Below are 230686 nucleotides of genomic sequence, written 5' to 3'. Positions count from 1 at the left end.
ACGCTCGCTATCCCTTTTGTCTTCGCCTAACGCGCCCTATATCAGGTCCGAACCATATAAGGGATGGATGATGGGCAAAGAGCTCCTGAACTGGGAACACGGCAACTGGATCGGGCAGACGCTCGAAGTGCCGAACGGTGTCTGTGCCGTTCCGGGAAAAGATCTGGATGGCTACCCGAAAGACCTGCCCTATACGGATGAGGTCAAAGCCGCGACCGACCATCTTTATGAACAGGTTAGCGATTTTATTCCTGAGTTCGAGTGGCCCGCCTATGCGCCGCTCGTTCATGCGATCAATACGCTGAAGACACAGAAGAACGCGGTCGTCCTGGCGCACAATTACATGACGCCGGACATCTTCGCGCTGGTCGGCGATTATCGCGGCGACTCGCTGGGTCTGGCAATCGAAGCGACCAAGACCGAAGCCGACATGATCATTCAGGGCGGCGTGCATTTCATGGCCGAAACCTCCAAGATACTCTGCCCTGACAAACGGGTTTTCATACCCTCAATGCGGGCGGGCTGCTCACTGGCCAGCTCGATCACGGGTGAGGATGTGCGCCTGATCAAACAGCGCTATCCGGGCCTGCCGGTTGTCACCTATGTCAATACCTCCGCCGACGTGAAGGCGGAGAGCGACATTTGCTGCACTTCGTCCAATGCCGTGGCGATCGTGGAACATATCGCCGCAGAATGGGGCGTGGACAAAGTCATCATGCTGCCTGACGAATTTCTCGCCAAGAATGTCGCGCGCCAGACCGGAATCGAGATCATCGCCTGGCATGGTCGCTGCGAGGTCCATGCGCGCTTTTCTGCGGAAGATGTGCGCGACATGCGCGCCGCCAATCCGGGCGTCGTCGTGCTGGCCCACCCGGAATGTCCGCCAGAAGTGGTGGCAGAGTCCGATTTTACGGGATCGACTAAAGCGATGAGCGATTATGTCGGCGACCGTAATCCGGCGAAGGTGATCTTGCTAACGGAATGCTCCATGTCCGACAATGTCGCCATGGCCAATCCGACCGTCGATTTTGTCCGGCCCTGCAATCTCTGCCCACATATGAAGCGGATCACGCTGGAAAACCTGTATGAATGTTTGCGTGACGAAACGAACGAGGTGCTGGTCCCTGAACCGATGCGAGCTCAGGCCTATGAGGCTGTCATGCGCATGATCAATGTCAGTTTTCCTAAGGAAAAAGGCTATTTCGATCCGGACAGCCCGATCAAGGATATCCAGGTCATCTAGCGGCCGGTGCTGCTGACGGGCGTTCCTTGAACAGGCGTTTGCGCGAGGCTTTCGCCAGAGTGAGCAGGGGGCGTTCGATCAGTCTGTAAGTGAGGGCCGCGACAAGAATGGCGGCCACACCCATAACGACCAGCAGGACGATAGACGGAACGTCTTCCAGACCGGCTTTACGCCACAGCCGTGCGACGAGCACGAGCGTCAGCAGATGCGTCAGATAGAGCGCGTAGCTCCAGTCGCCTAGATGAACCATGAAGCGGGGGGCGCGCAGGCCAGCGCGGTCCATCCAGGCCGCGCCGAGTAGCACGGCGCAAGACGGCAGCGTCAGGCACAGGACACGGGGCCACCCATCCTGAAACGGTACGGCGGAGAAGAACCACATGAAGAGCCCGGCCAGTCCGATTGCGAGCAATATCGCACCATATATGCGGTCCCCCTTGATACGCAAAAAGATCAGCCCGGTGGCGGCACCGGCCAGGAATTCGAATACCAGCGGGTTGAAAGCATGAAAGGCGATGGCGGATCCAGTCTGCCAGCCGGACAGATTGCCGGTCAGCGTGATGGCAGCCCAAGCCAGAAGGCCCCATGGTCGCCACCGCGCAGGGGCGAGCAGTAACAGGCCGAACAGAAGGTAGAAGCCCATCTCATAGACCAGTGTCCACCCGACTTCGAGCAATGGATAAGCATAGGCCGGGACTAGGAACACTGTGTTGAAAATCTGCGGTTCATTGGGTGAGCTGGAAAATACCATGTCAGGGCGCAGCATCCAGACCATAAAGAGCGCCAGCGTCACAATCCAGTACAGCGGGTAGATCCGGGTGACGCGGGCAAAGAGGAATTCGCCGACACGGGCCAACCGGTCGTGCAAGTGATTCTCCCGCCAGTTCCTGGTTACGAAAACCATGATGAAGCCGCTGATTACGAAGAACAGGTCGACGCCCATCATGCCCCAATCGAAGCTTTCGGGCAGGATCGTGCGATCCGTACCACGGATCTCAACCTGCGCCATATGGGCCAGCAGAACCAGTAGGGCTGCCAGACCCCGCAAGGCCTGAACATGGTTCAGCCGCGTGCCTTCGGCTATGGGAGTTGCAATAGACATTGGCGTGCCCATGGCAGAGCCCGTGCACGCTTTCCAGTCTCCTGTTGTCACAATGGGCTTTCGCCTCGGGCCCACCCGTCCGAGGCGCATTCTGCATGACGGATTTGTCAGGCTTATCACACACGCGTCATCTGGGCGTCCGTGGTCCGGGGCGGGCCGTATCAGGTCCAGGTCGCATCATCGGCCGTTGTACTGATCGAAACACAAAGAGAGCTTCCCCATGACTATCAAACCCCTCATCGCCGCCGCCCTCCTGGCAACATCTGCATTCGCCGCACCTGCTCTGGCGGGTGATCACAAGAAAAAAGACACCGCCGTCATGGGCGCGATGGAAACGGGTCCGAACATTGTCGAGACCGCTGTTTCGGTCGATGATCTGTCGACGCTTGTCGCAGCCGTGAAGGCGGCGGATCTGGTTGATGCACTGTCTGGCGACGGCCCATTCACAGTGTTTGCCCCAACCAATGATGCGTTCGGTGCCCTGCCGGCCGGCACGGTCGACACGCTCCTGAAACCGGAGAACAAGGCGAAGCTGTCCAAGGTCCTGACCAGCCATGTTGTTGCTGGATCGTTCGACGCTGCGTCGATCATCGAAATGGCAGAAGCCAATGGCGGCAAGGCGAAACTGACCACCCTCTCAGGCGCGACGCTGAAGGCCTATGTCAAGGACGGCAATGTCTACGTGAAGGACGAAATGGGCGGCAAGGGTAAAGTCGCCATGGCGGATGTGACGACATCCAACGGGACTGTCCACGTTGTGACGTCGGTTCTGCTGCCGAAGTAAGCGAGACACGAACAAGAAAGCCCCCGGCCATCAGGCACGGGGGCTTTTTCATGCGCGGAGATACAGGAAACACAGCGAACGTGCCGGCGGTTTTCGAAGCTAGCGGGGCGCGCGCTTCGCCAGAATTCGCTGCAGTGTTCGGCGGTGCATGTTCAAACGTCGCGCCGTTTCGGAAACATTTTTCCCGCAGAGTTCGTAGACTCGCTGAATATGCTCCCAGCGCACTCGGTCCGCACTCATGGGGTTTTCCGGGGGCTCTGGTGCCTTGCCGGGCTCGGATAGAAGCGCCTTGCAGACATCGTCTGCATCCGCCGGTTTGGCGAGATAGTCGACCGCGCCACGTTTGACGGCGGCCACGGCCGTCGCCAGATTGCCGTAGCCGGTCAGCATGACCATCTTGGAACCAGGCCGGGCATCATGCAGCTGGTCGATCACATCCATCCCGTTTCCATCTTGCAGTCTCATGTCGAGGACGGCGAAGGCAGGTGGGTTATTGCGAACTTCATGCTTGGCTTCAAACACGGTTTCGCAAGTCCTGACATCAAAGCCACGTTGCTCCAACGCACGGCCCAGACGGGTCCTGAAGGGCGCGTCATCGTCCAGAATCATCAGTGATGTGTCATCGGGCAGCGTATATTCGCTCATGGCCAAACCTCTCTCTGATCCTGTTACGGATCGGGCGCTGGCTTGGCTTGGCAAGAGGCTCAGTTTGTGCAGCTTGTCACCAATGTGATGAGGCGAGTTGCAGTCTGTGTCAGACGGACAGGGCTTCGGTCGACCAGACGCAGCGGATGCGCGCCCCATTCAGCGGAGACCGTTCAAATGCGACCTGCCCACCGGTCCGTTCGACAAGGGTCGAGGCGATAAAAACCCCCAAACCCAATCCGCCGGCGCTGCGCCCGCGAGAGCGCGTGGTGACATAGGGCTGACCAAGTCGACCCCGGATCAGCGGGTCAAACCCGGGCCCGTCATCATCGATCGTGATCGAGACGGTTTTGCGCGACGCCCGGGCCGTCAGCTCGACGCGGCTCGCGGCAAAATCGACGGCGTTTTCCGTGAAGTTCTTCAGGGCGTATAGCAGTTCGGGTCTGCGCCGGATCATGATGGGCAGGCGACCATCATCCTGATGGCTTTCCACGATCAAGTCACGGTCACGATCGATGTAGCCTTCGGCGGCTTCTTCCAGCAGGTCTTCAAGACTGAGTGTTTCGTGAATGAGGTCAGGTGTGTCGCCCCGCAGAGCTAGCTGCTCGAGGATAGCCCGGCAGCGTTGCGCCTGGCTGAGTACCAACGCAGCGTCTTCGGACAGAGGGCCTTCTGGAAGTTCGCGGGTCATTTCTTTGGCGGTCACGGTGATCGTGGCCAGCGGCGTGCCCAGTTCATGCGCTGCCGCCGCGGCCAGGCTTCCCAGCGCTGACAGTTTCTGTTCCTGTGCAAGGCGCTGTTCGGTCGCCGACAGGGCCGCGCTCATGGTGCGGCTCTCGAGCGTCGCACGCCATGCGTAGAGTGAGGTGAAACTCGTGCCGACGACGATCCCGGCCAGCAGGCCAAATTCATAAACGCGGGGTAGTTCGAACAGAACGCCAGGAATCCACGGAATAGGTTCGTGCCAGAGCATCAGGCAGGTTGCAGATATCAGGGCCAGCCCGGCAACTGTTGCCAGCACCCGCTTCGACAAAGTCGTGGCCGACGTGACTACAGGTGCGAGAAACAGGATCGCGAACGGATTTTCGATCCCGCCATTCAGGTAAAGCAGCAGGGCCAGCTGGGCGATATCGAAACCGAGCTGCGCGATCGCTTCGGCGTCCGACACGCGGCGGTCGAGAGGAAGCGTCAGGCTGATCGCAATATTTACAAGAAGCGCGACTCCGATCACGATCGCAGACCCCACGAGAGGGACATCGAAGCCTAGCCACTGCGAGACCAGCAGCAGGGTGATGGCCTGACCGATAATGGCAGCCCAGCGCAGCAAAATGAGCGTATATCGACGTAGAGACCCGGTCAGCTGACGTTGCGGCAAAGCGGAAACGGGCTGGTCAGGGTCCAGTAAGCGGTGCGAAATAGGGTCAGATGCGTTCATTAGGCCGCGCTTCCCCTCTGGTCTGACCGCCGGATAAACCTATATACGCGACGAACACATCTCTAGTGAGACAATCCATGCCATTTGCCTCCCGAAATCGTCTTGCGACCTTTGCTCTGTCAGCCTTGACGGCCACACTTCTTGCGTCCTGCGGACCGAATGCCACTTCCGGAGAAGCCGGGCAGGCAGGGTCCAGAACGGTCAGTTCAGGTACTGCGGAGCTCGGTGGTCCGTTTACCCTCGTCGATGATACAGGCGCTGTCGTTACCGAAGCGGCTTTCGAAGGCACGCCCACGCTGCTTTATTTTGGCTTCACCTATTGCCCGGATGTGTGTCCGACGGCCTTGCAGAAGCTCGGCGCTGCGCAGGAGCGCATGGGCGATTATGGCAATGATGTGCAATATGTTCTCGTCAGTGTGGACCCGGAGCGCGACACGCCGGAGCAAATGGCGACCTATATCGGCAATAACGGATTTCCGGACGGTCTGCGCGGTTTTACCGGCACCGTCGACCAGATCGAGACTATAAAAACGGCCTATAAGGTCTATGCCCAGAAGGTCGATATGGATGAATCGGCGATGGGTTATACGGTCGATCATCAGGACCTGGTGTTTCTGCTGGGTCGTGACGGACAGTTTGTCGACTTCTTTACCAATCGCAGCACGCCGACTGAAATAGCCGCCCGGACGCGGCAATATCTCACCCGCGGTCGCTAGCGTCAGGCGGATGGTTGGCGCGTGGCTCCGGGCACCCATAGGATATCGCCCGCGCCCTGTTCGTTGCACCACCGCGCCGCCACGAACAGAAAATCCGACAGACGGTTGATGTAAGCCATGGCTTGCGGATTGACCGCGGTGTGCTCCGCCAGACGAACCATACTGCGTTCGGCCCGGCGAGCGACTGTGCGGGCCTGATGCAGATAGGCTGCAGGCGGTGACCCGCCCGGCAGAATAAAGCTGGTCAGGGCGTTCATCTCATCATTCAGCGCGTCGAGATCGGTTTCAAGCCGTTCCACCTGGGTGGCGACGATACGCAGTGCATATTCCGAGTCCGGATCGCCTTCCGCCGGCAAAGGTGTCGCGAGATCGGCGCCAAGATCGAACAGTTCGTTCTGAATGCGTCCCAGCATCCGGTCCAGACCCATATGGGTCAATTCGAGCCGGGCAAGGCCCAGCACGGCGTTGGTTTCGTCCACATCGCCATAGGCGGCGACCCGGTCGCTGTCCTTTGACAGGCGCGTGCCATCGACAAGGCCAGTCGAACCATCGTCACCCGTGCGCGTGTAGATCTTGTTGAGCTTGACCATGTGTGATCAACCGCCGTTCTTGCGAACCCAGAAGGCAAGCAGAAGGAGACCGAGCGCCAAGGCCTGGCCGCCAACGCGTTTCCACATCCAGCTATTGGATTTCTCGCGCGAGCCCTCATTCGTCTTAGCCATGTTGGAGGCCCCGATAACGAGCGTGTAGACCACATAGAGCATGGCCAGACCGGCAAGGATGAACAAGATTGTCGACATGAAGTGTTCCTTTGTTGAGCCCTATATACGGAACTCCCGGGGCAAGGGCTGCGAAAAACCGACCTCATCCACAGAAAAGCTGCGTTTTCCAACTGTCGCGATCCCGTTGCCCCGCTAGGAAATGCGCTGATCGCACAAACAGGATTGTCCGCCATGATGAGTGAAGCCGACCGCCAAGAACAGATGGGTGATGCGACGCGCGAAAAATTGCGTCAGTTCATCGCCCGTATCGAACGTCTTGAAGCTGAAAAGGCCGAGCTGACAACGGATATTCGCGAGGTCTATTCTGAGGTCAAAGCGTTCGGGTTTGATACGAAGGTCATGCGAAAGCTGGTAAGCTTGCGCAAACAGGACATTAACGAACGGGCCGAACAGGAAGCGCTGCTTGATCTCTATATGGGAGCCCTCGACGACTGATCCGTCCCGGAGGGACCTACTCAGCATTTGCAGCGAGTATCTTTGTTCGCTATATGTTCCAGAATGACGTCTGATTTCGACAAGCAGCAATGGCAGACTGAACAGGCTGCACGCGATGCTGGGTTGGAAAAGCAGCGTGAAAAAGAACGCAAGGCCCGCAAGCGTTCGGCACGAAACGCAAAGCGCAAATTGGAGCGTTTGCAGCGCACGCTGAGCGAAACGGGTGAGATCACCGACTTCGAGTCCGAATTCTCCGATAGCGTATCCGAACGTCTGGATCAGTTCGGCTCTGCCTTCCACGATTGCGAAAAGGGACGACCGGGCGATGCGTTGTCATTCGCGCAAAAACGCGTCGTCGCCAGCATGAACCGCAAGGTGAAGGACCTGAGAGCGCGCCGCGATGCAGATGGCGATGATGTAGACGGCAATGATGCGGATCGTTTGGAGCGACCCAGCCGGACGTCCTTCAAACCCCGCTCATCCTTCAAGACAAAAGGTCGGACGTTTAAGCCGCGCGTTCGCCAGCTGGATGAGACTTTCGAGACCTCCGAGATGCAGCCGGATGCGACGCGTCCAGAACCCTTCATCCCCGAACGCGATGAGCACTCTGTGCGCCCCCCTGTCGGCAGGCCGTTTCTGCGTGTCGTGCGGAACGGGGACTAGCCCGCTTCGTCCTCGTCCGGCGGTTCGCCGTTGTCCGTCAAAGGCGTTATGACGGGCTCGTCCGGAATGTTGTCATAGGCGCGAATGTCGGCAGGCTCGACGTCTGTCAGCTCACTATCGATCGGGTCAAGCGTATAGCCGCGTGTCCAGCTGCGGCTTTCTTTGACCTGCGTTGCTAGAAACCATTCCTGAGCTGTGATGACCGCATCGCCGCCGCTGAGCCGCGTGAAGTGCTGCGCGGCCAATGTCCGGGAGAGCGCCAGCGCGTCGGTAAAGTCAGAAAACTCGGCAAAGCTGATTTCGCCGTCGGCACTGGCGTCGAGTGATTCGAAGCGGCTCGGAAGATCCAGCGTCTGAGATCGATCTTGAGTCTGAGCCAGAGATTGGGCCAGAGATTGGGCCTGAGTTTGGGCCAGACACTGTACAGCCTGGCAGCTCATGCCAAGGCCCAATAGAATTGCCGCAAGATGTTTCAAGGCCATGATCGGTCCTCATGATCGTCAACGCACAGCCTTATAGACTGCGATCAGGGCGACAAGATGGCATAGCCTAACCAATTCACTTGAATCCAACAGGGCGGTCGGCCAAGGCACGACAATGACGGTTTCAGACCCAATTCTACACCTTGATAATGTTTCGAAATCGTTTGGCGGCATGCCGGCCGTCACGGATGTGAGCTTCGATGTCCGCCCCGGAGAAATTGTGGGCTTTCTGGGGCCCAACGGGGCTGGGAAGACCACGAGCCTGCGTATGGCGCTGGGCTATGTGAAGCCGGATCAGGGATCCGTCTCCCTGTTTGGCGGTGCGCCCGGAGAAGCCGCCTTCGGACGTGTCGGATTTCTCCCCGAAGAACGCGGCCTCTACAAGAAACAGACGGCGCGAGAAGCGATCGCTCATATGGGGCGTCTGAACGGGATGAAGAAGCGCGCTGCGTTTGAAACTGCTGATACGCTGCTGGACCGTTACGGGCTGGGCGACGCCAAGCGCAAAAAGAACAAGGACATGTCCAAAGGCATGGCGCAGAAGGTCCAGTTGCTATCGGCTATCGCCCACGACCCAGAATTCTACATATTGGACGAACCTTTTTCAGGCTTGGACCCGGTCAATCAGCAAGTGCTGGAGAGTATGGTCCGGGAGATTGCGAGCCGGGGGCGCACCATCCTGTTTTCGACCCATGTGATGGAGCATGCCGAACGTCTCTGTGACCGGATCATTCTGATGGCCCGGGGTCAGAAAGTGTTTGACGGTTCTGTCGCGGCGGCGCTTGATCATGCCCCGCGACGCGTAATTATAGCCTCGGAGAATACAGGTCTGTCCGATGTCGTGACGCCGTTTGCCAAAGATGTAGAGCGGCGCGATGATGGTGCCTTGAACCTGCTTCTGACGCGCACGGCGCAGACGCCGGATATTCTCGAACGCTGTGTCGAGGCGGGTGTGCGATTGACCCGATTCGAGCCGACCCGCGCCACCTTGCACGAAGCCTTTGTGGCACTGGTTGGTGAGGATGTGCGGGCCGATCTGGAGGCTGATGCTCGCGCCGATCTGGAAGAGGAGGCCGCGACATGATGGCCGCGAACGCACGTCCGGGCCTGCCGAAATTCTCCCGTATCTGGTTGATCGCGATGCGCGACTTCATGGGTTATGTGAAAACCTGGGGGTTCTGGCTGTCCTTCCTGTTCCCGATTATCGGCATGGGTCTGGGCTTCATGTTCAGCAATTCGGACTTCGATTTTTCGCCCCCACGTTACGAAACGGTGATTGATCAGACCGGTGTGCATGGGGAGGCGATCAAGTCTTTCTACGCGGCTGAGCAGGCGGAGCAGAAAGCCGAAGCCGTCAAAGCGCTTGCGACTTTACTGCCGGAGGCTGAGCGTGAGGCCTTCCGGGCGCAAGTCGATGCTGAAGGGGCCGATGCCGGTTTCGCGACATTGCAGACCCGCTATCCGGGCGTCGCCGATTCGATGGAATTGCCGACGGCCTCCCTCATTTTCATAGACCCCCCGGCATCAACCCTGTCCGAGCTCGCCCCCTATCTGGATGGCGACCGGCGATTATCCGTTGGTGACAAGACCCCGAAATTGAACGGCGCGATCATCATCCGGGGCACGGCTGACAATCCTGACCCGCAATACTGGTCGAAGAATTTCAACAACGCACCCGCCGAACGTCTGATCAACCGTTATTTCCGCGACATCACCAAGCGCAACTATCTGGAAGCGGGCGGCCTGTCCGCCGAAGGGTATGACGAAGCGATGCGGGGACGGACGCGGGTCGATGTGTTCGATCCGGCCGAGCTGAGCGGGACGACCGAGGATGATGCGGTTGCCGTGTCCATGCTCGACCGCCTGCCTTTCTTTGCCAGTATCGGACTCGCATTTTTCTTGCTGATGACAATCTTTGCGGGCGCGTTCATGTTGCTGACCTCGATGATCGAAGAGAAGATGAACAAGCTGCTGGAAATGATGCTGGCCAGTACGCGCTTTTCCGAAATCATGCTGGGCAAGATGCTGGGCGCTGCGATGCTGACCCTGGCGTCGCTAGCCCCCTATATCATACTGGTTCTGGGTGGTCTGATCGGCTTCCTGATCTTCGGCAATCCGGAACAGGTTGCGGCCATCCGGGAAGCCTTTCCGGTATCGACGATCCTGATTTCCCTGATCTTCCTGGTGCTGGGCTACGTCTTCTATGCCGCCATCCTGATTGCGCTGGGGGCGCTCGCCCAGTCCATGCAGGACGCACAGACCCTGTCTCTGCCAATCATGCTGATGATGTTCATGGGGATCGGTGTGATCATGTTCGGTTTCAATGCGCCGGATAGTCCGATTGTGACCTTTGCGTCGATCTTCCCCCTGACCTCCCCATTCGCCATGATGATCCGGCTCGCCAGCGATCCGCCGCTCTGGCAGGTTTTGCTGTCGATCACCCTGCTGGCGATCTGCGTTGTTGGCACGATGTGGATCTGCGCGCGTATCTTCCGTTTTGGCGTTCTGTCAGGATCGGGTGTCGGCGCCATCAAGAACTGGTTTAACCGCGTCGTTTTGCGCAAGTCGGCCTGATCTCCATATGCCGGATATGACACCCGATCAGGCAAAGGCAGCGATCCTGCAGGCAGCGCTTCGCGATGCGGCCTTTGATGGCTGGACGGATGTCATGCTGGCCAAGGCCGCCGAGCGCGCCGGGCTTCCACAGGGCGCAGAGACGCTGTATTTTCCGGATGGCGTCATCAGTATCATTGCACACTGGTCCGAACAGATGGACGCCGCGGCACGCGATAGGATCGAAGCCTTCGATCTGGCGTCTCTGAAAATACGCGAGCGCGTGACGCAGGCCGTCATTATCCGTCTCTCTGAGATCGGGCGGCATGAAGAGGCAGCGCGTCGGGCTCAGGCGCGCCTATCTCTGCCGGACGGCATCGCGACCGGGGCCAAAATCACCTGGGCTGCAGCTGACATGATCTGGCGTGCGATTGGCGACACATCGACCGATGGCAATTTTTATTCGAAACGGGCGGTTCTGTCTGCCGTCCTCAGTTCGACGGCCCCGGTCTGGCTATCGGACGGATTGCCCGACAAGCCGGACGCGCGCGCCTTTTTGGATCGCCGGATCGAGAATGTCATGCAGTTCGAAAAAGCAAAGGCGCAGGTCCAGCGTGTGACACGGAACATGCCGAACCCGGCTGAAGTGCTGGGGCGCATGCGTTATGGCGGGGCGGCAGGCGGGCTGCCGACGCGGCGCCAGAAACGCCGTATCCGCCGCGGCGGCACATGAAGACAGTGAATGTCAGGCCATAGGGCCTGACATTCACTGTCTGTCGGACTTAGCGGTCGTGTTTGTAGACGACGCCGCCCTTCATCACGAAATCCACATCCATCAGTGCGGCCACATCGGCCAGCGGGTCTTCATCGACCGCGATGATATCGGCCTGCTTGCCCGGTTCCAACGTGCCGATCATGTCGCCCATCTGAATATGGTCTGCTGCAACGACTGTGGCGCTGCGAATGGCTTCCATCGGGCTCATCCCGGCGGCCACCATATACTGGAATTCCTTGGCATTGTCGCCATGCGCCGACACGCCTGAATCCGTCCCGAAAGCGATCGTCACCCCATTTTCATAGGCGAGGCGGGCCATGTCCTGCATGGCAGGACCGACGGCGCGCGCTTTCTTGACCTGATTAGGGGTCAGGAACGTGTCGGGATCGGCGGCCCATTCGGCCACGGTCATCCCGGCCAGAACCGTCGGAACTAGCACGGCATCGTTCTGGCGGAACAGGCGGCTGGTCTCGCGGTCCATGAATGAGCCGTGTTCGATCGAGTCGATACCCGCACGCAGGGCCGCATCGATCCCGTCCTTGTCATGGGCATGGGCCGTCACCTTGCGGCCCATGGTGGCGGCGGTTTCGACGATCGCTTCCAGCTCGTCATCCAGCAGTTGCTGTCCCGTCCCGGCATTGGTGTCGGACAGGACACCGCCGGTTGCGGTGATCTTGATGACATCGGCACCGTTCTTCACAGCCTGTCGCACGGCGCGGCGGCAGTCTGCTGGGCCGTCGCAGATGGTTTCCGACTGATACATGTCCAGAATATCGTCCTTGAAGCCGTGGAAATCGCCATGCCCGCCAGTGGCAGCGATGGCCGACCCTGCGGCACGAATGTGCGGCCCTGGCACAAGGCCTTTATTGATGGCGCGACGCAGGGCGAAAATCTCTTTGGGTCCGCCGACATCCTGCACAGCTGTGAAGCCAGCCATCAAGGTCGTTTTCGCGTGCGCCGCAGCCTGCAGGGCGACATCGCCGGCTTCCAGGCGGACGACATCGTCCGGTCGGCCCGTGGCGCGGTCACCGCGAAGGTGCACATGGCTGTCGATCAGACCCGGCAAGACCGTCATATTTTTGGCGTCGATGGTTTTGGCATCGGGATCGGTCATGAAACCTGCAACGATACGCTGTACCTTGCCGTCCTGAACCACAATCGTCTGGTTCTTCAGGGGCGTTTCCCCCGGCACCGCAATCAGCGTGCCGGCATGGATCAATGTCGTCTTCGCCTCACCATGATGATTGGCTTGTGCCATGACGGGTAAAGTCAGAAGCGCGGTGGCGGCCAGTAATAGATGTTTCATTCGGTCTCTCCCCTATTGTCGGGCTCGACATAACAGACTGGCAGGACTGGGCGAGTCAAAAGTCCCAAATCGCTCTGTGAATGTCGAAGGCTCAAAATCGGCACAATCTTAAATCTTGCACAGTGAGCGCCGGGCAGGCGATGGGAGCAGTATGAGCGGCGAAACGATTGCAGATTATAACGTAACGGACCGGGAGGCGTTCAGAGCGCAGATCATGGCGTCCGGCCGTCCCGCCATTTTGCGCGATGTTGCCAAGGATTGGACAGCAGTCGCCAAGAGTGACGATATTCAGACCCTGGCGTGCTATCTAAAAAGCGGGTCCGGGCCGACAGCCGTCAATGTCGTTCAGGGACGCCCCGGCACGAATGGCCGCTATTTTTACGATGAAACGCTGACAGGTTTCAATTTCGACAGAGGACGTGTGCCGCTCGACCGTCTGATCGATGTTCTGACTGACCCTGGCGATGATATCGACGCTTATATGGGCTCGACTCCGCTGGCCGAGGCTTTGCCCGGTCATATGGGTGACTTTTCCATGCCGCTTGTCCCCAATGGTGTGGCGGGGCGGATATGGATCGGAGGCGCCAGCCGCATTTCGACCCATTACGACCAGAGTCATAACATCGCCTGCGTTGTTTCCGGGAAACGGACCTTCACGCTTTACGCGCCTGATCAGACGAAGAACCTCTATCCCGGCCCGATCGAGCACACGATTGCGGGTCCGCAGATGAGCATGGTCGATCTCGGTGACCCGGACCCAGAGCGATTCCCGCGCTTTGCCGACGCGCAGAAAGCCGCCCTGACAGCAACATTATCGCCCGGTGACGGCCTCTATATTCCGCCGCTCTGGTGGCACCATGTCCGCGCGGAAGGTACGCTGAATGTACTGGTGAACTATTGGTGGAACGACCATCCGGAGCTGTCGCGATCACCGATGGAAGCGCTGGTCTTGTCCCTACTGTCGCTGAGGCAATTGCCGGAGCCGGAGCGCATGGCATGGCGAGCCATGTTCGACTATTTCATATTCCAGACCGATGGGGCGCCGATGGATCATCTTCCGGATAAAATCAGAGGCGTGCTGGGTCCCATTACGCCGGAACGGGCGCAGGCGATCTGGAGCCATTTCACCCAGCTCATGTCGCAAAACAGCCGTTAGAGTGCGCGGTAGGCGATGTCCCGGCGACAGAAGCCGTCTGGCCAGTCAATATCCTGATCGATCACCGCATAGGCCAGATCCACAGCGTCTCTCAGCGTCGTTCCCGATGCAGTGATGTTGAGGACGCGGCCACCATTCGCCTTGAGCTTGCCGCAGTTGCGCCCTCGTCGCGTGCCAGCATGAAAGACGACGACGCCGTCTCGCGCATTGGCTGTCTTGACCCCTTCGATCACGGAGCCTTTCTCATAGGATCCGGGATAGCCTTTGGCCGCCAGTACGACATTGACAACCGGATCCGTGAACCAGCTGGGCGGATCGGCCTGATCCAGTGTGCCGTCGGCGGCAGCCAGCAAGAGTTCCATCAGGTCGGATTGCAGTCGGCGCATAACGACCTGGCATTCAGGATCGCCGAAGCGGACATTATATTCGATCAGTTTCGGCCCTTCATCGGTGAGCATCAAGCCCGCAAACAGAACGCCGGTAAAGGGATGGCCGTCCTTGGCCATACCGTGCAGGGTCGGCGCGATTATACGCTCCATCGTTTGTTCCAGCATTGCGTCCGTAAAGGCAGGCGCAGGACTATAGGCCCCCATGCCGCCCGTATTCGGGCCGGTGTCGCCATCATGGGCGCGCTTGTGATCCTGTGCGCCGATCAGGGGTATGGCGGTCTTTCCGTCACAGAGCGCGAAGACGCTCACTTCCTGTCCGCGTAAAAATTCCTCGATCACGACGGTCTGGCTGGCGTTGCCGAACTTGCCGGAGAAAAACGCCTCCAGTTCCGCTTCGGCTTCAGTCAGGGTCTCGGGGATGACGACGCCTTTACCCGCTGCCAGCCCGTCCGCTTTCAGCACATAGGGCGCGTCCATCTTTGTCAGATAGGCCTTGGCCTCATCGACATGGCCAAAGACACCGTAACGCGCCGTGGGAATATCGTAGCGATCACAGAGTGCCTTGGTGAAGGCTTTGGAGCTTTCCAGTTGCGCGGCAGCCTTGCTTGGGCCGAACACACGGACACCATTGGATTGCAGCGCGTCGACAAGGCCCATGGCCAGGGGTTGTTCCGGGCCCACGATGACGAAGTCATAATCGCCGCGCTGGACGAGGGCGAGGATCCCGACAATATCGTCGGCTTTGATATCGACAATGTTGGCGATCTCCGCGATCCCTGCATTGCCGGGAGCGACCGTCAGATCCTTGACCAAGGGGCTCTGGACGAGTTTCCAGGCCAACGCATGTTCGCGACCGCCCGATCCAATAAGAAGCACATTCATGCGCGCGCCATAGCGGGCGAGACACGATCAGACCACTGTTTGCATGGTGATGATCACTGAAAAATGTCTACTGATCAAATAAGGCGCTGTCAGTATTCCTGAGTTTTCCAGCTGATTGGAGCGGTTTGAGGACCATCGTCAGGTCCGGCGCAAACTGAAGCCCTGTCTCGGGGGAGGTGATGCGCGGTGTCTTGCCAAAGCGGAACGCGATTTCCGCCTCGATTGCAGCCTTGTCTGCGCGTGTGAGTTCGGAACGGTCGTCAAAATTCTCGAACACGCGGACATTGGGCATAGCGGCACGTGTCGCAATCTCACTGACCGCTCCGATCTGAATGACCGTATCGTCAAAACTTGCTGCTGGAACGGGCAGGATGCGCAGCAGAGGCGCGGGTTCGCTGTCCGCCATCGGGGGCAGCGTTGCTGGGCCTGATTGTGCAAAGGCAGCTGTGTGTGAAGCGCTGAGCATGATGAAGGCGGCAAAAAATGTTGAATGTCTCATGATAATCTCCTCTTGGAGATTGAAATGGACCGATCCGTCCTGAAATACCAATCACGCTGCAACACGCATCGGTGAGGTGAAAGAGAGGGCGTCTGGAAAGAATTTTGCGAAAGTCCTAACGCCCGTTAACCAAACTTTACCGAATCGTCTCATGGATGAGACATGCCTGACATGTGGGGATTGTCGGGTCAGACTAGCCGGAATCATCCGGCGCCACTTGCGAGGGCCAATGCGCTGCGCTTACGGGCAACACGCCTTTCGACCGCCACACCGGACATCCGGAGGATTGCGAGGGAGGTTGGCCAAATTGCGCCGAGCCTGCTTGCGAAACTCCGATCGTCAGAAAGCTTACTGCCGACCGTAAATGATGAGGCTGCTCTTTCGAGCGGCCTTTTTCATATGTGACCGTTACTTGCCGATGACCCGCAGGAAGCGGTCCTGCAGGGCAGGATTGGTCTTGAACTCACCCGTGAACTGCGTGGTGATGGTGGAAACGTGTGGGTGATGCACGCCGCGCGTGCTCATACACTGGTGCTCAGCATCGATCATCACGGCAACACCACGGGGTTTCAAAGCCTCTTCGATGGCTTCGGCGATCTGTGCCGTCATCGTCTCTTGCGTCTGCAGGCGCTTGGCGAAAATTTCGACGACTTTGACCAGCTTGCTGATGCCGACGACTTTGTCAGTCGGCATATAGGCGACCCAAGCCTTGCCCAGAAACGGCGCGATATGGTGTTCGCAGTGGCTCTCAACATCGATGTCGCGCAGGACAACCATATCGTCATAGCCTGACACGTCCTCGAAGGTACGGGACAACTCGGTTGCTGGATCCAGATCATATCCTCGGAACCATTCGCGGTATGCATTGATCACGCGGCCCGGTGTATCGCGCAGACCTTCGCGGTCTGGATCGTCGCCCGCCCAAGCGATCAGAGTGCGCACAGCCTCCATGGCGACTTCGGGAGAGGGGCGTTCGGTGCGGGGAACGGGTTTCAGATCCGGCTTGTTCATGGGCCGCCATATAGGGCGCGCAGACAGGCAGCGTAAGGGTCAAATGCCGCGCATCTGCCATGCGATGCCGTTTGCCGAGGCACTGGATTGCCGAACTGTCATAGTCTTTCTTGGAACGTAAACCCGAACGACCCCGTTGATAGGGCAAGGAAGCGACACATGTTGATGCCCTACAGAGCATTGAAATATGTAGCTTTTTAAAATGAAAACAATTTTGAGAGGATAATATGACTTTTTTGAAAACAACACTGGCCAGCGCTGCTGCAATCGCTTTGGCAGCCCCTGCGTTTGCGGGCGACAAGCCGATGAAACAGGACAAGGATTATGAAGCCAAGTCCGAAGCCGTCATTATTGTCAGCGAGACTGAAACCGAAGTGATGGGCGCAACCGAGATGCACCCGTCCAAGGTCAATGATACAGTCGGTGAAATTCTGCAGGCCGATGGTGAACCCAGCATCCAGGATGATGGCGAAATCATTGTGGAAGACTACACGATTGAAGAAGACGCTTTCCGGGCCGCCGATGATGACGGCATGGTCGCCGACAATGCGATCGTGGTCCCAGGCACAGCCGGAACACTGACAACCGTGACCTGCCCCGCCGGTACGACGGCACAGATCGATATGACCTGTCTGATCACAGGCGAATATAAGCCTGATCTGATCGACTAGTCGATATTTATCGCTCAACCTCTTCCAAGGGGAGGAGTGGAGCCCCTGACACATTGTGTCAGGGGTTTTTTATTGGATTAAGGGCATGGCAATCCGGATCGGCTACGGCTCTCTCATGCTTGCGTTTCTGACAGGAACAGGCTTTGGATTGGCGGCTGGATGGTTCGTCTATGTCCGGCGTGACTGGCTGGTCGCGATAATGTTTATCAATGGCAGCGCCGCCCTGACGATCCTGTTTATCACGGTGGTCATGCCTAGCAGTTCCGCTGCTGGCTCAATGCATATGTCGCTCTGGCAATTCCTGCTTTTTGTTCTCGAGCGGATCGGCAACCACTTTCTGGCGAGCGCCACTGTGTGGTTTGTTTTCAGCTTCGTTGTCGGTCAGATCATTACCCTGATTGTCTATCAGACCCGCAATCCACCGCCCGTCATTCCCGAGGGGCGAGATGAACGCCGCCGCCGTATCGAAAGCGAGATGGGATATACGGACAGCTATTTCGATTGATCGCAGGAAAGAGGCTGGCTCGTCAGGCCCCAGCGATTGATCTCCACGACACTCATCCAGTGAATCTCGTCACTGTCAGCCGCACGCGTGCTGAAATCATAGAAGTCGGGGTCGACGCTCATATCGATCAGATAGCCCCGCATATAGGACCGGTTCGTGTCCCAGATCGCATCCTGTGCGCCGATCCCGCTATCTCCGCCATAGCCCCAGGCGTGAACGCCGATCTGGGCCCCGCAGGCGACGCGGCGGGGCATTCCCGCCAGGAACAGATAGACGGCGCCCGACGCAATCCGGGAGGATGGCAGCAATTCCGTTGCGTAACCAGCCTTGCGAATGGCGTGACCTAGCCGGTAGTTAGCCATCAGATCCGCCGTGCCCGGCATGTCGACAAAGACCAGCGTGTCGACCTGCGGGTGATCGCGACTGAGCCTGGCGATGACGCGTTCGGTGCGACCGTCTGTAAACCCGTAGCCATAGGCGCGGGTGCCGTCGACCTCGAAACGGAGCAGGTCCGGCTCGGGTTCTCGCGACAGGACCGCGATCAGCAGGACAAGCCCGGCTACGGTCAGTCCGATCAGGTCCCAGCGCATCGTCGCTTTCCTATTGCCGTCCCGGCAGGAAGCCGAGCCAGTCCACACCTTTGCACGGGCCGTCCGTCAGAATGCCGAACCGTTCCAGATCCTCACGGGTGAGGAAGTAGAGCGATTTGTGCGGGGCCGCGTCACGGGCAAAATGGTAGAAATCCTGATCGATTCCGATCTCGGCATGGAAAGCGCGCATGCCGTCTTCGAGCGGATCGAAGCCGAGCGAGGCCGGGCTATCGCCATTTTCGTCCTGCCAGCTGTGTACGCCGATCTGCGCCCCGCATGTCATTGTGCGTTCGACTCCGGCCAGAAACAGGTCGACCCCGCCTGACGCAATGAAGCTCCGGCTGTCCAGATGGGTGTTCAACCCGCGCGCCCGGATCATGCGGGCGATCCTGACATTTTCTTTCAGATGCGATGTTCCGGGCACATGGCGCAGGACGATCTTTTCCAGCTGCGGATTGCTGTCCAGCTGGCGTCTGATGTCTGCAAAGCTCTCGGCATCCGTGCGGCCATGCGCATAGGCAATCTCATCGTCGATCACCAGATGCAGGCGGGCATCCGGATCGATGGGCGTGCTGAGGGCCTGCCAGACGAATGTCGCCGCCAGAACAAGCACGACCAGCAGGGCGATCGGCGATCGCCGACGGGGCCGGGCCGGCTCCGGCTCCGCATCGGACCAGCCGTCAACGGGACGATTATCATCATAAGGGTTCCAAGCCATCGCCCGACTATATAGGGAGCGCTCCTATGGAAGACCAAGAGCATCCTCTGAAGCTGTATGACTCGCTCACGCGTGAGGTGCGGACATTCGTGCCACAGGATCCGACGCGCGTGACGATGTATAATTGCGGCCCCACCGTCTATTCCTACGCCCATATCGGCAATGCGCGCGCCGCCGTCGTCGCCGACGTACTGTTCCGCGTGCTGCGCCATATCTATGGCGAGGACCATGTCCGATACGCCCGCAACCTGACCGATGTGGATGACAAGATCATTGCATCTGCCCAGGAGCAGGGCGTCCCGATTTCCGAGATCACGGAGAAATATGCCCGCATCTACAACGAAGACCTCGCCGCGCTGAACTGCCTGATGCCGACGGTGCAGCCCAAGGCGACGGAACACATCCAGCAGATGGCGGACATCATTGTCACGCTGATGGACAAGGACGTCGCCTACGAGGCCGATGGTTATCTCTATTTCGACGTCACCAAGGACGACGATTACGGCAAACTGTCGGGCCGCAGTCTGGACGATAATCAGGCCGGTGCGCGGGTCGACGTCGTCACCGCCAAACGCAACGCTGCGGACTTTGTCCTGTGGAAGCCGGCGAAGGACGGCGAACCCGGCTGGAGCCAGCAGGAGAGTTCATCGACCTATGCCATGAATTGGCGCCATTACGGCAACCAGCTCTTCGCCACTACGCCGGGCCGCCCCGGCTGGCATATCGAATGCTCCGCCATGGCCAAGGAAACACTCGGCGAAACCATCGACATCCATTGCGGCGGCATCGACCTGAAATTCCCGCACCATGAAAACGAGATCGCGCAGTCAGAGACAGCCAACGAAGAGACGTTCGCCCGCTACTGGGTCCACAATGAATTCCTCAACATGGGCAAGGACAAGATGTCCAAGTCGCTGGGGAATGTGGTTCTGGTGCACGACCTACTGAAGGAATGGGATGGGGAAGTGATCCGGTTGGCCCTGTTGAAAGCGCATTATCGGAATGAGTTGATTTGGAGTGAGGACTTGCTGCGGGAGAGCAAGGCGCAGTTGGATGGGTGGTATCGGAAGCTCCAGGATGCGTTCCCCTATTTGGAGAAATCTACCTTCCAACCCACTTTTTTCGGTTCGCTCACAAATGACCTAAAGACCTCACACCACATAGCTTTTGCTGGAAATGATATATCTGGCATCAACTTTGACTTTGGTGATTTAGCGTCTCGATATGGAGATCTTTCCGATCCTGAACACGAAATGGTCTATGCGCTTGAAATGGGTTTCGCTTCACTAAGAAGTCTCGGTCTCCTTCAACGCGACCCTGAAGACTGGTTCCGCGGCAACGCCTCCGCCGACGAGACCACCGAGTTCGACACCTTGGCAGCCGCCCGACATGCGGCCCGTCAGGCCAAGGACTGGGCCGAGGCCGACCGCATTCGTGACGAAGGCACAGCCCGGGGCATCATCTTCGAAGACAGCCCCGATGGCACGACTTGGCGGAAGGTCTAGGCTTTACGATCCAAGCCAGGGTGAGCGGGAAGACGGGGTAAAGACTTTGGACCTTGTCTAGCGCGAGGTTCAATCCTCGATGCGATAGTCCGGACCTGCCAGGCAGGTGCCGTCGGTTTGGGCCTCCGTGCCAAGCGGGCAGGTGAGGGGGAAATCCTTCTCGACCTGTCCGGGCTTCTCGAGGCGCGGTTCGGCATCAGTCGGGCGCTTGCGATCGATTGCGGCCAGATCGTCGGCGTCGATATCGTTGAATTCCGACGCTTCCTGATCGGCCCGGTCGAGCAGTTCGGCTTCGTCGCGCAGGCTCAGTTCCGGCGCAGGCGAAAATTCTGCAGGGGCAATCTCCGCCGCTTCGGCGTCTTCGAAAAAGTCTGCCATCTCCTCTTCGGTTTTCGTGAGTTCCGCTTCGACAGCCGGGTTCTTGGCGTCCACATCGAAGGTGACGTCCTGCCCATTGGCCGATCCGGTAAACAGTGCGATCAGCAAGGCGAGGGAGGAGGCGGAGAGGCGCGTAAGTTTCAGCATATATCTATAACGCGGAGGAACCGATTTGGTTCACGACGGGCTTCGCGCTAGGGCGGTATCATGGCCGCTATCGATATCCATCTCTTTCCCTGCCTGAGCGACAATTACGGCATGCTGGTCCATGATCCGGTCTCAGGCCGGACGGCCAGCATCGACACGCCCGACGGCGAGGAGATTGCGCGCCAGTGCTCCCTGAAGGAATGGCAGCTGACCGAAATCTGGAACACCCATTGGCACCCGGATCATACGGGCGGAAACATGCTGCTGAAAGACCGTTTCGGCGTTCACATTTACGGCCCCGGCAAGATCGACGGGCGTATTCCGGGCATCGACAGCAGGCTGGGAGACGGCGATCGGTTCGATTTTGGCGATCATGTCGTGCGCGTCATGGAGACGCCGGGTCACACGCTGGAACATATCGTCTTCTATCTGGAAGCGGCGTCAGCCTGCTTCGTCGGCGATACGCTCTTCACGCTGGGTTGCGGCAAATTGTTCGAAGGGACGCCGGAGCAGATGTGGGACAGCTTCGAAAAAATACTCGGGCTGCCGCAGGCGACGAAGCTCTATTGCGCGCATGAATATACGCTCTCCAATGCCCGCTTCGCGCAGAGCGTGGATGGGGGGCTGCCCGCGCTCGAACAGGCTGTGGCCCGCTACGCAGCGATGCGGGAGCGCGGCGAGCCGACCGTCCCCACGACCGTTGCCATGGAGCGCGCGACCAATCCGTTCTGGCTGGCTGGGAGTGCGGACGAATTGGGCCGTCGGCGCGCGTTGAAAGACGCGATGTAGCGCGTGTCATCCATTAAGTTCGCCGAAAAATCCGATGACTTTGACAATTTTCCCGCCATCATTGACCTCGACCACATCGAAGCCTGGCATGATGAGTTTGCCGTCAAGATGGATCGTCCAGTGATACCGGCAGAAATTGTTCTGAAATCCGATTTCCCCCTTATGGGCATAGACTGCGCCGGGGATCTTAGCCTGCGTTGAGCACACCATATCGAGAAAGGGCTGACGCCCGATAATATTATGGTTCGGATCGACGAAGTGGACATTGTGCTCCAGCGCGGCTTCAACCAACGCCGCTTGGTTGCCCGTGTCGGTCGTATTCCACGCCGCCATCATCTTTTTCAAGTTATCCATATATTGCGTCATGCTTGACTCCATAAACCGACCGTCGGTTTGTTTTGTGTCCGCGCCGACGCTGTGTCAAGATGCCGTATGATGACGCCACCCGCAGAGACCCCGAAGAACCGCAGCCAGCAGCGATCCGAGACCACGCGCGCACAGCTTCTTGCAGCCTTTCGTCAGTCATTTCTGGACAAGGGATATGAGGCGACGACAACGCAGAACGTTCTCGGAGTGACGGGTCTGAGCAAGGGGGCGCTCTACCATCATTTCCGCAGCAAGGTCGAAGTGATCGAGGGGCTTTATGAGGCTGAAGTCCGGCAGACGATTGGAAAAGCGGTCGAGGGGCTGGACCCGAACGATCCGCCGCTTGGTCGTCTCAAGGCGGCCTGCCTTGCCTGGATGGCTGAAGCGCAGGCGGCCGATGTTTCGAAAATACTCTTTGAGGTTGGCCCGTCCGCCTTGGGCTATGAGGCCGCGCGCGCCATCGAAGACGCCATCAGCCTGAGCCGGATCGAAGGGCTGTTATTAGACGCGGAAGATGCCGGTGCGGTCAGCTTGGACCATCCCAAGCTGACCGCCGCGATGTTGAATGCGCTGGTCGCGGAAGCCGCACTTTATGCCCGCCGGAGCGGGCAGGATGTGACTTCTCAACTGGCCTCTGCGATCGATTCGCTCTTCGCCTCAATCGCAGTGCCAGAATAATATCCGCTTCGGTTATTCGCCCGCTGCATTGCTTGCGACCTCGGCCGCTTTCACATGCGTTTCGAACCAGTCAACCATTTCCGCCAGCGTGTGCAGAACCGACTCGCGACCCCGATAGCCGTGGGACTCATGGGGTAGCATGACCAGCCGCGCCGTGCCGCCTGTGCCTTTGATCGCCGCGAACATACGCTCGGACTGCTGCGGGAAGGTGCCGGAATTATTGTCCTTGGCTCCATGGATCAGCAGCATCGGCTCATTGATCATGTTGGCAGCCATGAATGGCGACAGCGTGTAATAGCTCTCCGGCGCGTCCCAGAAAATCCGGCGCTCCGCCTGGAAGCCGAACGGTGTCAGCGTCCGGTTATAGGCCCCGGACCGGGCGATCCCGGCCTTGAAGATGTCGCTGCGCGCCAGCAGGTGCGCTGTCATGAAGGCCCCGTAGGAATGGCCGCCAACGCCGACGCGCACGCCGTCGCCAAAGCCTCTGCGAACGCTTTCATCGACCGCCGCCTGCGCGGAATCGACGACCTGCTCGATGAAGGTGTCATTGACGGTTTCCGGGTCCGACCCGACCACCGGCATGGCCGCGCGGTCCATCACCGCATAGCCCTGCGTCAGGAAGAACAGGTGCGAATAGCCGCCGATGCGCGTGAAGCGATATTTCGAATCCCGGACCTGTCCGGCGGTCGCGGCATTGTTGAATTCGCGCGGATAGGCCCAGACCACAACGGGCAGCTTGTCGCCCGCCTCATAGCCGGGCGGCAGATAGAGCGTCGATGACAGTTCGACCCCGTCACTGCGCTCATAGGTGATCAGTTCGCGACTGATGCCTGTCAGTTCCGGGTGCGGGTCGGCAAAATTCGTCAGGAAGCGTGTGCCGTCCGTATCGTGCAGACGGTAATTGCCTGGCGATGTGGGGCTTTCATGATAGGTGACAACCTTGCTGCCATCATCGGCGGCCAGATCGACGACGTATTCATATTCCTCGCCGGTGTTGCGCCACAACTCCGTCGTCTCGAATGTGTCCAGATCGAAGCTGTTCAGGAAAGGCCTGGCGCCGTCCGGGGTTGCGCCATTGCCGGACAGGAACAGCTTGCCATCATGAACGCGGGCGACGGAAAAACCGGATTCGGTCAGGACCCGCATCGGGTCACCGGGATCGGCATAGGCGTCCTGCACGTTCCGGACTTCGATCAGGCGGGCCTCATTCGGCCCCGTTACGTCGATCAGGGCAGTCCGCACTTCGCGCGTATCACGGTCGTAATCATAGGCGATAATATCGTCATCGCCTTCCATCCCGACATAGCCCGAAAACCGGTCTTCGAACACATGCAGGCGTTCAGCCTCGCCGCTAAACGGTGCGGGAAGGGCCATCAGTGCATCGCGCTGATCCGTTTCGGTGCGCGGGTCGCCGCCGTCCAGCGCTTCGGCCCACATCAGGGTCGACGGCGCGGTCGGGTGCCAGCCAATATTGCGCGGCCCCGTCACCACGCCCTGAACGGGAAGGCTATCGGCCAGCGGCTGCTCGGCAACAACGCTTACCGCCTCGCCGTCCATCGTCCAGACCGCTGTCGTCGTCGGGAAGCGATACCATGGGACCTGATAGGAGAATGGCTCCTCGATCCATTCCATCAGCAGATAGTCCCCGTTTGGAGAGGCGCTGGCATCGACGTAGATGCGCGGTTCGCCGACCGGCTGCTTGCGGCGACCGTCGGGGCGCATCACCATGGGCTGGCTTTTAACCAGCCATTTGTAGAGCGCTTCGTCATGCGGCGTTTTCAGTAGATCCTGATAGGTCCGGGTCTGCGCGTCCTGTCCGCCCGCGGCATCCTGAACGGCCGGGCCGGACGGTGTCAAAGACGGCATGGGTTTGGCACCGCGTTCGTCCGGTATGGTCATGACCAGCAGGCGGCCATCGGGCAGCCAGCGCGGCTCTTCGAAAATCGGGTTAATGCCGTCATTCAGAATCTTGCGAGCCTTGGCGGTGCGCGTGTCAAGCGTCCAGAGCGACATGCCGTCTGCCGTCGTATGGGTGAAGGCGACGTAGCGCCCATCCGGCGACCAGTTCTGATCGGCAATATCGGCATCGTTCGGCAGGCTGACCTTGCGAACCTCGCCGGTTTCGATGTCCTGCAGTGACAGGCCGACGAAGTTGCGCGGATTGAAGTTGTCGTTCGTAGCTGCGTCGAGCCGTTGCCCGGCCAGTCGCTCCATCGTCTTGGCCAGTTCAGAGACCGGCGGCAGGCTTTCACGTTCGAGCAGCAGCAGCGTCTTGCCATCCGGCGATACGCTAACCGACGGGGCCGGGGGACGCAGCACGATATCGGCAATCTCGGACGGCGGCAGGCGGTAACCGTCCGCCAGGGCTGGTGTCGCGGCCAGCAAGGCGGCCGCTATGGCGGCGGAGATCATCAGGGGCACATGTTTCATCAGACTGACCTTTGCGAGTGGGGGCTTGCAAAGCGTGTAGCAGGATGCACGGATTAGGCGAGTGCAAACGCAAAAAAGCCCGCCAGAAGCGGACTTTTACGTTCATCGGTCGGGCGCTGAAGCCCGAAGCCATGAATCAGGGTCTACTTGGCGCGGCCTTTGGACATGCCGCGGCCTGTCGTGCGCTCGGCGATCCGGGCGGATTTGCCGCGACGCTCGCGCAGATAGTAGAGCTTGGCACGACGAACCTTGCCGCGGCGCTTGACTTCGATCTCTTCGACCAGCGGGCTGTAGATCGGGAAGACGCGCTCGACGCCTTCGCCGTAGCTGATCTTGCGCATGGTAAAGTTCTCATGGATGCCGGCGCCAGAGCGGGCGATGCAAACACCTTCGAAAGCCTGCAGACGCGTGCGCGTGCCTTCCGTGATGCGGACTTGCACGACCAGCGTGTCGCCAGCAGAGAAATCAGGGATGGATTTGCCGGAGGACAGAAGGCGCTCGGCCTCTTTCTTCTCGAGCTTTTCAATCACGTTCATGGTCTTCACTCCGTGAAGGGCTATCGCCCTGTCGCTTCAGATGCGCATCCCAGAGGTCCGGGCGGCGCGCCTTTGTAATCTCTTCCATTTGCGCTCTCCGCCAGCGATCCACGGCTCCGTGGTCGCCAGATGACAGCACTGCCGGGATTTCCCGGCCTTCAAACATTCGCGGCTTGGTATAGAGCGGATACTCCAGCAAGCCGGTCTCGAAACTTTCTTCCGCGGCGCTGTCGCTGTTCCCGAGCACGCCGGGCAACAGGCGAACGCACGCCTCGATCATGGCCTGAGCTGCGACCTCTCCGCCCGCGAGCACGAAATCGCCGATGGAGACTTCCTCCATGCCGCGCGATTCGATGACGCGTTCGTCAAGGCCTTCAAACCGTCCGCAAAAGCAAACAAGACCCGGCCCGGCAGCAAGCTGTTTCACGCGGTCCTGCGTGAGCGGCTTACCCCGAGGGGTCATGTACAATAACGGGCGGTCATCCCCACTGTTTCCATCGGGTCGGACCACGCTGTCGATGGCTTTCGCCGAAATGTCAGGTTTGAGCACAAGCCCAGCCCCGCCACCGGCCGGAGGGCCGTCAACAGTGCGGTGCCTATTAACGGCAAAGTCGCGAATATCAACCGTTTCTAGCTGCCACAGCCCGTTTTTCGCAGCCGTGCCGATGATCGATGTATCGAGCACACCCGGAAAGGCATCCGGATAGAGCGTCAGCACGCTGGCTGTCCAGGGCGCGCGTCTTGGCGATGTCGAGCGATCGGTCACAAGATGGCGACTTATGCGAGGCGAGGGTCGAGGGGAAGGGGTGGGACGGATGATGATATGAGGGAAGGTCATCATCATCCGTCCCGGATGCGCCGCGAAGGGAGGGTAGGGGGAGAACCGTCTTCGCGTATTCACCCGATAGCGGAGTTTTTGCCGTCATAGGGTCACAAGAGCTTCACAGCTTCGTTAGCGCGGCGTTAACCATAAGCGGCGACTTTCCACATATGCGCCGGCTTCCTTTCTTTTTGCTCTGTCTGACTTGGCTGCCGCTGGGGTTGCTGACAGCTTGCGCCAACGCGTTCGGTGCGCCGCAAACTGACTTTCAACCGACGCCAGGGCAGGGGCAATATGTCCGCCCCGACTGGCTGGCTCAGGCGCCGACCCCGCGCATTCAGCCGATCGATCTGTGCCGCTCACAGCTTTATGCCCCGCTGGTCGGGGCCAATGAGGGTGCCATCTACATTCCCGGCCTGCCGGGGACGAAACGGATTATCCGCCCTGCCGTGTTCGAGGGGCCGCAGAACGACTTCCTCAATGGCGAGATGATGGCCGAGACTTATGTCGAAGTGCAGACCTATCTGCCCGGACAGCAACTCTATGCCCCGTCCATCTCCGACATTGGCGACCGCATCGCGCTTGCCGATGATCAGCCGTCGCGCCTGACGATCGAACTGGACCGCGAAGGCTATGTCCAGGAGATCCGCTGCGGCTGAGACGTCAGTTCCGGTCTGATCCTGCCGCGCGGTCTGTCTTGTGCGGCCCGGTAGGTCGGATCGGCGAGGGTCTGCAACAGCTTCACTTCTGGGGCATAGGTCTCGATCTGGCGACAGGCCGGGCGCACCTTGCGCCTCACGGTGGGACTCATCAGCGAGCCATAGGTCGCAATGATCTGCTCGGGTGTCTGCCGCCGGACGGTCAGCCCTAGACAAGCTGCAAACAGCAGCTGCGCCTCGATGGCGCGGGCGGGGACTCCCCAGCTTGAAAAGGTGTTTTGCAGCATGGACTGGCAATGGATCAGGGCGAATCCCTGTCGCATGAAAGCGCAGGCGCTGAGCAGGATGAGCGCTTTTTGCGGTCCGCCCAGCACGAATCCGGGTTCGAAATCCGCCATGCGCCGCGCCGCCAGCTGCAACATCAATTCGCTGACATAATGGCCGGGCTCGGCGGCGCGCGCGGGATCGTAAGATAGCGCCGCGTCGGCCTTTTCCGTCAGCCTGCCGGGACCGGCAGGTGATTCCGACAGGGTCAGATCGTCGCTCTGGACGCCGGCTCCGTAGAGGACATTGGCGAGATTATCCTGCGCCCAGTCCGGCACGCTGCGCGTATCGCCGGATCCGTAATACAATGTCTCCAGCCCCTGGCTCTTATGCAGCGGCGAGGGGACGGCAGGTCGCTCCGGCAGGCCCCAGCGGCGGATCAGAAACGCAAAACATTCCAGGATGAGGTCGGCATCGTCTTCGCGGACCAGGCGTTGCTGAAACATGGATTTTCCCCTTCGAAAATGACAGCCCCAGCCGATTATCGCCCTTATTGCAGCAAATAGGGCGAAATCCGGGCCAAAATGGATTTGGGGTTAAGAATTCGAAACCGGAACGCAGACTACGTGCCCCCGACCCGCCTACTTGGCCCCGGCGATAAATGCCGGGAACGATCTGGTCTGCAGACAGCCGCTATTCTGCGGCTGAGAGCGGGTCATCAGCATCACCCCTGGGGGTGATCCCTGCATGTCGAAGGCGACACGAGGCGCGGGCTTTTCCCCGTGACCGGAGCAAAAGAGAAAGACAGTTTCGTCGCAAGGCCAATTCCGCGAGAGTGGAAAAAGGAGAAAGGTCGGCTGAGCGGAGAAGGGAAAGGAGGCTGGACAAGATAACCCTCCCGACAGTCTACGCCGTGCAATAGATACGTTTCTTAGTGGCAGAAGCCCACGAGACGAGCTGAGGTCCTACAGACCTGCATCCGCCTCCGCGGCTTCATAGGTGGCCAGTGCCTCGAGCCACTCTGTTTCCAGCGCTTCGATTTGTTCCGCCGTGCGGGCGCGGTCCTGACCGAGGGTGACGGCTTTGTCGGGATCGCGGTCGAACAGGGCGGGGTCGGACAGAGCGGCATCAAGCGTGGCGATTTTGGATGTGGCGTTTTCGAGCGCCTTTTCCAGTTTCGCCGCCGCCTTTTTCAACGGCGCGATGGCTTTGCGGGCTTCGGCCCGGGCCTTGCGTTCATCAGCCTTGGACGGGCCATTATCGGTTTTGGGTTTGCGATCGGGTTTGGCGCGTTCGGCCTGTTCGGCCCGGTAATCGTCCAGCGTGCCGGGATAGGGTATAACGGAGCCGCCATCGACCAGCCAGAGGCGTTCCGTCGTCGCTTCGAGCAGCGCGCGGTCGTGACTGATCAGCAGCACGGCGCCAGAATAGCTGTTGAGCGAACGCACCAACTCTTCGCGGCTATCGATGTCGAGGTGGTTGGTCGGCTCATCGAGCACCAGCAGATGTGGCTTGTGAAAGCCGATGAGGGAAAAGAGCAGCCGCGCCTTTTCCCCGCCTGACAGATCGCCTGCCGGGGTTTCTGCATTCTTCGCGCCCAGTCCGAATTGCGCCAGACGTGCGCGGCGTTCGGCTTCCGTGGCGTCGGGCATCAGCTCGACAACATGGTCATAGGCGGAATGAGCGGTGTTGAGCGCGTCCACTTCGTGCTGCGCGAAATAGCCGACGCGCATTTTCTTGTGGCTGCGAATATGACCGTCCTGCGCAGATAACAGGCCCAGCAGACCCTTGGCGAAGGTGGTCTTGCCTTCACCGTTGCGGCCCAGCAATCCGATCCGGTCATCTGGATCGACGGTCAGATTGATATTGCGCAGTACGGTCGTTTCGCCGTAGCCGAGCGATGCGTCGTCAAAGCGGACCATGGGCGGGGATAGCAGGCGTTCGGGGCCGTGCAGGTCGATCGGTGCGATCGGGTCGCTGACCATGGTCGCGATCGGCTCCATCTTCTCCAGCCGTTTGACGCGGCTCTGCGCTTGCTTGGCTTTCGAGGCCTTGGCCTTGAACCGGTCGACAAAGGCCTGGAGTTTGCGGCGCTCTTCCTCCTGCTTCGCGACGAGGGCCATATCAAGGCGGTTGCGTTCGGCCAGACGGCGCTGGAACTGGTCGTAATTGCCGGAATACATCGTCATCTTGCCGGATTGCAGATGGGCGATATGGGTCACGGCATTGGTCAGGAAATCGCGGTCGTGGGAGATGACGAAGATTGTGCCGCGATATTTGCGGATGTGGTTTTCCAGCCAGAGCGCGCCTTCAATGTCGAGATAGTTGGTCGGCTCATCCAGCAGCAGAATGTCCGGCTCGGCGAACAGCATGGCGGCCAGCGCCACACGCATCCGCCAGCCGCCGGAAAAATCGGCGCAAGCGCGCTGCTGGTCCGGCCCGTCAAAACCCAGACCCGACAGGATCGAGCCAGCACGCGCTTCTGCCGTATAGGCATCGATATCGCCCAGACGCGTATGGATCTGTGCAATCCGCATCGGGTCGCTTGCGGTCTCGGCCTCCGCCATCAAGGCCGTGCGTTCCGTATCTGCCGCCAGGACCGTGTCCATCAGCGAGGTCGGGCCGCCTGGCACTTCCTGATCGACACAGCCCATGCGCATGCCCTTGCGCAGGGAGATTTCGCCATCATCCGGGCTGATCTCCCCCTTGATCAGGCGGAACAGGGTCGACTTGCCAGTCCCGTTACGCCCGACCAGCCCGACCTTCTGCCCGGCGTCGATCGCAAGGGTCGCCTGTTCGAATAGCGGGCGGCCTTCGATCCGGTATGTCAGGTCGTTAATGTGAAGCATCGCGGTCTAAAGATAGGTTTCGGGGGCTGAATAAACGCGGGTTGGGTTGGTCGGCGGCAATCCGCAAACAGAAATGGATTGGTCTGTGGCAATTCGCAAACGGTGAGGCGTCCGCTATCACGGCTTGAGCCCGAAAGGCACTACCTTCTCACCTTGAAATGCGCGTCATCCCGGATTAGGGGCCGCGCAAATTTCCATGCAGCCTAAAAAGGATTATCCCATGGCCGTGCAACGCACCTTTTCCATCATCAAACCTGATGCCACAAAACGTAACCTGACAGGCAAGGTCAATGCCATGATCGAAGACGCCGGTCTTCGCATCGTCGGCCAGCGCCGCGTCCAGCTGACTGAAGCCCAGGCGAAGCGCTTCTATGAAGTCCATGCCGAGAGTCCTTTCTATGGCGATCTGGTCAAGTTCATGACGTCCGGCCCGGTCGTCGTGCAGGTTCTGGAAGGCGAGAACGCCATTGCGCGCTACCGCGATGTAATGGGCGCGACCAATCCGGCTGAAGCCGATGCCGGCACGATCCGCGCCGCTTTCGCCGAATTGATCGATGCCAATACGGTTCACGGCTCCGACGCCCCAGAAACGGCCGCCGAGGAAATCGCGCAGTTCTTCTCGGAAGAAGACATTCCGGGCTAAGCAACCGTCCTGATTTTGACAGTGAAAGCCGCCCTTGGGGCGGCTTTTTTGTTAGCTGGGCACCCTACTATGAGGCATGCGAGAGACGCTCAAATTCCACGCAATATGAAAATATGACTGGGCTGAGGTGAATCATGGTTGCTTGCATCTAGCCAGGAAATAGATCGGTAAGAAATATCGTAACCGCATATGCAATGAATGAAACGACCATAAAGAGGCATACCAATAAAAATTTAATCCCACCGCTCTTAAGTCCAAATCTCCTGAATAAATAATACGGAACTCCGACCATGGGCAGGAGGACGCATAATATTATTGATCCTCTTGGTGGGTTAATGTCATTTTCCTCGGCATGATAACTGCACCAGAATGCTGCGCACACAATGATAAGAAGGCCATGGATTAAGCTGACAGCGTTTGCATAGACTGGGAATAAGCCTTCTAACAATCCGGAAATGATAAAACTGAGCAGTAAAAAGAGAGCTATTCGGCGAGAATGAGGCATTCTTAAACTCTAACCTCTTTTCCAATTCAAGTCGCTCGCAGAGCCGCCGAACGAAGCTCCTTTGCCGAAATACAGGGTCGAAAGGTGTTTTATATCAATATGAAAGGTCCGTGCTGCTTGAGACGATATGACAGCCAAATGGCAACGTCTTCGACAAATCAGTGCCAACCCATCAGCACTTTATTCAGGGCCCGCGGATATAGCACCAATTCCCGCTTCAACACCTTATTCGCCAAGCTTTCCGGAGTCTCGTCCGCCTCGATCTGAACCGCTTCGTGATCGATGATGTCGCCGCCATCGACTTCAGTTGCGACCCAGTGAACAGAGGCGCCGCCTTCCGCATCGCCGGCTTCGATGGCGCGTTTATGTGTGTGCAGCCCCTTATATTTGGGCAGCAGGGACGGATGGATGTTGATCAGACGGCCTTCCCAGCGCGACACGAACCATTCCGTCAGCACGCGCATGAATCCGGCACAAGCGACGAAGTCAATCTTGTGGGCTCGCAGGGCGGCGTCGAGTTCACGCTCGAACGCTTCGCGCGTGTCGAAATCCTTGTGATCAATCGCGATCGCCGTGACGCCCGCCGCGTCCGCTTTTCTCAGGCCGTCCGCTTCGGGGCGGTTGGAGATGACGAGTTGAATGTCGGCAGGATAATCGTCGGCGCGGGCTGCCGCGAGAAGTGCCATCATGTTGGAACCGCGCCCTGAAATCAGGACCGCTGTTCGCACGCGACGGGTCATGCGGTTCGTAGCTCCCCGATAACGTGCGCCGGAATGCCGCTTGGCTCCAATTTCGTCAGCACCGCCATGACGGCGTCGGGCTTGACGCAGAGCACCAGTCCGATGCCGCAATTGAAGGCGCGGCGCATTTCGGCCTCCTCGACGCCGCCCGTCTCCTGCAGCCAGCGGAAGATGGCGGGCCGTTCCCAGGCGCCGAAATCGAAAGCGGCGGCGAGTTCATCCGGCAGCATGCGCGGCACATTGTCGGTCAGACCGCCACCCGTAATATGCGCCAGGCCCAGAATATCGCCCAACACCGGTTTGACCGCCTCGACATAGATAATGGTGGGGGCGAGCAGCGCGTCGGCCAGCAGGCCTTTGCCGAACGGTGAAGGGGCATGGAAATCCAGTCCGGACCGCTCGACGATCTTGCGGATCAACGAATAGCCATTGCTGTGCGGGCCAGAACTTTCCAGCCCGATCAGTACGTCGCCTGCCTCCATCCGGTCCATCAGGGGAAGCATCCGGTCGCGTTCGACCGCGCCGACCACGAAGCCTGCCAGATCGAATTCCCCGTCCGCATACATGCCCGGCATTTCAGCCGTTTCCCCACCGATCAGGGCCGCCCCTGCCTGACGGCAGCCTTCGGCGATACCGGACACGACGCTGGCCGCACTATCCACGTCGAGCCGCCCGGTTGCAAAATAGTCGAGAAAGAAGAGCGGTTCTGCGCCCTGCGCCAGCACATCATTGACGCACATGGCGACGAGGTCGATGCCGACCGTGTCGAGCCGCCCCGTTTCGATCGCGACCTTCAGCTTGGTTCCGACGCCGTCCGTCCCGCTGACCAGTACAGGGTCGTCAAAGCCGGCGGCTTTCAGGTCGAACGCGCCGCCAAAGCCGCCAATCGTGCCGTCCGCGCCCGGGCGGCGCGTGCTTTTCACCATCGGCTTGATCCGGTCGACCAGCGCGTCGCCGGCATCGATATCGACGCCGGCATCTTTGTAGGACAGAGGGTTATTGTCATTATTCATGGGGCAGGCCTGTGTGCCAATTCCGCCATAATCGCAAGTCAATGGGGTGGAAATGACACGCCGCCTTTTCCACACGCCAAAGCCTGCTATAGCCCTCCCATGATCCGATCCGCCCGACGTCTCCTCTTTGCTCTTGCTGCCATGCTGATAGCCTGGCCCGCTCTGGCGGCTGATCCATTCACCGTCGCCAAGGTTCCGGTCGACGCTACAGCCGATACGGCCATCGAGGCGCAGACACGGGCCATCGGGTCCGGACAGATCGTCGCCGCCCGGCAGCTGATCGAACGGTTGACCCTCGACAGCGAGCGCGCGGAACGCGGCATGCCGCCCTTGTCGGCGGCGATCGTCGGCCCGCTTATCCGGGGTCTGTCGATCGACAATGAACGGCGCTCGGCGACCCGCTATCTGGGTGATGTCTCGATTGCCTTCAACCCGTCCGCCGTCCAGCGCTTGCTACGCGATTCCGGCCTGACGATGGTGCGCAGCCAGTCGACAGAACGCCTCGCCGTGCCGCTCGGCATCGATCCGGAAGGCGATCTGGCGCGCGACATTCTCTCGGGCCGCTACGCCCATGCGCTGACACCCGTGCTGAGCCCCAGTGCCGAGGACATTGCCGTGCTCTATAATGAGCCGAGCAATGACCAGCTGCGTGCGCTGGCACAGCGCTACAATGTCGATCGCCTCTTGATCATCCGGCAGGATGCAGGCGGGGTCAGCGCGACGGACCTGAATATGGGGACGGGCGGGCAGCGCCAATATCGCTCGCGCGGCGGCATGGCCGGAATCGTCTCGCAGATGGAAAGCAACTGGAAAGCGACATCTGCCGTACCCATTGAGGACGCGCAGACAATGACGGTGTCCGTGCTCTACAATTCCATGGATGAATGGCGGACGCTGCAGCGCGCGATCAATAATAGTGCGCAGGTTCGCGATGCCCGGCTGGATGCGTTGTCCAAGGACGGCGCGCTGATGACCCTCTCCTATGGCAGTCTCGATCGCCTGGCCGCAGAAATGTCCCAGAAGGGCGTGCGCGTCTATGACGATCCGCGCCTGGGCCTCGTCATCCGGCGATAATGATGAGCCGGATCGGACAGATCCCCCGGGTTCAGATTCCGATGGATCTGATTCCGGACCCGGACTTCACATTTGACAGCTTCATTCAGGCACCGTCCAATCAGGGCGCGCTGAATGTCGTACAGGCCTGGCCGGCCTGGCCCGCACCGGCGGTCCTGCTGCTGGGGCCTGAAGGGACGGGCAAGACGCATCTCGGCGAAGCGTGGCTCGCTCAGTCGCACGGTATTTTCATCGATGATGCGCATACATGCCCGGAAGAGGATCTGTTCGCCTTCATCAACCGGGCGCTCCGCGGCGAAATTCCCGGCCTGCTGCTTGCTTCGCGTGTCCCTCCATCTGATTGGGGCGTCAGCTTGCCGGACTTGCGCTCCCGCCTGTCGGCCATGCCCAAGATCGAACTTTTCGAACCGGACGATGAAAGTCTACGACCGATCACACGCATTTTGTTCGAACGTCGGGGTCGCGACGTCCCGTCGGATGTGATCGATTATCTGCTGAGATATTCAGACCGCAGTGTTCCGGCCCTGCGCAACATTATCCGGGAAATCGACGAAGCGGCGTCGAGCGCCAAAGTCGATGTGACCAAGGTCTTTACGGGCAAGGTGCTGCGCGAAAATATGGATCTTTTCGACTAAGTCGGGTCGCGCTGGCGCGCGCTTTATTCTCTCGTCTCCCCCTCCGCCTCATTTCATTCGGCACCTCCCCCTGTCCGGGGGAGGAACATAGAGTAGTGGCCTCACTTAATTATTACTCCCCCGGACAGTGGGAGGTGGGCTTCGCCGCAGGCGAAGGTCGGAGGGGGAGACGACAATATGATCCCGACCTGTTTCCCGGGTCGTCATTATCCATCAAAACGTCACCCGTTCGCCGTCCCAGGCAAACAGATATCCTGTGTCGTCCGGCTCCAGCTGATCGATCACGTCCAGCAGTTTCCGGGCTGAAAAGTCCGGGGTGAACAGCTTTCCATCCGGCACATTGCCCTGAAACGGTTTGGACAAGTCCGTATCGACGGTGCCGGGATGCAGGCCGATGACGATCTGCTGCTTGAAACGCCGGGCGGTTTCGATGCTCAACGTTCTGAGCATCATGTTGAGCGCGGCCTTGGCAGCGCGGTAGCTATACCAGCCGCCCAGACGATTATCCGAAATCGAACCGACCCGCGCCGACAAGGCTGCGAAGACGGCTTTGCGATCACGAGCCAGCAGGGGCAGGAAGTATCGCGCTGTCAGGGCCGGGCCGAAGGTGTTGACGGCGAAGCTGGTCTGCATCTTATCCAGGTCGAGTGCGCGCATCGTCTTTTCAGGACGAATGCCCGCTCCCTGCAACAAGCCCGTCGCAACAATGATCAGATCGAACGGCCCGTCGTCGCGCAGCGCTGCGGCCGCAGCGTGAACGCTGGTTTCGTCCAGAAAGTCGAAGGCAAAGTTGCGGACTTTGGGGGAGGGATGCGCTGCGCCTGAACGAGACAGGGCATGGATGGTCGCGACGTGGTCGCTTAGCGCCAGCGCATTGACGAAGGCACGTCCAATGCCTCCGCTACTGCCGATGATGACGGCTTTGAGTGGCGTACCGAAACTATCCAGCATGGCGTGCCTCGGATTGGGGTTTGGTACGGCGGCAGCGCTCGGAACAATATTTCACATCGTTCCAGCAACGCGCCCACTTCTTGCGCCAGCTAAACGGACGTCCGCAGGTCGCGCAAGCCTTGACGGGAAGGTAGGATTTATTGCTCTTGCTCACAGGCTGGTTACGGCGGGTGAGGTGAAACGGTTGGGGGCGTGTCTGCGTAATCAGTCCATGACGACCCTTATTCCCATATTCGCCGACCATCTGTCGCATGATCTGTCGGCCCTGCAGTTCGCCGACAAGGCGGCAGCGCGCATTCTGATGGTGGAAGTCCGGGACGAAGCGGACACAGTCCCGCATCACCGCAAGAAACTGATCTTTCTCTTCTCCGCCATGCGTCATTTTGCGGCGGCGTTACGCGATGATGGCTGGCAGGTCGATTATGTCATGCTGACCGATCCCGACAATCGCCAGAGTTTCACGGCTGAAGTGGGGCGAGCCCTGGACCGTCACGATATTGCCGACATCATGGTCTGTCAGCCAGGCAACTGGCGCGTACAGGAAGTCGTGAAAAGCTGGGAGGAAATGTTCGACCGGCGCGTAACCATTACGCTGGATGATCGTTTCATCAGCACGCCGGATGAATTTGCGGACTGGGCCGAGGGCCGCAAGCAACTCCGCATGGAATATTTCTACCGCGATATGCGCCGCAAGACGGGTCTGCTGATGGATGGCGAGACGCCAGAAGGCGGTCAGTGGAACTATGACAAGGAAAACCGTAAGCCGCCCAAAGGCGGTATGGATTATCCGGACGCCCCCAAATACCCGCCTGACGCCATCACGGCATCGGTGATCGATATGATCAGGGCGGAATTTCCTGACCGCTTCGGTTCAGACGAAGCTTTTGACTGGGCCGTCACGCGCGACGATGCCCTGACCGCGCTGCAGCATTTCATCGATAACCGACTGAACTGCTTCGGCGATTTTCAGGATGCCATGGTCGTTGGCGAGCCGTTCATGTTTCACTCCCTGATCGGCTTCTATCTCAATAGCGGGTTGCTGCGACCGCTCGAAGTCTGCCGGGCCGTCGAAGCGGCCTACCGGGCGGGTAAGGCACCGCTCAATGCGGCGGAAGGCTATATCCGGCAGATCATCGGATGGCGCGAATATGTGCGCGGCATCTATTTTCTGAAAATGCCGGATTACATCGACGAGAATTTCTTCGGCAATCGCCGCTATCTGCCGGATTTCTACTGGACCGGCGAGACAGATATGAACTGCCTCAGCCAGACGATCGGTCAGACCATCGACCATGCCTATGCCCATCATATTCAGCGTCTGATGGTGACGGGGAATTTCGCGCTTATCGCCGGGATCGACCCGTTCAAGGTCCATGAATGGTATCTGGCCGTCTATGCGGATGCGTTTGAATGGGTCGAGCTGCCCAATACGCTCGGCATGAGTCAGTTCGGCGATGGCGGCCTGCTGGGGTCAAAGCCTTATGCTGCGTCCGGCAGCTACATCAACCGCATGAGCGATTACTGCAAGGACTGCCGCTACAAGGTCAGCAAGCGCATCGAAGCAGACGCCTGCCCGTTCAACTCACTCTACTGGGATTTCCACATGCGCAATGAGGACAGGCTGCGCGGTAATCCCCGGCTGAACATGGTTTACCGCAATCTCGACAGGATGGATGATGAGACGAAGGCGGCACTACGGGCTCGCGCCGATGATGTGCTCAAATCGCTCACGCCCAGCCATGCCGAAGACTATTTGTAGCTAATAAGAAAGACTTGCTCAGGCCGACTTGATCGGCCTGCCCATCTCCTGTCGGTTCATCCAGTTGAAAGGGTTGGTAATGGGTTCGCCGATCAAGTCAGCGAAAGCGGACAGTTTTTATTGGGTCGGCAGTGCCCCGACGATCACCACGTCGAACGTGCCGATGCCTTCGCGCAACTTGATCGCTTCGCGATATTCCGGTGAGTCCCAGAAAGCGCGGGCCGCGGTTTTGCTCGGCCAGGCACTGATGATGACGGCGCTATAGTCGCTACCACCTTCGGCCACGTCGATATCGGTTTCGAATGCCACATAGCGTCCGCCATATTTGGCATAGATGGGCGGGAGGGCAGCGGCATAGGGGCCGAGAGACCCCGGCGCGTAATCCTTGCCCTGAACGATCATATAGGCGCCGATCGGGGCGGGTGCTTCACTCACGTCCGGCGTCGAGACGGCGTCCGGGCTGGGTGACGTATCAGCGGCGCTACAGGCCGCGAGGGCGAAGGCAGCGATCAAGGCAAGGCGTTTCATAATGTCTCCTAGAAGGGAACCGGGCTCTCAATCGTAACCCGCTCGCCGCCTGTCGGTTTGAACAGGCTCAAACGATGAGCATGCAGCAAAAGGCGCTCGCTGGCAGCCAGTGCATTGCCATAGGCGTAGAATTCATCGCCGAGGATGACATGTCCGATAGCCTGGAGATGAACGCGCAGCTGATGGCTCCGGCCCGTCAGCGGGGTAAGTTCAAGCCGGGTTTTGTCGCTCATTCGCTCCAAGACGCGCCAGTCGGTCTGGCTCGGTCGGCCCTGTTCGTGACAGACCATTTGCAGCGGCCTGTTCGGCCAGTCGGCGCGTAGCGGCAGGTCGATATGGCCCTCATTCGCCGCGACGATACCGTCTACGACTGCAATATAGGTCTTGGCCAGATGCCGCCGCTCGAACTGCAGGCCGAGATGGCGTTGCGCCGCCTTGTTGCGCGCAAACACCATGACGCCGGATGTCGCCATGTCGAGCCGGTGAACGGTCAGCGCTTCGGGATATTGCGTTCGCAGGCGGGCCTCGACGCAGTCAGGTTCCGTCTTGCCGGGAACGGAGAGCAGGCCCGCAGGCTTGTCGACGAAGAGAAGATCGGGATCGTGGTAGAGGATGTTCAGCACATGCCTTTTCCCGTAAGGGAGAGAGGGGTCAGAAGCGATCCGCCACGACATGCTCGCCGTCGAGACGCAAGCCGATGTCGCCACGTAGAAGCGCCAGCGCATCCTCGCCGAACACCTCGCGTCGCCAACCCTTGAGAGCCGCGACGTCGGCCTTGTCAGCAAAGGCGGCAAGTTGGTCGATGTCGCGCGCATTGGCGACAAGACGCGGCGCTATGCCGTGCACTTCTGTTCTCAGGCGCAGTAGCGTTTTCAGCATTTCGATGCGCGGGCCGAGATTGGGCGGCATGGCCATCGGCTTTGGCACGTGCGGGGCATAATCGTCCGCGTTGTCGAGTGCCGTATTGATGCGCGCGATCAGGCTCTTTGCGGCTTTGGAGCGCTCGAATCCGCGCGGAATGCCGCGCAGCTTGCCGAGCGCGTCCAGCGTGCGGGGTTTCTGCGTTGCCAGATCGTAGATCGCATCATCTTTGAGGACGCGGCGACGCGGCACGTCGCGTTCGATCGCCTGTTCCTCGCGCCAGGCGGCAGCGGCGCGCAGGGCAGCCAGGTAGGGCTTGCGAGGATTTCGGATCTTCAGGCGCTGCCAGGCATCTTCCGGATCGAAGGCGTAAAGCGCTTCATCCATCTGCGGTGCCATCTCCTCCATGACCCAAGGCAGGCGTCCGCTATCTTCAAGCTCGTCGACCAAGGGCGGGAAGAGGTCGCGCAAATGGGTCACATCCGCCAGCGCATAGGCGAGTTGCTTGTCCGATAAGGGCCGCCGCGACCAGTCGGTAAAGCGCGCGCCCTTGTCGAGACTGATGCCAAGCCGACCCTTGACCAGACCGCCATAACCGACGCTGTCGCCGAAGCCCGCAGCCATGGCCGCCACCTGCGTGTCGAAGATCGGACCGGGCACGTGGTGATCGCAGAGCTCGTAGAAAATCTCCATGTCCTGCCGCGCGGCATGCATGACCTTCACCAGTTCCGCGTCCATCAGCAGATCGACGAAAGGCGACAGATCGATCCCGTCCGCCAGAGGGTCGATAATGACCTCATCATCCGGTGTGGCCATCTGGATCAGGCAGAGAATGGAATAGAAGGTCGTCTCGCGCATGAACTCCGTGTCGAGACAGACGAAGTCATGCTCGCGCGCGGCCTCGCAAAACGCTGCGAGCGCCTCCGTGTCGCGGATGACAATGATGTCGGGGTCTTGGGCTATGCCGTGTCCGTTCCGTGCATCTCGAAATGCTTGCGCAGCAGATCGAACGTTGCAGCCCAGCTCTGATCCGCCGCCGTCTTATTATATTTCAGGCCGAGATCGGCGTCGTTCGCTTCCGGCACCATGAAGGCATGCTTGGTGTTCCCGAAAGCCATCAGCGTCCAGTCGCACCCTGCCGCAACCATTTCCTCGCCAAAGGCAACGACTTGCTCAGCCGGGACCATGGGATCGTCCCAGCCATGGCAGGCTAGTATGTCGGCCTTGATACCGCCGCCCTGATGTTCCGGAGCGTCCAGCAGACCGTGATAGGAGATGGCGGCTTTCAAATCGAGCCCGGCGCGCGCCATGTCCAGCGTGCAGAGACCGCCAAAGCAGAAGCCGACAACCGCCATCGCGTTCCCATCGACCCGGTCCATGGCTGCAGCAGCGTCATAGCCTGCTTTGAGGCGCCTCAACAGCGCCTGACGATCTTCCTTGAGCGGGCCCATCAGCGCCATCTTCTCGTCGACCGTTTCGGGGCGAACGCCGCCACCGTAATTGTCGAGCGCGATACCGACATAGCCCAAGGCCGCCATCTGCACGGCGACGCCTTCGGCGAAATCATCCCGGCCCGACCAGGCATGGTTGACCAGAACGGCGGGTCGGGCGCTGGTCACCGCCTCATCATAGGCCAGGTAGCCGACACAGTTGGTCTCGCCGTCCTGATAGTCGAACGTTTGGGTCGTGATGGTTGTCATGGAATCCTCATGTCTGGCGGGTCCGATAGCCTGATCGGCGGGCCTGGGAAAGACCACCTTAACCGAAAATTGACTCTATTCGCGCAGTCTTTCCGGCGAATCCGAGGAGAGACAGCCATGTCCGAACGCCAGATCAAGACGAAACACGCCCTTCCAGCAACCTTCGCGGGATTGCTTCTTCTGACCGCCTGTTCGACCGTGCAGGAAAACCCGAACTATCAGTATTCATCGAAATATCAGACGCCGGAAACGCTGGTGCTGGCCGATGCGACCCCGCCCGCGCCGAGCTCGACGCCTCAAGCGACGTCCGACAGGCGACCGTCACCCGTCATGTCCGCCTCCAATGCGGTTCAGCCTGCCTCCCCGACGGAAGAGGCCTATAATGCCGATGCCATGATCGGCACGCCGGGCTATGCGATCCTGATGGCGGAAGAGGCCGAAGCGGCAGGGTCAGCGCCAAGCCCAGCTCCCGCACAACCAGCACCGACATACACTGCGCCGCAACCTCTTGTGATGCCACCGCAAACGGGCGGTCCGCGCGAAGTGAATTATGATTATGCGCAGAACGTGATTGTGGGCGATCATTCCGCACCGGCACCCTTGCCAGCGCCGGCACCGCAGGTCGCGGCACCCAGCGCGACCCCTGTGACGGCGCCGACTGCCCGCAGCTATACGGTGCAGCCAGGTGATACGATCTATTCCCTGTCGCGCCGTCTCTGCACGCCGATCGGTGAGATCATGAACGCCAATGGGATCGGCGCGGATTTCGCCATCAAAATCGGTCAGACGCTGACTCTGCCCAATTCGCGCTGTTAGCGCGGCAGCTGTGTCCTGAAGAGATCTCTGATCAAAGCCGTTAGGGAGCCGCGGGTTCGCTCTAAGTGCCGTTTGCATCGGGCTTGGCGAGGCTCTTTACGGTGAATCGCAGATTTCAGGTGCATGACAGCGCTGTCTTCGCTAGTCAGAGGGCATGCGAAACCGTTTTGCCAAAATTCTTGCCACATTAGGTCCGGCCTCCCGCGCCCCCGATACGATCCGTCTGCTGCATGAGGTCGGCGTCGATGCCTTCCGGCTGAACTTCAGTCATGGCAGTCATGACGACCATCGCAGCAACATTGAAACCATTCGCCGCATTGCGACAGCAAGCGGGCGTCCCATCGCAATCGTCGCGGACATGCAGGGTCCGAAATTGCGCGTCGGAGAACTCGGTGATGGTCTGGAGCTACGTTACGGCGACACGATCCGTATCCGGGAAACCGATACGGCGTCAGACGGCGAAATCGTTCACCCGCACGGCGAACTGACCGCCATCCTGAAGCCCGGCCTGGTTCTCAAATTCGATGACGGCAAGCTCCAGGTCACCATGATCAGCGACAGCGAAGCCCGGGTCGATGTCCCGGGGCTGCTGAAATCACGCAAGGGTATCAATGTCGTCAATGCGGTCCTGCCGATGAGCGCGATGACGGACAAGGATCGGGCCGACATGGCTTTCGCGCTGGACCATGGGGCCGACTGGATCGCTCTGTCCTTTGTCCAGAACGCGCAGGACGTTCGCGATGCGCGGGAGATTATCGGCGAGAAGGCCGGGATCATCGTGAAGATCGAAAAGCCTTCCGCCGTCGATGATCTTGACGATATTCTCCATCATGCCGACGCGGCCATGGTGGCACGAGGCGATCTGGGCGTGGAACTGCCCCTGGAAGTCGTGCCTGTCGTGCAGCGCCGGATCATCAGGAAAGGTCGCGAACTCGGCAAGCCTGTCATTGTGGCCACCCATATGCTGGAATCGATGATCGATGCGCCGACCCCGACCCGCGCCGAAGCATCCGATGTGGCCACGGCCATCTATCAGGGCGCGGATTGCGTCATGCTGAGCGCGGAGACGGCCGTCGGGCGTCATCCGGCCACCGCAGTCGCGATCATGGACCGGATCATTGCTGCGGCGGAAGGCGATCCGATTCTGTGGGAATATATCCACCAGACGGAATTACCGCACAAAGCCAGCGCCGAAGATGCGGTATCGCGTTCGGTGAAGACAATTGCGCGCACGATCGATGCGAAAGCCGTATTCGGCTATACCCGCACGGGATCGACGGTGCAGCGAATTGCGCGTGAACGTCCGCCGTGCCGCATTATCGGCCTGACCCCGAACGATGCGATTGCAGCCCGGCTCGCCCTGATCTGGGGGAGCTATCCGGTCGTGACGGAGGACCCCGCCAGTTTCGAAGACATGCTCGGACGCATTCGCGATCTGGGGCAGGCAGTCGGCCTGGAGAGTGGCGACCGCATCATCATCAGCGCCGGCGTGCCCTTCGGAATTCCCGGCACGACCAACACGCTCAAGATCGATACGATCCCGTAGAACAAAACCCTCTCCCTTTAGGGAGGGAGAGGGTTCCGGACACCAGCCTTGAGTGGGACGGGCCGGGCCCGTGGTGGACCAAGCCGATTAGAGCTTGGCGCTGACAGTAAAGCGCACGTTGCGTCCGGGCAGTGGCACTTCATCCTTCAGGAAGGATGTGTGCTGGCGTGCCTCTTCATCGAACAAATTGTGCAATCCGACAGAGAAGCTGATCTGATCATCGAAGCTGTAGCGACCGAACAGATTGACGAGCGTGTAGCTCTGGCTCTTGCGCTCGAAGGCGGCGATGTCGTTCTGAACATCTGCCCAGTCGACTTCGGCCCGCAGGGACAGCGCATCTGTCTCCGCTTCGATACCGGCCAGAACCGACAGTGGCGGGATGCGTGGCAGATTGCCGGAATCCGTCTTGGCGCGAACATATTCGCCCAGACCATCGACCGAAATGCCCCAGGCGCTGCCCTGATAGACATCCAGTCGGCCCTGGACTTCGACACCGTAAAATTCCGCGTCGTCAGCCGTGAACTGGAAGACGGGCAATTCATCTTCTTCCGTGCCAGTGGCCCGTTCGAAGATATAGTTGCCATAGTCCGTATAGAACAGATTGACCGTCAGAGCGTGGGACGCTTCGCGGTGCCGGAAAGCCAGTTCGGCCCCGGTGGCGACTTCCTTGCCTAGCGTCGGATCGCCCTGTTCGAAAGCCTGCGTCGCCAAGTGCGGACCGTTCGAGAACAGCTCTTCGGTCGATGGTGCCCGTTCTGTCCGGAAGATGGTCCCGCCTAGACGGATCTGGTCATTGAGGTGGCGATCCGCTCCGGCAGAAATGGACAGGGCGGTGAAATCCCGCTCAAACCCTGTCACATCATTCGTCTGGCTGGTCTGCTCGATCCGCCCCGCGCCTTCCAGGTGGAACAGACCCGCATCATATTTGTGAAACGTATAGGCAGCCAGCTGGGTCGTCGTTGTTGGTGGAACGAAGGCTTCTTCGCCAATAGCAGAGAAGTCGCGGACGCGCAGATGGACACCATGGGCGGCCGACCAGTTCCCCTGTTCGCGCTGAAGAAGTTCAAGCCGGCCTTCATAGCCTTCATTGGAAAAGACCGTACCGACAACGCCGGGCCCTTCAAACTCCGTATGCTGATAGTCGGCATAACCGCCAAAGAACTTCAGGCTTTCGAACAGGCCGTCCATTTGCAGGGCGGCGTTGACGTCGAAACGGGTCTGGCGCAGCCCGATGAAGATATCTTCTTCCTCTTCCTCGCCATGTTCTTCGTCATGGTCCTCATCATCATGGTCGTCATCGTCATGATCTTCGTCATGGTCGTCTTCACCATGGGCATGCTCATGGCCGCCGGGAATGCCGTAATCTGACTCGTAACGGTGTAGCGCGGCGCCGAAACTGACCCGATCGCCAATCCAGCTCAGGCCGACGGTCGCCGACTGGGTCTCGACAAAACTATTGGGCAGGCGATCGCGAATTTCGGGCTCGTCCTCCTCATGATCATGTTCGTCATGGTCTTCATCGTGATCATCATCGTCATGGTCCTCATCATGATCCCCATCATGATCCTCTTCGGCTTCCTCCTCTTCGCGCAGAGCCGCACTCTCGGCAAAACCGGAAATGCGGTAGTCATTCGCTTCGCGGAATGTGCCGTCGAGATGCAAGACAAGATTGCTGGTGAGGGGTTGGTCAATCGAAGCCGCCGCTTCAAATCCGGTGTCGACCGTGGTCGCGCTCATCCGGAAATCGATTTCGGTCTCTTCCGGCACGGCGGTCGGGATCCGGCCATCCAGAACATTGATGACGCCGCCGGCGCCTGAGCTGCCATAGCGCAAGATCGACGCGCCGCGCAGCACTTCGATCCGTTCAGCCTGAGCAGGTTCGACCGAAACCGCATGGTCAGGCGAGTTGGACGAGGCGTCGATCGATCCGACGCCGTTGGTCAGGACGCGAATCCGGTCGCCGCCTTGACCCCGAATGATGGGACGGGACGCGCCTGCACCGAAAAAGGTTGACGATACGCCGGGCTCGGCTTTCAGTGTTTCGCCGATATTGGCGGCAACACGGCGTTCGAGCTCTTCGCCGGAGAGGACGGAGATACCGGTTATGGCCTCGTCGATCGAGCGGGCAAGCGGGGAGCCGGTGACAATGATTTCGTCTTCGACAGCGAAGTTACGGTCGTCCTGCGCATGGGCGGGAACGGCGATAGCGATGCTCAACAGAGCGATCTGGGCAGAACCCAGCAGATATTTGGACATGGATTTCAGACTTCACGAAAAAACAGGGAAACGGCCGGACCGTCTCCGACAGTCCGTTTTAGAGAATGTGTGAAGTCAGCTGGGGTGGGGCCCTCGGCGGTGGCGCGCGGCAAGGATGAGCACTGTCAAACAGGACGGCTCCGGTCGGCTGTACGGCGATGAGAGGCGTTTCCTCGACCGGAGCCGTCTGGGTTTCCAGCGGCACCGGGAGCAAGGCCGCATCTTCGCCCAGGACGGAGACGGTACAGGCGACGCCGTCATGGTCATGGTCGCCGCCAAATTCGACCGTATGCGCAGAGGCCAGACCCTGTCCCAGCAGGAACAAGGCAGCGAACAGGATCGCAATCGATCGTATGACAGGCGGGCGCGTCACGGTGGCGTGACTTAATCACATAACTGATATGGATCAAGCCGGGCCGCGCAGCCCGGCATCACAAAAATGTGGGCCGCAAATGCGCGTCAGAGCAGCTCGGGATCGACGACGCGCTTGACCACGCGTTTGATCGTCAGGCCCTGCACGATGATGGAAAAGACGACCACGCCATATGTCGCCGTCAGGATTAGCGGCTTATGCTCATTATCCGGCAGGCTGAGGGCTAGCGCGACCGAAATCCCGCCGCGCACGCCGCCCCAGGTCAGGACCGGGATTGCGCCCTTGGTGAATTGCCGGAAGGTGCCGAGCAGTTTCATCGGAACAGAGACGGCGGTCAGGCGGGCCAGCAGGATGAGCGGGATGGCGAGCAGGGTGATGCCCGCATAGCTTGGCGACAGGCCGAGAACGAGCAGTTCCAGACCGATCAGCAGGAACAGGACGGAGTTGAGAATTTCGTCAATCATCTCCCAGAAACCGAACAGGGCCGATTTCGTTGTCTCCGACATGGCGAAGGCCGCGCCGCGATTGCCAATCATCAGACCGGCGACGACCACGGCGATGGGGCCGGACAGGTGATGGCCGAGAATATCGATGCGATAGGCGATGGCATAGGTGCCCGCGACGAGCGCCAGACTGATCAGAATTTCGATCGCGGCCTCATCAATCCGTTCCATCATGTGATAGCCGATCCAGCCTGCGATCAGGCCGAGAACGGCCCCGCCGACAGCGTCGACCAGAAACAGTTCGGCAACGTCCCAGACACCGACGCCTGCGCCGGGCGCGCTGGCCAGAATCGGTCCAGCGAGAAGAACGTCGCCGCCCATCGCATGGTTGCTCGCGCCTGCCGCGGCGATGGCCAGGATCAGGGTGAACACGACGACACCCACACCGTCATTGAACAGGCTTTCGCCCGCAATCTTGGTTTCCAGCGATTTGGGCATGTTCACCGTTTTCAGGATCGACAGCACGGCGACGGGATCGGTCGGACTGATCAAGGCCCCAAAGACAAGCGCCCAGATATAGGGCAGGTCGACGCCGAACAATCCGGCCAGCAACCAGAAACCGGTACCGACGATGAAGGTCGACAGCACCACGCCGAAGGTTGCCATCGAGCCGATCGCCCATTTGGCATTCTTCAGCTTGGCAAAATCAACATGCAGAGCGCCCGCAAACAGCAGGAAGCCCAGCATGCCCTTCATCAGCGTTTCGTTGAAATCGATCTGTCCGATCGCCCCGCTCAGGGTCTGATAGACTTGCAGACCCGGTGCGACCGCGTGCAGGCCGATCACCACAAAGGACGCCAGCAGCGCCATGACCAGCAGGCCGATCGTATGCGGCAGTTTCAGCCACACACGGTTGATCCAGGAGAGAAGTGCAGAGAGAACCAGCAGAAGCGCGGCGATTTCGAACAGGGATAGCATAGCCCGGCCTAACCCAATCATAGGCGCCGCGAAAGGCGCGCATTGAAGGAGACATTGAATTGGCGCACAGGGTCCGGCGGCGGCACATTTTTCCACCGCGCCCCTGTTGATCGCCTCTCGCACGCCATTGAGTTTGCGCGCCTGTCGGCCTAAAGGCCGCGGCGACCTTGCAACGGAGATTTTTCCATGGCCGAGACTTATGACGTCATCATCATCGGTGGCGGACCCGGCGGCTATAACTGCGCCATTCGCTGTGGCCAACTGGGCCTGAAAGTGGCGTGCGTTGAAACCCGCGATACGCTGGGTGGCACCTGTCTGAATGTGGGCTGTATCCCGTCCAAGGCGCTGCTGCACGCGACGGAACTTTACGAGACAGCCGATAAGCATTTCGAGGATATGGGCATGAGCGCGAAAGTCTCTGCCGATGTGCCGAAGATGATTGAGAAGAAGGCCGAGGTTGTGGACGGTCTGACCAAAGGCATCGCCTTCCTGTTCAAGAAGAACAAGGTCGATCACATTCAGGGGTTCGGCAAGATTGTCGGTAAGGGCAAAGTCGAGGTCGCAGGCAAGACTTACGAAACAAAGAATATCGTCATCGCAACGGGATCGGAAGTCGCCTCGCTGCCTTTCATCGAAATCGACGAGAAAAAGATCGTCTCCTCCACCGGCGCGCTGGAATTGCAGTCGGTCCCGAAGCGTATGATCGTCATTGGCGGCGGCGTGATTGGGCTGGAACTGGGTTCCGTCTGGCGTCGTCTGGGCGCCGAAGTGACCGTGATCGAATATCTCGATCAGATCCTGCCCGGCATGGATATGGAAGTCCGCAAGACCTCGGCCCGTATCTTCAAGAAGCAGGGCATGAAGTTCGAACTGGGCCGTAAGGTCACGGCTGTCGATGGTTCTGGCAAGACTGTGAAGATCGAATCCGAAGCGGCCAAGGGCGGAAAGGAAAAGTCGTTCGAAGCGGATGTTGTGCTCGTTGCGATCGGCCGCAAACCCTATACGGATAATCTCGGTCTCGACACGGTCGGTATCGAAACGACGGATCGCGGTTTCATCAAGACCAATCACTGGAAGGCGGGCGAAGGCGTCTACGCCATCGGTGATGTGACCGAAGGTCCGATGCTGGCGCACAAAGCCGAAGAGGAAGGCGTCGCAGTCGCCGAGACGATCGCCGGTCAGTCCGGTCATGTGAATTACGACGCCATTCCGGGCGTGGTCTATACCTTCCCGGAAATCGCCAATGTCGGCAAAACGGAAGATGAGCTGAAAGAGGCAGGTGTGCCTTACAAGGTTGGCAAGTTCCCGTTGATGGCCAACAGTCGTGCGCGCTGTAATCACGAAACAGACGGTTTTGCGAAAATCCTCGCCCATGCGGAAACGGACGAGATTCTCGGTGGTCATATCATTGCGCCGGGTGCCGGCGATATGATCCATGAAATCTGTCTCGGCATGGAATTCAAGGCGGCATCCGAAGATCTGGCCCGCACCTGTCACGCCCATCCGACCTTGTCCGAAGCTGTCCGTCAGGCGGCGATGGACGTCGAAGGCTGGGCGATGCAGGCGTGACGCCCAGTGTTACCCTCTGGCCGCTGCTGTCGATGATTGGCAAAAACGTCCACTCCGAGCCAAGCGAGGGGCTGTAGTGGTGTTTTTGTCGCCGCGCGCCGTCAGGCGCGCTGAGCGGCAGCGAAAGCCCGCTCGATGTGAAAATAAATGGCTGCGATCAGAACGCGCTGCCGCTCGGGTTCTTCGAACCACACCGAAGACCCATCGTGCTCGGCGGCGCCTGTGCGCGTTACCCGTTCGTTCGCAGGCAAACTAGGAGACCCACATGGACAACAGAACCATCATTGTAACCGGTGCCGCAAAGGGCATCGGACTGGCCTGCGCCCAGCGTCTTGTCGAAGACGGTCACAGGGTCGTGCTGACCGACATGGACACGGATGCAGGCTTTCGCGCCGCCAAGGACCTCGCTGCGGATAATGACCGGGCCGTTTTTATCGAAGCCGACGTCTCCGACCCGCTCAAGGTTCATAATCTGATCGCGGAGACGCTGTCATCCTTCGGGCGGATCGATGGTCTGGTGAATAATGCCGCCATCGCCGTCAAAGGGGGCGCGCTCGATATGAGCATCGAGGATTTCGACCGCAATATCGCGGTCAATCTGCGCGGACCATTCCTCGTCAGCCGTGCCGTCGCGCAGCATATGGTCAAGGAGATCGAGGATCGGGATGACCGCTCCCGCCTGAACGAGCGGCCCTATGCCATCGTCAACATGTCCTCCATCAACGATACGGTCGCGATCCCGGACTATCTGGCCTACACCGTATCCAAAGGGGGCTTGCGCCAGATGACACGCGCCATGGCGATCGAACTCGCCCCTTACGGCATTCGCGTGAACGCCGTCGGACCCGGATCCATCAAGACGGAAATGCTGGCCAAGGTAAATGCCGATCCCGCCGCAATGAACAAGATCCTGTCGCGCACGCCGATGGGGCGCCCCGGCCTGCCTGACGAAATCGCTGCCGTGACGTCCTGGCTGCTCTCGGACGAAAGCAGCTATATTACGGGTCAGTGCATCTATGCCGACGGCGGACGCCTGGCGCTGAATTATACGATGCCGCTGGGACAGGACTGACGTCCTTTCCCAGATTGCGCCGCCCCGTCGCATGGGACGCGCGCATGTGCCAGTCTATGACATTGGGTCAGGTGGACGGCTTAAACAAGTTTTCCAGCGTCAAATCCGCTTTCGACGTTTCTTCTTCCGGTTCCGGCTGCGGGGCCGGTTGCAGGGCTTCGCCGCCTTCGACGGCGTTCTTTGCGTCTTCCTTGGCTTTTTTCTCCGCTGCAATCTTCACAGCAGCATCAAGGTCGATCTGGCTCGTCAGGCCAAGACTGACTGGATCCTGCGGCTGGATCGTGTTGATCTTCCAGTGTGTGCGCTCGCGGATCGATTTGATCGTCGGTTTGGTCGTACCGATCAGCTTCGATATCTGCGCGTCCGACATTTCCGGGTGGTTCCGCACCAGCCAGGCGATCGCGTCCGGACGATCCTGACGGCGAGACAGCGGCGTATAGCGAGGGCCACGCTTTTTCGGTTTGGGCAGCTCGTCCGCATCGAACGTGTTCGGTTTCATCGCATAGTTCGGGTCGGTTTCGGCTTTTTCGATTTCTTCGCGGGAGACCTGCCCATTGGCGATCGGATCGGCACCGCGAATGCCCTGTCCGACATCACCATCGGCAATACCTTCGACTTCCAGAATATGCAGACCGCAAAATTCGCTGATCTGCTTGAAGCTCATCGCCGTGTTGTCGATCAGCCAGACGGCGGTCGCTTTCGGCATCAGAATCTGTGTCATGTCTCTCTCCTTCGAATGCAGCACGCCCACTTTTGTTTCGCCCATAGAAAAACCCCGCTCACTGCGGGGTCGGGGCGTCGGGTTTGGCGTGCTCGCCTTATCGACAAATCGGTAAGTAAGCGGTTAGAGGCTCTTTGGCAAGCGTGAGGAGTCGTTATGGATGAGCTGGACCCCAAACTGACCGAGGTCGAGTCCTACAGGATCGGTGAATCGCTCTATGGTCTCTCCTTGCATGAGCTGGACGGACGAATCGCCGCCTATCGCGCCGAGATTGCTCGCCTGGAAGGCGAACGGGACAAGAAAAGCCGCGAGCGGAATGCCGCGGACGCGCTGTTTTCGTCCAAACCGACTTAACCGGAGGCAATCGGCACTCAAAAATATGGTTAATTTTCATCCACTCCGCGTAATTCTTAACGGGTTTGCGACGATGTGGCGTGTCACTTGCAAAGCCATCAACTCGCGATACACACGACCTGACATGCGGGACGACCCAATGACAGCCACACTTAAAACCACCGAGATTCAGGTCAGCGATCCGATGACGGTGCAAGCGGAAGATCGTCTTCTGCAATTCACCCGATCCGAGCTTTTTGCCCGAACCTTTCGCGAAGGCATGGATATGGTTGAAGAGACGGCCGCCTATCTGGACGGGCCGGGCCGGGAAGAATCCAAGCGCCTGGGTCGCGACGATGCGCTGACATACGCGTCGCAGAGCATGCGCCTCACAACCCGCCTGATGCAGGTTGCGAGCTGGCTTCTGGTTCAGCGTGCCCTCAAGGAAGGGGATATGACGCTGACGGAAGCAAGAGCCGAGAAATACCGTCTGGTCTCCGAAGAGACCGAGGAGGGCAAACCGTCCTTTTCCGAAATTGCGCGTGATGCCTATGGGCTGCCCGCCCGCCTGCTGGACCTGAGTGCGCGGTCCAAATCCATCTATGAGCGGATCATGCGCCTGGATCGTTCGCTTTACGGGACGATCGCCGCACAGACTGGCAATACGGTGGCCGATCAGATCAATCGGCTGGAAGCGGCTTTCGGCAATACGCCGCGGTAATTTACTGTGGTCGACCTCATACCGAACGACTGGTTGTTCGGTTCCATGTGAAATGATCTCCCAGATCGTTTCACGGCGTCATATGGTAAATGCCCACTGAACGGTCTGCTAACGCGATTTTCACGGTGCGCTGCCTATAGCTGACCCATCAATCTGAGGGGCAGGGCGTGAGCGCAGTTCGTACATCAAGACCATCCGACACGCAGCCGCATAATCCTGCTGACCTGCCGGGCGATAGGCCTGAAGCGTCCACCGTCGAAAAGGGGGTGGCGGCGCGAGGCCTGACGCCGGACGGGCTGTTCCCGCCGGCTCAACCGCGTGGGCAGCAACGTCGTGCCCGGACTCTGCCGGACCCGAACGACTGGCGCATCAATCCGCGCAGCTATGAATTTATTGGGGCGATTTTCGACCCGCTGACACCGTTGCAGACCTTGCAGCGCGCCAAGTGGATGACATTGCGCCACAGCTTTCGCTACATTGCGACACCCAATGTCGACCATCTGGTCCGTCTTAATCAGGAACCGGACATCTATCGCCCACTCTATGAGGCGGCCTGGCTCTCCGTTTGCGATTCGCGCATTCTCGAAGCGCTCGCCCATCTATCGGGATTACCACTTTCGGCGGTGCCGGGATCGTCACTCAGCCAGCAATTATTCGACAATGTCATCACGGCGAACGATCCGATTACTGTGATCGGAGCGGATCGCGAGATCGTCAATATCGTCAAGGCCCGTTACGGGCTGACCCAGGTCAATCACTATGAGCCGCCAATGGGTCTGCGGCACAAGCCGGACGAAGTGGCGAAATGCGCACAGTTCGTCGCCGACAATCCGGCGCGCTATATCTTCATCTGCGTCGGCAGCCCGCAGCAGGAAATGATTGCCAAAGCCTGTCTGGACAGGGGCGATTGCGTCGGCTTCGGCCTGTGCGTCGGCGCGTCGCTCGACTTCATCGGCGGTCGTGTCAAACGGGCACCGGTCTGGATGCAGGAAGCGCGACTGGAATGGCTGCACCGCCTGGCATCGGAACCGCGCCGTCTGTGGAAACGCTATCTGGTCGAGGGGCCTCGAATCTTCTGGCTCTATGCGAAGTGGGCTCTGCGTTCAGGAAAGACGGCCAAGCAGGGCCTGGGCTAGCGCGTCATAGCCTGTGCGGGCGTCACGCATTTCCAGCGATAATGGAAGACTGCCGAGCTTCGGTATGGCCCGTTCCGCGGGCAGCTCCAACACGCCTTCGCCGAACAGGCGATGTTCCGACCCGCAATCCGGGCAGGTGAAACTGGCCATGTTCTCGATCCATCCCGATACGGGAATGTCGACCTTTTCGAACATGCCGACCCCCTTGCGTGCATCCATAAGCGCCAGATCCTGCGGTGTCGTCACGATCACGGCCCCGTCAGGCTGAATATCCTGCGCCAGCCCCAGTTGCGGATCGCCCGTGCCGGGCGGCATGTCGATCAGCAGCAAGTCCAGCGCGCCCCAATCCGTGTCCCACAGCATGCGCGCAATCGCGCCTTGAACCATCGGCCCCCGCCAGACCACCGGATCCTCGCTACCTGTCAGAAGTCCGATCGACACGATCTTCACGCCATCCACCTCTGCCGGACCGATCAGGCGGCGGTTTTGAACCATTCGGCTGTCCAGCCGGCCGGACAGGCCAAACAGGCTCGGTATGCTGGGCCCGTGTATATCCGCATCAAGTACGCCGATGCGCAGACCGGCGGCTGCCAGTGCGCGGGCCAGGCCCGCCGTCACAGTCGATTTGCCGACGCCGCCCTTGGCGGAGCTGACAGCCAGGGTTTTCGCGACCTGTGCGTCCCCTTGGTAGCCTTCGGGGCGCTTGTTCGGATGGGGATTGCGGTCCGGGCGCTTCGGCGCGGTAGTCTTCAGGGCGGGTGCCGCTTTATGCGTCGTCAGCAACACGGCAAGCTGCGTAATGCCGGGCAGGTCGGTCAGCGCCGCTTCCGCAGCATTCCGGAGCTGTAAGCCCTGATCCTGCGTCGTCTCGGGCGGCAGGCCCAGAATGATACGCAAACGGCCATCATCGAAGCTGAGATCGGACAAGCGGCCCGCTGAGACGAGGTCCCGCTCAGAGAGGGCATCCTTGACGCCGCTGAGCGCCGATAGGACGGCATCTTCGGAATAGTCGCTCACCGCATGGCCTCCGCCTGACAATCCGCGTCGACCGAACCGTCTGGATGCAGCGCGAGGACTGTTCCCTTATCGTCGCGCAGGCAAAGACGGCCATCCGCCTGCCGCGTTAGACCGTTTATGCCGCGCGCCAGACGCGCCACGTCGCGAAGACTGTCCGGCCCGACCTCCATGACGCGGATTGTCATGTCGTCATCGGCGGCAATCGCCCAGACATGACGGATATTCAGGTCATCGCTGCGTCTCTGCACCGTCAGTATGCAGCCGGAAAAGCGGACAATCGGCGCTCCGGTCCGGCTGTCATAGTGAACTAGACTGTCTGGATAGGCCGCGTACCAACCACCCGCAACCGACACGGCTGCGCGCAGGTTGGCGCGCGTGCTCAGGGGGCGGTCGATCTGAAACGCAGCGCTCGGGCGATATGCGCCGGATGCGTCCGGTGCCGCCACGTTCATCTCGAAATAGGGCATGCCTTTCTTATTGGCGGCGAAACCAGCCTGACTTGCAGGCTGGCACGCCGAAGCCAGGTCTGCCGACGGCTTGGCAACTGGAAGATCTGACGCACTATCCGGATTAGGGTGTAGGCGTGCCGACAAGGCGTCATGGGTCCGTATCGCCAGGTCCCTGACCGCGCCCGTTTCGCGCGCGGCAAGCGCTCGGAGCAAGGGTAGGGCAGAACTATCCATGCTCATAGCGAGCAGGTCCGCCGCGTGTCCGGCCACGCGCTCATCCGCCTTCGCGCCCTTGCCGACCCGGCGAATCAACCGGTCTCTGCCCTTGGCACCGAAGCGGGCAAATTCCTCGGCCAGAACCGCGTAATCGAAACTGTCATGCGGATGATCGTCCAGAATAGACAGGCAGTGCGACAGGTCTCGACAGACTTGCCGTTCCGCCGCGCTCAGCGGGTTGGCCGCAAGAATGGGGACCGGCCCCACAATCGTGAAAAGCAGGGCTGTCAGACAGGCTATGCGGGCCGATTGCATGAGGCGTCGCATAGCTTTCGCAAGGCAACCGGGCAAGCAAGGCTGTACAGGCTGAAGGAAGCGCTTGTCAGGCGCAAATGACCCGACTATAGCGCGCCTCTCCGAACGGCTTCGACCTTCGAGAAGCATCCGTGCGTGGGGCGATTAGCTCAGCGGGAGAGCACTACATTGACATTGTAGGGGTCACTGGTTCAATCCCAGTATCGCCCACCACGGACACTCACCTCAAACCTTCAAAAACCTCTTCCTATCAGACTGTTGGCCACACTGAGGTTTGCAAGGTTTTCGGCGCTGAATGGCCGCAAATTCGCTTCATATCGCTGTAAATCGCGAGATTCAGCCTCCAACTGTGCCCAGATTGGGCCCATTTGCGAGCATGCCTCATGATTGAGATTTTGCGTCGACCTTAGCTGTCCTCGATCAACTAAACCATAGATTTCATAAAAGCTTCATCTTGTTACGGGTTGTAGTGCGTTAGGCATCAACCCATGCGTTCAAATTATTCTAAACTGGTCAGTCTCGTCATTGGAGGGTGTTTGACAGCCAGTATTGCTGCTGCTCAGCCTAGCAGTCAGCCAGACCTCCCCATTATCGAGCATGAGAAGCGGACTGGCGCTGAATATCGCCTCCAAGTGTACGGTACAGATTTACTGGGGGATACCGTCGATCCTCATACAGGCTCACTGCAGTTCAAAACAACTGATGTCAGTCTGCCGGGTAACTTTAAGTTGCCCGTTGCGATTACCCGTAAAATCTCAAATGGACGGCATTACAAGCGCAATGTCTCAGTCGAGTTTGGTGACTGGCAGATCGATGTCCCGCGCATGCATGTACTGAAGAAGACAGGCTCGGATTGGATAGGCAATCGCTGCATAAATACGTTTGATCAATCGTTCCCACCTGAGTCCATCAACGGATCAGTATGGTATCGCCATCAGTATACGGCTGGCCTGAAAATGGATATTCCGGGCGAGGGGTCAAAGGATGTCTTGCAGTACACGCCGGGAAGTGCATCGCCATTTCCTGCGGGCACAGAAATGACGACGGTTGATGGTTGGCGTTTGACTTGCGGCAGCGCCAATAACGGTCAAGGGTTCATCGGACATAGTCCGGACGGCACACAATATCGTTTTGATCGCTTCTATACGGTTGAAGCCGACTATCTTGGGTCGCGAAGCAGCGGCACTGTCGAAATGGCTCGGACAAGAAACATCCTGGCTGCGACGCAAGTCACCGATGTGAACGGCAACACGGTGAATTATGACTATGACACCTTAAACCGCCTGACAGCTATCCGTGCCAGTGATGGCAGACGGATCAATTTAAATTATTCCGGCTCGTCCAAAATTATCCAATCCGCGACGGTCAACCCCGGAACGGCCTATGCACGGACATGGAGCTATGCCTATCAGCAGAAGTCATTGTCGGAATATCCTGCGACACCGGGACCGATTCCCAATTCGCTGGTTACTGTCATCCAGCCGGACGGACGAAGCTGGTCCTATGACCTTGGCGGTATGTCAGTCGATCCCGGTCCGAACTATACATGCCGCCAGCTGACGCAGAACCTTACCGTGACGCATCCTTATGGTGTGACCGGAACATTCCGGCTTATCGATACCCGTCAGCGGATCGGATTCAATCTTCAGGAAGATATTTCTCTGGGTTGCCCAGGGTTCAATGAAATCACACCGGGAAATGGTCAGCCGCCACAAGTTCTAGAGCGGGCCGGCATTATGTCCCTTGTTCGCAAGCGGTTGAACGGCCCGGGCTTGCCCCAGCATGAATGGAACTTCTCTTACGAAGAAGATAACGGTGCGCCTGGGTCCTCATCATCAGACCGGACGAACACCTCGTCTGTCACCGAGCCATCGGGCCGGGTGATCGTCTATCGGCATTACTGGACGGCTGAGCCGCTTGGCGGAAAGTTGGCCACAAAAGTCACAAAAGATGGCGCAACGGTCCTCAGGAATGAGACCTACAGTTACGTCAAGCAGCCAACGTCATTCGGCTTTCCAACTCATGGAACAGGATCGACCCCTGACTCCACGTTCTACCCGACCCACACGAGCAGTACGGTCATCTCTCAGGATGGTGACAGCTATACGTCAACGCAACAATATGACGTGAACACGTCGAGCTCGACCTATAGTTGGGGGCGTCCCATTACGAGCATATCGACATCCAGCTTCAGCGGGACTCGCACGATCAATCATACCTACGAGCATAACTCGACGAAGTGGATTCTCGGTCTTCCCAAGACCACCACCTTCCAAGGCAAGCCGTGGGAATCGCTGACCTACGACGCCAATGGCCGGGTCGCGACATATTCCAAGTTCGGCATATTACGCGGTTCGTACACCTATCACACTGGCGCGTTGTTCAAGGGTGCCCTGCACACCGTCACCAATGCGCTCGGACATACGGCCAGCTTCAGCAACTGGCATCGCGGCAAACCACAAACCATCACCCGTTGGGATGGTCGGACGCTCTATCGGACGGTTAATGATAATGGCTGGGAGCTCACCACCACTGACGCCAATGGCCATCAGACGGCCTATGGCTATAATGCGATGGGGTGGCTCGACTCCGTCAACCCGCCGGGGTCATTCTTTAACACAGCCAATCTGAGCTATAGTTTCAATCCATCCAGTTCGGTCGCCATGCGCCAGACCGTCATACGGGGCGCAGGGACGACGACGGTCGATTATGATGGCTTGTTCCGTCCCATGACGACGCACCGCAGGGCGACCGATGCGTCGAGTGCTCCGGGAGGGCTGTGGGAGGCGTTTGCCGAAACACGCTATGACCTCGCTGGAAATACTGTGTTCCAGTCGCGCCCGTCTGTGAGCGCCATTGCGGCGCAGACCAATGGAGTCATCAGCGAATATGATCTGCTCAAGCGCCTGATTCGCACCGAAGACAGCATGGACAGTGCCGTAGTTTCGACACTGGCCTATTCCAGTCTGAACAGGACGACCGCCACGAACCCCTCCGGTCATGTCACGACAACCTTTAAGGATGGGTTCAACGGTCCGGGCAAGGGTGCCCCACTGCGGATTGACGAACCCGGTCGGGAAACGCTGCTGAGTTACGATATGTTCGGCAATCTGATCCAGCTGACTCAAAACGATCTGATCAGCACCCAATCACGAAGCGTGACGCAATATATGCGCCATGATGATCGGATGCGGCTGTGTCGCCATTTCGTCCCGGAACATGGCGAAACACGCTTCAGCTATGACGCCGCAGACAGATTGACCTCACATGCAAAAGGACAAGGATTTACTGGAACGGGGTTTGATGCCGCTGGCAACACGGACTGCGCCTCCAATCTGACCGATAGCGGAAAAAGCCATTTCCGGATCGAGACCGAGTACAGCCCGATGGGCTGGGTCGAAGCCACCGATTTTGCGGATTCTGCGACGCTCGACATTGAGAACTTCTACGACTGGAACGGCAATCTGCAGCAGACCCGCCGCGGCTTCATCAATGCAGGTACGGGGACGATGCCGACCGCCTCCGTCGTCAATGAGCTCCACCGCATCTATGACGAGCTCAACAATGTGTTGTCCGAGACGCAGCAGATCGACGGCGCTCATGTCGCCTTCATGCATCAATATAGCTATGATGCGAACGTCTTCATGAAATCCCGACGCTACTCGTCCAACAATCTCTATGAGTGGACGAATGACAGTTTTGGCCATCAGCAACATATGCGTCAGGGCAGCTATTACTATGCCAACAATATCACCTACCATCCGGACAGCAGTCTTGCCGGCTACCTCATGGGCAATAGCCAGTCCTACACGCGGACGGTCGATCCATTGCAGCGCACAGACCGCATCCGCTCTGTCGGCGGCTTGCTGACGGCGCTGGACCTCGATTACAGCTACAATTCCAACAGCCAGATTACCGCGATTCTGGATGCCTCGACGCCCGGCATCGGCGCAGGCTGGAAGTCGCATACGACCACCGGCCTTCAATATAACGGGTTGGGGCAGATGACCCACGCCAATGGCTGGTGGGGGTCTGGCCTGTTCACCTATGACGGGCTCGGCAATCTACTGAGTAAATCGCTCACCACGGGGGGCTCGCCGCGGTCTGTCAATCTGAACTATGATCCAGCGAAAAATCATCTGAGCACATCGATCGACAGTCTCATGCCAACCCATGGCGGCACAGGGACGCGCGCGCTCACCCATGATGATCGCGGCAACCTGACCACATCCACCTTTGTGGATTTCTTCGGCGGCATCAACCGGACGAAGACGATGACCTACGACCTGTCGGATCAGATGATCGCCATGTCCGGTCAGGTTCCGGACGGGTCTCCCGTCAACGGCACCTTCGAATATAACGGCGAAGGCAAGCGCGTTCAGATGACGATGAACGGGCGCAACAGCTTCTATGTCTATGACTTTGCCGGGCGGCTGATGCTGTCCCACAAGGAAGCGGACGGCGAAGGGGTAGAGCGGCTCTACCTGGAATCCGGTCAGGCGCTGGGCAAGTGGACGGGCAGGAAGCTGACCTACTTCCACACGGACCATCTCGGCACGCCGATCCGGGGGACGCATGGCATGGGCGGGACGGAAACGGCCGGCGCGGACGTGTTCCAGCAGTTCCAGACCCCTTACGGTATGCAGCCTACGACCAGCTGGCACGGCACGGGCAATACAGGCTTCGATCCGGCCTTCGGGCAGGGTTCGAACTGCGGCGTCACGGGCTTCACCACCCACGCCAATGACTGCGAGACCGGCCTGACCTACATGCAGGCCCGCTACTACGATCCCGTCAGCTCACGCTTTACCAGTGTAGATCCAATGGACTTTATGACAGACGGCCGGACCGGGATGGTGAACCGGTATGGGTACACGCTCAATGATCCGATTAACTTATTAGATCCTGATGGGAATGCTGCAGTGGCTGCATGCGCAGTCCCACCAATAACGGCAGGATGTGCCGCAGTCGCTAAGACTATAATTGAGGTTGTAGTTGTCGGCAGTGTCGTCGCTTATGAAATACTATCAAACGATAACACCGAACCGACCGGTCAAGAAGGTGATAATCCACCCGCACCAGAAGACCTTGTAGGAACAGATCAAAATCCTGGGAACAAAGGACGTGTAAACAGCGGTCCGCTTGCTCCAGAAAACGGTGGTACAGGCGACGCAGACGAGGATTTCGAAACACTTACTGGAGGCAATAGTGAACCTGCACCCGAAGATAGCACATATCCCGAAGGCACGAGGATTGGAGATAATGGCGTAGTAATACGTCCCGGAACCAGAGAAGGAGGTGAAGGTAAGAGAATAGATATACCAGCAACAGCTACCAAGCCAAAAGAAACATTACATTACCCGGAATAAAAGAGGATTTTTAGTGATTACTCAGCCCAGCGAAATTTTAAAAGAACTACAAAAAATTAGAGATGTGGAATTCCAGCTAAGTTTTCGCAGGTTGAATCACGGAAAACTGGATTCGATTGTCTTAGGCTTCGAGGCCGATAAGCGGATAATTATTCAGAGTGCGCCATATTGCGAAGGTGACGAAGAAGGATGGCGAATATGCATTAATGCGAATAATACACAGAAATTAAAGAATGAGATATCGCTTCCGAAAAGTTTACGGCTATCCGAAGATGTTATCCAGGCTGTAAGTTGCTCCGAATCAAACGGATCCAGCCTTTATGGAATAAGCTTACCGATCATTGACCGTATTAATATATTGATACTATGTGGAAATATAATCGGATCCTTAGCCTACTTTGGGCCAGGCGCTCAACGCTCAGACTTCGACCCAGGTGAAGCGTACGATCATCTTCTAAGACTTAGCTAGTCCTCTGCTTCCAATTCAATAATTCTACTAAGCATATTTTCTAAATCAGGGTTATAGAAGTATGACGCGCTGGGCCATCCGCCGCACGGGGGCTGCTAGTGGAGTACACGCCATTGCATCCGCTCTGTCGGCGGCTTGCTGACGGCGCTGGACCTCGATTACAGCTACAATTCCAACAGCCAGATTACCGCGATTCTGGATGCCTCGACGCCCGGCATCGGCGCAGGCTGGAAGTCGCATACGACCACCGGCCTTCAATATGACGGGTTGGGGCAGATGACCCACGCCAATGGCTGGTGGGGGTCTGGCCTGTTCACCTATGACGGGCTCGGCAATCTACTGAGTAAATCGCTCACCACGGGGGGCTCGCCGCGGTCTGTCAATCTGAACTATGATCCAGCGAAAAATCATCTGAGCACATCGATCGACAGTCTCATGCCAACCCATGGCGGCACAGGGACGCGCGCGCTCACCCATGATGATCGCGGCAACCTGACCACATCCACCTTTGTGGATTTCTTCGGCGGCATCAACCGGACGAAGACGATGACCTACGACCTGTCGGATCAGATGATCGCCATGTCCGGTCAGGTTCCGGACGGGTCTCCTGTCAACGGCACCTTCGAATATAACGGCGAAGGCAAGCGCGTTCAGATGACGATGAACGGGCGCAACAGCTTCTATGTCTATGACTTTGCCGGGCGGCTGATGCTGTCCCACAAGGAAGCGGACGGCGAAGGGGTAGAGCGGCTCTATCTGGAATCCGGTCAGGCGCTGGGCAAGTGGACGGGCACGAAGCTGACCTACTTCCATACGGACCATCTCGGCACGCCGATCCGCGGGACGCATGGCATGGGCGGGACGGAAACGGTCGGCGCGGACGTGTTCCAGCAGTTCCAGACCCCTTACGGCATGCAGCCCACGACCAGCTGGCACGGCACGGGCAATACAGGCTTCGATCCGGCCTTCGGACAGGGCTCGAACTGCGGCGTCACGGGCTTCACCACCCATGCCAATGACTGCGAGACCGGCCTGACCTACATGCAGGCCCGCTACTACGATCCCGTCAGCTCACGCTTTACCAGTGTGGATCCTGTGACGTTTACAAATACTGGAAATACGGGGATGATTAACAGATATGGCTATGTTGAGAATGACCCAATTAGCTTTCTAGACCCATACGGAACAGATAAAGTTCATATCTCAGTAGGTGGTTATTTCGTCGCAGGCATAGGGTACACGGTCAACTTAGGAGTGGCCGTCGATTTTTCGCCAGAGAGAAGAACCGGATTTCTTCCAGATATAAGTATTTACTCAACGACTGGGCGACAAGGAGGCTTTGGAGGTGGCGTAGGTGTCGATCTTGGATACTTCAGGGGAGGAAACGAAGATTTTTATGGTAGGGGTTCACAGTTAGTAGGTGACACACCTGCAATAGGAATTACTCTATCCGAGCCAAATTCATCTACAGAGTTCAATAATTCAGGGGATATCGCTGTAGGTTTAGGTTATGCCGCTGGACTGACTGGAGGTGAGGTGAACACACGAAATTTATTCAGTACAAAAGATTTTGCTAATACGATTGATATGTTGATTGGAGGCGAAGTATCATCTTCAAATGCATCAAATTTGGCATCAAGATATTTAGGAAAAGACATTGAGGTCACTCAGGTTGATAGCTCTACCCAAACATTCTCATTCACTAGAACTGGCTCCCGTCTCAAACAAAAAGTTACATGTAAATCATCAGGGGACGGCACGAGTTCATGCTAGAAGCTGCTGCCGCATCAAGATGATATAGGGCGTTAATTCGAACCTAATTTGCAAATTGATATGAATATGAAAAATAAAACTATTTTCGAAATCTGGACTTGGCTTATATTTGGTGGCGTGTTTTTGGTCTGGTTTGCAAGAACCGGATCAATAACACCAGTATTATTGTCGATATTGACCTTAATTACAATAAAAATCGGCTCTAGATTGATGTTTAAGTGATTGAACGGCGTAAGAAGTAGGTGATACAATCGGTATAGCGTACATATGCATGAGACAACCGGACGAGGTTCTGGAGGTGCGCCCACCTTGGAGTTTAACATTAAGTCAAATTCTTGAATTGGAATGAGACTGAAAACTCGGATACAAATAAAGGTGCGTAATGTAGATTTCAATGCTGAAGGCGGCGATGTTACAGTAACTTATAATAATGCTGCGACGAGGCTAAGGCAACGTCAAAAAATTTGTACATTGGGAGAAGACGGAAGCTGTGGCTGGAATACCAAAAAGAAAGCAGCGTAGCTTTGACAAGGACAATGGGTCTAAATCTATTATAGGTGTTCTGTTGGGGGCATCCATTGTGTTCCTCTTTCCCTTTCTGCTGTTTGAAGATCAAATGAGAGCTATTGCGGTTGTGGTAACTGCAGTTGTGTTGATATTAGCATTTTATGTATCTTTCAAAAAAAGTAATATATTCTTTCGCAACTTTAATTAAAAATAAAAACTGGGCGATGCAGGTGCCTGGCATCAAGAAGTTCCAATCCAAATGATCCGTACCACTTATATACTCACAATGATCATGGCTGCATCGGGTATTTCCGCGTGCACTTACAATAATTATGCTAAAGTTTGCGTTTTTGACGATATCGAGCAGATATCTGAAGTCGTGTTTAGTGACTGCAGCAATGAATATTCTCTATCAAGTATCTCGCCACTCGTTTGGGAGAACGAATACCCTATAAACGTTGGAAATTGTGACAAATTGAGTTTCGACATAAAGATTGCAACAGGCAAAAATTTTCGATATGAATATTACCACTCGTCTTGGCCTTTCGAGGATAAGAACACTGATTTTTACAGCTTCGATGTAGACGGTAATGGGGATTATAAGTTAAATCATACGGCATATTTTCTTGATGGAATAACGTCTTGCCAAAACATTGAATCCGCAACACGAATTTCACGTTGAGAAATTAAGTGAATAGCCACTATGCCGGATAGATTGATAGGCGTCGGGTTTATAGACTCCATGCCATTGATTTACACGTATAGTTCCGCAGGTTAAGACGTGTGAAAGGCTTCGATCCGGCCTTCGGGCAGGGTTCGAACTGCGGCGTCACGGGCTTCACCACCCACGCCAATGACTGCGAGACCGGCCTGACCTACATGCAGGCCCGCTATTACGATCCAGTCAGCTCACGGTTTACCAGTGTGGATCCGGTAGGGTTCATGACGGACCGCCGGACCGGGATGGTAGGACGGTATAGCTACACGCTGGGCGACCCAATGAATATGGTGGACCCGGATGGAAATTCGAGTTTGGCATGACTTCATTTTACAAAGCATGTTCTTGAACATGACATTCAAACCGCTTTAACAATCCAACGTGACGCCACAAAAAATCATACGGTTCGCGGAGCCGTAGGTGGCGACATAAATGACGCCCGGCGGCATTCGGAAGCAGCGTATAGAATGAGCAATGAGTTATATACTGGGGCTGCAGGTGCGTTTGTTATATTGTCAGGCAAGGAAGCCATCGATTCTGCAAACGGACTCCTCGCAAAAATCGGACTAAGTGGTTATGAGGGTACATTGTTAGACACGGGTATGGATGTGCAGAATAATTTCAACTCTATTGTCGCCGCTGCGAATAGAAGGAAGCTAGACGACAGTGAACTCAAGACTATAGTACAGGACGGAGAGACGCGGGATAATTTATACAATAATGATCAGAATGCAAATGACGATACAGATGAAGGCAGTCATGGATCAGAGGACGGGGGTTCTTGGTGGGGAATAAATAAGGACACAATCACTGGAACGAGGTGTAATGGAAGAATCAACTGGTAAGGTTAATGTATATTTTCCAAATATTTATGAAGCTAGGGCTACAGTTTGGCTAATTCTTGTTACCGCCTTCCTTCCGGCATGCAGCTATAAGAACCACATGAAAGTATGCGTTTATGATCCTTTAGAGGAAATTAGAAAGCTGGAATTTACAGCCTGCGAGGAATTTGTTCAGCTTTCAACTTCTGAACGGTATTTGTGGGAGAGCTCAGATAATTTCACGATACGTAATTGCGAAGAACTTGTTGCTAATATTGGAACTGAAAGCTGGGGAGATTTGTCTTTATCTTTCTCCTTTTCGCCTTGGCCTTTCGAAAACGAGATGACGCAAAACTATACTTTGGTTATTCATGATAGCGGGTCTCCTTATCTGAGATATGACTCTTTTGTGGAAAACGAACTGTCCTCCTGCAAAAACCCTGAAGAATGAGGTGTGTAATTCTCATTTTTTCACATATCGAACGTGCTGAAAACAATCCCCGCCCCGCACAAACTCAATCCCCGCCTAAAACCGCCACCCTATACTGCTTCCACTCGTCACGGGCATGGGAGAGTGCGTTGCTCTGGTCGTGGCGAGGTCTGGTTGGGCGGGGCGGTGTGTGAGGTTACGCAGCACACATGGCTCCACCCGGCGAAGCGATCGATGGTGAGGCGGGGGCGAGATACGAGCGGAGGAATGGCGGGGCCTGACACTCCCGCTTCCGTGCGCTCTCCCGTCAACACTGGGATGACAGAGCTGCGGTCGAAAGCCGCGGCGTCTATCTATCCCGCTCCGGGGTGAGGCCATGGCGGCCCCTTGGGGCCACGGCGCTGACGACCGGGTGTGCTCGATCAGGCGCGTGGGTTCCGATCCGTTGTAAATAGGTGTGTCTCCTTCCGTATCCTTCAATGGATCGGAACCCGCGCCCCATGTCACTTTCGAAGGACTGTGACCCTTTTGCTGAGCCCAGCCCGCTCAGTCGCACATATCCGTGTGGCTGAATCCCACTGGCGGTCTGGCCTGACCCCAGCTAGCCTCATCTCGAGCCGTCCCGCTCCGCCAACTCCGCTCCGATCGCCTGCCTCGCGGGCGTATCGGGACTCCTGTTGTGGGACGCTTCAAAACAGCCTGCTATGGTCAAATTTCCGCAGTTTTTACACGACGACAATTCGGGTTGAGCCAATCGGCGTTGACGGAAATGGCACTCCTATCAAAGGACCTGTCCAGCACTGGCAGGGTGACCTGATGGATGGGTGCGTCCACTATCCTGCGGACGGCCTGTCAAATGTCGAAGGCACGGACGTCGTCATGTTCAACTATTTCACGCTTCAGGCTGACCCGAATGACGCCATCCCTGACAATTGTGATGCTGCGCTAGCCAATTCTGAAACTCACCCAAACGCCTTCGACGAATGTGCCGAAGAGCAACGAGATCAGCCGGGAACATGGGGCTTCCAAGCCCTCGATCTTGATACAGGCACGGGCGTCACAGGGGGGACGGGGGCCTACATATGGGGCATGTCCGACAAGATTCTGCCCGGAAATGAAATGGCTTATATCGTCGAACATGTTCCAGCTGGATCGCCATTCAACTTCACGGGGGCTACGACCAACCCTATTCATGTCTACACACATGAAAATGGTGGCTTCGTATCGCAAGGGATGATTCCCAGTAATATGCGGCCCACATCCGATCATAGCCTGCATTCAGATTGTCTGAGTACGGGCAATCAGCAGTTGATTCACGACCTTCATTTGGAGGATCGGAACGGGGACGGTCTCATGGACATCAAAATGTACACGGCCACGGAAACCTGGGTCGGTTATGTCAACGGTCAGTGGCAAATTGTGACTGATCCGTGAGGACGCAAACCACGATTTCCTGACCATAGGTAGTGACGTATCGCAGTCGCTTTTGACGATTCAGATGATCGGTCGAACGGGACTGATTGCAGCGTCAGCGATCAATCGCTATCTGATCGTCAGGGAGACCTCTGTGAGCCAAAAAGACAAAGACGACGACAAACCTGTGACCCTGGCGGACTATATCCCGCCTGCTTCCGTCCCGGACCGGGCAGAGCGGCGAAAAGCTCTGACCAAAGGCGATCGCGAACGTCTGGACGCGCTGGAGCGCGCAGTGCGTGAGACTGAGCCTGATGCGGTGCGCCGTTCCCGCAAGACGCAACGCGAGCGCGATCATTCCGAGTGGGCCGAAAACAAGGGCTGGAAATCCAAGCGCAAATCACGCGGCAGTAATGTCGGCAAGTTCGTCATCTGGGCGATCCTGATCATGATCGCCCTCGCTATTTTCCTCGACTAAGCGCCTACTCCGCCGCTTCGCTGATGGGGATGTCGAGGCGTCCGATCATTTCCTTCGGGACGATTTGCCAGAATTTGCCGCGCTTATGGTCCCATTCGGTTAACAGGGCGCGGGAAAAGTCCGAGCCGGTGGTTTCGGCATGACGCCGGACGAGATCTTTCAACTCCGCTTCGTAATGTTCCGATGACAGGCGCTGCCAGATGACGCTATCGGGATTGACCGCGCGTTCGAACTCATCCGACTCGTCAAAAACATAAGCCATGCCGCCCGTCATGCCGGCCCCGAAATTGTCCCCGACACTGCCGAGAATGACGATAGTGCCGCCCGTCATATACTCGCAGCCATTCGTGCCGAGACCTTCGACCACGGCGACCGCGCCGCTATTGCGCACGGCGAAGCGTTCCCCGGCACGGCCTGCCGCCATTAGCGATCCGGACGTTGCCCCGTAAAGGCAGGTATTACCGATAATGGCGCTGAGATGTGGTTCGATCGGGGTGCGGCCCTGTGGTGCGACAATGATCTCCGCTCCTGACAGACCTTTGCCAACATAATCGTTGGCATCGCCGTCCACGACAAGGCGTAGCCCCCTGATGCCAAAAGCCCCGAGGCTTTGTCCGGCACTGCCGCGCAGGCGCACGGTCAGATGTCCATCCGGCACGCCCTCCGCGCCAAAAGCCTTGAAGATGTGATGCGACGTGCGGGTCCCCACGGCCCGGTGCGTATTCCGGACGGCATAGGTCAGATGAGTTTTCTCGCGTCGTTCGAAGAGTTGGGCGGCGTCCTGCACGATCTGGATATCAAGCGTGTCCGGCACCGGCGTGCGGACTTTGCGATTATCCTTGACCGGATCGTTGCTGACCTTTGTCAGGATCGGATTGAGGTCGAGGTCATCGAGATTTTCGGACCCGCGGCTGACCTGCGCTAGAAGGTCGGTCCGCCCGATAATGTCTTCCAGCCGCTCGACCCCTAGCGAGGCAAGAATTTCGCGAACATCTTCAGCAATGAAGGTCATCAAATTAATGACTTTCTCTGGCGTTCCCGTGAACCGTTCGCGCAAGGCCGGGTCCTGCACGCAGACGCCGACCGGGCATGTATTGGAATGGCACTGGCGCACCATGATGCAGCCCATGGCGACGAGGCTTAGCGTCCCGATCCCATATTCTTCAGCCCCCAGCATGGCGGCGATGACAATATCGCGCCCCGTCTTCAGCCCGCCGTCGGTTCGCAGCGTGACGGCGGAGCGAAGATTGTTGAGCATCAGCACCTGATGCGCTTCCGACAGGCCGAGCTCCCACGGGATCCCGGCATACTTCAGCGATGTGTTGGGCGACGCGCCCGTTCCGCCATTATGGCCGGCAATCAGGATCGTATCCGCTTTGGCCTTGGCGACGCCGGCCGCAATCGTGCCGACACCGGACGAGGCGACCAGCTTGACGCAGACGCGTGCCGTTGGATTGATCTGCTTGAGGTCGTAGATCAGCTGCGCCAGATCCTCGATCGAGTAGATGTCGTGATGCGGCGGCGGGCTGATCAGCGTCACGCCGGGCGTGGCGTTGCGGAATTTGGCGATCATGTCTGTGACCTTGAAGCCGGGCAGTTGCCCACCTTCGCCGGGCTTTGCGCCTTGGGCCACCTTGATCTCGATCTCTCGGCATTCGTTCAGATATTCCGCCGTGACGCCGAATCGGCCCGATGCGATCTGCTTGACCGCACTGTTGGGATTATCGCCATTGGGCAGCGGGCGATAGCGCGCGCGATCCTCGCCGCCTTCGCCGGAGACGGACTTGGCCCCGATCCGGTTCATGGCGACATTCAGCGTCCCGTGCGCTTCGGGCGACAAAGCGCCCAAGCTCATGCCCGGCGTGCAGAAACGGCGACGGATTTCGTTGACGGACTGCACACGAGACAGGGCAATCGGTTCACGCAGCGGCTTGATGTCCAGCAGGTCCCTGACCTGGATCGCGCCGCCCCCATTCACGACTTTGGCGTAGCTGCGGTAAAGCTCGTAATCCTCGCGACCCACAGCCTCCTGCAGCATATGGATCATGTCGGCTGTATAGGCATGACGTTCGCCCTTGGCCCGGACCTTGTAGAGCCCGCCCACGGGCAGCCGGACGACGGAAGCTTCGTAAGCCATGTCATGTATGGCCAGCAATTTGCTCTCAATCCCGGCCAGCCCGATCCCGGAGATGCGGGACGTCATGCCGGGGAAAAACTCGCCAACGAGAGCGCGGGATAGGCCCAGCGCTTCGAAGTTCAACCCGCCTCGGTAGGAGCTGATGACGCTGATGCCCATTTTGGAAATGATCTTCAGCAAGCCCCCTTCGATTGCCGCCTTATAGCGTGCGACCGCCTGATCATCCGACAGGTCGATCAAACCGCGCCGGACCCGATCCTGTACGGAGGCTTGCGCCATATAGGCATTCACAGCCGTTGCGCCAGTGCCGATCAGGACGGCGAAATAATGCGTATCGAGACATTCGGCAGAGCGTACGATGATCGAGCAGGACGAGCGCAGCCCCTTCGCCTTGAGATGCTGTTGCACAGCGGCTGTTGCCAGAATGGATGGCACCGCCACGCGGTCTTCGGAGACGGCCTCGTCGGTCAGGACGATATTTTCCACACCGTCCCGGACGGCGGTCTCGGATTCCGTTCTGATGCGACGCAGCGCATCGACCAGACGCCGCCCCGGAACCATGTCGTCCGTGGGGACAGGGAAGGTGCAATCGATCGTCGCGATCTTCGTTCCCATCATCCGGGCGAACCGGTCATACATGCCGTTGGTCATCACCGGGCTGTCCAGCACCAGCATTTCTCGGGTCTGGCTGCCGGATTCTTCGAGTATATTGCGCAAATTGCGGAAGCGCGTTTTCAGACCCATTACACGGGTTTCGCGTAAGGGATCGATCGGCGGGTTCGTGACCTGGCTGAAATTCTGCCTGAAAAAATGCGATAGCGGACGGTAGAAATCGGACAGCACAGCCAGCGGCGTGTCATCGCCCATGGAACCGATGGATTCCTTTCCACCCTCGGCCATGGGCGTCAGGATGACTTCCATATCTTCCAGCGTCTGACCGCAGGACACTTGGCGGCGGATCAGCGCTTCGCCCGAGAGCAGGGGGTCGGGTTCCGGCCCGGACAGGGCTTCGTCCAGATTGACGACCTTTTTCAGCCACTTCTTGTAAGGGCGTTTCTCGGCCAACTCGTTCAATATTTCCCGCGAGTCGTAAAAGCGCGGGTCCTCAAGATCGACGGCGATCATACGACCCGGCTGCAACGCACCGCGCTGCACGATTTCGGCTTCGTCCATCGGACACATGCCCGTTTCTGAACCGACGGCCAGGATGCCGTCCGCGCTGATGGAATATCGCAGGGGGCGCAACCCGTTGCGGTCCAGCCCGGCCATAACCCAGCGGCCATCATAGGCGACCAGCGCGGCAGGCCCGTCCCATGGCTCCATCACGGCATTGCAATAGGCATAGAGATGCCGCCAACTTTCGGGCATCAGGTCGCCGCGTTTGCTGTAGGCCTCGGGGATCAGCAATGTCTTGGCCATCGGTGCGGTCCGGCCCGCGCGGACCAGAAGTTCGAAGACCGAATCCAGCGCTGCAGAGTCGGAGCTGCCTTTCTGAATGATCGGTTTGACGTCCTTGGCGCGTTCCCTGAACGTCGAACTGGCCATCTTGATCTCATGGTTCTTCATGAAATTGATGTTGGCGCGCAGTGTATTGATCTCGCCATTATGGGCCAGCATGCGGAACGGTTGCGCTAGCCACCATTGCGGAAACGTGTTGGTCGAATAGCGCTGATGATAGAGCGCAGCGCGCGAGACGAAGCGATCATCCGTCAGGTCGGGATAGAATTTGTCGATGTCCTGCGCCAGGAACATCCCCTTGTAGATAATGGTCTGCACGGATAGCGAGCAGACATAGAAGCTCGGTATCTGCTCTGCGATGACGCGCTTTTCGATCCGGCGACGGATGACGAACAGCTCGCGTTCCAGCGCATTGCCCTTGCGGCCCTGCGGATCACGAAACATGACCTGCTCGATTTCAGGGCGGGTCGCTTTCGCCTTGTCGCCGATTACGTCGATGTCGATCGGAACCTGACGCCAGCCATAGATGTAGAAGCCTTCGCGGATCAGTTCCGATTCCACGATCGTCCGGGCGGCTTCCTGTGCCGTCATGTCGATGCGCGGCAGGAAGATCATGCCGACGGCGATCTTGGCCGTGGACGGCTTGTGACCCGTCTCCTCGATCTGCGCGCGGAAGAAATCCTGCGGAATATCGAGCCGGATACCCGCCCCGTCGCCGGTTTTTCCATCCGCGTCGACCGCGCCGCGATGCCAGATGTTCTTTAGCGCCTGAATGGACTTCTCCACCACATCGCGACGTGGCTTGCCATCGATTGAGGCCACGAGGCCGACCCCGCAGGAGGATTTCTCATGCGTCGGGTCATAAGCATGCGCCGCGATAAGCGCGTCACGCTTGCCTTCGTAATCGTCGAGCCAGTCGGTCATTGTTCGTCCTGTTTCTGGCTGGCTTCGAACTCTGCCAATACCTCTGCACCGGTTTTGTGCGGGGCATTGTCGGGAATGATCGTGTAGGACGGGCCTTCATCCACGAAGATGTGAGACTGAATTGGGGTCTTGAAGTCATCGAAGAGACCGATCGCCACGGCTGGATTGTCAGGGCTGGCCTTCATCCGCCAGGCCAGAGTCGAGCCGCAGCGCCCGCAGAAGCCTCGCTCGCCCCAATCGGACGAAGCGAACCATGTCAGGCTGTCGCCCTTGAACGCGACGTCGCCGGAAAAATGCGCGCCGTGAAATGCGCCGCCTGCATTCTGGCGTCGGCACATCATGCAGTGACAGGCATCCGTTGATGTCACTTCCCCATGTGTTTCTACGCGCACTGCGCCGCACAGGCATTGTCCTGTCATATTCGTCATTATTCCGCCGCCACTTTCTGATCCGCGCTTTCGCATGTGCGCAGATAGTCATGCATATGTTCTGCTGCGTCCCGACCTTCGCGAATGGCCCAGACGACGAGGCTGGCGCCGCGCGCAATGTCGCCAGCCGCATAAACGCCAGGCAAATTCGTCTCGAACGTGACCGGATTGACGCGCAGCGTTCCCCAACGCGTCACGGTCAGCGTGTCCGACAGATCGTCCATCGGCTCCGGCGTAAAGCCGAGCGCCTTGATCACCAGATCGGCTTTCACATCGAATTCGCCACCAGGCACGGCTTCGGGCCGTTGCCGCCCGGACGGATCTTTCAGACCCAGACGCATCCGGTCCGCGCGAAGCCCCGTTGTCTGCCCGTCCGTATCGACCACAGCCTTCGGGCTGGCGAGCCATTCGAAGTGCACGCCTTCTTCCTGCGCATTGGCCGTCTCGCGGCGCGAGCCGGGCATGTTCGCGTGGTCGCGACGATAGAGACATGTCACGCTATTCGCGCCCTGGCGCACCGCCGTGCGCACGCAGTCCATCGCCGTGTCGCCGCCGCCGATAACGACGACATCCTTGCCGTCCGCTGTTTCGCTGTCGACGCGGTCGCCCAGACCGCGGCGATTACTGTCGATCAGGAAATCAAGCGCAGGCCGTACCCCGTCCGAGGCGCTGCCCGGCACATCGAGATCGCGCGCCTGATAGACGCCCGTTGCGATCAGGATCGCCTGATGTTTGTCGCGCAGCTTGTCGAAGCTGATATCTGTCCCGACATTGCAGTTCAGCACGAAGACAATACCGCCCTCTTCGAGCCGCTTGACCCGGCGCTGCACGATCGCCTTGTCGAGCTTGAAGTTCGGGATCCCATAGATCAGCAAGCCCCCAGCGCGGTCATGCCGGTCATAGACCGTGACCTGCCAGCCTTCGATCCGGAGCTGTTCCGCAGCCGCCAGACCGGCCGGGCCTGCCCCGATGATCCCGACCGATGCGCCGCGTTCCCGGCGCGGTTTCAGCGGCTCTATCCAGCCTTCATCCCAGGCGCGATCCGTCAGATATTTCTCGACCGCCCCGATCGTGACCGTGCCGTGTCCGGACTGTTCGATCACGCAGCTGCCTTCGCAGAGCCGGTCCTGCGGACAGATTCGACCACAGATTTCCGGCATATTGTTCGTTGCGTCGGAAATCTCCCACGCTTCGCGAATGCGCCCTTCCGCCGTGAGACGCAGCCAGTCAGGAATATTATTCTGTAGCGGACAGTGATTCTGACAGAAAGGCACGCCGCATTGCGAACAGCGTGCCGCCTGTTCGCGCGCCTTCGCGTCGATAAACTCCCCATAGATTTCAAGGAAGTCGTCCCGCCGTTCGGCCGCATCGCGCTTGTCCGGCATTTCGCGGTCACGCGAAACGAATTGCAGCATACGCTCAGACATTGGCAAAAATTACCTCAGGCGATCTCGTCATGCAGAATTGCAGGCGAAATTCACCTTTAGCGTATCGAGAGCGAGAAAGCTATGAGGTGCGACAATTTGTCAATATCGAGATATTTTTTAAAAAACATACTCCGTGTCCAAAGCTTAAAAAAGCGCGCTTTCTCAGTGAGGAAGCGCGCTCTTGCTTATACATCACCCGGCTATTGCGGGGACGGGATTACCGGTCTTGCGGCTATTCCTCCAGCGAGGCGCGAAGCGGCTCTTCCCGTGGCATGCCGATCGCGTGGAAGCCGCCATCCACGTGATGGGTTTCGCCCGTGCAGGACAGGCCGAGATCCGACAGCAGATAGAGCGCCGCGCCCGCCACACCCTTGCTGTCCGTATTGTCCTGCAGCGCGCTGGCCGCCTTGTTGAAGCGGAACATGTGCCGGCCAGAGCCGATGCCCGCCGCCGCCAAAGTCTTGATCGGCCCGGCGCTGATCGCATTGACGCGAATGCCGCGCGGCCCGAGGTCCGCCGCGATGTAGCGTGTCGAGGCTTCGAGCGCCGCCTTCGCCACGCCCATGACGTTATAGTTCGGCACGACCCGTTCCGAGCCCAGATAGGTCAGCGTCACCATCGCCCCGCCATCCTTCATGATGGCCGATCCGCGCCGCGCCGCATCGACAAAGCTGTAGGCCGAAATGTCGAGCGCGCTCTTGAAGCCCTCCCGCGTTGTCGAGTTGACGAAGGAACCTTCCAGCTGATCCCGGCCCGCAAAGGCGATCGCGTGGACCAGAAAGTCGATCTGGCCCCATGTGTCCGTCAATGCCGCGAAGGTCGCGTCCATCTGATCGTCATTCGTCACGTCGCAATCGAGCAGAAAGTCCGAGCCGACAGAAGCAGCCAGCGGTTCGACCCGGCGTTTCAGCTTGTCGCCCTGATAGGTGAAGGCGAGTTCCGCGCCCTGAGCGGCCAGTTGCTGCGCAATCGCCCAGGCGATCGAATTCTTGTTCGCCACACCCATGATCAGGCCGCGCTTGCCGGCCATCAATGTACCGGTCGGAAAATCGTCAGACATGAAGTCTCCTCACAATCGTTTGACCGATGAATAGGAGCGCAGAGCGGGCGCGGCAACGGCAAATCCGCATGCCTCATCTTCCGCCGTGACTGTTTACCAGATCGCCTGCCGCCGTCTCGGCGGCGTCGGTTCCGGTGTGTGCCAGCTATTGTCCAGGCCGCGGCCCTGTTTCGTCACGCTGCCCATGGGTACGGCCCAGTCCGCCGGGGGCAGGGGCGTCAGATGCGGCAGATCATGCGCGCATGTCAGCGCATCGATCTCGGCCTGCAGGAAGCGTTCGGAAAAGGCGCGCCCGAAACTGCCGCATTGGTGGCAGCTCTTATGGCTCTGCGACAGGTTCAGCAATTCGGCCCGCACCCGGTCGCGCGCCAGTTGCAGCAGATCGCGCTCCCAGTCCGGGCTCTCGATGAAGGCGCTTAAGTCTGCGCGCTCCGTTTTGATCGCCTTATGCAGCGCCGCCATGCGCGCCTCTGCCGCGTCGGCCCGCGCCTCGGCGGCGGCGATGCGGTCTGCGGCGTCCTCGCGAATGCGCGCGGTCTCGGCCTCCGCGGCCTGCGCCCGGTAGCGCAGCTGCGCCGTCAGGATGCAGCGTGTCTGAGCGTAAGTGGTCTGGGGGTTCTGGCGCATGGCGGGCCTCCTTTCCCGTCTCCCTCAAGGGGGAGGGGTTGAGTTGCAGGCAGCCGCATCCGTTCCATCAGCCATCAAGGGTCTGACCTATGAGCGTCTCTGATGGGCGATCCGGGGGATCGCTCACAGCGATGGGCGGCCACCCTTGAATAAGGTGACACGAGGCGCGGACCCCTGTCCGTTGACGGACAGAAAGAAGACACACCGATTTACAACGAACACAGGTCCGCGCGCGGTGATCGGCTCGTCCCGCCCATCCGGCCCCGTCGCCCATCCCTGCTTATCCGCGGCCTAACCGCCCGGTGCCGAACGCGGCTCCGGGCGGATGATTGGCTCACGCGCGGTCCGCAGGGACCAGCGATAGAGGCGGAGGAGGGAGCGAAGGGCGCACGCGGCTGCATAGATCCGCGCACCTCCCACCGGGTCCAGCGCGACCTGCCATCACCTGACAGGTCCGAAGGCAGCACGTTCGCCGCACACCGATCCCGGCCCTCACACCGACCCGCCACACCGAGGGTTATGCCCCACCTCGTGTCTGTGACGGACAAGGGGAGTGTAGGGTGGGGTTGGAGGCGGTGGATAGGATTTGTCTCCGATTTTCAATCCGAGGGATTAAAAATAGCAAACTGCCGAACAGCGTAAGATGTTCGGGCACGGATGACGGGGGATGGCGGTAGTCTACTAATCAGCGAAGATGGGGATTAGCACTCAAACAACTCCTTCATTCCCGCCCAGGCCGACTTGATCGGCCTGCCCATCTCCTATTATTGCGTCTAGATGGGAAGGGTTGGGAGATGGGTTCGCCGATCAAGTCGGCGAAAGCGGATAGGGGAGTGATCTATAGTACCGTCATCACACAGCTTGACTGTGTGATCCATTGCATACCCCTTTCGGCCAGACGTGGTGGCGCTCCCACGGACCGCACAATCAATTCAAGCGATGACTGATAGCTGATAGCGAAGTGTTCTAAGGTGGTCCTAAGATAGTAATTCTTATATTTGCTATTTTGTCATCCGATCCCCGCGTGTAAGGCTAGCATATGAAGCTAGTATCTGTTTGGGTCGAAAACTTCCGGTGCCACTCTCCTAGATCTGAACTGATCTTAAATGACTTGACCGTTGTGGTTGGGAAAAATGATGCCGGAAAGTCAGCTTTATTCGAAGCTATTCGTATTTTTTTAGCGGACACAAAGCCTGACCAAAACGACCCGACGAAGGGAAGCGGGTCTTCCAAGGTAAAGATCGGCTGCGAGTTCAAAGAACTTCCTGAAAAACTGATCGTGGACGCAACAAATCATACTACGTTATCATCTGAAGAGCTTCTCAATGCCAACGGAAGACTTGAGATAGTTCAGATTTGGGAATGTGCCAATAAGCTTCCAAAATTGGAAAGAGTTGAAGCAAACGCCTACTGTCTAGACGTCCCTGAAACGATAGACTTACTTTCTCTCCCAAATTCAAAATTAAAAATTAGAGCGAAGTCGCTCGGTATCGATGAGGGCCTTTTCAACTCTACTATTAACGCTGAAATAAGGACAGCGATACGCAATGCGTACAAGGGTGCAACCTATAGTGAGAAGCCAGTCCTCTTGAACAAAGAAGGAGGAAAACGGATTTGGGAACTACTTAAAAGTATGTTGCCTACGGTTGCGTATTTTCAAGCGGACAGGCCTTCCACTGACCAAGACAGTGAGGCTCAAGACCCACTTCAGAAGGCTGTAAAGCGCGCCTTAGTGAGAGAAGAAGTAAAACTTTCTGAGATCACTCAGTCCGTTCGGACTGAAGCGGAGGATGTCGCGAACGCTACCGTTGAAGAGATCAAAAATATAAACCCTAGATTAGCTCAGTCATTGAAACCCGAAATCACCCCCGGAACGTGGGATAAGGTTTTCAAGTCAACCATTACGGGCGAACACGAAATTCCATTCAACAAGCGCGGGAGCGGCGTCCGCAGACTCATTCTTTTCTCATTCTTTCGCGCTCAACAGAACTATGAAAGAATGAAAGGAGGGCTAGGTAACGTTATCTACCTCGTTGAGGAGCCAGAGACAGGTCAGCACCCTAATCATCAACGGCTCGTTGTATCTGCGCTTAGAGAACTCGCAGAGGAAACATCTTCTCAAGTCTTGATGTCTACTCATAGCCCGATGCTCTGCAGAGCTGTTCCGATCTCAAGTCTCAGGTATCTATGTAATGAACAAGGTGTTCGCGAAGTAATTAACGACTGTAATGATGATATTCATCTACAGCAAATAAGCACTGCATTAGGCGTGTTGCCTGACCATAATGTAAAATTATTCTTTTGCGTCGAGGGCGTAAATGATGAACGGTTTTGGACTACATATTCCAGAGTGCTGATCGGACTAGGATATGAAGATATTCCTGACTTGCAGACTCTCCGTGAAAACGGCGAACTGATCTTTTATCCGCTTGGCGGATCGACGCTAGCACAGTCTGTAGGTCGCTTGAGGGACCTAAATCGTCCTGAGTTTCACTTCTACGATAGAGACTACGAAGAACCTAACGCACCTAAGTATCAGGCATCAATGGATGAAGTGAATGCGCTTGAAGGGTGCGTTGCATATTGCACAAACAAAAGGGAGCTTGAAAACTACGTACATCCGAATGCCATCAGGCTGGCCTATGAAGAACTCAATTTACCCATCACACTACCTCAAGAATTTAATGATTTTGACGACGTACCATTGATCGTCGCAAGGGCTTGTCATGATCTGGCATTGGAAACTGGGGAAACCACAACGCCTTGGGATGAGTTATGTGAAAAGAAAAAGAAAAGTAAATCCGATAAAGCCAAAAAGAATATCAACGGACTAGCTGTATCTTTTCACGACACTCAGACATTGATCGAAAGTGGATGCGAAGAGTTAGTTGCGGTGCTTAGGGAATTAAATGATTATTTCTAAACCGCCCCAAACACCACACTCCCATTCGTCCCGCCAAACCCGAACGAATTACTCATCGCCGTCTTGACCTCCGTGTCCACCCGCTCACGGGCGATCTTGATGGGGGCGACTTCGGGGTCGAGGGTCTCGATGTTGATGCTCGGCGCGACGAACCCATGTTTCATCATCAGGAGCGTATAGACGGCTTCTTGGACGCCTGCGCCGCCGAGTGAGTGGCCGGTGAGGGCTTTGGTGGCGGAGACGTAAGGCGCGTTGTCGCCTTCACCAAAGACGCGGTGGATCGCGGCGCTCTCGGCCACATCGCCGACCGGGGTGCTGGTCATGTGCGGGTTGACATAGTCGACCGTCTCCAGCCCGGCGTCTTCCAGCGCCAGGCGCATGGCGCGTTCCGCGCCTTCGCCGGACGGGGCGACCATATCGTGGCCGTCCGACGTCGCGGCGTAGCCGATGATTTCGGCATAGATGTCCGCGCCGCGCGCGACCGCGTGCTCATACGCTTCCAGCACGAGCATGCCGGCGCCGCCCGCAATGACGAAGCCGTCGCGGTTGACGTCAAAGGGCCGGGAGGCGGTTTCCGGCGCGTCGTTATATTTGCTGCTCATCGCGCCCATCGCGTCGAACAGGTTGGACATGGACCATTCCAGTTCCTCGCCGCCGCCGGCGAACATGATGTCCTGCTTGCCCCACTGGATCTGCTCCGCCGCCGCGCCGATACAGTGCAGCGAGGTGGTGCAGGCGCTGGTGATGGAAAAGTTCACGCCCTTGATCTTGAAATGAGTGGCGAGGGTGGCGGAGACCGTGCTGCTCATGGCCTTGGGCACGGCGAAGGGGCCGACGCGCTTCGGGCTCATATTCTTGCGGGTAATATCCGCGCCGCGCACGATTTCCAGGCTGGACGGACCGCCGGATCCGGCAATGATGCCGGTGCGCGGGTTGGAGATGTGATCCTCGCTCAGACCCGCATCTCGGATCGCCTGATCCATGGCCAGGCCGGACCAGATCGCCGCGTCGCCCATGAAGCGCAAGCTCCGCTTGCCGATGATGTCCTTGGCCTGTTCGGATGTGTCGGCGGGACGTCCGGAGACCTGGCTGCGAAAGCCATATTCGGCCATGTTCGCATCGTGCCGGATCCCGCAGGCGCCTGACTTCAGGCTCTGCGCGACTGTGTCGGCGTCATTGCCGATACAGCTGATGATACCCAGGCCGGTGACGACGACTCTTCGATTTGACATAGGATCGACCTTATTGTGTGAAGGTAGGTGTTAGCGCGATGGGATCGGAGGGGAAAGGGCGAACCCGTGCGGGGCGTCTGTCTGTCGGATCGCGCGGAAAGGATCCGAACGGCGTTCGGAGATCCTGCGAACGCTAGCAAAAGACCGTCATGCTCGCTACATTTGCGCGCCTTGCCCTTCTGTTGAGGGAGAGGATCGCGACCAGATCAGACGTCCTCCGCGATGAACAGGCCCACCCGCAAATCCTTGGCTTGGTAGATCAGTTCGTCATCCGCATACATGCGGCCATCGGCGATGCCGAGGACCAGCTTTCTGCGGATGGCGCGCTTGATGTCAATTTCGTAGCGGACCTTCTTGATGTCGGGCGTGACCTGTCCGGTGAACTTCACCTCGCCGACGCCGAGCGCACGGCCGCGGCCCTGTCCGCCCGTCCAGCCGAGCCAGAAGCCGACCATCTGCCACATGGCATCGAGGCCGAGGCAGCCGGGCATCACCGGATCGCCCTGAAAATGGCAGGCGAAGAACCAGAGCGATGGATCGATATCCAGATGGGCGATGATCTCGCCCTTGTCATAGGCGCCGCCCGTATCGGCGATCTTCTCGATCCGGTCCATCATCAGCATGGGCGGCAGCGGCAATTTGGCGTTGCCGGGACCGAATAGCGACTGCTCGCCGGAGACGATCAGGTCGTCATAATCGTAGGAAGGCTCAATCTTGATCATGGCGCATACTTAAGCGCGCAGACGCAATAGGCAAGCACGCAAGCGCGCGGAAGCGGGGATGAGCGGTGTGAGGGCGCGCGGACGGGCCCGCCCGCACAGGGCCGTCTAGGACGTCTTTCGGGTCACGGTGAAGCGGGTCAGCGCTTCTTCGGCCAGATCCCAGTCGGGCTTGATTTCCAGCGCGGACTTCAGGTCGAAATAGGCGGCGCGGTAATCTTCCATGCGCTCATAGGCCAGCGCGCGGTTGAACAGGGCGGCTGCCTGCTTGTCGGTGTCGAGGGACAGCGCCGTGCTGTAGGCTTTGACGGCGGCGTCAAAGCGGCCATCATGGAACAGGGCGACACCGTGATTGATATGGGCTTCGGCCAGATCCGGATACATGTCGATCGCGACCTTGTAATCGGCGACCGCGCGATCCGTTTCGCCCTTGCGCATCAGCAGCACGCCGCGATTGACATGGGTCGCGGCCACGTCGCGCTTCATCAGCTTGTCGTCGAGCGCTTCGTCGCAGGACTTGAGCGCATTCTTCGTGCCGGTATTGCCGGTCTTGGCGAACTGGAAACAGGTCTGCGCCTTTCCGGGTCCGACAACGATGACTTGCGCCGAGGCTGGGACGGCGAGCAGGAGGATGGAGGCAGCCAGAAGGATATGTTTCATAATTGCGCTCCATAGCACAGTTTTACGAAATCCGGAAATCGAGGCGTCTTTTCAGCCTTGCCGTCCCCCGATCAGCCGTTAGCCTCGCCCCATGATCCGGCGTCTTCCACTCTTGCTCTGCCTGGCTTTGCTGCGGCTCTATAAGTTGACTCTGTCGCCTGTGCTGAAGGCGGTCGGCGTGCGCTGTCGGCATTATCCGGAATGCTCCGACTTCATGGCCGGGGCGATGCGCCGCCACGGCGTCTGGGCCGGGGGCTGGATGGGGCTGGCCCGCCTGCTGCGTTGTCAGCCCTGGGGCACATGCGGCCACGATCCTGTCCCGGAGGCGATGACGGGACGCTGGTTCACACCGTGGGAATATGGACGCTGGCGGTGAGCCGCTGAGTGCGTCCCCTTTTGTGGACGCCTGTGCGACCGATATGACATTGGCACGATACAGACCAGAAATCGCTGTTTTCGCGTCTCATTGCATAACGCACGCTATGGCCGTGATCGCGCGCGTCCCGTAGAGACGCGCCATGTCACTTCGCATGCGATTACGGACGGAAACGCGCGCCGCGCATGAGCAGCTCGACCATATTGCCGACGGGCTCGATCTGACGATGCGCCGCGACTATATCCGGTTTCTGCTGGCGCATCGCAGAGCCTATGCCGCCCTGCATGCAGCGCGGATCGGATTGACGGATCTTCTGGCGCGTCGGATCAGCCAAGTGGATCAGGATCTGGCGCATTTCGATATCGACGCCACAGCCGATGCGACAGAGGACTTACCCATTGACCCAGACATTGAGATGATCGGGCTATCCTATGTCATTCTCGGATCGCATCTGGGTGCGGTGCAGATTGCGAAGCAGGTGGGTAGGAGTGACGATCTTTCGCTTCGCGCAGCGACAACCATGCTGACGGATCAGACGCTCGCACCCTTGTGGCGTGATTTCGTGCAGGCGAGTCGCAACCTGCCCGACACGGGCGCGGATGCGGACCGGATCATTCTCTCCGCGACGCACACATTCAGCCTGTTCGAGGCGGCCTTTCGCTCTGTGATCGATGCAGACGCGGCCTGATCAGCCCGTTGCGCGGAGCAGCCGGACCAGCGTGTCCATCTCATAGGGTTTGCGCAGAAAGGCAGCGTCCGGAAATCTGTCCGACAGTGAGGTGCGTTCGCCATAGCCTGTCGCAAAGGCAAACGGGACGCCCAGTTCCAGCAATCTGGTTGCGACGCGTTCGCTGGTCTCGAGGCCAAGATTGACATCGAGCAGGGCAAAATCGGGCGTCTGTGCGGCGATCATCTGCAAGGCTTCGGCGCTTGTCGGCGCGACGTCGATCGTGTCGGCTCCGAGCCGCTCGAACATGTCCTGCGCATCCAGCGCGATGATCATATTGTCTTCGACGATCAACACATGACCGGAGAACTCCAAGGTCCCGGTGGCACGGTCCTCGGCCTCCGGCAGAGCGGCGGCTTCGGCGTCGCGAAAACGGGAGATGACATGAGCCGGAATGTCGAACCGGGCGCGTAATCCGGTTACCGCATAGTCGATGGTGGAGGCGCCTTTCAGATCATAGGCAATGGAGCGTTCCGTAATGGTCGTGCCGAACCCCTTGCGGGTCGGGGCCTTGACGGGAGGCCCCCCGGTTTCCGCCCAGTCGATGATCAGGGCTCCATCTTCGCTTTCAGTCATCTGGATCGCAACATGGCCGGTCTCATTGCTGAGCGCGCCATACTTTACCGCATTAGTCATCATTTCGTGGATGACCAGCGACAGGGTGGTGAAGGCTTCCGGCGTCAGCATGGCGTCGATACCGTGTGTTGAAACCCGCTCCTGCGCCGTGCCGAGATAGGCCCGCACTTCCGTCTCAATCAGGTCACGCGCGGATGAAGGCTGCCAGTTGTCATTCGTGATCTGATCATGCGCTCTGGCCAGCGCATGAATGCGCCCGCCGACGACAGCAGTGAATTCCGAGACGCTGGCACTATCCGAGGACTGATTGATCAAACCGCGTATGAGATTGAGGATATTGCGGACCCGATGGTTCAGCTCGGCGATCAGCAATTCCTGCTGCTGCTGTGATCGTGTGCGTTCCTGATTGGCGGCGTCGGTCAGGCGCAGAACGACTTCCAGCAGGGTCACGCGCAGCGAGTCCGCCGCCCGTCGTTCCCGTTCGGACCAGGGTCGGGATTCGTCGTGAACCGTCTGTTTCCAGGCTGCGAAACTCTCGCGCGGTGTCAGACGATCGCCATTCGGGCCCATGGTGACGGGTTTTTCGGGGTTTCCGCCCCACTTAACGTCCTTGGTCACGGGTTCGCGGAACAGCACGATATAGTCGCGCGGACTGCGTGATACGGGCAGGGCCAGCACACCCGCCGCGACGTCGATATAGTCACTGGCCGGAGCGAACAGTCTGGACAGATGCTGGGTGGCGAACACGTCCGAGACCGCGGTCGTATTGAGAAAGTGGGCGAGCGCCTTGAATTGCTCTTTCGTCGGCGTCAGGCCCTCGCTCTGGAAATGGCCATGCGTCCAACTAACGATGCCCGTATAGGGAATCGCGTCCTTGATGGTGCGAGCGAACAGGCTGAAATTGTCGGCGATCGACTGCCCGTCAGCCAGTTCCGCCATGATCCGGTCATGCAGCATGCGGGCCTGAACGTCGTGCAGGCGGGCGGTCTCGGCTTCGGTTTCGGTGAGGATATACCCGAAGAGTTGCGCGAAAAGCTCGGCGGCACTGCGCAATTCCAGACTGAGACTGCGGGGCGTATTGTGATGGCAGGCGATCAGTCCCCAGAGCTTGCCCTGCACCATGATCGAGATCGACAGGGACGCCCCGACCCCCATATTGCGGAGATATTCGATATGGATGGGGGAGACGGCGCGCAGGGTGGACAGGGACAGGTCCAGCGGCTCGCCACTGGCATCTGTCGCGGGCAGAACGGCGCAACCCGGGTCCGAAATGTCGGCGATGATGCGTAACAGATTGCGGGAATAGAGGGCGCGCGCCTGTCGCGGAATGTCGGACGCAGGATAGCGCAGCCCCAGGAAGGATTCCATATGCTGGGACTTGTTCTCGGCAATGACCTGACCGGAACCGTCCTCCAGGAAACGGTAGACCATGACCCGGCCGAAGCCGGTCAGCATCTTGATCTGGCGCGCACTGATCGCGCAGACATTCTCGATCGTATCCGCCTTTCTGATGCGGTCGATCATGGGCCGGATATATCCGATATAATCCTGTCGGCTCTGTCCGGAATGTTGCTCGGCTTCCATGACGATTGTCCGCCCTGACAGGTGAACCGCCAGATCGAAGAGCGTCCCATCCTGCCGCAGGTCGATACCGAAAATGCGTTCGACGGAATCCCCATGGCTGAGCATCTGAAGGCTGCCACGGATGTGATGGACGATTTCGGGTGAGAACAGGTCGCCAATATCGCGCCCGATCAGATCGTCATATGGCAATCCCAGGAATGGTGTTGCATTCTCAGAGGCCCGCGCCACCAGCCAGTCCGGCGTAAACGCCAGCAGCGCCCCGAACGACTGGATACGGCCAGGAATGTGAATGGGCTCACGGTCGCAATTCGTCAGATCGACATCGGCGTGAGAGGGCGACTGTTCAGTCATATCGTTCGCTGCTTCCGTAACGTCGTTCAGTGATCATCCTTTCGGAGATCCGGCCATGCAGTGATCGCCGCACTGCGTTCCCAGGTGCACGTACCGACGCTCTGCATGCGGGTATGCCTTCACAAGATCAAGCATGTTGAGATTATCCACCGTTAACATGTCGCAGCGGGAATTGCAGCGCAATTCCTGCCAATAGCGATGCGCCATCGTTCTTTTTGCGTCTCTTTGCATGACGTGCGGGCCGGAACACGCTACAGGTGGAGCATGTCGGATCTTGTTCTTGTCACCGGTCTTACCGGATATATTGCCAGCCACGTCACGGCGAAGCTGATCGAAAAGGGCTTCCGCGTTCGCGGGACTGTCCGCAACAAGGCCAAGGGCCGTCGAGTACTTGACGCGATGGCCGTCACGGGTGTGGACATTTCGCAGGTCGAACTGGTCGAGGCGGAATTGGGAGCCGATGAAGGCTGGCGGGATGCCGTCAAGGACTGTCGCTATATTCAGCATATTGCCTCGCCATTCCCGCTGGAATCGCCCAGCGACCGGGAAGCGCTTGTCCCGGAAGCGCGCGCCGGGGCGCAACGTGTGCTGGAAAACGGCTTTTCTGCCGGCGCGGAACGGATCGTCCTGACCTCGTCCATGGTCGCCATGATGATGCAGCCCGGGCGCGGCAAGGAAAAGACCTATGACGAGCATGACTGGTCAGACCCGGACTGGGCACCGATCCCGGCTTACGGTGTCTCCAAGACGCGCGCAGAACTATCCGCATGGGCCTATGCAGAGGCCCAGGGATTTAAGGATCGGCTGACGACGGTCAATCCGGGGCTCGTCTTCGGGCCTGATCCATTCGATAATGGCGGGGCGTCTTTGCAGGTGGTGCGGGACATGATGAACGGCGAATTCCCGGCTGTGCCGAAGGTGGCCTATCCGGTCGTGGACGTACGCGACTGCGCGTCGATCCATGTCGGCGCCATGACGGCACCGGATGCGGCGGGTCGCCGGCTGATGGCGGCGGGTGAAACGCTGACTTTCGGACAGATCGCAGACACGCTTCGGGCTGAGTATCCGAAAGCCAAGCTCCCGCGCGGGGAAGCGCCGAACTTCGCCTTGCGGCTGATGTCGCTCTTCGATGACCGGATCAAAACTATCCTGCCCGATCTCGGCCATAAACCGACGGCGAATAGTGCCTATGTCACGTCGCTGACAGGCGTCGTTCCGCGCCCCGCAAAGGAAAGCCTGATGGCGAGTGCGAGGGATTTGATTGCGAATGGCGCGGTCATTATGGAGGACTAGGTATCACTCAGGCGCTCATTGGGTCAGTCGAGTAAGTTGGCGGCGCTCACAAGATCACCTGCCAGCGACGCTGTGTCGTAATTTGAAAAATTGTAATCGATGAAACGATGGTTGAGAAACTGTCCATTTCCATCGAACATGAAGACGCCGATCCCCGACCGCAGCCCGCGGTTTATAGGGCTTGGGCTTTCCAGCGCGCCAACAAACAGAATGCGATCGTTGTCTGTCCACACCTCAGCGCTATTAGGTTGCAGGACAAAGCGGGTATCCAGCGCGGAGCATCGGTCGCAACTAGGGTTCGCTGTCTGCAGATAATCCCGGATCGGATGCAGCATAGTCTTCATCCCCAACCACAACGCATCAGCCTCTGTCGTGTCAATGACGTCCTGGATGAAGGGCTCCGGATCGATCACGTCAAACCCTGAAGCCATAGCTGCCGTGTCAAACGCCTCATGCGCTGAGACGACATCAACGCCAAGATAGCCAATCGGTCGCGGGTCGAATCCCGTCTCTGCGAGCGTCTGATGTGTATGCGGTTCGGAATGGAAGCCCATAAATATCAGAACGACAGATGCAGTGTCGTCTGATTCTGTGATGGCCGGTTCGATCGGTTTATCTGTCTTGCTCGTACACCCACTCGACGCAATTGCGAGAGTTGAAAGGCCAGCCAGAGCAAAACCACCTATCACACGACGCATGACACTGATGAGTCTCAGCGCTGAACCTATCACGCCGCTTTCACTGCGTCCGCAAAGCGGTCGAACAGGTAGACACTGTCCTGCGGGCCGGGGCTGGCTTCGGGGTGATGCTGCACGGAAAAGACGGGCTTGCCTTTCAGGCGGATTCCGCAATTGGACCCGTCGAACAGGCTGACATGCGTTTCTTCGACCGTGTCGGGCAGGGACGCCTGATCGACCGCAAAGCCGTGATTCATCGACACGATCTCAACCTTGTCCGTCGTGTGGTCCATGACGGGATGGTTCGCGCCGTGATGGCCCTGTTCCATTTTGACCGTCTTCGCTCCCAGCGCCAGTGCCAACATCTGATGGCCGAGACAGATGCCGAGGATCGGCATGTCGGCTGCGATCAGATCGCGGATGACGGGAATGGCATAGTCGCCCGTCGCCGCCGGATCGCCGGGTCCGTTGGACAGGACGACGCCGTCCGGGTTTAGTGCGAGAATGGCCTTGGCGGATGTCGTGCCCGGCACGACGGTCACAGCGAGGCCAGCGCTGATCAGATTGCGCAGAATGTTCCTTTTGACGCCATAATCGATCAGCACGACTTTCCGGGTGCCGTCCGCATCGCGATGTCCGTCCGGCCATTGCCAGCGTGCCTGCCGCCAGTCGAACGGACCGTCCGCCGCCATGTCTCTGGCCAGATCCGCACCGACCAGACCGTTCCAGCTGCGGGCCTGCTCGGCCAGCGCGACAATGTCGAACTGCCCGTCAGGCGCGTGGGCGATAACGCCGTTGGGCATGCCGTGATCACGGATATGGGCTGTCAGGGCGCGCGTATCGATACCGGACAGGCCGATAATCCCGCGGGCGGACAGCCAGTCGCCCAGCTCAGTCTCGGACCGCCAGCTCGATGCCGGGGTTACGGATGCGCGGAAAATCGCGCCGCGCGCTGCGATGCGGGCGGCGTCGGTCGTGGCTTCCTCATCTTCTTCGGTCGTGCCGGTATTGCCGATATGCGGGAAGGTGAAGGTGACGATCTGCGCGGCGTAGGACGGATCGGTCAGAATTTCCTGATAGCCCGTCATGGCGGTGTTGAAACAGACCTCGCCGACCGCGCGGCCTTCCGCGCCGATACCGATGCCGTAAAAGGCTTCGCCCGAGGCCAGCACAAGAACCGCCGTCGGTACGGGATCAGGCGTGAAATCAGTATTCATGTCGGTCAATCCTAGCATGTCGCTGCTAGGCGTGCCCTATGCGCGAGGCATAATGGATTCGCAAGCGATCCTGTCCGCCCATCAACAGGATCGAAACCCTGTTTTCGCGCCCTGTGACACTGTGTCTTGGCAGTGGGGCGTTCCGCCCCTATATCCCGCTGCCTGTCAGAACTGGCAGCGTCACAGCGGCTGGCCCGCAAGAGAGACATTATGAGCGAACCCCTTCGCGACCAAATCAAGGTCGCCACCAAGGACGCGATGCGTCAGAAGGATGGCGTGCGGCTGTCCACACTGCGTCTGATGAGTGCGGCGATCAAGGATCGCGACATTGCTGCGCGCGCCGCGGATCGGTGCGGCGGTATCGATGATGCCGAAATTCTCGGCATTCTGACCAAGATGGTCAAGCAGCGCGAAGACGCGGCGAAGACCTATGAAGATAATGGCCGCTGCGAACTGGCCGAGCGTGAACGCGAGGAAATCGTCGTGGTCCGCAGCTTCATGCCCAAACCCATGTCCGACGACGAAGTCGAAGCCGCCGTGGCCAGGGCGGTCGAGAATACTGGCGCGACCTGCCTGAAAGACATGGGCAAGATCATGGGTCAGTTGAAGTCCGGCTATGCAGGCCGGATCGATATGGGCAAGGCGGGCGCCGTCGTGAAACGGCATCTCTGCAGCTGATTAGGTCGATCATTCTAGCGCCTGTGGCGGACATCTGGTGCTAAGGTCCGCAGGACGCTAAACTGTCCGCCTATGCAGATCATCGACATGAATGCAGGGCTGCCGTCAGGCGCGGAGCGACGGGTCGAACCGTTCGACCCACCCTTCTGGCTGCGCCCGGGTATCATCCAGACGGCGCTTGCCAGCCAGTCCTTCCGCAAGCGGGGTCCCAATCCCATGATCGACGCGGCCGAAGACGTCATTCTCGATTGCGAAGACGGGGTCCGGTTGAAGGGCAGCCATTCGCGCAATCCCGATAATCGGGCGCTATTCATCTTTCTGCATGGCTGGGAAGGCTCGCAGGACAGCACCTATGTCGTCAGCTGCGGTCGCTATATGTATCAGCGCGGGGCCAGTGTCTTCCGCCTGAACTACCGCGACCATGGCGGCAGTCACGACCTGAACAAGGGGCTGTTCTTTTCCACGCGTTTCAACGAGGTTTACAATGCCGTGCAGCAGGCCGCCCGGCTATCGGAGGGCGCGCCCGTCTATATTGTCGGCTTCTCACTGGGCGGGAATTTCGCTCTGCGCATCGCCCGCTCGCTGCGTGATCTGACCATCGACAGACTGCAACGCATCTATGCGATCAGCCCGGTCGTGGATCCGTGGGGCGCGGCCCCGCTGGTTGACGCGAACCCGCTCTATCGGCGCTATTTCCTGAAGAAGATGAAGACCAGCCTGGCGCGCAAACAGTCCCTGTTCCCGGACCGTTATGACTTCAATGACATGCTGCGCGAACGCCGGGTGCTGGGCATTACGGAAAAGCTGCTGCCTGCTTATTCGAAATATGCGCGGATGGAGGATTACTTCAACGCCTACCGCGTGGATCCATCCGATCTGGCGCGCATTCCCGTGCCGGTAGACATCATCACCGCGCGTGATGATGGTATGATTCCGGAGCGCGACGTGCAGCGGCTGACCCTGTCTCCCGGCTCACGCATGATCATTCACGACCATGGCGGGCATAATGGCTTCTTCCAGTCCTTGCTGGGGCCGACCTGGTATGACGAGCATATCGGCAAAGACGTCTTTCAAACGGATGGAAAACAGGTCACATAGCCATCATGCGCTTGCTGCTTCTCATCCCTCTCATCATTCTGGTCGCCATGATCCTTCTGTCTCTGCTCAGCCGCCGGGGTCATGCCATCGGCCTGGTCGATGACCGCCTGGCCCCTCTGCCGTCCAAACCGAACTGCGTCAGTTCCGAGTTGGGAACCCCGGCTGCCAAACAGGTAGAACCGCTGCAAACGGACAAGGCGGGACTATTGGCAGCGATTGCGGCGACAGGCGGAGAGATCGTCTCTGATCAAAATGACTATATTGCGACGACCTACACGAGCGGGCTGATGCGGTTCGTCGATGATGTCGAATTCCGACGCGACGGCACGGTCTGGCACGTCCGTTCAGCCTCCCGCGTCGGTCATTCGGATATGGGCGCGAACCGCAAGCGCGTCGCGGCAATCCGGGCAGCACTATAGGACAGACGGTGGGTCGCAAGGTGCGCGTCGGGTCGCAGATCACTAATCTTTTACAATCGTTTGCTCGGCTTTTCGCGTAGACACTCTGCCAGACAGGGATCCTTTTTATGCCGGAACAGCATCTTTCGCCGAAAACTATCGATCATGAGCGTGTCAAAACGCTGGTGCGCGAGCTGCTGATCGCGATCGGGGAGAATCCTGACCGGGAAGGTCTGCTTGAAACGCCGCGCCGGATTGCCGATTTCTACCGCGAATTCATCGAATATGATCCCGGCAAGCTCGAAACGACTTTCGACTCTGTCCGCCATAATCAGATGGTCGCCGTAACCGGTATGCGCGTCTGGTCGATGTGCGAACATCACATGCTGCCATTCTGGTGTGATGTCTCGGTCGCCTATATAGCGGATGACAAGGTTCTGGGCCTGTCGAAATTCGCCCGGATCGCGCACAAGAATGCCCATGCGCTCAGCCTGCAGGAAAAGCTGGTCGCAGACATTTCCGACGATCTGAAGCGTATTCTCGGGACCAAGAATGTCGCCGTCATGGCCAAGGGCGAACATCTCTGCATGACGATGCGCGGTATCCGGACCCCGCACCGCATGATCAGTTCTGCGCTCGATGGGCAGTTCCTGAAGGCAGAAACGCGGGCGGAATTTTTTAATCTGGTCAATGCCTCGGACGCGATGACACGCTAGCGTCAGCCGTTGCCACCCTCACCCGACTCGTCTAGGCCCGCGCCCGTTACAGGAGGCCCGGCCCATGTCAGAACAGATGACCGATATCAGGTCGAAACTCGTGCTCGTCCGGCATGGTCAATCCATCTGGAATGAACAGAACCGTTTCACCGGCTGGGTCGATGTCGATCTGACAGATCGCGGCGTCGCCGAAGCAACGAAAGCGGGCGCGATGCTGGCGGCGGAAGATATCCGCTTCGATGTGGCTTTCACCTCTTTCCAGAAGCGCGCGATCAAGACGCTCTGGATGACGCTCGAAGGCATCGATCAGATGCACATTCCGGTGACCAAGGCCTGGCAGCTCAATGAGCGGCATTACGGCGCGCTGTCGGGCCTGAACAAGCAGGAAACGCGCGACAAGCACGGCGATGAACAGGTCCACATCTGGCGCCGGTCGTTTGACGTTCCCCCGCCGCAGATCGATGCGACTCACGACTATCATCCGGCCAATGATCCGAAATATGCGGGCTATGATCCGGCCATTCTGCCGGGCGGCGAAAGCCTGAAGATGACGACGGAACGGGTCCTGCCCTATTTCAATGTTCAGATCCGGCCCTTCCTCGATGGCGGCAACAACCTCATCATCAGCGCCCACGGCAATTCCCTGCGCGCCCTGATGAAGGACCTGTTCGAAGTCGCCGACGCCGACATTCCGGGTTTCGAATTCCCGACGGGAAATCCGCTGCTGATGGAGCTCGGCCAAGGACAAAAGGTCCTCAGCGCGCGCTATCTTGATGCAGACCGTGCAAAGGATTTGCCGGAGTCCGGAAAAAGTTAATGCCTAAAGGGGTGTTCATCCAAAACCCCGCCTCGATCTACGATGACGAGGAGGGCGCGCATTACCATTACCCGAAAAGCTATCATAGCCGTGTTCTGGACAGGGTCGGTGACTGGGTTATTCTTTATGAATCTGGTAAAGGAGGAGGAAGTAATCCGCTAACTTATTATGCCGTAGCAGAAATTGCCGGTACCCGCCCGGATCCTAAGACAGAGGGTAAGTTTTATGCGGATTACGTACCCGGGAGTTATCTCGATTTCGCGCATCGCGTTCCACTCCGTCGCAAGGATGGATGTTATCATTCGAGTCTTGTCCAAAAATCTCCAGGAAGGCCGAACGGAATTGTGCGAAATGCTGTGCAGCCGATACGTGAGGAAGATTTCTGGGAAATACTAAGGTTGGGTACGCGAGCTGATGCGGCTTTGATGTTGCCGCGGCAAGACAAACTGGACGATCCCCTATTGGAGGTGGAGGATTTACAGACGCCTTTTGAAGGGCCACGTAAAAGGGAGCGTGTTGAAACCTATCTCAATCGCGCCGCCCGCGATCGGACATTCCGCGCCCGGGTAATCGGGGCTTATGGAGGGCGTTGCGCGCTAACCGGCTTGGGCTTTGTCAATGGCGGTGGACGTGCAGAAGTTCAGGCTGCACATATTCGTCCTGTCGAATGCGGTGGGCCCGATGCTGTGGTTAATGGTTTGGCCCTATCCGGCACTGTCCACTGGATGTTTGACAGAGGGCTGTTGGCGTTGAGCGATGACGGTGAAATTCTAACATCGCGGAAGATCAATGACGTCGACAGCCTCGATCGACTACTCTTCGCTGATAGAAAGATGAGGTTCCCGGAAAAATTGCAGGATAGGCCTCATGCGACGTTTTTACGGTGGCATCGCGAAGAAGTATTTGAGAAATAGATATGATTGAACAGCTTATAGCTGATCCGTTCGTTGCAGTCACGGCGCATCATAATTTTTGATTATCAATCGAAAATTCCGGCTTTGCCGGATCGCGCCGCCGCGCAGTCAGGGCGGGATTCGAACCCGCGATAGAGTTGCCCCTATACCGGATTTCGAATCCGGCGCTTTCAACCACTCAGCCACCTGACCATCTCGCGGCTCAGCGCGGGCCCGATGGCCCACGTGACGGGCCGCGCTTTAGGGCTGGTCTGCGCCAATGGCAACGGGGTAGAACGTCCTTATGCAGAAGACCGGACACAGATTAGGGCCAACGCTGGAAACGGAGCGGCTGATCCTGCGCCCGATCGACATTGAGGTCGATCTGCAGGGCTTTTGCGAGACTTATGCCGATGCTGAAACAATGCGCTTTCTGGGTGGCCAAACCAAGGATGTCGCTCAGACATGGCGAACCCTGGCGACCTTTCTCGGCCATCATCTGACCCGCGGCTATTCCTTCATGTCCGTCATCGAGAAGAGCAGCGGCGCATGGGTCGGCGACGTCGGGCCCTGGTTTCCGGAAGGCTGGCCTGGGCGCGAAGTCGGCTGGACCCTGCACCCCGACTATCGCGGCAAGGGCTTTGCGCGTGAAGCAGGCCGCGCCTGCATCGACTATGTGCGTGACGACCTTGGCTGGGACTCGGTCATTCACGTGATCGAAGAGGGCAATGTCGGCTCTGAAAAGGTCGCCGAAGCGTTAGGCTCGCAACGCTTGCACACGGTGCATCATATTCCCGGTATCGGCGACGGCGTGTTCAATATTTACGGACAGGAGCTGCGCTGACAGCCTGACAGCCTGACAGCCTGACAGCCTGGCGGGTCAGGCCATGTCTGCGTTGTTCTCCGCCCTCATTTTGCCGCTTGGCAATCACGCACTTTGAAATTGTAACATGACAGGGCTGCGGCTTTGGCTTAGACTTTGCATCATCGTGGTCGTGCAAGAGCCACAATGGGGGCGTCCATTCATGAAAAGTCTGAGTCGGTCAGGGCGGTTGCGCATCGTTCTGGATGCATTCGTCCTCGTCGTGATCCTGGTCGCGGCGGGCTATGCCTTTTCGACCGAAGCCCTCGTTTCGCCGAAGAAAAGTACCGAAAACGAGGCTGTTGTCAGTCATGAAGGTGGGGCCGATCGGTCGACCGAGACCGGATCCTGAGCTAAATTTATGTCAACCAGCCGGCATCCCTTAATGTTCGCGCACCTGTTCGGCTGACCGGGACATGCGTGCCGTCCTTGAGGATCAGGGTCGGCTTGCCTTTTTCGCGCACCATCCGGTCCACCCCGCCTTCGGCGACCCACCAGGACCGATGGGGACGCAATCCTGAAACCGGCTGGGCCAGATCGTCAATATCGGCAAGCCGCATCAGCATCATGTGATCGCCTGCGCTGGTGTGAATGCGCACATAGTGATCCTCCGAACTCACACCGTACAGCGTGGCATGGCGCAGATGGACCGGTAGGCGGTCCATCAAGGCGGGTCGTTTCGGCGCATCTGCGGCCTCGCCCGCGACGCGGCTACGCGCCGCCGTGTCGGCAAAGGCGGTAATTACGATCGCAATCACCCAGATATAGAAGAGCGTCAGAAAAAAGCCCCAGACGCTACTCTGGCTGGAGGTGAACAGCACGAAGGGCGCGACGGCGATTGTCGATCCGAAGGATTGCAGAAGCACACACAGCCAGGCCGGAGCGGATGGACGCCATCGATTCAAACCGAACCGGACCGCCATGGCCCCAAAGCCGCCCGCAAAGCACAGGCTGATCCAGTAAAGCGCGCGCAAGGGCAGCGAGAATATGTGTGTTCCGAGCGGCGCCAGCACTGTCAGAACCGCGCCGGCAATCAGCGGTGTCAGCACGGCCGAGACATCGAAGCGCCGCAACAGTTTCATTTTTGTGGCTGATCCGACCCGGTCATTCGCGCTTCGTGAACGGGCGCGTCGTGATTTTCAAGTCGGTTCGCGAAGCAGCGCTGTGCGTTCACGTAGATACGATGGCACGCCTGCACCTGCTCTGGTCCAACGGTTTCACAGACGAAACCGGATAGATGGAGATTACATTGGGTATCGAGTATTTTTTCAAGGCCAGCCCGGCCATTCAGATCCATATCATTGCGGCTCTGGCCGCGCTGATGTTTGGTATCCTGATGTTCGTGCGACGCAAGGGTGACAAGACGCACCGTATGATGGGCAAGATCTTTCTACTCTTCATGCTGACCACGGCGACATCCGCCATCTTTATCCGTCAGATCAATGATGGAAATTTCTGGTGGATACACCTCTTCATTCCACTCACATTCTTCGCGTCCTGGGAGGCTGTGTATTATATCCGCAAAGGCAATGTCAGAAGCCATAAGCGCGCGGTGACGGGCCTTTTCTTCGGGGCGCTACTCATTCCGGGGGTTTTCGCCATGACACCCGGTCGGCTGATGCATGTCATCATTTTCGGCGCGTCCTACTAGAGCTGACGCAATTCATCCCGATCGTGTCATGCAGGCGGTTGCGGGCCGGGCCGGGGGCGCTATAACGCGCGCAAACCTTAACGGCCTTCCATCCAACGACGGACACGCATTCCATGAACATCCACGAATATCAGGGCAAACAGGTACTCAAGGAGATCGGAGCGCCCGTCTCTCCCGGCATCGCCATTTTCGACGCGTCTGAGGCCAAAGCAGCTGCTGAAGAGCTCGGCGGGCCGCTCTGGGTCGTGAAGTCGCAAATCCACGCCGGTGGCCGCGGCAAGGGCAAATTCATCGAAGAGACAGCCGGAGAGCAGGGCGGCGTTCGCCTGGCTCGTTCGGTTGATGAGGTCGTGACTTTCGCCGAGCAGATGCTCGGCTCTACGCTGGTGACGGAACAGACTTCGGATGAAGGCAAGGTCGTCAACCGCCTCTATATCGAGCATGGCTCCGACATCGAGACCGAACTCTACCTCTCCATCATCATCAACCGCGACACGTCGCGCGTGTCCTTCATTGCCTCGACTGAAGGCGGCATGGATATTGAAGCGGTCGCACATGACACGCCGGAAAAGGTCATCAATTTCGACGTCGACCCGGCGACGGGTTTCCAGCCGCACCATGGCCGCACGCTGGCCAAGGCGCTCGGGCTCTCCGGTCAACTCGCCAAGCAGGCGGGCAAGCTCGGCAAGACGCTTTATAATGGTTTCCTTGCCAAGGATATGGCGATGCTGGAAATCAACCCGCTGATCGTCAATGGCGATGGTAATCTGCACTGCCTCGACGCCAAGATCAGCTTTGATGAGAACGCTCTATTCCGCCACCCGGATGTGGTCGCGATGAAGGATGAGACCGAGTCTGATCCCAAGGAAGTCGAAGCGCAGAAATATGACCTGTCCTATGTTGCACTGGACGGCAATATTGGCTGCATGGTCAACGGGGCCGGCCTCGCCATGAGCACCATGGACATCATCAAGCTCTACGGCGCCGAGCCCGCCAACTTCCTTGATGTCGGCGGCGGTGCGACCAAGGAAAACATCGTTGCGGCCTTCAAGATCCTGACATCCGACGACAAGGTCGAAGGCATTCTGATCAATATCTTCGGCGGTATCATGAAATGCGACATCATCGCACAAGGCGCGGTCGATGCAGTCAAAGAAGTCGGCCTCGAAGTGCCGCTCGTCGTCCGCCTCGAAGGCACCAATGTCGAAGCGGGCAAAGCCATCATCGACAATAGCGGCCTGAACGTCATCAGCGCGGATGACCTGGACGATGCGGCAAAGAAGATCGTGGCGGCTGTCGGGGGGTAGTTTTGATCGGAAAACTAAACGCCCTCATACTGATTGCCTTCACGAGTGCAGCAAAAGGTAGACGGCGGATCAGGTTGACGGAAAAGCTATTGAGATTAACGCGGCAAGCCGATGAAAGTACGCGCGATGTTTACTTTCCTTCGGGAAGCGATCTGTTTTTATACACAGATCACCTTAAAAATCTCGATGCGGAAACCAAGCGTGTACTCTATCCATTAGGGCGCGAGTTTTTCGATCTATGCGGCTATGACGGTTCCGACTTTTCCAAGAGTCCTCACGACAGGGCGCTGCGCGCCCAGCTCCTGGGCGAAGGTTAGTGCCTTCATGAAAAAGCTTGTCGCGGGCTTTCTGGGACTCTTTCTTATTTCGGCCTGCATGGATGCATCGGGCGGCGACGTTGAAGGCGGCGGTCTAACCCCGCCACCTGGCTTTTTCGAACGGGTCGATGAAAACTGCCGAGCCGAGGCAACCATTACCTTATCCGAAGATGCTCCCTCTGTGCGTCAACTCAACGGTCAGAGCCTCCTGACCTACCAGCTCACTGATCGCGGCACGATGCAATGCGCAGTGCGTCATTCAGATGAAAGCGTGATCGATATTCGGGTCATGGGCGCGGAGTAGGGTTGCGAGCCCGTGCTACACAGGATATGTGTAGCCGTGATGGCCAATAAGAACGTCACACTCGCCATGCCTGAAAAGCTAGTCGCTGACATGAAAGTCGCGGCCTTCCAACAGGGCACATCCATGAACGCCGTAATCCGCGAGCTTTGCGAGGCCTATGTCGGCAAGGCGCGAGCAAAAGATGAGGCGCGCGAAGCGTTGTTGAAGTTGATTGATGAAACGGACGGGCAGATGGGTAGCGGGCGTTTTGACCGTGAGGAGACCTATTCCGGCGAGTCCCGGTTCGATAAATTCAAGGCGTCCTGATCCGTGACGCCAGACTGCCTAATCGATACGAATGTCCTGCTTTATGCGGCGCTCCACGCGGAGGACGCGCCGGAGAAATGGAAACGGGCCCGTGCGATTGTGGCCGAAGAAAACTATTCGACCTCGGGTCAGGTGCTCGCCGAATTCTATACGAATGCGACTAACCCTCAGAAGTTCGAGAAGCCTTTGTCGACGTCAATAGCGTCCAAGTGGGTCGCGGCTCTTTCCATGAAACCTTGCGCAGACGTTGACAGCGCGGTTGTTATGCAAGGGATACAGAATTCTATACGCTTTCAGATTTCCTATTGGGACGGCGCGATCATCGCAGCCACGGAAGCGCTCGGCGCGTCCATACTCTATTCCGAAGACCTGAGCCACGGGCAACATTACGGCTCCGTTCGCGTCATCGATCCTTTCAAACCTCATCCGGATTTCAGCTAAAAGGAAACCACAATGTCCGTCCTCATTAACAAAGACACCAAGGTCATCACCCAGGGTATGACCGGCAAAACCGGGACGTTCCACACGGAACAGGCCATTGCTTACGGCACGAAAATGGTTGCGGGCGTGACGCCCGGCAAGGGCGGGACCGAGCATCTCGGTCTGCCCAATTTCGACACGGTCGAAGAAGCGGTTCATGCGACCGGCGCGACAGCGTCCGTCATCTATGTTCCGCCGCCCTTCGCCGCTGATTCCATCATGGAAGCTATTGCGGCGGAGGTCGAACTGATCATCGCCATCACGGAAGGTATTCCCGTGCGCGACATGATCCCCGTCAAGCGGGCGCTGCAAGGCTCCAAGTCGCGGCTGATCGGCCCGAACTGCCCCGGGGTTCTGACGCCCGAAGAGTGCAAGATCGGCATCATGCCCGGCAAGATTTTCAAGAAAGGCACGTGCGGCGTCGTCTCGCGCTCCGGTACGCTGACCTATGAAGCCGTGTTCCAGACGACACAGGTCGGCTTGGGTCAGACAACTGCTATCGGAATCGGCGGCGACCCGATCAATGGCACCAATTTCATCGACTGCCTGGAACTGTTCCTCAACGATGACGACACCAAGCAGATCATCATGATCGGCGAAATCGGCGGCTCAGCCGAAGAGGAAGCGGCGGAATATATCGCGCACCAGCGCAAAAAAGGCCGTGCCAAGCCCATGGTCGGGTTCATCGCCGGACGCACGGCGCCTCCCGGACGCACCATGGGCCACGCCGGTGCGATCGTCTCGGGCGGCAAAGGTGGCGCCGAAGACAAGATCGAAGCCATGGAAAAAGCGGGCATCAAAGTGTCGGACAGCCCGGCCCGTCTCGGCACGACGCTGATGGATGTGTTGAAGGGGTAAGATCTATAGACGGATCGGCGCGTCAGCGTAGACCCTGAAAGCCGCCTTCTTGGCGGCTTTTTGTTTGCCCATCAGGTGAAGACGGCCTAGCTCTTAAGTCTGAATTCTGGAGGAGACAGCGATGCGGCATGGATCAGTGAAGACAGGGTTTCGGCTCGGGCTCGTCATGGCGGCCATGACCCTGTCTGCCTGTGCGGCAACGATGACCACCAAAGTCGCACCGGAGCCTCTCAGGGCGACCCTTGTCCCGGATCGTCTGGCCGGGACCTATGAGGCGCTTCAATATGCGCCCGCGACGCGCGCAGGCGACATGCTTTATCTGTCCGGTGTCGTGGCCACAGTGGCTGAGGGCGAAACCACGATCCAGCCCGCGATCAACCGCATGTTCGACGAGATCGAAATGATCCTGGCCGAGGCTGGTGCCGACTGGTCGGATGTGGTGGACGTGACCAGCTATACGACCGATCTCGACGCGCAACTCGGGGCACTCTGGGCGATAAAGTCGGAGCGCGTCTCTGCGCCCTATCCCAGCTGGACCGTGATCGGGACGAACGGACTTTATGGTGGGGATGCCGCGATCATCGAAACGAAAGTCACGGCCTATCTACCGGACCGATAAGGCGGGTCAGTGGATAAACGCACAAATCTCGCAACCCATCTGCCATTCATATTGTATTGACCATAAGGCCCGATGACAGGGCGGGCTGCTTAGGTTAAGCGGCTTACAAACAGACGAGCAAGAAGTACTCTTCATGGCCAAGCGAACCGAGTTGAACCAGGCGTTCATCGACACGGACTTTCTCGACGGCACATCCGCCGCCTATCTTGATCAGATGCAGGCGCGCTATGCGGATAATCCGGCCAATGTCGATGCCAGCTGGCGGGCCTATTTCGACGCACTCGGCGAAGACCGGGCCAATGCCAAGGCCAATGCAGACGGACCGAGCTGGCGTCGCGACAACTGGCCGCCTCAGCCAAATGGCGAACTGACCCAGGCGCTGACAGGTGACTGGGGCGACAGCGCGGCCAAGGCTGAAGCGGCTATCGCCAAGGTTCAGCCCGACATGACCGCCGATCAGGTTCAGCAGGCGGCCAAGGATTCCCTTCACGCCCTGATGCTGATCCGGGCCTACCGGGTGCGAGGCCATCTGATTGCCGATCTCGATCCGCTGGGCCTGCGCAAGCGTGGGACCCATCCGGAACTCGATCCCGACACTTACGGGTTCGATGCGGCGGATCGCGACCGGGACATCTACATCGATGGGGTGCTGGGCCTGCAATATGCGACGATCAACCAGATCCTGGAAATCGTGCAGCGGACCTATTGTTCGACGATCGGTGTGCAGTTCATGCACATCTCCAATCCGGAAGAGAAAGCGTGGATCCAGGAACGGATCGAAGGGCCTGACAAGCAGGTCAGCTTTTCCAAGGCCGGACGTCTGGCGATCCTGCAGAAACTGATCGAAGGCGAAAGCTTCGAACAATTGCTGCACAAACGCTATCCCGGCACGAAACGCTTCGGGCTGGATGGGGGTGAAGCCCTGATCCCCGCCATGGAGCAGATCATCAAACGCGGTGGACAGCTGGGGCTGCAGGACATCAATATCGGCATGCCGCACCGCGGTCGTCTCAACGTCATGGCCTCCGTGATGAAGAAGCCCTACTCGGCAATCTTCTATGAATTTCTCGGCGGCGTGGCCTCAGGGGCCGAAGATTTCGGCTCCGGCGACGTGAAATATCATCTGGGTGTGTCGGATGACCGTGAATTTGACGGGAACAAGGTCCACTTGTCACTCGCGCCCAACCCGTCCCACTTGGAAGTTGTCGCACCCGTCGTGATCGGCAAGGCCCGGGCGAAACAGCAGCAGAAGTCGGGAACCTACCGGACCCATAATCCGAAGGCCGTCATGGCTGTGATTCTGCATGGCGACAGTGCCTTTGCCGGGCAGGGTGTGGTCACGGAAACATTGCAGATGAGCCAGCTCACCGGCTACCGCACGGGCGGCTCAATCCATGTCATCGTCAATAATCAGATCGGCTTCACCACGACTCCGGATGAATACCGGTCGGGTGAATATTGCTCCGACGTGGCCTTCATGGTCCAGGCGCCGGTGTTCCACGTCAATGGCGACGATCCGGAAGCGGTCGTCTATGCCGCGCGGATCGCGACGGAATACCGCCAGAAATTCGGGCGCGACGTTGTGATCGATATCGTCTGCTACCGCCGTTACGGCCACAATGAAGGCGACGATCCGTCCTTTACCCAGCCGCTCATGTATCGTGTGATCAACGACAAGAAGTCCCCGGCGCAGCTCTATGCCGAGCGTCTGATCGCGCAGGGCGACATGACCGAGGCGGAGTATAAGCAGCGCGAGGACGACTTCTACGCCTTCCTCGACAATGAATTCGACGAGGCCAAGGATTTCGAATCCAAGGCTCCGGACTGGCTGGACGGGGTCTGGTCGGGCATCACATTGCCGCCCAATGACGATGAAAAGCGCCGCGGGATCACCGGCGTTCCTGTCGAGACGCTCAAGGAAATCGGCAGCAAGATCACGACCGTCCCGAACGATGTCGATATTCACCGCACGCTGAAGCGGATCATCAAGATGCGGGCTGAGAAGATCGAATCCGGTCAGGATATTGACTGGGGTCTGGCCGAACATCTCGCTTTCGGGTCGCTCGTGCTGGAAGGCCATCCGGTCCGCCTGTCCGGACAGGACTCCGAGCGCGGCACGTTCAGTCAGCGTCAGAGCCATTTTATTGATCAGACAACGGAAGCGAAATACACTCCGCTCAATAACCTCTCCGATGACCAGCAATATTATCAGGTCTTGAATAGTCACCTGTCCGAAGAAGCTGTGCTCGGTTTCGAGTATGGCTTTTCAACCACGGCTCCGAATGCGCTGACCATCTGGGAAGCACAGTTCGGCGACTTCGCCAATGGAGCGCAGGTCATGGTGGATCAGTTTATCAGTTCGGCGGAGCAGAAATGGTTGCGCATGAGCGGCCTCGTCATGCTGCTGCCACATGGGTATGAAGGGCAGGGGCCAGAACATAGTTCCGCCCGGCTGGAGCGCTACCTGCAGATGTGCGCCGAAGACAATATGCAGGTGGTCAACGTGTCCACCCCATCCAACTATTTTCATGTGCTGCGGCGTCAGCTGCACCGCAACTTCCGCAAGCCGCTGATCGTAATGAGCCCGAAGAGCCTGCTGCGTCACAAGCGTTGCGTATCCACGCTCGACGAAATGGGGGCGGAGACCTTCTTCCACCGCGTCTTGTGGGATGATGCCGAGTTCAGGCCCGACGCGTTCGAAACCAAGCTGGTCGACGATAAGAAGATCAAGCGCGTCGTGATCTGTTCCGGCAAGGTCTATTACGACCTGTTGGAAGAACGCGAGAAACTGGGCCGCGGCGATGTCTATCTGCTGCGCGTCGAGCAGTTCTATCCCTATCCGAACGGGGCCCTGACAGAGGAGCTGAAACGCTTCGCCCATGCCGACATGGTCTGGTGTCAGGAAGAGCCCAAAAATATGGGCGCGTGGAGCTTTATCGAGCCGCGACTGGAAGAAACGCTGACCGCATTGGGCGCAAAGACCACGCGCGCGCGTTATGTCGGCCGCGCGGCAGCGGCGTCCACGGCGACGGGCATTGCGACCAAGCACAAGAAGGAGCAGCAGGCGATCCTGGATGGCGTGTTTGCGAAATAGAGCCTATTGTTGCGTGACGCCGTGTCTGTGCGTGCACCAAAGACCATTGTTTGATCTGTTCATACCGAAACAGGAGCGCTAGGAGCGCAGACATGACTGATATCACCATACCCAATGTCGGCGAAAGCGTTGCCGAAGTGACGATTGCCAGCTGGATGAAGCAGGCCGGCGATACGGTGAAGAAGGACGACCCGATCGTCGAAATCGAAACCGACAAGGCGAGCCAGGAACTGGTCGCGCCGGAAGATGGTGTCCTGTCCGAAATACATGTGGCGGAAGGCGAAACGGTCGCTGTCGGCACGCTGATCGCAACCATGGGATCCGGCGCGGGCGAAGCGCCGGCGGCCAAGGGGGATGCAGAGGTCAAGGCGCAGACCCAAAGCGCATCGTCCGGTGAGAGCTCCGGCTCATCGCTCGATATCAATGTGCCTAATGTCGGCGAAAGCGTATCCGAAGTCACCGTTGCCAGCTGGATGAAAGCTGTCGGGGACAGCGTTGCCAAGGACGAACCGATCGTCGAACTGGAAACCGACAAGGCTGCGCAGGAGCTGGTGGCTCCGCGCGCAGGTGTGCTGACGGAAATCCTTGTCTCAGAAGGCGATATCGCCACCATCGGCCAGACACTGGCGCGCATGGGTGAAAGCACTGGGTCGGGCGATCTGCCGGGACCGGAGGCTTCGGCCAATGGAGATGAAGGCGGCGGTCTGGCTGGTGTTCCCGGGACCAATGTTGATACGGTCCCCAATGATGTGCGTGTCATGCCAGCGGCTGCGAAGATCATCCGGGAAAACGATCTGGACGCATCGAAGATCAAGGGCACGGGCAAGGATGGCCGCATTCTGAAAGCCGATGCGGCCCAGGCTCTTGAGGCGGGAACGGCGAAAAAATCCGCTGCGCCAGCAATTACACCAGCCGTTTCAGCGCCAGCGCCTGCTGCGCCGTCCGCTCCGGCAACGCCGCGTGAGACGGGTGAGCGCGAGGAACGCGTCCGCATGTCGCGCATGCGTCAGACCATCGCCCGGCGTCTGAAGGACGCCCAGAACACGGCGGCCATGCTGACGACCTATAATGAAGCCGACATGTCGGAAATCATGGCGCTGCGTTCGAAATATAAGGAAGTTTTCCTGCAGAAGCATGGCGTGAAGCTGGGCTTCATGTCCTTCTTCGTGAAGGCCTGTGTCCAAGCGCTGAAGGAAGTGCCTGAGGTCAATGCCGAAATTGACGGCCAGGACGTCATCTACAAGAATTTCTACGATATCAGCATTGCGGTTGGCACGCCAAAGGGCCTGGTCGTGCCGGTTCTGCGCGATGCCGATACGCTGACGCTCGGCGGCATTGAAAAAGGCATTGGCGCACTCGGCGCGAAAGCGCGCGACGGCAATCTGTCCATGGACGATATGCGCGGCGGCACCTTCACCATCTCCAATGGCGGTGTCTATGGCTCCCTGATGAGCTCGCCTATTCTCAATCCGCCACAGTCCGGCATTCTCGGCATGCACAAGATCGAAAAGCGTCCCGTTGTCGTGAACGACGAAATCGTCATCCGCCCGATGATGTATCTGGCGCTATCCTATGATCACAGGATTGTCGACGGCAAAGGGGCGGTGACCTTCCTGGTCCGTGTCAAGGAATGCCTGGAAGACCCGGAACGTCTCCTCCTCGACCTCTAACGCATCAGCCCGGCCCTCGCGCCGGGTTTTCTCATTAGAGCAGCGACTGGTCGACCAGGGCGGGCGCAACGCATGTACGCGGCAGCCGACAAGTCAGCATTATGCGAGCTGTTTTCGCGGCATTGGGCGCGGGGGCGTGAAGTGTGCGAAGGTCCATCAGATAGATGTCGCCTGCCTGTCCTGTCAGCTCCACAACCTCCAGGTCGACATCTGCAACCGCGCCGGCCGTCTCGTTCAGATCCGTTATCGGAGGTCGACCGCCGTCAAACAGCCGACGAAAATAATCCGCTTTCGCCAATGCACGCTTCAAGTCTTTCGACCGCAGCGATCGGGATGTATTGAGTAGTCGGTGAGATCCGGCGAGCACAAGTGTGCCGCCCCCGCGTGGTTCGACATCATCCAGAAATGTGAACATCTGAAGGCCGGGTTGCCCGAGCGCGCCCAGTCTCGGCACATCGACGTGCCAGACGTTATGCGGCACAGACCAGGTCGGGCTGTCCGGCAACGAGAAAAGGATCTGCTGTCCCGGTGGCAGAGGCGTGACGGTCTCTCCCACAAGCTCTGCCGCAATTTCGAGCAGCGTCTTGCTGATGAAATCAGGAAAGTGATCTGATGCATTCAGCGCCTTGAGAGCGTCACGAAACGACTTGTCGACACCGAACCGGCTGTCTGAATGCGCCCAGCCGCTGGACGAATAAAGGCCATGATCTGACGCGAGCCCGAGAATCAGCTCCCGCGCGAGACGAACATCCGACTGGGGCAGGAAAGCGTCCATCCGGGTGAGACCCCGTCGATCGAGCGCATTCTTATTGTCTTGCAGCGTCATTCTAGGCGCAGATCTAATCGATGTGGTATCGCGTGTCAGTGACCATATTTTGGGACGGATCCGGTCAGTATCTTTCTCCTGACTCGACAGGGCTGCGACATTTTGGCAATCTCCGGCAAAACAGGGGGACTTGATATGAAGAAATTACCAGTCTGGTTCTGGGTGGTCGGGGCATTGTTTCTGATCTGGAACGCGTTCGGCTGTTACGTCTATCTCGTCGATATGCGCGCATCCGATGCCGTCTATCTCGAACGCTATGGCGAGGACATGCTGGCGGCGCGGGCGCTTTACCCGACATGGGCGACGGCATTCTATGCGCTGGCCGTCTGGTCCGGCCTTCTGGCGTCACTTCTGCTCCTGCTGCGGCGCAAATGGTGCGTGCCGCTCTTCATGCTGTCGCTCGTGGCGGCGATCATCTGCTTCATTCCCAATTTCACCGATGCTGCCCTGCAGCAGCTCACAGGCTCCACCTATTGGGTGATGCCCGTGGTGGTCGTGATTATCGGGGTTGTGCAGATCTGGTTCTCGCGCCGGGAAAGCGCCAAGGGCACACTCCGATAGACGTATATTGCGGTAAAACGACACAAAACCCCGGTTCAGGCCGGGGTTTTGCGTTTAGGACGCGCTTTCTAATCTTTCGCCCTATCTAGGTCTCATGAACGAAGCCGCGCGAATGATCGCTGCGGCCCGAACGAATAGAGACCCTAGAAAGGATCACCATCATGGCCAAAGCCAAAACATCCAAGAAAACCAAAACAGCCAAAAAAGCTGACGTGTCCAACCTGCGCAAAGCTTCGCTTGCTTATGTCGGCCTGTACGGTCTGGCCTATGAGCGCGCTCAATTCCGCGCCGACCAGCTGAAAGCCGCATCCGGTGAGCTGTTTGAAACGCTCGTCAAAAAAGGCGAAAAGCTGGAAGCTCAAGGCCTCGAGCTGACCAAAGACACACGCGCCAAAGCGACCGACATGGTCGAAAACAGCATGGAAACCGTCAAGAACGTCGTTCCTTTCGGTGGCCGTGACAACCGTGTCGAAGAGCTGGAAGCCGAAGTTGCAGCTCTGAACAAGAAGATTGCTGCGCTTTCCAAGAAAGCAGCTGCACCACGCAAGACGGTGAAAACCGAAACGACGACTGAGAAGAAAGCCGCTTAAGGCCGACTTCAAGTCCTCCGACCGAGGCGGGTCGTCGCTTCCTCTCTCCCCATTTCCCTAGGAAATGCGACCTGTCCGACGTCATATTGCGGCCCATGCACCCCCTGCATGGGCCGTTTTTTATGCGCGATGCGTGGCTGGGTCGACGCGAATCTGATGAAGATTGGCAACGCTTGTTTGTCTCGCCCGTTATCTCAAGCTAAGAACGGATTATCGGGATTATTGGGAGAGACGCTTTAATGGCCATCAAAAAAGAAAAAGTCGCAAAACAGGCGGCTGAAAACACCACTGCGGTCAACAGTCTCGTTGGCTTCCGCCGGTCCGAAGTGGTCAAATCCCTGGGTATAATGGCGGGGTATATTGCGCGTCAGCCCAAACCATTTGCCAAGCATGTTGGCGCTTACGGCAAGGAACTGTTCGACATCGTCAAGGGTGATAGCGAGTTGTCTCCCCATCCCAAGGACCGCCGGTTCCAAGACGAAACCTGGTCGAAGAACCCGATCTACAAACGCGGACTGCAAAGCTGGCTGGCCATGCGGCGTGAACTGGATGGCTGGATCAACGACTCCCAGATGCATCCGGCCGACAAGGCGCGCGCCAAATTCGTGACCGATCTGATCGGGGACACGCTCGCGCCGACCAACTCGCTGATCGGCAACCCGGCCGCCATGAAGAAGCTGTACGAGACTGGCGGCATGTCGCTCGTGAACGGTCTGAAAAACGCCTATGAAGATCTGCGCAAGAATGGCGGCATGCCGAGCCAGGTCGATGGCCGCCCGTTCAAGGTAGGCGAGAATGTCGCCAATACGCCGGGGGCTGTGGTCTACAAGACCGAGATGCTGGAGCTGATCCAGTACAAGCCCCAGACCGATGACGTCCATAAGACGCCGCTGATGATCATACCGCCACAGATCAACAAATATTATGCGGTCGATCTGGAGCCGAACAAGTCCATGATCCGCTTCCTTCTGAAAGCCGGATTTCAGGTTTTCGCCGTGTCCTGGCGCAATCCGAGCCGTCAGCATTCCCATTGGGGGCTGGAAGAATATGTCGAGGAGCTGATCGTCGCGACGGACGCCGTCCGCAAGATCACCCGGACCAAGCGAATCAACGTATCCGGCGCCTGTTCCGGCGGCACGACCATGGCGCTGATGCTATCGGAACTGGCGGCGCGAGGCGATGACCGTATTAACGCCTTTACCCTGATGGTCTCAGTACTGGACGGCAAGAAATCCGATTCCGAAATCGGTCTGTTCGTGACCGATACGGCGATCGAGGCGGCGCGACGCCATTCCAAGAAAAAGGGTATTCTGGCCGGCGACGAACTGGCGCGGTCCTTTGCCTGGATGCGTCCGAACGATCTGATCTGGAACTATGTCGTCAATAACTATCTGCTTGGGGAAAACCCGCCGCCATTCGACGTTCTGTTCTGGAACAATGATAGTACCAACCTGCCGGCGCAGCTTCATTCTGACTATCTGGATATCTTTCAGAAGCGGTCCTTCCGCCCTGACAAGACGGAAGTCTTCATGGATCATATCATCGATCTGTCGGCCGTCACGCAGGACAATTTCATGGTCGCCGGCATCACGGATCACATTACGCCGTGGAAGGCCTGCTACCGCAATGTGCGCCTGTTCGGCGGCGATTCGACCTTCGTGCTGTCCAATTCGGGCCATATCCAGTCACTGCTGAACCCGCCCGGTAATCCGAAAGCGCAATATTTCGTCAATGAGGACTTTCCACCGCGTGCCGATCGCTGGCTGGAAGGCGCAGACAGTTACGGCGAAAGCTGGTGGCTGCGCTGGAAGGACTGGCTGGGCGAGCGTTCCGGCGAGATGAAGGCAGCCCCGAAATCTCTCGGCAACAAGGCCCATCCGCCCATATCCAAAGCCCCAGGCGAGTATGTCTTCACCTGATCCGGGCGGGGCACTTATCCGTCCGATCCGATCAACCCCGGCCTCGCGCCGGGGTTTTTGCATGCGGCAATGCATATGTGGGGAACTGCGATTTAAGCTTTTGCAAACCTGCGTGAACCCATTACTGACGTCACTGAATGATAGATCCGGGCGCTAGACTCGAGGGACTGTCAGGGGATTCGGCGTTTACGCCGGGAAAGACGTTTCATGAGTTTCCAGCAGAATCTGCCTCGGATCTTCTTTTCGAAGATCGGCAATCAACAGCTGCGCACAGCCATCTGGACTGGTGTCGACAAGGGTTTTGGCAAGCGCACGCCGCTGCTCTTCTTCAACGGCATCGGGGCCAATCTCGAAATTGCCCAGCTATTCGCCGACACATTCACGGGTCGGGACATCATCACTTTCGATATGCCGGGTGTCGGTGGATCGCCCGATCCGACCATTCCCTACCGCCCTTGGTGGGTGGCGAAGGCGGCAAAACAGATCCTGCGCGATAATGGCTATCACCGTGTCGATGTGCTGGGCGTATCCTGGGGCGGCGGACCGGCGCAGCAATTTGCGTGGCAGAACAAGTCGATGACGCGCCGCCTGATCCTGTGCGCAACCTCGCCCGGCTGGACCATGGTACCCGGCAATCCGAAGGCGCTGTCCAAGATGGCCAGCCCGCGCCGCTATATGGACCGGGACTTCCTGAAAAAGAATTTCGAGACGCTCTATGGCGATGCGGCCAGCAAGTCGGATGAGTTTTCCGTCAATATGGTGCCGCCTTCCATCAAGGGCTATCTGTTCCAGCTCGGTGCGATGATGGGCTGGTCTTCCTTGCCGTTTGCGCGGCGTATTCGCGCGCGGACGCTCATCATCATGGGCGGCAATGATCACATCGTGCCGGTCATCAATGGCCGTATTCTGGATGCGATCTATCGCCGTTCCCGACTCGAAGTGATCGAAGGCGCGGGCCATCTCTTCCTGCTGACGCGGCGCGAGGAAACGGTCGACATTATCCGTGATTTCTTCGGCGAACCTGAAATGCCGATTCCGCATGCCGAGCCTGTCGAAGTGCCCTCCGTGGCCGCCAGCTTCGTACATGCCAATGACAGGTTTCGCGCCAAGGCTTAACAGTTCCCATACCAGCAACGGAGTCCGATCATGGCCGATGACAAGCAGAGCAAGAAAACGACCGACATGGCCCGGCGAATCTGGCTGGCGGGCATCGGGGCCTATGGCAAGGCTTTCGAAGACGGGCGTGACGCGATCCGCGGGCTTTCCGGCGAGTTGTCGGGCAAGACATCCGATGTCTTCGAAACACTCGCGGAAAAAGGCGAACAGCTAGAGACGGCGGCCAAGATCAAGGGGGCGGAACTGGCCGGGAAAGCGTCAGGTCTCGGCTCGGAACTCCAGTCCAACCTGGCTATTGACGAACGCATTCAGGCGATGCGGGACCGGCTTTCCGGCTCTCAGGAGGACCGGGTCGATGCGCTGGAAGCGCGTCTGGCGGCGATGGAAGCCAAGCTCGACCTGCTGATCAAACAGACCGCCACCACCAAGCGCGCTACCCCGACAAAGACAACCACGACCCGCACGCGCAAAGCGCCTGCCAAGAAGGCTGCTCCGAAGAAGACCGCCAAGAAAACCACAGCCAAGAAAACTGCAGTCAAGAAACCGGCGACCAAGAAAGCAGCGGCAAAAACAACGACGTCAAAAAAATAGACGACAAGGCCACGCAATTATTGTGATTTGTGCTAGTTTGGGCGCGTGACGGAACGCTCCAAGACCAAGGATACGATCCTGCGGACGGCGCAGGCGCTCTTCAATAATGAGGGCGAGCACGCTGTCAGCTCTGTCGATCTGGCCTCTGTGATCGGGATTTCACCCGGTAATCTCTATTACCATTACAAAGGCAAGGACCCGATCATCCGCGAGCTGTTTGCGGATTTCGAAATCGAATTGCGTCAGGTGTTATCGGCGCCGATCAATGAACCGCTCGCCCTGCAGGATAACTGGGTTTATCTCTACATCATCTTCGAGGAGATATGGGACTTCCGATTTTTCTACCGTAACCCGGCAACGCTGATCGATCGGGTGCCGGAACTGGCCATGCCCTTTTCCCGTTTGCTGGCGCTGAAGGAACGAACCGCCTTCTCGCTTCTGTCCGATCTCGAAGAGGGCGGGCATCTGCATTTTGGCGAGGGCGAAAAGGCGGCGCTGTCTGCCCGGCTGTCACAGCATTTTACGTTCTGGCTGCAATATCACCAGCTCCGCGAAGGCCCGGGACCTGAAAACGCCCCCACGAAGGCCCTGATCGACCGCGGTGTCTATCAAAGCCTGTCCATGATCGCGCCTTACTGGGCGCATGGGGAAGGCTTTGCCGACCTGTTGCGCGAAGCCGAGCCGGACAGCTTGCGATGAACGTCAGATGAACGCTGCGCTCACTCAGACCTCAAGGGCAGTTCGCTATGGGACAGGCATGACCCGATTTGCGATCCTTCTGCTTTCTTCCGTGACACTCTCCGGCTGGGGCACACAGGCGATCGGTCAAACCAGCTATCAGGCCGGATCCAGCCTGTCCGGCTCGTCCGGATCCAGTGCGACCTATCAGCGTGGACCTGCTTTCCCAGACCTGTCGCCGGAAATCATCGCGCAGGATGTGACGACCGAATATAATCGCCGGACCGGAGCGCCCGAGGCGGTCGGCCCGACATTCGATCCGTTTGAACAGGATGAGGACTTGGCCGGACAGGCCTATTTGCGCACGACGGACGGTGTCCGTGATCTGAATGGTATACGCCTGCAGGACGGTGTCCTGCTGGAGGTGCAACTATACTATACGGATTATGGCGACAGGGATATCGGTCGCACGCGCGACGCCGTGTTCCTGAACGGGGATCCGGTTCCCATCGTGCTGAGCGATAGTCGCGAGCTGGAATGCTCGTCTCGCGTGACGGAAACCGTCTATCATTATGATCGTTACTATTATCCGGGCTATGGTGGGCTTTACCGCCCGCGTCCGACCTATTTCGGTCACAGCCTGTTTGATTTCTCCTATTGGGGCGGGCGCTCCGATGGCTGGCACAGGCGTTACCAGGGCCCCCATCATACCGGGCATCCGCGGCGTTACCGCCCGGAGCGGCGCGAGCGCCGGCGTCCGACCCGGCGGTGGGACCGGACTCAGGTGCCATCCAATAATTTCGTACCGCGGGGAACCGCCCGGATCGTTCCCGGACAGGACCTGCCGCGCAGCCGCGTCGATCATTATATCAATGGCCGACCCGCCGGGGCCAAGGATCGCACGCGTGATGTACAGCCGGATCGGCCTCGCCGACCCCGGCGTAGCGACCGGACGGATCGATCCCGCGATGTCCTGCCCGAGACGCTCGTTCCAGGCCGCAGCGACCGTTCGTCGCGGCGCGACCGAGACCGCAGAGACCGCGTCACTGTGCCCAGCCCGCGTGCGCCAAGCCCCCGCGTGACGACGCCCCGCATTCCCAGTCCCCGCACGTCCAATCCGCGTGTCCCCAGTCCGCGCGTAACGCCGCAGCCCGCTAAACCTCGGCCCGCGCCGCCTGTCAGCAAGCCCAGACCAAGTCGCGAACCCAGCACGTCCGTACCGGAGCGCTATGACATGTTTCCGAGCGATCGGCCGCGCGACGGCGTTGTGGTTTCGTCGGTCCGGGATTGTGCACGCGAGGACAGGCTGACCCTGTTCATTCCCTATGACCGGTTGGAGGCCGCCCGTTTTGACGGTCTGACCCTGTTCATACGGGATGTTAGCTATGATCAGCGGATCGACCAGACGACCGTCTATGATGAGCGCCCACTCTATCTGCCGCCTAACTATATTGACGGGTTCAAACTGGGCGCATCACTCCCGTAACAGGCGAAACTGGCATCGAGTTTGCAAGGGAAAGTCCGATCCTGCCAAGTGTGCCCCTGCGGTACACAGATGACGGATCCCACGATGATCGCTCCGCTCCCACTGGGCCGTCATCATGCTAGTCGATTGAAAACCCCGCGCTCCCACGCGGGGTTTTTCTTTGCCTCATCTTGGCCTATGCACGCGCGACCCTCACAAAAACGAAGATTACGCATGCTCTCTACATTGAAACGCGAAGCTGGATATCTGGGAGGCCTGTTGCGGATGTTGCGGTCCGTGAAGGATGTCGATGCGGAATCCGGTCACCTGCTGGCGGACGAGCTGGAAATGCGCGTCGATGCGTTCGGTCCCAATATCGCCTTCATCGAGGATGAGCGGCAGTGGACCTACGATCAGATGGAAGAATATGCCAATCGTGTCGCTGGCTGGTGTGTGGCCAATGACATTCAGAAAAACGACACGGTGGCGGTGTTCGTGCGCAATCGCTTGGAATATGTCGCGCTTTGGTTCGGACTGACCAAGCGCGGTGTGATCCCGGCCCTGATCAATTTCCAGCTTGCGGGAAGTGCGCTGGCCCATTGTGTCAATATCAGTGAAGCCGCCCACGTCATTGTCGATGTCGATCTGATCGATAGCTGGAAGACCGCACGCGAACATCTCGAGGACGGTCTGACTGAATGGGCCGCTTATGGCGAGGTTCCCAAGGGCCACAAGCGCAAGATGAGGTCCTTTGACGAACCGCTCAGCGACATCGTGCCGAACCGGCCCGCCAAATCCGTCCGCGATGGGCTGACAGCAGGCGGGCAGGGTATGAAGATGTTCACCTCCGGAACAACCGGTCTGCCCAAAGCGGCCAAGGTGACGCATGTGCGGGCCCAGAACTATATGCGGGGTCTCGGTGCTGGCGCAAAAGCCGGTCCAAAAGACCGGATGATGATGGTGCTACCCCTCTATCACGCCACGGGCGGCCTTGTCGGAATGGGCGCGGCCATTTCCAATGGCGGAGCCTGCATCGTGCGCCCCAAATTCAGCGCGTCCACCTTCTGGGACGAAGCCGTGAAGTACGAAGCCACCATGTTCACCTATGTCGGTGAACTGTGCCGGTTCCTGCTGTCCACGCCGCCACACCCGCTGGAACGCGAACACAAAATCCAGTGGATCATGGGCAATGGACTGCGTCCGGAAGTCTGGGAAAGCTTCGTAGCGCGGTTCAATATCCCACACGTGATCGAATTTTACGGCGCGACCGAAGGCAATGTCAGCCTGATCAATCTGGATAGCCGGGTCGGCGCGGTCGGGCGTGTGCCGTCCTATCTGAAGTGGAAGTTCAACATCGACATTATTCGGTATGATGTCGAGACTGGCGAAAACCCGCGCGGTTCGGATGGCTTTGCATTGCGGGCCGATGATGATGAAGTCGGTGAAGTGATCGGTGAAATCCGTACCGATGATCCACGGTTCCGCTTCGACGGTTATGAAACCAAGGAAGCGACGCAGAAGAAAATCCTGCGCAATGTTTTCAAGCCGGGCGATGCCTGGTTCCGGACGGGCGACCTGATGAAACGCGACGCTCAGGGCTACTTCTACTTTATCGACCGTGTCGGCGATACGTTCCGCTGGAAGGCCGAAAATGTGGCGACCAACGAAGTCGCAGGCGTGCTGTCTGGGTTCCCCGGGATCACGCAGGCCAATGTCTACGGTGTGGAAGTGCCAGGCTATGATGGGCGGGCCGGCATGGCCGCGCTGGTCGCGGAGACACCGCCAGATCTGGCCGAGCTGAAAGACTATCTGGACCGCGAATTGCCGCATTATGCGCGGCCCGTCTTTCTGCGCCTGTCCAGCGAGTCGGAGACGACCTCGACCTTCAAGTTCAAGAAGACCAATCTCGTCAAAGCGGGCTTTGATCCAGACCGGATCAGCGAACCCGTCTATTTCTGCAATCCGCAGACGAAGGCGTATGCGCATGTCGATGTGGAAACGTTCGAGAAGATCAATAATGGAACGATCCGCTTGTGAGGCTGGAATCGAAACGGGTCGGGAAGACGGCGGTTACGCCACAGGATGTGCTCGACTTCTGGTTCGCGCCGGATAACCAGACATACTGGTTCAACGCGACGAAGGCGTTTGATGACGAAATCCGCCGCCGGTTCGAACGCACCGCGTCGATACTCGCTGATCCGGTTGCCGTGACCGGGTTGAACTGGCGGGCGGACCCAGAGTCGCAACTGGCGGAGATTATCACGCTCGATCAGTTTCCGCGCAACATGTACCGTGACTCACCGGCTGCCTTTGCATGGGACCCTCTGGCCCTGACATCGGCAGACGACATGGTTGATCGGGGTTGGGATCTGGAGATTCCAATCGCTCGGCGCAGTTTCGTCTACATGCCTCTCATGCATGCCGAAAACCTGATCGCGCAAAACCGCTGTGTCGAATTGTCGGGCACGCGGCTGGATGATGGCGGTAGTACGCTGCGCCACGCCATTGCCCATCGCGACGTGATCGAACGGTTTGGCCGATTCCCGCACCGCAACGATGTTCTCGGCCGGGACAGCACGGCAGAGGAGCGTGAATTCCTCGCCAATGGAGGGTATGATCCGTCATGAAGCAGGTCGGTATTCTGATTTTCGACGATGTCGAAGAACTGGATTTTGTCGGGCCCTGGGAAGTTTTCCAGATGGTCAACGAAGTTGCGCGTCTGCGCGGCGAAACAGAACCGCTCCATAACCGTCTGATCTCGCGTGACGGTGCCGACATTCTGGCGTTCAAACAGATGCGCGTCGGAGCCCATGCGAGCATGGCGGCGATCGAGGCGCTGGATGTGCTGCTCGTGCCAGGCGGGCAGGGATCACGCGCGGTAATACAGGACGAGGCGATGATGGGGTGGGTCGAGCGGATCGCGCCCGGCTGCGACTGGGTGACATCCGTCTGCACAGGGGCTTTCATCCTGTCCAAAGCCGGTCTGTTGAACGGACGGCGCGCCACGACCCACTGGTCGGCATTCTCGGAGTTCGAACGCCTTAACATGGGCGGGACGCTGGTTCCGCATGTTCGATATGTCCGGGACGAACATGTCGTGACAGCCGCTGGCGTATCGGCGGGGATCGATATGGCGCTGTGGTTGGTGGGACAATGGTTCAGCCCGCAAATGTCACGTGATGTAGCGCGGGCTATGCAATATGATCCCGTGCCGCCTTACGCCGCAGACGTTTAGTCGTTAGACAGGCACTCGTGAAGACGCCCAAAACCCTGATCGAATCGCTATCGGAAGCGCTGTCCGAGCAATTCTCGAAGCTCAGTCCGGATGAGCAGTTTCTCGACCGGTTTCAGGATAATTTCCGCCGTATGACCCGCCGTTTCGACGTGCCCGGTCCGGAAGTCCGGGTCCGCGACGAGTTTGAAATCAACGGCGTAAAGGTTCAGCTCTTCATTCCGTTCGGCCCATTATCCGCGATGGGGCCGACGCTGATCTACGCCCATGGCGGCGGCTTTGTGACCTGCGACACGCAGACCCATGAAGGCATTATCCGTCGTCTGGCCAATGCGTCGCTATGCCGTGTCATTTCCGTGGAATATCGCCTGGCGCCCGAACATCCCTTTCCTGCGGCCCCAGACGATGTGAATATGGTCGTAGAATGGGCCCTGAGCGGACATGGACGGTCGCGCGGAATCGATCCCGACAATATCGCAGTCGGCGGCGATAGCGCCGGTGGCAATATGGCGGCCTGGCTGGCACAGGTTCACAGGGATCGCCTGAAAGCGCAGATCCTGTTCTATCCGATGATGCAGATGCAGGACATCAAGCCGCCCAATCCGGGGCCGCAGGACTGGCTGCAGATCGGGACGGTCGCGCTGAAATATATTCAGGAACATTATGTCGCGGGCGCCGACCCGACCGATCCGAAAATTTCGCCTCTCTTCGAGCCGGACCTGGACGGGCTGCCTCCCGCCTTCGTCCTGACCTGCGGGTTGGACCCTCTCCGGGATGAAGGCCGTCTCTATGTCGACAAAATGCGAGAGGCGGGCAATCTGGTTGAATATCGCTACGAGAAAACAATGCCGCATGGCTTTCTGAATTTCGCCAAGGCGTTTCCGCGCGCGAACACATTGCCGATCGAAGCCGCCGAGTTTCTACGCCGCCAATTCGAGATATTACCAGATTAGGCCCGCCTCATGATCACTCTGTATTTCCATCCGTTATCCAACCCGTCCCTCTATCCGCTATTTGTGGCCTCCGCTGCAGGGTTGGAGGTCGAGCGACAGTCTATCGATCTGTCCGTGCAGGAACAGAAGAGCGACAGCTTCCTCAAAGTCAACCCGTTCGGACGCGTGCCCGCCCTTGTAGACGGCGATTTCGCGCTTGGTGAGAGTGCGTCGATTGCCCGCTATCTGGCCCGTACGTCGGGCGGCGATATCTATTCCGAGGACATTCGCGAAGCTGCTCTGATCGATCAATGGGTCGATTTCGTTGCCCATCACATCCGGGTCAATGTCGCCCGGATCAACTATAACCGCTTCATTGCGCCGATGATCGGGGTCGAGCCGGATCAGGCCTCGGTCGATCTGGGCATTCGCCTGCTTGGCGAGAACCTGCCGCATCTGGAGGTCGCTCTGGATCATGATGGTCATCTGCATGGCGAGCGTCTGACCTTGGCCGATCTCGCCCTGGTTGCGGCTTTCGAACCCGAAAAAGTCGCCCAGATCGACCTGAGTGCCGCGCCGGTCACGACAGCCTGGCTGAAAAAGATGCGGCAACAGGACTGGTATACAAACGTTCATTCCCACTACGGCGCGGAGTTGGGACTATAGCGTTTCGTCCGACCGCAGCCATTCATGAACTGGGCGAAGACTTTTACGACCCGGTTCTACCGGCGCATTTCCCTAAACTGACGCTGCGCTATGCCGATCAGCATAGCGCAGATGCGATCGGACTGAGCGATGTCGATTGGACCGCACGCTTCGGTCGGTTCGAGCCATTTGAAGGGTCACTGCCGGAGCCGCTGGCGCTGCGCTATCATGGCCATCAGTTCCGCCATTACAATCCCGAGATCGGGGATGGTCGCGGCTTTCTTTATGGGCAGTGCCGTGACGCGAACGGACGCCTACTGGATTTCGGCACCAAAGGATCGGGGCAGACACCTTTTTCGCGCCGCGGGGACGGACGGCTGACTTTGCTGGGGGGCGTGCGCGAAGTACTGGCATCGCGCTATCTGGAACATCTGGGCGTGAACACGTCGCGTAGCTTCTGCCTGATCGAAACGGGTGAAGAATTGCAGCGTCACGACGAACCCTCACCGACACGGTCCGCCGTGCTGACGCGCCTCAATCATAGCCATCTGCGGTTCGGAACCTTCCAGCGCCAAGCGTTCTTCGAACGCACCGACAATCTCGAAGCGCTGGTCGATTATTGTCGTCGTCATTTCTATCCGGAGGTCACCCGACCGGCGGATCTGCTGCGCGCCGTGGCCATTCGTAGTGCGGATGCGGTCGCCAGCTGGATGGCGGCGGGCTTTGTGCATGGGGTGATGAACACGGATAATATGAATGTGACCGGTGAAGTGTTCGACTTCGGACCCTATCGGTTTTTGCCATATTATGATCCGGCCTTCACGGCCGCCTATTTCGATCATGGCGGACTTTATGCGTTCGCCCGTCAGCCCGAGGCTATGGGATGGAATCTCGGCCAGCTGGCGCAGTGCCTGTCGCTGATCGAGGCGGATCAGCCGTTGATTGCGGCGCTGGAAAGCTATGTCGAGCAGTATGAAGCCGCGCTAGTGCGTCACATGTTCCGGCGTCTGCGTCTGGCAATTCCGGCCCGTGGCGGGGCTGCTTTCGTCAAATTGACCTTCGAGACGCTGCGCGAAAGCCGCGCCAACTGGCCGGACTTTTTCCATGACTGGGCTGGCGGGCCGTCATCCGCGCCGCTGCAGGATTATCCGGACGTGCAGTGGAGGGAGTGGAAGAGAGCCTATGCGGACTGCGAACCTGAGGGTCCGCGCCCGGAGACGGACCGACCGGCGACGCTGCTTTATGACGAAATCGGCGCATTATGGGCTCCGATTGTTGATAATGACGACTGGTCAACTTTTCGCGACACACTGGAAGGCTTCGACCGACGCCTCTATGGGTAAGTTCAAACCGGAGACATGACCATGAAACAGCTGATAGCCCCGATCGCCCTGATCGCGACCTTGCCCATCCTTGCCGCCTGCGCTGCGGAGAGCCCGCCGCAAGCCCGTGTCGAGGCCGACGTCACACCGGCGGCGACCGCTGTCGCCAGCGAGGTCGAAACGGCCAGTGCGTTCGATTTTTCCGCTCTGCCATCCGGCACATATACGGACGAGAATGGGCATGCATACATTCATTTCTCATACGATCATCAGGGCTATTCCCGCCCGATCCTCCGCTGGGGTGAGTTCGACGCGACCGTGGAGTATGATTCAGAGACCCCTGAAAACTCGACGCTGAACGTGACCATTCCGGTCGAGTCGATCGACTCGATGGTGCCGGCCTTCAACGACCATCTGAAAAGCGCTGATTTCTTCGATGTGGCGACTTATCCGACGATCACATTTCGTAGCACAGCGCTCAATATCAATCCGGATGGGTCGGGGACGATCACTGGAGATCTGACGATGAAGGATGTGACCCGCGAGATCACATTTGATGGGCAGCTCAATAAAATCGGGCAGCATCTCCGGTCCGGCAAGGACATGTTCGGGATCAGCGGTACCGGAACGCTGATGCGTTCCGATTATGATCTTGGACGGTTTGCGCCTAATGTCGGCGATGAAGTCACGCTGATGATCGAAGTCGAATTCCAGAAAGCTGATTAAGGGCATGGCGGGCACGACGCATTCTGCCCGCTATACGCGTGTCGCGATCGTCCTGCATTGGACGATCGCCCTGTTGATCATCGGCCTGATCGTCTTCGGGCTGCTGATGACAAAAGAATGGATGCCGAACCGGTTCGCCATCTATCAGCTGCATAAAAGTTTCGGCATCACCGTTCTGGCCCTGTCAATCGTCCGGCTGATCTGGCGGCTGCGTCACAAGCCACCCGCTTTACCCGACGCCATGCCTGGCTGGCAGCAGCGGGCGAGCCATCTCACTCATGGGGTTTTTTACGGGCTCATGTTTGTCATGCCATTGCTCGGCTGGGCGATGGTCAGCGCGTCCGATCTTCCGATACCGACCGTGCTGTTCGGCGTCGTGCCGTTACCCGATTTGCCGGGTCTCGCACAGTCCGAGGCATTGGAAGCCCGGTTCAAGGCTCTGCATGAAATCGGGGCGAAGCTGTTTATCGGCCTCATCGTTCTGCATGTCGGGGCGGCGTTGAAGCATCAGTTTATCGACCGGGACGGCGTGCTGCGCCGAATGTTGCCCATCCTCCGCTAACCAGTCAGCCACTAACCCGTCATTCGCTAGCGCGAGAATGCGTCGTCAGAGCGCCTCGACACGCTTGCGGAGCAGGGCGCCGACCTGATCGACCGGGAAAGCATGCAGCTCCGTTCGCAACGCCATCACCAGACTGTCGCCCAGAATGCAGAGCTGCTTGCGCGTAAAAGGCAAGTCGCGCTGCAAAAGCCGTGAGCCCAGCGAGAGGCGGAAGGCGGCATAGTCCCGGCGATCGGGGCGGATATGGGGTTCGCGGAAATCGAGCGCCTGCACCGCCAGCTCCGCCAGATCGGCGGCGCTCGCCATCAGCTGAAAGCCTTGCCAAGACAGGGATTTGCCGATGCGGAACGTGCCCGCCTTGTTCGCATGTTCGACCATTTCATCGAAAACGCGCGGCAGAAATTCCCGGCGTGCATATGGCTCCTGTGTGCGTGTTTCTGCTTCGGCCATGATCAGGACCCTCCCCGTCACAGGACTGCGCGCACAGGGTTAATGAAGGGTTGAAGGCGTAAGCATGGCGATCCCGGGTGGATTCGAACCACCGGCCCCCAGATTAGGAATCTGGTGCTCTATCCGACTGAGCTACGGGACCGCAGGTCCGCTGCCTAGCCAAGCGCGGATCAACCGCCAAGACGGATTCGACAGTTGTGGCTCGGGCCGTTAGCGTCCGGATCGTGCCGTCCCGCTACGATATCCGCCTGCGCACCACCCGCAGGGCCGCCCTGATCGGCGGCGCGGCGCTGACCCTCTCCATTGCCAGCGGCATGAAGGCGGCGGACCTGAAACCCGGCGAGTCCGGACGGGTCAAAACTGTTCCCAGCGGTGACGTTGTCAATCTGGATAGCGGGCTCCGGGTCCGTCTGGCTGGGATCGCAACGCCTCGCAGGGACGATCCGTTTGCCCGTGAGGCGCGTGAAGGCCTGGCCGGGCTGGTCCGCGGACGAGAGGTTCGCCTGTCCTATGGCGGTGATCCACGCGACCGTTATGGCCGCGCATTGGCTCAGCTTCACACGCTGAGCCCTGCCGGTGGGAATGATCTGTGGGTTCAGGCCGAGATGGTCCGGCTAGGGCTGGCCCGGGTCTATAGCTGGCCGGACGAGGTGCTGGATGTGGACACACTATACGCGCTGGAGGCTGAAGCGCGGCAGCTGGGGCGTGGCCTTTGGAGCGATGCGACCTACCGGATTCGCGGTCCGGAGCCCAACGCCCTCGCCCAGCATGTCGACAGTCTGCAGATCGTCGAAGGTATTGTGACCTCGACGGCGGATGTCAGGGGGCGCGCCTATCTGAATTTTGGAGCCGATTACCGAACGGACTTCACCGTCGCCGTGGCAAAGAAGCACCGCAAGCGGTTCACCGAATTCGATCCGGTCGACCTGGAAGGGGCGCGGATCCGCGTGCGCGGCTGGATCGAGCTCACCAACGGGCCGATGATCTGGGCCAGTCACCCGGCCCGGATCGAGGTACTGAGCTAGACCGCAGGCTCGCAGCCGATATCGGGCGGCAGGATCAACGCGTTAATATCCGGCGGATCGGAAACAAGGCGACAGACAACGCCATCGGCGGTACGGAGGATTTCCAGGCGAAAAATCCGATCGGGCAAAGGCAGGCGCGCGCCGCGAGCCTGACTACGGCCATTGTCCCGCGCCATCATCCGGTCGGACGTGGCCAGCGCATCAATATCTGCGAGATAGCCGGATCCCAGACCATCCCTGACATGAACCCGGATCAGGGTCCGGGTTCGGCTATCCGACACATCGGACAGGATGGCGGGCTGAACCGTTTCACCGGTCGTGGCTGGTGCCGACGCACATCCCGACAGGCCGATGAGCCCGGCAAGTCCAAGCAGAGCGATCGGGCGCAAGCCCGTCATTCACGCGCGTCCCACGTCTCGGCGAGTTCGCGGGCCTGAATACGTGGATCGCGCGTCAGGTCCAGTGCCGGGTCCGTGTGGCCTAATGTCTGCGCAAGGTCGGCAGGGCCATCGATCTTCCGGTTGGGAACGGTGCCTGCCGGACATGTGCCGGTTTCGGCATAGGCGATAGCCGTAGCGAACAAGGCTTCATCCGTATCGCCGAGGGCGTGGCCGAAATCGTCGCTGATCTGACAGCCCGGCATGACATCGCCGAGCGAACTCGGAGCCTCACCCGGGGCGAACCCATCCGCATAGTCTCCGAAATTCTTGTCGTTCACACCGCGAAACTGGATGGTGAAATAGGTGATGCCGCAATTATCCGTAGCGTAGAAGCCGTAGGGCTTGCCGCAGGTTCGCTCGCCGATCTGAATGACGTCAACATCGATCCCGCGCAGCCCGTTCATCACGGCCTCTGACGCGGAGCAGGTGCGTCCCGTCGTCAGGACGAAGACGCGCGGCTTGGACACGCTGGGCGCGCTGCGCGATGAGGCCACGGTAAAGTTCTGGCCATTGCTGTAGAATGGGGTCGGCGTGATCCTGTTGCCCGTGACGGGATTAATGCCGTTAGCCTTGTTGTTGAATTGCAGGGTTTCGAAGTTACGGCCGCGCGTCCGGTCTGGTCCGGCCACCATATAGCTGAGCTGTGACGCGATCGCGAGCAGGCCGCCGCCATTATAGCGTAGGTCCAGAACCAGATCGTCGATGTTCGCGGCCTGTAACTGGTCGAACGCGTCAAACAGCGCTTCTTCCGCTGTCCGCGGTGAGAAGGTCGTGAAATGGATATAGCCATAGCGCCGCCCATTCTGGGTCAGGACCGACACGGCATTCACCGGGTCCGCTGTCACGATGGCCGATGTCAGAGATGTCGTAAACCGTGTGCCGTCCAGCCGTTGGAACTCGAACGCATAGGTTTCGCCACCTCCGTCGGGAAACAGCCCCGCATTCAGCGCGTTTGTGTCGGTTCCGTTGACGGCGTCGACACCGTTGACCGTAATGACTTTCATGCCGCGGCTCAGACCGGCCGTCGCGGCGGGGCTGCCCGGTTCGATAAAGGCGACGCGAATGTCGCGCGGCGGCGAACTGGCGACCAAGGCAAAGCGCGCTCCATAGGACGCGCTGGCCCCGGAAGTGGTCAGGCGCAGCCAGTCTTCGCTGTCATAGGTAAAATGAAAGCGGTCCCTGGGATTGCCAGACGCGGTCGTCGCGGTCGTTTTCAGCTCGTCGAAATAGGCCAGCCTGTCGGTGAAGCCGTTAGGATTGCGGTCGGTGATTTCATTGTACCAGAGATAGGTCTCGTCAGACCAGGATCGCAGCCAGAACAGCTCGTCCGACAGTGTGCCCGCGCGGTCTGAAAATGCGTTGCCGTTCAGGTCCGAGCCGGAGCGCGGCGCCGCACACAGGTCCTTGAATTGGGACGCGGCTGCAAACTGGCCCTGTGTCCAGACATTCCCACCCGGTTGGGAAACAGGCGGCGGGGCAGACTGAGATGATGATCCACCGCCACCGCAAGCTGCCAGCAGCATAACCGAGCAGAGGCCTGCGAGTGCGAAATCTACGGTCTTCCCACGAAAAATTGTCATAATACCGACTTCGATCCCCAACCTCTTAGGCGTTTTAGCGCCACTCTGGCATGAAAAAGCCCCCGCACAAGCGGAGGCTTCATCACAAAGACAGATCGTGAGGTCGGCACTATCGCCCAGCAAGGCTAGGCTGCGGCTTCGTTTTCCCCATTATCATTGCCTTCCGCTTCGGCCTGTTTCGCTGCCTTGGCAGCCTGACGCGAACGCGCTTTGGCCAGCGTGTCGAGAATATCAGCCATGGCGGCGTCGTGCGAGCTTTTGCGGATGGCCGCGACTTCGCGCATCATCCGGTCCAGCGAACGCTCATAAAGCTGCCGTTCGGAGTAGGACTGTTCGGGCTGGGCGTCGGTGCGGTGCAGATCGCGAACCACCTCGGCAACCAGAATCAGGTCGCCAGAATTGATTTTCGCTTCATATTCCTGCGCGCGACGCGACCACATGGTGCGCTTTATGCGGGCGCGGCCTTTCAGCGTCGTGAACGCATCTTTCAGGATCAGATCGTTGGACAATGCGCGCATGCCTGAGTTGGAGGCTTTGGTCGTCGGAACGCGAAGGGTCATCTTGTCCTGCTCGAACTTGACGACATAGACTTCAATATCGAAACCAGCGATCACTTCCTGTTCGATGCCGATCACTTCGCCGACGCCGTGGGCCGGATAGATCACATGCTGTCCGACCTTGAAGCTGACCGGTTTCTTTTTCGCAGTTTTTTTCCTGGATGCCATATTGGTAGGAGCCCTGTTATTATCAGGCCGCTCGGCAAGATGCCGAACGGCGTGTGTCATAGCCAAAAGTAACGGCGCGAGCCTCCCGTTCGGAGACGCTCAACGCCGTCTATGACAATACTATAACACATTTTTTCAACAAAAGCAACTCTGTCGCGGCGCAGCGTTAAATAGGGCGCAGCTGGCGGCAGAGTGTCAATTTCGATATGTGATGTAAGACGGTTGGCGTCAGTTAGAGAGACGCTGCCGCGACATGACCTTTCCGTGATTTCCGGAAAGCGGATGGGGTCACGCCTTTTTCCTCCTTGAACAGGCGTCGCAGCGAACTGCTCGACGCGTATCCGCAGGCATCGGCAATAAGGTCGATGGGCAGGTCCGTTTCCTGCAGCAGGCCTGCCGCGCGATCATATCTTTGCAGGCCCATCCACTTGCCGAACGTGGTTCCCGTGATGGCTTCAAACTGTCGGATGAAAGTCCGTGGGCTTAAGCCGGCGAGTTTAGCCGCATCGTCAATTGTGTGACCTGCCGCCATGTCCGCCTTAAGAATTTCAAGTGTCTGAGATAGGCGGTGATGCTTATTCTGAGGTAAAACGGGCTGTATCAGCGTCTGCTGCTGCTGACCGGCTCTCAGGGGCGACACAACCAGCCGTCTTGCCACACTATTGGCCTTGTCGAGCCCATAATCCTGCCGAACGACATGCAAACACAGATCGATGCCAGCCGCGCTGCCTGCAGATGTATAGAGATTATCCTCTTCGCAAAAGAGCGGGGCGTCATCCAGTTTGATGTCGGGATAGGCCCGAACGAAGTGATCGATGAACCGCCAATGCGTCGTCGCATGGCGCCCTTTGAGGAGGCCTGTCGCTGCTAATATATAGGCACCGCCACAAATCGCGACGATCCGGACATTGCGGGCTTGGGCCTGTTGCAGGGCAGCGATCAACTCACTCGGCACGTCCGCATAGGGCGAGCGCCATCCGGGCAAGACGATAATGTCTGCCGTCTGAAGAGCTTCGAGACCGTTCGAAACGAAAAGTTGAACGCCGCCGATAGCCGCAATTCTCGGGCCGTCCGCACTGGCGACACTGAAGCGATACCAGTCCGTTCCGAATTCGGGGCGGGTCAGTCCGAATACTTCGACGGCAACGCCGAATTCGAAGGTCGAGAGGCGATCATAAGCCAAGGCGACGACCTTGGGTCCTGTCAACGAGTTCTGGTCAGAGATTGTCATTCAGGCTCTTAGTTAGACGATTTTGGCAAGATTTGCACGGTCTTTGTCAAGCCATAACATAGCGCCGCCCGGCTGTTCATCATATTCTCAGTCTGAGAAGGAGATCCGATCGTGCCCCATCAGAAGACCGTTTTCGATACCGCCAGTAAGGCCAGCCATGATTACAGACAATCCCTGTCCGCGCGGCCGGTCATGCCGGATGCGGCGAGTCTGGCGCGATTGAAAACACTGCACGGGCCACTCCCGATCGAGGGCGAGGACGAAATCGCAGTCATCGACAGGCTGCACGATATCGGATCACCCAATACCGTCGCGACGACGGGCGGGCGTTTTTTCGGCTTCGTCGTTGGCGGGGCTTTGCCTGTGTCTGTTGCGGCCAGTTGGCTGGCGTCCACATGGGACCAGAATGCCGGAAGCTGGCTCTTGTCGCCCATTGCTGGTGAATTGGAGGTGATTGCAGGTGGATGGCTGCTGGAGCTTCTGGATCTGCCCCGTGACGCGGCCTTCGGCTTTGTCACCGGAGCGACGATGGCGACCTATTCCTCCCTCGCCGCAGCCCGGTCCAGCCTTCTCAATCGACAGGGTTATGACGTCAAAAAGTCCGGTCTGACCAATGCCCCACGGTTGCGGGTCGTGATGAGCGAGGAAATCCATCCGACGAACATTGCCGCCCTCGGATATGCTGGCATCGGAACGGATCAGATCGAATATTGCCCGGTTGATGATCAGGGCCGCATCATTCCGTCCGCCATGCCCCGGCTGGACCCACTGACCATTGTGATGTTGCAGGCTGGAAATATCAATTCAGGCGCATTTGATGATTTCGAAACCGTCTGCGAGATGGCGCGAGCGGTAGGGGCCTGGGTACATGTGGACGGGGCATTCGGATTGTGGGCGCGCACCAGTCAAGACAAGGCGCATTTGACGTCAGGTATAGACCTGGCAGATTCGTGGAGTGTGGATGGTCATAAATGGCCTAACCTGACACAGGATTCGGCCGTTTACTTTTGCCGTGACAGTGAGGCCGTTCATGACGTGTTCGGGGTCGATGCGACCTATCTAATGAAGGATGCCAATCGCCAACCTAACAATTTTACGCCTGAATTGAGCCGCCGAGCACGCGGCATCGAATTCTGGGCTGTTCTGAAAACTTTGGGCGCGAACGGCGTCGCTTCGATTGTGGACCGTTCATGTGCTCATGCGCAGCACTTTGCCGAAGGGCTGAGACAGGCTGGATACAAAATACTCAATGATGTGGTGCTGAACCAGATCGTCTTTGTCGCAGATGACGAAGCGCAAACTCGCCGGGCCTTGAAATATATTCAGGATTCTGGGCAGCTCTGGTTAGGTCCGACACACTGGAAGGGTCACTATGCCATGCGGATCAGCGTGTCGTCTGCAGCCACCACCGAAGACGACGTAACAGCATGCCTGAAAATAATGACCAATGCTTATCATGAGAGCCAGAAATGACTGAACTTGCAAAGCCTGACGATAAAGTCCGTCTGCGCCGGGCGCACCAACTCGGTCATAATGACCGTACGACTGTGAACGTCATTCTGGATAGCGGTTAACTGGCCCATATCGAGTATGTCCATGACGGTGAGCCGATCGTGACGTCGATGATATACTGGCGAGAGGGTGACTTCATATACTGGCATGGATCGACTGCCAGTCGGGCCATGAAATCGGTCGTCGGCGCGCAAGTCTGCATCAGCGTGACGCATCTGGATGGGCTGGTCACGGCGAAATCTGCCTTTCACCTTTCTGCAAACTATCGATCCGTCATGCTGGTTGGGCAAGCAGAAGCCGTAACGGAACCGGACGCCAAGATTGCCAGTCTGCGCCAGTTTATGGAGGAGCATTTCCCGGGGCGGTGGGACGCACTGCGACCGGTTAAAAGCAGGAACTCAAAAGGACTCTGATCGTCCGCATGGCTATCAAGGAGTACGCCGCTAAAGTCAGGACCGGACCGCCCAGCGTAGATCAGGATGACAAGGATCATCCGATCTGGATCGACATTCTGCCCTTACGCCACCGCTTCGACGCTGTTGAAACCTGTCGCTCAGACGCGAACAAAACTGATGTTCCGGATCACGTCGCGCAGCATGTCGGTCGTTCTCTCTGACATCGAAACGGACCGGACTATCCTTGGGTTGCGCGTCTCGGTCTGAATTTGTCGTCAGACGTCACGTCGCACGGACATTGGCGGTTCAAAACGCCTTATCCAGATAGGCGTTATATGCGTCCGGAAGCTCGATCGGGTAGAATAGTCCTGCATAAGATGCCGTGACGAGAGATGCGATGGTGACGCCGAGAATGATCAGGCCGCGCGTTATACGGGTGGACCGGCCTGACCAGTGCAGAGCGGCTGCCAGATGCGCAAACAGAGCAACGATGGCGAGGAAATAATAGGGGATGAAACCGTATTTTATCGGAGCTGTCACCAGGGTCGCGGCGACAAAGTGAAACCCAGTTTCGACGCCGTCAAATGTACGACCGCGCAGAATCCCCAGAAAGATATGGTTGAGGATGAAGACAGCCAGATAGATGCCGCTGACGATCTGAATCCAGGACCAGAGGGGTTTCTGGCTCTGGCGGATACGCGGCCAGACCATGATCAGACCCAGGCCGACTTGTGCAATGAACAGCCCGATCAAGGGGATTTCGATGACAGGCGTCCGGTAGACGGCCCGCGCGGCGTTCATCACGGCAGCTTGGCTGTCAGGCCCGAATATTGCGGCCAGATGGCTCAACAGGTGCGCGGCCAGAAAGATCAGGAGAAGACGTGCGTTGTGGCGGTGCCAGGGTTTGAGCCGCGCCGCGAGGGTCATGACCTATTCGTCGCCTGTACCTGGCTTGGGTGAGAAATATTTCTCGAACTTGCCGGTCTCGCTTTCGAACTGCTCCCGGTCTGCGGGCGCTTCCTTCTTGATCGTGATGACGGGCCAGAGTTCGGCATATTTGGAATTGATTTCCAGCCATTTCCCGTCCGGATCGTCTTCCGTATCGGGTACGATGGCATCGACCGGACATTCGGGTTCGCAAACGCCGCAATCGATGCACTCATCCGGATGGATGACGAGCATGTTTTCGCCTTCATAGAAGCAGTCCACCGGACAGACTTCGACACAGTCCATGAACTTGCAGCGAATGCATTCGTCTTTGACGATGTAGGTCATGGGCGGCGCTTTGGCGACGTCGCGTCAGGGTGTCAACCGGGCGACTGCGTGCCGTCCGGAGACGACAGATCAAGATAGAGTGAGCGCGCTTCGGATGCGGGTCCGCGCCGGGCGCCCGGGCTCAGCATTTCGACATGAACGAGCTGTCTGTGCCGCATGAAGCTGACCTGATCGCCGGGTCGGATCTGAAAATGCGGCTTGGTCACGCGCATCGTATCGCCGGCGCGGGTGAGTCGGAGCTTCTTGCCGGAAACAATGCCCTGTGCCTCGCGCCGCGACTTGCAGAGCCGGGTACGGAACAGCCATGTATCGAGGCGGCAGGATGGGTCGGACGGATCGCTCAGGACTTGTCGTCCTCGGTCTTGCCTGTCCCTTTAAGAGCAGCCAGAGCGGCGAAAGGCGAATTTTCCAATGACTTGGCGGACGCGGCCGATTTGCCGCCTGACGCGCCGCGCTGAGGCCGCGGACCCTTGTTTTTCTGGCCTTTGCGGCCTTTATGGGGGTTGCCTTTATGGGCGCCGCGCTGCGGTCTCGTACTCCGCGCCGGCAGTGACCAATATTCCAAACTGGGAACATCGCGCGACGTCCCGTCTTCGAGCTGTTCACGCGGCACATAGACGGTCAGGGCGGCGCGCTGACGATCGCGGGCGCGCTTGGAGAGCTTGGTCGCGTCCAGCGGGTTTGGTGCAGTCGGTGCGGGGTCTGTCGCCGCGTCCGACGTGCCGCTCAGGGTCGGTTCGCTCGCCGTTGCATCGTCAGGGACGACACCGGGGGCGGGCGCATTGCCGGGCGATGAGACGATCTCGTCAGCTTGGGCTGCTGGGAGGCTTGCGGGCTCGGCAGGCGTGTCGGAAGTGTCGGGCGTATCTGCGACGACATCCGTCGGCTCCTGAGCGGGCTTTTCCAGCGGCGCATCGGCGGTGAATGGCTTGAACCCCAATGCGCTCAGAACGCCGCGCGTTTCGTCCAGTGATGCACCGAGCAGGGCGAGCATCTCGCTCATAATCTGGAAGGTCGGACGTTTGGGTTTATCCGACGCGATCCGTTCGAACTGGCTTTGCGCGTCGCGTATCTGCGTCGCAAGGCGGTTGAGAATATCGAAGCGGACAATGCGGGGCCCGACTGCCCTGTAACCAGCAAGCGACAAGGCTTCCGGCGCATAATCGTCCGATTTCAGATCGCCGTCATTGGGGATCGATGTCACACCGGCAAAGGGGATGAACGGCTTGCGGTCGCCGCCCGCGCCGTAAGCGTTCAACAAGGACAGAAGCCGCGCCGGTTTCGGTTTCATCAGGTCCGGCATGAAGACATTATACTGACCGAACTGGACGCCGACGGCCCGCAGGTCGCGCCGTTCTTCCTGCCCGAGATCACGGACCAGTTTTCCGTGCTGACGCCGGTCGAGCGCACCGTGATGTTCCAGCAGGGTAAAGGCGAAACCCTTGGCCCCCGGCAGCACGTCGGGCTTGTCCTGCAGTTCCTTCAGCTTTTTGAGTGGTTGCAGATGGGTTTCGACCTCGGCGCGCAGGAATTGGCGCATCCGGTCTTCGGCCATTTGGCGAAGTGTCGGATTGCCAAGCTCCCCGCCAATCACCTCGACATCCGGCGAAAAGACGGACCCGGACTTGGCAATCCGCCCGACGGACATGCCGCCCCACAGGATCGTGCCCGCATCCGAGAGTGTGAAGATGGCATGCTGCCCGGAGGAGAGCGACGTCAGCCGCCGGTCCACTTCCGGTGCAACCGCCTTCACCGCAGCGGCTTCCAGCGCTTTGGCTTCGAGATCGGTCGCATTCGCGTCGCGCGTAAACTGCAATCCGTCGAGACGGCCAATCAGGTGGCCATCGACGAAGACCGATCCGTCATCTTTGATAGAAGCGTCCATGTCGGCTCCGGATCCAATTCCTTTTAACAGCATGGATGTCCGGCGATCGACAAAGCGCGCGATCAACCCCTCATGCAGCGCATCCGACAGACGGTCTTCGACCGTACGAGCCTCCTGCGCCCAATGTTCGGGATCGAACATCCAGCTGGATTTAGCCGCGCAATACGTCCAAGTCCGGATATTCGCAAGCCGCGCGGACAAGACATCGACGCTGCCGGTCATGTCATCCACCCGTGCAATTTTCGCGGCCATGAAATTGTCGGACAGTCGCCCGCCGCCCTTGCGCAGCGTCCGGTAGATATCCTGCAAGAGACGCACATGCGCATCGATCGTCAGATTGCGGAAGTCCGGAACCTGACACACATCCCAGAGCTGCCTGACCTGTGCCGGAACCTTGATGCCGTCCGCGACCTCCGGAATGGCCATCATCCGTTCCAGGCTCAACTCATCCTCCGCGCCCTTGATCCGGCGCAGGCGCTTGGTCGGGCGCGGTGCATGCAGCGTTTCGACCAGCCGGTCCAGCGTTGAGAAATCGAGCGCGGAATTACGCCATTCGGCATAGTTCAGCATCTCGAACTGATGGCCGACGATGCGTTCGACCAGACCATCTTCCATCTCCGGGCAGTCCCCTGTCGTCCCGAAGGTTCCGTTTTGGCGGAACCGGCCCGCCCGCCCGGCAATCTGGGCCGCCTCCATCGGGGTCAGGTAACGCCGCCGCCGTCCGTCATATTTGGACAGGCTGGCAAAAGCGACGTGGTTGGTGTCGAGATTCAGTCCCATGCCGACCGCGTCAGTTGCGACCAGAAAATCCACCTCGCCCGATTGGAACAGCTCCGCCTGTGCATTCCGGGTGCGGGGGCTCAGCCCGCCCATGACGACGGCGGCCCCGCCGCGCAGACGACGGATTGCCTCGGCGAGGGCGTAGACCTCCTTGGCTGAAAAAGCGACGATAACGGATCGCTTGGGCAGGCGGTTCAGTTTGGTCGGCCCGGCATAGGACAGTTCGGAGAAGCGCTCCCGGCGATCGAATGTGATATCTGGCACCAGCGTGCGCAGCACATCGCGCGCCGTGTCCGCACCCAGAAACAAGGTCTCTTCCTGTCCGCGCATATTCAGCACACGGTCGGTGAAAATATGGCCGCGCTCATGATTGGCGATCAGCTGCACTTCATCCACGGCGACGAAGGCGAAGCGGCGCTCCACCGGCATCGCCTCGACCGTGCAGACGAAATAGCGCGCACGCGGCGGGATGATCTTCTCCTCCCCCGTGACCAGCGCAACCTGAGCCGCCCCGATCCGGTCCGCGATGCGGTCATAGACCTCCCGCGCCAGCAAGCGCAGCGGCAAGCCGATTACGCCAGAGCTCCGCCCGAGCATCCGCTCCACCGCGTAATGAGTCTTCCCCGTATTGGTCGGACCCAGAATAGCTTTGAGAATCGGCTGAAAGGCCATGGGAGCTATGTTGGTGGGAGTAGGTAGAAAGGCAAGATGGGTTTAAGTCCAAGGCAAGGGCCGTTCCACTTGAAGGTGACTGGCGAGCTAGCGAGTTGTGACCGAGGTATCAAACTTGCGCCGCGAATAGACGACAGTCGTATTGAAACGGTTGATGTAGGCATTACTCATCAGGACTGCCCGCGCCCATTCTTCGTATGACTGCATGGAAGAGGCATGAACAATGATGATGTAATCGCTTTCACCAGACACATGATAGGATTGTTTCACAAGTTTTTGCTCGGCAAAAATTGTATCAAGTTCATTATAAATTTCAGGTGTTTCCTCATTCAATATAACTGAGGTGATGAGGAGTACACCGAACTGTTCGACGTTTACGATTGAGACATCTCGTTCAATGACCCCGTCTCGTTTTAGATTTGTAATGCGGCGCCTGACTGATGAAGCTGAGAGGTTCACTCTCTGTCCAATTGCTTCGTGAGATAATCCCGCATCAGATTGAATGATGTCGAGAATGGCTGTGTCAAATGCGTCCAAAACGGCGAATTCCGATCATGATATGGAAAAATGTGATGAATTGCGCTCGTGTTTTACAAGAGAAACGCCGAGACACGCCAGTCTTTATTGAGAATTGTAACAGGGTCGAAGCAGCTTACGGAGCGATGATAATGCATAAAATTGGCCATTCCGCGTTTGGAATTCTTCTCTCATGCGCCTTTGGGACATTGGCCTATGCCGACAATGGAGAACTCGCCTACGCTTTCGATGCACCTTCCATAAAGGTCGATGGCGATCTTTCGGACTGGCCCGAAGATGTTATTCGCTATGATTTAGACCGCCAGCTTATCGGCGACGTGGATGCCTATTTCCAAGTCGCTTACAATGCCTCAGAAGGCGCAGTCTATATTGGACTCAGTGTTGGCGATGACATTCATATTGCATCTGAGGACAGTCTTGACACCTTAAACCTCAAAGATAGCCATATCCTCTATCTGGACCCTTACCACTCAAAAAACGGATCTGCCCCCTTCGCCTTTTCGGCGGCTGGTGACGACGTAACTCCCGTCATTGATGATGAGAGCTGGGCTCCTGCTGTAAGAGCGGCTTATCCGTGGCCCATGTCCCACGCATTCTCGCGGCGGGAGGGTGTCTCTGTTCACGAGTGGTCTTTTAATCTTGGGAGTGAATTCACCCCCGGAATGACCATCGGCCTGGATCATATCATACTCGATATAGATCAGCCCAAGTCGGAAAACCTGTCCTCAGCATCCATGTGGGGATCATATAATGGCAAGACGAACCGGTCGGGGCGATTGGGTGATGTGATGCTTGTGCCTGATCGCGCAGACTTGGGCACAGTCAAAGGCCGCATAAAATGGTCAGACAGTATCGACGGACCTGATCTGTCGAACTGGAGAATTCGCATCGATCCTCTGGGTCGAAAATATGGCTGGGTTCAGGTCCGTTCGGGAGAGGGCGGTGAATTTGAGTTCGACCTGCCTCTAGGCAATTACCGTATCAGCTCTCCGTTCCGGCTTTATAACGGTTCAGATGAAACGCGTTATGATCTACGTCTCAGTGATGCGGATATCGTAAACTTTCAGGTGCGCGCTCGTGAAACCATAGATCTAGGCGATATCGCTTGGGCAACCCGTGACCCCTTAAAAATTCCAACTCAGCCTGGCTTTCTGTTCGATTATGACCCGTCGAAAGAAGCGTCACTGAACGCCTTCATCGAAGAAGCGCTGGATTACTACCAGATCATGGGTGCCTCAATTGCCCTCATCGTGGATGGGGAACTCGCCTATTCACAGAATTTCGGGTTTCGGAATAACTATACGCAGCAAACAGTTGATGAGGCGACGCTGTTCGAAGCAGGCTCTGTCACAAAGCCTATTTTCGCTTTGGCTGTGCTGCGTCTGGCGGAGCGGGGCGTTATCGATCTGGACACACCATTGGCTGACTATCTGCCATTGGAATCCCCACCGGAGGATATTCGTTACAAAAAAATGACGGCACGGCATGTCCTGTCCCATCAGACGGGTCTGCCGAACTGGAGACACCAGACATCCGACGGACAGCTTGATCTTGTATTTGTTCCCGGAACAGGTTTTCGCTACTCCGGAGAAGGGTTCGAATATCTGGGTCGGGTTGTTTCGCATCTGACGAATAAGTCACTAGAGATGATTTTCCTGGACGAAATCATCAGACCGTTCGCGGTCGGGGAGAATATGATCTTCAAGGATACGGGAGCGCTGATTGATCGCGTGGCGTTCGGACACGACTTTGATCGCCCGAACAATGCTCAGCTACCCGAAAATGTTGGTCCGGCCTATTCCATGCAGACGAATGCGACGTCATTAGCAAAGGTCATGACCGCGATGTTTGATCATGTGGGACTGTCAACTGAGACATATTTGGCCCTATTTGAAGAACAAGTCCTCACGCCTGACCCGGCGTCAAGTCAGGCATGGCCTGTCTATTATGGTCTCGGCTTCCAACTGATCGATACGACTTTCGGTCCTGCGATAAGCCACACAGGGCTGAATGGGTCAAACAATGCGATCTTCGAGGGGTATTTGAACGAGAGATCCGGCTTTATCGTACTTACGAATAGTGATGTTGGTCGACAGTTTTATCTCGACTTACGTGAATTCTTGGTCGTGGGTGGTGAGTAGATTTATTCCTATCCCGTTCGATTGCAGTGACGCATCGGTCCATTTGAAGGGATTGATCAAAGCGAATCATTGACCTGAGTCCGTAGAAATCGAGGGGTAGGATTAGAAGGAGCTTACTCACGCCCCCTCAACCTTTTCCCGTTAAGTCATAAACGCGATGAAGACCTTTCTGACACTCCTTGGCGTGATCACCGTTGCTCTGCTGGGCGTGGCGGTGTTCTTGCTGGCCAAGGGCCTGCACATCGATGATTCCATCGTCTTTGTGCCCAAGCCTTTCCCGGAGCGGGCGGAGCTGACGATCCGGGCGGAGAGCGGGCTGGGGCGGCCCGTCCGGCATGAGCGACTCTTCTTTGGCGGGCAGGTGATCGCGATGAGTACGGTCGGCGATGATCGCGGTCCGCTTGTCCTGACCTGTTTCGGTAATGCGTCGGACCGGATCACTTCAGGCGCAAATACGGCGCGCAAGGCGGGTGATTTCGGACAGGTCGTGATGTGGGATTATCCTGGTTATGGCGATAGTTCCGGCGCGGCGGGCGCTGCAGCGATCGACGGGTTGGCTGATGATTTCGTTGCTCTGATCGATGAACGCGCGGGCGACCGCCCCTTGCTGTTCTGGGGACATTCGCTGGGCGGATTCGTCTGCTCCAATCTTGCGGCACGGTCGCGCGCCGTCGACGGGCTGGTGCTGGAGACGACGGCGGCCAGCATCCATTCGGTCGCACGGGCCTGGACACCCAAAGGCGTGCCCCTCCGCGTGACCTATGATGAGGCGTTGCTGGATTTCGATATTCCGCGCTCGCTGGAGGGGTTCGACAAACCCGTCCTGATCATCGGGGCAGGTCGCGACCGGATTCTGCCCGTCGATCTGTCGCGCGAATTGTCTGCGACCCTGCCGCAGGCGCGCTATTTGGAACTGCCTGAGGCGACGCACTATTCCGCCGGGTTCGATCCGCGCACACAGGCCGCCGTGGCGGAGATGGTGGCGGGGCTATGACAGGCGTAGGGTAAACCTGGCGCCGGAACCTAGCTATCGATCGTGATGACTTCGCCGTCCGGTGTGACCATGACCAGACCCGTCATCTTGATGATCGCCTTGAAACTGCTGATCCGGTAGGCAAAGCGCACTGGGACATGCATGTCGATGTCCGGATAATAGTTGAAATAGATATCGACGGGCGTACCGGCCTCTTCCGCATCGGGCAGGTCTTCGGGATCGAAGCCTGAAATCGGTTCGTAATAGGCGTGGCAATGGATCGCGGTCTGCTTGTCGCCAAGATATTTGACGCGCGCATCGCCGACCGGGCTGAGTCGCAGATTGTAATGCTGTTTCGAATCGAAGACGGGAACCCGCCCGCTGCATAGGGACGCTGCATCCTGCCGTCCCTTGCGGGTCATGTGCAGCAGCGCAGTGATCGTGTCATATGCAGCGAAGCGTTCATCCGGCGTGGCCGGCGGAATGCCCTGACTGCCGAGCGGCGGAACGATGTCGACCGTCACCTCTGCGGCGTCATTGTCATAGACCATTTCGACGCGGCGGTTCTTCTTGTCCGTATTCTGCTGCACGTGAAAATCCGGGCGCAGATCGCCGTCGCCCGTTATGCGACCGCGTGTGACCGACCAGATGTCCATCTTCTTGAGTAAGGCCCCCAGGCCGGATGTGCGAATATCGGCATAGGCAGCGTAGTCCTGCGTGTCCTCATAGCCGAAATAGCTGACATTCAGCAGTTTGATTCCGAAAACATAGCCCTTCATCGTGAAGGCGAATTGGTTGGCATCCGCGCTCGGGGCCGGGACGATCCATTGCCGCTCGCCCAGATTTTGATCGTTCAGGACCGATATGTGCCGGGCTTCCCCGATCAGATTGACAGTTGCCGGCGCTGTTTGCGCCAGCGCGCCATGGCCTGCTGCCAGTCCGCCCATAAGGGTTGCGCCGAGCGCTGTTGCTGTGAGAATGCTCTGTTTCATGAACCCTATCTATTCGTCGCGATCTGTCGCGCCCATGAACAATGACGGCTCTATCCATTAAGCTTTGGTCAGGTGATCGGGAGGATTGGGTCGGGCTTAGGCCTGCCAGACGCGGCTGTGAAAGATCGTCTCGCCATGCGTGTCGGGCTTGACCCGATCCGACTCTGGGCTTATGGCCCGCCGCTGATCGCCCGCTCCAGCGGGCCTTTTTACATTGTCACATCAGACCCTTTTTTTCGAGGCAAGCATCATGTCCCGCACTTGCGACCTTCTGGGCACCGGCCCGATGAGCGGCCACAACGTCTCCCATTCCAACATCAAGACCAAGCGTCGGTTCGAAGTGAACCTTTGCAACGTCACCTTGCGTTCCCAGGCTTTGGGCCAGGATTATCGTCTTCGCATTGCGGCCAAGACGCTGCGCACTGTCGACTTCAAAGGCGGCCTTGACGGTTTCCTGATGGGGACGAAGAACCACAAACTGACGGACAAGGCCCGCAAGCTCAAAAAATCCGTTGCGGCCAGTCTGGAAGCTACAGGCTCAGAAGCGGCCTAAAAACCATTTCAAAATCATGCGTCGAACGAACCCGCCCGATGGCGGGTTTTTTCTTGTCCGAGACAGCCTTGTCCCGCGATCATGAGCAGGGCGGCGATAACGACGAGATTCTTGAAGAACAGGCTGAGTTGCAACTGCTGCATTCCGCCGTCCAGTGTCCAGAATCTGTGGAAGATCAGATTTGTCGCAAGCGTGAAGAAACATAGAGCCAAGGCCGCCATCACGACAATTCTTCTGCCGCGCCCCAGCATCACAAAAGCACCAGCCCCGATCTCCAGCGCAATCGTCAGGGGCAGTAGAAGCGTTGCAGGGGTCAATCCTGCCGCCTGCATCATGTCCAGCGTGTTCGGATAGGACAGGATTTTATTCGTTCCGGCGAGTACGAAAAACAAGCCGGTGATAACCCGTCCTGCGGTGTAAAAACGGGTCCCTGCAGGATAATTCATTGCTCTGCTACGCGGGCTTCTGCTTGGGCCAGAGTCTTATCGAGCGAGGTTGTGAGAAACGGAGTGATCTCTTTATTGACAAAACGCTGCACCAAGACGCGTTTGAAGCCGGCATTGGGCTTGACCTTATAGCTCCAGTTCATGCGGGTTTGACTGTCGCCGATCGGAAGGAATTCCATGACGCCGTGAACGTGATCGACATTGTTGCCGACCGCACCGGTAAAGCCCCATATCTGATATTCGAACCGGTCCGGCTGACTGACGAGAACGCGCTCGAGCACAAAATGTCCGTCATCCTGTTCGACGCGTCGCGTGGCGCCGACTTCAGGCCAATCGCCGTCAAAATAAACGGTGTCGACCGGCATGCTGATTGTGTCGGTTGGTTCGAAATTCGCGACGATCCGGTTGTCCTCGTCAAGAAAGGTGCGCAGTTGCGTCAACTTCATCGGAAAATCCCGCGAAATTGTTGTCTCGGCATAACCCGACTCAGATAACGCTGGATAAGTCGTGAAATCAGCTGGCGGCGTGCTGGGTGGCTCCACATTGGAACAGGCCGTCAGCAGAGCCGCAGCGATGAGAGGTACGTGAAGGTGTTTGCGCATAAGGGTTATCTCCAATATAATACGATATTCGTAACAAATACTACGAAGGTCGCAATAATAGAAAATGAATAGGGATCATACAGACAGGCTGTTGGGGGCCGTGGATGCCGTGTTGAACCGCTACCTGGTTGAAGGGGCGGACGGACAGCCGCGTCCTCTGCGCTATAATCCGGTTGATTATCAGACGCTCAAGCGATTGGAGACGCAGCCTGACAGTCGGGCCACTGATATAGCGGGGCAACTCGGTGTTCCAGCGACGACCATGCAGTCAGCACTCGATCGGCTCGTGCGAATGGGCTTTTTGCAGAAAGGGAATCATCCGACCGATGGGCGCGCGAAAGTCTATCGCCTGTCGGAAAAAGGTGTGGCACTGCGTCACAAGATTCACAGGCAGGACCGCGCGAACATTAAGGCGATGCTGAATGTTCTGGATGTGAACGAGCAGGACCGGTTTGTAGAGATGATGGAGCGGATTGAAGCGGCCGTGCGCCGTTAATCCAGACAGACCCGTTCGCCCATCTTGGCCACCTTATAGCCGCGATTGCGGATAGTTCTGGCGGCGTCCGAGCCCGGGTAGCGGGCAGGATTGGTGTGATTGAGGTGGAAGAACCGGATCTTGTCGCGCTCCGCGCGCGACAAACCCTCGAACCGGGACATGGATTCTGTCACGCGCGGGTGGGGAATGGCGGACATGTCGCGACCGGGCAATTCATGATCATCGAAAAAGGTTGCGTCCAGATAGGCCGTGTCGACCTTGGCCAACATGGCCTCGATAGTGTGGCCATGGTCGCGGTCCCATTGATCCCAGTCATCGATGTCAGGAAGAAACAGGATGCGTTTGGTTGGCCCGCTTACCACAAATCCGACTGTCTCTGAATATTCATCCCGGTGTGGAACTTGGTAAGGCGTGACAGCCAAATATGCGTTCAGCCGCGTTTCCACACCGTCCCGGATCGGTACCAGGCCAATATTGTCATAGCGGACGAGCTGGTCCCATGGTCCATTCGTGGAGAGATAGTCTGCCATTCGGGGCATAGCATAGACGGGAAGCTTTTTTGCTCCTGCAGATTCGTGCCCGGCGAAGATCAGACCGGCATAATGCCCAATATGGGCGTGCGTCAGGAACACCCCTGATAGGCCCATCGGCAGGTCTGCTTTCGCGGCCCCAACCTCCGTTTCAAGTCGGTGGAGTTGCTCACGCATGTCGGGCGTAGCTTCGAAAAGATATCGATTTCCCGAACGGTGATCCACCAAAGCTGCCGATGCAGCCAGTAGCTGCAACGATGGATCCGTCCACGCCGGATCCTCATGATTGTCGATTTGCGGGGCGCCACCATCCTGCCCGATGCCGAGGATGACAAATTCGACGTCACACTGTGCATATGCGCGGGGTGCTGATTCTGACGTCGCGCAGCCTGTCGCCAGCAGGGTGCTTGCCAACAAAGAAAAGCCCCGACGCAAGCGACTACACCGCCACATCTGCAAACTGCGCGTGTTCTTGAATATACTCGAACCGCAGGTCCGCTTTCTTGCCCATCAGGGTGTTGATCAGGGACTCGGTCGTCACCGTGTCCTCGCCGTCGATCACGACACGGGCGAGGGTTCGCGTGGCCGGGTCCATGGTCGTGACTTTCAGCTGTGCCGGGTTCATTTCGCCGAGGCCTTTGAAGCGACCGATTTCGACCTTCTTGCGGTCCTTGAATTCTGTTTCCATCAACTCGGCGCGCTGCAGGTCATCCAGCGCGTAAACCGTCTTGCCGCCCGCACTCATCTTGTAGAGCGGCGGCATCGCCATATAGAGGCGACCGGCCTGAATCAGACCGGGTGTCATGCGGTAGAAGAATGTGATCAGCAACGCCGCAATATGCGCGCCGTCCACATCGGCATCGGTCATGATGATCACGCGTTCATAGCGCAGATCGTCCAGATCGAATTTCTTGCCGAGCCCGATACCGAGCGCAGTGCAAAGATCGTTAATTTCGTTATTGGCAACGATCTTGGCATTGGTCGCGCTCTCTACATTCAGGATCTTGCCCTTGAGCGGCAGGATCGCCTGTGTCTTGCGATCCCGCGCCTGCTTGGCGGATCCGCCCGCCGAATCGCCCTCGACGATGAAGAGTTCCGTATCCTCGCTGCCCTTTTTCGAACAGTCAGCCAGTTTGCCCGGCAGGCGGAGCTTCTTCGTGGCCGATTTGCGTTTGATATCGCGGGCCTTGCGGCGGCGAAGCCGTTCGTCTGCGCGCTCGATCGCCCAGTCCATCAGCTTCTGCGCCTCGTTCGGGCGGGAGGCGAGGAAATGATCGAATGGGTCGCGCATGGCGCTCTCGACCAGACGGGCGGCTTCGGAGTTGGACAGACGATCCTTGGTCTGACCCTGAAATTCAGGTTGTTTGATGAAGGCGGAGACGAGCGCACCCGCCCCGAACATCACATCGTCGGGCGTAACATGGCTCATCTTCTTGCCCATGCCCGTCAGCTCGGCATGGGCGCGCAAACCCTTGGTGATGGCCGCGCGCATGCCCTGTTCATGCGTTCCGCCGCCCGGGGTCGGCACAGTATTGCAATAAGACCGCACGAAGCTGTCCGCTTCGCCGTAACCCGCCGGGCTCCACGTGACGGCCCATTCGACGCGGCCATGTCCGCTATCCTTTTTCGACCGTCCGGCAAAGATTTCCATCAGGGTCGGTTTCTCGCCGATCGTCTCGTTCAGATAGTCTTTCAGGCCGTCGGGAAAGTGAAACACGGCTTGGGTCGGGGTCGGGCTGCCTTCCTTGATTTTCGACGGATCGCAGGACCAGCGGATTTCGACGCCGGGCTGCAGATAGGCCTTGGCCCGCGCCATCTGGAACAGGCGCGCCGCCCGGAAGGCCGCCGTCTTGCCAAAAATCTCGGGGTCAGGGTGAAAGCGCACAGTCGTACCGCGACGATTATTGATCGCGCCCAGCTTCTGCAGTTTGCCTTGTGGTTTGCCGCGCGCGAACGCCATCTTGTAAAGTTGCTTGTTCTTGGCAACTTCGACTTCGAGAACGTCCGATAGCGCATTGACGACCGACACGCCGACGCCGTGCAGTCCGCCGGACGTCTCATAGGCGCCATCGTTGAATTTCCCGCCGGAATGCAGCTCGGTCATAATGACTTCCAGCGCGGATTTGTTCTTATATTTGGGGTGTGGATCTACCGGAATGCCGCGGCCATTATCGGTCACGGACAGAAAGCCATCCGCGTCAAGATGCACTTCAATGCGTGTCGCATGTCCGGCGACGGCTTCGTCCATGCTGTTGTCGATTACTTCGGCGAAGAGATGGTGCAAGGCGCGGTCGTCTGTACCGCCAATATACATGCCTGGGCGAAGGCGAACCGGTTCCAGCCCTTCCAGAACCTGAATGTCCTTGGCGGAGTAATCTCCCCCATTGGCAGTCAGGTCTTTGCGGGCTGCGGGCATATCGCTGTCCAAATGGGTGATCCCGAGGTGGGAACGAAGGGTGAATCAGCCACCAATATGAGCCTATTGCGAGGCCCGGCAAGGACTAAAGCATAGTGATCGGCAACCCACGCACAACTCTGTGGGCGCAAACGGTCTAAGTCCAGCGTATGGGGTCCATGGATGTGTTTTCAGGCGCGTCTCCGTAGCTCTCAAACGCCGCTCTGACCTGATCCTGGAGTTGCTCTTGCCTATCCTGCAGTCCGACGGGCAGCAAAGGGGCATAACGGTCTGGCATGCTCTCAAGCGGCGCGCCTGTCAGGCCGAGCAGCCGTTCCCAGTATAGAATAGCCGTCCAGGCTTCGCGTGCTTCGATCAGTTCGGGGCCGCCGAGTAACCGTCCGACAGCGCCCCAGTAATCGGCCATCATTAGGCCGCCGTCCCGCAGCTTCGTATCGAACCGGTCGGTCGGTACCGACCGGATCCGTTCGTCGCGAATCCGGTTCCACATGGAATGGGCGTCGGCCAGTAGCTGGTCGCGGTCGCGCGGGCGTGACAGAGTGGTGTTGAGTACCTGTCTGATATCGTCGCCCAGATCAGGGTCACCGGCCACGATACGGGCCGGGACCAGGGCGATATGCTCCCAGTTCCGGGCAGACTGCTCATGATGTCGTCGGAAGGCCGACAATGTGACGGCCGGCGGACCGGACCGTCCGGAAGGGCGGAGGCGCATATCGAGCTCATAGGCGATCCCTTCGCGCAGCGGGGTCGTCATAATGGTGCGCAGGCGTCGCACTGCCTTGCTGGCCAGATCACGGTCCACCCCGTCTTCGAACAGAAAGACAAGGTCGAGGTCCGATTGCGGGGCCATCAGGCTCTGGCCCAGCTTACCTAGTCCTAGCACGCAGATCGGCAGCTCATCCACGCCCAGATCATGCCGAGCAATGGTCAGGGACGTCTCGATCGCTGTTTCGGCCAGAGATGTCAGTCCTGCCGCCAGACCGCGCCAGTCCTGAACGCCGCTCAGAAATCCGTGATAATGCTGGAACAGGCCTTCATTGACGAAGCGGCGCAACCGTTCCAGCCGCGTTTCGTAATCCTCCTCGGCCAGAACGAAGGTCGCATTGGGCGGGGAGGGATCCAGGAACGTATCGATCAGATGCGGCGACTGTTCCAGCAGAACCGACATGTGCGGACTGTAGAGCAAGGGGTCGATCAGCGCGTCGAGCAGTCCGGGATGGGTTGCGAGCAAAGACAGATACTGGTCCGATTGCGAAAGCTTGCGCAGGAATTCCTCGATCCGCCCGACGGCTTGGTCGGGGTTCTGCGCCTGTGCGGCTCGCGCGACCAATGCTGCGCCGAGCGGTTCGAGCCGGGCGCTCCGCGAAGCGCGAATACCGTGGCGTCTGAAGCCCGACAGCCAATCCTGAACGGTTCCGCGGACCGTGTCTGAAAAGAGGCTCAGCTCGGTGTTCGTTTTCGACTCTAGCCGCTCGACTGGCCGGTCCTGCGCAAACGTCGCTGTAAATCGTTCATGAACCAGACGCCGATGCGCCGTCGTGACGGACATGAGTTGCGCCGTCGGGACGGCCATCAGGCTGGCCAAGGCATCCCAGTTTTCGACCGTCAACGGCATGACATGATCATGCCCGTTCTGCAGCATCTGCAAGGCATTCTCCAGCCGCCTGTGATCGCGATAGGCCTCCGACAGCCTGTCAACAATGTCAGCATCCAGATGGCCTTCCTTGCAAAGCGCCTGCAAAGCATGAAGCGTGTTGGTTGTCCGCAGTGGGTAATGTTTGCCGCCCCAGATCAGCTGCTGCGCATTGGCAATGAACTCGATTTCCCGAATGCCGCCCGCACCCAGTTTGACGTTAAAGCCCAGCGGTTCGTCCAAAATCGGGCGGACCTGACTACGTTCCTGCTTGAGGCGAGGATGTTCCAGATTGATGCGGGACTTCAGGGCGGCCAACTCGTCCAGCGCACGGAAATCCAGATTTTGCCGCCAGATGAAAGGCGTCAGATGGTCGAGAAACTCCTGTCCGACTTGCTGGTCGCCTGCGATGATCCGGGCTTTCAGCAGCGCGAGACGGTGCCAGGGCAGGGCCCGGAAGAAGTAGAAGTCGCTGGCCTGTACTGTGCTAAGCGCCAGACCGGTCACGGAGGCCTCGGGTCGGAGCCGCCAGTCGACACGGTAGACGAAATCCGGATCATGGGGCGGCATCAGGGTTTTGGTCAGGCGTTTCATCACCCGGTCCAGTACATAGGCCTGCCCGCGCGCCCTGGGCACCTGCACCCTGTCCGGATCATAATAGGCGATCAGATCGATGTCTGAGCTGAAGTTGAGATCATGACCGCCGAGCTTACCAAGACCGAGTATGAAGACGCCGTCCGGGTCACCGGTCAGTTTTTCGGCGTGCCAGGCATCGCGAAGGGCGAGATCGACGGCGCGGTCGGCAAAATCGCTCTGCAATTGGCCCAGCGCGTCAAAGGAAATAATTTTGTTCAGCGCCAAATAGGCCCAGCCGAGAGAAAACTGCGCCTTGAGTGTCGAGAGGTCGGAGGCTGTCGCACTGTCCAGCGCGGCGATCGCCTGATGTGCAAGCTGATCACCAGGCGGACCGAAACGCTCGATCAGCCGTGTTAGATATGGACTGGAGTCAAGCGGCACGGTCTCGCTATCGGGCCGCCTGTTCGACTAGAACAGCAGACGGATAACGATGCGGCCCGTATGGCGGATAAACCCTTCGCGAATGTCGCTGTCAAAGTCGAAGCCGACCGAGGAGAACCCTGATCCGGCGGCAACTGAGAACCCGACCAGTAGACCCGATGAGGGGAAGTCAGCCGATTCCGTCGTTGCCAGCAGGGCGTTGTTGATCCCGGCAAAGCGGTAGCTCGTCAGAACCGGGTCCGAGAGGAATTCATTGCGGTAGCCGATCCGGATCGAAGGCCGGATCCAGGTGCGTGCGCCATTGAATTCCGCGCCGAAATTCATCAGCCCGGTCACAGCACCCATTTCGGACGTCCGGTCATCGACAATCAGGGCCACGCCCAGATCACCTGTTTCCTCGTAACCGCTTTCGCTCAGGCGAAGATAGTCGAGGCTGGCGACAGGCCGCGCCCAGAAACGTTTACCGAGATTGATGTCATAACCGACACGCAGCGACCCGTTCAGGTGCGTGCCGTCCCAGTCACCACTGCTTTCGCCGCCAAATGTGCCGACTTGAATGCGCCGGTTCTGGTCGAACTGGTTGAAGCCGCCGCCGACATAGGCATCAATGCCGATATTGCCGGTTTCATATCCGGCATAGAGACCTGCCATCAGACTGGTCATGTCGAGCGGGTCATCGACGCCGATGACATCCTCGACTTCGGTCGACGCGAAGGCAACATTGACCCCGACCGCATGGAAGGGACCCAGCGCCGTGTCGAGACCGGCTGAAAAACCAAACCCTTCGCCGCGATATTGTTCAGACAGACCCGCAAGATCGCGGTCCGCAAAATAGGCGAATTCCTGGATCCAGGCGCCGCCTGTCTTGTCCTGGGAGCGCCGTGCAGAGTCGAGATGATTGCCGACCGCTCCGACGGCGCCGTCAGAATTGGCGATGACGAATTGACGGCCTGCCGCCGCAAACTCTGGCAGAAGCTGGTTGTAGGCAGCATAAAACTCACTGGCCGTGCCGAGATTGGCGATCTGATTGCCGAGCGAATTATTGTTCTGCAGCGCCTGCATGGTGGCTCCGAAGACGCTTTCCGCAAGACCGATTTGTGTCGGGTCGAGCCCGAGCGCCGTCGCTTCGCGCAGATCGACGGTCACGAAAAGCGTGTCGTTCGACAGATCGAAGGCCGTATCAAACAGGAAGCTACCATCGTCTGACGCGTTAAGGGCGTCCAGATCGGTGACAGTCACCGAAGAGCCGCTGGCGATTTCAAAGCGGCTGACGGCATTATTGCCGACCGTATCGCTATTGATGAGATTGGTCAGGGTCGGATTGATCTGCGCGCCGGCGGCAAAACTGATCGCGCCAGTCGCTTGAAGCGTGGAGGCGGTTCCGGCATCGCCGTCAACTAGCGGTGTGAAGGTCGAAGTGCCGTCGAAGCTGGCGGAAGTGATGCTCACGGGCTGGGCCGATGTCAGTGCCAGCAGCGAGTCGTTCGCCACGGTGATTTCCAGTCCGTCCTGATTGCTCAGACCGCCGGAAAACGCCGTATTGTTCAGGCTTAGCGTGTCGTCGCCCGCGCCGAAATCGATGTCGCCTGCGATAAAGCCAGCTGTACTGATCAGTGTATCGTCGCCGGATCCGAGCAGGATGTCGCCAAAAATCTGCGGAGCGCGCGGCTCGATGCCATCGTCCGGATCATCGTCAGTAGCCAGCTCCTGCAGAATGCTGACGCCGGAGGTGTTGGCGGACAGGTCGAACGCGATCAGCGTGAAGTCTGTGTCCTGCACATTGGACGAATCCGAATTCGTCCCGACAGCGCTGATGGCGCCGCGATTGGTGATGGTCGAGAGGGTTCCCGATGCGTCGCGCACGACGACCGCCGTGCCTTGGCGTCCGATCAGTATCGCGCTGATCGTGCCGTCATTGATCAGGCTGCCCATCGAGGCATTCGTCCCGATGTCGATAGCTGTGGCACTCACGGCGCGGGGCGCAGGAATATTGTCCGTGTCGAAATAGACTTCATCAACGGCTTCGCTCGCCGTGGCGATGATGACGCCTGTATTGTTCAGTCGCTCCGCAATCGCATCGTCGCCAAGAACGATGACCCGCGCCAGACCCGTGCCGAGATCGACACCGTCAATGGGACGGAATTCACCGCCGATGAAGGTTTGGCTCTGCATCGTGCCAGCATTGAAGATGCCGCCATCGAGAGTCGCGTGGGAGACGGACAGGCCCGTCGCGTCGAATTCATCATAAACGCCTCTGGCCGTTACAGTGCCTTCATTGATGAAGGCATAGAGCTGGTTCTCGTCATAGTCCGGATCTGTCGGGTCGGTGATCGGGGAGACGGTGCCAATCATGATCGGCGTCCCTTCGCCGTCAATCAGAATAGCCGGGGCTGACCCGAACTGATTGACCGCGCTAACGCTTGTAATGACTTCGACATCATTGCCGTCCGCATCCTGTGTCGTGGACGTCGCGCTCGTCAGATTGACTCCGCGACCGACGTTACCGGAAATCTGGATGGAGGATGCTGCATTGCCGAGATCCTCGGCGTCCAGATCGATCCGGTCGGCGGCGCTGTCTGGATTGAATGGCGCGCGCGTGACGAAGCGAAACGCGTTCGTACTAATCGATCCCGTCGATGAAAAACCGCCGCCAATATCGGCGCCAATGTCGAAGGCAGCCGAATTGCGGCCCAGTACTTCTATATTGCCGCCATGCGCGACATTGCCCGTTACGGCACTGCCAATACGGACGGCAGCCCCGTCATCGCCAGTTAGGCGAATGCGGCCATCCAGCGTCAGATCGCCGTCAAGCCCCGCGCCGATCGGCGTATTGTCCAGATTGATGCCGTAGCTGTTATTGCCTTCGATAATGATGTCAGACGCTTCTAGCAGCGAAATATTACCCTGGAAGGGCGATGCACCGGAGACAAGAATACCAGTGCGTCCCGTCCCCGAAGCAAATGGCGTATCGGCCAACGGATCATCATCCGTATTGGCTTCGCTGAAATCTTCGACAATCGAGATCGTGCCCGTCTGGGCGTAGTTGCGATCCGCACCGCCTTCCAGCAGCACGCCTGTCGCGCCGTCGACATTGTTGATCGTGACTTGACCCTGATGGTTCAGGTCATTGTCGGAGTTCAGCGTCAGCGCCGGACCGTCGGTTTCGAGCGTGATAGTTCCGCTCGTCCCGACCGTGACATCTGACGGAACGCCGCCGTCGCCCGCCGTGGCGGTTTCGACCGGAGCTGTCCGCGCGTCTTCGATCTGCACCTGAGAGAAGGCCGGCGACGCAACCAGAAGCGCTCCACCACACAGCAGTGCGGACCAGAGAGGCAATGGGCGGGTGGATCGATCCATGTCGTATATTCCCTTGCGAGGCCTGTCCGCCGGTGAGCCCGGCATGTTTATAGACCCGACACGCTTTAGCGTGCGTCTGTCGCCTCGCCAATGAAAGAATGGCAATCAACACAGTCCGGCTGCAGTCAGACTTTCACCACACGCGTGCAGCACATCGCTTGAACTGCACGGCCTTGCATGGCAGGCGCGCGGCCCATGGCCATACGTGATACGATCAGGAAAATACCGGTAGGTTATGGGCTCTGGTTGCCCGCTATCATCATCGGGGCGGATCAGCTGAGCAAATGGGGCGCGACCCGTCTGTTCGATCTGCCGATGAATATCTGCGCTATCAATCCGATGATCCGGACGGCGGGCCACCATTATGAGGTCAGCCCGATCCTCGATCTCTCCATGCTCTGCAATCCCGGCATCAGCTGGGGGCTGATGCAAGGTGATTCGCCGATCAAGCGCTGGGCGCTGCTGGCCGTGGCCGTGATCATGGTGATTGTTCTTTATAATGCCATGGCATCGGCGCGCGACTGGTTCTCCAGGCTCAGCCTGTCCCTCGTCATTGGCGGGGCGATCGGCAATGCGATCGACCGCGCTCTGTTCGGGGCCGTGACAGACTTTCTCGACGCGTCGGACATCGGCTTCTATTATGTTTTCAACATCGCCGACGCAGCGATCACAGTCGGTATTGTCGGGCTTGTCGTGACGATGCTGCGTGACATGCTGGCGGAGCGCCGCTCGGCCCGGCAAAGGGCTGATAAATGACGATCTGCTCACTTGGCGTAGCCCGGCAGGCTCGCTAAAGCGCATCGGAAACTGAACGGAACTGTCTCATGGCACTCACTTCCAAATTCGCACTTCTCTCAGCTGGTGTCGCCATGCTGGCTCTTACGGGCTGTGCCTCGGCGGGTCAGGCTCTGGGTCTGCGCAAGGACGCGCCGAACGAGTTCAACATCTTGACCAATGCGCCGCTCGTTGTGCCGCCGGAATATAATCTGCGCCCGCCGTCACCGGGCGAAAGCAATCTCGACGACAACTACTCACAGCGTAGCGCGCGTGAGGCTCTGATCGGCGAGATCGACCCGACCGAGCCGACCCAGGCCGAAATCGTGTTCCTGACGCGGGCTGGGGCAGGGCGTGCCGACCCGGAAGTGCGGCTGAAGATCGATGGCCAGAACAGTGTCGAACGCAAGTCGGACGGGCTGACCAGCCGCATTCTGTTCTGGCGCGATGGCCGCCAATATGATGCCGATGGCAAGCCGGTCCCGCTCGATTCCGAAGGCGAACGTCGTCGTCTGGAATCGATCGAACGCGTCACGGGTGGCGGCGAAGTGACCGTTACGCGCCGTCCGCCAACGGCAAAGCTCCCCGGCCTCTAGGCTTTTGTGGCGGTGACCGTTATGTCGCCGTGGCTGTTTATTGCGGGGGCGCTATGTTGCGCGCTGGCCTGCATCCACTCCATTTTAGGTGAACGGCTGATCTTCCGACGATGGCGGGACGGATTGCCGATCCCGCGCTCCCATGCTGGGATCATCCGCGCCAGCTGGCATGTTCTGTCGCTCTTGGCGGTGGCCGTCGGTCTGGTTCTCTGGCGCGTGCCCCTGGACGGGCTTAGCGCCGCGGTCTTGATCGTGGCCTTCGCGCTTAGCGCGGTACTGATCGCCGTTTGGACCCGATTTCGTCATCCGGGCTGGCTGGTCATCACTGTGATCGCCCTATTGGTGCTCGCTTCGCGACTCTGATAGGCCCGCACGGGTGACAGCCCGACCCGCCATTCAGAAACTACCGGCCCAGACCGTGAACCGCATTGCGGCGGGCGAGGTTGTGGAGCGCCCGGCCTCCGTCATCAAGGAGCTGGTGGAAAATGCGATCGATGCAGGCGCAGGCCAGATCGATATCCGCTACGAGGATGGGGGGCGCACGCTGATCGTCGTCAGTGATGACGGGCACGGCATGAGTGCTGACGATATCCCCATTGCGCTGGAACGCCACGCAACATCGAAATTGCGGCCTTCTGATACGGGTGAATGGGATCTGCTCAATATTGCCAGTCTCGGCTTTCGTGGCGAAGCCCTGCCATCCATTGCGTCGGTTTCTCGCCTGACCCTGACCAGTCAGGTGTCCAATGCGAAGGAAGCGGCAGAAGTTATCGTCGATGGCGGCATGGCCGGATCGGTCCGGCCAGCGCCGCGCCTCGGCCTGCCCGGAACCCGCATCGAAGTCCGGGACCTGTTCCATGCGACCCCGGCGCGCCTAAAATTCCTGAAAACTGAGCGGTCTGAAAGCCTTGCCATTTCCGACATCGTCAAACGGCTGGCCATGGCCAATCCGACGGTCGGCTTCACGTCGGGATCGCAGGTCCGGACGTCGCTGAAACTGGTCCGGCGTAATGAGGGCGATGATGGTCGTCTGGCGCGTCTGGCCGATGTGCTGGGCGATGCATTCGCGCGGAACGCGGTCGCTGTGGATCAGACACGGGACGATATCCGCTTGTCGGGTTTTGCCGGTCTGCCGACCTTTTCGCGCGGCAATACGCAGCATCAATTCCTGTTCGTCAATGGTCGCCCCGTGCGCGACCGGCTCTTGCTCGGCGCGATCCGCGGGGCTTATCAGGATTTTCTGGCGCGCGACCGTCATCCCGTGGCCGCGCTCTATCTCGACGTTCCGCCGGAACTGGTCGACGTCAATGTGCACCCCGCTAAGACTGAAGTCCGCTTTCGCGCGCCGGGCGTGGTGCGCGGTCTGATCGTTTCAGCCCTGCGCCATGCACTGGCCGAAGCCGGACACCGGGCCAGCACCACCGTCTCCGATTATGCGCTGGGCCGCATTCAGACCGGGCAGGCCCACTATGCCTATCAGCGCGATTATGCAGCGCAGCCTTACGCCGCGCCGCCGCCTGACATGCAGCGCCTTCTGGATGGACAAAGCGCGCGGGTGGACGCCCATGAAACGGCTGAGAGCTTCAATCCGGAGACCGGAGAAATTGCCCCTGTCGGCCCGTCGGCGCAACCCACGGACAGCTACCCGTTAGGGCTGGCCCGCGCCCAGCTGCATGAAACCTATGTGGTGGCGCAGACCGCGGACGGCATCGTCATCGTCGATCAGCACGCGGCGCATGAACGGCTTGTCTATGAACGGATGAAACAGGCCATGCGGGGCCACGGCGTGACCCGTCAGGCACTGCTGATCCCCGATATAGTCGATCTTGGCGAAACGGATGCAGCGCGTATTCTCGCGCGCGCCGACGAACTGGCCGAAATGGGTCTGATCCTGGAACCGTTCGGCACGGGTGCGGTGCTGGTGCGCGAAACACCCGCTCTGCTTGGCAAGGTTGATGCGCAGGGCTTGCTCCGCGATCTGGCCGATGATCTGTCTGAATATGACGAAGCGCTGTCGCTGAAGGAACGGTTCGAACATGTCTGTGGGACGATGGCCTGTCACGGCTCTGTGCGCGCCGGCCGTCGGCTAACGGGCGAGGAAATGAACGCTCTGCTCCGCCAGATGGAAGCGACACCCCATAGTGGTCAGTGTAATCACGGTCGCCCGACCTATGTGGAGTTGAAACTCGCTGATATTGAGCGGTTGTTCGGACGGCGCTGAGGCAATGGGCTTGATTTCGAAGCGATATTTGAAACTCGCGGCGACGGAATACGCACCGATGCTTTTCGGTCTGAGGGTGCCTGGCTTTATCAGAATCCACCTGCGTTATCTCTTTAGCAATCCGTTCGTTTGGGCGGTTTTGTTCCTCGCCCCTTTCGTCATCGGACTGTTTACGGTTTCCAGCTTCAGCCGGAACGTCCTGCAGATCAATCTGAGCGAATGGCAGATTTTTCTGATCGTCCTGTTTTTGATCGCGCTGAGTTTTTTCTTTGCAGAACGTAACAGGACATTTCGGAAGATCTATGTCCGCGCCATACCGGCCATGGTCATCATCAACGGTATTTTTGTCTATATTTTCGACCTCGACTCGCTTTTCGGCGGGCTCGTCGTTTTTGCGATACTGGCTGTCCTGCCCGGCTGGATTTTAGGTAAGCTATCGATGGGTATGGGCTATCGCATGCTGAGCAACGGGGCCGATCGGCATTATCGCCCCGGGCGCGATTTCTATATGGAGGGCGCGTATGACAACGCCTTCCTCCATCTCGAGCCGGCTGCGAGACGCGGCCATATGAAAAGCCTCTATCTGATCGGGCACGCGCATGAACATGGCAATGGTCGTGACAAAGACCGGATCAGAGCCGCCAGATTTTACGATAAGGCCGCCAAGAAAGGCTATAAAAAGGCCCAGAAAGCCTTCGAAACCCTGTGCAATACATTCAGCGCAGACGAGCTTGAAGCCTTCGAAAACGATCTGAAAGTTTCAGGAATCAACGACCTGTTCTGAGTCGGTCTGAATAGGCTGATATTGAGCGGCTTTCGGGTCAGGGTGGCGTCATGACACCTCAGATAAAGAGCGGCGTCTGCTCGTCTTTCGAACTGTCATATCCAATGTCTGCTGCGGCAGTGGGCGAAACGGCGTCTCCTGTAACGAAATCCCAAAGGGCTTCCGCCGTCATCATCCATTGTATCTGTTCAAGGCATTCATCCATGTTCAACGCTCCATGAGGGGCGTGTACAGGATAAAGGCGCAGATCGGGTTAACGGCGCGAAGAGCCTATTTCTGCTTCAGAAACAGTACGCGGGCTGCGCCCCAGAGGTTGTCGGCCATGATTTCCCAGCCGGCTCTTTCGACTGTCGGCGCAACCTCGGTGTCGCGGGATTCCTCAAGAATTATGATCCCGTCCGCGGACAGATATTGTGGCAGGCGTCGGAGCACGGGCGACCAGAGGCCTTTGCCGTAAGGCGGATCCATGAAAACATGGGTGAAGGAGGCCGGGCGGTTGGCCGGAGCCAGTTTCAGCTTTGTCGCGTCAAAGCGGTGAATGCGGGCTTCGTCGCCCAGTCCGAAATGATTGATATTCTTCCGGATCGCCGCCAGGGCCTGCGGATGCCGTTCGACGAAGACGGTAAAGGCCGCGCCGCGACTGATGGCTTCCAGCCCCAGCGCGCCGGAGCCGGCGAAAATGTCCAGCACATGCGCGCCGTCGAGAGGCGGAGCCCAGTCCGCATGATCGAGAATGTTGAAGATGGACTCGCGCGTCTGATCGGATGTTGGCCGCGTATTACGCCCGTCCGGCGTGACGATGGTCCGACCGCGATGGCTGCCTGAAACAATCCTCATTAGTTTTCGACCACACAGGCGAAAGCCGGGGCCCCGCTTTCTGAGACAAAATCAGCGTTGAACTGGCGACGATCCCGAACTCCGACTTTTGCCGAGTTGAGCAGGAGAAAGACGAACAAAGTCATCCCCTAGCCCTAGGTGGTCCCTTGCGGCGCCCACCCTGCGCTTTCTTGGGCGGAGGGCGTTTCGCATTCTTCGCGGCGTCCTGCTTGCGCGCGCCGGGCTGGCTGTCGACTTTGGCTTTCTTGCTTGCATGCGTGCCGCGCTTGGGCGGTTTGCGCTTGTGGCGATCCTGTTCGCGCGGAATTTCGATCAGATGGCCGACCTGATCCCGCAGCTGTTTGCGACCGATTTCGTCGACGGCACCGCGTTGCAGCGTGAGCAGCTGAAACGGGCCATAGCTGGTCCGGATCAGCCGGTTGACCTTCAAGTCCAGCGTTTCAAGCGCGCGACGGACTTCGCGGTTCTTGCCTTCGCGGATCATGACCTCGACCCAGACATTGTCGCCTTTTTCGGACTCGAGCGTCGCCTCGATCGGGCCGGTCTGGCGGCCGTCGATCTCGATCCCGTCTTTCAGCGTGTCGAGCTTCTCCTGCGTCGTCTTGCCATAGGCGCGCGCGCGGTAGCGGCGCGACCAGCCCGTGCTGGGCAGTTCCAGCTGCCGCGCCAGCTCGCCGTCATTGGTTAGCAGCAACAGACCTTCACTCGTCAGGTCGAGTCGGCCGATGCTGATCACGCGGGGCAAATGTTCGGGAAGCGCGTCGAACACGGTTTTACGTCCGCGTTCATCGCTATGGCTTGTCACCAGTCCGGGAGGTTTATGATAGCGCCACAGACGCGGCGGCTCCTTAGCGGCGAGAGGTTTGCCGTCCACCTCGATGTCGTCTTTGGCGGTGACGGTAAAAGCTGGCGTGTCCAGACGCTTGCCATTGACGCTGACCCGGCCCGCTTCGATCATGCGTTCCGCTTCGCGGCGGGACGCGACTCCGGCGCGAGACAGCCGTTTGGCAATCCGTTCGCTATCGTCTGCTGGCTTGACCATTTGTCCATCCCGACACACAGGCGCGGTCATGACGATCCATGACAGCGATCAGGACTGGCCCGATCTGGCCCATATGGACCGTGCGCTGGCGCTCGCGCAAGCTGCGGCTGACAGTTGCGAAGTGCCCGTGGGTGCGGTGATCGTGAATGTAAACGGAATTGTTGTAGGCGAAGCCGCCAATGCACCGATTGCGCAGCACGATCCGACGGCACACGCCGAAGTGCTGGCCATTCGTGCAGCTTGTGAGAGGGTCGGGAATTACCGCCTGCCAGGGCACACGCTTTACGTCACGCTGGAGCCCTGCACCATGTGTGCGTCGGCCATCGCCAATGCCCGGATTGCGCGGGTTGTCTATGCCGCGTCCGACCCGAAAGGTGGGGCCGTCGAAAGCGGCGTGCGCTTCTTCGACGCGCCGACCTGTCATCACCGGCCCCTCATCAGTGCCGGCCTGCGTGCCGATCGCGCCAGTGACATGCTGCGAAGTTTCTTCAGAGCCCGCCGTCAGACGAAACGATGAAGACGTCCTTTCGCGAGGTTCAGGGCGCGGCCGCATTGTCCGGCGAGAGCGGGCGGCTGGACGGGATCGGGATGGCACTGGGTATTACTGGTGCCGTCCTGTTTTCGATGAAAGCCGTACTGGTGAAGATGGCTTACGGGGTCGTGCCGGACCTTCCCGTCGTCACCCTGATGGTGTTACGGATGGGGCTGTCGCTTCCGGCCTATATCCTGATCCTGATGATTGCGCGCCGGGCGGGGCAGGGGCGGATCGGAATACGCGAAACCCTGTCTGCAATGGCGGCGGGTGTTCTGGCTTACTATATCTGCACCTTTCTCGATTTTCAGGGCCTGAAATATATCACGGCGCAGCTCGAACGGCTGCTGCTGTTTACCTATCCGGCCTTCGTCGTGATCTTCGGCGCCCTGTTTTTCGGTGGCCGGATTAGCAGGGCGGGATTGGCATCGGTCGCACTCGCTTATGCGGGATTGGCCGTGGTTTTCCTGCGCGGCGACATGACGGCGTCTGACAATCTCTGGCTCGGGGCCGGGCTGATCCTGCTCTGCGCCGCTCTGTTTGCGCTGTTTCAGCTGATCGCCAAAGGCTTTATCGACCGGATCGGCGCGCGCGTTTTCACTTGCCTCGCCATGATCGGCGCGGCGACAGCCTTGCTGGTCCACTTCTTCGTCAGTTCAGGCGGTCTGTCCGGCATGATTGCGGCGTTGCAACTGCCGGGACAGCTCTGGGTAATCGCCGTTGCGTTGGCATTTTTCTGCACCCTCCTGCCTAGCTTCTTTATCAATATGGCGATTGGCCGGATCGGAGCACAACTCGTGGCTATTCTCGGCATGATCGGGCCGCTGGCGACAATTGTGGCCGCGATACTTGTGCTGGGAGAGCCATTCGGCCTCTGGGACGGGATCGGTACAGCGATCACGCTGATCGGAATCGCGCTCTATACAGTCGTCGCTCAGAGAAGCGCAAAACCGCGCCAGACATAGACGGCCCCGATCAGTGTGACGAGAATGCGCGTATAGCGTTTGAAACCGATGTCGGAAAAGTGGTGCAGCAGACGCGTCCCGATCCAGGTGCCTGCGATCACGGCAGGAACGGCTGCGACAAACACCCACCAAGGCGGCAGTCCCGCCAAGCCGACGCCGCGCGCCAGCGGAATACCGAAGTAGACAATCTTGACCAGATGCGATGCAAACATGGTGACGGCCTTGGTGGCGACGATCTGCTGCCGCGTCAGTTGCGTTTTGACGTAGAAGAAATCCAGCGCCGGACCTGCGACACCCGCACTCAGGTTCAGGCCCATCACCATCGCCCCGCACAGGACCGCATGCGCTGGCTTTTGGGCGTCTCCTGCCAGCCAGGATCGCGGCAACCACAGAAGCAGCGGCAATAAGCCAAGTGCGAGATAGAGTTGTGCTTTGGACGGCAGGAAGGCAACCGACAGCATCAGCAGCGCAGCCGGTATCGCCCCGAGCGCTGTCCAGCCCAAAATGTCCCAGCGGACATCCCGGCGCAGAAAATAGGCGCGTGTGCTGTTGGAAACGCCCTGCACTGCGCCGTGCAGGACCATGGCCTCCGCGACGCCCAGAAAAACGGCGATGACGCCCATGAAGATCATCCCGCCCGCCATACCGAACAGGCCGGAAATGATTGCCGTGACGCAGGCTGCGGTAATGATGAGAATATAGGCGTTCACAAACAGCCCCTAGCCGTTTCTGGGAATAGACACATCCGTTGCGGGAGGAGTGCGGCACAGTTTTAGGGAATGGCCAACCTCGACCCTGGCTTCGACCACATTCCAGACAAGGCCGATGCGCTGCAGCATCATCAGGACCCACCAACCGGGGTCCGGTTGGTTCGGAAAAAGCCCGAGCCGGGCACTTTCTGGAAAGGCGTGATGATTATTGTGATAAGCTTCGCCGAAGGTGATCAGACCGAACCCCCGGACATTATGCCCTTGCGTACAATGGCCCTCATTATGGAAATCACGGTGACCGTGATTATGAGCGACCCACCCCACGGCCCAATGCCCGAAAATGCTGATGCTGACACGTCCCCCGATCGCCCAGGCGACGAAACCGGGCCCGCCCATTATCCAGAGTAAAAGCGCGATCGGTATCTGTTGCAAGAAGGCCGTCGCCTGCAGCCATCGCATGGCGCAGCTGGCAGAATAAAGGTCGCTGGGCTGGAAGCCAGGCGGCAGGTCCAATGTCAGGGAACAATGGACCTGCCACCAAAAATCCTTCGCCGGAGCCCCACCATGTCTCAGATAGGGGTGGCAATCCGACTGACGCTGGGCCCAGTCGCGCAGATCATGAGTCTGAATCATGGTGCGGGGTCCGCCGAGACCGACAAGCGTACCGAGCCAGACCCCGATTACGGTGAGCCAGGGCGGGCAATCGAAGCTCTCATGAATCAACCGTCTGTGCATGCCAATGGAATGACCGCCACAGAGAATGAGGAAGCAACTCGCCAGGAAAACCGCGACCGCGCCCCAGCTGAACCAGATCGTGCCGCCAATCAGCCATAGCGCCGTCAGGCCCGACCACCACAGCGATTTGACGGGATCCCAGCGAACCCGCCCCGCCACGGGGTCGCAACCCGGTGTCGGAACGATGCGCGCGGCAATGTCCCTCACGCCGCGCCGCCAATGATCGCATGCAGCGCATAGTCCAGCCCGTCACCCACGGCCCGCTTCTGCAAGGGCCCGAAATACCAGGCCGGGGCGAGCAATCGCTCATAGCCCACTGTGAGGGTCACGTCGGTCTGGCCGTCCGCGCGCGGCGTCATCTCCAGCGCCCAGCTCTGAAAGAGCATATAGTGCGACAAATAAGTGTCATCATGAATGAATTGTGCGCGCAGCTCCGTTTCCGTGTTGTGGGTGAATTCCATGATCGACGTACCTTTATGGACGTTGAGGCCCGGCACGCCCCAGCGACGATATTCCATATGGGCGGTATGACGTGCCCCGACCGCGAGCGACTGGGCCTCGACGGCGACCGGACGCGGGAAGAGGGCGAGGAAACGCGTCCGACCTGCTTCGGGATAGGTATGGCCGATAATGTTGCTGCGGATTTCTGCCGGTGTCAGCTCCAGTGTTGCCGTCCGGCTCACCAGCACATCCCGGTCCGGTCCGAAGGATATGTCCATGCCGCGAATACCGTCCATCGACAGTATGACGACCAGCACGGGGATCACACTCATGCGTGTCTTGTCGCGCCAGCTCCGGTCACGCGCCGTCGGGCCCGGATAGATCAGGGCCGCCAACAGGGCGAAGAATACATAGATTGGCAGGAACACCAGAACGCATAGAAACCCCTCGAACAGAAGCAGCGAGGTCGCCATCATCACGATCAGGGCCGTGCGCAGATTGCGCCACAGACGTGCCAGGAAACGGTCGCTCTTGGCGACCGGCGTAAAGAGATAGATCGCGATGCCGATCAGATAGGGAATCAGGACGTAAAGCACGGCACTTTCGCGCATCCACGGTGTTCCGAGCGCGAACCGGATGATGCCGGACGCCGCAGCGATCAGGAGCAGATAGCGCAGCCAGACCGGACGCGGTCCTCCTGTCAGCCATGTCTGCAAACCTGTCATTGAGGCGATCTCCGGTGGATGGGCGGCTAACTCCGATTGAGGCCCAGAAGCGCGACGATGCGGTCGCCAAGGCGAACAAGGCGGGTCAGGGTCCGGACCGGCAAGGCCTGCATTTGCGTGTACCAGCGGTCCATATCGGCGGTAAAAGCATGCATTTCGCGCAAGCGGCGGCGCTGTTCATCGGAGACTTCGGCATCACCCTCCGCATCGGACAGGCAGTGCGACAGCGTTTCAAGCGCCGGGTCGATCTCGCGAGCCTTCCGCACGGCGGCGATGCGGCGGGCCAGTTCCCAGACATCAGTCTCAGCCGTGAAATGATCGCGCCGTTCGCCGGACACCGGCACGCGGCGCACGATGCGGTAGCCAGTCAGTTCCTTGAGCGAATTGCTGACATTGCTGCGAGCAATGCCCAATGTCTCGCTAATCGTCTCCGCCGGGAGCGGAGCCTCGCTGATGTAGAGCAGCGCATGAATTTGCGCGATTGACCGGTTGACACCCCATTGCTGCCCCATATCGCCCCAGTGGAGAATGAAGCGACGGACGGCTTCAGGCATCGCGTCGATTGTTTTCGATATTTCTGTCATGACAGAAATATAGGAAATTAGAGTGCGTCTGACAAGTCCGGTCTGGATGGAAATGATGCAAAATCGTTCGGATTGACGACAAGCAAGCGTTGATCGGGTGACAGCGTGTGTTTCTTAATCTATATAAATGCTGACGTTGCGGTCCCATCTTGTGCCGCGCATCCTCACCAGACACCGGAGAGGCACGTGGCCACTGCAGACAAGGGGGAGACGACGGACCGTTCGCGGCGGGACCATTCAGCCGTCGCATCGACCCCGGCAGCTTATCCTGAAACAAAGTCCCCGGCCCCGGAACCGCGCAAGCGGGCCGCGCCACAGACGGCGAAGTCGCTCTCGGCGTCGAAGCGCGATGCCAACTGGCTGAAGTCGATTGCCGAGGACCGGGATGCGCAGGCGCTGACCGATCTGTTCGATGTCTATACCCCCAAGCTAAAAGGCTGGCTGATGGCGCGCGGCGCGGGCGGTGCAACCGCCGAGGACGTCGTTCAGGATGTAATGGTCAAGGTCTGGACCGGCGCGCAGATGTTCGACCCTACCAAGGCTTCTTTCGCGACCTGGGTCTACCGGATGACGCGCAATCGCTGGATCGATCATCAGCGCAAGCATGGGCGGGTCGATGTACGAGACCCGGAACTGATGAAAGTGATCGCGGATGACGAGGTGCCAAGCGCTGAGAGCGGTTTCATGGCCCAAGAGGAAAACCACTGGCTGGCGCGCGAAATCGACAAGCTGACACCGTCACAGCAGACGGCGATCCGTATGGCCTATATGGAGTTCAAGACCCACAAGGAAATATCGGATGAAACGGGTCTGCCGCTAGGAACGGTCAAGACCCGCATCCGGTCTGCCATGCAGGCGCTCAAGACAAATATGGCTGAGGGTAAGCGGCGGTAAACACGCCTCCCTCTCCCTCGCGGGAGAGGGGGTCTTTACTCGGCGGCGTCTTCCGTCTTCGCAGGATCATATTTCGCAAACCAACCCATGATATTATCCGTTTTGGCGATCAGACGGCTGGGGCGGCTGGCAATATAATGCGGTGAGCCCGGAATGCGGATCAGCGCCGTATCGACACCTTGCATTTTGAGCGCGGTGTAGAACTGCTCGGCCTCCCAGGTCGGCGTTCGCCAATCTTCCTCACCCACCATCATCAAGGTCGGCGTGGTGACATTGTCGATCAGCATGATCGGGGAGAAATCCAGATAGGCATCGGGATCCTCCCAAGGATCGGCGCGGATCCAGTGACGGCGCACAAACTGGCCGATATCGGCGGCCAAGGCCATGGTCATCCAGTTGATGACAGGTTTGACGGATGCGGCTGCGGCGAAGCGGTCGGTCTTGCCGACGGTCCATGCCGTTAGAATGCCGCCGCCGGAGCCGCCGGTCACGAACAGTCGGTCCGGACTGGCATAATTGCGCGCCACCAGATCATCGACCACATCCATCAGGTCGACATAGTCGTTGCCGGGATAAGCCTTGTCGATGGCTTGAACGAAGTCATTGCCATAGCCGGTGGATCCGCGCGGATTGACATAGACGGTGACATAGCCTTCCGCTGCGTAGCGCTGAATTTCGCTAGCGAAGAAAGGTCCGTACATGGTTTGAGGCCCGCCATGAATTTCCAGAATAAGTGGAAAACTCCCATCGGCCTTAAAGCCTGGCGGTAGGGCAACCCAAGCTTCGATTTCCCGGCCATCGACAGACGATTTGACATGAAATTCCTCGATCGGCGCCATGTCGAGAAAAGGCAGTACATCATCATTCAGCGTGGTCATCACGCGTGGATCGCTGGCACCCCGTTGAACGGCGATTTCAGCCGGTCGGTCCGTAAAGCCAGCGGTGTATGCAAAGACAGGTGTGTTGGTCTGTGAGACGCTGAAACTGCCCGATGCGTAGGGGCGTCCGATGGAGGTGCCGCCCAGGCCGCTGACGACCGTTTTTGTTCGCCCACTGCGGGTATCGATCGAAATAATGTCGATGATGCCGGCATTTTCGATCTGGCCATAAAGCGTGCGGCTGTCGCTGCCCCAGTGGATGGCGTCGAAAGACCGGTCCAGAGTGTCGGCCAGTCGGCGGGGATTCGTGCCGTCGGCTTCCATAATGTAAAGTTCGGTCTGCTGGTAGGCGCGCAGCCTGTCATCATAGCCCAGATAAGCAATCCATTTGCCGTCCGGTGAGACGGTCGGGCTGCCGTCCGGGCCGTCGCGTGTGGTCAGGGGCGTCATCGATAGATCCGACAGGCTCACCGTGTAGATTTCGCTTTCGATCGGATCCATGTCCCTGTCTTCGGCCATATTGCCGCTGACCAGCAGCGTGCCGTTACCGAGCCATTCCGGGCCGCCAAAGTCGACATCGCCGCTTGTGATCTGGCGTGGGGATCCCCCGTCAGCGGAGATGGTGAAGACATGGGTCGCGCCTTCGCGCAAATATCCCGCCCCGTCGAAACGGAAGGTCATGTCGTCGAAAACGCGGACGGGTTCAGACCATTTGGCCCCGGCTGGGGTGGCCACAGGCTTCGCGAAGGCCGGCGTTTCGCCCGGAACGAACATGCTGAAAGCAACGGTCTTGCCATCCGGGGACCAAGTCATGGCGCCTGGGCCTTCATAGAACTGGCCGAGCGAGACGCTGTCCCCCGTATCGATATAGTGCACGCGCAGATCGGGCCGCTCATCCGTCGCGGTGGAATAGAGCAAGCGCGTCCCATCCGGCGACCAGCGCGGGCTGCCCTTGGACGCGCCGCCGACGATCAGCGGGCGATGCGCCCCCGTCGCGGTGTTCAGCGTCCAGATATCGCCGCGATCCGTATCGGTCTGTCGATCCATGGACCGGCGTACATAGGCTATGGTCGATCCATCGGGAGAAATTTGTGGATCGCTGGCATATTCGATGTCGAAGACGCGCTCTGCTGTGAAGGGCCGGTTCATCGTCTCGGAAGACTGAGCCGTTGCGGGGAAGGCCGTGGTCAGCAAGGCGAGGCTGCTGACGGCTCCGGCAAGTAGATATTTCATGGTTGGGCCTTTCATGGATCGTCTCCGTTTTTGTGACGGTCGCGTGCGTTCGAAGTCCGTCAGTTTCTGTCTGCGCGGCGCTGCTCTAATTCGGTCTCGAGAGTCTCTTTCAGAAGTAATCTTGCCTCAGAAGACATTTCGGCCAGCGCCTTGATGTCACCGCGCAAATGATAGGTCTGCTGAATATTCTCATAGTCCAGTTCGAGGAAGCGCTGGACCAGCATGTCGGCTTCCTCTTCATTATAGCCCATATCTGTCAGTACCGCTTCGCCCAGAGCCAAGGCTCCGCGCACGGTTTCGCGTTCTGCAAAATGCACATTCTCAGCCAGCAAATCGAACAGTTGCACCCGCCCCTTGGCGCGCACGATCAGCTTGGCGTCCGGAAAGCTTTTCTTGATGCGCCGGACGAGTTCGAGATTATCGGCGATGGCGACGACGATAATGCAGGCCCCGCCTGCGCCGGCCTGACGCAGCAGATCCATATCGGTGGCATCGCCGTAGAAAACGCGGTGGTGGAACTGTTTCAGGAATTCGATGTGATCGCCATTATTGTCGATCAGGGTCGTGCGAATGCCCTGCGCTTCCAAGAGCCGCCCGATGATCTGACCGATCCGGCCATAACCCAGAATGAGAACAGGGTGGTGCTGATCATAGGGGGCTTCGCCCGTCAAAGTGGACCCGTCCGTGTCGAAGCGGGGCAGGATCAGCTTATCGAAAATCAGCAGGATTAACGGCGTCATCGCCATGGACAGAGCGATCACGGCAGTCAGAATAGCGGCGGTTTCAGGCCGGATCGCCCCTTCCGTCGTGGCAAAAGTGAAGATGACGAACCCGAACTCGCCCGCCTGACAGAGCAGCGCAGAGAAAAACAGGCAAGCTCGACCTTTTAGGCCTGACATCCGTCCGATCAGCAACAGGATGAAGAACTTCAATCCCATCAATCCGGCGACGAGGCTGATCACCAAGATCGGTTCGGAAGCGATGAAAGCCAGGTCGAGGCTCATCCCGACCGAGATGAAGAACAGGCCCAGCAGTAGCGCCTTGAACGGTTCGATATCACGTTCGAGCTGATGGCGATATTCGCTGTCGGCCAGAACCATGCCGGCGATGAAGGCGCCGAGCGCCGCCGACAGGCCGAGCCAGTTCATCAGCAGCGCTGCGCCGACAACGAGCAGCAGCGCCACGGCGGTAAAAGTCTCACGCACCTCTGAGCGTGCGATCAGGCGGAAAAGCGGGGCCAGCAGATAGCGCCCGCCAAGAAACATGCCGACAAAGACGCCGATGACGGCCACGCCCAGCCAGACCCCGGTCGGGCCGTGTGGCTCCGCATGGCCGTCCGCATAATCGCTGGTTACACCATCAAACGGTGTCAGCGTGGCGAGGATCGGCATGGCCGCGATCATGGCGATGACGATCACGTCCTGGAACAGCAGCACGGAAAAGCCGCTCTGGCCTTCCGGTTCGGCCATAAGGCGTCGCTGCTGCAGGATCTGCAAGGCCATAGCGGTGGAGGAGAGCGACAGCGCCATACCAACGGCAAGTGCTTCACCCGTTGACAGCCCGACGATCAATGCGATGCCCGCAATGGCCAGCAAGGTCAGCAGGACTTGCGATCCGCCGACACCGATCAGTTTGCCGCGCATCGACCAGAGCTTGCGCGGCTCCAGTTCCAGCCCGATCAGGAACAGCATCATCACGACGCCAAATTCCGCAAAGTGAAGAATGGTGATGGGATCTGAGATCAGACCCAGCACGCTTGGCCCGATCAAAAGTCCCGCAACGAGATAGCCGATGACGGAGCCGAGACCCGACAGCTTGCTGATCGGAACCAGCAGGCTGGCCGCGCAGAGAAAGATGAATGCTGAAAGGAGGAAGCTGCCATCCATGCTCACAGGCGTAGAGGCCCGGGCGCCGAATGACCAGTAAAGATTAACCTATGTCAGGGGCCAGCCCGCCCAAAGTGACGGTTTCGGCGCGCAGCGCCAGGCGCACCGCCTCGTCCGCTTCGTCCACGCCCCAGATCTCCGCGCGGTAAAGCTCGTCAATGCGTGACAGATCGAACGCCTCGCCCGCCTCCAGCGCCTGTTCCATCACCGCCATGGCCAGGACAGCCGAACCATAGACCGCCACCAGATGCACGAACAGGGTCATGGCGAAGTCCGGCAGACCGCACGCATAGTCGGCGACGGTGTCGAGACTTGTCTCAGCCTGATCAATGGCGCGAATGCTGTCCGTGGTTTCCAGCCTGACGCCGCGTTCTGCCGCCCAGTCGATCCAGGGATCCCAGGCCGCGGTCTGACGGGCGACGAAGTCTGCCGGGTCCGGCGCGCGGTAGGATAGCAAGTCCGTTCCCGCATAATTGCGCGCATCAGCGATCAACGCCTCGCGGCGGTCCGCCACGCCCTCACTGGCGACATTGGCCAGCCGCGTGATGGGCATGAGGGCGGGATCGATCTCGCCGTCTTCAGCCGCCGGAACGGCATCCCATTCGGCCTTGAGCAGGTCTGCCACACGCTGGCTGGGCACGCGGATCGGCCTCTTGCCGGGTGTCTTCAGCGCCCGCCCGTCCAGACGGATGAACCAGCCATTACGATCCCGATCGACCGTGACGTCGGCATAGAAACGCCGCGCCATCAGACCAGTTCGTCCCAGTTCACCTCCGGATCCGCTTCGTCGAAACCGAACAGTGCGAATGCCTTGGTCATATGCGCGGGCAGCGGCGCGGTGATGGTAAGGTGCGGTTTTCCGTCGCGCGGGATCGACAGAGAGCGCGCATGCAGATGCAATGTCTTGTCGAGGCCGCCGGGCAGGGGACGGTCCGTCATATATTTCGGGTCGCCGGCCAGTGGTGCGCCCAAAATCTGCATATGCAGGCGCAGCTGATGCGTCCGTCCGGTCAGCGGCATCATCACCACGAAAGCCGCCTTCGCTCCGGCCGTGGCGACCGCCTGATAGAGTGTGCGCGCATGTTTGGCGTTTTGCGTTCCGTGACGCACCGCCATCATGACTTCCTTGCCCATATGAATATTGCCGAAGCGGTTATCCAGCTCACCCTTGGCCATATAGCCGGCAATCTCGCCGGAAAGCGGGCGGGGAACACCGTTTGTCACGCCCCAATAGACCTTCTCGGCGCGGCGGCTTTGAAAGGCGCGGCCCGCCCATTTAGTCGCCGCTGCAGACTTGGCGATCAGCAGCACGCCGGACGTATCACGGTCGAGCCGGTGTACGAGGCGGTGACCCTCGGGCAGCATCCCATCAATATGCTGCGTCGTCTTGGACCCGCCCTGCACGGCGAGGCCTGCGGGCTTATTGATCGCGACCAGATCATCATCCTCATACAGCACCCATTCGACGAGTTTGTTCTGATTGCGCTGAGAGGCTTTGGCCTTGACCTCGGACGGGTCGGGCAAGGGCGGAATGCGGACGGTCTGTCCGGCTTCGAGTCTGAAACTACCCTTGGCGCGCTTCCCGTCGACCCGCAGCTGTCCCGTGCGCAGCAGCTTTTCCACCTTGCCATGCGCGATATGCGGGAACAGGCGCTTGAACCAGCGGTCCAGCCGCTGCCCGGCATCATGTTCGGGCACTTCGAGTTGCTGAACACCGCTCATGTGAATATCTTGCTCATGCGAACACCTTCCGGGCAATCAGCAGGCCGAAGGCCAGCGCCGCAATGGCCAGGATGACGGAGCCACCGACATAGCCGAGCAGTGCGCCGTAGCGCTCCCGCTCCAGCATTAGCCACGCGTCAAGAGAGAAGGCGGAAAAGGTCGTAAATCCGCCCAGCAGGCCGACACCGAGAAACAGCCGCATATTCTGCCCACCATCCTTGTTCATTAGCCAGCCGGCCAGTAGTCCCATTAGCAGACCGCCGGCAATATTGGCCGCCATGGTTCCATAGGGAAAGCCCGGCCCGAAGGCGCGTAAGGTCAGCTGGCCGAGACCATGACGCCCCAACGCGCCGATCCCGCCCCCGAGGGCAACAAGCAAGTAGCTCTGCATCCGCGCCCTATAATCCACTCCCGCCCGGGTGCAACGTCTGTGGGCGGTCGATGCGTGTGACACCTCGTGTCATGACGTCTCCGCAAACATTGCAGCGGGTGCGGAACCTTGTCGACCCTTACAAATCGCTCGAGCCGAAATTCTCTTAAATTTGCATGCTCACTTGAGGCGGCGTGTGAGATTTTGGAAAAGAATGGACACAGGGTTCCGGGCAAGGTTAGTCATGCGCAACTTAAAAGACTTGTGTTTATTTACATATCGAGCTGGGGCCAATGAAGATAAATCCACGTTTGAATATTGGCTTGGAGAAACTGGCCGATCAAGCGGAGTTTGACGACGAAACGCTCAGAACTTTGCTCCGGTCTTTAAGTACGCGTCGAACGGTTTCCTTTTTCGGAGCGGGTATATCAATTCCCTATGGTGCGGGAACTTGGGATCAGCTGATCGACGATGTGCGCGGTCGAGCATTAAAAGCGATCATATTGGCAACCCAGCAGCCCGGATTGGACCCCCAGACGGTCAACCGGCTCAAACGCCTTGAGGGTCAACTGGAAGATCTTAAAAAGGCACCGCGCAACACGCCTGAGCAGAATCTTACCCAGATGGAACTTATCCGTCTCGCCTTCGATCTTGCGCAGAGTCCTGATGACAAGGACACATTCCATGAAGCGATTGCGCAACTGACAAAGTCTGATTTGCTGGTGGCGCGCAAGAATGCCTCCTTGCGTCTATCCCGTCTGAAGCGTGGTCTTGTGGCCGACAAGAGCAGAAGCGTTACCTTGCAAGAACCCGATCGAGAGTTCCTGAATGGAAAGCTCGCTCTTGCTCTCAATGTCGAAAGCCGGGCGGATAAGGCCTCGCAAGAGGAAAAGAAAACCAAGGCGGAAATCGATCTCGGGAGGTCCAACGGCAATGCCGCCTTACCCAGTGACGGGTCTCATGGTGATGCGGAGACCAAGAAACAGAGATTCCTGTTTCAGAATTTCTATACTGTCGAACTTCTGGAAACACTGCTGAGCTGGGCCCACTCAGAGCCGACTGCCAGTGGAGGAACCGGTTCCAGAGCGGCGCTTTCGGATTATCTTGAGGAGATCATCGACGGGGTCAGGGCCGATGCCGAGCGAGCGGGTCGTGATGTGAAGGCCGGAGGCTTGCCGCCCGATCGCAGAAGTTTTTTCTCGCTGATATTTGCCACACTGATCTTATATCGATTGTCTTCTTCTGATATGGAAGAAAGCTTCGATCTGCTTTTCAATTCTATCACGCGGGAGAATACGTCGAAGCCGATCCATCCTGATTTCGCCGCAAGCGAATATATCTACGAAGATGGCGATAACTCCGACATTACTGCGACTGCAGGAGAGTTGAGACCACGTTCCGATCCGATTCATGAAATTGTGAAGAAGCTCGACTTCTGGCGCTTTCTCTCCACAAACTATGATTACGAAGTCGAAAAATATTTCGAGTTCCTGAACTATCCGAGGGGAACCCTTTCGGAGCGAGCGGACATCGACCCGCAACCTGTGCCTGAACGTGTCGATCCGCAGACAGGCCGTAGAGTTTCACGGTCCTGGTTGGGAGAAGCCGCGACGAGCGATGTGATTTCGCCAAATTCGATTGGTGAGTTGATCGATTTTTCGACCTGTTCCAGTGATATGGGTGCGCGCGTCATGCATCTCCATGGCCGGGCAGATTTGCCTGGAACGATCATAGCGACCGAAAGCGACTATCAGACACTCTATTTGAACGAGCGCGAAAAAAACTTTGCCTTCGGTTACGCGCTGGATATAATTTTCAGTGGCAATCCAATTCTTTTTATTGGGTCCTCAATTTCAGAGCAGGATCTGCTGAGACCTCTGAGAGAATTTGCCAGCAATCGGTCTATCGAAGACCGTGATCTTTATGCGCTGATGCCCGCTATCGATCCCGTTTCGGTTCGCACGGCCAAGAAGGTCGAAGCCTTTATCCGCTACGGTGTCCGCATTCTCTTCTATGGCGAACAGGATAAGCAGAAAGCGCAGGGCTCAGAGACCGAAGACGATGCCTTTGATGTGAAGGATCCTGATGATGCTGCGGAAGAACAGGCTGAAGTACAATTCATTCCGAGGCAGCTTGGGGCTCTAGACTATGATCTGAAGGATGCCCGGCAGGAGATCGACCGATTACGCGGTCACATTGCTCAACTTGTGAAATGCCTCGATGATGACCCCGATCCGAGCAAGAATAATCCTGTCATCAAAGAGAAAAATCAGCAGGCATACGCTTACCTTTCCAAAGTGGATGAAGTGAAACACGATGGCTCTGAGCCCGAAGAGAACATCAACGGACGGGCTTTTTTCAGGTTTGACCGTGTTTTTCCCGATCATAAGAAAACGCTCGTTCTTGCCTCCGATGAGCTGACATTGCGTCTGACGTTGAAGGCGCTGAGCGATTACCTTCTGAGCCTTCAGCGCGAAGCCGGATTCACAGATGTCGTCGACGTCACAGCGGTCAAAATCTATCTGAAAGACACTTCGCCCTCAGGGGAGTTCGACGGGCGCCGTCTCGGTGAAGCGCTGATGCTCATTGACGATTTTCTGGAAAAATTGAAAGGCGAGGTGATCACAGTCGCGCTAAACCGCGCGATTGAAGATCTGGCTGATCTCAAAAGCCAGTGGTGGCGAGATGTCAGATTGCCACCACCCATGCGTTCAACCTCCGATTGGAACGATCATGGGAACGCACAACAGCCAGCTATCATTGCCAATCGACAGCGGGCGGTCTGGCCCAATCTGAGAGCAGAGGATTATGACGAGACGATCAAGCCGTTGCTGGAGCGTCTAAAACTCGATCCCGATGCGAGTGGGGTCAGCACGTCTGGGCGTCTTCTCTACTGTTTTTCAAAGAAAGGAATGGGAAAAGGATCATTCTTCCATATCCTTACGTCGCGGCTACAGGACCAAAACCCTCATCAATCTCTCGCTTGGATTGGTCGCCAATATACCCATCACTGGGCGGCCAATTTCAGTCACACTCTGGAATTTTCCTCTGCCCTGGTGGGTATTACCAACCTGCTCAAGAAACAGTGTGTCGATGCTGGATTGATCGACAATGATGAAGCGCACAGAATCCGAAACAGGCGTGGCCATCTCCATCTCGCCAGTCAGCTGGTCACGCTGATGTGCGAACAAAAGGACAAGGGACATTACACGCGCAGCATTTTCGTTTTTGCGGGCTTCGACTGCCTGCTCAATCAGGAAGGACGCTTCAGGACAGTCGAAGTGGATCGGATTTTCAAAGAGCTGATTCGAGCGGTCAAGGAGAGCAATATGCTGGATGTGATCATCGTCTCCGGACGCGGGGAGGGATCAAGAAATGTGTTTGCAAACGAACCGCTTCCGAAAGTCCCTGCGGCGAACGGTTCCGCGCATTCGGACGATCATACGGATGATGATACTGGGGAGCCCGCTAAGCTCTGGCTTGGTCCGACCCTGAAACTTCACGATATTCAAAATCTTTCGGAAGACCGGCAGAAAGCGATTTTTCCAAAAGCGCGCGCTTCCGGTGCCGGAGATGCCTATCTGATCGATATATTGCGACCCGAAAATCCAAATACGCCCATGCGACCCCTTCCGGAGGTTTCATGGGAAGTGAAAGCTTCACGGGACATTTATGACGATTGGGAAAAGGCCTATCGGGAGGTCCGGCGTAATATCGGTCGTTCCCGATATCTCAAAAAACTGCTGGAACATGTTCTGGATGATATATCTGTCTGGGAGCCATACCTGCCTGGCACGAAGAGGTTTCTCGAAGGCCAGACCTATTGGCTGAAACGGCTAACCGATCGCATTCAAGCGTCCTCAGCGGAAAATATTTCCTCACGCGTCATCCACTCCGTCCTCGAACGCTATGGATTGCAGGTCAAAACGAAGGACGGCTCGCTGGACTATGATAGCCGGATCGATTTTCTCGTTCTGAAAACGATTTCTTACTTCGGGTTTCCGACCGAAGGCCACGTCTTGATGCGCGTACCGCAGTTAAAGACCTATCTGATGTACAATGTACGGCGTCTGCATGGTACAAACTCCGTCAAGAAGTCGGAACGAGACCTGATCCCAGACTGCATCAAGCTTCTCGAAGTCTCCCTGGATCGTCTGCTGAAACGCCATTTGATCGGGGCGGTGTCTACGCGGTGTTGGGCGAAACAACGCGGGCAATTTGAAAAATCAGCTCAGAAGAGTGCCGTCGCTTCAGACGCATCCACGCAAACCCTGACAGGGCAATATAGCCAGGGAGAGTATGCGGGTTGGGATATGGCAATTGCCTATGAGCAAGCCTGGAAAAATGACTGGTGTCGGGCGAAGCAGCTGGACCCCGACGGTTTAGAATGCCCGCAAGTTGCCAATCTACGGCATGGATATCGCTATGTCCTCCATCCGGCGATGAAGCGGTTCGTTACCTCGAACTACACGTTCAGAACGCCGGAGCACAGTTTTACGAATACCTATGTGCTGTCCATCTTTGCCACACAGCCGACCGATGTCATGGTGCTTGATGAAACCGTACAGGATGAGGTTGATGGGATTATCGACTCTCTTAACGAAGCTTGGCGTTGCTATACCATCCAATCTCTCGAGGATATGAATCGTCCCGGCCCCCATGCGGACGGTCTGCCGGTCGAGAAAGATCAGATCGACAGGCTGCGGAAGGTCGCTCTCGGACACAAGTTGACTGAAAAGGAACTCTCTCCTGAAGATGATATCGACAATTTCGATGTTGCGTCGACCTACATGTTCCGAGCCAAAACCATCAAGGGCCTGTTAGCAAGAGCGTCCGCAGATATGCCGGCCTGTTTCCGGGCTTCTTACGGCGTGTTGAGACAGCTCAGACCCTTTGCCGTACTGGTCCGCACGGAGAAGAATGCCGAAGCCATCGTGGAATCGGGGTACCAGCAATCCCCCTTCGACCGGACAGCGAACCGCCTGAAGACTTTGCAGGAAGGTGCAATTTCGGCCCGCCAAGCCCGCCAGGTGATTACCGATACGCGGTCCAGACCTCATGATGGGCTGACCTACGATCAGGAGATCGTGAAGCCCTACGTCGACAAGCCTGACGATTACACGAAGCATCCGATCAATACGTTCGGTCCCTTAACCGTGCCGGAGGAGGCGCTATATCCACACGAACTGGCGTGGCTCTGGAACGAAAGGGGCGTGATCGCTTTTGCACAAGGCCGTCTTTATGATGCATTACCCTACTATAATCTGGCGCTGAAATCGATCCGGAAACATGAGGGAGATCCTGATCCGCTGGGCCCCAGCACCGTAAGGATCTGGGTCAATATCGCTATCTGCGAAATTGAACGCGGCAATCTACGCAGAGCCAATACCCTCCTGCAAACTGTCATCGACTATGCCCGGTCGGTTAATGACCTGTCACACGAACCGGAGGGTTTTGCAAAAGCCGGACATGTCATCGGACCTGTGTCGATTGGCTACCAAGGTCTCGTCAAACACCTTTCGGGCGACATTAGCGGCGCGATCAAGAGATATGATCAAGCGATAGATGAGTTGGAGCCGCAGAACCGCAGACGGGCGCTGTCCATCTTCTACAAGCACAGAGCTGATGCTTACGGCGTTTTTCGTAATGCCGGTGAGACAGTGTTTAATATGGATGGAAAAGATCGTGATCCGATGCGTGAAATCGACCGGTCGATTTCGGCGGCGCAAAGTATGATGCAGCTCGACCAGCTCCATTTTGCAAGACTATCTAAAGTCAAACTCCTGCTGATGGACAATACGACTGAAAATCAGAGGGAAGCAGCCACCGTAATCGCCGAAGTGCTGAAATATGCCGAGAGTATGAACCTGTTCCGTCTCCAGTCGGAAGCGCTGCATTATGACGCCCGTCTGAAATATCTGCAGAAAGAGTATAATGTGGCGTCTCGCTCGGCCTCTGAAAGCGTTGGTATCGCGACCCGGCACGGCATGAAGATGAGACGCATTTCTTCGAGCATTATCCTCGGGAAGATTTTCTGGAGAAATGGTGATCGGGATACGGCCATCACTATTCTCAATGATGCTAACCGCGATGCTCAGAAAGCCAAATATCAGCTTGCGATTGAACGAACGCAGGCGGCCCTCTTCGAGTTGTCCTCAGAAGCGGCCGGTTAGGGTGTTGGCGATTTAAATCATACTATTGGATTGGCCTGCCCCCCAAAAAGTGGTTCATTTTGAGAGTTAGAGTTTTTGGCTATTTTGCGCTTGAAGGAGCACGATATGGCGAGGAAACGCTACACACCTGAACAGATCATCGCAAAGCTGCGTGAGGCCGATGTCCGGCTCGCGGCAGGCGAGGAGACCAAGGCGATCTGTCGATCGCTCGGCATTGCGGAGCAGACCTACTATCGATGGCGACGCGAGTATGGGGGTCTGAAGGTCGATCAGGCGCGTCGATTAAAAGCATTGGAGAAGGAGAACATGCGGCTGAGGAAGGCGGTCTCAGATCTCACACTCGATGCGATGATTCTCAAGGAGGCTGTTGAGGGAAAGTATTAAGCCCTTCACGTCGTCGGCTGGCCGTGGATCATGTGCAGGCAGCGCTCAAAGTCTCTGAGCGCCGGGCCTGTAAGGTTCTTGGCCAGCACCGCTCCACTCAAAGAAAGCTGCCTCGCCCAAGAGAGGATGAGGCAGCGCTCACCGCGGACATTATCCGCTTGGCAGAGCAGTATGGCCGGTATGGCTATCGCCGGATCACGGCGCTGCTGCGCCGTGAAGGCTGGACGGTGAATACGAAGCGGGTGGCACGCATCTGGCGACGTGAAGGGCTTAAAGTTCCACAGAAACAGCCTAAGCGTGGGCGTTTATGGTTTAACGATGGCTCCTGTATCCGGCTCAGGCCTCAGTACAAGGACCATGTCTGGTCGTACGACTTCGTCGCGGATCGGACCCACGATGGCACAGCCTTCCGGATGCTAACCGTAATCGACGAGCACACGCGAGAATGCCTCGCGATCCACGTTCAGCGCAGTCTGAAGCACGACGACGTTCTGGCTGTGCTGACTGATCTGTTCACTCAGAGGGGTCCACCGGGACACATCCGATCCGACAATGGCAGTGAGTTCACGGCTCAGGCTGTCAGAGACTGGTTGGGCCGTATAGGCGTGAAGACACTCTACATTGAACCCGGGTCACCCTGGGAAAACGGATATAATGAAAGCTTCAATGGGAAGCTGAGAGATGAACTCCTGAACGGAGAAATCTTCTACAGCCTGAAGGAGGCACAGATCCTGATCGAACGCTGGCGGCAGCACTACAACACCGTCAGACCACACAGCTCGCTGGGCTATCAACCACCGGCGCCGAAAACAGTCTTGCCTCGCCCTGTTGGGCTCCCCTACACTGCGTTCCGGTCCGCCCAACAGGGCGACCATAACCGCCAAGCTCTAACTTAGCGGGTGGATCACCTACAGGGGTCAGCTCACACCCATTCGTCTCGCAGTAAGCCCATCATTGTGTTGTCCCACCGCTGCGAACCCACTTTGGTAAAGGATCGGCGCGTTCCCTCATCCATGAAGCCAAGTTTAGAATATGCCCTGATGGCTGGCTTGTTGAATGAGTAAACATTGAGATCAACTCTCTGGACATCTGGATTTTTGAAAGCTTCGTCGATTACAAGCCTCAGCATGGGTGTCGAGAGCCCTTTTCCTCTCTCGCTAGGCGCAATACCAACTCTGAATATCCTCGCAGTGCCGTTAGCCCGGTCGATTCCAAGCTGAATGTGCCCAATGCAAGCACCGTCTTTTTCTGCCATCCAGAATAAACGCTCCAGATATGGCGGCGCTAGGTTCTCATGGATCGCTTTCAAGCTTTCGAACGATAGAGGGAACGGTAGGTTAGGCCCGCCCCACTGAGTGATATCAGCTTCAGTCGTGAACCAACCTGCAACCAGATCATAATGATCTGATATGAATCTTATCAGCTTCATGATCAGTCCTTGAGACAGTCTGTTTCGCCGCATTCGCTACGAGCTGTTGAACTTCCTGCGGGCAGCCTTGAGCGAACGGGGCACGCCTACTTCTTCGGCTACTCGGCCATCATTGATCGGCGTGCCTATGGACTGAATGACCGGCAGAACTCCGCCCCAATAGGGTAGCTTATAATCGTCTTCTTCATCGATCGGTTGACCCTGACGAATTTTTGCCGTTGCGGTGTCAATCTTGATTGCTAGGACACCTGTCGATTTAAACTCTTTACCACTCATCGGACGCACTTCGGACCAGCGGTCCGGTAGGAGATGATTGGTTGTGGCTATCAAAGCGAGTTCCTTCTCCTCTGCGTTCGATACGTGTCTCACGGTTCCATGGACAACGACCGACCTGTAATTCACGGAGTGATGAAAGGCGGACCTTGCAACAACAAGCCCGTCGATATGGGTCACCGTAAGGCAAACAGGCGCCAGCTCAGCGGGCGATTTAATAATGCGAGTCGCTTTTGCGCCATGCACGTAGATGGTTTCATCAACGCGTGCGAACGCCATGGGGATGACCATGGGGCGGCCCTCGATGACGAAACCGACATGCGCAACAAGGCCTGAATCAAGGATTCTGAAAACAGTCGCCTTGTCATAGCGAGCCTTTGGCCTGACTCTGACCTTGGAATAGGGTTGGGGCTGATAAGCTTCTGTATCCATTGAAGAAAACCTTGTGACGATTCTGTTCTCCGACTATTAGAAACTAAACTGGTTCTAAAGAAGATCCGGTTTTTATGTTATTAGGGTGCCAGTTTGTTTAGTGGTATTATCGACATTGATCGGACATCCAAGCTTGGTCTGGCCGAGCAAATCTATCGCCAAATTCGTTTAGCGGTTCGTGATGGTCGGCTTGTCGAAGGGCAAAAGTTGCCATCAAGTCGCACGCTGGCGAAAAATCTGGGTGTGTCTCGCAACACGATCAACCAAGCCTATGATCTGCTCAAGTCTGAACTCATTCTTACTGTCAGATCAGGTGCAGTAGCATCCATTGCCAGCCGTCAACCGCTGTCAGGTCCTATTCACGAGAGCACAGAAACCCAACCGATAGGCGGAAGTCTCTCGGAGCGGGGAGTGAGAGCGAGTGAGGATCCAAGGCGCGATCTCAGGGTTCATCAAGGCGGGATATTGCAATCAGGCGTGCCTGCTCTGGATCTTTTTCCTCGGGATGCCTGGGCGAGATCGCTACGCAGGTCATCAAGACTTCTGACCGAAGATGATGTCTTTTATACAAACATTGGAGGTTTGCCGCGATTCAGGTCTCAACTTGCGGACTATCTGTCCAAAGCGAGAGGGGTTAAAGCTACTGCTGAGCAAATACTTGTCACAACGTCGACGCAGGCATCTCTATCCCTCCTAAGTCAATGTCTTGCAGACCCCGGTGATGACGTCTTCGTTGAGGACCCTGGATACCCAGGAGCTCGGGTCGCTTTTAACGCTCACAGACTTGCTCTCCACACGCTAGACATCGACCCCGAAGGGGCCCTCCTGCCGGATCGTGCGAGTAAACTAGATCCACGGCTGATATACCTCACTCCCTCGCACCAATTCCCAATGGGCTACTGCATGTCCTTATCGAGACGCTTGGCCTTCATCGACTATGCTCGAGACAAATGCGCCTTCATCCTCGAAGATGATTACGACAGTGAATTCTTGGTGGCTGATCACCCCATAGCGTCGTTGCAAGGCCTGGCTTCCGGATCAGAGGTTATCTATCTGGGCACATTTGCGAAAACGATGCTTCCTGGCATCAGGGTCGCTTATATGGTCGTTCCCAAGGACCTGTCTGCTCCGCTCTCTCAGGCCATAAGAAATACTGGCGTCATGGCCAGTGTACCCATTCAGGCCGCTTTGGCGGATTTCATGGAAAGCGGACAGTACTACACACACTTACGAAAAACGCGTTCTATCTATGACTCGCGGGGGAAGGCCTTGGCCTCCGAACTTAATCGGCAGCTTGGAAATCGAATACAGATAGTCGTTCCCTTTGGTGGCGTGCAACTCGTTGTGAAATTTGCGTTAGACCGAGACGACATATCCATCGCTCAGACGCTACAAAAAGCAGGGGTCGGCGTTTCCGCGTTGTCGCTCACCTACCTTGGTGACGGTGCTCCTGGTCTCATCATAGGCTACTCGCAAGCAGATGAGGGTCAGATAAGCACAGGAGTACAAGAAATATGCAAAGTTCTTAAATAAATCTCCGGAAGCTGCGTCAGTGCGACTTCATGGTCCTGACCCGGATTAACAATGTTCGGCAATCTTCTGTCGCGGACGCTCGGCACGCTGGCCATGGTCTATGATCAGGCCGGGCATATGCAGAGCTAATCCGGCTCGGTCCCGGGGCATGGGGCGCCAATGCCCCACGAATATGCGCAGGACGGCAAGCGCGTGCTTAGCATGGTCATCGGGCGGGTGAGCTTCTACGTCAGGTCCCGGCTTTGCGCGGCTCATGTCGCTTGCCCGGGATGACAAAGAATAGGGGCGGTGAGAGCCCGGCGTTGCGGGGTCGGGTCTAAGGGGATCAAGGAGACAGGCCTGCGATGGACGTGACTGCAGTTTGCGAACTGCGCTCAATCTTGGGCGACTGAGCTCAACTCGGCTCAGCGTTCTCAGCTTGGGTCGGGGAGGACGCGGACGGGGAGGATGCCGCGGCGGCCGCCGCGTTCGACTTCGATGTCCCAGACGGGCGAGCCCTGTTCGTCGCGGAAAATGCGTTCTGCATCGCGCGTGGATCGCACGTCCCGCCCATTGATGCTGATCAGAAAATCGCCGGGACGGATGCGGTTCACATTGGCGGCGGTCCGACGCTGGACTTTTAGGACCATGACGCCGGTGAGATAGGGGTCGAAGCCGAGCTCCTCGCCCAAGGCAGGGCTCATGTTGACGACCACGGCACCATCAAGCGGATGGATGCCGAGCAATTGCCGCTCGTCGCGGGCAGGGTTTTCCTGCGGCGTTTCGATGCGCACGGTCGCGCTGCGTTCGCGCCCTTCGCGCATATAGGCAATTCGGGCGCGGTCACCATTTTTCAACGTCGCCAGCGTAAAGCGCAGGCCGCTATCATCATTGATGGCATTTCCGTCGATTGACAGAATGACATCGCCCTTTTCCAGTCCGGCCGCGTCGGCGGGACCATCGGGCAGGAGTTCATTAATGACGGCCCCGCGGGCGCGGTCGAGGCCGAGCGCGGCGGCCATGGTGGTATCGACGGCGTCCGTGCGCGCACCGATCCAGGGCCGGACGATCTCGCCGGTCGACAGGGCGCTGTCGACGGCGCGTCCGACCAGTTCCGCCGGGATGGCGAAGCCAATCCCATTCGATCCGCCGGAGCGTGAGAAGATAGCCGTATTCACGCCGATCAACTCGCCCGACAGGTTGACAAGCGCCCCGCCCGAATTGCCGGGATTGACCGCGGCGTCGGTCTGAATGAAGGAGCTGGAATTGGAGACATTGGTGCGGCCCAAGGCGGAAATGATGCCGCTGGTCACGGTCTGGCCGACGCCGAACGGGTTGCCGATCGCCAGAACGATGTCGCCGATTTCCCGGTCGCCATCCATCTGTAGGCGAAGTGTCGGCAGGGCCTCGCCGTCCGGTTCGATCTGCAGGACGGCAATGTCGAGATCCTCGTCCTGGGCGATCACCTGCGCGGCAAATTCGCGCCGGTCATTGAGCACGACGCGCAACTCATCCGCGCCGCGAATGACATGGGCGTTGGTCACGATCGTGCCGTTGGACCGGACGATGACACCGGAGCCGAGCGAGTTCTCAGTGCGTTCCTGCGGGGCCTGTCCCATGCCGAGCATACGATCGAAAAAGTCAGACCCGGTAGTCCGGGCACGCGTGCGGACAGTCCGGGATGTGAAGATGTTGACGACGGCAGGCGCAGTCTCGGACACGACAGGAGCGTAGGATAGCTGGACCTCCATCTGCGAGGTCGGGACCTGCCGCATGGAGGACAGAAGCGGATTGTCGAGCGGGGTCTGCGCTAGGGCGGGGCCACTCAGCGTCAGGAACAGGGCTGCGGTCAGGGTTTGAAGAAATCTCATAGGCTATACGTAAGTCACCCCGCTCGGGAATCAAAGCGGGGTGACAGCTATGACCAAGGTTTAAGAAATCCTGGTCGATGTGAAAGCGCGGCGAGAGGCGCTTATTTGGCGTCCTTGGCTTTCTCCATGGCTGCCATCGCCTTGTCGAGAGCCTTGCGGGCGCGCTCGAGCTCTTTTTCGGCGTTGCGCAGATCGCGGTCGGCCTTGTCACTGTCGTCCTGCAGATCTTCGAGCATCCGGTTGGTCGCCGCGATCATGGACTGGGCCGAGCGCAGACGGGCTTCGTCGGACAGGAGCGGCGATCCGCTATTCATTGTGAAGGCGAAGCTGTTCTCGCCGTCACCGACCCAATTGCTGACATCCTCGGATTCGACGATCATGACTTTCCGTCCCTCGCCAATACCGCCTGGAAAGACAGACATTTCGTCAATGTCGACGGTCAGATTAAGATCTGAGAGCGCGCCCAGCTCATCTTCGGTGATCAGCGTCTTTTCGCCGTCCTCACCGACCCGGAAAATGGACCGCTCACCATCCTCGACACGGACTTCGATATGATCTTTGCCCTTGTTGCGAACGATAACCGTGCGGGTCTTGCCGTCATGGACCTCGCCTTGGCTCAAGGCCGTCAGGCCGGGTTCACCCGCGACGATCTGCTTCAGGCGCAGTGTATGTGGCGTGTTCGACTTGTCGAAATCCTCGCCGTATTCCGCAACGAGTTCTTCGCGCGTGAGCTCCTCGGTCGTGCCGTCACGGCTGACGCGAAGATAGGTTTTGACGCCGTCCGTTTCGCGAATTTCGAAACCCTTGCGTTCGCCGTTCTTATCGTCACTGACGACCCAGCGCATCACGTTCTTGGTCGAGGTCGTAGTCTTGCTATCGTCCGGTCTGACAATGACCGTTTCGATCTCCGTCTTGTCCGGATCGTCGGCGAGGCTCAAGGGTGCGCTGATCGCTGTTCCGGCCAGCAGAAGTGTGGCGAGCGCCCAGCGGGTCACGCCGCGTTTCGTATTCGTATTGGATCCCAGGGTCATCAATCTCTCCTTTACGGGATGGTGAAGGGACAGGGTCAATCCTGGCCCGGATACCGGCTTGGCACGTCCGGCGGTTGTGGCTGCGGTCAGCAGTGTTTCGGCATAATCTCCACGCGCCGTCTCGCCCATGCAGCGCAGCACGCTGGCATCGCAGGCGGCTTCCTGATCGGCCCGAAAACGTGGCCAGGCCCAGTGGATGATCGGGTTCGGCCAGTTGATCAGGCGGAACGCCATCATCGCCGTCGCCGTCCAGAGATCGCCGCGCCTGACGTGCAGCATTTCATGCAGCAGAGCGAGGCGACGCTGTTGCGGCGTGAAACGGGCATCAAAATCCTGCGGAATCACGATCAAAGGGCGACGCAGGCCGCAGACGAGTGGTCCGTCCGCATGCAGGCTCTGCCTGACTTGAGGCACAGTTTTCAGACCCGACAAACTCGCCGCGCGCTCTATGTCGGCAACGATCGCTACGCTGACATTTGTGGTCGTGTTGCGCAGGCGTCGCATTTGCCGTCGCTGCGACAGGATCAGCCAGCACAGGCCGATCACAATGCCGACCAGCCAGAAGCTCAGAATGGCGGGTGCGATCCAGGGCAGGACCTGATCCCAGAGGCTCACGCTCGGCGCGGTTTCGTTCAATAAGGCAACGCTGGTCACAAACTCTTCCGTCATCGCGGGCTGGACCATGATCGTTTGCGGTTCGGACCGCGTCAGAAAATCAGGCAGCCAGTGGCTGGGCAGATTAATCGGTGGCAGGACAAGCCGCAGGATCGGCAGAAGCCAGAGCGCATAGGCGATGCGGGGGCCAAAATGTCGCGCGACGGCCCGGCGGGTCAGCAGCACAAGCAAGAGCAGCGCGCTGACGCCAATGATAGTGTTGAGCAGCATATCAGTCACGGGCTTTCAACTCCCGGATAATGGCTTCCAGCTCGGCAATATCCGAATCCGAAAGCCCGTCTCCTTTCGCAAGATGCGCCACGATGGGCGCGGCACGGCCGCCGAACAGCCGTTCAGAGAAACGGCGAGTGGCACTGGCAGCATAAGTGTCGCGCGTGATCAGGGGGTGATAGAGATAGCGGCGCCCGTCACGTTCGACGCGAAGCGCCGATTTGTCGACCAGTCTGGACAGTAACGTCTTTATGGTCTGCAGCGACCGGTCATCACCATCAGGCAGGGCTGCATGAACATCGCTGGCCGCCAGTCCGGGGTGATCCCAGATGATGGTCATGACATCCAGTTCGGATCTGGCGATGGATCGAAACATGTGACCGCCCCTTTATTAACGACTACAGATGTAGCCGTTATGAGCGATTACAGATGTAGTCAATAACAAAAAACGAGTCTTACGGCGTTTTCATTTCCGCCAATCGATCAGTTATTCAACGCTGCAGCGTGAGGGAGCCCGTCGAAAATCGGATCCAGATAGGTCGCCTTATTGCCAGCGTCCCACGCCGATATATCCTTGATACAGAAATGCTCGATGGCAGGCGGCGTGTTCGCTTCCCGTCGCTCTGCCTCCCGACCACGGTAGGCCTCGATCTGTTCCAGCGTTGCCGCCGGACCGTTCAGACAGGCCGCAATCAGAGCGTTGGGCGTATCGTTCGGCACCTGAATGAATTCAGTCCGGTTATAGGCCACGTAGGACACAGTAACGGCATCATCGGCCAGATATTTGACGAACACCATGCGGCGGTAGCTGGGATTGTCGCTGGGACCTGTTTCGATCAGCAAGGTCGGAGACATGTCAGCGGCATCGGCTGCGGTCTGAGCCGTCGCGGAGTGACTAGCAAAGGCCATGATGAGCGTTGCTGTAACCATGCAAGTATATCTGCCAAAAGCCATGACGCCGTCCCTCATCTTGTGCCCCCAGCGCCACTTGCATAGCATAGATGAACAGAAGATTGCATGGCCAAACGCATCCAGAGACCCGGCGGACATCAGGGCATGACTGCGGCGCCTGCATCCTGCGCCAGCTTGAACAGGGCGTTCCAGTTCTCAGAAGAGTCCGGCATGATCCCGACGCGCACGAATATCAGATCGCGCGACGGCACGATCCAGATCAGCTGACCTTCGCGTCCCCCGGCATAAAAGGCGTCATAGGGCGGGGTGAATACCGTCTCGGGGTTGTCAGGGTTTTCGAGGGCAGGCCAGAAGCCGCCACCATACCCATTATTGTCACTAGTGCCGGGATTGCGGCGGACGAAATCGACCCAGCCGACGGGCAGGAGCATTTCGCCGTCCCACAGACCATCGCGCAGATGCAGCAGACCGAATTTGGCGTAGTCGCGGGCGCTGAGATAGAATTGCGAGCCTCCCTGTAGCGTCCCGGCGGCGTCATATTCTTCCACCCCATTCATACCGAGCGGACGGAACAGAACGGTATCGATCCAGTCGCTCATAACGGTGGGATCGGCGTTGCAAAGCCTCGGATCCTCGTCGGGGTCAAGGCATGTGCCGGGCAGCAGGGACTGCAGGGCACGTCCGATGACATGAAAGCCGAGCGTTGAATAATTCCAGTGTTCACCCGGTATATGGGCCGGCGGAAAATTTGCGCGCGCATAGGCCATGCTGTCAAATCGACCGGGTCCGTAATTCATCTGGATCACATCGCTATCGCTGAGGCCGGTCGCCTCCAGTTCGACATAATCCAGCCCGTCGAGCATTTGCAGCCAATGTCGCCAACTGATGTCGCTGCGCGGATCATCCGCTGCGAAGGGCCCCGGCATCGGATCGTCGATCGACGCGATCAGCCCGGACTGAACGGCACGACCGACAAGGGCGGATGTGATCGACTTGGCCACGGACCAGCTGATATGACGTGTCTCAGCGTTAAAGCCTGGCCGGTAACGCTCGTAAATGATTTCCCCGCCACGGATTATAACGATAGCCCGGGTTTCGCCGAGTCCGTCGCCAATCTCCGTGGTGAAAACTGGATCGAGAACCGCGTTAAGTCTCACCGACTGGACCACACTCAGAGGCTCGCCGACTGGCCAGCCCTGCGTCGGCCAAGCAACCGTGTCGGACTGGGCGGGAAGGGGAAACAGCGTGTTATCGGTTTGCGCGTTGGCAGACGGACTGAAGCCAACCACGAAAGCAATCAGACAGATTAGACTCGACCCACGCATGATCGGGTCTTTAGGAGGGCGTTATGAAGGCCGTCAAAGTTATTCTTGTTATCGTCAGTGTCGTGCTGCTGTGCGCCGCTGCGGCCTACCAGATCTGGCTGAAGCCGCAACTGACCTACGCTACGATAGCGGCCAGTTACGGGGCGAAGAAGTTCTGCTCATGCCTGCATGTTGCCGAACTGACGGTCGATCAATGCCAAGCCGATTTTAGCGAAGACGTTTCAATGGCGACCTTCATACCCGAAGACCGCGGCGCGCGGGTCGAGTTTCTCGGCGGACATATTTCGGCCCGCGCAGAATTTCGCGAAGGGCTGGGCTGTACGCTTCAGCCTCAGCGCTAGACGAGCAGCAATATGGCCGCGACAACCGCGATCAGCGTGCCGATGATCAAAACAGTGGACAGCCGGAGTCCGCGTCGCGCCTCACCCTTATGCATGTCGTCGGTCCGGCTTTGCAGATGATTTGGCATGGTACAATCTCCTGATTAGGGAACGATTATCCCTGTGGTCAGTTCCATTCCTGATGCGTAAGGCCCCGACACGGACTGTAACCGCGAGTGGGCAGCAGCCAGATCGAGGCCTGCGTCATTGATTGATTTATTACTCTCAAACCCCGTGGCTTGCGCCTATGCGCTGGTGGGGTTCGCCTTGTTCGGACTGACGTTGCAGCCGGGTCTGGCGCGGCGCTATCATATCAATCTGCCTATCATCTACATCGCTCTAGGCGCGCTAGCGACGTTGCTTGGTTTCCCCTATATCTCTCCGCTGAGTTCCGAGCTGCAAGCGCAGATCATCACGCATAGTTCTGAGCTCATCGTCATCATCAGCCTGACAGCAGCAGGTCTGGCCATCGACCTGAAAGCAGGCTGGCAGCGCTGGCACGCGACCTGGCGGCTACTCGGCATCGCCATGCCGCTGACCATATTGGCGCTGGTCTTTCTGGGTAGCTGGACCGGACTGGGTCTGGCGGGAGCCTTGTTGCTGGGTGCCGTTCTTGCACCGACGGACCCAGTCCTCGCGCGATCGGTTCAGGTCGGCGGACCGGGTCAAAGCGAAGATCCCACGCGAATTGCGCTGACCTCCGAGGCGGGACTGAATGACGGTCTGGCCTTTCCTTTTGTCTGGGCGGCGATCGCGCTCAGCTTGGGAACATTCGACTGGGTCGATTTTCTGGCCTATGACGTGCTGTACCGCGTGGGAGCTGGCATGGCGATCGGCTGGGGTGTGGGCTGGTTGATCACGCGGATTCTGTTTTCGAAATTCGGCGATGCGAAGAATGAGCGCAGCAGTCCGCTGATCGTCATGCTGGCCGCAACGCTCATCGCTTACGGGCTGGCCGAATTCGTACATGCCTACGGCTTCCTGTCCGTTTTCATCGCAGCCCGTTCAGGCCGCAAGCACAGTCCCGATCCTGAGATGCGCTCCGCCGATGAGCCCGCTTACGCGCGTGAAGCGCATGAATCGGCAGATCAGTTCGAAGGAATCATGATGGTCATTCTGCTGCTCTGGTTCGGAACATTCGTGGCGGCGGAATTGTGGACACAGTGGCGCTGGTCCGATCTTATCATTGCGCTGGGTCTGATTCTGATCGTGCGTCCGGTTGTCGGTTTGCTGGCCCTGATCGGTCTGGACTGTTCATTCAAGGAGCAGTTCAAGATGGCTTTCTTCGGCATTCGGGGCATGGGGACGATTTTCTATATTGCCTATGCCCAGACCCACGGTGCGTTCGAAGACATCGATGCGGTCTGGCGGATTGCCGGGCTCTGCATCTTGCTCTCCGTACTTCTGCACGAAAGTCTCGCCGGCTGGTTGTTCAACCGTTCGCGCTTGGCCATTCCGGCGGGAGAACGATCCACATCGGAGACCCATCCGGTCTAACGCCGCCCACCCGTTTCGAACCCGAACAGGTTGACCAGATGGACGACGAGCATGAACCCCAAAGCAATCGCGACCAGCGCAATGATCATCCAGGGCATGCGGTAGGGTCGTATGTCCGTCTTTTCCTGAAATCGCAGGCGGATTCCGATGGCGGCCAGCACGGCACAGACGGCAATGCCGCCTAATGTCAGGATCAGATGAAGCGTGTCATCCATAATGGCCGCATAGTTTACCTGCCCGTTTTCCCGGGCGGCGCGGCGGTAACACCATGTTCGGTCTTGTGCCAGTGAAAGGGGCGGGTTCGCAGCTCGAAAAGTGCAGCCATGAAAGGCGGGAACAGCATTAGCCAGTAGAGAGGCATAAGGGGGACATGAGCCAGCAGTCGGAACTGCCCGGCCCGGACCGCTCCGATAGCCCCGACGGCCATGCCGCAGGCGAGGCTGACCCCGAGCGCACCGAGATAGACACCCGGCATCGGGCTCTCGATCAGACCGCTAAAGGAAGCGATGGCAAACAGGGTCAAGTAGAGGATCACCGGCGCGTAAAACAGCACCGACAGGAGTGAGAGACCGAGCGTGAGCTGAAGCATGACGACGCGACGCCACCCGCCCGACAGTGGCCTGTTCATATGAACCAGCCAGGTTTGGATGTAACCTTTGATCCAGCGCGAGCGCTGACGCATCCAGGGCCGAAGGCTGGAAACGGCTTCCTCTTTGGTGGGGGGCGCGATCCAGCCGATCCGTCCGCCCAGCGCCGCCAGCCTGAATGCCAGATCCGCGTCTTCGGTGACGTTATAGGCGTCCCAGCCGCCGACCGCTTCCAGCTCGGCGCGCCGCATATGATTGGACGTTCCGCCGAGAGGGAAAGGTAGACCTGCGCGGTCATAAAACGGCAGCAGGACCGTGAACAGTCCGGCATATTCAAGCCCGAACTGCGCTGCTAGCCGGCTGTCGCTCGTGTTGAAATATAGCAGCGGTGCCTGCAGGGCGACCCAGTCAGGATGTGCGGCAAAGGCGCTCGCCGCGTCCCTGAGCTGGTCGGGGTGGGGGCGGTCCTCCGCATCGAAAATCGTGACAAGCTCGCCGCGTGAGCGTGACAGCGCATAATTGAGCGCACGCGGTTTTGTCTGGGGTTCGCCGCCGGGGTCTGTTTCCGGAACGATAAGGACGCGGAAGGGCGGCTTCGCAACCTGCTGCGCCCGGCGGATCGTGAGAGCGTCACAGGCTTCGCAAATCAGAATGATGTCGAGCTTGTCCTTGGGATAGTCGAGGGCCGTGAGGCTATGGACCAGACCATCGACCATATGCGCTTCTCGAAATAGCGGGAGCAGGATCGTATAGTCTGGGAGATCGTGTTCAGCGATCGGAGCGGCAGCGACTCGGCGCGGGGTCAGACATGCCAGCACCCGAATCAGGCCGAGCGCCACGCTGACCCAAGCAACCAGCATCGTCAGATTGCGCAGGATCAGCCCCAGATCCGTATCCGATAGAATACCTGCAGCGAAGAGGAGGGACAGGACCATGGCCGTCCCGCCACTGGCGATGGACGAAGCTGGACGAAGCCTGTCGGCATGTCCCGGCAGGCGGTCGCGGCGTCTGCGCGGCACGAGATGTTGATTGTTGGTCCCCACAACCGAAAGTAAAGGAGGCGCAGGGCGGCGTTGCAACGCCTAGTTGGGCGCCTTGAGCCTTGAACAGGCCCATTCCGCCGCATCACGGACCTCGAACACATCGGAATGCGTGTGTTTTTCCGCAATTGCTGCTAAAGATTGTCGTTGCGAGTTACCGATGGCGTACAAAACATTACGCAGGAAGCGGGTCCAGCCAATCCGCTTGATCGGCGATCCGGAAAAGCGTTTTCGAAAGCCGTCAGCTCCGAGGCTTGCCAGTTCGGCCAGCATCGGCGCATTCAGATCCTCTCGAGCGGCGAGTTTAATCTCCTGTCCGGCGACGGCGAACTTGTTCCATGGGCAGACGGCCAAGCAATCATCGCAGCCATAGATCCGGTTGCCCATTTTCTCCCGCAACTCAACGGCGACAGGTCCTGCATGCTCGATCGTCAGATAGGAAATACAGCGCCGCGCATCGAGCTGATAAGGCGCTGGAAAGGCGTCTGTCGGACAGGCCACCAGACAGGCCGTGCAACTGCCGCAATGATCGCTTTCCGGCTCGGTCGGAGTCAGGGTCGCCATCGTGAGTATGGTGCCGATGAATAGCCAGTTGCCATAGTCCCGGCTCAACAGATTGGTGTGCTTGCCTTGCCAGCCGAGTCCCGCCGCTGCTGCCAGAGGCTTCTCCATCAGCGGGGCCGTATCGACGAAGACTTTTACGTCCTCGCCAGTATCGCGCGCCAAGAGCCCGGCCAGCTCCTTCAGCCGTCCTTTCATGACGTCATGATAGTCCCGTCCGCGTGCATAGACACTGATTGTCGCGCGATCAGTCTGATCCAGCGTCACCATGGGGTCGGTCTCGGGACCGTAATTCATCCCCAGCACGATTGCGGACCGTGCCTCCGGCCAGAGCGCATGCGGGTGCTGGCGGCGGTCTAGCGTTTTGGCCATCCAGGCCATCGAACCGTGGCGACCTTGCTGAACAAACTCACCCAGCCGCTGACCAGCAACATCGCCGAAATCACTCAGATCAGCGATAAAGGGTTCGGTAAAGCCCAGCGCAGAAGCGCGGACGCGCAAGGCAGCCAGAGGGTCGTCAGCCCTGGCCGACATCAGAAGTCCAGATCGGCATAATGTTGCGGCGGGCGGATGCCGGGAATACGGTCATTGAGCAGGGGCCTAAAGGACGGGCGCGACTTGATACGCTGATACCAGTCCTGAACCAGCGGGAATTGCCGCCAGTTGACTTCGCCCAGATAATCGAGACAGGACAGATGCGCCGCCGTGATGATATCTGCCAATGTGAAGGCCGGACCCGCCAGGCCGTCCCGCTGTTCCAGCAGCCAGCCAATATAGACGAGGTGATCGCGTAGGGCGGCACGGCCCTCTCGCAAGGCTGTCGTATCGGGTGTGCCGCCAAGGCGGACCGTCTCGAGCTTCTCTGGCAGGATCAAGGCATTGACCTCGTGATCGAACCGTTGACCGAACCAGTTGCAGAGACGGCGGATTTCGGCGCGTTCATGACGTTCACCTGGCAGTAGTGGCGTCCGGGAGCTGGCTTCGTCTGCATATTCGCAGATTGCCTGCGTGCCGACAATGGTAACGTCTCCGCTCTGGATCCGGTCCGTCAGCACAGGCGGGACTTCCTCGACCGCCAAGGCGAGAAACGTATCGTCCGGTTCCCACGGATCGATCTCGATCTCGCGCAATTTCAGTTTCTTTTCGGCAAAGCAGATGCGAACGGCGCGGCAGCCCGGATGCAGGGGATAATGGTAGAGCGTCCGCATCCGGTCAGGTTAGACCCAACATGGCAAACGAAGCTTTAAGTAACAGGGTTAAAACGGCTTCAGCGGCTCGAAAAGCGCACATTGCCGTGGGCCGTCGCACACCCCGCCGGATGAGGGTGGATCAGAATGTCGGCGGCTGGAAAAGCACTCATCAGGCGTTTTTCTGCGGCAATGACGATATCGTGGCTGTCGGCGAGCGAAAGGTGCGGGTCCAGATCGAGCTGCATCTGAATATGAAGATGCGGCCCCGCTGCCCGCGTGCGCAGATTGGTGACGGCGCGAATCTCCGGATCGGCCATGACGCGGGCGATGATGAGCTTACGCTCGCCCGGTTCCAATTCTCCGTCCATGAGCTGCATCCAGGCCAGTCTAGCCACGCGGTACCCGGTCAGCAGCAACCACAGCGCCATAACGATGCCGACGACGGCATCTGCCCAGTGTGCATCAGTCAGGGTTGCAACAATCAGTCCCGAGATGACGAACAGATTGCCGAACAGATCCGCCGTATAGTGCGCCCGGTCACCCCGCACGGCGATGGACCCGGTCGCCCTGATCGCCCAGCTCTGGGCGATCAGCAGCCAGACAGTCAAGACAGCGAAAAATCCCATCACCACGATCGCAATCGTCGATCCGTCGATCGCATGGCTATGGCCGTGGTGATCGTGGCTCAGACCGCCACCGCCGATCAGCGCGTCAAATGCAGCGCCGAACAGATAGAAAGCTGCCAACCCGATCAGGCAGACTTGGAAGACGGCTGAAAAGCTCTCCGCCTTGCCGAAGCCGAAGCGATAGCGGTCCGTCGGTTTGCGCGCTGCAAACCGCACAGCGACGAACGAACTGGCCGCAGCGACCATGTCGAGCGCGCTATGCACGAGCGAGGACAGGACGCCGACGGAGCCCGTCAGGGTAAAAAGCCAGATCTTCCCGACCGCCATGAAGACGCCGAGGGTGAGCGCGATGGCTGTAATCCGCCGTGTAATGACGGCAGAGCCTTCGGGGGGAAGTCGCCCCGGCCGCCCCTTGCGGTCCGGCAGGTCGAAACGGTCATCGCGCCCTCCGCTTTGACGGAAGGTGCGCGCAAGCTCTTCATCTGTCGGTCCTGACGCTGACATAGCGGCTAATGTAGCATAGATGCGTCGTTATACCATAACTTAAACTGTAGGCTTGGCGCATCAGCCAGACAGGTCTAAGCGGCGCAAAACAGGACTGGATGGATCGTCCCATGATGAAACGTCTCTGCCTGCTGGCGGCCTCGGTTTTTGCCTTTGCAGGATGCAACCCGACCGCCGACACGGATGTCAACAAGTTACCCCTGCCAGCGACGTCGCAAGCCGATCCGGATATGTCGCCGGCTGGCGCAGCCTCACGGGATCATGTGCCGCACGCGCAGCTGCCTGAAACCGTCATTCCAAGCGCCTACACCATCAACTTGTCCATCGATCCCAAAGCTGATGGGATGTCGGGAACGGTCCGCATTGACGCAGAGATCAAGCCCGATGTCGATGGGTTCTGGATGCATGCGAAAGACATGACCATCAACGAGGCGTCCATGACGGATGGTGATGACACGATACTTCTAAGCCCGGATCCCGTCGATCTTTCCGAAGCGCCGTCAGGCCTTGTCTGGATGCAAGCGGATCGTGCCCATCCCGGCGGGGCCACGACAATCGCGCTGAATTACGCAACGCCCTATAATCAGAACCTCAATAGCGCCTACAAGGTGGAGCGCGGCGACGATGCCTACATCGTTACGCAGATGGAACCACTGGGCGCGCGAGAAGCCTTTCCGTCCTTTGACGAACCGAAATATAAACAGCCTTTTACGCTCAGTATTACGGCACCGGCTGGCAATGTCGTTGTGTCCAATACGCCCAAGGTTTCGGAACAGCCTGTCGACAATATCGATGGTCAGGTGATGATAGAGCACCGTTTTGCACAAACGCGCCCGCTCCCGACCTATCTCATCGCCTTTGCCGTCGGTCCTTATGATGTAGTCGATTCCGCCGACATTCCGCCCAATGATGTGCGCGACCGCCCGATCAAGCTGCGTGGTCTTGCCGCGCGCGGCGAGGGCAAACGTCTGGCCTATGCGCTGGAAAATACGAATGGCCTCCTCTCTGCGCTGGAAGGATATTTCGGACGGGAGTATCCCTATGAGAAGCTCGATCTGATCGCTGCTCCGGAGTACGCTTTCGGTGCGATGGAAAATCCGGGGCTGATCGTCTACCGCGAATATCTGCTGCTGCTCGATGAGAACGCGCCCCTGTCGCAAAAGCGGGCCTATGCACGCGTTCACAGTCACGAACTGGCGCATCAATGGTTCGGCAATCTTGTCACGCCGGTCTGGTGGGAAGATATCTGGCTTAATGAGGCGTTTGCGACCTGGATGGGCAATAAGGGCCTGACCCTGTGGCAACCGGACGGCGATTTCGACAATGTGACGCTCAACGCGTCGCTCGGCGTGATGAATACGGACATGCTCTCGACGACGCGCAAAGTGCGTGAACCGCTGGACCGCTCAGAGAACGTGATGGATCAGTTTGACGGCATTACCTACCGTAAAGGCGGTGGCGTGCTGGACATGTTCGAAAGCTATGTCGGCGAAGCCGCCTTTCAGGCCGGTGTCCGCCTGCACATGGATCGGTTCGCCGATGATGTGGCGACGGCAGACGATTTCTTTCAATCGATCGCAGACGGATCCGGCAATGCCGATGTCGTCGCGGCGATGAAAAGCTTCGTCGATCAACCGGGCTTGCCTCTCGTCACTGTCGATGATGTTCTCTGCACGGCTGACCAGACCGCTCTCATTCTGTCCCAAAGTCGATATGCCCCTCTCGGTTCCAAGGTCGAGCAGGGTCAGTCGTGGAAAATCCCGGTCTGCGCCAGGTTGGGGACCGACCCCCGGACGAGTTGCATGCTTCTGTCCAAGTCCGAGGATGACGCTGTTCAGGCTCTTCTTTCCGAGACGGATGAATGTCCGGCCTTCGTCATGCCGAATGCCGACGGTGCAGGTTATTACCGCTTCACGATGGGGAGCGGTCTTTGGGCTTCGTTGATGACCAATCTCGATCAGTTGACAACCAAGGAAGCGCTCTCGGCGCAAGATAGCCTTGTTGCGGCGTTCCGCGCAGGTGAAGTCGACGCCGAAACCTTCCTGTCCGGCATGAAGGCCTTTGCTGCACATCCGGATTATGATGTCGCATCCGGGTCGACGCGTCTGCTGCAGTTTATCCATGATGAGTTTCCGGATGCGCGGGACGGACTGGCCGCGTATGTGCGCGAGACTTATCAGGACCGCTACCGCAGGATTCGCGGCGAGGATTCGGTCGAAGGCAATCTGCTGGCGCCGTCTCTTGGCAATCTTTTGGCGACAGTCGGCCGGGACAATGACGCCAAAAATTATCTGCTGCGTCAGGGAACGCTCTATCTCGGTCTTGGCGTACTGGAACAAGATGAACCCAAACGTGCCGACGTACCATCGAATATTCTCGGTTCAGCCTTTCGCGAAGTGATGCGGCGTCTGCCAGAGCCAGCCTTCGAGCCGCTTGTTGCTCTCGCTTCGAATGGATCCCCGCTGGAGAGGAGCGCGGCCTTGAGTGCGCTCACCGTGACGCCGGATGCGGATCAGGCCCAGCGATTGCTGGAGATGGCCCTCGCCCAAGACAGCCCGTTTACGGGTCGTCAGAGCGGATCCATTATATCGGGTCTAATCGGGAACGAGGCCCATACGGGCATGGCGTGGGATTGGTACAAGGCGAATTTCGACACCTATATGACCCGCAAGGTTCCGGACGTTCGCCGGGGACGGGCGCCTCTGATTGCGTCGGGCTTCTGTTCGCTGGAGAAGCGGGACGAGGTCAGGACCTTCTTCACGCAGAATGCAGCTGTGATTCCCGGATATGAGCGGTCGCTGGCTCAGACCATCGAGAGTATCGAACTCTGCGCCGCGTTGAAGACGGGGCAGGGCGCTTCGCTTAGCGACGCATTATCCCGATAGCATTTCTCTGCAGGGCATCTTTTTGTCGTTGCGGGGCTCCGTTCAGAACCCGCGCAATTTGTCGGGCCATGGCTTTCGGTCCGTCAAGTCCGACAGGCTCAACCAGACTGACCTGAACGCCCGTCTCTGACCATTCTGCTGCGAGCGCGGCCTGCAGCGTGCGTTTGGCATCGCGGGCTACCGTCTTCATGGCCCCCTCTCTGGTATGAGATCCGGACCGCGATCCGGCAATGACCAGATGGCCCCCTGATCGTTTCAGAAAGGGTTCGGCGACCTCGCTGATCATCGCCAAAGCGACGACCTGCATATTCATCGCCCGTCGCCAGTTACCAAGGTTTGAGCGATTGTTTGCCAGCACCGCATCGATCGTACCGAAGCGCTCCTCGCCAGCCTTCAGCAGCGGTCGAACATTGTCGGGATCGGTCGGCACGCACCGCATTGGCAGCGTCGCTTGATCCGGTAGCTCGTCGCAGACGGATTGCAGAGATGAGAGCGATGAGCTGCCCATAACGACGTTCCAGCCCGCCCGGCCCAGCCGGACGGCGCAGGCCTTGCCGAGTGGGGATGCAGCATCCGTGATGACGATTGTTCGAGGCACATTGAACTAACCCGCCGCAAAGCCGCATCGTTCCAAGATTGACAACAATTCTATGGTGGTGCGTAACGCTTCGCTAACGCGCGATAGCCTAATCGCGCCTATGACGTGGTGGCAGGCACTCCTACTCGCCCTGATACAAGGGCTGACGGAATTTCTTCCCGTCTCCTCATCCGCACATCTGATCCTGCCCGAAGCCGTTCTTGGCTGGACCAAGCAAGGCGTGCTGATCGATGTGATGGCGCATGTCGGAACGCTGTTTTCCGTCTTGATCTATTTTCGCAAGGATGTGGCCGAGATGCTGATCGGTTTGCGCGAACTCTTACAGCGCAAGCTGACGCGAGGTTCCATTCTGGCGCTCAATCTGATCGTCGCAACCCCGCCGGCCCTACTGTTCGGCTTTCTGCTGGCGGTCGGCGGATGGGACGAAGCCTTACGCGATCCGGCTATCATCGCCGCCGCTACGATCATCTTCGGCATTGTTCTCTGGCTGTCGGATATCTGGGCCCGCGATGACCGGGCGATGGACACGCTGAGCTGGCGCGGTGCCTTTGCCATGGGGCTGGCGCAAATGCTGGCGTTCATTCCCGGCACGTCCCGGTCCGGGATCACCATGACGGCAGGGCGGGCCATCGGTCTGTCCCGGGAGGCTGCGGCCCGCTTTTCCATGTTGATGAGCCTGCCGATCATTGGCGCCGGTGGAGCCTATGCGCTGGTCAAACTGGCCAGCGGCGACGATATCGGAGACGCGACACTGGGGCAGGGGTTATTGGTCGCCATCCTGTCCTTCATCGTCGCCTATCTCGCCATCGCGCTCTTCATTCGCTTCGTAACGCGGATCGGCTTCCTCCCTTTCATGATCTACCGACTGGCGCTGGGCGGCGCATTGATCGCCTGGCTCGCCCTGACCTGACATCATTGTCATACACCTCATAGCCGAGTGTTATCGACAAGCCGGGTCGGATCACTCTATCGCAGCGCCCATGCGTCGCTTTTTTCTGGCATGTCTGATTGGTCTGTTGGCTCTGCCGGCGTTTGCGCAGACCGTGGCTCAGACGCCCCGTCAGCCGGGCCTTGATCTGCGAGAGCTGGATCGCCGGGCGACGCAGATGATGCAGCAGAGCCAGATGTCCGGTCTGGCCATGGCCGTCGTCCGGGACGGGGAGATGATCTTCGTTCGGGGTTATGGCGAACGCGCCAGAGGGACCGGGCTGCGGGTCGATGGCGATACGGTCTTCCGTTGGGCATCTGTATCGAAAAGCGTGGCGGCCGCAACATTGTTGCAGCTTGTCGAGACAGGCGCCGTGGACCCCAGCCAGCCGATCGAAGAGCTGGCCCCATCGCTGCGCTTGCCTCCAACGGATAACCGCCACACGGTCATCGACCTTCTGTCCCACCGGATCGGCATTACCCGGAACGCCTATGATGGTCGGATCGAAGACGGACGCGCGGCCAAGGACCTGCGTGACGAAGTCGGTGATTTGCCTTATCTGTGTGCGCCGCGAACATGCCATACCTATCAAAATGTCGTTTACGATGCGTCTGCCGAGATCGTAGAGGAGGTCACGGAGCTGCCTTATAAGACAATCATCCAGCGCGACATATTCGATCCGCTCGGCATGAAAACGGCGAGCCTCACACGCGAAGGATTGGTCAGAAACCGCAACTGGGCGCAGCCACATGGGCGCCGGGGACAGCGGATCAATCGGCTGAAGCCCGGCTATTACCGGGTTCCGGGTGCGGCGGGGGTGAACAGTTCCGTGCGGGATCTCGCACGCTGGATGACGGCGCTGATGCCGATCGAACCCGGCCATGCTCAGCGCGACCACCCCGATCACACCTTATATTCGACGGCGAACCTGACGGCGATGATGACGCCGATCGTGCCGACACCCCGTGAACAGCGCATGCTGAACCGGAATTTCCATGCGCTTCGGAACAGCCATTACGGTCTCGGTCTGCGTGTGTACGATTATCATGGTCGCAAGGTTGTCGGCCACCGCGGTGGGGTCGAGGGCTATCGCTCCCTCATTCTATTCGATCCGGAATTACGCACGGGAATTGCGGTGATGTGGAATTCCCCACACAGCCAGCCGATCGGCCTGCAACTGGAATTCCTGGACCAGCTCTACGGTTTGCCGCGCCGGGACTGGCTGCAACTCAGCCGACGTCGCCCGAGTTGATGGACAGGCTGCTATCCTGCGTGGGCGGCCTCAGTCGGATGCCAGATAATCGGTGATACGATCCGCCGCGCTCATCAGCGACTCCATGGAGGCCGCATAGGACAGGCGCAAATAGCCCGGTGCATGGAAGGCTGATCCCGGTACGGTCGCCACGCCCGCTTCCTGCAGGATCGCCATGGCCAGATCGGAATCAGTGCGAAAACCTGCCCGCGCCATCGCCTCCTGGCAGTCGAGGAACAGATAGAAGGCCCCGTCTGGTTGCGCGCCTCGCAGGCCTGTCTTTTCGAGCGATGTTCGCAGCGCAATGCCGCGTGCGCGGTAGGTCTGCCGCCATTCTGTCAGAAAGCCATGATCGCCGTTTAATGCCGCGACAGCCGCCCACTGGCTGGGTGCTGCGGGGCAGGATGTCGTCTGACCAATGAATTTTCGCATCGCGGCGATCAGCCATTCCGGTCCGCCCGCATAACCGATCCGGAACCCCGTCATGGCATAGGCCTTGGACACGCCATTCATGGTCAGAACCCGCTCCGCCAGATCCGGGGCAACCTGGGCCAGGGTTGCGAAGTCGGCGTCGCCATAGACAAGATGCTCGTAAATATCGTCGCTGAGCACCATGATCTCTGGATGCGCCCTCAGGACCTCGGCAAGAGCTTCCAGCTCTGCGGCACAATAGACCGCTCCCGTCGGGTTGCCAGGCGAGTTCAGGATCAGCCAGCGCGTATTCCGCGTCACCGCGTCCGAGAGGGCCTCGGGCGTGATCTTGAAGTCCGGTCCGCCTTTGACCAGAATGGGCGTCGCCCCAGTCATCCGTACCATGTCGGGATAGCTGACCCAGCAGGGGGTCGGGATGATGACCTCGTCGCCCGGACCGACTGTGACGGCGAGAGCGTTCCAAAGAACGGCCTTGCCGCCGGGAGCGACGCTGATCTCCGAACGCGAGAAACTCAGCGCGTTGTCGCGCGCAAACTTTGCAATGATCGCGTCTTTCAGCGCCGGGATGCCGTCTGCTGCCGTGTAGCCAGTATGGCCCTCAGCCATCGCCTGACTGGCGGCGTCGAGAATATGCTGCGGCGGGGCGAAATCCGGCTCTCCGACGCTTAGGCTGATCACATCACGTCCCTGCGCACGAAGATCGCGGGCGGCCTGAGTCACGGCCATGGTCGCGCTATCGGCGATGCGCTGAATGCGGTCGGAAAGATGCATAATCGTGGCGTTGCTATCGCGTCACTGCTAGCGCCACAATATGAGTGTGCGTGAAACATTTGTCCTGCTGATGGTCTGCACCATCTGGGGACTGCATTTTTCCGTCATGCGAACGGCGATTGGCGAGTACGGTCTGCCGCCGATTTTCTATGCGGCGATGCGCATGACGCTGGTCGCTCTGATCATGTTGCCATTCCTGCGATGGCATCCGGGGCAGATGCGGTATGTGCTCATTGGCGGGCTCGGTTTCGGCGCGCTGAATTATGCCTTCATGTTTCCGGCCATGGGTATGACGACGGCCAGTGCAGCCGCCGTCGCGGTCGAACTGTATATGCCGTTCTCTGTGCTCCTTGGGGTGTTGCTGCTGGGTGAGCGTATTCGCGGCTGGTCCATTTTCGGAATCATTCTCGCCTTTGTCGGCGTGGCGATCATCGGGTTTGCAGGGCCGGGAGAGGCTGTCGGGCCTCTGTTCCTGCTGGGTGTCGGGTTGATCGTCTGCGGCGCGTTCAGCGAGGCCTGTGCTGCGATCGCGGTCAAACGGACGAAGGGCATCGGCCCGTTTCAGCTGGTCGCATGGTTCGCGGTCGTCGGCACGATCGTCCTGTGGCCCCTGACCTTGATCACCGAAACCGATCAAACGGTCGCTTTCGCGCCAGAGCTGCGCTGGACCTTCGCAGCGGCGCTGGCCTATTCGGTCCTGCTCGTCAGTATCGTGGCACATGGCAGCTATTACTGGCTGCTGTCGCGATTGCCGATACAGGTCGTCGCGCCCGTCGGTCTGCTCAATACGATCATCGGCGTTCTGGGTGGCCTGATCATTCTGCGGGAACCTCCGTCGGCGGCTCTGTTCATCGGCGTGGGCGTCACGCTGGCTGGAGTCGGGATCGTCATCTGGCGCAGCAATAAGCGTCCTGGCGCGCGTCAGGGCAGCGAAGGAACCGATATCGTCACATCCACGCCCTGATTGCGCCATGCTGCTCCGTCAAAACATGCCGCATGAACTACTTTTTCAAGATGTCGCGGTGCCGGGGTTCCACATTCGAAACCTGTCTGTTCTGGCTTACACTGGGTCTCTCTGTGCTGGTGCTGATCGCGGATACAAACAGTCCGGTGTGACAAAGCCGTAAACCCTGCGAGCTGCGGCTTGGACTCGGCGCGAACCCTGCTAAGCGGATTTTTCACAGGGGCATGATCACGCCCCGGAGGAGAGCCGACCGCGCGTGACAGCGTTTGCTGCATATCAGACCGATCAAGGGGCAGGCTTCTCGCCCTATCATGATCCCGACCCGCTCGCCGATTTCCTCGAGGATGACGCCCAGCGCGGGACAAGCACGTTTCTGATTGCGGCTGTGATCCATGTGGGACTGTATTTCGCGCTCACCTCCAATTTCGTCATGCCTGATCTCAAGCCCGATGAGCCGGAGGTCATTCCGGTCCAGATGGTCACATTCGAAGCGCCGCAGCCAGAACCGGAACCTGTGGTCGAAGCCGAACCTGCGCCTCCCGTGATACCTGTTCCCGCCCAAGCCCCAAGCCCGCAGCTGACACCGCCGCCCATGCCCATTCGCGAGCCTGAACCCGAACCCGAGCCCACACCCGAGCCAGAGCTCCTGCCTGAACCAGACCCTCAACCCGAGCCAGAACCCGAGCCCGAGCCCGAGCCCGAGCCCGAGCCCGAGCCCGAGCCAGAGCCAGAGCCCCTGCCTGAACCAGAACCCGTTGAAGAACCCGATGTATCGCCTCCGCCACTGCCTGAGATTTTGTCTCAGCCAGTTGTCGAACCCGAAGTCGACACTGTGGCCGACCCATTGCCAGAGCCAGAGCCAGAACCGCTTCCCGAGCCAGAAGCTGAGCCCATGCCGGAACCCGATCCCGCCCCCGTCACGCCCGAGCCCGAGCCAGAGCCTGAGCCCGAACCTGAGCCCGAGCCTGAGCTTGAGCCCGAACCTGAGCCTGAGCCCACTTTCGAACTCGACCTGGTTCTCGATTCTGAGCCTTTGATCGATTTCGAGCCGCTACCCGTGCCCGAACCTGTCCAGGAACCCGACCCGGACTTGCAGCCGGTCGTGACGCCAGAACCAGCCATCGAAGAGCCGGTTCCTGGGGTTATCACACCGGACCCTTTGCCGGATCCGATCGAGCCCGAACCGCTGCCGGTTACGCCTGATATGACGGCGCCAGCCCCTGCCGAGCCCGTTGCGCCGGAGAGCGAAATCTTGCCCGAACTGGACTTGGAGCCCGCGCCCGAACCGATCGAGACTGAACCGGAGATACTGCCGCCAGCCACTATTCTGGCATCCCCCGACGCCCCGGAAACGATTATTGAAGAACGGCGTGCCGTATCCGAAGAAGAGTCCGATCCGTTTCTGGACCTGTTACAGCGCGATCAGCCTTTGGCGCCAGCCAATCCGGCGGACCCGGCTGCGACACGCGCGCCTGCCGGCGGCGGCGGTGGCGGCCCAGTGCCGACCACAGGCAGCGTAACCGCACCGCCGCCGGGCGGCGGGACCCGTCGGGCATCGCCGGGGGCTGCAGGCTGGACACTGGCTCCGGGTAGCTACGGCAATTCACCTGGTGCGGGCTACGATGGTCTCAATCTCGACATTCGCTGCCGCGAAGCGGGCAAGAGCCATGAGGATTGTCCGGAGTATCTGCGGACGTTCCAAGGGCGGGACAAGGACGGATTCGAAGACTTCGAACGCTACAGACCGCGCGGTACGGATCGGGGTCCAGCCGACCAGACGCGGGCGACGGGTCAGGGCATCGCCTCCAGTCGCGCCCTCGGCGGCTGGGGCTCCACGTCCGTGGACCCGGGCGGTCCGTCGACGACTTTGATGGACGATGGTCCGGAGGTCAGTTTCGACCGTGAATTCCTGTCCAACCCGGTTCGTATCGAGGAAGACCCGCGCCGCCTTCGTGATCTGTTCTCGGAACCGGATGATGACGAAGATCTGTATGCGATCGAGGAATTGATCCTGCCCGAACCCGAAGCCGATGACGAGTGAGACATGCGTCCGGTTGTAAGCCCCGACCCATCCGATTAAGGCCACGTGCATGAGCGATTTTCCGACAGGCCAGAGACTGGACAGGTGCTGGCTGGATCCGGATCTGTATGCCGGAACGGTCACCGTGCGACCGCGCTTTCAGGATCTCGATCCGCTCAATCATATCAATAATGTCGCCATGGCGGCCATGTTCGAAGATGCGCGCGTGCGGTTCAATCACCCGATGCGCGAGCATTTTCAGACTGGCACGATTCGCACCATGGTCGCGGGTCAGACGCTGAACTATCTGAACGAGTGTCACTTGCGGCCCGACCTGACCTTCCATCTCGGCATCGGCCGGATCGGTGCGTCCTCATGGGTCATGCAGGCCGCTGCCTGGCAAGGCGAGCAGCCTGTGCTGCTGGCGATGGCGACGCTGGTCAGCACGCAGTCGGGCCGTCCCTGTCCGGTCCCTGACGGGCTGCGCGTCATGCTCGAAGCGCGACGGATGAAGGTCCCGGCATGAGGACGCTTTACGGCGTGTTTGGCGCGGTCGGTCATTGGACCGACTGGCACCGTTTTTTCGCCCTCTCATCTCAGGGTCTGTTTCGCTCCTGTCTGGCGCTGACGCTCTGCTTTCCCGCGCTCTGGCTGGTACTGATCGGGCTGGAAACCGAACGGGCCCGGCTGGCGGATGTGGCTGTGCCTGACTTTCGGCCCGGGCCTTTCATCGCGATCATCGGCCTGTGGCTGTTGAGTTTTCCGGTGACGGCCTGGCTGATCGCTACGCTGATGAACCGCGCGGAGCGTTTTTCTCACTGGGTTATCGTGCGCAACTGGGCGTTAGTCTGGCTTTGCCTCGGGCTCGGCGTGATCTTCCTGCTTGTTCTCTATGCCGGCGTGCCGACGATTGTCGGATACGGCGCATTGCTGGCGGCCTATCTCGGCCTGCTGCCGATCGATATCCGTCTGGCCCAGCGGGTTGCCGGGTTCCCGCTGATGACGGCGATCCTGGTCGGCTGCATCATTGTGTCGACCGGCATGATGGTGATGCTGGCCGGACTCTTGAACGTGCTTCAGTCCGGATAGGCGACACTGATCAGGTAGAGCCCGTCCGGGGGCGATACCGGGCCGCACAGGGTCCGGTCCCTGGCTTCCAAGGCCGCGCGCATATCGTCCGCATCCCACTTTCCCCAGCCCACTTCGACCAGACTGCCGACCATGGACCGGACCTGCTTGTGCAGGAAGGACCGTGCTGAAAATTCGCAATGGATTTCCGCGCCGACCCGCGCCACCCGCGCCATGTCGAGCGTCTTGACCGGGCTCTTGGCCTGACATTGCGTGTCGCGGAATGTGGTGAAGTCATGTTGACCGATCAGCACTTGTGCGGCGTCGTGCATGGGCTCTGCGTCGAGCCTGACCGGCACGCGCCAGACCCGACCCCGATCCAGCGCCAGTCGCGGACGACGATCGATGATCCGGAACAGGTAGCGCCGTTCCCGCGCATCGAACCGGGCATGCCAGTCATCCGGCATGATCGCCGCATCCAGCACGCTGATCGGATGATCGCCGAGATGGTGATTGAGCGCATCGCGGACCTTGTCGGCGCGCAGGGTCTTGACCAGGTCGACATGGGCGACCTGTCCCAACGCATGTACGCCGCTATCGGTGCGACCCGATCCGTAGACGTCTGATCCGTCCGGATCGAGCCGGGCAACCGCCGCTTCCACCGCGCCTTGAACGGACGGGCCATGATCCTGCCACTGCCAGCCCATATAGGGCGCGCCGTCATATTCGAGTGTCAGCTTGTAGCGTGGCATGAAGCAGTTCCAATTTTCGATCCGGCAGACCAAAAATAGCAAGATGGCGCGAGGGTTGCTCGCGGATCAATGACGCAGTCTGATTCAGGCTGCTGAATATTGCCCCAGCGCTTCGGCCAGTTCGGGATGCATGATCCAGTCGCCCGTATCATCGTCAAGCTTGGCAATGGCGCGGATTGGGGATTGCGAATCGGTTTCGTCGACGGCCAGATCCAACTGGTCGGCAATACGTTTGCCGAGCTTGCTGTAATGCGCCTTGGCCGACGTGTCGCGTTTCCAGCCGACCAGATCGGCAAGATCCTGAGCGCTCATCCGGCGTTCCGGCGCGGCGGCGTGGGCGCTCAGCATCAGATAGTCCTTCTTGCTCGGTGTCTGGGTGTTCAGCGCCTCCAGATAGCCTTCGACGGTGCCGATGTGGCTCGCCCGTCGATCCTCCTTCAATCCATCCAGATGGCTGTCGACCCAGGATTTGGCACTGGCCAGATCGTCGAACGTGTCCGGATGGGCGAGGCCGCCATCCCCGGTCAGCAGCCGGGCCCCCTGATGGTTGTGGACGATGGAATATCCGTGATAATCTTCAAATTGTCTTGCAGTCATCTGCTTAACTTATGGCAAAGTTTCGCCTTTGGCTACCGGTGTCCCTTGCCTGAAGGCGTCTGCGTTCATTTTCCCCTTTCCGGCGGGCTGAACCTGTAACAGGCGCAAGGCGCCCGTACCGCAGGCGATCAACAGATCATCGTCCAATACCTCGCCGGGCTGGCCTGTGCCGTTTTCCGGCTTGGCCAGATGCACTTTGACGCGTTTTCCACCCATCTCGCACCAAGCGCCGGGAAAAGGCGATAGGCCGCGAATGAGACAGTCGAGCTCGTGCGCGCTGCGCGTCCAGTCGATCCGGGCCTCGGCCTTGTCGATCTTGTGCGCATAGGTCGGCTCGCCCTGTTGCGGCGTGGGGGACAAGGCACCGCGTTCGACCGCGCCGAGCACGCGCGGCCACATTTGCGCGCCTGTCTGCGCAAGCCGGTCAAATAATGTGGCCGCCGTATCGATCGGGCGGATCGGGACGGTTTCGGACAGCAGAATAGCGCCTGTATCGAGGCCCTTTTCCATCTGCATGATCTGCGCCGCGGTCTGACTGTCACCCGCCATGATGGCCCGCTGCACCGGGGCGGCCCCGCGCCAACGCGGCAGTAGGCTCGCATGCAGGTTCAGGCATCCGTGGGTGGGCGCATCCAGTGCGCGTTGCGGCAGGATCTGCCCATAGGCGACGACACAGGCGATATCGGCCTTGAGTGCTTCCAGCCCGTCAATCACGGATGGTTTGCGAAAGCTTTCCGGGGTTTCGACCGGTAGACCCATGATTTCGGCAAACTGGTGCACCGGTGATTTCGTCAGGCTCTGCCCACGCCCGGCCTTGCGCGGCGGTTGCGTATAGACCCGCACGACATGATGCCCATTCGCCACGATCTCGGCCAGGCTCGGCACGGCAAACTCGGGTGTGCCCATAAAGACGACATTTAGCGGCAAAGTCAGTTCCTTCGAAAAAGCGTGTGCGCCGCTGGATAGGGACCTCGCAGATTTGTTCAAGTCGGCACGGGCATATGTCCTGCCGCGCACATGGGCCGCGCCCTCTCTCCCTCGTCATCCCGGCCAAGGCGATTGGCCGCAGAGCTATGATGACGGGTCGGTCTGCAGGCAGCCGCCCTTCTCCAACCGGAGGCGGTCACCGGCATCAGACTTGATCTGAACCCTCATCGTCAGAAGCGACACGAGGCGCGGGCTGTGCCCCGTGACCGGAGCAAAAGAGAAATACCGTTTCGTCGCAAGACAGAGCCCGCGCGCGGTGATTGGCTCACACCGTCATCCGCACTTGTCGCCCACCCCATATCGTACCGCGGCCTAACCCGACCGGGTGAACGTGCCCGGACGAGATGCTTGGCTCACGCGCAGCCGATACAGGCCCAGCGTCAAACACGGATGAGACATAAAGGGCGCATCGGGCTGCATAGATCCCGGCACGGTCCCGCCAGACCCCGCGCGCCTTGCCTTCACGGGGCAAAGCTTGAAGCAGGCACGTCCGCCCGCACGAGAGGTCCGGCCCTCACACCGATCCGCCACACCGAGGGTTATGCCCCACCCCGTGTCCGTGACGGACGAGCGTAAGAAAGCATGGAATTGGGAGGGGGTGGATTAGGTTTGTGGGATTGGCGGTAGGTGACTGAAACGGAAGCTGCACTGAACGGCATGGACGGGGATTGGTTTACCTAAACCCGCTCCACCTCGCTCATCCCGGACTTAATCCGGGATCCATCACAAAACGGTCGAGCTGACCGACAGGGTCGGGAGATGGATCACCGAGTTAAGCTCGGTGATGCGAGGAAATGGAAGGCAGGAACCGGCCCTAACGTGACCAGTCCGGCTTCCGCTTTTCCAGAAAGCTCGCCACGCCTTCGCGGCCTTCATCGCTGCGCAGGCAGGTGGCAAAACTGTCGGCGGCGCGATCCAGCGCTTCGTCACGCGACAGGGTGGTGCTGCCGAGGATCAGCGCTTTGGTTGCGGCATTGGCGCCGGGTGCGCATTTCAATACCCCCTTGCGCACGGACGCTTCGACTGCATCCAGCTCGTCCGTTGCATAGTCCGCCAGACCCAGTCGCGTCGCCTCCGCACCGTCGAAGCGCGCCCCGGTCAGCATGATCCGGCGAGCCGTGGACAGTCCGACGCGCCCCACAACGAAAGGCGCGATCTGGGCCGGCGGGATGCCGATCATGGTCTCGGTCAGGCTGAATTTGGCGTCCGGCGTCGTCGCGATGACGTCGGCGCAACACATCAGGCCGAGCCCGCCAGCGATTGCCGCGCCTTCGACCAGTACCAGCGTGGTTTTGGGCAGGTGGTTGAACGCATCCAGCATGGTGCCGATACGGCGATTGAAGGCGGCGGTTTCGGCCAGCGTTTTTGCGTCAGACTGGTAGACCTGGAAGGCGTTCAGATCGCCGCCGGCGCAGAAGAAGCCGCCCCGCCCACGCATCGTAACCCCGCGTACGGTCTGATCCGCGCCCAATTCGGCAAAGGCCGCCATCAATGCGTCGATCATGGGATCGTTCATGGCGTTACGCTTGTCGGGCCGGTTCAGCCAGATCGTCGCCCAGCCGGAGTCGCGAATTATCTCAATCGTGTTCATGGGCGCGCTGTAGGGTAGGGCGCTTGAAAAAGCCAGATCACGGGATCGTGCCGACCTTTACGTTAACGTCAACTGGACAAGTCGGCTGTGACCCTTAAAAGGCGCATGACTTAATCAGGAGATCCCTCATGCGCGAAGCCGTCCTCGTATCCACCGCCCGCACCCCGATTGGCCGGGCCTATCGTGGGGCGTTCAACGCGACGCCGTCTCCGAGCCTTGCGGGTCACTGTATCGATCATGCGGTCAAGCGGGCCGGCATTGATGGGGCTGAAGTCGAAGATGTGGTCATGGGCTGCGCGCTGCAACAAGGCGTGCAGGTCACGGTCGGGCGGAATGCGGTTCTGGCATCCAGCTTGCCCGTCACTGTTCCGGCCATGAGCGTGGACCGACAGTGTTCTTCCGGCATGGTCGCGATCGGCATTGCCGCGCGCAAGATCATGTGCGGCGAGATGGACATTGCCATTGGCGGCGGTGTGGACAGCATTTCCATGGTGCAGACGCCAGAGATGCGGGTCGCCCCCGATCCGGCTGTCATCGCCAAACATCCCGCGGCCTATATGCCGATGCTGCAGACGGCGGAAGTTGTTGCAGAGCGCTACAATGTCAGCCGTGACCGGATGGACGAATACTCCCTGATGAGCCAGCAGCGGACTCACGCCGCGCAACAGGCCGGTGCATTCGATGACGAGATCGTCCCGCTAGCCTCCACCATGAAAGTCATGGATAAGGAAACCAAGGAAATTTCCGAACATGATGTGACGCTGGAAAAGGATGAGGGCAATCGCCCATCCACCACGCTGGAAGGCCTGCAAGGGCTGAAACCCGTACTGGGTCCGGACAAGACGATCACGGCGGGCAATGCCTCGCAACTCTCAGACGGGGCAAGCGTGTCGGTCCTGATGGACGCCAAGACGGCGGAAAAGCGCGGTCTGGAACCGCTCGGCTATTATCGCGGCATGGCCGTGGCGGGTCTGGAACCGGACGAAATGGGCATCGGCCCGATCTATGCGGTGCCGAAGCTGCTGGCTCGGGCCGGACTGACGATGGACGATATCGACTTGTGGGAGCTGAACGAGGCCTTCGCCGTGCAGGTGCTCTATTGCGCCGATACGCTCGGCATTCCGATGGAAAAGCTCAACGTCAATGGCGGCGCGATCTCGATCGGCCACCCCTACGGCATGAGCGGCGCGCGCATGAGCGCTCACGCCTTGATCGAAGGCAAACGCCGCGGCGCGAAATATGTCGTCAGCACGATGTGCATCGGCGGCGGCATGGGCGCGGCTGGTTTGTTTGAAGTCGCTTAGAACTATGCCGATCTATCGGTGTCTGATCGAGGGGGAGAATTTCCTCCTCGATTTTGGAGACGGTCCGGAACGAATGGGCTTTGTCACGACACGATGGATACGCGCTGCAAGCCCGGATGATGCGGAGAGACAATGTCTCGCAAAGCTCAAGGCACAAGGTGAACTCGGTACCAAACATCCCGATGATACGACAGGTCTCGCCAAAGTATATTTTCGTGAGATCGTCGAGCTGCCTAAACGTCGATTTGCCCGGTTTGGCAAAGGCTTTGGTTTCTTCCCGATGGGTGAGGCAGACGACACCTTGTAATCACATATGCGGCGCCTTCCGCTGCTCCTATGAACCCATACACACATAACCACACCCAAACCCCTCAATTACAGGACCCATCATGGCCATAACTTTCGACAATCGCGTTGCGATCATTACCGGAGCCGGTGGGGGGCTAGGCCGCTCGCACGCACTGGCATTGGCCGCGCGCGGCGTGAAAATCGTCGTCAATGATCTGGGCGGCGCTGTGGACGGTACGGGCGGGTCCGAAACCATGGCGCAGAAGGTCGTGACTGAAATCGAATCGATGGGCGGCGAAGCCATCGCCAATGGCGCGAACGTAACCAAACAGGATGAGGTCGAGGCGATGGTGGCCGAGGCCATTGAGCGCTTTGGCAAGGTCGATATTCTCGTCAATAATGCCGGTATTCTGCGGGACCGGTCCTTCTCCAAGATGACCCTGGAAGATTGGAAACTCGTCGTGGATGTTCATCTGCACGGCTCGGCGACCTGCACCAAGGCGGTGTGGAACCACATGAAGGAAAACAAGTTCGGTCGCATCGTCATGACGACCAGCAGCTCGGGCATGTACGGCAATTTCGGTCAGACCAATTACGGCGCGGCCAAGGCGGGCCTGTCCGGCTTCATGCGCACGCTCTGCCTCGAAGGGGCGAAATACGACATCCGCGTGAACACGCTCTCGCCGACGGCACGGTCGCGCATGACGGAAGGGTTGATGCCGGAGGAAATTCTGGAAAAGCTGAAGGTCGAACCGGTCAGCCAGGGCCTCGTCTATCTGGCCTGCGATGACGCGCCCAACCGCGTTATCCTCGCCGCGGGCGCTGGCGGCTATGCGCTGACCAAAGTGTTCGAAACAAAAGGCGTCAATTTTGCCGAAGAGGACGCCACGGCTGAAAATGTTGCGGCCCATTGGGATGCGATCGCGTCCAATGAGGGCATGGAGGAATTCACGAATGGCGGGCAACAGGGCGCAAAATTCCTGACCCGCATTGCGAATGGAGAGTTCGTCAAATGAGCGATACAGATCTGGAAGACTTCCGCGGCGACGTCCGCGAGTGGCTCGCGGACAATTGCCCGGACGAGATGCGCACGCCGATTACGGGCGACACGGATGTGTGCTGGGGCGGACGCAATTTCGAATTCCAGTCCGAAGCGCAGAAACTCTGGCTGGAGCGGATGGCCGCAAAGGGCTGGACGGTTCCGACCTGGCCGACCGAATATGGAGGCGCTGGCCTCTCCCGCGCGGAAGAGAAGGTTCTGCTATCCGAGATGAAGCGTATCAAGGCGCGCTCTCCCCTGACGAGCTTCGGTATCTGGATGCTGGGCCCGGCACTGCTGAAGTTCGGCAATGCTGAGCAGAAGGCCGAGCATCTGCCCAAGATCGCGCGCGGCGAAATTCGCTGGTGCCAGGGCTATTCGGAGCCGAATGCCGGGTCCGATCTGGCCAGCCTTGCGACCAAGGCCGAAGATGCGGGCGATCACTGGATCGTCAACGGCCAGAAGGTCTGGACCTCCTACGCCGACAAGGCCGACTGGATTTTCTGCCTCGTGCGGACAGACAATACGCAAGGCAAACATTACGGCATTTCCTTTGTCCTGTTCGATATGGAAACGCCGGGTGTCGAAGCCCGTCCGATCAAGCTGATCTCGGGTCGGTCGCCTTTCTGCGAGACCTTCTTCGACGATGTGAAAGTGCCGAAAAAGAACCTTGTCGGCGAGGAAAATAAAGGCTGGACCATCGCGAAATATCTGCTGACGCATGAGCGTGAGGGCATCGGTGCGGGCAATGATACGATGCGCCCGCTGCACGAAGTCGCGGCGATGAGCCTGGGTCTGGACGAGAGCGATCGTCTCTCCGATCCGATGCTGAGAGCCAAGATCGCCGAAGCCGAAATCGATGACTGGGCGTTTGGTCTGACGATGGCGCGCAAGCTCGCCGAGTCCAAGGCGGGCCAGTCCATGGGCGCGGACAGTTCCATGCTGAAATATTACGGCACGGAGCTGAATAAGCGGAAATTCGAACTCATGATGGACGCTGCCGGTCACGACGGTCTGGAATGGGAGTCCGAGCGGAGTAAGGATGGCAAGCTGGCCCGAAGCTGGCTGCGGACCAAGGCGAATTCGATCGAAGGCGGGACGTCCGAGATCCAGTTGAACATCATCAGCAAGCATATTCTGGGATTGCCGGGCGCGTAAGCGGTCGGGCGGAGCCCAGATTTTCGCGTGATGCGAAAATAGCGAACCGTCGCACCATCAGCGGTTCAACGAACAACGATAATTGGGGAACGCCAATATGGCCCTGGTCCTGAACGAAGACGAAGTGATGCTCCGCGATACGGCGGAAGGCTTTTTTGCGGAAAAAGCGCCCGTGAAAGCTCTGCGCGAGCTGCGCGACACGAATGACGAGACCGGTTTCGACCGGGCGCTCTGGTCCGAGATGGCCGCGATGGGCTTTGCGGGTATCGCAATCCCCGAGGACCATGGCGGTGTCGATATGGGCTTTCAGGCGGCAGGCCTGCTGGCGGAACAAATGGGGCGGAATCTGACGGCTTCGCCCTTCCTGTCCACCGCTATCCTCGCCGCGACCGTGCTGCGCGAGGCCGGGTCCGACGCTCAGAAGGGCGCGTGGCTGCCCAAAATCGCGTCAGGCGAGACGGTCATGGCCGTCGCGCTGGACGAGGGTCCGAAGCACAATCCGGCTGGGATCGAGACGACGGCGGAAAAGTCCGGCAACGGCTTCAAGCTGAATGGCGCGAAAGCCATGGTCGTGGACGGTCACGTTGCGGACCAACTGATCGTGGCCGCCAAAACCGAAGACGGGATCGCCTTCTTCCTCGTCGATCCCAAAGCCAAAGGCGTCGCAATCGAGCGTACCATTATGGTTGATGCCCACAATGCGGCGCGGATCGATCTCATCGATGTCGAAGTTGATGGCGACGCGCTGATCGGCGAGACAAATGCGGAGGCTGCGCTGAACAAGATGCTGGCAGCCGGACGCGGGATCGTCGCGGCGGAACTGCTTGGTGCTGGCAGCGAAGCGTTTCGTTCGACTGTCGACTATATCAAGGAGCGCAAGCAGTTCGGCGTGCCGGTCGGGTCCTTCCAAGCGCTCCAGCACCGTTCGAGCCATCTCTACTCCGAACTCGAAATCGCCCGTTCCGCCGTCCTCGGTGCGCTCACGGCGCTGGATGAAGGTGATGACAAGGCAGGGCGCTACTGTTCCATGGCGAAGTCCAAATTGGGTGATGTCGCCAAGCTGGCTGCGCTGGAAGGCGTGCAAATGTATGGCGGTGTCGGCATGACGGACGAATATGATATCGGCCTGTTCCTGAAGCGCGTCCGCGTGTTGCAGGAACTGCTGGGCGACGCGGCCTATCATCAGAATGAGCATGCCAAGGCGAACAGATTTTAGAAGAGGGCTTCACTAATGCGAAGGCAGTATCTCTGTCTCCCCCTCCGTCACTCGCGCTAAAGCGCGTCGTGCCACCTCCCCCTGTCAGGGGAGGACCTTGATTTTTGTTCCTCCCCCGGACAGGGGGAGGTGCCCCGTAGGGGCGGAGGGGGAGACCCCAATAAAAGAGCCGCGAAGCGGCACCATATGGGAGAATGACATGCCAGCCTTTGCAGCGGATGAAATCGAGAGCAAAATCGGTGAGACTATGGGGGTCTCTGACTGGATCGAGGTCGATCAGGACCGGATCAATACATTCGCTGAATGTACGGGCGATCATCAGTTCATTCACGTCAATCCGGACATGGCCAAAATGACGCCATTCGGCACGACGATTGCGCATGGCTTTCTGACGCTCTCGCTCATCCCTGAGATGAGCTACGGCGATGCAGCCGCCTCGGTAAAGGGCGCGCGGATGGGTGTGAATTACGGCCTCAACAAGCTGCGCTTCCTCGCCCCTGTCAAGAATGGCAAGAAGGTACGCGGCCATTTCAAGCTGACGGGTTATGACGAAAAGGCCCCGGGTCAGCATCTGCTGACGCAGGAAGTTACGGTCGAAATCGAAGGCGAAGACAAGCCTGCGCTTGTGGCCGAAACGCTGACGATGCTGTTTACGTAAGGCCTGACAAATATCCGCTCTCACCGTTTTGATCGGTGAGCTCACCCCCCCAACCCTATCGGCCAGTCACAGCGGCAGGAGATGTACAGGCCGTCGAAGCGCCCGTGATCCGTGAAACGGATCGCAACGAAGGGTCGGCCTGAGGGGATTGATAGTATTCGTGAAGGGACTGCGCGCATGATCTCGGTCGAGGACTTCGCTGCTCAGGCAGACGCCTGGTTTGCTGAGCACACGCCTCGCGGCGTGCCGTTCATGCTGCCGCTGACCTTTATGGAGGTCGGGACAGATGAGCAGTTCGACTTTCTGCGCGACTGGCAGAACCAGGTCTACCGCGCCGGCTATCTCGGTGCGCACTGGCCGACGGACTATGGCGGCGGCGGACTGACGCAGAAACATCAGGACGCCGCAACCCGGGTCATGCGCAAATATAATGTGCCGATCATGCTCAACGCCATCGGTATTGGATGGGCGGGTCCGTTGATCCTTGATACAGGCACCGAAGACGAGAAGCGAAAATACCTGCCGGGCATTCTGTCGGCCGACGATATCTGGTGTCAGGGCTTTTCCGAGCCGGACAATGGCTCCGACCTCGGCAATGCGCAGCTCAAAGCGGTCCGTGACGGTGATGAGTATGTGCTCAATGGATCCAAAACCTGGACGACGCAGGGCAATTACGCGAAATATATGATCCTGCTGGCGCGAACCGATTTCGACGCGCCGAACAAATATGCGGGCCTGTCCTTCTTCCTCGCACCGATGCGCATACCGGGCGTCGAGACGACCAAGATCCGCAAGCTGACGGGTGAATATGGCTTTACCCAGACCTTCTTTACAGATGCCCGCATTCCGGCTGACACGCTGATGGGCCAAGAGGGCGAGGGCTGGAAAGTGGCCATGCGAACGCTCGAATATGAACGCGGCGCGCGCGGCGGGCAGGCCGGTGGCTACACGATCAGCCAGACCGATCCGCTGGAAGTGGTGGGGCTTGCGAAGCGCGCGACCCGCAATGGCCAGCCCGCTCTGGAAGATCCGGTCATGCGCGACCGGCTGATGGCGCAAATGATCGAAGGGCAGGCCATGATGGCGAACCGCGAACGCGCCAAGATCATGCCGCTGGTAATGGAGAGGCCTTTCGCCCTGCCCATGCTGAGCAAGCTGCAATTCACCGAATATGCGCGTGAAACCGGCGAATTGGCCCTCGAACTGGAGGGCGCGCAAAGCGGCTATTATGTCGGCGAGGCGGGCAGTCGTGAAGACGGTTACTGGCAGCGCTCCTATCTGAATGCCTTCTCGGCCACGATCGGCGGCGGCACGTCGCAGATCCAGCGCAACATCGTGGGGGAGCATGTGCTCGGCCTGCCGAAAACACGGTAGGGGTGGGGCAATGACAGCTCATCTGGCGAAAATCGCCCTGACGGAAATGCAGGCCGAACTGCGCGATCAGGCGATGAAGTTCTGCGGCGAAAAAAGCCCGGTCTCGAAGGTCCGCGCCCTACTCGAAGATGAACGCGGCTATGACGAAGCGGTCTGGGCCGAGATGGCCGAGCTGGGCTGGCTCGGCATCGCCATCCCGGAAGACCAGGGTGGGCTGGGACTGGAGCTGGCGGACGTCGTCCCCATCGCGGAAGCCATGGGCAAGCACCTCATGAATTCGCCTTACGCGTCCACCACGCTCGCGGCGCAGGCCATCTTGCATGGCGGCTCCGACGCGCAGAAAGCGGAGTGGCTGCCGAAGCTGTCGAGCGGCACCGTCGCGACCGTCGCCCTGTTCGAGCCGAGCGGGGCGTGGGAACTCGATGCCGTCACCGGCGAGACCAAGACCTTTGTGCTGAACCTCAACGCGGCGGAGATCGTCGTGACAACCGTGAAGCATGACGGCCAGACCCGTCTGGCGCTCATTCCGCGCGACACCATCGAGGCGCGGCGCGAAACGATCATCGACGAGACCAAGCGGTCCTACCGTTTCGATGTGCCGGAGATTGACGCAATCTGGCTCATGCCTGCTGAGCTGACCTCTGCGGCGCTCGATCGCATCGAACTGGTCGCCAACCTGCTTCAGGCGGCGGAACTGTCCGGTGCGGCGATGGCCTGCGTGGACTACACGGTGGACTACCTTAAAACCCGCAAACAGTTCGGCAAGGTGATCGGCGCCTTCCAGGCGCTCAAGCACCCCACCGTGGATGCGTTTATGGGGGCGGAAGGGGCGCGCTCACTACTCTACGCGGCGGCGACCCATGTCGAGAGACAGGGCGAGGGCGAGATCGCGGTCCGCATGGCCAATGCCAAGGCGGGAGGGGCGCTGTCCTACGCCGCCGACCGGTCGATCCAATTCCATGGCGGCTTTGGTTTTACCTATGATTGCGACGCGCAGCTCTATCGCCGCGTCGCCATGTTCGCCGCCTCACAATTCGGCGACGCCGCTTTCCACCGGGCGCGCCTTGCGGAGCTGCTCCTGTAGGCGCAGATGGCGTGCGCGACTAAGCGCGTAGCGCCGATAGGCAGCCCAAGCCAAGCCGGCCAGTGCCAGATTGATGACGACGGAATAGATCGCCAGCAGACGCGTCGTGCTATTGTCGACATCGCTCGGCAGGGCTGCATCCGGTAGATCGATCAGCGTGAGCCCGATCGTGGCCATGACCAGTCCGCCGGCGAAGGCCAATTTGTTGGCGAAGGTGAAGGCGGCGAATAGCAGGCCTTCACGTTTCCGGCCCGTATTGACCGTCATCAGGTCGGACACATCGGCCATCATCGAATAGGACAACATCAGCGCGCCGACCATGCCGGCATAGCCGAGCCCGCTACAAACGGCGACGAGGACGAGCAAGCCCGTCGATCCGATCGGCGGAATGAAGCCGACGAGATAGAGCGCGAAAGGAAGTGAAAAGGACAGGCCGAACAACCAGGTCAGCCAAAGCGCCGCTTCGCGCTTATCGGCGCGGCGCGATACCTGATCGGCTAGAATGGCGGCAGGAATGATTACAAGAAACGGTACGAGGGAGGTGATCAGCTTTTCGGCCTGGTCGAACCGCCAGACATATACTCCGACGAAGAGCGAAAGCTGGCTGATCGTCGAATAGAGCATGACCAGCAGAGAAAAGCCGAGGGTCAATGTCCGGAATTCGCTGTAACCTAGCGCTTCGCGCAGATTGATGAAGGCGGCGTACCAGGGTTTGCCGGGATCCCAATTATGCGGTTGCGTGCTGGGAATGCGGTTCCATGTGCCTGCACTCATCAATAGGGCGGCGATCATGCCGACCAGACCCAGCGACAGCGCCAGTCCTGCATAGCCGGGCTCATACAGCATGCCGTCTTCGAGCCCGTCCCGATCCGGCAGGAAGACAACAAAGGCGAGTATGAAGACCAGCAGGTTGAAGATATTCTCGAATATGGTGCGAAGGCCGACAATCGATGTGCGCTCGTCATAATGCGAACTCATATCCGCACCGAGCGCGAAGTAAGGCACGGTATACCCCGTGATCAGAATGCGGGTTCCGATCATGAATCCTGCCATCCAGACAAACAGTGCGCCTTCGCTCATCCCCTCTGGCGGACTGAACAGCAGGGTCAGAGCAGCAGCCGTTGGAATGCTGGAGATCAGGATCCAGCCATGGCGACGGCCCCAGCGGCGGGAGCGCGTATTGTCGCTGATCTGTCCCATCACTGGATCGGACACGGCATCAATGATGATGGCGAGGAATGTGGCGGCCAGGACCTGCCATTCTGGAAGGCCCAGAACATTGGCAAAATAGAACAGAAAGAAGAAGTGGAAGAGCATATTCTTCGCACTGATCATGGCGTGACCGACGCCGTATGACACCCGGTTGACAAGGTTCGTATCGCGGGCGCTCATTCACGGTTCATGACGAGGATGGAAGAGTTTGTCCAGCGCGGGAACACCTTACCGAATAAAGCATTTAAAAAGCGACAGGGGCGGCGTAACGGTCGAATTGAATGCGGTATTGTCTATCTATTGTGATCTTGATGCTGCTCGCATTCTGCGGGTCGACGGCGTTCGCCTATCCGGTCAAGATCAACTATACCGACACCGTGCCCGAGGATGTGCGCGAGCAGATCACGGAACGCCTGCCCGAAGAGCCCGACGCCGAAAGCGAACTCCATGCCAGACGGCAGGCCCGTCGCGCGCGCGCGACCGTCGAAGGCATCCTGAACGCCTATGGCTATTTCGATCCCAAAATCGACATGGCCGTCGTTGGTGAGGGAGATCAGGCGCGGCCTGAATTGACGGTCGACCCGGGGGCGCAATTTGTCGTGCGGCAATTGCTGATCCGCTATGTCGGCTATCCCCCACAGGACGAGGATGTCGAGACAGCGCGGACCGCCATATCGATGCAGCCGGGTATGCCGGCCGTGTCCGCCGAAGTGATTGATCAGGAACGGCTGATCGGTCGGGCCTTGCGGGACGCGGCCTATCCTTACGCCGAAGTTATCGGGCGCGAGGTTATCGGCGACAAGGAGGGTAAGACGATCAGCGTCCGTTACACAGTCCGTGCTGGTCCGCGCGTCCAGTTCGGCGACATCATCATTCCGGATGGTTTACGGACGCGCGACAAATACCTTTTCAGGATCAACCCGATAGAGACGGGAACGCTGTTCGATCCTGCCGAGCTGGCCCTATACAATGCGCGACTGGCGGAAACACGCCTGTTCAACACCGCCTTGGCGAAGCTGTCGGACGAGCCGTCCGAAACGCTGCCCGACGGGACCGAGGTGCGGGATGTCCAATTGCGTCTGACTGAGCGCAAACGCAACACGCTGACCCTCGGTGCGGGCTTCGATACATCGGAGGGCTTCGGCATTGATGCGGAGTTGCTGCGCCGCAATCTGACGGGTCGGGGGGACTTGCTAATCGGCACCGCGCGGCTGGCGCAACGCGAAATCGGGTTGGATGTGGTCTGGCGCCGTCCCAATCAGCTGGGATATGGACAGGGGCTGAACCTGTTCGCTTCGGTCTTCGATGAAGACACGGATGCGTTCAACCAGCAGACCGGCAAGATCGGCGCAGGCATCGAGGTCATCAAGGGCCCGCAATTCCAGTATAGCTACGGCGTCGAAGCCCGCTATATCCGCCAGTCCGGAGAAAGCGCGCGCAAGGACTTCCAGGTGCTGGCGCTCAACGGATCGGTCCTGTTCGATCGCGCCGACTCGCTGCTCGACCCGCGCAAGGGCTGGCGCGCAGAAGGCCGTATTCGCCCCACCTATGCTTTCTCGCCCGATGGCCCCGACAGCCCCTATGTCAGAGCCGTCGCGCAGGGACGCTACTACCTACCGCTCTCGCCTGAGGGCCGTTACGTGTTTGCCGGGCGTCTCCGTCTCGGCACACTTGTCGGCGCAAAGGCGACCGACGTGCCGGCAGATGACCGGTTTTTCTCTGGTGGTGGTGGCTCCGTACGGGGCTACGCCTTTCAGGCGATCGGTCCGTTTGACGCCGATGACGTCCCGCTGGGCGGGCGCAGCTTGTCCGAAGCCAGCATTGAAGGCCGGGCCCGGATTACAGACACGATAGGTGCCGTGGCGTTTCTCGATGCGGGCAGTGTCTCGGACACGGAATATCCGACATTCGACAATTTGCGGGTCGGGCTCGGTGTCGGCGTCCGCTACATGACTCCGGCAGGTCCGTTACGGCTGGATATTGCGACGCCGTTAAATCCGTCGGATCGGGATGAGGCTGTGCAGGTCTATATTTCGATCGGTCAGGCTTTCTAATGTCGGAACCCGTTTCCAATCCATGGCCCAGACGCTTGGGCCTTACCGCGCTCGCCGTGATCGGCTTGATGATGCTGGCGATCATCATTGTCTGGCTGTGGATCCGCAGCGATGCGGGGCGGAACTTCGTCGAAGCGACAGTCGAGGAAATGGAATTTGCAGGCCAGAGCGTGGAACTGGACGGCCTGAATGGATCGCTACTGGATAGTTTCTCTATCGATGAATTGCAGGTGATGGGCAGGGACGGAGCCTGGCTGATCGTTCGGGACGTAACGATCAGTTGGTCTCCGCGCGCTTTGCTATCGAAGACGCTGCATATTGAAGATGTGCGCGTCGGGGAAATGGAGGTTCTGCAAAGACCCGTTCTGATACCGAGCGGGTCAGGGGAAGATCCGTCCGTGACGACGTTCGACATTCGGAACATCGATCTGCCGGATATCCGTGTCGCAGAGCCGGTCATCGGGCGGTCGATTGACCTGTCCGCCTCAGGCCAGCTGCGCCATAGTCCAGATGGCGGAACGGCGCTGATGACGGCCCGGTCCGATCAGGGTGATCGGATTGACGCCGACCTGGCCTGGTCGCCTCTGCTGGTTCTGTCGGGCACAGCCGATATTGATGGCCCACCTGGAGGCCTGATCGCTGGCCTGTTGCAACTGGCTGACGGTCAGGGCGTGACAGCGGATGTCAGCACACAAGGGTCCGAGACTACGCTGGTCGCGCGGACGGACGGCGGTGATCTCGCCGATCTTCAAATCACGCGCAGCCAGTCCCAGGTCGGTATCTCCGGAACGATCGACCCATCCCGACTTCCGCTGATGGAACAGGCGGTCCCGTTTCTGGGCGGGCGCACGACTGTCGACGCAATATGGCCGCTCGACGAGTCAGCACAGGCGGTTCTGGCCCTTCAGGCCCCTAAGCTTACGCTGGATGCCACAGGCCAGCAGGACGGCAGCACAATCCGCTTGGACATGCTGTCACTGGATGCGACGGATCCACTCCAGGGTTTCGATCTTGACGGCATTGCGATTGCCTCGCTGACGGCGAGCGGTCAGGCCGTGCTGGGCGAGGCCTACACATTCGATGGGCGCGTGGATGCGCGCGCGCTTCGCTATCAGGATTACCGCGTCGATCGCCTGACGGGTCCCGTCTCTCTCAGGCTCGAGGCCTCGCAGCTGCGCTTCGATGCCGATCTGACGGGGCAGGCCTCGGATTCGCCGGCGCAACGGGCTGACGGCGCGCGCGTAACCGTCTCTGGACAGTATGACCTTGAAGCGCGGCGCGTGGCGCTGTCGCGCGCCAATGTTGATCTGCCGGGACTGGCGTTCGCGGGACGGGGGCAGATCGGTCTGAACGATCCGATGCAAAGCACGCTAGACGGACGCTACACGATCGATACGTCGATATTGCGTGAGGGCCCTGCCGCGCAGCTGAGCGGCAATGCGTCCCTTCGGCGGACGCCGGGCGGCCCCGTAATCGATCTGTCCGGTCAAGCACGTCAGATTGTCGGCCTGGCTGACGCGGTCGCGCCGCTGGTCACGGAACCCGTCGATTACCGCGCCCGGCTACGCTTCACGGACGGACAGGTGCGCGTGCCACAGTTCACGTTGGGCAACAGCCTGTTCACAGCGTCGGGCACGGGCAACTGGCGTGACGGCGAGGTTTCGGTGAACGCAGATTACCGTGCGGATCGCTATATGTTTGCCGCACTTTCGGCGGAGACGATATCCGGCAAAGCCACAGTGTCAGGTCCAGCCGAACGGCTGAACTTCGACACGCAATTATCCGCGCAGACATTGATAACAGGGGCGCTGAAAATGTCCGATGCAGTGATCGATGCGACGGGCACATATTCGGACGGGGTCATCGAGGCGTCGGGCACGGTCGATGCGCAGAGCGAGCAGGGCCCCGTCTCCGTGCAGGGTTCAGTCGTGCAGGATAGCGGTAATTGGACCGTGACCGAGCTAGAAGGCTCGCTGGGCGATCTGCGGACCCGTGGCACACTATCGGGTTCAGGCGGTGATATTGCCGCGCTTCGTGCAGATCTTACCCTGTCAGGCTCAAGCCCGCTTATCCCGGCGGAATCGATCGAAGGGCAGATTCTGTTTGGCGATGCGCGCGTCGATGTGGATGTGGTTCTCACCGGCATGGAGGTGGGCCGATTGAAGGACGGTCAGGCCCGGATCATTGCCCAGGGACCGCGCGAGGCGGTGGCATTTGAAATCGATGCGACCGCCCTGACCATATTCAATGATCTCGAACGGCCGCTGACGCTGCAAACGACTGGTCTGGCCGATCTTACGGTCGACACGACGCGCGCAGAATTGCAGTTCACGCTTGGTGTCGGATCGCAGACGTTGACGGGAGACGCCTCAGTGCAACAACGCGATGGGGGCTGGGCGCTGGCCGCCAATGCAGACGGTCTGGGCGGGAGGCTGGTGATGACGGTCGATACGGGTGCGAATGGGGGGATCAGCCTGGATGTGGAGGATCTTACCGTCGCGTCGCTGGCTCGGCTTGTGGCGCGACCGGCGACGGAAGGCACGGTCTCGGGGAACGCCCGCTTTCTGTTCGTCGATAATGCGCTCGAGGGTCAGGCTGCGCTCCGGCTGAATGACTTGCGCAGCCCGATCAGCCAGTCGGAGCCGATTTCACTGCTGGCGCGTATCGAACTGTCGGATCAGCGTCTTCTCGCCACGATGGAGGCGACGGAAGGCGGACTGTCCGGACAGGCAAGGCTCGCCGGACCGGTGCAGACTTTCGTCCGTGCGCCTTTTCTGCAGTGGCCGCCGGAAGCGCCGCTGCAGGGCGAAGCCAATTTCCGCGGTGAAGTGGGGCCTCTCGTCGAGATATTCCTGCCACCGCGCACAGACGTTGCGGGTCAGGTCGACACAGAGCTGCGATTCACTGTCCCGATGTCGCGGTCCGATCTGACAGGACGCATCGCATTGACGAAGGGTCTGTTTGAACAGGGTGCGCTGGGGCTGCGGCTGGAAAATATCGCCATTACGGCTGAGCTGTCCGGCGAAACCATTTCGGTCCCAACGCTTTCAGCAGAGGGTGTCGACGGCGGACGCCTGTCGGGGTCGGGCCGGATGGGCGTTGGCGAAGGGACCGGAACCGTTGACATTCAGGCAACCCGACTGCGCGTGATTGATCGCGGCGAGGTCGAGGCCGAAGTCAGCGGCGAACTCAACCTGTCCCGAACAGCGGAGTTGCTGCGTCTGGCCGGGGAGCTGCGCGTGACGGACGCTACGCTGAATATTGCGCGTCTGCCCAAGCCAGGATTGCCGACTCTCGAAGTTGATTTCGGTGGTGAGGAACAGGAAGAAAGTACACGGAGCTTTGCGTCGGCGACAACTGAACTCGACATCAAAGTCCTGTCCAGTAACGGGATCAAGGTGCGGGGGCGAGGGCTGAACGCCTCCATGGGGCTGGATGCGTCGGTCCGCGGATCATTCGACAATCCTGTCGTGACGGGCGATATGATGATCGAGCGTGGACGCTTTGATTTCCTCGGCAAGCGATTTGAATTGCGCGACAGTTCCGTACTCTTGCGGGACGATATTCTGCAATCGGTTCTGGCCCTGGAAGCGATCCGCAGAACCTCTGATCTGACTGCCGTCGTTCAGGTTACAGGCACGGTTGAGCGGCCTGAGATCGAACTGACGGCGGAGCCTATGCTGCCGGAAGACGAGGTGCTGTCCCGTGTTCTGTTCGGGCGCTCGCCGACACAGTTGTCGGCCATCGAAACTGCGCGCCTCGCGGCTGCGCTGACGCAACTGTCCGGCGGATCGGGTTTCGATCTGTTCGGGACATTGGAAGACGCTGTCGGTCTGGACACGCTGGAGATCGGCCAGAATGAAGGCGGGCAGACGCAGCTGACAACAGGGAAGTATCTGTCGGACGATGTCTATCTGGAGGTGCGAACCGCCGCCGAGGGCACGCCCGGTATCGCGGTCGAGTGGCAGGTTCGCGAGAATATCTCGCTGGAAGCCGAGACCCAGCCCAATGAACGCCAGCGCCTGTCCGTGCAATGGAAAAAGGATTTCGATTGAGCGGGTGTTGAGATCATCCTCGCGACCGGTTTCCGGATTGTCTGCATCTTGTGCTAGAGCAATGTGAAACTGATCCGCGTGGGGGCGACATGAAAATACGTGTTGATCGCATCTGGTCCGATGAAGACGTCACCATAAGCGAAATCTTCATCGATGATGAATTTTTCTGTCATGGTCTCGAAGATGAGTATCGCGCTGAAAAAGTGCCGGATGAAACCCGCATTCCGCTAGGCGAATATGCCATCACACTACGCACAGTTGGTGGTTTCCATCAGAGATATCTGAGCCGCTTTCCGGATCTCCATCAGGGTATGCTGTGGGTCCGGGACGTGCCAGGCTTCACCTACATACTGATCCATATTGGCAATACAGAAGATGACACGAGCGGGTGTCTGCTCCTCGGCGTGGCCGATTTTCCCGGCAAACGGGTCCTGTATTCTGCAAGGACCTATCAGCGTTTTTACGCGCAAGTCTGGGAAGCCGCCCGCGATGACGATCTGACGATCGAATTTCAGGATCTGGACCGGGAATGATCGGCACTGTTCAGTTAGTATGCTGACAGTTCTACGCTTTCGAGACGTCCTCCGAATTGAGCGCTTGGAATCGCATCTTTTGATTTCCAATTTCAGGAGTGTTAGCGCGATGTCACAGTTGAGGTTGCAGAATGATCAGAGACAAGTCGCTCATTATCATAGCCGTTTCTGACTATAAGGGCAGCGGGACGTATGGCGATCTGCCCGGCGCAATAACGAGCGCCAAGAATATGCAGGCCTGGTTTGAAGACGGCGGTCCCGACAGGGATTACAGGGTGCTCAGTATAACCGATGAACAGGGCGAAGACGTTACGGTCGACCGCATCAACAGGGAGGTGAAAGCATTCCTTGAAGGCGATTTCATCGATCGCATCATTGTTTACTTCGTCGGGCATGGCCTCATGCACGGCTATGAACGCTTCTGGCTTCTCTCCAATTATGATCAAAATCCTGGTCAGTGCTTATCTGTCAGCCAGTGTTTGAAGGTCCTTAAAACCTACAATATTGGCAAGCACAATACTGATTTGGAAAGCGGACAGATCTGTATAATCTCAGACGCTTGCAGTAATATTGGAACAAGCACTCACTTTCCTGTCGGAAACCCGATAACCTCGAAAGGCGGTGGATCTACCGATTATGCTGAGGTCGATCTGTTCTATTCCAGCAAAGGCGGTGATTTCAGTCTGCATGTCGATGATCCTGATGAGAATGGCGGCGTTCCTTACACGCTATTTACACACCATTTTCTGAAAGGCCTTTCGGGTGACGCGTTGAGTTCATTTGATCACCCTAAAGGGACCGTTGTTACAAGTCAGTCTCTGGCCCGATACATTACGAGGACCTTCTCGTCGCAGAGTGAAGGCCTGACCGCCGATGTCAGGGCAGAAGTCTTGCCGGGCTTTTATCTTGATAATGATTTCTATTACCGCTTGCCTGCTCAGACATCTGTTCCGCCATCAACAACAGACGGCTTAGACCACGACTCCCTTGACAGCGGAATATCCCTGCCGAGCGTCTCTGACGATCCAGCGATCTTCGAGGACCAAGTTCCTGGCCTTTCGATACCGACCGATGGCTTCGGACAGATACCGATTTTTGATCAGCCCGACGATGCGACGGGTGCGCCCGTTCATCAAACCGACGAGTTTGATGATGATGAAGATGATCTTGAGTGGGAGATGGATTCTGATGCCGTGCAGATTGAGCCGGGCTTCGCAGATTATGTTGATCGGTTCAGCCCGTCCTTCAACGATTTCATGGAAAAAGCCTCAAGTGACTTCTTTCAGGTCAGAAACCCTGGAGGGGGCGATCCTTATGCGGTGAGGTGCATGTTCGGCCTGACAGACGAAAAGCCGCGTTCCCTTCGTGTTCTGAACGACGGCGTGTTCGACTGGAGCCCATTTATCGCGCCTTCGGACACGAATATGCTGATGCTACAACCCGATCGGGAACGGTATTGCGATCATACTGTTTTCTACCAGATGCAGGATCGCTGGCTCCTCATGCCGCAATTTCCAAGAACGATCGCCTGCGTTCATGACGACTATCCGCTGGATATTTTCTACTATCTGCAATGGGAATACTATTGGGATTATTCGGCGGTCGATGCGCTCAATAACAATCCGCCCTCGTCCGCAACACTTATCAGGGCCTTATCAAATATGATCGAAGACGATGAAGAAGGGTCTCTCTATGACCTGACGCGCATCGGTTATCTTTACGATCGCAATAACGATGTTGATAATATCCTTCGCACCGTTCACCATATTATCCATGATTTAAATTTTGATCTGATCCAACGTATTCCTTTTGACCTGGCGGCTCTGTCGGCCTCTAGGATAACGATTGAAAATGAGAACGGTCATTACAAGGCCTATGCCGATTTCCCGGCTGTGGCTGCCATTAGTGACCAACGTCGCGAGCAACTTGAAGACTTTCTTCGGCCGCGCCAAGCCGTCTCCGATTCTGCATTAGAGCCGCTTGAGCGAGTGCCGCTCTGGGGCATTATGCCGGCCTTCAGTGCAGGGTGGCGGAATATGGATTACCGCGACACGCTGGATCTTCCGGATATCTACCGACAGCTGATACCGGAAGTGGGTCATCGGACGACCACGAATATGAGCCAACGTGGCATGGACATGCTGTGCGAGCGCTTCGGGATGTACGCATTGACCCTCAACCCGTCAGCCTGATCTGCGAAGGAGACTGCTATGACAAAGCTTATTTTTGTTCACGGCATCAACAATGAAAACCGTGATGACCGGCCAAATTCAGCCGATATCATTCGCGAGACGTGGTTGGGCGCGATCTCTGACACGGCCACACGGATGGGCGTCGAGCTGCCGGGCGGTATTGATTGCTGCGCGGCCTTTTACGGTGACGAACTCGCAGACAGTTCCAGCAATTGGGACAGTGATCTGGTGAATGTCAGCACGATGGGCTCAGCGTCTTCCGATGCCGATTATGTCGATGATGGCGTTATGGCTCTGTACCGGGAATATCAGCGTTTCTACAATATCCAGGATCGGGACGTCTTAGCAGAGCTCGACGAGCGTGATGACGTCCATTACGTCAGAATGGCCGGCGGTATTCATAAATCGTGGCTCAAAGCCATTACGCGAGCGCTGGAAAAGGTCATTCCGACTCGAGGGCGCTACATTGCCAAGGTCGCGCTGCGACAGGCCGCAGCCTATCTTCACAAGCGCGGACTGAAAGAGCAAATCGACGATATCGTCATGGATCAGGTGTTCAAGACTATCGGGACTGATGAAAAAGTTATCGTCGTTGCGCATTCTCTGGGAACCGTCGTGACATATGACTTACTCAGACGTCTTCGTCATACCCTGAATGTTGACCTTTTTCTGACGCTGGGTTCGCCTCTGGGTATTGAGATCGTTAAAGACCGACTTGGCCCGCCTTTATTGTTTCCGAAGAATGTCAAACGCTGGGTTAATGGCGCAGACAATGAAGATTTTGTTGCGCTTTACCCGCAGCTGAACAGGCGCACATTCGGCGACGACACGATCATCAATATCTCCAACCTCGATAATGGTTATGAGGATGCCCACAGCATCACACAATATCTCTCCCACCCTGAAGTCATCGCTGAGCTAGTCTCAGCGATGAAGCTAAGCTAACGTTGCAACAAGCCACTCCACATGGCTGTCTGTTTCGGGAAGGAAACACCGTTTCGTGGCTCCGCAAGCAGGACTCGAACCTGCGACAAGCTGATTAACAGTCAGCTGCTCTACCAACTGAGCTATTGCGGACCACCACGAACGGTGACGCGGTATATAGCGCGGGCGTTCGGGACCTCAAGCGGCGATTTCATCTTTTGTGCGAAAAGACGCGGATGGCTGCTCAAAAAAAAGGGCGCCGAAGCGCCCGAAGGTATTAGGTGAATGGTGGGTGTCTTCGAAAAGACTTCACCCGCGTAAACAAGCAGGGTTAATCAAAGCCTAACAGAAGCAAATTTTGCGTAAATTTTCAGGCTCCGCTAAGGAAGGGTCATGAAGACGATCAAGACTTATCGCGAATTCTGGCCCTACTATCTGCGTGAACATGCCAAGCCAGCCACGCGCGCCTGGCATTATGTCGGCACCATGATCGCCATTCTGGTCCTGCTGACCGTGATCGTGACGGGACGCTGGTTGCTGTTGCCGCTCGTTCTGGTCTCGGGTTACTTTTTTGCCTGGCTGAGCCACGGCTTGATCGAAAAGAACAAACCCGCCACCTTCACTTACCCACTCTGGTCACTCATGTCCGACTTCCGCATGCTCTATTGTTTCCTGACCGGACAGATGGGCCGCGAGCTTGAAAAGGCGGGTGTCAGGGCGGTTCAGACCGCCGAATAAACGATCCGTCCGTCCTTGAAGGTATGACGCACGCGCCCGGTCATCCGGCGACCATCAAAAGGCGTGTTCTTCGAGCGTGACAGCAATCGTTCGGAGTCGAGTACCCAAGGTTCGGTCGCATCGAACAGGACTAGATCGGCGGGTGCCCCTTCGCGAAGCCGACCACCTTCCAGTCCGAGCAAATCGGCCGGTGCGACCGTGACGGCGCGCAGAAAGGCCATCAGGTCCAGCTCTTCTTCCGCGGCCAGCTTCAGACCGACCGGTAGAAGCAGCTCCAGCCCGACCGCGCCGGGCGTGGCTTCGGCATAGGGCAGGCGTTTGCGGCCTGCGCTCTGCGGGTCGTGGTCGGACACGATAATATCGATCGTGCCGTCTTCCACGGCGCGTAGCAGCGCTTGACGATCACGTTCTTCCCGCAAGGGCGGGTCCAGCTTGGCAAAGGTCCGGTAGTCGCCAATGTCGAGCTCATTCAGCGCCAGATGATTGATCGAGACGGAGGCGGCGACGTCGATATCGCGCCGTTTGAACCGGCGCACACTGTCAGCCGTTTCGGCGCTGGAGATCAGGTCGAGGAGCAGGCGGCCTCCGGTCAGCTCCGCCAGTGCCATGTCGCGTTCAGCCATGATCCGTTCCGAAACGGCGGGCGCAGCGGGCAGGCCGAGCCGCGCCGCTACATCGGATTCATGCGCGCAGCTTCCGTCTGACAGGGACGGCGTGACCGGGCTGTTGCTGATGAGGGCATTGAAGGTTGCCGAATAGGCCATCAGACGGCGCATGATACCGGCATCCTCAACCGGATTGGGACCGGACGCGAACAGGACGGCCCCTGCCTCGCTCATCAGGCCGATTTCGGTCATGGTCCGGCCATCCAGCCCTTTGGTGAGCGCCCCGGCAACATGGACATCGATGTCGAGTGATTCGCCCTTGCGCATGATGAAATCGACGAGCGACATATCGTCGATGATCGGTTCGGTCTGGGGCTGCACGACGATTTGTGTGACACCGCCGGCGAGCGCCGCACGGGCGGCGGATGCCAATGTCTCGCGGTTTTCCTGACCGGGCTCACCGGCCTTGACCCGCGCGTCGATCAGGCCCGGTGCGCAGGTCAGGCCGCGACCAGCGAGGACGTCGCCCCGCACAGCCACGTTACCGAGCGCGGCGATCCGCCCGTCTTCGATCCGGATGTGGCCCGTTTCGTCGCGTCCGCTTTCGGGGTCCAGAATACGGATATCCGTCAGGGTGAGAGGGGTCATTGAATGCCCTCCGCCAGCGCGTGCAAAATGGCCATGCGCATCGCGACGCCAGCAGCCACCTGCTGCGTGATCAGCGATATGTCCGGATCGTCGGCAACGCCGGAGCTGATTTCGACGCCGCGATTTATTGGTCCCGGATGCAGGACGACGGCGCCGTCCTTGGCATAGGCCAGCTTGGACCGGTCGAGCCCGTAAAAGTGAAAATATTCGCGCTGGCTGGGCACGAAGGACCCGCTCATCCGTTCCAGCTGCAGCCGCAACATCATGATCGCATCGCACCCGGCCAACCCATCTTTCATATCGTGGAAGACATCGACGCCCCACTGATCGGCATCGGTCGGGATCAGTGTCGGGGGCCCAATCAGCCTGACTTCGGCTCCGAGCATATTCAGCAGCTGAACGTTCGACCGCGCGACCCGGCTATGTAGAATATCACCGCATATGGCGATGCGGATGCCAGAGAAGTCACCATCGAAGGCCTGTCGCAGGGTCAGCGCGTCCAGCAGGGCCTGAGTCGGGTGTGCATGGGTGCCGTCCCCGGCATTGATGACCGAACAGGAAACCTTCTGAGCCAGCAGGGATGGGGCACCGGACTGACCATGACGCACGACCAGCAGGTCCGGGTTCATCGCATTCAGTGTTGCCGCCGTGTCGAGCAGGGTTTCGCCTTTTTTAACCGATGAACTGGCGATCTGCATGCTGATAACGTCCGCGCCAAGGCGACGGCCCGCAAGTTCGAACGATTTTTCTGTCCGGGTCGAGTTTTCAAAGAACAGATTGACCAGCGTCTTGCCCGCCAGCACGTCGCGCGGGCCATGTTTCTGGACATCCAGATCGGCATAATGCGCACCGAGCGCGAGCAGATTTTCAATATCGGCGCGGTGGAAATCGGAAATATCGAGGCAATGCCTCTTGCTGAACTCATATCCCTCGAATGGGGTCACGCAGCGCTCCAATTCAAAACTTTCCGGGGCTTAGGGAGGCCGGCGCGTAGAGTCAATCAGGACACGGCGCGCCGATCTAGGCCCGGAGTTTGTCCAGCACCCCTTGCAGGATGTAGCCAGCAGCCATGGCGTCAACCTTTTCGGCGCGACGGGCTCGGCTGACATCGGCATCAATCATGTTGCGCGTGACAGCAGCCGTCGACAGGCGTTCGTCCCAGAGGAAGATCGGGAAATCCTCCAGGCGCAGTAGATTGTTGCAGAAATCCCGGACGGACTGAACGCGCGGCCCTTCGGACCCATCCATATTGAGCGGCAATCCGACGACAAGAGCGCTGCATTCATTGACATTGTAATGTTCGATCAACTGCGCGGCATCAGGCGTGAATTTGCGGCGTTTGATGGTCAGCAAAGGCGTTGCGATCAGTCGCGTCCGATCTGAAATGGCCAAGCCCAGCGTCTTGGTGCCCGGATCCAGACCGAGCAGGGGGCCCTGCGTCGTTGCAAGCGTATCCAGATCGATCAATGCCATGGCAGCGCGCCTAGCCGGAGGCGAAGAGCGGAGCAAGCTGTTGGAGAAGTGCGCCGAGCAGTGTCAGCCCCAGCAGGACGGACAGGACCAGCCGGGTCCAGAGCGCCTTGAACCGCCGCCAGAGGATAGCGGTGCAGGCCATTACGATGGCGGCTTCGACCAGTGACACCCAGCGGGCATGCAGATTGATGTCCCAGTAGGAGACCGGGCTGTAAAAGCGCCAATCGCTCAACGGCCAGAAATGCCGATAGGCATCATGCCCGTGCACTGGCGCATCGAGGGCGATGTGCAACAGGGCGGCTCCAGCGAAAACAGCCAGATAGAGCCCCCAGTATCGATGACGTTGCCACAGACCGAAGATCAGCAGCAGGGCGAAGATCGGAACGCTGTTGAAAAGGGCAATTCCCGTCTGCATCGGCGCTTCGAAATAATGCTGATTCCAGATCGCGCTCCAGTCCCGTCCGACAATCCAGTGCTGCCAAGGCGCCCAGAGAAAGATCACCGCATCCGGGAGGAGCGCTCCAGCCAGAACCCAGCGATTGCGGATTTTTGCATCGCGCCGCGACAGGCAAGCAAGGGCGACAAGGGCGTGGGTCGGCGTGTTCACAAAGCCGGGCTAGCTCTTGGCGGCGTGAATGCCCTGATAGGTGTCGCGGTAATAGGTCTCGATCGCAGCATTGTCGGCATCGATGTCGCCTGTCAGCGGCCAGAATTTGTCGAGAACGACCTGACGGTTCGGGGCATCTACACCGACCAGGAAGACCGGAACATTGGCGGCGTATGCGATCCGCAGATAGCCCTTGCGAAAACCGCCGACCTTCGAGCGCGTTCCCTCGGGCGTAATGCCCAGATGCAGCTTGTCGCGCCGGGCAAAGGCGTCTGCCGTCTGCTCGACAATATCCTGTGCGGCTTTCCGGTCGATCGGTATCCCGCCCATCTTTTTCCAGAGCCATCCCAGCGGCCAGACGAAGGCTTCCTTCTTCATCATCCAGGACAGGCGCAGATTCCATCCCAGCATCATCCCCATAGCCAACCCCAGGTCCCAGTTGGACGTATGCGGCGCACCGATTGTGACCAGCTTGGGCACGTCTGGCCACTCGCCCTTGATCCTCCAGCCCATCAATTTCAGCAAAGTGAGCCCGATCCACCGCGTCAGACCGTTGCCTTGGCGGGGATAATCGGTTGCGCCATCGATTGTTGTGACGGGTGTAGGATCGCTGCTCATTAGGGCATTGCTATCATGGTTCAGGGTCGTGGGCGAACGGCGATTGCGGCCCGTCCTTCACGACTGCTTTATTGCGGTTTTTACTGGCGCTCAGGATTGACCCCGACCCAGGTCGCGTCGACATAATCCTTGATCGCTTTGGCATCGGCATCGATATCGCCCGTCAGCGGGAACTCCTTGTCGAGCACGACATGCTTGTTCGGCCCGTCAAAGGCACAGATGAAGACCGGAACTTTGGCGGCGTAGGCGACCCGCAGAAAGCCTGTCTTGTATTTATCGACCTTTGCGCGTGTGCCTTCCGGCGGAAAACCGATACAGATTCGGTCATTCTCTTCGAAAATACGGGTCAGCTGGCGGACGACATTGCTGCCTTTCGAACGGTCGACCGGATAGCCGCCGAGCGCTCGGAAAATCGGACCCATCGGCCAGAAGAACCACTCCTGCTTGATCAGAAACGTATATTTGAAACCGCTGGCGAGCATGGCGAGCGACGCCGAGATCGCGTCCCAGTTGGATGTATGCGGAACGCCGATAATGACGAATTTCGGTGCATCGGGCATGCGCCCTTTCAGCTCCCACCCGATCAGCTTCAGACCGACCGAGCCGACCCAGCGCGTGAACGCATTGCCCATGCGGGGTGAATGCGGAGACATATGGGGATTGTCATACTTCATGATCTGCGCGCGATAGCGATGTGCAAGGCGGGTTTCAACGGTGAACCCGCTCTGTTAGCGCATCTGAAGGCGCGTTTTGCAGATGACGTAAGAGGTTCGTGAATGTCTTTGAGACGATGGTGCGCTGCAGCTACGATGTTTCCGGTTACACTCGCTCTTGCCTCGATCGCTCTGGCGGGCCCGCCGAGCGCCCGCGATTTCGCCATGAAGCGCACCGCCATGATGATGGAAATGAGCCCTGAGGGAGGGAAGGTTGCCTATATCGCGCGGTCGTTCGAGACGATCTGCCGGACGACGCGTCTGGAACGGCTTCCGCCCGAGCGGTGCAAGCCCGACGAGCGGGTTTCGGCGCCCGTGGACCGGCTGCTGGTCAAGGACATCACCGATCCGTCAATGCCCGTGCTTCGGAAGATTTCGATCCCGGACGACTATAAGGTCAACTGGCTGGAATGGAGTTCGCCGGACACGCTACTGATGTCGATCGAGACACGCTGGGTTATCGGTGCGCGATACTACCGACAGCCGATCGGTCGCATCCTCGCGATAAAACTGGACGGCAGCAAGTTGATGAGCGTGCTGTTCGGTGAAGAAGAGAAGCTACGCGACAGTAACGTCAAACTCTCAGGCGTAGTCGACCTGCTGCCGGATGATCCGGATCATGTCGTCATGGGTGCGCGCCGGAATGGCGACTATGACCTGTTCAAGGTCAACATTGATGACGGGACCGCAGAACGGATCGCCAAGGGGCATCCCCTTACGATCAGATGGTTCACGAACAAGCAGCACAAACCCGCCGTGCGGATGGATTGCGCGACGAATACGTGCCGCGAAATCAAGGTCCATCGCCTGAGCGACGGTGAAGTGCCCGAAAACCCCGATGCGAAATGGGGCGAAGTCCTGACGCTTGAAGTCGAGCAGCGCGGAGACGAAGAGGTCCAGACCATGACGTGGGTGGCGGCGGCGGATCATCCCGATCAATTCTATGTCGAAGTGGAGGGCGAGGACCAGTCCCACAGAGCCATCAAGATTTTCGATGTCCGGACCAACCGATTCGTGAAGGATGTGTTCTCGGACCCCGATCATGATGTCGGCGGGACCCTGATCAATGCGAAAACGGGAGATTATGCGGGGGCCTATCTCTGGCGCGATCGGCTCGAATATCACCTTGTCGATACGGATCTTCAAACTCATATGGACAGGGTCAATGCCCATTTCGGGGACCGGGCCAATGTCATCATAGCCGGATTTTCCGAAGATCGACGCCGCGCCCTCGCCTTCGTGTCGGCACCGAACGATCCGGGCGGCTATTACATCTATGAATTTGACGACCAGTCGCTGACGCAAATTGTCAGTGCCGCTGAGGCGATCCCGTCCGAACTGCCTTCACGCACGGATATTGTGTCGATCCCGACGCGCGATGGCCAGGCGATCACGGGCTATCATACGCGGCCATTACAGAACGGCGAGCCCGTGACGGCGGCGCCGTTGATCGTGCTGGTGCATGGCGGGCCGGAAAGCCGCGACTATTTCGACTATGACCGGGATGTGCAGTTCCTGACGTCGCGGGGGTATCAGCTGCTCCAGATCAATTTCCGGGGCTCATCGGGCTATGGCCGGACGTTTGCCGAAGCGGGCTACCGGCAGTGGGCCGGGACGATGCATGACGATGTGATCGACGCGACCCGGTTCATGGTGTCCAGCGGGCACGCAACGCCGGACCGGACCTGCATCATGGGGCACTCCTATGGTGGTTACGCCGCCCTGTTTGCAGGGGCCAAGCGCCCGGATCTCTTCGCCTGTGTGATCGCGGGGTCGGGTGTGTCGGATCTTTATCAATCCCTCAAGGATGACCGCAGGACCTATGGCAAGAATTCAAGCACCTTCGAATATTGGACGAAATCCATTGGCGATATGAAGACGGACCGGGCCGAGCTTGAGGCGGCGTCCCCCGTCAATCTGGCCAGTCGTTTCGACGATCCGGTTCTACTTGTTCATGGCGAATATGACCGCATCGTCGATCTCGATCAGTCCACAAAGATGCAAAAAGCGCTCGAGAGAGCAGGCAAGTCCGTTGAAAAGCTGGTTCTGCCCGTCGGGCATCGTCACGATAGCTGGTCGATCGAAGTCTCCACGACCTATTTCGAGCGACTGGAGGCGTTTCTAGGTGGGGTTTTCCCGGAAACGACCGCAGCGAATTAAACTGCTCAGAGGTGTGACCGCCACCAAATTTGCGTGATGGGCGCGGCGTTATGACGTCAAATGTCAAAATTCGGATGTTTTCATAAGCGTATGAATGACAACCGCACGTTACATTGCTACACGTGATCCGGGTATGACGCGCCAGATCGCGTCCAGTGCGATAGGAGGGATGCATGCGGGTAGGGTCACGGACAGCCAAAGTGGGACGCCGCGTTCTGGCGGCGCTCACCCTCTGCCTGATCACACTGACAGCAACCGTGTCGGCTCACGCGCAATCGGTCACTGATTTTGCCGGGGCGACCTATTTCGAGCATGTCAGCCTGAGCCCGAACGGCAATCTCTACTCAATGGTCCGGTTCAACCGGGATGGATCGTCTGAAGCGCGTATCTATGATCGACGAACCCTGCAGCGCGTCGGCGGGCTCACCATTCCCGAAGGGATGAGTTTTACTTGGGTGGAATGGGCGTCGGACACCACGATCCTCGCCTCCGTTTCCACGCAATTACGTGTCGAGGGACGCAAAATTCATCTGCCCACAGCGCGTATTTTCTCGCACGATATCCGGGATCGGCGGAAGCCCGTCATTCTGTTCGAAAATGAAGAACGCATTCTGAATACCAATATCCGCCTTAACCGTGTGGTCGACATGATGCCGGATGATCCGGATCACATCGTGATGGGGGCATGGCGAAACGGCGACTTTGATCTGTTCCGGGTCAATGTCGAGACGGGCGAAGCCGAGCGTATAGCCAAGGGCCGCGACATGACGTTGTCCTGGTTCACGGATGTGACCGGCCGTCCCAGCCTGCGGTTCGATTGTGCGACGAATACCTGCCGGAAAATCAATCTCTACACGCCTGAAGATGGGGCTGATCCGAGCGATACGCGGACCCGGTGGAAGCTGCTGCGCAGTTTTGTGCAGAACAATTCCGAAGACGATAAATTCATGGACCTGCAGCCTTTGGGCCCGACAGCCAATCCTGACGAGTTTTTCGTTCTCGACGGGCGGGACGAGCAGCCCCGGCGAGCTGTGCGGGTCTATAACATCCGGACCAATGAATTCGTCGAGACATTGTTCGAGGACGATCGTCATGATGTCAGTCATGCGCTGATCGATCCTAAAAGCCGCGCCTATATGGGGGCGCAGATCTGGCGCGATACGATCGAATATGTCTTGGTCGATGCGACCCTGCAGGATCATCTCGACACACTGAACGGCTATTTCGAAGGCGACTGGAACGTGTCTTTCAGCAAGATCGCTGACAATGGCAGCGCGGCTCTGGTCTATGCCAGCGCGTCCGATGAGCCCGGGGCCTACTATATCTACGATTTCAAGGCGAAGGACACGAAACGTATTGCCCGAAAGAATCGCAGCCTGCACAATGCGCTGGAGGCTGAAACGGAGGTACTGGACATCCCGGTCCGCGACGGGACGACCCTGACAGGGTACCTCACAGTGCCCGGGAAGAACTCCAAGGGGCGTCTGATCATGATGATACACGGCGGACCCGAACAGCGCGACGTTCTGGACTATGACCGCGACGTGCAGTTTCTGGCATCGCGCGGCTATGCTGTTGCGCGTGTCAATTTCCGCGGCTCCAGCGGATATGGCCGCGCCTTTGCCTCGGCGGGATACCGCCAATGGGGCGGTGTCATGCATACGGACGTCATCGACGCGACCCTGTGGCTGCAAAAGCGGCAGGATATCGCCGGATCAGAGACCTGTATCATGGGCTATTCCTACGGGGCCTATGCCGCGCTGCTGGCCGGCGCTTTGCAGCCGCAGCTTTATACCTGCATCGTCGCAGGCGGAGGGCCGAGCGACCTCAATCAATTCCTCAAAGATGAGCGTAAGACGCATGGCCGCAATTCGCCGCAACTGGCCTATTGGGAAAAGGCGATCGGGGAACGCAAGGCGGATAAGGATCTGCTGGCTTCCATATCCCCGATCAATCTGGTGGATCGTTATGAAGATCCCGTGCTGCTGATCCATGCGACCTATGACAATACGGTCGAGATCGACCATTCCAAGGATTTGGAGAAGGCGCTGAACAAGTCGGGTCGCTCGGTTGAGCTGCTGGAGCTTTACGGGGGGCATACGCATGGGACCTGGCCGCGAAGCAGCCGCGTCGCCTATCTGAAAAAGCTGGAAGCTTTCTTTGCGACACATCTTGCACCGTCGGCCTCTGATCCCGCAAAAGCGGATGCGCCCTGATCGCCGTTATGCTGTAATTCTGTGCCTCGCT

Annotated in this window: 216 protein-coding genes, 4 tRNA genes and 1 pseudogene (1 of these 221 running past the window's edge); 116 read left to right on the top strand and 105 right to left on the bottom strand. The window is 58.7% G+C overall.

Going from position 1 to position 230686, the window contains the following annotated elements:
- Both AB6B39_RS13970 and nadA read left to right on the top strand, forming a co-directional pair.
- On the top strand, window positions 1-30 hold the end of the coding sequence (locus AB6B39_RS13970; protein WP_284374315.1) for a hypothetical protein. It extends 261 nt beyond the left edge of the window; only the last 30 of its 291 coding nucleotides appear in the window; its start codon lies off the left edge, out of view; it ends in the stop codon at window positions 28-30.
- A gap of 37 nt (window positions 31-67) precedes the next feature.
- Window positions 68-1243 carry a quinolinate synthase NadA gene (nadA, locus tag AB6B39_RS13965; protein WP_371398634.1) on the top strand — a complete coding sequence of 392 codons (1176 nt, stop codon included), beginning with the start codon at window positions 68-70 and terminating at the stop codon, window positions 1241-1243.
- Here nadA and AB6B39_RS13960 read toward each other — a convergent pair.
- Window positions 1236-2342, bottom strand: coding sequence for an acyltransferase family protein (locus AB6B39_RS13960; RefSeq protein ID WP_284374311.1), 1107 nt, complete (start codon window positions 2340-2342; stop codon window positions 1236-1238). The genes nadA and AB6B39_RS13960 overlap by 8 nt on opposite strands.
- A gap of 220 nt (window positions 2343-2562) precedes the next feature.
- Between AB6B39_RS13960 and AB6B39_RS13955 the strand changes: the two genes are divergently transcribed.
- Window positions 2563-3126, top strand: a complete 564-nt coding sequence (locus tag AB6B39_RS13955) for a fasciclin domain-containing protein (RefSeq protein WP_284374309.1) — start codon at window positions 2563-2565, stop codon at window positions 3124-3126.
- A gap of 99 nt (window positions 3127-3225) precedes the next feature.
- On the opposite strand, the gene AB6B39_RS13950 is transcribed toward AB6B39_RS13955, so the two are convergent.
- Window positions 3226-3771, bottom strand: coding sequence for an ActR/PrrA/RegA family redox response regulator transcription factor (locus AB6B39_RS13950; protein WP_284374306.1), 546 nt, complete (start codon window positions 3769-3771; stop codon window positions 3226-3228).
- Window positions 3772-3880: 109 nt separating this feature from the next.
- Complete coding sequence (locus tag AB6B39_RS13945) at window positions 3881-5206, bottom strand: ActS/PrrB/RegB family redox-sensitive histidine kinase (protein WP_284374304.1); 1326 nt, start codon at window positions 5204-5206, stop codon at window positions 3881-3883.
- A gap of 77 nt (window positions 5207-5283) precedes the next feature.
- Between AB6B39_RS13945 and AB6B39_RS13940 the strand changes: the two genes are divergently transcribed.
- Entirely contained in the window at window positions 5284-5922 is a 639-nt protein-coding gene (locus AB6B39_RS13940; RefSeq protein WP_284374302.1) for an SCO family protein, read from the top strand.
- A gap of 2 nt (window positions 5923-5924) precedes the next feature.
- Here the strand turns inward: AB6B39_RS13940 and AB6B39_RS13935 are convergent, their stop codons facing one another.
- Entirely contained in the window at window positions 5925-6512 is a 588-nt protein-coding gene (locus AB6B39_RS13935) for a cob(I)yrinic acid a,c-diamide adenosyltransferase (protein ID WP_284374299.1), read from the bottom strand.
- Window positions 6513-6518: 6 nt separating this feature from the next.
- The gene (locus AB6B39_RS13930) at window positions 6519-6722 is read right to left on the bottom strand and encodes an HIG1 domain-containing protein (protein WP_284374297.1); all 204 of its coding nucleotides are present in this window, start codon (window positions 6720-6722) and stop codon (window positions 6519-6521) included.
- A 153-nt stretch (window positions 6723-6875) separates the two neighbouring features.
- On the opposite strand from AB6B39_RS13930, the gene AB6B39_RS13925 reads away from it, so the two are divergent.
- Entirely contained in the window at window positions 6876-7139 is a 264-nt protein-coding gene (locus AB6B39_RS13925) for a DUF2312 domain-containing protein (RefSeq protein ID WP_284374296.1), read from the top strand.
- 63 nt (window positions 7140-7202) lie between these two features.
- Complete coding sequence (locus AB6B39_RS13920) at window positions 7203-7802, top strand: hypothetical protein (RefSeq protein ID WP_284374295.1); 600 nt, start codon at window positions 7203-7205, stop codon at window positions 7800-7802.
- On the opposite strand, the gene AB6B39_RS13915 is transcribed toward AB6B39_RS13920, so the two are convergent.
- Window positions 7799-8284: a hypothetical protein gene (locus AB6B39_RS13915; RefSeq protein WP_284374293.1), complete on the bottom strand. Its 486-nt coding sequence runs from the start codon at window positions 8282-8284 to the stop codon at window positions 7799-7801. The genes AB6B39_RS13920 and AB6B39_RS13915 overlap by 4 nt on opposite strands.
- A gap of 172 nt (window positions 8285-8456) precedes the next feature.
- Between AB6B39_RS13915 and AB6B39_RS13910 the strand changes: the two genes are divergently transcribed.
- The 3 genes from AB6B39_RS13910 to AB6B39_RS13900 are packed head-to-tail and all read left to right on the top strand — an operon-like array spanning window position 8457 to window position 11570.
- Window positions 8457-9368, top strand: a complete 912-nt coding sequence (locus tag AB6B39_RS13910; protein ID WP_371398633.1) for an ABC transporter ATP-binding protein — start codon at window positions 8457-8459, stop codon at window positions 9366-9368.
- The gene (locus AB6B39_RS13905; protein ID WP_284374289.1) at window positions 9365-10858 is read left to right on the top strand and encodes an ABC transporter permease; all 1494 of its coding nucleotides are present in this window, start codon (window positions 9365-9367) and stop codon (window positions 10856-10858) included. Before AB6B39_RS13910 ends, AB6B39_RS13905 begins: the two co-directional genes overlap by 4 nt.
- Window positions 10859-10865: 7 nt before the next feature.
- Entirely contained in the window at window positions 10866-11570 is a 705-nt protein-coding gene (locus tag AB6B39_RS13900) for a COQ9 family protein (protein WP_284374286.1), read from the top strand.
- Between the two features lie 49 nt (window positions 11571-11619).
- Here AB6B39_RS13900 and AB6B39_RS13895 read toward each other — a convergent pair whose 3' ends face one another.
- Window positions 11620-12918, bottom strand: coding sequence for a metal-dependent hydrolase family protein (locus AB6B39_RS13895; protein WP_284374284.1), 1299 nt, complete (start codon window positions 12916-12918; stop codon window positions 11620-11622).
- 151 nt (window positions 12919-13069) lie between these two features.
- Here AB6B39_RS13895 and AB6B39_RS13890 point away from each other — a divergent pair, with 151 nt between their 5' ends.
- Window positions 13070-14074 carry a cupin-like domain-containing protein gene (locus AB6B39_RS13890; protein ID WP_284374282.1) on the top strand — a complete coding sequence of 335 codons (1005 nt, stop codon included), beginning with the start codon at window positions 13070-13072 and terminating at the stop codon, window positions 14072-14074.
- Here the strand turns inward: AB6B39_RS13890 and purD are convergent.
- The 3 genes from purD to folE (AB6B39_RS13875) form a co-directional block, all read right to left on the bottom strand.
- The gene (purD, locus tag AB6B39_RS13885; protein ID WP_284374280.1) at window positions 14071-15345 is read right to left on the bottom strand and encodes a phosphoribosylamine--glycine ligase; all 1275 of its coding nucleotides are present in this window, start codon (window positions 15343-15345) and stop codon (window positions 14071-14073) included. The two genes, AB6B39_RS13890 and purD, sit on opposite strands and share 4 nt — an antisense overlap.
- Before the next feature lie 67 nt (window positions 15346-15412).
- Window positions 15413-15844 carry a hypothetical protein gene (locus tag AB6B39_RS13880; RefSeq protein ID WP_284374277.1) on the bottom strand — a complete coding sequence of 144 codons (432 nt, stop codon included), beginning with the start codon at window positions 15842-15844 and terminating at the stop codon, window positions 15413-15415.
- 408 nt (window positions 15845-16252) lie between these two features.
- The gene (gene folE, locus AB6B39_RS13875; protein ID WP_284374275.1) at window positions 16253-16855 is read right to left on the bottom strand and encodes a GTP cyclohydrolase I FolE; all 603 of its coding nucleotides are present in this window, start codon (window positions 16853-16855) and stop codon (window positions 16253-16255) included.
- Between the two features lie 227 nt (window positions 16856-17082).
- Here folE (AB6B39_RS13875) and AB6B39_RS13870 point away from each other — a divergent pair, with 227 nt between their 5' ends.
- Both AB6B39_RS13870 and AB6B39_RS13865 read left to right on the top strand, forming a co-directional pair.
- Window positions 17083-17526, top strand: coding sequence for a hypothetical protein (locus tag AB6B39_RS13870; RefSeq protein ID WP_284374273.1), 444 nt, complete (start codon window positions 17083-17085; stop codon window positions 17524-17526).
- Between the two features lie 85 nt (window positions 17527-17611).
- Entirely contained in the window at window positions 17612-18031 is a 420-nt protein-coding gene (locus AB6B39_RS13865) for a hypothetical protein (RefSeq protein ID WP_284374271.1), read from the top strand.
- Here the strand turns inward: AB6B39_RS13865 and AB6B39_RS13860 are convergent.
- Window positions 18019-18621: a hypothetical protein gene (locus AB6B39_RS13860; RefSeq protein ID WP_284374269.1), complete on the bottom strand. Its 603-nt coding sequence runs from the start codon at window positions 18619-18621 to the stop codon at window positions 18019-18021. The genes AB6B39_RS13865 and AB6B39_RS13860 overlap by 13 nt on opposite strands.
- A gap of 10 nt (window positions 18622-18631) precedes the next feature.
- The gene (locus tag AB6B39_RS13855) at window positions 18632-19339 is read right to left on the bottom strand and encodes a hypothetical protein (protein ID WP_284374267.1); all 708 of its coding nucleotides are present in this window, start codon (window positions 19337-19339) and stop codon (window positions 18632-18634) included.
- A 26-nt stretch (window positions 19340-19365) separates the two neighbouring features.
- Here AB6B39_RS13855 and cysS point away from each other — a divergent pair, with 26 nt between their 5' ends.
- Complete coding sequence (cysS, locus tag AB6B39_RS13850; RefSeq protein WP_284374265.1) at window positions 19366-20844, top strand: cysteine--tRNA ligase; 1479 nt, start codon at window positions 19366-19368, stop codon at window positions 20842-20844.
- Between the two features lie 69 nt (window positions 20845-20913).
- On the opposite strand, the gene AB6B39_RS13845 is transcribed toward cysS, so the two are convergent.
- Complete coding sequence (locus AB6B39_RS13845; protein WP_284374263.1) at window positions 20914-21369, bottom strand: hypothetical protein; 456 nt, start codon at window positions 21367-21369, stop codon at window positions 20914-20916.
- Window positions 21370-21429: 60 nt separating this feature from the next.
- Here AB6B39_RS13845 and gloB point away from each other — a divergent pair, with 60 nt between their 5' ends.
- A complete protein-coding gene (gene gloB / locus AB6B39_RS13840) occupies window positions 21430-22158 on the top strand; it encodes a hydroxyacylglutathione hydrolase (RefSeq protein ID WP_284374261.1) in 729 nt (242 codons plus the stop codon).
- 6 nt (window positions 22159-22164) lie between these two features.
- Here the strand turns inward: gloB and AB6B39_RS13835 are convergent, their stop codons facing one another.
- Complete coding sequence (locus AB6B39_RS13835) at window positions 22165-22524, bottom strand: hypothetical protein (RefSeq protein ID WP_284374259.1); 360 nt, start codon at window positions 22522-22524, stop codon at window positions 22165-22167.
- A 66-nt stretch (window positions 22525-22590) separates the two neighbouring features.
- On the opposite strand from AB6B39_RS13835, the gene AB6B39_RS13830 reads away from it, so the two are divergent.
- Complete coding sequence (locus tag AB6B39_RS13830) at window positions 22591-23202, top strand: TetR/AcrR family transcriptional regulator (protein WP_284374257.1); 612 nt, start codon at window positions 22591-22593, stop codon at window positions 23200-23202.
- 12 nt (window positions 23203-23214) lie between these two features.
- On the opposite strand, the gene AB6B39_RS13825 is transcribed toward AB6B39_RS13830, so the two are convergent.
- The 3 genes from AB6B39_RS13825 to trmD all read right to left on the bottom strand — a co-directional run bounded on the left by AB6B39_RS13825 (window position 23215) and on the right by trmD (window position 26934).
- Window positions 23215-25632 carry a S9 family peptidase gene (locus AB6B39_RS13825; RefSeq protein WP_284374254.1) on the bottom strand — a complete coding sequence of 806 codons (2418 nt, stop codon included), beginning with the start codon at window positions 25630-25632 and terminating at the stop codon, window positions 23215-23217.
- A gap of 143 nt (window positions 25633-25775) precedes the next feature.
- Window positions 25776-26168, bottom strand: a complete 393-nt coding sequence (gene rplS, locus AB6B39_RS13820) for a 50S ribosomal protein L19 (RefSeq protein WP_284374251.1) — start codon at window positions 26166-26168, stop codon at window positions 25776-25778.
- The gene (gene trmD, locus AB6B39_RS13815; RefSeq protein ID WP_284374249.1) at window positions 26155-26934 is read right to left on the bottom strand and encodes a tRNA (guanosine(37)-N1)-methyltransferase TrmD; all 780 of its coding nucleotides are present in this window, start codon (window positions 26932-26934) and stop codon (window positions 26155-26157) included. The genes rplS and trmD overlap by 14 nt, the downstream gene beginning before the upstream one ends.
- Before the next feature lie 224 nt (window positions 26935-27158).
- Between trmD and AB6B39_RS13810 the strand changes: the two genes are divergently transcribed.
- Complete coding sequence (locus AB6B39_RS13810; protein ID WP_284374247.1) at window positions 27159-27647, top strand: hypothetical protein; 489 nt, start codon at window positions 27159-27161, stop codon at window positions 27645-27647.
- Here the strand turns inward: AB6B39_RS13810 and AB6B39_RS13805 are convergent.
- Together AB6B39_RS13805 and abc-f are read right to left on the bottom strand one after the other, a co-directional pair.
- The gene (locus AB6B39_RS13805; RefSeq protein WP_284374245.1) at window positions 27620-28417 is read right to left on the bottom strand and encodes a hypothetical protein; all 798 of its coding nucleotides are present in this window, start codon (window positions 28415-28417) and stop codon (window positions 27620-27622) included. The two genes, AB6B39_RS13810 and AB6B39_RS13805, sit on opposite strands and share 28 nt — an antisense overlap.
- A 459-nt stretch (window positions 28418-28876) precedes the next feature.
- Window positions 28877-30760 carry a ribosomal protection-like ABC-F family protein gene (gene abc-f / locus AB6B39_RS13800; RefSeq protein WP_284374243.1) on the bottom strand — a complete coding sequence of 628 codons (1884 nt, stop codon included), beginning with the start codon at window positions 30758-30760 and terminating at the stop codon, window positions 28877-28879.
- Between the two features lie 220 nt (window positions 30761-30980).
- On the opposite strand from abc-f, the gene ndk reads away from it, so the two are divergent.
- Complete coding sequence (gene ndk / locus AB6B39_RS13795; protein WP_371398632.1) at window positions 30981-31403, top strand: nucleoside-diphosphate kinase; 423 nt, start codon at window positions 30981-30983, stop codon at window positions 31401-31403.
- Between the two features lie 663 nt (window positions 31404-32066).
- Here ndk and purN read toward each other — a convergent pair.
- Window positions 32067-32648 carry a phosphoribosylglycinamide formyltransferase gene (gene purN, locus AB6B39_RS13790; protein ID WP_284374238.1) on the bottom strand — a complete coding sequence of 194 codons (582 nt, stop codon included), beginning with the start codon at window positions 32646-32648 and terminating at the stop codon, window positions 32067-32069.
- Window positions 32645-33661: a phosphoribosylformylglycinamidine cyclo-ligase gene (purM, locus tag AB6B39_RS13785; RefSeq protein WP_284374236.1), complete on the bottom strand. Its 1017-nt coding sequence runs from the start codon at window positions 33659-33661 to the stop codon at window positions 32645-32647. Before purM ends, purN begins: the two co-directional genes overlap by 4 nt.
- A gap of 99 nt (window positions 33662-33760) precedes the next feature.
- Here purM and AB6B39_RS13780 point away from each other — a divergent pair, with 99 nt between their 5' ends.
- Both AB6B39_RS13780 and AB6B39_RS13775 read left to right on the top strand, forming a co-directional pair.
- Window positions 33761-34735: a hypothetical protein gene (locus tag AB6B39_RS13780; protein ID WP_284374234.1), complete on the top strand. Its 975-nt coding sequence runs from the start codon at window positions 33761-33763 to the stop codon at window positions 34733-34735.
- Window positions 34735-35370: a DnaA ATPase domain-containing protein gene (locus tag AB6B39_RS13775; protein WP_284374232.1), complete on the top strand. Its 636-nt coding sequence runs from the start codon at window positions 34735-34737 to the stop codon at window positions 35368-35370. The genes AB6B39_RS13780 and AB6B39_RS13775 overlap by 1 nt, the downstream gene beginning before the upstream one ends.
- A gap of 213 nt (window positions 35371-35583) precedes the next feature.
- Here the strand turns inward: AB6B39_RS13775 and AB6B39_RS13770 are convergent, their stop codons facing one another.
- Window positions 35584-36321, bottom strand: coding sequence for an SDR family NAD(P)-dependent oxidoreductase (locus tag AB6B39_RS13770; RefSeq protein ID WP_284374230.1), 738 nt, complete (start codon window positions 36319-36321; stop codon window positions 35584-35586).
- A complete protein-coding gene (locus tag AB6B39_RS13765; protein ID WP_284374331.1) occupies window positions 36311-36565 on the bottom strand; it encodes a DUF2256 domain-containing protein in 255 nt (84 codons plus the stop codon). Before AB6B39_RS13765 ends, AB6B39_RS13770 begins: the two co-directional genes overlap by 11 nt.
- Here AB6B39_RS13765 and AB6B39_RS13760 point away from each other — a divergent pair.
- Entirely contained in the window at window positions 36533-38080 is a 1548-nt protein-coding gene (locus tag AB6B39_RS13760) for a cryptochrome/photolyase family protein (RefSeq protein ID WP_284374228.1), read from the top strand. The two genes, AB6B39_RS13765 and AB6B39_RS13760, sit on opposite strands and share 33 nt — an antisense overlap.
- 117 nt (window positions 38081-38197) lie before the next feature.
- On the opposite strand, the gene AB6B39_RS13755 is transcribed toward AB6B39_RS13760, so the two are convergent.
- The 4 genes from AB6B39_RS13755 to AB6B39_RS13740 are packed head-to-tail and all read right to left on the bottom strand — an operon-like array spanning window position 38198 to window position 41169.
- Complete coding sequence (locus AB6B39_RS13755; RefSeq protein ID WP_284374226.1) at window positions 38198-38608, bottom strand: DUF1330 domain-containing protein; 411 nt, start codon at window positions 38606-38608, stop codon at window positions 38198-38200.
- 8 nt (window positions 38609-38616) lie between these two features.
- Entirely contained in the window at window positions 38617-39282 is a 666-nt protein-coding gene (locus AB6B39_RS13750; protein WP_371398631.1) for an RluA family pseudouridine synthase, read from the bottom strand.
- Window positions 39260-40414, bottom strand: coding sequence for a ribonuclease D (gene rnd / locus AB6B39_RS13745; protein ID WP_348520209.1), 1155 nt, complete (start codon window positions 40412-40414; stop codon window positions 39260-39262). The genes AB6B39_RS13750 and rnd overlap by 23 nt, the downstream gene beginning before the upstream one ends.
- A 14-nt stretch (window positions 40415-40428) precedes the next feature.
- A complete protein-coding gene (locus AB6B39_RS13740) occupies window positions 40429-41169 on the bottom strand; it encodes a dienelactone hydrolase family protein (protein ID WP_284374221.1) in 741 nt (246 codons plus the stop codon).
- A 117-nt stretch (window positions 41170-41286) separates the two neighbouring features.
- Here AB6B39_RS13740 and AB6B39_RS13735 point away from each other — a divergent pair, with 117 nt between their 5' ends.
- Together AB6B39_RS13735 and pyk are read left to right on the top strand one after the other, a co-directional pair.
- Window positions 41287-41985, top strand: a complete 699-nt coding sequence (locus AB6B39_RS13735) for a LysM peptidoglycan-binding domain-containing protein (protein WP_284374219.1) — start codon at window positions 41287-41289, stop codon at window positions 41983-41985.
- A gap of 154 nt (window positions 41986-42139) precedes the next feature.
- Window positions 42140-43531: a pyruvate kinase gene (gene pyk, locus AB6B39_RS13730; RefSeq protein ID WP_284374217.1), complete on the top strand. Its 1392-nt coding sequence runs from the start codon at window positions 42140-42142 to the stop codon at window positions 43529-43531.
- Between the two features lie 87 nt (window positions 43532-43618).
- On the opposite strand, the gene AB6B39_RS13725 is transcribed toward pyk, so the two are convergent.
- The 3 genes from AB6B39_RS13725 to AB6B39_RS13715 all read right to left on the bottom strand — a co-directional run bounded on the left by AB6B39_RS13725 (window position 43619) and on the right by AB6B39_RS13715 (window position 47581).
- Window positions 43619-45787, bottom strand: coding sequence for a TonB-dependent receptor (locus AB6B39_RS13725; protein WP_284374215.1), 2169 nt, complete (start codon window positions 45785-45787; stop codon window positions 43619-43621).
- 58 nt (window positions 45788-45845) lie between these two features.
- Entirely contained in the window at window positions 45846-46160 is a 315-nt protein-coding gene (locus AB6B39_RS13720) for a hypothetical protein (RefSeq protein WP_284374213.1), read from the bottom strand.
- 86 nt (window positions 46161-46246) lie between these two features.
- Window positions 46247-47581 (bottom strand): cation:proton antiporter, encoded by a 1335-nt coding sequence (locus AB6B39_RS13715; RefSeq protein WP_284374211.1) that lies wholly within the window; start codon window positions 47579-47581, stop codon window positions 46247-46249.
- Window positions 47582-47767: 186 nt separating this feature from the next.
- On the opposite strand from AB6B39_RS13715, the gene lpdA reads away from it, so the two are divergent.
- Entirely contained in the window at window positions 47768-49150 is a 1383-nt protein-coding gene (gene lpdA, locus AB6B39_RS13710; RefSeq protein ID WP_284374209.1) for a dihydrolipoyl dehydrogenase, read from the top strand.
- A 265-nt stretch (window positions 49151-49415) separates the two neighbouring features.
- Window positions 49416-50222 (top strand): SDR family NAD(P)-dependent oxidoreductase, encoded by an 807-nt coding sequence (locus AB6B39_RS13705; protein ID WP_284374207.1) that lies wholly within the window; start codon window positions 49416-49418, stop codon window positions 50220-50222.
- Between the two features lie 67 nt (window positions 50223-50289).
- On the opposite strand, the gene AB6B39_RS13700 is transcribed toward AB6B39_RS13705, so the two are convergent.
- Entirely contained in the window at window positions 50290-50943 is a 654-nt protein-coding gene (locus tag AB6B39_RS13700) for a DUF1013 domain-containing protein (RefSeq protein ID WP_284374205.1), read from the bottom strand.
- 156 nt (window positions 50944-51099) lie between these two features.
- Between AB6B39_RS13700 and AB6B39_RS13695 the strand changes: the two genes are divergently transcribed.
- From AB6B39_RS13695 to AB6B39_RS13685, 3 genes are all read left to right on the top strand, one after another.
- Window positions 51100-51297: a DUF1192 domain-containing protein gene (locus tag AB6B39_RS13695; RefSeq protein WP_284374203.1), complete on the top strand. Its 198-nt coding sequence runs from the start codon at window positions 51100-51102 to the stop codon at window positions 51295-51297.
- A gap of 139 nt (window positions 51298-51436) precedes the next feature.
- The gene (locus AB6B39_RS13690) at window positions 51437-51997 is read left to right on the top strand and encodes a DUF1465 family protein (protein ID WP_284374200.1); all 561 of its coding nucleotides are present in this window, start codon (window positions 51437-51439) and stop codon (window positions 51995-51997) included.
- 167 nt (window positions 51998-52164) lie between these two features.
- Window positions 52165-53133 carry a WecB/TagA/CpsF family glycosyltransferase gene (locus AB6B39_RS13685; protein WP_284374198.1) on the top strand — a complete coding sequence of 323 codons (969 nt, stop codon included), beginning with the start codon at window positions 52165-52167 and terminating at the stop codon, window positions 53131-53133.
- Here the strand turns inward: AB6B39_RS13685 and AB6B39_RS13680 are convergent.
- Both AB6B39_RS13680 and AB6B39_RS13675 read right to left on the bottom strand, forming a co-directional pair.
- Window positions 53101-54150: an Mrp/NBP35 family ATP-binding protein gene (locus tag AB6B39_RS13680; protein ID WP_284374196.1), complete on the bottom strand. Its 1050-nt coding sequence runs from the start codon at window positions 54148-54150 to the stop codon at window positions 53101-53103. The two genes, AB6B39_RS13685 and AB6B39_RS13680, sit on opposite strands and share 33 nt — an antisense overlap.
- On the bottom strand, window positions 54147-55142 hold the full coding sequence (locus AB6B39_RS13675; protein WP_284374192.1) for a hypothetical protein: 996 nt from the start codon (window positions 55140-55142) through the stop codon (window positions 54147-54149). The genes AB6B39_RS13680 and AB6B39_RS13675 overlap by 4 nt, the downstream gene beginning before the upstream one ends.
- Window positions 55143-55268: 126 nt before the next feature.
- Here AB6B39_RS13675 and AB6B39_RS13670 point away from each other — a divergent pair.
- The 8 genes from AB6B39_RS13670 to AB6B39_RS13635 all read left to right on the top strand — a co-directional run bounded on the left by AB6B39_RS13670 (window position 55269) and on the right by AB6B39_RS13635 (window position 67108).
- Window positions 55269-55343: transfer RNA gene (locus AB6B39_RS13670), tRNA-Val, on the top strand.
- An 824-nt stretch (window positions 55344-56167) separates the two neighbouring features.
- Window positions 56168-60499: an RHS repeat-associated core domain-containing protein gene (locus AB6B39_RS13665; RefSeq protein WP_371398629.1), complete on the top strand. Its 4332-nt coding sequence runs from the start codon at window positions 56168-56170 to the stop codon at window positions 60497-60499.
- A gap of 604 nt (window positions 60500-61103) precedes the next feature.
- Entirely contained in the window at window positions 61104-62741 is a 1638-nt protein-coding gene (locus AB6B39_RS13660; RefSeq protein WP_371398628.1) for an RHS repeat-associated core domain-containing protein, read from the top strand.
- A gap of 1290 nt (window positions 62742-64031) precedes the next feature.
- The gene (locus AB6B39_RS13655; protein ID WP_284373833.1) at window positions 64032-64289 is read left to right on the top strand and encodes an RHS repeat-associated core domain-containing protein; all 258 of its coding nucleotides are present in this window, start codon (window positions 64032-64034) and stop codon (window positions 64287-64289) included.
- Between the two features lie 144 nt (window positions 64290-64433).
- On the top strand, window positions 64434-64811 hold the full coding sequence (locus AB6B39_RS13650; protein ID WP_284373835.1) for a hypothetical protein: 378 nt from the start codon (window positions 64434-64436) through the stop codon (window positions 64809-64811).
- A complete protein-coding gene (locus tag AB6B39_RS13645; RefSeq protein ID WP_371398627.1) occupies window positions 64792-65238 on the top strand; it encodes a hypothetical protein in 447 nt (148 codons plus the stop codon). The genes AB6B39_RS13650 and AB6B39_RS13645 overlap by 20 nt, the downstream gene beginning before the upstream one ends.
- Before the next feature lie 795 nt (window positions 65239-66033).
- Window positions 66034-66651, top strand: coding sequence for a hypothetical protein (locus tag AB6B39_RS13640; protein ID WP_371398626.1), 618 nt, complete (start codon window positions 66034-66036; stop codon window positions 66649-66651).
- Window positions 66652-66784: 133 nt separating this feature from the next.
- Window positions 66785-67108 (top strand): hypothetical protein, encoded by a 324-nt coding sequence (locus AB6B39_RS13635; protein WP_284373841.1) that lies wholly within the window; start codon window positions 66785-66787, stop codon window positions 67106-67108.
- A 4-nt stretch (window positions 67109-67112) separates the two neighbouring features.
- On the opposite strand, the gene gltB is transcribed toward AB6B39_RS13635, so the two are convergent.
- The 5 genes from gltB to AB6B39_RS13610 all read right to left on the bottom strand — a co-directional run bounded on the left by gltB (window position 67113) and on the right by AB6B39_RS13610 (window position 75169).
- Window positions 67113-71627 carry a glutamate synthase large subunit gene (gene gltB, locus AB6B39_RS13630; RefSeq protein ID WP_284373843.1) on the bottom strand — a complete coding sequence of 1505 codons (4515 nt, stop codon included), beginning with the start codon at window positions 71625-71627 and terminating at the stop codon, window positions 67113-67115.
- Window positions 71624-72055, bottom strand: a complete 432-nt coding sequence (locus AB6B39_RS13625) for a GFA family protein (protein WP_284373845.1) — start codon at window positions 72053-72055, stop codon at window positions 71624-71626. Before AB6B39_RS13625 ends, gltB begins: the two co-directional genes overlap by 4 nt.
- Complete coding sequence (locus AB6B39_RS13620) at window positions 72055-73482, bottom strand: NAD(P)-dependent oxidoreductase (RefSeq protein WP_348520204.1); 1428 nt, start codon at window positions 73480-73482, stop codon at window positions 72055-72057. The genes AB6B39_RS13625 and AB6B39_RS13620 overlap by 1 nt, the downstream gene beginning before the upstream one ends.
- 232 nt (window positions 73483-73714) lie before the next feature.
- Window positions 73715-74542, bottom strand: coding sequence for an enoyl-ACP reductase (locus AB6B39_RS13615; RefSeq protein ID WP_371398625.1), 828 nt, complete (start codon window positions 74540-74542; stop codon window positions 73715-73717).
- A 93-nt stretch (window positions 74543-74635) separates the two neighbouring features.
- Complete coding sequence (locus AB6B39_RS13610) at window positions 74636-75169, bottom strand: hypothetical protein (RefSeq protein WP_284373851.1); 534 nt, start codon at window positions 75167-75169, stop codon at window positions 74636-74638.
- 1039 nt (window positions 75170-76208) lie between these two features.
- Between AB6B39_RS13610 and AB6B39_RS13605 the strand changes: the two genes are divergently transcribed.
- Entirely contained in the window at window positions 76209-78092 is a 1884-nt protein-coding gene (locus AB6B39_RS13605) for an AAA family ATPase (RefSeq protein WP_284373853.1), read from the top strand.
- Here the strand turns inward: AB6B39_RS13605 and fabB are convergent.
- The 3 genes from fabB to AB6B39_RS13590 form a co-directional block, all read right to left on the bottom strand.
- Window positions 78089-79324 (bottom strand): beta-ketoacyl-ACP synthase I, encoded by a 1236-nt coding sequence (fabB, locus tag AB6B39_RS13600; RefSeq protein ID WP_284373855.1) that lies wholly within the window; start codon window positions 79322-79324, stop codon window positions 78089-78091. The genes AB6B39_RS13605 and fabB overlap by 4 nt on opposite strands.
- Before the next feature lie 206 nt (window positions 79325-79530).
- On the bottom strand, window positions 79531-80046 hold the full coding sequence (gene fabA / locus AB6B39_RS13595) for a bifunctional 3-hydroxydecanoyl-ACP dehydratase/trans-2-decenoyl-ACP isomerase (RefSeq protein ID WP_284373858.1): 516 nt from the start codon (window positions 80044-80046) through the stop codon (window positions 79531-79533).
- A gap of 105 nt (window positions 80047-80151) precedes the next feature.
- On the bottom strand, window positions 80152-80703 hold the full coding sequence (locus AB6B39_RS13590) for a tetratricopeptide repeat protein (RefSeq protein WP_284373860.1): 552 nt from the start codon (window positions 80701-80703) through the stop codon (window positions 80152-80154).
- Between the two features lie 91 nt (window positions 80704-80794).
- Between AB6B39_RS13590 and yidD the strand changes: the two genes are divergently transcribed.
- Both yidD and AB6B39_RS13580 read left to right on the top strand, forming a co-directional pair.
- On the top strand, window positions 80795-81079 hold the full coding sequence (gene yidD, locus AB6B39_RS13585) for a membrane protein insertion efficiency factor YidD (RefSeq protein ID WP_284373862.1): 285 nt from the start codon (window positions 80795-80797) through the stop codon (window positions 81077-81079).
- A gap of 142 nt (window positions 81080-81221) precedes the next feature.
- Window positions 81222-81767, top strand: coding sequence for a biliverdin-producing heme oxygenase (locus AB6B39_RS13580; RefSeq protein ID WP_284373864.1), 546 nt, complete (start codon window positions 81222-81224; stop codon window positions 81765-81767).
- On the opposite strand, the gene AB6B39_RS13575 is transcribed toward AB6B39_RS13580, so the two are convergent.
- Complete coding sequence (locus AB6B39_RS13575; RefSeq protein ID WP_284373866.1) at window positions 81768-84317, bottom strand: HWE histidine kinase domain-containing protein; 2550 nt, start codon at window positions 84315-84317, stop codon at window positions 81768-81770.
- Window positions 84318-84581: 264 nt separating this feature from the next.
- On the opposite strand from AB6B39_RS13575, the gene AB6B39_RS13570 reads away from it, so the two are divergent.
- On the top strand, window positions 84582-85610 hold the full coding sequence (locus AB6B39_RS13570) for an NAD-dependent epimerase/dehydratase family protein (protein ID WP_284373868.1): 1029 nt from the start codon (window positions 84582-84584) through the stop codon (window positions 85608-85610).
- A gap of 23 nt (window positions 85611-85633) precedes the next feature.
- Here AB6B39_RS13570 and AB6B39_RS13565 read toward each other — a convergent pair whose 3' ends face one another.
- Window positions 85634-86164 (bottom strand): hypothetical protein, encoded by a 531-nt coding sequence (locus AB6B39_RS13565; RefSeq protein WP_284373870.1) that lies wholly within the window; start codon window positions 86162-86164, stop codon window positions 85634-85636.
- Window positions 86165-86337: 173 nt separating this feature from the next.
- Window positions 86338-87504, bottom strand: coding sequence for a glutamine-hydrolyzing carbamoyl-phosphate synthase small subunit (gene carA, locus AB6B39_RS13560; protein ID WP_284373871.1), 1167 nt, complete (start codon window positions 87502-87504; stop codon window positions 86338-86340).
- Between the two features lie 210 nt (window positions 87505-87714).
- On the opposite strand from carA, the gene AB6B39_RS13555 reads away from it, so the two are divergent.
- From AB6B39_RS13555 to AB6B39_RS13530, 6 genes are all read left to right on the top strand, one after another.
- Window positions 87715-88182, top strand: a complete 468-nt coding sequence (locus tag AB6B39_RS13555; protein WP_284373874.1) for a GatB/YqeY domain-containing protein — start codon at window positions 87715-87717, stop codon at window positions 88180-88182.
- A 72-nt stretch (window positions 88183-88254) separates the two neighbouring features.
- A complete protein-coding gene (locus tag AB6B39_RS13550; protein ID WP_284373876.1) occupies window positions 88255-89280 on the top strand; it encodes a YheT family hydrolase in 1026 nt (341 codons plus the stop codon).
- Between the two features lie 5 nt (window positions 89281-89285).
- Window positions 89286-89699 carry a DUF1499 domain-containing protein gene (locus AB6B39_RS13545; RefSeq protein WP_371398624.1) on the top strand — a complete coding sequence of 138 codons (414 nt, stop codon included), beginning with the start codon at window positions 89286-89288 and terminating at the stop codon, window positions 89697-89699.
- Between the two features lie 107 nt (window positions 89700-89806).
- Window positions 89807-90394: a GTP cyclohydrolase I gene (gene folE / locus AB6B39_RS13540; protein ID WP_284373880.1), complete on the top strand. Its 588-nt coding sequence runs from the start codon at window positions 89807-89809 to the stop codon at window positions 90392-90394.
- A 64-nt stretch (window positions 90395-90458) separates the two neighbouring features.
- Window positions 90459-91211 (top strand): 2,3-diphosphoglycerate-dependent phosphoglycerate mutase, encoded by a 753-nt coding sequence (gene gpmA, locus AB6B39_RS13535; protein WP_284373882.1) that lies wholly within the window; start codon window positions 90459-90461, stop codon window positions 91209-91211.
- A gap of 11 nt (window positions 91212-91222) precedes the next feature.
- Entirely contained in the window at window positions 91223-92125 is a 903-nt protein-coding gene (locus AB6B39_RS13530) for an HNH endonuclease (RefSeq protein ID WP_371398623.1), read from the top strand.
- 105 nt (window positions 92126-92230) lie between these two features.
- Here the strand turns inward: AB6B39_RS13530 and AB6B39_RS13525 are convergent.
- A tRNA-Ser gene (locus AB6B39_RS13525) sits at window positions 92231-92317 on the bottom strand.
- Window positions 92318-92408: 91 nt separating this feature from the next.
- On the opposite strand from AB6B39_RS13525, the gene AB6B39_RS13520 reads away from it, so the two are divergent.
- On the top strand, window positions 92409-92948 hold the full coding sequence (locus AB6B39_RS13520; protein ID WP_284373886.1) for a GNAT family N-acetyltransferase: 540 nt from the start codon (window positions 92409-92411) through the stop codon (window positions 92946-92948).
- Between the two features lie 181 nt (window positions 92949-93129).
- Entirely contained in the window at window positions 93130-93318 is a 189-nt protein-coding gene (locus AB6B39_RS13515) for a hypothetical protein (RefSeq protein WP_284373888.1), read from the top strand.
- Between the two features lie 7 nt (window positions 93319-93325).
- Here AB6B39_RS13515 and AB6B39_RS13510 read toward each other — a convergent pair whose 3' ends face one another.
- Window positions 93326-94048: a LytTR family DNA-binding domain-containing protein gene (locus AB6B39_RS13510; RefSeq protein WP_284373890.1), complete on the bottom strand. Its 723-nt coding sequence runs from the start codon at window positions 94046-94048 to the stop codon at window positions 93326-93328.
- 155 nt (window positions 94049-94203) lie between these two features.
- Here AB6B39_RS13510 and AB6B39_RS13505 point away from each other — a divergent pair, with 155 nt between their 5' ends.
- The 10 genes from AB6B39_RS13505 (at window position 94204) to odhB (ending at window position 103572) form a co-directional block, all read left to right on the top strand.
- Window positions 94204-94617: a DUF2306 domain-containing protein gene (locus tag AB6B39_RS13505; RefSeq protein ID WP_284373892.1), complete on the top strand. Its 414-nt coding sequence runs from the start codon at window positions 94204-94206 to the stop codon at window positions 94615-94617.
- Between the two features lie 113 nt (window positions 94618-94730).
- Complete coding sequence (sucC, locus tag AB6B39_RS13500) at window positions 94731-95924, top strand: ADP-forming succinate--CoA ligase subunit beta (protein ID WP_284373894.1); 1194 nt, start codon at window positions 94731-94733, stop codon at window positions 95922-95924.
- Between the two features lie 2 nt (window positions 95925-95926).
- On the top strand, window positions 95927-96241 hold the full coding sequence (locus AB6B39_RS13495; protein WP_284373896.1) for a hypothetical protein: 315 nt from the start codon (window positions 95927-95929) through the stop codon (window positions 96239-96241).
- A gap of 7 nt (window positions 96242-96248) precedes the next feature.
- Complete coding sequence (locus AB6B39_RS13490) at window positions 96249-96545, top strand: hypothetical protein (RefSeq protein WP_284373899.1); 297 nt, start codon at window positions 96249-96251, stop codon at window positions 96543-96545.
- 39 nt (window positions 96546-96584) lie between these two features.
- Entirely contained in the window at window positions 96585-96851 is a 267-nt protein-coding gene (locus AB6B39_RS13485; RefSeq protein WP_284373901.1) for a hypothetical protein, read from the top strand.
- Between the two features lie 3 nt (window positions 96852-96854).
- Window positions 96855-97292, top strand: a complete 438-nt coding sequence (locus tag AB6B39_RS13480; RefSeq protein WP_284373903.1) for a PIN domain-containing protein — start codon at window positions 96855-96857, stop codon at window positions 97290-97292.
- A 12-nt stretch (window positions 97293-97304) separates the two neighbouring features.
- The gene (gene sucD, locus AB6B39_RS13475; protein WP_284373906.1) at window positions 97305-98189 is read left to right on the top strand and encodes a succinate--CoA ligase subunit alpha; all 885 of its coding nucleotides are present in this window, start codon (window positions 97305-97307) and stop codon (window positions 98187-98189) included.
- 121 nt (window positions 98190-98310) lie between these two features.
- The gene (locus tag AB6B39_RS13470) at window positions 98311-98808 is read left to right on the top strand and encodes a Rid family hydrolase (RefSeq protein ID WP_284373908.1); all 498 of its coding nucleotides are present in this window, start codon (window positions 98311-98313) and stop codon (window positions 98806-98808) included.
- 133 nt (window positions 98809-98941) lie between these two features.
- The gene (locus tag AB6B39_RS13465) at window positions 98942-101902 is read left to right on the top strand and encodes a 2-oxoglutarate dehydrogenase E1 component (protein WP_284373910.1); all 2961 of its coding nucleotides are present in this window, start codon (window positions 98942-98944) and stop codon (window positions 101900-101902) included.
- Window positions 101903-101994: 92 nt separating this feature from the next.
- Window positions 101995-103572, top strand: coding sequence for a 2-oxoglutarate dehydrogenase complex dihydrolipoyllysine-residue succinyltransferase (gene odhB, locus AB6B39_RS13460; protein ID WP_284373913.1), 1578 nt, complete (start codon window positions 101995-101997; stop codon window positions 103570-103572).
- A gap of 34 nt (window positions 103573-103606) precedes the next feature.
- Here the strand turns inward: odhB and AB6B39_RS13455 are convergent, their stop codons facing one another.
- Window positions 103607-104398, bottom strand: a complete 792-nt coding sequence (locus AB6B39_RS13455) for a phytanoyl-CoA dioxygenase family protein (protein ID WP_284373921.1) — start codon at window positions 104396-104398, stop codon at window positions 103607-103609.
- A gap of 135 nt (window positions 104399-104533) precedes the next feature.
- On the opposite strand from AB6B39_RS13455, the gene AB6B39_RS13450 reads away from it, so the two are divergent.
- The 15 genes from AB6B39_RS13450 (at window position 104534) to AB6B39_RS13380 (ending at window position 118737) form a co-directional block, all read left to right on the top strand.
- Window positions 104534-104959 (top strand): hypothetical protein, encoded by a 426-nt coding sequence (locus AB6B39_RS13450; RefSeq protein WP_284373923.1) that lies wholly within the window; start codon window positions 104534-104536, stop codon window positions 104957-104959.
- A 161-nt stretch (window positions 104960-105120) separates the two neighbouring features.
- Window positions 105121-105549 (top strand): hypothetical protein, encoded by a 429-nt coding sequence (locus tag AB6B39_RS13445; protein WP_284373925.1) that lies wholly within the window; start codon window positions 105121-105123, stop codon window positions 105547-105549.
- 239 nt (window positions 105550-105788) lie between these two features.
- Window positions 105789-107468, top strand: a complete 1680-nt coding sequence (locus AB6B39_RS13440; protein WP_284373928.1) for an alpha/beta fold hydrolase — start codon at window positions 105789-105791, stop codon at window positions 107466-107468.
- A gap of 207 nt (window positions 107469-107675) precedes the next feature.
- Window positions 107676-108584 (top strand): alpha/beta fold hydrolase, encoded by a 909-nt coding sequence (locus tag AB6B39_RS13435; protein WP_284373930.1) that lies wholly within the window; start codon window positions 107676-107678, stop codon window positions 108582-108584.
- A 30-nt stretch (window positions 108585-108614) separates the two neighbouring features.
- Entirely contained in the window at window positions 108615-109175 is a 561-nt protein-coding gene (locus AB6B39_RS13430; protein WP_284373932.1) for a phasin family protein, read from the top strand.
- A gap of 45 nt (window positions 109176-109220) precedes the next feature.
- Window positions 109221-109874 (top strand): TetR/AcrR family transcriptional regulator, encoded by a 654-nt coding sequence (locus AB6B39_RS13425; RefSeq protein WP_284373934.1) that lies wholly within the window; start codon window positions 109221-109223, stop codon window positions 109872-109874.
- A 58-nt stretch (window positions 109875-109932) separates the two neighbouring features.
- Window positions 109933-111339, top strand: a complete 1407-nt coding sequence (locus AB6B39_RS13420) for a hypothetical protein (RefSeq protein ID WP_284373936.1) — start codon at window positions 109933-109935, stop codon at window positions 111337-111339.
- 69 nt (window positions 111340-111408) lie between these two features.
- A complete protein-coding gene (locus AB6B39_RS13415; protein ID WP_371398622.1) occupies window positions 111409-113355 on the top strand; it encodes a long-chain-acyl-CoA synthetase in 1947 nt (648 codons plus the stop codon).
- Window positions 113352-113945 (top strand): DUF924 family protein, encoded by a 594-nt coding sequence (locus AB6B39_RS13410; protein WP_284373940.1) that lies wholly within the window; start codon window positions 113352-113354, stop codon window positions 113943-113945. The genes AB6B39_RS13415 and AB6B39_RS13410 overlap by 4 nt, the downstream gene beginning before the upstream one ends.
- Window positions 113942-114553, top strand: a complete 612-nt coding sequence (locus AB6B39_RS13405; protein ID WP_284373942.1) for a DJ-1/PfpI family protein — start codon at window positions 113942-113944, stop codon at window positions 114551-114553. Before AB6B39_RS13410 ends, AB6B39_RS13405 begins: the two co-directional genes overlap by 4 nt.
- Before the next feature lie 17 nt (window positions 114554-114570).
- Window positions 114571-115503 (top strand): alpha/beta hydrolase fold domain-containing protein, encoded by a 933-nt coding sequence (locus AB6B39_RS13400; RefSeq protein WP_284373944.1) that lies wholly within the window; start codon window positions 114571-114573, stop codon window positions 115501-115503.
- Window positions 115504-115512: 9 nt separating this feature from the next.
- Complete coding sequence (locus tag AB6B39_RS13395; protein WP_284373945.1) at window positions 115513-116148, top strand: glutathione S-transferase family protein; 636 nt, start codon at window positions 115513-115515, stop codon at window positions 116146-116148.
- Window positions 116073-117470, top strand: a complete 1398-nt coding sequence (locus AB6B39_RS13390) for a protein adenylyltransferase SelO family protein (protein ID WP_371398769.1) — start codon at window positions 116073-116075, stop codon at window positions 117468-117470. The genes AB6B39_RS13395 and AB6B39_RS13390 overlap by 76 nt, the downstream gene beginning before the upstream one ends.
- A 21-nt stretch (window positions 117471-117491) precedes the next feature.
- Entirely contained in the window at window positions 117492-118175 is a 684-nt protein-coding gene (locus tag AB6B39_RS13385) for a YceI family protein (RefSeq protein ID WP_284373948.1), read from the top strand.
- Window positions 118176-118179: 4 nt separating this feature from the next.
- Complete coding sequence (locus AB6B39_RS13380) at window positions 118180-118737, top strand: cytochrome b (protein ID WP_284373951.1); 558 nt, start codon at window positions 118180-118182, stop codon at window positions 118735-118737.
- A 45-nt stretch (window positions 118738-118782) separates the two neighbouring features.
- Here the strand turns inward: AB6B39_RS13380 and AB6B39_RS13375 are convergent, their stop codons facing one another.
- Together AB6B39_RS13375 and AB6B39_RS13370 are read right to left on the bottom strand one after the other, a co-directional pair.
- On the bottom strand, window positions 118783-119187 hold the full coding sequence (locus AB6B39_RS13375) for a hypothetical protein (protein ID WP_284373953.1): 405 nt from the start codon (window positions 119185-119187) through the stop codon (window positions 118783-118785).
- Between the two features lie 65 nt (window positions 119188-119252).
- Window positions 119253-119329 (bottom strand) — tRNA-Arg (locus tag AB6B39_RS13370).
- Window positions 119330-119384: 55 nt separating this feature from the next.
- Between AB6B39_RS13370 and AB6B39_RS13365 the strand changes: the two genes are divergently transcribed.
- The gene (locus tag AB6B39_RS13365) at window positions 119385-120212 is read left to right on the top strand and encodes a thermonuclease family protein (RefSeq protein ID WP_284373956.1); all 828 of its coding nucleotides are present in this window, start codon (window positions 119385-119387) and stop codon (window positions 120210-120212) included.
- Here the strand turns inward: AB6B39_RS13365 and AB6B39_RS13360 are convergent.
- The 4 genes from AB6B39_RS13360 to AB6B39_RS13345 form a co-directional block, all read right to left on the bottom strand.
- On the bottom strand, window positions 120209-120610 hold the full coding sequence (locus AB6B39_RS13360) for a hypothetical protein (RefSeq protein WP_284373958.1): 402 nt from the start codon (window positions 120608-120610) through the stop codon (window positions 120209-120211). The two genes, AB6B39_RS13365 and AB6B39_RS13360, sit on opposite strands and share 4 nt — an antisense overlap.
- Window positions 120607-122232 (bottom strand): S41 family peptidase, encoded by a 1626-nt coding sequence (locus AB6B39_RS13355; RefSeq protein WP_284373960.1) that lies wholly within the window; start codon window positions 122230-122232, stop codon window positions 120607-120609. Before AB6B39_RS13355 ends, AB6B39_RS13360 begins: the two co-directional genes overlap by 4 nt.
- A 125-nt stretch (window positions 122233-122357) precedes the next feature.
- The gene (locus AB6B39_RS13350) at window positions 122358-122957 is read right to left on the bottom strand and encodes a CarD family transcriptional regulator (protein WP_284373963.1); all 600 of its coding nucleotides are present in this window, start codon (window positions 122955-122957) and stop codon (window positions 122358-122360) included.
- Between the two features lie 232 nt (window positions 122958-123189).
- Window positions 123190-124188, bottom strand: coding sequence for a helix-turn-helix domain-containing protein (locus AB6B39_RS13345; RefSeq protein WP_284373965.1), 999 nt, complete (start codon window positions 124186-124188; stop codon window positions 123190-123192).
- 111 nt (window positions 124189-124299) lie between these two features.
- Between AB6B39_RS13345 and AB6B39_RS13340 the strand changes: the two genes are divergently transcribed.
- The 3 genes from AB6B39_RS13340 (at window position 124300) to AB6B39_RS13330 (ending at window position 126316) form a co-directional block, all read left to right on the top strand.
- The gene (locus AB6B39_RS13340; RefSeq protein WP_284373967.1) at window positions 124300-125661 is read left to right on the top strand and encodes a pyridoxal phosphate-dependent decarboxylase family protein; all 1362 of its coding nucleotides are present in this window, start codon (window positions 124300-124302) and stop codon (window positions 125659-125661) included.
- A 101-nt stretch (window positions 125662-125762) separates the two neighbouring features.
- Window positions 125763-126113, top strand: a complete 351-nt coding sequence (locus tag AB6B39_RS13335) for a pyridoxamine 5'-phosphate oxidase family protein (protein WP_371398768.1) — start codon at window positions 125763-125765, stop codon at window positions 126111-126113.
- A gap of 8 nt (window positions 126114-126121) precedes the next feature.
- Window positions 126122-126316 (top strand): hypothetical protein, encoded by a 195-nt coding sequence (locus AB6B39_RS13330; RefSeq protein WP_284373969.1) that lies wholly within the window; start codon window positions 126122-126124, stop codon window positions 126314-126316.
- An 85-nt stretch (window positions 126317-126401) separates the two neighbouring features.
- Here AB6B39_RS13330 and AB6B39_RS13325 read toward each other — a convergent pair whose 3' ends face one another.
- The 6 genes and pseudogenes from AB6B39_RS13325 to AB6B39_RS13300 form a co-directional block, all read right to left on the bottom strand.
- The gene (locus AB6B39_RS13325; RefSeq protein ID WP_284373971.1) at window positions 126402-127022 is read right to left on the bottom strand and encodes a hypothetical protein; all 621 of its coding nucleotides are present in this window, start codon (window positions 127020-127022) and stop codon (window positions 126402-126404) included.
- A 3-nt stretch (window positions 127023-127025) separates the two neighbouring features.
- Window positions 127026-127370, bottom strand: a complete 345-nt coding sequence (fdxA, locus tag AB6B39_RS13320; protein WP_284373973.1) for a ferredoxin FdxA — start codon at window positions 127368-127370, stop codon at window positions 127026-127028.
- A gap of 32 nt (window positions 127371-127402) precedes the next feature.
- On the bottom strand, window positions 127403-127576 hold the full coding sequence (locus tag AB6B39_RS13315; RefSeq protein WP_371398621.1) for a hypothetical protein: 174 nt from the start codon (window positions 127574-127576) through the stop codon (window positions 127403-127405).
- 39 nt (window positions 127577-127615) lie between these two features.
- Window positions 127616-127714 (bottom strand): annotated as a pseudogene (locus AB6B39_RS13310) (S4 domain-containing protein); the annotation flags it as partial.
- Window positions 127711-130707 carry a helicase-related protein gene (locus AB6B39_RS13305; protein WP_284373976.1) on the bottom strand — a complete coding sequence of 999 codons (2997 nt, stop codon included), beginning with the start codon at window positions 130705-130707 and terminating at the stop codon, window positions 127711-127713. The gene AB6B39_RS13305 and the pseudogene AB6B39_RS13310, both read right to left, overlap by 4 nt.
- An 87-nt stretch (window positions 130708-130794) precedes the next feature.
- A complete protein-coding gene (locus AB6B39_RS13300) occupies window positions 130795-131244 on the bottom strand; it encodes an Lrp/AsnC family transcriptional regulator (RefSeq protein ID WP_284373978.1) in 450 nt (149 codons plus the stop codon).
- A gap of 131 nt (window positions 131245-131375) precedes the next feature.
- On the opposite strand from AB6B39_RS13300, the gene AB6B39_RS13295 reads away from it, so the two are divergent.
- On the top strand, window positions 131376-133385 hold the full coding sequence (locus AB6B39_RS13295; protein WP_284373981.1) for a serine hydrolase domain-containing protein: 2010 nt from the start codon (window positions 131376-131378) through the stop codon (window positions 133383-133385).
- A gap of 157 nt (window positions 133386-133542) precedes the next feature.
- Window positions 133543-134379 (top strand): alpha/beta fold hydrolase, encoded by an 837-nt coding sequence (locus AB6B39_RS13290; RefSeq protein ID WP_284373983.1) that lies wholly within the window; start codon window positions 133543-133545, stop codon window positions 134377-134379.
- 29 nt (window positions 134380-134408) lie between these two features.
- Here AB6B39_RS13290 and AB6B39_RS13285 read toward each other — a convergent pair whose 3' ends face one another.
- Window positions 134409-135350: a DUF3108 domain-containing protein gene (locus tag AB6B39_RS13285; protein WP_284373985.1), complete on the bottom strand. Its 942-nt coding sequence runs from the start codon at window positions 135348-135350 to the stop codon at window positions 134409-134411.
- Window positions 135351-135600: 250 nt separating this feature from the next.
- On the opposite strand from AB6B39_RS13285, the gene rpmB reads away from it, so the two are divergent.
- Window positions 135601-135903, top strand: coding sequence for a 50S ribosomal protein L28 (gene rpmB, locus AB6B39_RS13280; RefSeq protein ID WP_284373987.1), 303 nt, complete (start codon window positions 135601-135603; stop codon window positions 135901-135903).
- A 14-nt stretch (window positions 135904-135917) separates the two neighbouring features.
- Here the strand turns inward: rpmB and AB6B39_RS13275 are convergent, their stop codons facing one another.
- Entirely contained in the window at window positions 135918-136349 is a 432-nt protein-coding gene (locus AB6B39_RS13275; protein ID WP_284373989.1) for a DoxX family protein, read from the bottom strand.
- A complete protein-coding gene (locus AB6B39_RS13270; protein ID WP_284373993.1) occupies window positions 136346-136951 on the bottom strand; it encodes a hypothetical protein in 606 nt (201 codons plus the stop codon). Before AB6B39_RS13270 ends, AB6B39_RS13275 begins: the two co-directional genes overlap by 4 nt.
- A 64-nt stretch (window positions 136952-137015) precedes the next feature.
- On the opposite strand from AB6B39_RS13270, the gene AB6B39_RS13265 reads away from it, so the two are divergent.
- Window positions 137016-137447 (top strand): MarR family winged helix-turn-helix transcriptional regulator, encoded by a 432-nt coding sequence (locus AB6B39_RS13265; RefSeq protein WP_284373995.1) that lies wholly within the window; start codon window positions 137016-137018, stop codon window positions 137445-137447.
- Here AB6B39_RS13265 and AB6B39_RS13260 read toward each other — a convergent pair.
- The 4 genes from AB6B39_RS13260 to AB6B39_RS13245 form a co-directional block, all read right to left on the bottom strand.
- A complete protein-coding gene (locus AB6B39_RS13260) occupies window positions 137444-138391 on the bottom strand; it encodes an MBL fold metallo-hydrolase (RefSeq protein WP_284373997.1) in 948 nt (315 codons plus the stop codon). The genes AB6B39_RS13265 and AB6B39_RS13260 overlap by 4 nt on opposite strands.
- A 25-nt stretch (window positions 138392-138416) precedes the next feature.
- Entirely contained in the window at window positions 138417-140393 is a 1977-nt protein-coding gene (gene parE / locus AB6B39_RS13255) for a DNA topoisomerase IV subunit B (RefSeq protein WP_284373999.1), read from the bottom strand.
- Window positions 140394-140529: 136 nt separating this feature from the next.
- Window positions 140530-143043 (bottom strand): hypothetical protein, encoded by a 2514-nt coding sequence (locus AB6B39_RS13250; RefSeq protein ID WP_284374001.1) that lies wholly within the window; start codon window positions 143041-143043, stop codon window positions 140530-140532.
- Window positions 143044-143070: 27 nt separating this feature from the next.
- Window positions 143071-146400: an autotransporter outer membrane beta-barrel domain-containing protein gene (locus AB6B39_RS13245; RefSeq protein ID WP_284374003.1), complete on the bottom strand. Its 3330-nt coding sequence runs from the start codon at window positions 146398-146400 to the stop codon at window positions 143071-143073.
- A gap of 195 nt (window positions 146401-146595) precedes the next feature.
- Here AB6B39_RS13245 and lspA point away from each other — a divergent pair, with 195 nt between their 5' ends.
- The 5 genes from lspA to AB6B39_RS13220 all read left to right on the top strand — a co-directional run bounded on the left by lspA (window position 146596) and on the right by AB6B39_RS13220 (window position 150775).
- Complete coding sequence (gene lspA / locus AB6B39_RS13240; RefSeq protein WP_284374005.1) at window positions 146596-147156, top strand: signal peptidase II; 561 nt, start codon at window positions 146596-146598, stop codon at window positions 147154-147156.
- Window positions 147157-147224: 68 nt separating this feature from the next.
- Window positions 147225-147770, top strand: coding sequence for a DUF3035 domain-containing protein (locus AB6B39_RS13235; RefSeq protein WP_284374006.1), 546 nt, complete (start codon window positions 147225-147227; stop codon window positions 147768-147770).
- Between the two features lie 21 nt (window positions 147771-147791).
- Window positions 147792-148133: a hypothetical protein gene (locus AB6B39_RS13230; protein WP_284374008.1), complete on the top strand. Its 342-nt coding sequence runs from the start codon at window positions 147792-147794 to the stop codon at window positions 148131-148133.
- 13 nt (window positions 148134-148146) lie between these two features.
- A complete protein-coding gene (mutL, locus tag AB6B39_RS13225; RefSeq protein WP_284374011.1) occupies window positions 148147-149991 on the top strand; it encodes a DNA mismatch repair endonuclease MutL in 1845 nt (614 codons plus the stop codon).
- A gap of 139 nt (window positions 149992-150130) precedes the next feature.
- Window positions 150131-150775, top strand: coding sequence for a hypothetical protein (locus AB6B39_RS13220; protein WP_284374013.1), 645 nt, complete (start codon window positions 150131-150133; stop codon window positions 150773-150775).
- A 58-nt stretch (window positions 150776-150833) separates the two neighbouring features.
- Here AB6B39_RS13220 and AB6B39_RS13215 read toward each other — a convergent pair whose 3' ends face one another.
- The 3 genes from AB6B39_RS13215 to AB6B39_RS13205 all read right to left on the bottom strand — a co-directional run bounded on the left by AB6B39_RS13215 (window position 150834) and on the right by AB6B39_RS13205 (window position 152654).
- Window positions 150834-150980, bottom strand: coding sequence for a hypothetical protein (locus AB6B39_RS13215; RefSeq protein WP_284374015.1), 147 nt, complete (start codon window positions 150978-150980; stop codon window positions 150834-150836).
- Between the two features lie 65 nt (window positions 150981-151045).
- Window positions 151046-151612 (bottom strand): 16S rRNA (guanine(966)-N(2))-methyltransferase RsmD, encoded by a 567-nt coding sequence (gene rsmD / locus AB6B39_RS13210; RefSeq protein ID WP_284374019.1) that lies wholly within the window; start codon window positions 151610-151612, stop codon window positions 151046-151048.
- 121 nt (window positions 151613-151733) lie between these two features.
- The gene (locus AB6B39_RS13205) at window positions 151734-152654 is read right to left on the bottom strand and encodes a pseudouridine synthase (RefSeq protein WP_284374020.1); all 921 of its coding nucleotides are present in this window, start codon (window positions 152652-152654) and stop codon (window positions 151734-151736) included.
- A gap of 28 nt (window positions 152655-152682) precedes the next feature.
- Here AB6B39_RS13205 and tadA point away from each other — a divergent pair, with 28 nt between their 5' ends.
- Both tadA and AB6B39_RS13195 read left to right on the top strand, forming a co-directional pair.
- Entirely contained in the window at window positions 152683-153171 is a 489-nt protein-coding gene (gene tadA / locus AB6B39_RS13200; RefSeq protein WP_284374022.1) for a tRNA adenosine(34) deaminase TadA, read from the top strand.
- Window positions 153168-154151: a DMT family transporter gene (locus AB6B39_RS13195; RefSeq protein ID WP_284374024.1), complete on the top strand. Its 984-nt coding sequence runs from the start codon at window positions 153168-153170 to the stop codon at window positions 154149-154151. The genes tadA and AB6B39_RS13195 overlap by 4 nt, the downstream gene beginning before the upstream one ends.
- Here AB6B39_RS13195 and AB6B39_RS13190 read toward each other — a convergent pair.
- The 4 genes from AB6B39_RS13190 to AB6B39_RS13175 are packed head-to-tail and all read right to left on the bottom strand — an operon-like array spanning window position 154121 to window position 157346.
- Window positions 154121-154861, bottom strand: a complete 741-nt coding sequence (locus tag AB6B39_RS13190; RefSeq protein WP_284374027.1) for a sulfite exporter TauE/SafE family protein — start codon at window positions 154859-154861, stop codon at window positions 154121-154123. The two genes, AB6B39_RS13195 and AB6B39_RS13190, sit on opposite strands and share 31 nt — an antisense overlap.
- A gap of 9 nt (window positions 154862-154870) precedes the next feature.
- Complete coding sequence (locus AB6B39_RS13185) at window positions 154871-155803, bottom strand: fatty acid desaturase (protein ID WP_284374030.1); 933 nt, start codon at window positions 155801-155803, stop codon at window positions 154871-154873.
- The gene (locus AB6B39_RS13180; protein WP_284374033.1) at window positions 155800-156762 is read right to left on the bottom strand and encodes a hypothetical protein; all 963 of its coding nucleotides are present in this window, start codon (window positions 156760-156762) and stop codon (window positions 155800-155802) included. Before AB6B39_RS13180 ends, AB6B39_RS13185 begins: the two co-directional genes overlap by 4 nt.
- Before the next feature lie 26 nt (window positions 156763-156788).
- Window positions 156789-157346, bottom strand: a complete 558-nt coding sequence (locus tag AB6B39_RS13175; protein ID WP_348520206.1) for a GbsR/MarR family transcriptional regulator — start codon at window positions 157344-157346, stop codon at window positions 156789-156791.
- A gap of 186 nt (window positions 157347-157532) precedes the next feature.
- Here AB6B39_RS13175 and AB6B39_RS13170 point away from each other — a divergent pair, with 186 nt between their 5' ends.
- Window positions 157533-158240 (top strand): RNA polymerase sigma factor, encoded by a 708-nt coding sequence (locus tag AB6B39_RS13170; protein ID WP_284374037.1) that lies wholly within the window; start codon window positions 157533-157535, stop codon window positions 158238-158240.
- A 35-nt stretch (window positions 158241-158275) separates the two neighbouring features.
- Here the strand turns inward: AB6B39_RS13170 and AB6B39_RS13165 are convergent, their stop codons facing one another.
- Genes AB6B39_RS13165 through crcB form a run of 5 tightly spaced genes read right to left on the bottom strand, consistent with a single transcriptional unit; the run spans window position 158276 to window position 164350 of the window.
- Window positions 158276-160366 (bottom strand): prolyl oligopeptidase family serine peptidase, encoded by a 2091-nt coding sequence (locus tag AB6B39_RS13165; protein ID WP_371398620.1) that lies wholly within the window; start codon window positions 160364-160366, stop codon window positions 158276-158278.
- A 44-nt stretch (window positions 160367-160410) separates the two neighbouring features.
- Entirely contained in the window at window positions 160411-162237 is a 1827-nt protein-coding gene (locus AB6B39_RS13160; RefSeq protein ID WP_284374041.1) for a monovalent cation:proton antiporter-2 (CPA2) family protein, read from the bottom strand.
- Between the two features lie 43 nt (window positions 162238-162280).
- Window positions 162281-162985, bottom strand: coding sequence for an ATP12 family protein (locus AB6B39_RS13155; protein ID WP_284374044.1), 705 nt, complete (start codon window positions 162983-162985; stop codon window positions 162281-162283).
- Complete coding sequence (locus AB6B39_RS13150) at window positions 162985-163959, bottom strand: RluA family pseudouridine synthase (RefSeq protein WP_284374046.1); 975 nt, start codon at window positions 163957-163959, stop codon at window positions 162985-162987. Before AB6B39_RS13150 ends, AB6B39_RS13155 begins: the two co-directional genes overlap by 1 nt.
- A 13-nt stretch (window positions 163960-163972) precedes the next feature.
- Window positions 163973-164350: a fluoride efflux transporter CrcB gene (gene crcB / locus AB6B39_RS13145; protein ID WP_284374048.1), complete on the bottom strand. Its 378-nt coding sequence runs from the start codon at window positions 164348-164350 to the stop codon at window positions 163973-163975.
- 272 nt (window positions 164351-164622) lie between these two features.
- Here crcB and AB6B39_RS13140 point away from each other — a divergent pair, with 272 nt between their 5' ends.
- Together AB6B39_RS13140 and AB6B39_RS13135 are read left to right on the top strand one after the other, a co-directional pair.
- Window positions 164623-170502: an SIR2 family protein gene (locus AB6B39_RS13140; protein ID WP_371398619.1), complete on the top strand. Its 5880-nt coding sequence runs from the start codon at window positions 164623-164625 to the stop codon at window positions 170500-170502.
- Window positions 170503-170607: 105 nt separating this feature from the next.
- Window positions 170608-171782 (top strand): IS3 family transposase gene (locus AB6B39_RS13135; RefSeq protein WP_284374395.1). Its coding sequence is split into 2 segments (ribosomal slippage): window positions 170608-170872 and window positions 170872-171782, totalling 1176 coding nucleotides; the frame shifts between segments, so codons are not numbered across the junction.
- 26 nt (window positions 171783-171808) lie between these two features.
- Here the strand turns inward: AB6B39_RS13135 and AB6B39_RS13130 are convergent.
- Together AB6B39_RS13130 and AB6B39_RS13125 are read right to left on the bottom strand one after the other, a co-directional pair.
- Complete coding sequence (locus tag AB6B39_RS13130; protein WP_284373826.1) at window positions 171809-172315, bottom strand: GNAT family N-acetyltransferase; 507 nt, start codon at window positions 172313-172315, stop codon at window positions 171809-171811.
- Window positions 172316-172351: 36 nt separating this feature from the next.
- The gene (locus tag AB6B39_RS13125) at window positions 172352-173020 is read right to left on the bottom strand and encodes a pyridoxamine 5'-phosphate oxidase family protein (protein ID WP_284373823.1); all 669 of its coding nucleotides are present in this window, start codon (window positions 173018-173020) and stop codon (window positions 172352-172354) included.
- Window positions 173021-173113: 93 nt separating this feature from the next.
- Between AB6B39_RS13125 and AB6B39_RS13120 the strand changes: the two genes are divergently transcribed.
- Entirely contained in the window at window positions 173114-174553 is a 1440-nt protein-coding gene (locus AB6B39_RS13120) for a PLP-dependent aminotransferase family protein (protein ID WP_284373821.1), read from the top strand.
- A gap of 413 nt (window positions 174554-174966) precedes the next feature.
- Here the strand turns inward: AB6B39_RS13120 and AB6B39_RS13115 are convergent, their stop codons facing one another.
- From AB6B39_RS13115 to AB6B39_RS13095, 5 genes are all read right to left on the bottom strand, one after another.
- Window positions 174967-176403: a Do family serine endopeptidase gene (locus AB6B39_RS13115; RefSeq protein ID WP_284373819.1), complete on the bottom strand. Its 1437-nt coding sequence runs from the start codon at window positions 176401-176403 to the stop codon at window positions 174967-174969.
- Window positions 176404-176504: 101 nt separating this feature from the next.
- A complete protein-coding gene (locus AB6B39_RS13110) occupies window positions 176505-178319 on the bottom strand; it encodes a M56 family metallopeptidase (protein WP_284373828.1) in 1815 nt (604 codons plus the stop codon).
- Between the two features lies 1 nt (window position 178320).
- The gene (locus AB6B39_RS13105) at window positions 178321-178695 is read right to left on the bottom strand and encodes a BlaI/MecI/CopY family transcriptional regulator (RefSeq protein ID WP_284373817.1); all 375 of its coding nucleotides are present in this window, start codon (window positions 178693-178695) and stop codon (window positions 178321-178323) included.
- Between the two features lie 107 nt (window positions 178696-178802).
- Entirely contained in the window at window positions 178803-179273 is a 471-nt protein-coding gene (locus AB6B39_RS13100; RefSeq protein ID WP_284373815.1) for a hypothetical protein, read from the bottom strand.
- A gap of 95 nt (window positions 179274-179368) precedes the next feature.
- Window positions 179369-180556, bottom strand: coding sequence for a serine hydrolase domain-containing protein (locus AB6B39_RS13095; RefSeq protein ID WP_284373812.1), 1188 nt, complete (start codon window positions 180554-180556; stop codon window positions 179369-179371).
- A 23-nt stretch (window positions 180557-180579) separates the two neighbouring features.
- Here AB6B39_RS13095 and AB6B39_RS13090 point away from each other — a divergent pair, with 23 nt between their 5' ends.
- Window positions 180580-180897, top strand: a complete 318-nt coding sequence (locus AB6B39_RS13090; protein ID WP_284373810.1) for a hypothetical protein — start codon at window positions 180580-180582, stop codon at window positions 180895-180897.
- Here the strand turns inward: AB6B39_RS13090 and AB6B39_RS13085 are convergent.
- Window positions 180894-181025, bottom strand: a complete 132-nt coding sequence (locus AB6B39_RS13085) for a hypothetical protein (RefSeq protein ID WP_284373807.1) — start codon at window positions 181023-181025, stop codon at window positions 180894-180896. The genes AB6B39_RS13090 and AB6B39_RS13085 overlap by 4 nt on opposite strands.
- A gap of 118 nt (window positions 181026-181143) precedes the next feature.
- On the opposite strand from AB6B39_RS13085, the gene AB6B39_RS13080 reads away from it, so the two are divergent.
- Complete coding sequence (locus AB6B39_RS13080) at window positions 181144-182433, top strand: cation:proton antiporter (RefSeq protein ID WP_284373805.1); 1290 nt, start codon at window positions 181144-181146, stop codon at window positions 182431-182433.
- On the opposite strand, the gene AB6B39_RS13075 is transcribed toward AB6B39_RS13080, so the two are convergent.
- From AB6B39_RS13075 to AB6B39_RS13055, 5 genes are all read right to left on the bottom strand, one after another.
- Window positions 182430-182648: a hypothetical protein gene (locus AB6B39_RS13075; protein ID WP_284373803.1), complete on the bottom strand. Its 219-nt coding sequence runs from the start codon at window positions 182646-182648 to the stop codon at window positions 182430-182432. The genes AB6B39_RS13080 and AB6B39_RS13075 overlap by 4 nt on opposite strands.
- Before the next feature lie 14 nt (window positions 182649-182662).
- Entirely contained in the window at window positions 182663-184039 is a 1377-nt protein-coding gene (locus tag AB6B39_RS13070; RefSeq protein ID WP_284373800.1) for a glycosyltransferase family 2 protein, read from the bottom strand.
- Window positions 184040-184102: 63 nt separating this feature from the next.
- On the bottom strand, window positions 184103-185155 hold the full coding sequence (queG, locus tag AB6B39_RS13065; protein ID WP_284373798.1) for a tRNA epoxyqueuosine(34) reductase QueG: 1053 nt from the start codon (window positions 185153-185155) through the stop codon (window positions 184103-184105).
- Window positions 185155-185829: a glutathione S-transferase family protein gene (locus AB6B39_RS13060; protein ID WP_284373796.1), complete on the bottom strand. Its 675-nt coding sequence runs from the start codon at window positions 185827-185829 to the stop codon at window positions 185155-185157. The genes queG and AB6B39_RS13060 overlap by 1 nt, the downstream gene beginning before the upstream one ends.
- Before the next feature lie 59 nt (window positions 185830-185888).
- A complete protein-coding gene (locus AB6B39_RS13055) occupies window positions 185889-186941 on the bottom strand; it encodes a cation diffusion facilitator family transporter (protein WP_284373794.1) in 1053 nt (350 codons plus the stop codon).
- Window positions 186942-187051: 110 nt separating this feature from the next.
- Between AB6B39_RS13055 and AB6B39_RS13050 the strand changes: the two genes are divergently transcribed.
- On the top strand, window positions 187052-189826 hold the full coding sequence (locus tag AB6B39_RS13050) for a M1 family metallopeptidase (protein ID WP_284373792.1): 2775 nt from the start codon (window positions 187052-187054) through the stop codon (window positions 189824-189826).
- Here AB6B39_RS13050 and AB6B39_RS13045 read toward each other — a convergent pair.
- Entirely contained in the window at window positions 189804-190424 is a 621-nt protein-coding gene (locus tag AB6B39_RS13045; RefSeq protein ID WP_284373790.1) for an SDR family NAD(P)-dependent oxidoreductase, read from the bottom strand. The genes AB6B39_RS13050 and AB6B39_RS13045 overlap by 23 nt on opposite strands.
- A 100-nt stretch (window positions 190425-190524) precedes the next feature.
- Between AB6B39_RS13045 and AB6B39_RS13040 the strand changes: the two genes are divergently transcribed.
- Window positions 190525-191334: an undecaprenyl-diphosphate phosphatase gene (locus AB6B39_RS13040; RefSeq protein WP_284373789.1), complete on the top strand. Its 810-nt coding sequence runs from the start codon at window positions 190525-190527 to the stop codon at window positions 191332-191334.
- A 70-nt stretch (window positions 191335-191404) separates the two neighbouring features.
- Window positions 191405-192604 carry a serine hydrolase domain-containing protein gene (locus tag AB6B39_RS13035; RefSeq protein WP_284373787.1) on the top strand — a complete coding sequence of 400 codons (1200 nt, stop codon included), beginning with the start codon at window positions 191405-191407 and terminating at the stop codon, window positions 192602-192604.
- A 30-nt stretch (window positions 192605-192634) separates the two neighbouring features.
- Here the strand turns inward: AB6B39_RS13035 and AB6B39_RS13030 are convergent, their stop codons facing one another.
- Complete coding sequence (locus AB6B39_RS13030; protein WP_284373785.1) at window positions 192635-193807, bottom strand: pyridoxal phosphate-dependent aminotransferase; 1173 nt, start codon at window positions 193805-193807, stop codon at window positions 192635-192637.
- A 40-nt stretch (window positions 193808-193847) separates the two neighbouring features.
- Between AB6B39_RS13030 and AB6B39_RS13025 the strand changes: the two genes are divergently transcribed.
- The 4 genes from AB6B39_RS13025 (at window position 193848) to AB6B39_RS13010 (ending at window position 197880) form a co-directional block, all read left to right on the top strand.
- A complete protein-coding gene (locus AB6B39_RS13025) occupies window positions 193848-194771 on the top strand; it encodes a DMT family transporter (protein WP_371398618.1) in 924 nt (307 codons plus the stop codon).
- A gap of 256 nt (window positions 194772-195027) precedes the next feature.
- Complete coding sequence (locus AB6B39_RS13020; RefSeq protein WP_284373781.1) at window positions 195028-196812, top strand: hypothetical protein; 1785 nt, start codon at window positions 195028-195030, stop codon at window positions 196810-196812.
- 49 nt (window positions 196813-196861) lie between these two features.
- The gene (locus tag AB6B39_RS13015) at window positions 196862-197317 is read left to right on the top strand and encodes an acyl-CoA thioesterase (protein WP_284373779.1); all 456 of its coding nucleotides are present in this window, start codon (window positions 196862-196864) and stop codon (window positions 197315-197317) included.
- Window positions 197314-197880 (top strand): hypothetical protein, encoded by a 567-nt coding sequence (locus tag AB6B39_RS13010; protein WP_284373777.1) that lies wholly within the window; start codon window positions 197314-197316, stop codon window positions 197878-197880. The genes AB6B39_RS13015 and AB6B39_RS13010 overlap by 4 nt, the downstream gene beginning before the upstream one ends.
- Here AB6B39_RS13010 and truA read toward each other — a convergent pair.
- The 4 genes from truA to AB6B39_RS12990 form a co-directional block, all read right to left on the bottom strand.
- Entirely contained in the window at window positions 197868-198611 is a 744-nt protein-coding gene (gene truA / locus AB6B39_RS13005; RefSeq protein WP_284373775.1) for a tRNA pseudouridine(38-40) synthase TruA, read from the bottom strand. The genes AB6B39_RS13010 and truA overlap by 13 nt on opposite strands.
- Window positions 198612-198695: 84 nt before the next feature.
- Window positions 198696-199208 (bottom strand): hypothetical protein, encoded by a 513-nt coding sequence (locus tag AB6B39_RS13000; RefSeq protein WP_284373773.1) that lies wholly within the window; start codon window positions 199206-199208, stop codon window positions 198696-198698.
- Between the two features lie 9 nt (window positions 199209-199217).
- Window positions 199218-200135 (bottom strand): methionyl-tRNA formyltransferase, encoded by a 918-nt coding sequence (fmt, locus tag AB6B39_RS12995; protein ID WP_284373771.1) that lies wholly within the window; start codon window positions 200133-200135, stop codon window positions 199218-199220.
- An 874-nt stretch (window positions 200136-201009) separates the two neighbouring features.
- The gene (locus AB6B39_RS12990) at window positions 201010-201786 is read right to left on the bottom strand and encodes an enoyl-CoA hydratase-related protein (RefSeq protein WP_284373769.1); all 777 of its coding nucleotides are present in this window, start codon (window positions 201784-201786) and stop codon (window positions 201010-201012) included.
- A 128-nt stretch (window positions 201787-201914) separates the two neighbouring features.
- Here AB6B39_RS12990 and AB6B39_RS12985 point away from each other — a divergent pair, with 128 nt between their 5' ends.
- From AB6B39_RS12985 to AB6B39_RS12950, 8 genes are all read left to right on the top strand, one after another.
- Window positions 201915-203090, top strand: a complete 1176-nt coding sequence (locus AB6B39_RS12985; RefSeq protein ID WP_284373767.1) for an acetyl-CoA C-acyltransferase — start codon at window positions 201915-201917, stop codon at window positions 203088-203090.
- Window positions 203091-203094: 4 nt separating this feature from the next.
- Entirely contained in the window at window positions 203095-203397 is a 303-nt protein-coding gene (locus AB6B39_RS12980) for a hypothetical protein (RefSeq protein ID WP_284373765.1), read from the top strand.
- An 82-nt stretch (window positions 203398-203479) separates the two neighbouring features.
- Window positions 203480-204394: an SDR family NAD(P)-dependent oxidoreductase gene (locus tag AB6B39_RS12975; RefSeq protein WP_284373763.1), complete on the top strand. Its 915-nt coding sequence runs from the start codon at window positions 203480-203482 to the stop codon at window positions 204392-204394.
- On the top strand, window positions 204391-205575 hold the full coding sequence (locus AB6B39_RS12970) for an acyl-CoA dehydrogenase family protein (protein ID WP_284373761.1): 1185 nt from the start codon (window positions 204391-204393) through the stop codon (window positions 205573-205575). The genes AB6B39_RS12975 and AB6B39_RS12970 overlap by 4 nt, the downstream gene beginning before the upstream one ends.
- 97 nt (window positions 205576-205672) lie before the next feature.
- Window positions 205673-206791: an acyl-CoA dehydrogenase family protein gene (locus tag AB6B39_RS12965; protein ID WP_284373759.1), complete on the top strand. Its 1119-nt coding sequence runs from the start codon at window positions 205673-205675 to the stop codon at window positions 206789-206791.
- Between the two features lie 199 nt (window positions 206792-206990).
- Entirely contained in the window at window positions 206991-207449 is a 459-nt protein-coding gene (locus AB6B39_RS12960; protein ID WP_284373757.1) for a MaoC family dehydratase, read from the top strand.
- A 177-nt stretch (window positions 207450-207626) separates the two neighbouring features.
- Window positions 207627-208823 carry an acyl-CoA dehydrogenase family protein gene (locus tag AB6B39_RS12955; RefSeq protein ID WP_284373755.1) on the top strand — a complete coding sequence of 399 codons (1197 nt, stop codon included), beginning with the start codon at window positions 207627-207629 and terminating at the stop codon, window positions 208821-208823.
- Between the two features lie 10 nt (window positions 208824-208833).
- Window positions 208834-209907, top strand: coding sequence for an acyl-CoA dehydrogenase family protein (locus AB6B39_RS12950; protein ID WP_284373753.1), 1074 nt, complete (start codon window positions 208834-208836; stop codon window positions 209905-209907).
- Here the strand turns inward: AB6B39_RS12950 and AB6B39_RS12945 are convergent.
- A complete protein-coding gene (locus AB6B39_RS12945) occupies window positions 209851-211299 on the bottom strand; it encodes an MFS transporter (RefSeq protein WP_284373751.1) in 1449 nt (482 codons plus the stop codon). The two genes, AB6B39_RS12950 and AB6B39_RS12945, sit on opposite strands and share 57 nt — an antisense overlap.
- A gap of 131 nt (window positions 211300-211430) precedes the next feature.
- Here AB6B39_RS12945 and AB6B39_RS12940 point away from each other — a divergent pair, with 131 nt between their 5' ends.
- From AB6B39_RS12940 to AB6B39_RS12920, 5 genes are all read left to right on the top strand, one after another.
- Window positions 211431-213173 (top strand): autotransporter assembly complex protein TamA, encoded by a 1743-nt coding sequence (locus tag AB6B39_RS12940; RefSeq protein WP_284373749.1) that lies wholly within the window; start codon window positions 211431-211433, stop codon window positions 213171-213173.
- Entirely contained in the window at window positions 213173-217228 is a 4056-nt protein-coding gene (locus AB6B39_RS12935; RefSeq protein ID WP_371398617.1) for a translocation/assembly module TamB domain-containing protein, read from the top strand. The genes AB6B39_RS12940 and AB6B39_RS12935 overlap by 1 nt, the downstream gene beginning before the upstream one ends.
- A gap of 89 nt (window positions 217229-217317) precedes the next feature.
- Window positions 217318-217761, top strand: coding sequence for a DUF5675 family protein (locus AB6B39_RS12930; RefSeq protein WP_284373745.1), 444 nt, complete (start codon window positions 217318-217320; stop codon window positions 217759-217761).
- Between the two features lie 131 nt (window positions 217762-217892).
- On the top strand, window positions 217893-219953 hold the full coding sequence (locus AB6B39_RS12925) for a hypothetical protein (RefSeq protein WP_371398616.1): 2061 nt from the start codon (window positions 217893-217895) through the stop codon (window positions 219951-219953).
- Window positions 219954-219971: 18 nt separating this feature from the next.
- Complete coding sequence (locus tag AB6B39_RS12920) at window positions 219972-220898, top strand: hypothetical protein (protein WP_284373741.1); 927 nt, start codon at window positions 219972-219974, stop codon at window positions 220896-220898.
- A gap of 56 nt (window positions 220899-220954) precedes the next feature.
- Here the strand turns inward: AB6B39_RS12920 and AB6B39_RS12915 are convergent.
- Window positions 220955-221030: transfer RNA gene (locus AB6B39_RS12915), tRNA-Asn, on the bottom strand.
- 240 nt (window positions 221031-221270) lie between these two features.
- Here AB6B39_RS12915 and AB6B39_RS12910 point away from each other — a divergent pair.
- The gene (locus AB6B39_RS12910) at window positions 221271-221615 is read left to right on the top strand and encodes a DUF962 domain-containing protein (RefSeq protein ID WP_284373740.1); all 345 of its coding nucleotides are present in this window, start codon (window positions 221271-221273) and stop codon (window positions 221613-221615) included.
- Here the strand turns inward: AB6B39_RS12910 and pyrC are convergent.
- The 6 genes from pyrC to AB6B39_RS12880 form a co-directional block, all read right to left on the bottom strand.
- On the bottom strand, window positions 221600-222868 hold the full coding sequence (gene pyrC, locus AB6B39_RS12905) for a dihydroorotase (protein ID WP_284373739.1): 1269 nt from the start codon (window positions 222866-222868) through the stop codon (window positions 221600-221602). The genes AB6B39_RS12910 and pyrC overlap by 16 nt on opposite strands.
- Window positions 222865-223812 carry an aspartate carbamoyltransferase catalytic subunit gene (locus AB6B39_RS12900; RefSeq protein ID WP_371398615.1) on the bottom strand — a complete coding sequence of 316 codons (948 nt, stop codon included), beginning with the start codon at window positions 223810-223812 and terminating at the stop codon, window positions 222865-222867. The genes pyrC and AB6B39_RS12900 overlap by 4 nt, the downstream gene beginning before the upstream one ends.
- 76 nt (window positions 223813-223888) lie before the next feature.
- Complete coding sequence (ruvX, locus tag AB6B39_RS12895; protein ID WP_371398614.1) at window positions 223889-224341, bottom strand: Holliday junction resolvase RuvX; 453 nt, start codon at window positions 224339-224341, stop codon at window positions 223889-223891.
- Between the two features lie 10 nt (window positions 224342-224351).
- Window positions 224352-224948, bottom strand: coding sequence for a hypothetical protein (locus tag AB6B39_RS12890; RefSeq protein WP_284373732.1), 597 nt, complete (start codon window positions 224946-224948; stop codon window positions 224352-224354).
- Window positions 224949-224957: 9 nt separating this feature from the next.
- A complete protein-coding gene (locus AB6B39_RS12885; RefSeq protein WP_371398613.1) occupies window positions 224958-225566 on the bottom strand; it encodes a 1-acyl-sn-glycerol-3-phosphate acyltransferase in 609 nt (202 codons plus the stop codon).
- A gap of 80 nt (window positions 225567-225646) precedes the next feature.
- On the bottom strand, window positions 225647-226240 hold the full coding sequence (locus tag AB6B39_RS12880; protein WP_371398612.1) for a 1-acyl-sn-glycerol-3-phosphate acyltransferase: 594 nt from the start codon (window positions 226238-226240) through the stop codon (window positions 225647-225649).
- A gap of 135 nt (window positions 226241-226375) precedes the next feature.
- Between AB6B39_RS12880 and AB6B39_RS12875 the strand changes: the two genes are divergently transcribed.
- Together AB6B39_RS12875 and AB6B39_RS12870 are read left to right on the top strand one after the other, a co-directional pair.
- Window positions 226376-228439, top strand: a complete 2064-nt coding sequence (locus AB6B39_RS12875; RefSeq protein ID WP_284373726.1) for an alpha/beta hydrolase family protein — start codon at window positions 226376-226378, stop codon at window positions 228437-228439.
- Between the two features lie 200 nt (window positions 228440-228639).
- Window positions 228640-230655, top strand: coding sequence for an alpha/beta hydrolase family protein (locus AB6B39_RS12870; protein ID WP_371398611.1), 2016 nt, complete (start codon window positions 228640-228642; stop codon window positions 230653-230655).
- Window positions 230656-230686 lie beyond the last annotated feature (31 nt).

It is taken from the genome of Algimonas porphyrae, assembly GCF_041429795.1.
In the GTDB taxonomy this organism is placed as follows: Bacteria; Pseudomonadota; Alphaproteobacteria; order Caulobacterales; family Maricaulaceae; genus Litorimonas; species Litorimonas porphyrae.
The sequence above is the reverse complement of the archived record's forward strand: the minus strand, read 5'-3'. Positions and strand labels throughout refer to the sequence as shown.

Bases quoted from the DNA above. Each gene is read 5' to 3' on its own strand.
- AB6B39_RS12965 (WP_284373759.1), top strand. From the start codon at position 205,673: ATGGCCCTGGTCCTGAACGAAGACGAAGTGATGCTCCGCGATACGGCG.
- AB6B39_RS13555 (WP_284373874.1), top strand. From the start codon at position 87,715: ATGAGCGAACCCCTTCGCGACCAAATCAAGGTCGCCACCAAGGACGCG.
- AB6B39_RS13705 (WP_284374207.1), top strand. From the start codon at position 49,416: ATGGACAACAGAACCATCATTGTAACCGGTGCCGCAAAGGGCATCGGA.
- AB6B39_RS12920 (WP_284373741.1), top strand. From the start codon at position 219,972: ATGACAAAGCTTATTTTTGTTCACGGCATCAACAATGAAAACCGTGAT.
- AB6B39_RS13725 (WP_284374215.1), bottom strand. From the start codon at position 45,787: ATGTCCAAATATCTGCTGGGTTCTGCCCAGATCGCTCTGTTGAGCATC.
- AB6B39_RS13915 (WP_284374293.1), bottom strand. From the start codon at position 8,284: ATGGCCTTGAAACATCTTGCGGCAATTCTATTGGGCCTTGGCATGAGC.
- AB6B39_RS13465 (WP_284373910.1), top strand. From the start codon at position 98,942: ATGGCCAAGCGAACCGAGTTGAACCAGGCGTTCATCGACACGGACTTT.
- AB6B39_RS13430 (WP_284373932.1), top strand. From the start codon at position 108,615: ATGGCCGATGACAAGCAGAGCAAGAAAACGACCGACATGGCCCGGCGA.
- AB6B39_RS13345 (WP_284373965.1), bottom strand. From the start codon at position 124,188: ATGACAATCTCTGACCAGAACTCGTTGACAGGACCCAAGGTCGTCGCC.
- AB6B39_RS13470 (WP_284373908.1), top strand. From the start codon at position 98,311: ATGCGGCATGGATCAGTGAAGACAGGGTTTCGGCTCGGGCTCGTCATG.
- AB6B39_RS13485 (WP_284373901.1), top strand. From the start codon at position 96,585: ATGGCCAATAAGAACGTCACACTCGCCATGCCTGAAAAGCTAGTCGCT.
- AB6B39_RS13810 (WP_284374247.1), top strand. From the start codon at position 27,159: ATGCGCCGGCTTCCTTTCTTTTTGCTCTGTCTGACTTGGCTGCCGCTG.
- AB6B39_RS13130 (WP_284373826.1), bottom strand. From the start codon at position 172,315: ATGAAGCTGATAAGATTCATATCAGATCATTATGATCTGGTTGCAGGT.
- AB6B39_RS13780 (WP_284374234.1), top strand. From the start codon at position 33,761: ATGATCCGATCCGCCCGACGTCTCCTCTTTGCTCTTGCTGCCATGCTG.
- AB6B39_RS13165 (WP_371398620.1), bottom strand. From the start codon at position 160,366: ATGAAAGGCCCAACCATGAAATATCTACTTGCCGGAGCCGTCAGCAGC.
- AB6B39_RS13355 (WP_284373960.1), bottom strand. From the start codon at position 122,232: ATGACAATTTTTCGTGGGAAGACCGTAGATTTCGCACTCGCAGGCCTC.
- AB6B39_RS13880 (WP_284374277.1), bottom strand. From the start codon at position 15,844: ATGAGACATTCAACATTTTTTGCCGCCTTCATCATGCTCAGCGCTTCA.
- fdxA (WP_284373973.1), bottom strand. From the start codon at position 127,370: ATGACCTACATCGTCAAAGACGAATGCATTCGCTGCAAGTTCATGGAC.
- AB6B39_RS13360 (WP_284373958.1), bottom strand. From the start codon at position 120,610: ATGACGGGCTTGCGCCCGATCGCTCTGCTTGGACTTGCCGGGCTCATC.
- AB6B39_RS13615 (WP_371398625.1), bottom strand. From the start codon at position 74,542: ATGTCTGACGATTTTCCGACCGGTACATTGATGGCCGGCAAGCGCGGC.
- AB6B39_RS12950 (WP_284373753.1), top strand. From the start codon at position 208,834: ATGACAGCTCATCTGGCGAAAATCGCCCTGACGGAAATGCAGGCCGAA.
- AB6B39_RS13695 (WP_284374203.1), top strand. From the start codon at position 51,100: ATGGATGAGCTGGACCCCAAACTGACCGAGGTCGAGTCCTACAGGATC.
- fabB (WP_284373855.1), bottom strand. From the start codon at position 79,324: ATGTCAAATCGAAGAGTCGTCGTCACCGGCCTGGGTATCATCAGCTGT.
- AB6B39_RS13520 (WP_284373886.1), top strand. From the start codon at position 92,409: ATGCAGAAGACCGGACACAGATTAGGGCCAACGCTGGAAACGGAGCGG.
- folE (WP_284374275.1), bottom strand. From the start codon at position 16,855: ATGAACAAGCCGGATCTGAAACCCGTTCCCCGCACCGAACGCCCCTCT.
- AB6B39_RS13015 (WP_284373779.1), top strand. From the start codon at position 196,862: ATGAGCGATTTTCCGACAGGCCAGAGACTGGACAGGTGCTGGCTGGAT.
- AB6B39_RS12970 (WP_284373761.1), top strand. From the start codon at position 204,391: ATGAGCGATACAGATCTGGAAGACTTCCGCGGCGACGTCCGCGAGTGG.
- cysS (WP_284374265.1), top strand. From the start codon at position 19,366: ATGGAAGACCAAGAGCATCCTCTGAAGCTGTATGACTCGCTCACGCGT.
- AB6B39_RS13205 (WP_284374020.1), bottom strand. From the start codon at position 152,654: ATGGTCAAGCCAGCAGACGATAGCGAACGGATTGCCAAACGGCTGTCT.
- AB6B39_RS13305 (WP_284373976.1), bottom strand. From the start codon at position 130,707: ATGGCCTTTCAGCCGATTCTCAAAGCTATTCTGGGTCCGACCAATACG.
- odhB (WP_284373913.1), top strand. From the start codon at position 101,995: ATGACTGATATCACCATACCCAATGTCGGCGAAAGCGTTGCCGAAGTG.
- AB6B39_RS13870 (WP_284374273.1), top strand. From the start codon at position 17,083: ATGACTTTTTTGAAAACAACACTGGCCAGCGCTGCTGCAATCGCTTTG.
- AB6B39_RS13270 (WP_284373993.1), bottom strand. From the start codon at position 136,951: ATGCGCAAACACCTTCACGTACCTCTCATCGCTGCGGCTCTGCTGACG.
- nadA (WP_371398634.1), top strand. From the start codon at position 68: ATGATGGGCAAAGAGCTCCTGAACTGGGAACACGGCAACTGGATCGGG.
- AB6B39_RS12940 (WP_284373749.1), top strand. From the start codon at position 211,431: ATGCTGCTCGCATTCTGCGGGTCGACGGCGTTCGCCTATCCGGTCAAG.
- AB6B39_RS13605 (WP_284373853.1), top strand. From the start codon at position 76,209: ATGAAGCTAGTATCTGTTTGGGTCGAAAACTTCCGGTGCCACTCTCCT.
- AB6B39_RS13090 (WP_284373810.1), top strand. From the start codon at position 180,580: ATGAAGGCCGTCAAAGTTATTCTTGTTATCGTCAGTGTCGTGCTGCTG.
- gpmA (WP_284373882.1), top strand. From the start codon at position 90,459: ATGTCAGAACAGATGACCGATATCAGGTCGAAACTCGTGCTCGTCCGG.
- AB6B39_RS12945 (WP_284373751.1), bottom strand. From the start codon at position 211,299: ATGAGCGCCCGCGATACGAACCTTGTCAACCGGGTGTCATACGGCGTC.
- parE (WP_284373999.1), bottom strand. From the start codon at position 140,393: ATGCCCGCAGCCCGCAAAGACCTGACTGCCAATGGGGGAGATTACTCC.
- purN (WP_284374238.1), bottom strand. From the start codon at position 32,648: ATGACCCGTCGCGTGCGAACAGCGGTCCTGATTTCAGGGCGCGGTTCC.
- AB6B39_RS13765 (WP_284374331.1), bottom strand. From the start codon at position 36,565: ATGGTCGGCGAATATGGGAATAAGGGTCGTCATGGACTGATTACGCAG.
- AB6B39_RS13580 (WP_284373864.1), top strand. From the start codon at position 81,222: ATGTCACTTCGCATGCGATTACGGACGGAAACGCGCGCCGCGCATGAG.
- AB6B39_RS13775 (WP_284374232.1), top strand. From the start codon at position 34,735: ATGATGAGCCGGATCGGACAGATCCCCCGGGTTCAGATTCCGATGGAT.
- AB6B39_RS13150 (WP_284374046.1), bottom strand. From the start codon at position 163,959: ATGAGCGGTGTTCAGCAACTCGAAGTGCCCGAACATGATGCCGGGCAG.
- AB6B39_RS13440 (WP_284373928.1), top strand. From the start codon at position 105,789: ATGGCCATCAAAAAAGAAAAAGTCGCAAAACAGGCGGCTGAAAACACC.
- AB6B39_RS13935 (WP_284374299.1), bottom strand. From the start codon at position 6,512: ATGGTCAAGCTCAACAAGATCTACACGCGCACGGGTGACGATGGTTCG.
- AB6B39_RS13890 (WP_284374282.1), top strand. From the start codon at position 13,070: ATGAGCGGCGAAACGATTGCAGATTATAACGTAACGGACCGGGAGGCG.
- AB6B39_RS13700 (WP_284374205.1), bottom strand. From the start codon at position 50,943: ATGACACAGATTCTGATGCCGAAAGCGACCGCCGTCTGGCTGATCGAC.
- AB6B39_RS12910 (WP_284373740.1), top strand. From the start codon at position 221,271: ATGAAGACGATCAAGACTTATCGCGAATTCTGGCCCTACTATCTGCGT.
- purD (WP_284374280.1), bottom strand. From the start codon at position 15,345: ATGAATGTGCTTCTTATTGGATCGGGCGGTCGCGAACATGCGTTGGCC.
- AB6B39_RS13055 (WP_284373794.1), bottom strand. From the start codon at position 186,941: ATGTCAGCGTCAGGACCGACAGATGAAGAGCTTGCGCGCACCTTCCGT.
- queG (WP_284373798.1), bottom strand. From the start codon at position 185,155: ATGTCGGCCAGGGCTGACGACCCTCTGGCTGCCTTGCGCGTCCGCGCT.
- AB6B39_RS13180 (WP_284374033.1), bottom strand. From the start codon at position 156,762: ATGACAGGTTTGCAGACATGGCTGACAGGAGGACCGCGTCCGGTCTGG.
- AB6B39_RS13825 (WP_284374254.1), bottom strand. From the start codon at position 25,632: ATGAAACATGTGCCCCTGATGATCTCCGCCGCCATAGCGGCCGCCTTG.
- AB6B39_RS13665 (WP_371398629.1), top strand. From the start codon at position 56,168: ATGACGACGGTTGATGGTTGGCGTTTGACTTGCGGCAGCGCCAATAAC.
- AB6B39_RS12980 (WP_284373765.1), top strand. From the start codon at position 203,095: ATGCCGATCTATCGGTGTCTGATCGAGGGGGAGAATTTCCTCCTCGAT.
- AB6B39_RS12955 (WP_284373755.1), top strand. From the start codon at position 207,627: ATGATCTCGGTCGAGGACTTCGCTGCTCAGGCAGACGCCTGGTTTGCT.
- AB6B39_RS13550 (WP_284373876.1), top strand. From the start codon at position 88,255: ATGCAGATCATCGACATGAATGCAGGGCTGCCGTCAGGCGCGGAGCGA.
- lpdA (WP_284374209.1), top strand. From the start codon at position 47,768: ATGGCCGAGACTTATGACGTCATCATCATCGGTGGCGGACCCGGCGGC.
- AB6B39_RS13830 (WP_284374257.1), top strand. From the start codon at position 22,591: ATGATGACGCCACCCGCAGAGACCCCGAAGAACCGCAGCCAGCAGCGA.
- rplS (WP_284374251.1), bottom strand. From the start codon at position 26,168: ATGAACGTGATTGAAAAGCTCGAGAAGAAAGAGGCCGAGCGCCTTCTG.
- AB6B39_RS12925 (WP_371398616.1), top strand. From the start codon at position 217,893: ATGATCAGAGACAAGTCGCTCATTATCATAGCCGTTTCTGACTATAAG.
- AB6B39_RS13760 (WP_284374228.1), top strand. From the start codon at position 36,533: ATGACGACCCTTATTCCCATATTCGCCGACCATCTGTCGCATGATCTG.
- AB6B39_RS13285 (WP_284373985.1), bottom strand. From the start codon at position 135,350: ATGAAACAGAGCATTCTCACAGCAACAGCGCTCGGCGCAACCCTTATG.
- purM (WP_284374236.1), bottom strand. From the start codon at position 33,661: ATGAATAATGACAATAACCCTCTGTCCTACAAAGATGCCGGCGTCGAT.
- AB6B39_RS13155 (WP_284374044.1), bottom strand. From the start codon at position 162,985: ATGGCGCGGCGTTTCTATGCCGACGTCACGGTCGATCGGGATCGTAAT.
- AB6B39_RS13235 (WP_284374006.1), top strand. From the start codon at position 147,225: ATGGCACTCACTTCCAAATTCGCACTTCTCTCAGCTGGTGTCGCCATG.
- sucD (WP_284373906.1), top strand. From the start codon at position 97,305: ATGTCCGTCCTCATTAACAAAGACACCAAGGTCATCACCCAGGGTATG.
- AB6B39_RS13385 (WP_284373948.1), top strand. From the start codon at position 117,492: ATGAAACAGCTGATAGCCCCGATCGCCCTGATCGCGACCTTGCCCATC.
- AB6B39_RS12975 (WP_284373763.1), top strand. From the start codon at position 203,480: ATGGCCATAACTTTCGACAATCGCGTTGCGATCATTACCGGAGCCGGT.
- AB6B39_RS13050 (WP_284373792.1), top strand. From the start codon at position 187,052: ATGATGAAACGTCTCTGCCTGCTGGCGGCCTCGGTTTTTGCCTTTGCA.
- pyk (WP_284374217.1), top strand. From the start codon at position 42,140: ATGCGAAACCGTTTTGCCAAAATTCTTGCCACATTAGGTCCGGCCTCC.
- AB6B39_RS13435 (WP_284373930.1), top strand. From the start codon at position 107,676: ATGAGTTTCCAGCAGAATCTGCCTCGGATCTTCTTTTCGAAGATCGGC.
- AB6B39_RS13025 (WP_371398618.1), top strand. From the start codon at position 193,848: ATGAGTGTGCGTGAAACATTTGTCCTGCTGATGGTCTGCACCATCTGG.
- AB6B39_RS13490 (WP_284373899.1), top strand. From the start codon at position 96,249: ATGAAAAAGCTTGTCGCGGGCTTTCTGGGACTCTTTCTTATTTCGGCC.
- AB6B39_RS13945 (WP_284374304.1), bottom strand. From the start codon at position 5,206: ATGAACGCATCTGACCCTATTTCGCACCGCTTACTGGACCCTGACCAG.
- AB6B39_RS13195 (WP_284374024.1), top strand. From the start codon at position 153,168: ATGAAGACGTCCTTTCGCGAGGTTCAGGGCGCGGCCGCATTGTCCGGC.
- AB6B39_RS13060 (WP_284373796.1), bottom strand. From the start codon at position 185,829: ATGCGGACGCTCTACCATTATCCCCTGCATCCGGGCTGCCGCGCCGTT.
- AB6B39_RS13675 (WP_284374192.1), bottom strand. From the start codon at position 55,142: ATGCGACGCCTCATGCAATCGGCCCGCATAGCCTGTCTGACAGCCCTG.
- AB6B39_RS13395 (WP_284373945.1), top strand. From the start codon at position 115,513: ATGATCACTCTGTATTTCCATCCGTTATCCAACCCGTCCCTCTATCCG.
- AB6B39_RS12935 (WP_371398617.1), top strand. From the start codon at position 213,173: ATGTCGGAACCCGTTTCCAATCCATGGCCCAGACGCTTGGGCCTTACC.
- AB6B39_RS13160 (WP_284374041.1), bottom strand. From the start codon at position 162,237: ATGGATGGCAGCTTCCTCCTTTCAGCATTCATCTTTCTCTGCGCGGCC.
- AB6B39_RS13900 (WP_284374286.1), top strand. From the start codon at position 10,866: ATGCCGGATATGACACCCGATCAGGCAAAGGCAGCGATCCTGCAGGCA.
- AB6B39_RS13950 (WP_284374306.1), bottom strand. From the start codon at position 3,771: ATGAGCGAATATACGCTGCCCGATGACACATCACTGATGATTCTGGAC.
- tadA (WP_284374022.1), top strand. From the start codon at position 152,683: ATGACGATCCATGACAGCGATCAGGACTGGCCCGATCTGGCCCATATG.
- AB6B39_RS13590 (WP_284373860.1), bottom strand. From the start codon at position 80,703: ATGAAACATATCCTTCTGGCTGCCTCCATCCTCCTGCTCGCCGTCCCA.
- AB6B39_RS13570 (WP_284373868.1), top strand. From the start codon at position 84,582: ATGTCGGATCTTGTTCTTGTCACCGGTCTTACCGGATATATTGCCAGC.
- AB6B39_RS13075 (WP_284373803.1), bottom strand. From the start codon at position 182,648: ATGGATGACACGCTTCATCTGATCCTGACATTAGGCGGCATTGCCGTC.
- AB6B39_RS13420 (WP_284373936.1), top strand. From the start codon at position 109,933: ATGACCCGATTTGCGATCCTTCTGCTTTCTTCCGTGACACTCTCCGGC.
- AB6B39_RS13620 (WP_348520204.1), bottom strand. From the start codon at position 73,482: ATGTCTGAGCGTATGCTGCAATTCGTTTCGCGTGACCGCGAAATGCCG.
- AB6B39_RS13575 (WP_284373866.1), bottom strand. From the start codon at position 84,317: ATGACTGAACAGTCGCCCTCTCACGCCGATGTCGATCTGACGAATTGC.
- AB6B39_RS13740 (WP_284374221.1), bottom strand. From the start codon at position 41,169: ATGACAACCATCACGACCCAAACGTTCGACTATCAGGACGGCGAGACC.
- AB6B39_RS13515 (WP_284373888.1), top strand. From the start codon at position 93,130: ATGAAAAGTCTGAGTCGGTCAGGGCGGTTGCGCATCGTTCTGGATGCA.
- AB6B39_RS13865 (WP_284374271.1), top strand. From the start codon at position 17,612: ATGGCAATCCGGATCGGCTACGGCTCTCTCATGCTTGCGTTTCTGACA.
- AB6B39_RS13750 (WP_371398631.1), bottom strand. From the start codon at position 39,282: ATGTCGTGGCGGATCGCTTCTGACCCCTCTCTCCCTTACGGGAAAAGG.
- AB6B39_RS13505 (WP_284373892.1), top strand. From the start codon at position 94,204: ATGGAGATTACATTGGGTATCGAGTATTTTTTCAAGGCCAGCCCGGCC.
- AB6B39_RS13565 (WP_284373870.1), bottom strand. From the start codon at position 86,164: ATGGGCTTCCATTCCGAACCGCATACACATCAGACGCTCGCAGAGACG.
- AB6B39_RS12960 (WP_284373757.1), top strand. From the start codon at position 206,991: ATGCCAGCCTTTGCAGCGGATGAAATCGAGAGCAAAATCGGTGAGACT.
- AB6B39_RS13265 (WP_284373995.1), top strand. From the start codon at position 137,016: ATGAATAGGGATCATACAGACAGGCTGTTGGGGGCCGTGGATGCCGTG.
- AB6B39_RS13755 (WP_284374226.1), bottom strand. From the start codon at position 38,608: ATGAAACGCCTTGCCTTGATCGCTGCCTTCGCCCTCGCGGCCTGTAGC.
- AB6B39_RS13920 (WP_284374295.1), top strand. From the start codon at position 7,203: ATGACGTCTGATTTCGACAAGCAGCAATGGCAGACTGAACAGGCTGCA.
- AB6B39_RS13910 (WP_371398633.1), top strand. From the start codon at position 8,457: ATGCCGGCCGTCACGGATGTGAGCTTCGATGTCCGCCCCGGAGAAATT.
- AB6B39_RS13215 (WP_284374015.1), bottom strand. From the start codon at position 150,980: ATGGATGAATGCCTTGAACAGATACAATGGATGATGACGGCGGAAGCC.
- AB6B39_RS12930 (WP_284373745.1), top strand. From the start codon at position 217,318: ATGAAAATACGTGTTGATCGCATCTGGTCCGATGAAGACGTCACCATA.
- AB6B39_RS12990 (WP_284373769.1), bottom strand. From the start codon at position 201,786: ATGAACACGATTGAGATAATTCGCGACTCCGGCTGGGCGACGATCTGG.
- rsmD (WP_284374019.1), bottom strand. From the start codon at position 151,612: ATGAGGATTGTTTCAGGCAGCCATCGCGGTCGGACCATCGTCACGCCG.
- AB6B39_RS13805 (WP_284374245.1), bottom strand. From the start codon at position 28,417: ATGTTTCAGCAACGCCTGGTCCGCGAAGACGATGCCGACCTCATCCTG.
- folE (WP_284373880.1), top strand. From the start codon at position 89,807: ATGCCGGAACAGCATCTTTCGCCGAAAACTATCGATCATGAGCGTGTC.
- abc-f (WP_284374243.1), bottom strand. From the start codon at position 30,760: ATGCTTCACATTAACGACCTGACATACCGGATCGAAGGCCGCCCGCTA.
- AB6B39_RS13445 (WP_284373925.1), top strand. From the start codon at position 105,121: ATGGCCAAAGCCAAAACATCCAAGAAAACCAAAACAGCCAAAAAAGCT.
- AB6B39_RS13375 (WP_284373953.1), bottom strand. From the start codon at position 119,187: ATGGCCGAAGCAGAAACACGCACACAGGAGCCATATGCACGCCGGGAA.
- AB6B39_RS13295 (WP_284373981.1), top strand. From the start codon at position 131,376: ATGCATAAAATTGGCCATTCCGCGTTTGGAATTCTTCTCTCATGCGCC.
- AB6B39_RS13035 (WP_284373787.1), top strand. From the start codon at position 191,405: ATGCGTCGCTTTTTTCTGGCATGTCTGATTGGTCTGTTGGCTCTGCCG.
- AB6B39_RS13640 (WP_371398626.1), top strand. From the start codon at position 66,034: ATGGATGGGTGCGTCCACTATCCTGCGGACGGCCTGTCAAATGTCGAA.
- AB6B39_RS13650 (WP_284373835.1), top strand. From the start codon at position 64,434: ATGAGCAATGAGTTATATACTGGGGCTGCAGGTGCGTTTGTTATATTG.
- AB6B39_RS13275 (WP_284373989.1), bottom strand. From the start codon at position 136,349: ATGAATTATCCTGCAGGGACCCGTTTTTACACCGCAGGACGGGTTATC.
- AB6B39_RS13735 (WP_284374219.1), top strand. From the start codon at position 41,287: ATGTCCGAACGCCAGATCAAGACGAAACACGCCCTTCCAGCAACCTTC.
- carA (WP_284373871.1), bottom strand. From the start codon at position 87,504: ATGAATACTGATTTCACGCCTGATCCCGTACCGACGGCGGTTCTTGTG.
- AB6B39_RS13925 (WP_284374296.1), top strand. From the start codon at position 6,876: ATGATGAGTGAAGCCGACCGCCAAGAACAGATGGGTGATGCGACGCGC.
- AB6B39_RS13835 (WP_284374259.1), bottom strand. From the start codon at position 22,524: ATGACGCAATATATGGATAACTTGAAAAAGATGATGGCGGCGTGGAAT.
- yidD (WP_284373862.1), top strand. From the start codon at position 80,795: ATGATCCGGCGTCTTCCACTCTTGCTCTGCCTGGCTTTGCTGCGGCTC.
- AB6B39_RS13940 (WP_284374302.1), top strand. From the start codon at position 5,284: ATGCCATTTGCCTCCCGAAATCGTCTTGCGACCTTTGCTCTGTCAGCC.
- AB6B39_RS13960 (WP_284374311.1), bottom strand. From the start codon at position 2,342: ATGTCTATTGCAACTCCCATAGCCGAAGGCACGCGGCTGAACCATGTT.
- fabA (WP_284373858.1), bottom strand. From the start codon at position 80,046: ATGATCAAGATTGAGCCTTCCTACGATTATGACGACCTGATCGTCTCC.
- ndk (WP_371398632.1), top strand. From the start codon at position 30,981: ATGGCCGTGCAACGCACCTTTTCCATCATCAAACCTGATGCCACAAAA.
- AB6B39_RS13415 (WP_371398622.1), top strand. From the start codon at position 111,409: ATGACGGATCCCACGATGATCGCTCCGCTCCCACTGGGCCGTCATCAT.
- AB6B39_RS13845 (WP_284374263.1), bottom strand. From the start codon at position 21,369: ATGCTGAAACTTACGCGCCTCTCCGCCTCCTCCCTCGCCTTGCTGATC.
- AB6B39_RS12880 (WP_371398612.1), bottom strand. From the start codon at position 226,240: ATGAAGTATGACAATCCCCATATGTCTCCGCATTCACCCCGCATGGGC.
- AB6B39_RS13855 (WP_284374267.1), bottom strand. From the start codon at position 19,339: ATGGCTTGGAACCCTTATGATGATAATCGTCCCGTTGACGGCTGGTCC.
- AB6B39_RS13085 (WP_284373807.1), bottom strand. From the start codon at position 181,025: ATGCCAAATCATCTGCAAAGCCGGACCGACGACATGCATAAGGGTGAG.
- AB6B39_RS13290 (WP_284373983.1), top strand. From the start codon at position 133,543: ATGAAGACCTTTCTGACACTCCTTGGCGTGATCACCGTTGCTCTGCTG.
- gltB (WP_284373843.1), bottom strand. From the start codon at position 71,627: ATGACCGACTGGCTCGACGATTACGAAGGCAAGCGTGACGCGCTTATC.
- lspA (WP_284374005.1), top strand. From the start codon at position 146,596: ATGGCCATACGTGATACGATCAGGAAAATACCGGTAGGTTATGGGCTC.
- AB6B39_RS13110 (WP_284373828.1), bottom strand. From the start codon at position 178,319: ATGCTGCTCAACACTATCATTGGCGTCAGCGCGCTGCTCTTGCTTGTG.
- AB6B39_RS13100 (WP_284373815.1), bottom strand. From the start codon at position 179,273: ATGGCTTTTGGCAGATATACTTGCATGGTTACAGCAACGCTCATCATG.
- AB6B39_RS13040 (WP_284373789.1), top strand. From the start codon at position 190,525: ATGACGTGGTGGCAGGCACTCCTACTCGCCCTGATACAAGGGCTGACG.
- AB6B39_RS12985 (WP_284373767.1), top strand. From the start codon at position 201,915: ATGCGCGAAGCCGTCCTCGTATCCACCGCCCGCACCCCGATTGGCCGG.
- AB6B39_RS13450 (WP_284373923.1), top strand. From the start codon at position 104,534: ATGAAGAAATTACCAGTCTGGTTCTGGGTGGTCGGGGCATTGTTTCTG.
- AB6B39_RS13105 (WP_284373817.1), bottom strand. From the start codon at position 178,695: ATGTTTCGATCCATCGCCAGATCCGAACTGGATGTCATGACCATCATC.
- AB6B39_RS13905 (WP_284374289.1), top strand. From the start codon at position 9,365: ATGATGGCCGCGAACGCACGTCCGGGCCTGCCGAAATTCTCCCGTATC.
- AB6B39_RS13010 (WP_284373777.1), top strand. From the start codon at position 197,314: ATGAGGACGCTTTACGGCGTGTTTGGCGCGGTCGGTCATTGGACCGAC.
- AB6B39_RS13860 (WP_284374269.1), bottom strand. From the start codon at position 18,621: ATGCGCTGGGACCTGATCGGACTGACCGTAGCCGGGCTTGTCCTGCTG.
- truA (WP_284373775.1), bottom strand. From the start codon at position 198,611: ATGCCACGCTACAAGCTGACACTCGAATATGACGGCGCGCCCTATATG.
- AB6B39_RS12885 (WP_371398613.1), bottom strand. From the start codon at position 225,566: ATGAGCAGCGATCCTACACCCGTCACAACAATCGATGGCGCAACCGAT.
- sucC (WP_284373894.1), top strand. From the start codon at position 94,731: ATGAACATCCACGAATATCAGGGCAAACAGGTACTCAAGGAGATCGGA.
- AB6B39_RS13095 (WP_284373812.1), bottom strand. From the start codon at position 180,556: ATGCGTGGGTCGAGTCTAATCTGTCTGATTGCTTTCGTGGTTGGCTTC.
- rpmB (WP_284373987.1), top strand. From the start codon at position 135,601: ATGTCCCGCACTTGCGACCTTCTGGGCACCGGCCCGATGAGCGGCCAC.
- AB6B39_RS13610 (WP_284373851.1), bottom strand. From the start codon at position 75,169: ATGCGCCAGAACCCCCAGACCACTTACGCTCAGACACGCTGCATCCTG.
- crcB (WP_284374048.1), bottom strand. From the start codon at position 164,350: ATGCAGAGCTACTTGCTTGTTGCCCTCGGGGGCGGGATCGGCGCGTTG.
- AB6B39_RS13030 (WP_284373785.1), bottom strand. From the start codon at position 193,807: ATGCATCTTTCCGACCGCATTCAGCGCATCGCCGATAGCGCGACCATG.
- AB6B39_RS13895 (WP_284374284.1), bottom strand. From the start codon at position 12,918: ATGAAACATCTATTACTGGCCGCCACCGCGCTTCTGACTTTACCCGTC.
- AB6B39_RS13350 (WP_284373963.1), bottom strand. From the start codon at position 122,957: ATGGCATCCAGGAAAAAAACTGCGAAAAAGAAACCGGTCAGCTTCAAG.
- AB6B39_RS13645 (WP_371398627.1), top strand. From the start codon at position 64,792: ATGGAAGAATCAACTGGTAAGGTTAATGTATATTTTCCAAATATTTAT.
- AB6B39_RS13175 (WP_348520206.1), bottom strand. From the start codon at position 157,346: ATGACAGAAATATCGAAAACAATCGACGCGATGCCTGAAGCCGTCCGT.
- AB6B39_RS13690 (WP_284374200.1), top strand. From the start codon at position 51,437: ATGACAGCCACACTTAAAACCACCGAGATTCAGGTCAGCGATCCGATG.
- AB6B39_RS13545 (WP_371398624.1), top strand. From the start codon at position 89,286: ATGCGCTTGCTGCTTCTCATCCCTCTCATCATTCTGGTCGCCATGATC.
- AB6B39_RS13930 (WP_284374297.1), bottom strand. From the start codon at position 6,722: ATGTCGACAATCTTGTTCATCCTTGCCGGTCTGGCCATGCTCTATGTG.
- AB6B39_RS13140 (WP_371398619.1), top strand. From the start codon at position 164,623: ATGAAGATAAATCCACGTTTGAATATTGGCTTGGAGAAACTGGCCGAT.
- AB6B39_RS13115 (WP_284373819.1), bottom strand. From the start codon at position 176,403: ATGAGATTTCTTCAAACCCTGACCGCAGCCCTGTTCCTGACGCTGAGT.
- AB6B39_RS13955 (WP_284374309.1), top strand. From the start codon at position 2,563: ATGACTATCAAACCCCTCATCGCCGCCGCCCTCCTGGCAACATCTGCA.
- AB6B39_RS13510 (WP_284373890.1), bottom strand. From the start codon at position 94,048: ATGAAACTGTTGCGGCGCTTCGATGTCTCGGCCGTGCTGACACCGCTG.
- AB6B39_RS13715 (WP_284374211.1), bottom strand. From the start codon at position 47,581: ATGCTATCCCTGTTCGAAATCGCCGCGCTTCTGCTGGTTCTCTCTGCA.
- AB6B39_RS13330 (WP_284373969.1), top strand. From the start codon at position 126,122: ATGGCTATCAAGGAGTACGCCGCTAAAGTCAGGACCGGACCGCCCAGC.
- AB6B39_RS13230 (WP_284374008.1), top strand. From the start codon at position 147,792: ATGTCGCCGTGGCTGTTTATTGCGGGGGCGCTATGTTGCGCGCTGGCC.
- AB6B39_RS12875 (WP_284373726.1), top strand. From the start codon at position 226,376: ATGTTTCCGGTTACACTCGCTCTTGCCTCGATCGCTCTGGCGGGCCCG.
- AB6B39_RS13625 (WP_284373845.1), bottom strand. From the start codon at position 72,055: ATGACGAATATGACAGGACAATGCCTGTGCGGCGCAGTGCGCGTAGAA.
- AB6B39_RS13770 (WP_284374230.1), bottom strand. From the start codon at position 36,321: ATGCTGGATAGTTTCGGTACGCCACTCAAAGCCGTCATCATCGGCAGT.
- gloB (WP_284374261.1), top strand. From the start codon at position 21,430: ATGGCCGCTATCGATATCCATCTCTTTCCCTGCCTGAGCGACAATTAC.
- AB6B39_RS13380 (WP_284373951.1), top strand. From the start codon at position 118,180: ATGGCGGGCACGACGCATTCTGCCCGCTATACGCGTGTCGCGATCGTC.
- ruvX (WP_371398614.1), bottom strand. From the start codon at position 224,341: ATGGCATTGATCGATCTGGATACGCTTGCAACGACGCAGGGCCCCCTG.
- AB6B39_RS13000 (WP_284373773.1), bottom strand. From the start codon at position 199,208: ATGACTGCAAGACAATTTGAAGATTATCACGGATATTCCATCGTCCAC.
- AB6B39_RS13455 (WP_284373921.1), bottom strand. From the start codon at position 104,398: ATGACGCTGCAAGACAATAAGAATGCGCTCGATCGACGGGGTCTCACC.
- pyrC (WP_284373739.1), bottom strand. From the start codon at position 222,868: ATGACCCCTCTCACCCTGACGGATATCCGTATTCTGGACCCCGAAAGC.
- AB6B39_RS13405 (WP_284373942.1), top strand. From the start codon at position 113,942: ATGAAGCAGGTCGGTATTCTGATTTTCGACGATGTCGAAGAACTGGAT.
- AB6B39_RS13325 (WP_284373971.1), bottom strand. From the start codon at position 127,022: ATGACCCTCGCGGCGCGGCTCAAACCCTGGCACCGCCACAACGCACGT.
- AB6B39_RS13125 (WP_284373823.1), bottom strand. From the start codon at position 173,020: ATGGATACAGAAGCTTATCAGCCCCAACCCTATTCCAAGGTCAGAGTC.
- AB6B39_RS13245 (WP_284374003.1), bottom strand. From the start codon at position 146,400: ATGGATCGATCCACCCGCCCATTGCCTCTCTGGTCCGCACTGCTGTGT.